Below are 230686 nucleotides of genomic sequence, written 5' to 3'. Positions count from 1 at the left end.
GACTTCATGCTGACGAAGAAGGTCAGCGGCGAGCTTTCCGAGCGTACCGGCTTCGGCAACACCGTGGTCGAGTCGAGCAGTGCCGGCAGCAACGACAAGCTGGTCTGGCTGAACAATGTCGAGGACCCGCTGAAGCGGTCGGACATGTGGAACGAGATCAAGGCGACGCCCTGATCCTTTCCGCAGCCCGACCTAGAAGGACCCGGCGGTCCGGACGTTCCGGACCGCCGCAGCGTATGCGAGAATAGTCTATGAGCCAGAACGCCGACCTGCTGACGCTGCGGTCCGTCTCGAAATCCTACGGCACGGTTCCCGTGCTGCACGACATCGACCTGTCTATCCGGGACGGCGAGTTCCTGACCGTTCTTGGACCGTCGGGCTCGGGCAAAACCACGGTCTTGCGGCTGATCGGCGGGCTGGAGCCACTGACCGCGGGCGAGATCCGCCTCGACGGCCAGGACATCAGCCGCATGCCGATCAACAAGCGGCCGTTCAACACCGTGTTCCAGGACTATGCGCTGTTTCCGCATATGACCGTTTCCGGCAATGTGGGCTATGGTCTCTCGGTGCGCCATGTCCAGCGCAAGGAGATTGCGCGCCGTGTCGCGGAAGCCCTGGAGCTGGTGCAACTCGGGCGCTTCGCCGACCGCTTTCCGGCACAGCTTTCCGGCGGCCAGCGCCAGCGCGTCGCGCTCGCCCGAGCGCTGATCTGCCAGCCGCGCCTGATCCTGCTTGACGAGCCGCTCGCCGCGCTCGACCTCGAACTACGCCGGCAGATGCAGGAGTTCCTGAAATCCATCCAGCGCGAGATCAAGACCACCTTCCTTTTCGTCACCCATGACCAGGAAGAAGCGATCGGCATGGCCGACCGGATCTGCGTCATGCAGGCCGGTCATATCCGCCAGCTCGGCACGCCGCACGAGCTTTACTACAAGCCGAATTGCGAGTTCGTGGCGCGCTTCTTCGGCGAGAACAATCTGGTGGCCGGAAAGCTCGGCCCCGTCCAGGGCGAGCAGCGGCCGATCGAGACCGCACTTGGGCGACTGATCTGTTCGATCAGCGACCAGCCGCATTTGAAGGCCGCGCCAGACGGCGCGAGCGCCTTCGCGGCGTTCCGGCCCGAGGCCTTGCATCTCGCGGACTCCACAGACGGCGACAACCGCTTTTCCGGCACCATCGCCGATCTGGCCTTTGCCGGCTCGTCGACCGTCGCCACGATCACGGCGGGTGCGGACATTGCCGCGCAGCGGCTGCGGCTGCGAACCCCAAGCCGGATCGACGGCAGCGCGCTGAGATCCGGCGAGACGGTTTCGCTTTCGTTTGCGCCGCATGAAGGCCATCTGGTGCTGGCATGAGCGCGGGCGTCACGACACAGCCCGCGGAAAGGCGTTTGTCGCTGCTGGTGACCGTGCTGGCTTTCGCCCTGCCGGTGATCTTCGTCCTGGTGCCGCTGGCGATCTTCCTGGTCTACAGTTTCTTCAGCGTCGACCAGGGTACGATCGTCTACGCGCCGACGCTCGGCAACTATGTCCGGTTCTTCACCGATCCCATCTTCCTGCCGGTGTTTTGGAACACCATCGTGCTGTGCGTGTCGGTCGCCGTCATCTGCATCCTGCTTGCCTATCCCGCTGCCTATTTCCTGACGACGCTGAGAGGGCGGTGGCGCTATGCCTTGCTGATGCTGCTTCTGGTGCCGCTGCTGATGAGCTACGTCATCAAGATCTACGCGATCCGCAGCATCCTCGGCCTCAACGGCTTCCTCAACAAGGCGCTGGTGGCGATTGGCATCCTGCAGCAGCCGTCGACGCTTTTCGTGTTCAACATGAACGCCATCCTGTTGACGCTGAGCCTGCTTTTGATCCCCTTCGCGATCCTGCCGATCTTCCTGTCGCTGGAGCGGATACCGCAGACCTTGCTGCGTGCCTCCGACGATCTTGGCGCGAGCGGCTTGCAGACGTTCCTGCGCATCACCTTGCCGCTCAGCCTGCCCGGCGTCGCCTCGGCGGCGAGCTTCGTCTTCGTGCTGGCGATCGGCGATTTCCTGACGCCGCAGATGGTCGGCGGGATCAGCGGCTTCACCTTCGGCCGCATCCTCTACAGCCAGTTCGGCACGGCCTATAATTGGCCATTCGGCGCGGCACTGTCGGTGGCGCTGGCGATCGTGGTGATCTGCGCCATCCTCATCGGCGAACGGTTCGGGCGCAGCCGGGGGACGTCGGTATGAACGCCCTGCCCCGACCCTCCACCATCTTCCTGGCCGTGATCACAACGCTGGTCGCGGTGCTGCTCTACAGCCCACTGTTCGTGCCGATCGTGTCGTCGTTCTTCACCATCTCGCATGGCGATGTCGACTGGTCGTCACCAACCCTCTCGACCTACCGAGCCCTGGCCGAAAACCACGACATCCTGGCAGCCTTGCGCACCACGCTGATCGTCGGCCTGTGCACCGTCGTGCTCTCGGTGGTCAGCGGCACGCTGCTGGCGCTCTATTATCACGGGCGCCGCTCGGGGCGCTCGATCCTGCAGTTCATCATCTTCCTGCCGTTCCTGATGCCGCCGATCATCAGCGGCCTCGCGCTGCTGATCTTCTTCCGCGAGATCGGCCTCGAACGTTCTCTGCTGACGGTCGTCATCGGCCATACGGTCTTCGTGCTGGCGATCGTCTATCGCACCGTGCTGATGCGGCTGCAGTCGATGAGCCGTACACTGGTCGAAGCGTCCTACGATCTCGGCGCCACCGGCTGGCAGACCTTCTGGCGCATCATCCTGCCGAATTTGTCGAGCGCCATGGTCGGCGGCGCAATCCTGGCCTTCGCGCTGTCGTTCGACGAGACGATGATCACCATCCTGGTCACCGGCACGCAAAGCACCCTGCCGGTCAGGCTGTGGGCGATGATGCGGCTTGGCTTCTCGCCCGACATCAATGCGCTGGTCGCCTTGATCCTGATGTTCACCGTGCTGCTCTGCGTGCTCGCCGCCCGTTTCCTGATCCCCAGGCAGATGGCGACGGAGCGGAGCTGAATTATCGAACACCCGTCATCGTGCGAAGGCAGCTGGATCGAGGTCGAAGACACGCCCCCGATTGAGGATGTTCTTCGGGTCGAGCGCCGTCTTCAGCCGCCGCATCGTGGCGATCTCGGCGTCGCTGCGCACCAGATGCAACCACTGCTTCTTGTCGAGACCGATGCCATGCTCGGCCGAAACGCCGCCGCCCGCCACCGCCACGCCGCTATAGACGATGCCGTAGGCCGCCGCCGGATCCACAGTGCGCACCTGGTAGTGCAGATTGCCATCGCCGAGATGGCCGAAGACATAGATGTCGGCGTCGGGGTCAAAGGCGCGGATCGCGGTCTCCGCTTCTTGCAGGAACGCCCCCATCCGTGCCAGCGGAATGCTGATGTCGACGCCGATCAGGCCTTTCATCGAAAACAGGACGCGATTGGCGTCCTCCCGCACGTCCCAGAGTGCCCGGAATTCACGCGGCGACTGCGAGACGACGACATCGTCGACCACGCCGTCCTCGACCGCTTGCATGAGAACTTCGGCGAAGCGCTCGCCGTCGCGCTCGGGCTCGCTGCCCTGGATTTCGGCCAGCACATAGACGGGCGAGCCCGCCGGCAATGGCGCCGGCATGGCCATGCTGGCAGCCATGACGTCATAGAGCGGCGCGAAGTTGACCTCATAGGCGGATAACAATGGCCCGAGCTTTTGCCGCAGCAGCCCGAGCAGGGCGATCGCCGCATCGAGCGAAGCGAGCGCGCAGAAGGCGTTCACCTCGGAGGCCGGCTTCGGATGCAGCCGGAGCGCGGCGCGGGTGACGACGCCGAGCGTCCCTTCCGCGCCGATGAAGAGCTGGCCGAGGTCGTAGCCGGAATTGTCCTTGGGCAGGCCCTTGAGCGAGGACAGCACGCTGCCATCGGCCAGCACAGCCTCCAGCCCCAGCACCTGCGCGCGGTACATGCCATAACGCAGCACGCGGATGCCGCCGGCATTGGTGGCGATGTTGCCGCCGACCGTGGCCGAGCCGCGCGCGCCGATATCGACGCCGAACATCAGCCCGGCACCGTCGGCCGCCTCCTGCACCGCTTGCAGCGTCGCGCCGGCTTCGGCGACGATACTGGAGGCTTGAGTGTCCGGCGCGGCGAGGCCGCTCATGCGCTCCAGCGACAGCACGATCTCCCCGGGCTGGACGCGTGTGCCACCGGCCAGCCCGGTGCGTCCGCCCTGGACGACGACCGGCTGGCCAAGAGCGTTGCAGCCAGCGAGCGCCGCCGCGACACCGATAGTATCGCGCGGACGCAGCACCACTTCGGGCAGCGCGCCAAGCTTGCCGTCGGGATCGTCGCGATAGCGCTGGTCGACATCGGAGCCTGCAAGCACGCCGCCCACGCCCAGCCGATCGCCAAGGGCGGAGAGAAGCCGTTGCGTTTCAGGCGACATAGGGCTCAGGCGCCGGCGTGGCGAAGCGCGTCGTCTGCGTCCCGCGACCGCATGGGCCGATGAGTATTTCCGTCCGCCACGCTCGCCATCCTTCAATTGCAGCCGGCCGATCCTATTCGGGATCGCCTGTCGTGCAAGCGATATCGGCTGCCCTGAGCGACACCGGCATCAATCACGGTAAGACGCGATTGATGCCGGCGGCAATTGTGTCTGCTTACTGAAGCTTGGCCTGTAGCGCGTTGACGTCATCGGTAGTCATTTCGCCATCGGTGGTCACCTTGCCATCGATGATCTTCCACAGCCGGAACGGGCCGGTGATGTCGCCGAATTTATCGAAGGCCACCGGACCGATGACGCCTTCGTAGCGGATCGGCTTGCCGTCCTTAATCAGGCCGAGCGCCTTGGCGAACTCCTCCTTACCGGCGAAGATCGGCGTGCCTGCCGGATCGACTGCCTTGTACATGGCATCCCTGATCTTGGCCGGATCCTCGGAGCCGGCAATGGCGATGGCCAGCCCGACGATGGCGCCGGCATCATAGGAACGATCGGCTGCCGGGTTGGAGGGTTCGATGCCGGAGAATGCCTTGTAGTTCTTGGTGAAGTACTCGGTCGATGCGGTCGGGCTGGTTCCCGACGACGTGCCGTAGGCGTCCTTCAGATAGTCGGCGCCGACGGACTCGATGAAGTCAGGACTGTTCATGCCGTCATTGAGCAGGAATTTCTGCACGCCGCCTTGCGAAATCCAGGTGCGGGCAACGGTCGCGCCGTCGACCGGCGTGCTGACCAGATAGAGGCCGTCCGGCTCGCCGGCCATCGCCGCCGTGACTTCCGAGGCATAGCTCGACTGCTTCTCGTTGTAAGGCGTGTCGGAGACGATGGTGCCGCCGAGCGCTTTGTAGGCGCGCGAGAATTCGGCCACCATGTTGACGCCGAAATCGTTGTTGACGTGGATGATCGACAGCTTCTTGAAGCCCTTGTCGATGGCGTATTTGGCGGCGGCCACACCTTGCAGCGCATCGGACGTGATGGTGCGGAAGAAGATGCCGTTGGTCTTGCCGTCGCGGCCGAGCGCGGTCAGCGTCGGCGAAGAGGATGCCGGCGATACCTGGACGATCTTGGCAGGTGCCGTGACAGAGGTCAGGATCGGGATCGACACCGACGAGATGATGCCGCCGATGATGACCGGCACCTTCTTGACCTGCACCAGCTGGGTCGCGGCGTCGACGGCGATGTTGCCCTGGCTCTGGCTGTCGCGCGTATCGGTCACCAGATCGCAGCCGCGCACGCCGCCGGCCTCGTTGATGTCGCGAAAAGCCATTTCGACCGACTTGGCGCCGGCCTGGCCATATTCGCCGGCCGGACCTGTCAGTTCCATGACGAGGCCGACGGTGATCTTGCAGTCGGCGGCCTGCGCGGCGCCCGCCAGCGTGACGAGAGCAAGCGCGGTGGTGAGGTGGAGTATCGTCTTTCTCATTGTTGTTCCCCTTTCGTTACTCGACACTAATTTGATCTCTGGAGCCTGTTCAGCGTTCCGGCACCTGCAGCCAGGTTTCATGCAGGTGTCGCCATTCGACGCCGTTGGGCGCCGATGAACTGATGGTGAAGACAGCGCTCGACTGACGGCGGCTGTGCTTGCCGCCGCGCAACTGCGCCTCGACGTAAAGGACGACGATGGAGTCCTCGGTTTGCCAACCGGGCCTGATATCCTCGATCGAAATGGCAAACCCGTCGTCGCATGTGGCGCGGCTTGAGCGGACATGATCAATCACAGCGTCACGGCCGAGGATCTGGCCGCTCGGTGCGATCATGGTCAAGCCTTCGCCCATGACGCCTTCGAAGCGCGTGAAGTCCACCGTGTCGGCTCGCGCGGCGACGAACCAGTCGACGAAGAAGCGATGCAGGCCGATAACCTCGGCGCTGGCCTGCGAAAACAGCGTCGGGTTGCTGGCGCTCATGTGCGGCCTGCGTTCAAATTGTAGTGCATGATCGAGCCGTGGCGGCCGTGACGGTCGCGCTCCAGCGTGTAGACGTCGCCGAGGGGACCTTGGCTTTGCGCGATCACAGCCGCTATTTTCGCCCGGTCATCGGCGTCGAGCGCGACATCCATAATGCCAGCATTGGCGAGCGCATGCGCCTGGTTACGGGCGCCGACGATGACGGCGGCGACTCGCGGCTGTTCCAGCACCCAGGCGCTGGCGATGGTGGCGATGTCGACGCCGTGGCGGTCGCCAACGGCCTTCAATGCCTGGAGCAATTGCTGGAACAGGTCCCAGCCGCCGAAATCATCGATGATCAGCTTGTATTTGACCAGCGAGCGGTTTTCGAGCGGCGTGGTGGGTTCGGCGACCCCAAGCCATTTGTCGCTGAGGAAGCCGCCGGCCACCGAACCATAGCAGAGGAAGCTGACGCCATTTTTCGCGGCAAGCTCGGCGAGGCTGTGTGCCGGCCGCTGATCGAGCACTGAATATTGCAGTTGCTGGCTGACCAGCGGAATGCCGGCGGCGAGGATTTCGGCCAGCCGCGGCGTGTCGAAATTGGTGGTGCCGAGATTGCGCACCTTGCCCTCGCGCCGAAGCTCGTCGAGCCAGCCCATCGCCTCGACATAGCGAGGCTGGTCATAGTCCCACCAGTGGAACTGCACGAGATCGAGCCGCTCGGTCTTCAGCCTGCGCAGCGACTGCTCGACGATGCCCCTGATATAGTCGCGGCTGATCGTGGCCAGCCGTTCAAGGTCGGGCACCAGCTTTGTGTGCACCTTCATTCTTGCGGCAACGTCGAGGCCGCGCTCGCTAGCCAGCCGCAGGCGCGCGGCGCCGATCAGTTCCTCGACGCCGGTGTAGATGTCGGCGCAATCATAGGTCCAGATGCCGGCATCGAAAGTGGCGATCAGATCGGTCACCGCTTGGCTGCGGTCGATGGCGCCATGGCCGCCGGCAAGCTGCCAGCCGCCGCGAATGACGCGCGAGATGGTGTAGCCGGGGCCGAGTTCGAAAGTCTTGGCAGTCATCCCTTGTCATTCTCCTTCGGCAGCGGCACGGCCGTGGTCTGCGCATGGCTGAACCGCCGTTTGCCGGTCCTGACGATCCTGAGCCGGCTGGCGCAATTGGGATCGGGACAGGCGATCTCGGCGTCCGAGGTCATCCAGTCATTGGCGTCGGTCGGACGCTGCTTTGCCGCCAGTAGCGGCAACACGGCGGCGAGCGAATAGATCGAAAAGCCCTGCCCCGCCGGCAGGCACAGCATCTCGCCCTTGAGTTCGAAATAATCGCCTGCCTTGGCGCCGCAATAGATCGGCTTGCCCTCGGGGATGACCGCCTCGACGCGAAGGTCGAAGAGCTCGAAACTGTCGTCGGCCATGTCAGGCCTCCACCAGGCTGAAGGTGACGTCGCAGGCGCCGTTGCGGCGAATGACGCCACATGAGGCGGCGAATTGGTCGCGCTCTTCAGCGCGTACCTGCGCCACCACGCTGCCGGCCAGCCAGCCGATCGGGAACAGAAGCCGCGCGCCCTGCCCGTAGTAGAGGCCGATGTCGAAAATGGCATTGGGGTTGCCGCCCCACATGCGCGGGGGCACGTAGGACAGCACGATGTCGCCAGGCTGCGGCGTCAGCGTCGCGTTCTCCGCCGGTAGAGGCCTGGCGTAGGCCTGGCCATCGAGATCAGCTGATGGAACCGGGCAGGAAATCTCAGGTCCCGTCCACATCGCATGGATGCCGGGGACGACGCGTGGCGTGGCGAGGTACGCCTGGAGAAAGGCAGCGTTTTCCGGCGCCTTTTCGGGCAGCAGCAGCGCCGTCACGGAAAGCTTCGAGCGCGGTTCGGTGATCTTGAAGGCCGGCTTGTTCATGTCTGGTCTTTCGCGGCGGCGGATTGAAGCTTGTCGCGCAGGAAGGCAAAAGGCCGGCTGATATCGGCCACCAGCGCCTCGCGCGCCGCTTGCGCATCCTGCTTGGCGAGCGCCGCGACGATGCGGCGGTGATAGTGCGCGGTGTCGACCTCGCCTGCGTCGGAAAAGGCATAGATGGCGACGCGGATGCAGGGGCCCGATTGCAGCCAAAGGCTTTCGATCATCGGGATCAGCACGGCCGAGCCGCAGCAGCGGTAGATCTCGAAATGGAAGCTCTGGTTGAGCGTCGCTTCGCGGTCGATATCCTTCTTGTGCTTCAGCGCCCGCATCTCATCCCACTCGCCGAGCATGGCTTCAATCGAAGCGATCTGGCGCGGGCTCATGCGCGTGGCGGCAAGCGCGATCGCTTCGCCTTCGATGAGTGAGCGGGCACGCAAAAGATCGTCGATACGTTCCAGCGTGATCGGCGGCACGCGCACCGAGCGGTTGGGCAGCGCCTCCAGCGCCTTTTCGGTGATCAGCCGGCCGAGCGCTTCACGCACCGGCATGGTCGAGGTGACCAGCGCATCGGCAAGGCCGCGGATGGTCAGCACCTGGTTCGGCTCGAACAGGCCGCCGATCAAGGCGCGGCGCAATTCGGAATAGACGCGATCCTGCACGGTCTCGCGGCCGACCGGCGTAAGCTGGGCTGCGATTGTTTCGTTGGTTCGCTCGATGGCAGCCTTCTGCATTCCCGGCTTGTGCCCCGTTTTCGGCTTGCGGATGAAATTAAAGCCGAATAGCGTGATCAAAGCAAGTGTGATCACAAATCAATAATCAGGAGATGGCGATGACCGTCTTCGGCCAGAGGGTTTGATGAGCGAGGCAACCGAACGGCAGGGGAAGGAGACCCGTGCGCCGGTTCTGACGGTGAGACATGTCGTCAGGCGGTTCGGCGGCCTTGTCGCCGTCAACGATGTCTCGTTTGACGTCAAAGCAGGCGAAATCCTCGGCCTGATCGGGCCGAACGGCGCCGGGAAGACGACCATGTTCGACCTGCTGGCCGGCAGTATTTTGCCTTCCAGCGGCGATATCCTGCTCAACGGTGCGCGCGTCTCCGGCGAAGCCGCGCATCTGCGCATCGGCCGTGGCCTTGGCCGCACCTTCCAGATCCCCCGCCCGCTGCCCAATCTGACGCTGATCGAAAACATCATGCTGGCGGCACAGGGCCAGGCCGGCGAAAAGCTGCTGGCCAACTTCGTCACGCCATGGCGGGTGGCGGCACAGGAAAAAGCGGCCAGGGCAAAGGCGCTCGACCTTTTGGAACTGGTGACCCTCGCGCATCTGGCGCATGAGCCGGCGCGCGTGCTGTCCGGCGGCCAGCGCAAGCTGCTCGAACTCGCCCGTGTCATGATGGCCGACCCGGCAATCATCCTGCTCGACGAGCCGGCGGCCGGCGTCAACGCGACGCTGCTGGAAGTCATCATCGACCGCATCCGCGACATCAATGCGCGCGGCATCACCTTCCTGCTGATCGAGCACAATATCGACATGGTGACGCGGCTCTGTCACCGCGTGCTGGTCATGGCGAGCGGGCAACTGCTCAGCGAAGGCACGGCGGAAGAGGTCGCCCGCGACCCGCGCGTCATCGAGGCCTATCTCGGGGGCACCGCATGAGCGAAGCCGTCCTCGATGTCCGCGATCTCGAAGCCGGCTACGAGCCCGGCGTGCCGATCGTGCGCGGCGCCTCGATCACTGTCAGAAAAGGCGAGATCGTCGTCGTCCTTGGTCCCAACGGCGCCGGCAAATCGAGCTTCATCAAGGCGATCGCCGGCCTCGTCCCGATCACCGGCGGCACGGTGTTCTTGGACGGCAAGGACATCACCGCAGCACCGGCCCATACCATGGTGCGGCTTGGCCTGGCCTTCGTGCCGCAGACAGAGAATATCTTTCCCCTGATGTCGGTCGAGGACAATCTCAGAGTCGCCTGCGGCATCCTCGAGCGGCGTGAAATCCCAGCGCGTATGGACGAGATGTACGCGGCCTTCCCGGATCTCGTGCGCCAGCGCCGCACCGCCGCCGGCAATCTGTCGGGCGGACAACGACAAATGCTTGCGGTCGCCCGCGCCCTGATCGTGCATCCCAAGGTGCTGGTCCTCGACGAACCGTCGGCCGGCCTGTCGCCGAAATTCGTGTCGATGGTGTTCGAGATGCTGGCCGGCATCCGCAAGTCCGGCGTCACCATCCTCCTGGTCGAACAAAATGCCAAGGCAGCACTGGCCATCGGCGACCGCGCCTATGTGCTGGTCGAGGGCAAGGATCGGCACGAGGGCGTCGCTTCCGAACTGTGGAACGATCCTGTCGTCGCCGAACTCTATCTCGGCCAGCGCCCCTCTCGCGCCAGCAAGGGAGGCGCGGCATGAGCCTGCAATTTGTCGTCGATGGATTGCTGACGGGTTCGATGATCGGCCTTGGCGCCATCGGCGTGACGCTGACCTATTCGATCCTGCGCTTCTCCAATTTTGCTCATGGCGACTTCATGGCCTGGGGCACCTATGCGACCTTGGCCGTCGTCAGTGCCATTGGCGCCACCTTCGGCAAGGTAGCACCCATCGCGCCGCTGTCCTTCGGCTGGCCGCTCCTAGTTGCGCTGGTCGTCGGCATGGCCTTCACCGCCTTGCTGGCGCTGCTACTCGACAGAGTGCTGTTCTCGCGGCTGCGCTCGCAGGGCCAGGCGATCATCGTGGTGATGGCGAGCTTCGGCGCCTCGATGGCGCTGAGGAGCCTGCTCGAATTCACCTTCAGCTCACGTCCGACCTATTTCAGCAGGGCGATCCAGATCGCCATGCCGGTCGGCTTCGGCATCCGCATCACGCCCGATCAGATCGCACTTCTGCTGCTGACCGCGGTGCTGGTGCTCGGCGTGCATCTTTTGATGACGCGCACGCAGACCGGCCGCGCCATGCAGGCGCTCAGCCAGAATGCGGCGCTTGCCCGCATCGTCGGCATCGACGTCGCCGGCGTCGTGCGCGTCACCTGGATCATCGGCGGCGCGCTTGCCTGCGTCGCCGGCGTGATGATCGGCATCCTGGTGCAGATCCGCCCGTTCATGGGTTTCGACATGCTGTTGCCGATGTTCGCCGCCGCCATCCTCGGCGGCATCGGCAGCATTCCGGGTGCGGTGCTCGGCGGGTTGATCATCGGGCTCGCCGAAGCCGGCGCGGTGCAGCTGATCGGCGCCGAATGGCGCGCCGCCGTCTCCTTCATCATCCTGATGGCGGTGCTGTTCGTGCGGCCGATCGGCCTTTTCGGAGTTCGGGAAAGATGATCGATCTTATCGGCTACGGCGCCTTCTTCCTGACCACCGCGCTGATCTTTTCGCTGGTCACGCTCGGGCTCAATCTGCAGTGGGGGCTGACCGGCCTGTTCAATGTCGGCCTCGCCGGTTTCGTCGCCATTGGTGCCTACACCTCGGCCTTGCTGACCACGCCGGACGATGCTGCGCGACTTGGTGGCTTCGGCCTGCCGATCCTTGTCGGCTGGGCGGGTGCCATGGTCGTCGGCGGCATTGCCGCTGCACTGACCGGCATGGCGACACTGCGGCTGAGATCCGACTATCTGGCGATCACCACATTCGGCGTCGCCGTCGTCGTGCAACTGGTCGCGCTCAATGCGCAGAAGCTGACCGGCGGGCCGTTCGGCATCGGCTTCATTCCGCGTCCCTTCGGCAGCCTTGCGGAGACGCCGCTGCTGTTCAACCTGTCCAACCTCGCCGTCGTCGGCGCGGTCACGCTGATCGCCTATCTCGCTCTGGAGCATCTGTCGCGCAGCCCCTGGGGACGCGTGCTGAAGGCCTTGCGCGAGGATGAGCGGGCGGCGATCTCGCTGGGCAAGAGCGCGCGCTTCTACCGCGTCCAGGCCTTTGCCGTCGGCGGCGCGATCATGGCGCTGGCCGGCGCGTTGCAGGCGCATTTCACCGGCTTCATCGCACCGGACAATTATTTGCCGATTCTGACCTTCCAGATCTGGGTGATGCTGATCGTCGGCGGCTCGGGCAGCAATCTCGGCGCCGTCATCGGCAGCATCCTTGTCTGGGGGATATGGGCGGGGTCGGGCACATTGACCAGCGTTCTGTTCGCGCCCGAGCAGCAGGCGCGTGCGGCCTCGCTGCAGATCGTCGCCATCGGCGTCATGCTCTGCGTCATCCTGCTGATCCGGCCGAACGGTCTGTTCGGCGACAGGCCGCGTCGCCCACGCTTCGGCAAGCGAGAAAAAGCGGCGGCGATCAAGAGCAGTTCCGGATCATGACCGCTGCGATCGGGCAGGAAGCGCGTGGCGCTTCGCTCTGGCATGCCGTCAGCGGCAATCGCCGGGAACGGCCGGCGCTGCAAGGCGGGCTGGATGTCGATCTGGCCATCGTCGGCGGTGGATTTGCCGGCCTGTCGACCGCGCTGCACGCCGCTGAAAAAGGCATCTCGGTCGCTGTTCTCGAAGCCGAAATCATCGCCTGGGGCGCGACCGGGAGGAATGCCGGTTTCGTCGTGCCGAACTTCGCCAAGATGGACCCTGACAGCATCGTCGCGCATCTCGGCCCGGAGCGCGGCGAACGCCTGATCGACTTTGCCGCCGGCAGTGCCGACCTGGTCTTCGGCCTGATCAAACGGCACGGCATCGACTGCGACGCCGTGCAGAACGGATGGATCCAACCTGCACATTCGCCTGCCGCCCTCGAGAAGGTCAAATCGCGCGCCGGGCAATGGGCGTGGCGTGACCGACCGGCTGTCACGTTGGATCGGCAAGACGTCGAGGCGCTGACGGGCGCACGCGGCTATGTCGGCGGCTGGATGGACCGTTCGGGCGGCGTGCTCAATCCGGTCGCCTACGCGAATGGACTGGCCGGTGCGGCGCAGAAGGCTGGCGCCAAGATCTTCGAGCGCACGCCGGTTACCTCGGTCGATCGCGTGGTCGATGGCTGGTCGCTGAAAACGCCATCGGGTTCGGCGCGTGCCGGCAAGGTGCTGATCGCCACCAACGCCTATGGCGGATCGCTCAATCCGCTGCTGCAACGAAGCTATTTTCCGCTGAAGATTTTCCAGATCGCGACAGAGCCTTTGTCGCGCGACGTGCGGACGCGTTTGCTTCCCGGCGGGCAAGGCGTGGGCGACACCAGGCGCAATCTCTTCACCTTCCGCTTCGATGCCGACAATCGGCTGATCAGCGGCGGCATGCATATTCTGAGCGCCGGCGCCGACACACGCGTGCCGCACACGATCTGGCGGCGGCTGGCCAGCCATCTCGACCTGCCGGACCTGCCACCGCTTGCCTATGGCTGGTCAGGAATGGCCGCGGTCGAGCCGGATTTCCTGCCGCACCTCCTGGATCTGGGGCCAGGGCTGATCGCCGGCCGCGCCTGCAACGGGCGCGGCATCGCCATGACGACGGCGATGGGCAAAGTGCTGGCCGACTGGGCCGCCGGAACCGAGGTGCGTGATTTGCCGCTGCCGTTCGCACCGCCGGCGCCGATCCCCTTCCACGCGCTGCTGCGGCACGCGCCCAACATGCTGCTTGGCTGGAGCATGCTGCGCGACCGGCTAGACGAGACAGCGTAGGCTGATCCAGCCGCCGTCCGATCAGGTCGTCGTGCGAAGATTTTCGGAGAGAACCGCGGCCGCCACGGCGATGTCCTGTTCAAGGGAGACTCGGACAGCAGGGCCATTGCGCTGCTCCAACGCCGCGACAATCCCGCGATGCGCGTCGTTCGACTGCGGAATATAGCGGTCGGCCTGCATCAGCAGCTTGAGATAAGGCCCGACGCGGCCCCAGAGATCGCGGATCATGTTCAACAGGATCGGCGCGCCGGCATGCTGGTAGATGGCGAAGTGAAACGCCTCGTTCAGCGCGAGATAGCCTCTGGCGTCGCCGGCCTCGATCGCGCGCTGCATGCCGGCGAGCGTCGCCTGTATCTCGACCAGCCCGCTTTCGCTCATCCGCGTGGCGGCCATCTCACCCGCCAGCCCTTCGACGGCAATGCGGATATGGGTCAATTCCTCGAAGGCCGGGGCCGACAGCAAGGGCACGATAACAGAGCGGTTGTTCTGCATCTCGAGCAGCCGCTCGGCGACCAGCCTTTGCAGCGCCTCACGGATCGGCGTCGTCGAGATGCCGAAGGTCTCGGCAAGCTTGCGGATGACCAGCGTCTGGCCTGGGCTGAAACCGCCTGAAATCAATTCCTGCTTGAGCGCGCCATAGGCGCGGTCGTTGAGGGTTTGATGTTCGAGCTTCAGCATGCGTTCCGATCACCAGTTCGACAAAGCGCGATCGAGCGTCTCGGCCAGTTGCTCGGCATTGTCCCTGGCAAAGGGCAGCGGCGGCCTGATCTTCAGCACATTGCCGCGCGGACCGCAGGACGAGATCAGCACGCCATTCTCGCGCATGGCTTCGACGACAGAAGACGTCTTGCTGGCGGCCAGCGCTTCGTCGCCATCCGCTGTCAACTCGACGCCGAAATAGAGGCCGTTGTGCCTGACGTCACCGACCATGCCGTGCCGGCCCTGCAGCGCCCGCAGCAGATCAGCCGTATAGGCGCCGACATTGCGCGCGTTCTCGATCAGCCCCTCGCCTTCGATCACGTCCAGAACCGTGATGCCGACGGCGGCCGCGACCGGATTGCCGCCGAAGGTGTTGAAATAACCGGTGTTGGAGCCGAAGGACGAGACAAGCCGCGGGCGCACCAGCACCGCACCCATCGGATGCCCGTCGCCGATCGGCTTGCCCATGGTGACGATGTCGGGCTCGATGCCATAATTGGCAAAACCCCACATGCCCTGGCCAAGGCGGCCGAAGCCGGACTGGACCTCATCTGATATGACGATGCCGCCGGCCTTCCTGACGTGATCCGCCGCCTCGCGCAGGACAGCCGCGTCGGGAAAGAAAATGCCGTCGCTGGAAAAGGCGGCGTCAAGCAGCAGCGCCGCCGGACGAATATTCTGCGCACGCATGTCCTCGATGGCGGCGGCGACATTTCTGGCGAAGTCCTTCGCGGCGCGGCCGTGGTCGCGGAGCGTGTCCGGCGCGGCCACGGTCCGATGGTGCGCGGGCACGCCCTTCGCGCCGACCGCCGCAGGCGACAGCTGCGCGGTAGCGATCGTGGCGCCGTGATAAGCGAAATCGGTGATGATGACGCCGGTGCCGCCGCTCGAATGCTGGGCGATGCGGATGGCGAGGTCGTTGGCCTCGCTGCCGGTGCAGGTGAACATGGCATGGCCGAGATGGGAGGGAACTGTGCCGAGCAGTTTTTCCGCATAATCGAGGATGATCTCGCTCAAGTAGCGGGTATGGGTGTTGAGCGTTGCGGCCTGTCCCGACAGCGCCTCGACGACGCGCGGATGGCAGTGCCCGACCGAGGCGACGTTGTTGTAGGCGTCGAGGAATTTGCGACCTGTCGCATCGTAGAGCCAGACGCCGCTGCCGCGCACCAGATGGATCGGGTTGCGGTAGAAGGCGCGATAGGTCGGCCCAAGCAGCCTGGCGCGGCGTTCGAGCAGGGCCTGCTCGGATGCTGTCGAGTTGGTATTTGCGGGATATGGCGAAGACTGGGACACGGGCATCTACTCCGGATTGGAATGGTCGAGAAAATAACGGCGGGCCTCATCGGACGACAGCCCGTCCAGTCGCTCGAGCGACGCCCAGACCTCGGTGATGAGGCGCAGCACATAGTCGCGCTTGGCCGGGAACCGTTCCGCCTGCCAGCTGGCGATGTTGGCGATGAGCGCGAGGCGAGCACGGATCAGATCGAAAAGGATGCCGATCTCTTCGGCCTCCAATGCCTGCACCGACTGGTAGCCGGCGACGAAGCGCGCGGCCGGCGCCAGCGGATGGCCTTCTGCCGGCCAGCGGTAGACGGCGCCGATGGCGAGATCGCAGATCAGCGGCGAATGAATCATGTCGCCGAAATCGAGGATGCCGCTGACCATTTCCGGCCGCGAGGCATCCATCACCACATTGTAGGAGTTCATGTCGTTGTGGACGATCTGGGCGCGCAGGCTGGGAATGACCGGCGCCGCACGCGCCTCGAAGGCATCGATGACGCGCTCGACCATGGCACGGTGGCCGGCATCGGCTATAAACGCCAGCATCGGCCGCGTCTTGGCGACCTTGCGGATGTCCCAGAGCAGGTCGCTGCCGGCGGCCGGATGGAAGAAGCCGCGCAGAGCCCGGCCAAGCCGGGCGAGGAAAATGCCGAGATTGCGATCCTGCGCCGCCGACGTGGGGCAGCGCGACAGCAACTGGCCGGGCAGATAGGTGACCAGCCGGATGATGCGCGGCGCCGATCCGCCGGCGCTGACCGTGAACTGCGCGTCGCCCTCAAGGCTCTTGCGCACCGAAGGAACCGGCAAGGTCGGGTCGACAGCAAGGATGTGGTCGAGCGCCTTGTTCTGGAAATCGGTGAAGCCGGCTTCCTCCGCCGGATGGGAAATCTTGAGGACGAACTCGCCCTCGCCGTCGGTATGGATGTGGAAATTGTGGTCACGTTCGCCCGGCAACGGCCGCGCTCTGCCGGTGAGGCCGTAGTGCCGGCGCAAGATGGCAAGCGCATCGGCGATCGAAACGTCAGGCGCATCCTGCGCCAGCGTTTCGCCAAAAGCGTCAGGCACAGCCGCATTCATGAGCTCATCTCCGGATCGATCGGCTCGAGACCACACCAGTCGGCGATGAACAGCGCTATGGTCTGGGTGACCTTGCGCACCGAGTCCAGATCGACGGCCTCGTCATAGCCATGCGGCATGCGGCAGATCGGGCCATAGACGATCGCCGGCGTGTCGGCGTAGAGGCCGAAGAAGCGCGCATCCGTGGTCGCCGAGGTGACATGCTCCGTCAGCGGCTCGCCCCACACGGCGGTATGGCTGCGGCGCAGCACGGCTTCCATCTCGTCGGCGCCCTCCAAAACATAGCCCTCGGCCATGAAGCCGTTGTAGGTCATCTTGGGCGGACGATTGGCCAGGAAGGGATCGGCACGGGCCGCATCTGCGATGCAGGCTTCGAGCTCGGCCCTGGCATCCTCGAGCTTCTGCCCGGGATAGGTCGCGACCCGCATCTCGAAGACGCAGCGTGCCGGAACGCTCGATGTCCATTCGCCGCCCTCGATCTTGCCGAGGTTGAAGCGGATCGGGTGCGGGTGATCGCAGAAATGCTTGTCATCGACCTTGCGCGCGTTCCACACGATTTCGAGCTGCTTCAGCGCCTGGATGATGAGAAAGGCCTTTTCGATGGCATTGGCGCCGGCCGAGAAAGCGCCCGACGCATGCTGCGGATCGCCGTCGACCTCGACCCTGAACCAGATCGGCCCCACCTGCGCCCGCATTAAGCGCGGTTCCAGGGGCTCGGGAATGAAGGCGGCGTCGGCGCGATAGCCGCGTTGCAGGCAGGCGAGCGCGCCATTGCCGGTGCACTCTTCCTCGACCACCGACTGGAGGTAAACATTCGCGGCCGGCTGATAGCCGAGGCTGCGCAAGGCGGCGAGCGCGTAGAGACAGGCCGACAGGCCGGCTTTCATGTCGCCGGCGCCGCGACCATGCATCCAGCCGTCTTCGATGGCCGGATCGTAGGGGTCGCGCACCCAGCGGTCGAGCGGCCCCGTCGGCACCACATCGATATGGCCGTTGAGGATCAGCGAGCGGCCGGTGGCGTTTCTCGGCGTGTGGGTAGCGACGACATTGAAAGCATCGTCGTAGGAGACCGCAACCGGTGAAAACCCAGGCAGGTTACGGATCGCGTCGACATCGACGCGCCACATATCGACAGCGTAGCCATCGGCCTCATAAGCGGCCGCCATGAAGGATTGCGCGGCGTGTTCCTCGCCGCGCTGGGATGGAAAGCGCACGAGGTCCGCCAGGAACGCGACTTGCCGCGCGAAGCCGTTATCGATCGCGCGCAAAATGGCTTCGTCGGCAATCCGCTCAGGCATAATATTTCGCTTTCTCGTGAATGGTGTATCATATCTCATATGCCATATCGTGGAAAGGCAAGGAGACAGGTCGGGCCAAAACTATGGCCCAACCCGGGAAGCTCTTGGCAGGCGGGCGCAGAGTTGGCATCAGCTTACTGCATGCTGGCGAAACCGCTTGGCAGAGTTCGAGGACAGATGCTGGTCACCGAAGGCGCATTGCCGGATGAAATCACCGATCTCACGTCAGGCTACCGGCGCGTGCCGGCCGGCAAGATCGTCAATGCGGTGACGTGGATGGAGGCGCGCGCCCCGGTGCCGGGTTTCGCCCAGCCCCTGGCGATGACCCGGATCGCCAAACCCGACAGCGCCGCCTACCGCGCGATCTTCCTCAAGATCGGTGCTCCCTGGCTGTGGGACCGCGCCGCCGAAATGTCGGATGCCGAAATATCAGCGCATTTCGCCGATCCGTGCCAGCATCTCTATTATGGCCGTGATGAGAGTGGCGGCCATGTCGGCATGGTCGAGTTCCGCATGGCCGACGACAACGAGATCGAGATCACCTATTTCGGCCTGTTCCCCGGCTTGACCGGTCGTGGCCTCGGCAAACGGCTGATGGCTGGCGCGCTCGATCAGGCATGGCGCCTCGCGCCGGGACGCATCTGGCTGCACACCAGCAGCATCGACCATCACAGCGTCATCGGTTTCTACCAGGCTTGCGGGTTTAAGCCCTATGCGACCGGTTTCGAAATCACCGACGATCCCCGGATCAAGGGAACCCTGCCGCGCGATGCCGCCCCGCAAATCCCGTTGATCGAAACGGAATGGGTGCCCGTCGCCAGATGAGACCATCTTCGCAACCCGCCGGCCTGTCATCGTCTCACCATCGCCGGTGGGTGCGGCGCGAGAGCATCCTGTCGAGGCTGGAGCGGCATGTCGACACGCGCATCGTGCTGTTCGCGGCGCCCGCCGGCTTCGGCAAGTCGACGACGATGGCGCAATGGGCGGCCGAGGTCGCGCGCCACGGCCGTTTGACGGCATGGCTGTCCTGCGAGGCGACGGATAATGACGAAGGCGCCTTCCTGTCGCATCTGGTGGGCGCGCTGCGCCACCTGGTCCAGAACCCGGCCGAACTCGACCTCGCCTTCCAGTCGAGCCCTATCCCCCAGCTCGACGTGGTGCTCGCGGCACTGGTGATGGGTTTTGCGGCGCGCGACGCCGAAATCACCCTGTTCTTCGACGACTACCACGTCATCGAGGCGGCGGCGGTGAAGCGCTTCATGGAACGCCTGACGCGGCAGGCGCCCGCCAACATCGCCTTCGTCATCGGCTCGCGCAACCTGCCCGACCTGCAGCTCGGCAAGCTCAGAGTGCTTGGCGACGTTTTCGAAATCGGCCCGGACGATCTGCGCTTCGCCTCGTCCGAAGCCGAAGCCTTCTTCAATGACAAATTGGGCCTCAGCGTCAGCAGCGGTACCGTCGAGGCCTTGTGCTCGCGGACCGAGGGCTGGGCCGCCGGCCTGCAACTCGCCTCGCTGTCGCTCAGCGCCGCGCATGCACCGGAAACCGTTATCGGCAATTTCACCGGCGCCAACCGCAACGTCGCCGATTTCCTGATGGGCGAAGTCTTCCTGGGGCTGCCGCCGGCCCTGGCGAAGTTCCTGCTCCACAGTTCGGTCTTCGAGCGCTTCAGCGCCGAAGCGTGCCGGGCGGTCCTGCGGGCGGCGGATGCCGAGGCCGATATCACCGAGATCGAGACCCGCAATCTTTTCCTCGTGCCGCTCGATGAGGAGCGGCGCTGGTTCCGCTATCATCATCTGTTCCATGACTTCCTCAGCCGCGAAATGGAGCGGCGCGAGCCGGAGATAATCGCACCGCTGCACCTGGCCGCCGCCGAATGGTTCGGCGAACGCAAGATGCTGACCGAGGCGATCGGGCATGCGCTCGCCGCCGGCGACCAGGCCCGCGCAGCGGTGTTCGTCGAGAACAACGCGCTCGAGCTCATCGCCCAGTGCCAGCTGCTTTATGTGCGCCAATTGCTGGCGCTGTTGCCGAGGAAACTGGTCGACCAGCGCATCCGGCTGCAGCTCATCGTGCTATGGCTGGCGGTGCACTCAAGCCAGCCCGAGATTGCCCAGCAGACACTTGCCAATGCGCGCAAGCTGATCGAGACCGGGCCGGCCGACGGCAAGGATCCGGGCACGCTGACCGGCACCACGATCGAAGCCGAAATCGCCGTCCTCGACGCCGCCGTGCACAGCACGCTGGAGCGGTTCGAGGCCGCGCGCGACACCGCGCTGGCCGCGCTCCGCATCATCGCGCCCGATGCCTGGTTCATGGAAGGGGCGACCGCCAATGTCATCGGCTACAATCTCTATGCGCTGGGCGACCTCGAGGGGGCGCGGGCGGCGGCGGACGCGGCACGCAAGGCGCATGAGCGAAGCGGCAGCCTGCTCGGCGTCACCATCGCCAATTGCTACATGGCGGTCATCGAACGCTCGGCCGGCCACCTGCCCGCCGCCGAAAGGCTGCTGCGCAACACGATCATCGAGGCCAGGACGCGGATCGGCGCAAACTCCTATGCCGAGGCGCTGGCCGGAACGCTGCTGGCCGAACTCGCCTATGAGACCAACGCATCCGGCGAGGCGCTGACGCTGGTCGAGAATCTCGGGCCGCTGATCGAAGGCGCCGCGGTCATCGTCTATCCGCTGGCCAGCGTGCCGACCTATGCCCGCGTCCTGCAGTTGACCGGTCGCGGCGACGCGGCGCTCGACATGCTGGAGCGTGTCTACCAGCGCGTGCGCGGCTCCGTCTACCGCCGCCTCGCTTCGGTGCTGGTGCATGATCGCATCCGGCTGCTCATCGACCAGAACCGTGTCGCCGAGGCACGCGCCCTACTCGACGAGCATCGCCGCGAAAGCGCTGAAACCGCGCCGACTGTCGCCAACGAATTCGAGTTCTTCGCCGAGGGCCGGCTGCTGACGGCGGAAAAATCCCACGCGGCCGCCGCGGCACTTCTCGACGTGCTGCTGGAGCGGACGAAAAGCAGCGGCCGCATGCGCCGCCACATACTGGCGCTGATCCTGCGCGCCAAGGCCGCCGGCCATGACCAGCGCGAGGCCGACCGTCATCTCCTCGAAGCGCTACGCCTTGCCCAGCCTTCCGGCTTCATCCGTTCCTTCGTCGACGAGGGCAGGCCCGTGGTCGAAGCGTTGATGCGATTGCGCGCGGCGCAGGCAAAGACCGACCCGTTCCTGTCGGCCTATGCGACGCGTATCATCGATGCCGCGCAGACGATGCCCATGGCGACGCGCAAATTGGCCGCCCCTGCAGCCGAGAAGGAACATCTCACCCAGCGCGAGTCCGAGCTGCTGCGTTGCTTGTCGGAAGGCATGTCCAACCGCGATATCGCGGTCGCGCTTTCGGTCAGCGAAACGACGGTGAAATGGCATTTGAAGAACATCTTCGGCAAGCTCTCGGTCTCGAACCGCGTCCAGGCCGTGCGTGCCGCGCAGGCGGCCGCAGACCTCCGCCCCCCTCCGAAAGGAGGGGCATAGACATCCCGCGTGCCCCCCTCTTTCGGGTCGGGCCATGGCATCGTTAGCCTGCTAGCGTCGTCCAGATTTTAGAGGACGCTGCTTATGGCGACAGGTTACGTTTTTCACGAACAGCTGATGTGGCATGACACCGGCCCCAGCGCCGACATGATGCCTCCCGGCCGTTTCGTGGAACCGGGACGGCACCTGGAATCGCCGGGGTCGAAGCGCCGGCTGAACAACCTTATCCAGGTCAGTGGCCTGGCGCGCCATCTGGTGCCGATCCTTGCCGAGCCGGTGACGGTCGAGGACCTGCTGCGCGTCCACACGCAGCGCCATGTCGACGACATCCGCATGCTCAGCGAACGCGGCTGCGGCTTCGCCGGCCCCCAGGCACCGATCGGCCTCAACAGTTTCGACATCGCCCTGCTCTCGGCCGGCACCACCTATGCCGCGATGCGCGCGGTGCTGACCGGCCGTGTCGACAACGCCTATGCGCTGGCGCGGCCACCGGGGCATCATGCCGAGCCCGACCAAGCAATGGGCAACTGCCTGTTCTCCAACATCGGCATTGCCGTGCGCCGGCTGCAGCATGAAGGCCTGCTTGGCCGCGCGGCGATAGTCGACTGGGACGTGCATCATGGCAACGGCACCGAGACGGTGTTTTATTCCGATCCGTCGGTGCTGACCATTTCCCTGCACCAGGACAATCTCTATCCGACCGGGCGCGGCGCGATGGCCGACAATGGCAAGGGCGAAGGCGAAGGCTACAACATCAACATACCGCTGCCGGCCGGCAGCGGCACCGGCGCCTATGAAGCCACCTTCGACCGCATCGTCGCCCCCGCGCTTCGCGCCTACAAACCGGATCTCGTCATTGTTGCCTCCGGCTTCGACGCGTCGGGCTTCGATCCGCTCGGCCGCATGATGCTTAACAGCGAATGCTTCCGGCGCCTTGCCGCGCGCATGGTGGCGCTGGCAGCCGAGACATCGAAGGGCCGGCTGATGATGACCCATGAAGGCGGCTATTCCGAAGGCTATGTGCCGTTCTGCGGCCATGCCGTCATCGAGACACTCGCCAATCACCGCACCGAAGTGATCGATCCGCTGTCGGACCATATCGACGAATGGGCCGGGCAGGACTTGCAGCCGCATCAGGCTGCGGTGATCGATGCGGCCGAAGGCCTGCTCGCAGGCCTGCGCCAACGCCTCGCAAGTGCTGCCTGACACGATGGATTTTGTCGTCACCACGCTCCTCAACGCGCTGACGCTGATCAGCATCCTGATGCTGGTCGGGCTCGGGCTGGCGATCAGCTTCGGCCTGATGAACGTGACCAATCTGGCGCATGGCGAATTCGTCACTGTCGGCGCCTTCGCGGTCTATTTCGTCCAGAGCGTGGGCGGCTCGTTCTGGCTGGGGCTGGCCGCCGCACCCATCGCCGGCGCGGTGGTCGGCTGCATCCTGGAGTTCGCCATCATCCGCCATCTCTATTCGCGGCCGGTCTCGACCGTGCTTGCCACCTGGGGCGTCAGCCTGATCCTGCAGCAGGGGCTGGAACTGACCTTTGGCCTCGGCGCCAAGCCGGTGACGCCGCCGATCGAGGGCACGTTCGACCTGTTCTTCACCGTCTATCCCGCCTATCGGCTGATCCTGATCGCCATCGCCATGCTGACCTTGCTCGGTGTCGTGCTGCTGATCAGCCGGACGTCGTTCGGCCTCGACATCCGCACTGTCATCCAGAACCGCGAAATGGCCGAAGGCGTCGGCATCAACACGCGGCGCACCTACGCCATCGCCTTCACCTTTGGCGCGGCGATCGCCGGGCTCGCCGGCGGCCTGGTCGCACCGCTGGCGATCGTGCTGCCGCAGATGGGGGTGAACTACCTCGCCAATGCCTTCTTCGTCGTGATTGTCGGCGGCGTCGGCTCGATCGGCGGTCTCGTCGCCGGCAGTGTCTTCGTCGGCGGGCTGACCAGTGTGCTCAACTACCAGATCTCGCCATCGCTGGCGCAGGCGATCGTGCTGCTGGCGGCCATCGTCGCCGTGCGGCTGCGGCCCAACGGCCTGTTCAACGGAGCGTCGCGATGATCGCCCGCGACCGCAACTGGCTGCTGATCTTCGCCGTCTGCGCGGCGCTCGCCGTCGTCTATCCGTTCATCGCCGACGGCTACCAGCTGACGGTGATCCGCGACGCGCTGATCTTCGGCCTGTTCGCGGCGAGCCTCGACTTCTTCTGGGGCCGCACCGGCATCCTGTGTTTCGGCCACGCCGCCTTCTTCGGCATTGGTGGCTACATCATGGCGCTGGTCACGCTCAACGACGCCATCCCCTTGGGCAGCCTGCTCGGCATCCTGGGCGCGATTGCGGGTGCTGCCTTCGTCGCCGCCATCATCGGCTACTTCCTGTTCTTCGGCGGCATCCGCGGCAGCTACTTCACCATCGTGACGCTTGCCATGGGCGTCATCTGCCAGCAGGCCGCCGTCTCCTGGAGCTCGGTCACCGGTGGCGACAGCGGCCTGATCGGCATTCCGCCGATCGCCTTCGATCTTGGCGAAATACATGTCGATCTCAGCCAGGATCTGCCGAGTTACATCTTCGTCGCGTCCATCGTTGCGGTGGTCGTGCTGGTGCTGTGGTCGCTCAGCAGAGGTCGCTGGGGCACCGTGCTGACCGCCATCCAGGACAATGAAGTCCGGGCGGCCGCCCTTGGCCACAATGCGCCGCTGAGGCTACTCGTCACCTTCGTCCTGTCCGCGGCGATCGCCGGGCTCGCGGGCGCGCTCTACGTCTGCATGGCCGGGTTGGTGGCACCCGACCTGTCCGGGCTGCTGCTGTCGACGGAAGTCATCGTCTGGGTAGCGGTTGGCGGGCGCGGCACGCTGCTTGGTCCGGTGCTGGGCGCCATCGCCATACAGCGCGCGCAGCAGACGATCAGCAGCTTCAACCCGAGCCTGTGGCCGCTTTTGCTCGGCTGCGTCTTCGTCGTCATCGTCTTCGTGCTGCCGGACGGCATCCTGTCGATCTATGCGCGGCTGAAGTGCCTGTTCAAGGGCCGGAGGCAAGCGCAATGAGCGACGTGCTGCTTCAGGCCGAGAATGTCGGCATACGCTTTGGCGGGCTGCAAGCGCTGGAAGGGTTGAACCTGACGGTGCGCGACAGGGAGCTCTGCTGCATCATCGGGCCGAACGGCGCCGGCAAGAGCACCTTCCTCAACCTTTTGACCGGCACACTTCGCCCGACCAGCGGCAGCGTGCGCTTCCTCGGCCACGACATTGCCGGCCTGCCGCTGCACCGCATCGCCCGGCTCGGCATCGCCCGAAAATTCCAGATCCCGTCGGTCTTTCCGAGCCTCTCGGTCGAGGACAATCTCAAGGTCGCACGGTGGGGCACCTCGTCGCCGGTGCGTCCGGTCGGTGAGCTGCTGGACCTGGTCGCGCTTGGCAGCCGCGCGGCCACGCTGGCCGGCGAACTGGCGCACGGCCAGAAGCAATGGCTGGAGATCGGCATGGCATTGGCGATTGAGCCAAGGCTGCTGCTGCTCGACGAGCCGACCGCCGGCATGACGCCGCAGGAAACGCTGGCGACCGCGCAGATGCTGTTGCGGCTCAAGGGCGAGTTCTCGATCGTCGCTGTCGAGCACGACATCCGCTTCGTGCGGGCGCTGAACTGCGAGACGCTGGTGCTGCACCAGGGACGCCGGCTGCGCAGCGGTCCTTTCCACGACATCGAGGCCGACGAAATGGTCCGCGATGTCTATCTGGGGAGGCGCTGACCATGCTGCGGACACTCGCGGTCTCGGCCGGCTACGGCCTGCTCCCTGTGCTGAACGGCATCGATCTCAGCGTGGCACCGGGTGAAGTCGTCGGCCTGCTTGGCCGCAATGGCGCCGGCAAGACGACGCTGCTGCGCGTCATCGCCGGTGGCCTGAAGGCGAGCGGCGGCGCGGTTGTTCTCGGCGATCAGGACCTTACCGACGCGGCGGCCTTCCGCCGGGCGCGGGCGGGCATAGCGCATGTTCCGCAGGGCCGCGGCATCTTCAACCAGCTGACCGTGCGGCAGAATTTGGAGGTCGGCACGCGCGCAGCCATGGACCGTGGCGACGGCGGCATTCCTGACGACATCTTCGGCTATTTTCCGATCCTGCGCGAACGCGAGGCGCAAATCGCCGGCACGCTGTCGGGCGGCCAGCAGCAGATGCTGGCGATCGGCCGCGCGCTATGCGGCCTGCCGTCGGTGCTGCTGCTCGACGAACCCTCGGAAGGCATCCAGCCGAACATCGTGCAGTCGATCGCCGAGCTGGTGCCGCGCATCGCGCGCGAGCGCGGCATCGCGATCGTTCTGGTCGAGCAGAATCTCGATCTCGTTCTGAAGGCGGCCGACCGCTGCCTGGTGATGGAAAAGGGCAGGATCGTGCACGAGGGCACGCCGGAGGCGTTCGCCGACGAGAGCCTGCTGAAGGACCTGTTGGCCCTATGAGGCGCGCCTGAAGCGCATCTGGACCTGCTGACTTTGTAAGGCGTGCATGGGGCGCGCCTGGACTGGAAGGGAACATAACAATGATAAGCAGAAGAACGATACTGAAATCCGGCGGCGCAGCCGCCGCCTTCGCCATGGTCGGCGCGCCGTCGATCCTGCGCGCCGCCGATACCGTCAAGGTCGGCCTGTCGATCCCGATCACCGGACTGCAGGCGATCCTCGGTGAGACGCTGCTCAATTGCTACAAGCTCGCCGCCGCCGAGCTCAATGCCGCCAACGGCATTGGCGGTCGCCAGGTCGAACTGTTCATCGAGGACAACCAGACGACGACCAAGGGCTCGATCGACAAGGCGCGCAAGCTCATCAACGAAGACAAGGTCGACGTGGTCATGGGCACGATCATTTCGCCCGAGCGCAGCGCGACGCTGTCGGTGACCTCGAAAGCCAAGAAGCTGTTCTTCTACCCGACCAATTTCGAGGGCGGCGAATGCAACCGCTACTTCGTCGCCACCGGGCCGATCCCGATGCAGCAGGTCGACCCGATGATGCCGTGGGTGGCCGAGAATCTCGGTAAGACGATCTATGTCATGGCCTCGGACTACGCCTGGCCGCAGAAGATGACCGAGGCGATCACGGCGGCCTATGAGAAGGCCGGCGGCAAGATCATCGGCGCCGACTACTATCCGTTCGGCACCACGGATTTCGGCCCGGCTTTCCAGAAGATCAAATCGCTGAAGCCCGATGTCGTCTGGTCGATGGTGGTCGGCAACGATGCCGTCACGCAGCTCAAGCAATATCGCTCTTTCGACATCAAGCAGCCGCTGATCGCGCCGCTCGACGAGGTTTTCAACAAGGACGCGCTGCCGCCCGGCGTCGCCGCCGGCACCTATGCGCCGCAGCCTTACTGGATGGCGCTCGACAATCCGGTCAACAAGAAGTTCATCGCAAGCTTCCGCGAAAAGTTCGGCCAGGAGAAGATGGTCAACGGCATCAGTGAGGCCGGCTACAACGGCCTGCATCTCTATGCGCTGGCCGCCGAGAAGGCCGGGTCACTCAGGGATGACGATGTGCTCAAGGCATTGCCCACCATCGAGTTCGACGCGCCGCAAGGCAAGATCCGCGTCGATGCCTCCAACAACCACACGCTCTGCCATTCCTATGTCGGCAAGGCGGCGGCGGACGGCATCAGCTACGAGATCGCTAAGGATTTCGGCGCCATCACGCCGGTCACGCCTTACTGCAAGGTGTAGGATCTTACACCCGAGAGGTCCTGACGGCGGCTTTTCGGCCGCCGTCACGGCGTCCGCGGCGCCGGCAGCCGCTCGCGTAATTCGTCGACAAGCACCCTGGTGTTTTCGGAATAGTCGATGGGCACGACGACGAGATGCACGCCGCCGCCGGTGAAGGCCCGCTCCAGCGCCGGCCGCAAATCGGCGATCTCCATAACCCTGGTTCCCTTGGCGCCATAGGCCTCGGCGTATTTGACGAAATCGGGATTGCCGAAGGTCATGCCGAAATCCGGGAATTCGTCGACCGCCTGCTTCCAGCGGATCATGCCATAGGCATGGTCTTCGAGCAGCAGGATGACGAGGTTGAGCTTCAGCCTGACGGCGGTCTCCAGTTCCTGGCTGTTCATCATGAAGCCACCATCGCCGCAAATGGCCATGACACGGCGCGTGGGATAGAGCAGTGACGCCATCATCGCCGACGGCAGGCCGGCGCCCATCGTGGCCAGCGCATTGTCGAGCAGCAGGGTGTTTGCCATGCGCGTGCGGTAGTTGCGCGCGAACCAGATCTTGTAAATGCCGTTGTCGAGGGCGAGGATCCCGTCCGCCGGCATTACGGCACGCACATCATGCACGATGCGCTGCGGCGTGAAGCGGTCTTCGGTGGCGCGCGCCGCGATCCGGCTCAAAATGCCTTCCCTGAGCGGCAGCAAGGCCTGCGCGTTGGGGATCTTGCCCTCGATACGGTCCGCCAGCAGCGCCAGCGACGGGCCAAGGTCGCCGACGATCTCGGCCTGCGGGAAATAGACCTGCTCGACATCGGCCGAGTGGTAGCCGACATGGATGACCTTCGGCCCGTTGGCGCCCATGATGAAGGGCGGCTTCTCAACCGTGTCGTGGCCGATGGTGATGATCAGATCGGCCTGTTCGATGGCCTCGTGCACGTAGTCGCGCTCCGACAGTGCCGCCGTTCCCATATAGAGTTCGGTGCCGCCGGGCACCGTGCCCTTGCCCATCTGCGTGGTGAAATAGGGTATTTGCGTGCGCAGCACGAACTGGGCGACATCGGGTGTCACACGCGGCCTCGACGCCGCCGCGCCGAACATCAGCAGCGGACGCTTGGCCTCCATGATCATGCGGGCGGCGCGATCGAGCGCGTCCGCGCTGGCCAGCGGCAGCTCGACCGGATGCGTCGGCACCAGCGCCACCGGCTCGCACTCGGCCGCCGCGATGTCTTCCGGCAGTTCCAGATGCACCGGGCCGGGCCGCTCTTCCTGGGCAACGCGGAAGGCCTCGCGCACCAGCGAGGGGATCATCTTGGGCGAGACGATCTGGCGCGACAGCTTGGTCAGCGGCTTCATCGCCGCGACGATGTCGACGATCTGGAAGCGCGCCTGCCGTGATGACAATATGCCTTTCTGGCCGGTGATCATGATCATCGGCATCGCGCCGAGCAGCGCATAGGCCGCCCCGGTCGTCAGATTGAGCGCGCCGGGGCCAAGCGTGGTGATGCACACGCCCGCCTTGCCGGTGAGCCTGCCATAAGTGGCAGCCATGAAAGCAGCGGCCTGCTCATGTCGGGTCAAGATCAGCTGGATCGACGAGCGGCGGATCGATTCGACGATGTCGAGATTCTCCTCGCCGGGAATGCCGAAAATCCGGTCGACCCCTTCATTCTCGAGGGCCGCCACGAACAGATCCGAACCTTTGGTCATGAACCGCCTCTCCCGCAATGCGCACGTTCCGCCTTCATATGGCATTGGTAAGCGGCGCCTCAAAGAGCGCAAGCCTGCTCTCGGCGATCAGCCCATCAGTTTCGGCAAGGCGGCCGCCAGTGCATCGATGGCGAGCCTAACCTTGAGCGGCAGATGCGGCGTCTGCAGCCAGAGCGCATGGCAGTCGTAGAGATAGTGCGGCTGGTCCGGCAACAGCGCGACCAACGCACCGGCCTCTATGCGCTCGCGGACCAGCCACCACGGTAGCCACGCCAGCCCCATGCCTTCGGCCGCTGCATCGGCGATGGCGTCGAGATCGTCGAGCCGCAGCCGACCGCTGGGGATGATCTCCTGTACGGATTGCCCTTCACGCGCAAACAGCCAGGGCTGAACGACCTGGCCGAGCCGGCGATAGACGATTGCCTGATGGTCGGCGAGGTCTTCGATCCGCCGCGGCTCACCGTGAAGTCTGAGATAAGAAGGCGCGGCACAGACAACCATGCCTTGGCGTGCAACGCGGCGCGCGATCACGCCGGCCTTGTCCTCAAGATCGCCGGTGCGGATGGCAAGGTCAAAGCCGTCCTCCGCGAGATCGGCGAAGCGGTCGCTGAGCGACAGATCGAGTTCCAGCATCGGATAGTGCCGCGCCAGTTTCAGCAACACGGGGGTGACGCAGTGGCGGCCGAAATGCGCCGGCATGGTCACGCGCAGTCTGCCTCTCGGTTCCGAAAACTGGTCGGCGGCCAGCGCATCGGCGGCTTCCGCCTCGGCCAGCACGATGCGGCAGCGTTCGTAATAGGCGCGGCCGAAATCAGTCAGGCTCTGGCGGCGCGTGGTGCGGTTGATGAGGCGTATGCCGAGCCGCTCTTCGAGAGAGCGGACATGCTTGCCCACCATCGGCCCGGACAGGTCGAGCGCCACCGCCGCAGCCGCGAACGAGCCAAGGTCGACCGCCTTGACGAACACGGCCATGCTCTCGAGCCTATCCATATTCGAAACCTCTGGTTTCTACTGCTTTATCCCTACGCCCATTTATCCATGAAGCCTCTGCCTGCATAGCTCATTCGGTTCAGATAATTAGGAGTAACCCGAATGGCTCGTATTGTCCGCTTCCACCAGCATGGCGGTCCCGAAGTTCTGCGCATCGAGGATATCGACCTCCCTCCGCCGGGTCCGGGTGAGGTTCAGATCCGCGTCAAGGCGCTCGGACTCAACCGTGCCGAGGCGCTGCTGCGCGCGGGCAGCTATCTCGAGACTCCGCCCCTGCCCTCCGGGCTCGGGCTGGAAGCGGCAGGCATTGTCGAAACGGTAGGCGAAGGCGTGAAGGATTTCGCCCCGGGCGACGCTGTCAGCGTCATCCCGCCGCAATCGATGGTGCGCTGGCCCGCTTACGGCGAGCTGGTCACCTATCCCGCCAGGCTCATCGTCAAGCACCCATCGTCGCTCGACTGGCAGACGGCGGCGGCGATCTGGATGCAATATCTCACCGCCTATGGCGCCCTGATCGATATCGCCAAACTGAGCAGCGGAGACGCTGTCGTCATCACCGCGGCCTCAAGCAGCGTCGGGCTTGCCGCGCTCCAGATCGCCAACAAAATTGGCGCGACAGCGATCGCGGTGACGCGAACATCGGTAAAGAAACAGGCCCTGCTTAATGCCGGAGCGGCGCAGGTTGTCGTCCTGGCCGAGGAGGATCTCGCCGCACGGCTGAGCGAGATCGCGGGGCCGCAAGGCGTGCGCGTCGTGCTCGATGCAATCGGTGGTCCGATCTTCGAGCCGCTGACGGCGGCAATGTCAAAGGGCGGCATTCTCATCGAATATGGCGGGTTGAGCCCCGAGCCGACGCCGTTCCCTCTGGCTGCCGTGTTGGGCAAGACGCTGACGTTGCGTGGCTATCTCGTGCACGAAATCACCGGCACCCCGGAGAAGCTGGAGGTCGCCAAGGCGTTCATCCTCGAAGGCCTGGAGACGGGTACGCTGAGGCCGATCATCGACCGGAGCTTCGCGTTCAACCAGATCGTCGAGGCGCACCGCTACCTCGAATCGAACGAGCAATTCGGCAAGATCATCGTAACGGTTTGAGCGACGGCAGCGGCGAACAAATCATTCTTGCCGGCAATATCGCCCTTGAAGGCCTGGCTCGGCATTCCTAACTGTGTGGTGCGGGCCGGGCCCCTCTGACGATCGCTTCTGGTGATTGTGATGTCGGACCGCTTTAACGGGCCCGTTTCCACCTTTTTCGGTCAAGCGGGCTCAATCCTTTCGGTTTGGAGCCCCGTATGACATCTTCCCTCCTTGGTTTGGTTTGCCCCTCCTGCCGCGTCGCGCTCGTGATGAGCGAACGCCAGGGTATCGAGATCGACTATTGTCCGCAGTGCCGTGGCGTCTGGCTTGATCGAGGCGAACTCGACAAGATCATCGAGCGTTCCGGCAGGGAAGCGTCGCCTGCGGCGCAGCCACAGCCGGCAGCCTTCTCCCAGCCGCAACACGGCCGCGATGACGATTATTCGCGCTCGCAGGGCCACCGCTACCCCAAGCGGAAGAAATCCTTCTTCGAAGAATTGTTCGATTGACCGCATGGCGCCCGGCACCTGCTTAAAATTTCCAAAACCATACCGATAAAGGTTCATCTCCGATGATGTCTCGCACCAGCCGATTTGCAGCCCTGTTCGCCGGACTGTTCCTCGCATTCTCCATGGTCGCGATCGATCATGCCGAGGCTCGGCGTGGCGGCAGTTTCGGCAGTCGCGGCACGCGCACGTTCCAGTCGGCACCGCCAACGAGGACGGCGCCGGCGCCGACCGCTCCGGTCGAGCGTTCGATGACACCCAACACCGGTGTGAACTCTGCCGCCCGGCAGCCGCAGGCCGGCCTGCAGAGGCCCGGCTTCATGAGCGGCTTCGGTGGAACGATGATGCGCGGCCTGCTGATCGGCGGCCTGATCGGCCTGCTCCTGGGCCAAGGCTTCGGCGGTCTGGCCGGCATGTTCGGCTTCCTGCTCCAGGCCCTGCTCATCGGTGGCGCGATCATGCTGGCCATCCGCTTCTTCCGCTCGCAGTCGGCGCAGGGCCCTGCCCCGGCGCTGGCCGGTGCCGGCAATGCCCAGGCGTCGCGATTTGAGAACCGTGCTGCGGCGCAGCAGCAGGCAAGCTCGTTCACAATTCCCGGCTTTGGCGGTGGTTCGGGCGGAGGCTCGCCGGCTGACGTCTCGGAGGAGATCACACTGGCTCAGAGCGACCTCGACGCATTCCAGAAGCTGTTGACCGACGTCCAGGAAGCATTCGGGCGCGAAGACCATGCCGCCCTGCGCCGGGCGACGACGCCCGAAATGGTGTCCTATCTCTCGGAAGAGCTGGCCGACAATGCCCAGAAAGGTCTCAGGAACGAGGTCTCCGATATCACCTTGCTGCAGGCCGACATCGCGGAAAGCTGGCGCGAGGATGACCGCGACTACGCCACGGCCGCGTTGCGCTACGAGTCTCGCGACGTGATGCGCGAGCGGGCCAGCGGCAAGGTTGTCGAGGGCGACGAGAACCATCCGACGGAGACGACCGAACTGTGGACATTTACGCGTCAGAATGGCTCGAACTGGAAGCTCTCGGCAATCCAACAGGCCTGAGCCCGACCATCGTACGGGTGCGTCGGTAGCGCCTCAGCGCACGATCCTGACGCACATCGGCGTGCCGATCTCGATGGTGCGTCCGATGTCCGTCAGCACGCCTGCGCGCTGAAATAAGGCGCCTCCCGGTTCAGGCGGCCGACACTAGGCAATCCTTTTTCATGATTTCCCCCCGCCTGCCCGCGCGTGAGCGCGCGGATTGGGAAAAATTCGCCCCGCCCTCGCTTGCAACGTAATCCCATATGTGAAAATACTATTTACAAAAGAAGATTGGCGGGAGGAGACGTCATGCAGTCCGGCGCTTTGAGGCGTGTTCAAATGGCTGACCTAAGCCTCCTGCGAGGCTGCCGGAGCCAGCCATGAACGACTTTGCGCCCACCGTCGGCATCGCATCGACCTACCCCAAAAACATGCCTGAGGCGCACGCGGCACTGCCAGTGTGGAACGCCGAGAACTGGTTCTACGAGGACTGGCCGGTCGGCCAGAAAATTCGGTCGTTGCGGCGCACGATGGCGGAAGGCGACAGCCATCTCTTCAACACGCTGGTCCTCGACATCCACCCCTATGTGCAGGACCAGATGTTCGCCGAAAGCGAAGGCATTTTCGGCAAGCGGCTGATCGCCGGTGCTTTCGTCTTTTCGGCGGGGCTGGGGCTGGTCGCCACCAACTGCGTCAACGCCTTTTCCTATGGCTATGACAAGCTCCGTTTCATAAAGCCCGTCTTCATTGGCGACACGATCTATTCGATCCGCTCCAACCTCGACAAGACGCCGCGCTACAAGGAGATGGGGCTGATCCGTGCCAGCTACGAAGTGTTCAAGGGCGAAGGCGAGCTGGTCCTCTATTGCGAGCATCTGCAGACGGTGAAGTATCGCAACCCGGCCGATTTCGTCGGCAAGACGGAGAAATGAAAATGCCGGCAGCCGCCGAATTGCCGCTTGCCGGTCTCACCGTCGTCGACATGAGCCAGTTCCTGTCCGGCCCCTATTGCTCGCTGCGCCTGCTCGATCTCGGTGCCCGTGTCATCAAGATCGAGCGTCCGGATGGCGGCGACCTGTCGCGCCGGCTCTATCTCAGCGACACCGAGATCGGCGGCGATTCCACGATCTTCCACGCCATCAACCGCGCCAAGGAAAGTCTTGACATCGACCTGAAAAACGAGGCGGATCTCGAGGCGCTGCGCGGGCTTCTGGCCAAGGCCGATGTGCTTATCCAGAATTTCCGGCCCGGCGTCATCGAGCGGCTCGGCCTCGACTACGAAGCCGTCCGCAAGATCAACCCGCGGCTCGTCTACGCGTCGATCAGCGGCTATGGCGAGGACGGCCCATGGGTCAAGCGGCCCGGCCAGGATCTCCTGGCCCAATCGCGCTCCGGCGTGATGTGGCTGAACGGCGACGAGGACCAGGGGCCGGTGCCCTTCGGCCTTGCGATCGGTGACATGCTGGCGGGTGCGGCCTGCGCGCAAGGCATTCTGGCGGCGCTGGTGCGGCGCGGCATCACCGGCCAGGGCAGCCATATCGAAACCAGCCTCCTGGAAGCGTTGGTCGACTTGCAGTTCGAGGTGCTGACCACGCATCTCAATGACGGCCGCCGGCTGCCGCGCCGCTCCAGTTTCCGCAGCGCGCATGCCTATCTCTCGGCGCCTTATGGTGTCTACCAGGCCGAGGACGGCTACCTCGCCATCGCCATGACGCCGATCCCGAAACTCGCCGACCTGCTGTCGCTCGATGAGCTGGCGCCCTATCGCGACGAACCGGCCTCGTGGTTCACCGCGCGCGACGACATCAAGGCGATCATCGCGCAGCGGATCGCCAGCAAAACCATCGACGAATGGCTTGATATTCTCGAGCCGGCCGACATCTGGTGCGCCAAGGTGCTGACCTGGCCGGAGATGCTGGCCAGCGAAGGTTTCCAGTCGCTCGACATGCTGCAGACGGTGACGCGCGAGGACGATGTCTCGATCCTCACCACCAGTTCGCCGCTCAGGGTCGACGGTGTCAGGGCCAAGGTCGATCGCGCCGCACCGCGCATCGGCGAGCACAGTGCCGCGATCCGCGAGGAGTTCGGCCTGTGACCACGCTCAAGGGCATGACCTGGAGCCATCCGCGCGGCTACGATCCGATGGTCGCCTGCTCGTCGCTCTGGCAGCAGAAGACCGGCGTCGCCATCGACTGGGACAAGCGCTCGCTGCAGGGTTTCGAATCCTTCCCGGTCGAAGAACTGGCGCGCGCCTATGATTTGATCGTCATCGACCATCCGCATGTCGGCCAGATCACCGCGGAACGCTGCCTCGCGCCGCTGGATGTCGCCGGCCGCGAGGTCGAGCGCGCAGCCCTTGCATCGGGAAGCGTCGGCCAGTCCTATCCGAGCTACGCCTGGCAAGGGCGGCAATGGGCCTTTCCGATCGATGCGGCCAGCCAGGTCCAGGCATGGCGGCCGGACGCGCTCGATGCGCCGCCGGCGCGCTGGAGCCAGGTGCTCGACCTCGCCCGGCAAGGCCGTGTGCTTTTGCCGCTGCGCCCGCCGCATGTGCTGATGGTGTTCTATACGCTTGCCGGCAATCTCGGGCACGCTTGCGCGACCGATCCGTCCCGCGATCTCATCGATAGCGAGGCCGGCAGCCAAGTCTTCGAAATGATGCGAGAGATCGCCGGCCTGGTCGAACCGGCCTGTTTGGAGATGGATCCGATCGCGGTTTCCGAACGCATGGCGGAGGCCGATTCCAAAATCATCTGCGCGCCGCTGATCTATGGCTACGCTTCCTATGCGCTATCAGGGTTTCGCGCGCGCCGGCTGGCCTTCACCGACATCCCGGTCGTTGGCGCCAACGGCCCTGTCGGCTCGGCGCTCGGCGGCACCGGCATAGCGGTGTCAGCCTTTTCCAAGGCGAAGGAGGCTGCGACCGACTTTGCCTATTGGGTCGCCAGCGGCGACGTGCAGCGCGGCGCCTATGCCGCTGCCGGTGGCCAACCAGGCCATGCTGCCGCCTGGGAAGACCACACCGTCAATGCCGCGACCGGCAATTTCTATCGCGACACGCGCGCGACGCTGGGAGGCGCATGGGTGCGGCCGCGTCATGACGGCTACATGGCGTTCCAGCAGGCAGCGTCCGACCGCATCCTGTCCGGCATGACTTCCGGACACAGGGCCGCCGAGGTGGTTGCCGATCTCGTCAGCCTGTTCCGGGAGAGTGCCCCCGCGCAGGTGTCCGGCGCTGCCGGTAGAGGAGCCTGAACGAAACCGAACGGCGTAGAACGTCCGGGCTACGCCCCGGCGAGATGCCGAGGCAAATGCAACCTATTCCAGCCGCCAGAGCTTGCGGGCATTGCCCGACAGCAGGCTGTCGCGCTCCGCGATGCTGCAGCCGGAAAGCAGCGCGTGGGTCGCCGCGACCCAGGTCGACAGGCCGCCACCGAGCGTGCAGACCGGCCAGTCGCTGCCCCAGACGACACGGTCCCAGCCGAACGCAGCGATGGTGTGCTCGACATAGGGCCGCAGCGTCCCGACCGTCCAGCTGCCGGGATCGGCATAGGCGACGACGCCGGAGATCTTGGCCATGACGTTCGGACGCAGCGCGATCTCGCTCATATGCTCGCGCCAGGGATGCTCGGCGCCGCCCTTGATGTCGGGAACGCCGCAATGGTCGAGAACGAACTGGACGTCGGGTGCGAGGTCGGCCAGCGCTATTGCTTTCGGAATCTGGTGCGGCAGCACGACGAGATCGAAGGTCAGGCCGGCACCGCTAAGCCGCTTGATGTTGTCGCGAAACACCGCGCCCTCCGACAGATCGTCGGGCACGACATGGAGCACACGGCGGAAACCCCTGACGAAAGGATTTGCCCGCTGCCTTTCGAGATAGACCGGGAAGTCAGCATCTTCCGGCCGGCAGGACGCGATCGCCCCGACCAGCATGCTGCCGGCCTGTCGCGACAGACCTTCCACCCGTGCGGTCTCGGCTTCAATGTCAGCGGGATCGACATCGACCTCCATGTGCAGCACGCGCTCGACGCCGACACGCAGCGCCTCGGTCGCATATTCCTCGTAGGAGAAATCGCGGTTGAGCGGCGGCACCCCGGCAAGCCAGGGATAGCGCAAGGCCGAGCGATCGATGAGATGCAGATGGGTATCGATGATCACTGGAGCTCCTCCAAATTGGCTTTGTCAAATTATCTCACGGAGGAATTCTTCATTCAAATAAGAATTTATGCGGCCGACCCTACAGCCGAGCCAGCCAGATGCGACAGCTTCTCGCACGTCGCCAGCAGCAGTTCGATTGTCCTGGTGATATCTGGCGCGGACGGCGCATTGACCACGGTGATGTAAGGGATCGACAGGGCGGCGATGGCCTTGCCGTCGGAACTGCGTACTGGAGCCGAGAGGTTGAAGACGCCGGCGGTCTGCATCGAGGCCATCATCTCGTAGCCACGGTCACGGATCTGGTCGAGCCGGGTGAAGAACTCGGCCGATTGCGCCGTCTTGTCGGTGCTGCGGACGTGTTCGGAGATCATCATCTGCCGCTCTTCCTGCGAGCGGAAGGCAAGCAGCACATGGCCCGAACCGGTGTCGAACAGGCTGATGTGGGAGCCGACGCGGATCGAGATGCCCCAGTAGTTCGGCGCCTCTTGCTGGGCGATGACGACGGCGGAACCGCGATCAAAAACAACGAGTTGGTTGGCCTGCTGCGAGGTCTCGGCCAGTTCGCGCATCAGTGGCGTGGCGTAGGACACCAGCCGCCGCACCGGAGCGTGCAGCTGCGCCAGGCCGAACAGTTTCAGCGTCAGTGAATAGCGGTCGCCATCCAGCCTTGTGACGTAGCCGCGCCGCACCAGCCGGTCGAGCATGCGGTAGAATTCGTTGGGGCTGCGGTCAAGTTTCTTGGCGATTTCGGCCTGGGTCAGGCCGCCGTCCACGCCGGCCAGCAGCTCAAGAATGTCGAGCCCCTTGTCGAGCGCCGGCGCGCGGTAGCGCTCGTCTTCGCTGTCATCCATGAGGCATTTCTCCAGTGAAATCAATTCTTCATATACGCAGGAATGCGCCCGGCGGAAACAAATTTCGCCTTGACGTACGTATGAATGTTTTGTTTGTATATGAATGTAGCATTTCTTGTCACGCGGACAAGTTGCGGTCGCCGCTAAGGCGCACCCAGGGAGGAAACCAATGAACAGACTGCTTTCCGGCGTCTCCGCCGGCGCATTGGTGCTTGCATTTGGTGCAGGCACGGCCCTTGCCGGCGACCTGCCCGGCAAGTTCGAAGGCGTCACCGTCGATGTGAAACTGATCGGCGGCCAGCAATATGAAAAGCTCTATGAGCGCATTCCCGAATGGGAAAAGGCCACCGGCGCCAAGGTCAACATCCTGACCAAGAAGAATGGCTTCGACATCGACAAGGAGTTGAAGTCCGACATCGCCTCTGGCAGCACCAACTGGTGCGTCGGCTGGAACCATTCGTCCTTCGCGCCGCAATATACCGGCCTCTACACAGACCTCAGTAAATTGCTGCCCAAGGAAGAGATCGACGCCTTCGTGCCGTCGACGATCAAGGCGGCAACCATCGACGGCAAGCTGGAGATGCTGCCGCGCGCGCAGTTCGACGTCTCGGCGCTCTACTACCAGAAGAGCCTCTACGAGAACGCAGACAACAAGACCAAGTTCAAGGCCAAATACGGCTATGACCTGGTGCCGCCGGACAGCTGGAAGGAAGTCACCGACCAGGCCGAGTTCTTCGCCAACCCGCCCAATTTCTACGGCACGCAGTTCGCCGGCAAGGAAGAGGCGATCAATGGCCGCTTCTACGAGATGGTGGTCGCCGAGGGCGGCGAGTATCTCGACAAGGACGGCAAGCCGGTCTTCAACTCGGAGGCCGGCATCCGGGCGCTCGACTGGTTCGTCAATCTCTACAAGGCCAAGGCCGTGCCGGCCGGAACGACCAACTATCTCTGGGACGATCTCGGCCAGGGCTTTGCCTCGGGCACCGTCGCCATTAATCTGGACTGGCCGGGCTGGGCCGGCTTCTTCAACGACCCGAAATCGTCCAAGGTGGCGGGCAATGTCGGCGTGAAGGTCGCGCCGAAGGGTTCTTCCGGCAAGCGCACCGGCTGGTCCGGTTTCCACGGTTTCTCGGTGACCGAGAACTGCCCGAACAAGGCCGCCGCCGCTTCGCTCGTTTGGTGGCTGACCAATGAGGACAGCCAGAAACTGGAAGCCGCCGCAGGCCCGCTGCCGACACGCACGGCCGTGTGGGATTGGGACCTGAAGCAGGCCGCAAACGATCCTTACAAGAAGGAGGTTCTCTCCGCCTTCCAGGAAGAAGCCAAGCACGCCTTCGCCGTGCCGCAGACGCCTGAGTGGATCGAGATTTCGAACGCCGTCTATCCCGAACTTCAGGCGGCGATCCTGGGCGACAAGACCCCCAAGCAGGCATTGGACGAAGCCGCCGCCAAGGCGACGCAAATCCTGCAGGATGCCGGCAAGCTCTAGAACCGTCTCCCAAGGCCGCCTCCCCCATAATGAATGGGGGAGGCGATCGCGTCTCGCCGGAGGCCCCGCGATGCACACCGCCTTTCGGCGCCTCGCCCACGCAATGCAAAACCCAACAGGATTCTGATGAAGGGCTTCAAGCCATCGGCGCCATTCCTGCTGCTGCTTCCAGCCTTCATCGTGCTGGCCGCGGTCGTCGTCGTGCCGCTGCTCCTGTCGCTCTATTCCAGCTTCACACCGTTCCGCCTGACCAAGCCCGAAACATTCTTCGTCTTCGTCGGCTTCCGGAACTATCTCTCGATCCTGGCCAACACCGATTTCTGGTGGGCGTTCGGGCGCACGGTGCTGCTGCTGACGATCGCGCTCAATCTCGAAATGCTGCTCGGCCTCGGCCTCGCCATGCTGGTCGAGAAGGCGACGCGCAGCCAGCGCATCCTGCGCACGCTGATGATGTTTCCGATGATGTTCTCGCCGATCCTCGTCGGCTTCCAGTTCAAGTTCATGTTCAACGACAATATCGGCCTGGTGAACAACGCCCTGCAGTCGCTCGGCATCACGCAGGACGCCATTCCGTGGCTGATCGAGGGCCATCTCGCCTTCATCGCCATCTCGATCGCCGAGATCTGGTCGTCGACCGCGATCTTCGCCATCCTGATCCTCGCCGGCCTGCTCGCCATGCCCAAGGAGCCGATCGAGGCCGCGCGGGTCGATGGCTGCACGCCCTGGCAGACCTTCCGCTATGTGACGTGGCCGTTCGTCATGCCTTTCGCCTATATCGCCATGACCATCCGTTCGCTCGACGTCGCGCGCGCCTATGACATCGTCAAGATCATGACCGATGGCGGACCGGCGGGCCGCACCGAACTGATGTGGACGCTGGTGGCACGCACCGCCTACAGCGACGGCCGCATGGGGATGGCCAACGCCATGGCCTATTTCTCGATCCTGCTGTCGATAGCCTTCACCGTCTATTTCTTCAACAAGCTCGCCGCGGCGCGCACGCAGATCGGCGCGGAGTGGTGATGGACGAGAATTCTTCCGCCCGCCTGAAGCGACGGCTGCTAGGTGTCGTCCATCGCATCGGCCTGTTCCTGGCGATGCTGACCATCTGCCTGCCCGGCCTCTGGATCGTGCTATCGTCGCTGCGGCCAACCGTCGAGATCATGGCCAAGCCGCCGGTGTGGATCCCGCAGGAGATCTCGTTCGACGCTTACATCGCAATGTTCTCGGGCATCGGCAAAGGCGGCATCCCGGTCATCGAATATTTCCGCAACTCGCTGATCATCTCGGTGACCTCGACGATCATTGCGGTGGCCATCGGCATGGCCGGCGGCTATGCCTTCGCGCGCTACCGCTTCCGCGGCAAATCCAGCGTCTTCCTTGGCCTGATGCTGACGCGCACGGTGCCCGGCATCGCACTGTCGCTGCCGCTGTTCTTCCTCTATGTGCGGCTCGGCATCATCGACACGCATTTCGGGCTGATCCTCGCCTATGTCGCGCTCAACGTGCCGTTCACCATCTGGCTGATTGACGGCTTCTTCCGCCAGGTGCCGAAAGACCTCGCGGAGGCAGCACAAATCGATGGCTGCACGCGCTGGCAGGCATTCTGGCAGGTGGAGTTCCCGCTCGCCGGGCCGGGCATTGCGTCTGCCGCCATCTTTGCCTTCCTGACCTGCTGGAACGAGTTCGCGCTGGCCTCGCAACTGACCCGCTCGGTGAGCGCCAAGACGCTGCCGGTCGGCCTGCTCGACTACACAGCCGAATTCACCATCGACTGGCGCGGCATGTGCGCGCTGGCCGTGGTGATGATCATTCCCGCACTCACCCTCACCTATATCGTCCAGAAACACCTTGTCGGCGGCCTGACCTCCGGCGCGGTGAAAGGCTGATCCCATGGCAACAGTTTCCCTGAAAAAACTGACCAAGCGCTACGGCAATATCGGGATCGTGCATGGCATCGATCTCGATATTGCCGACCGCGAATTCATCGCGCTGGTCGGCCCGTCAGGCTGCGGCAAGTCGACGACTTTGCGCATGATCGCCGGACTGGAAGAGATCAGCGCCGGCTCGATCGAGATCGGCGGGCGGATCGTCAACGATCTGCCGCCGCGCTCGCGCAACATCTCGATGGTGTTCCAGTCCTATGCGCTCTATCCGCATATGACCGTGCGCGAAAACCTTGGCTTCTCCTTGAAGATCGCCGGTGCGGCCAAGGAGGACATGGAGCGCCGCGTCGCCGAGGCCTCGGCCATCCTGGGCCTCGACACGCTGCTCGACCGCCGCCCGTCGCAACTGTCGGGCGGCCAGCGCCAGCGTGTCGCCATGGGCCGCGCTATCGTGCGCGACCCTGACGTCTTCCTGTTCGACGAGCCGCTTTCCAACCTCGACGCCAAGCTCAGGACGCAGATGCGCACCGAGATCAAGAAGCTGCATGCCAAGGTGCAGTCGACAGTGATCTACGTCACCCACGACCAGGTCGAGGCAATGACGCTGGCCGACCGCATCGTCATCATGCGCGACGGCCATATCGAACAGGTCGGCACGCCAGACGAGGTCTTCCGCCGCCCGGCGACACGCTTCGTCGCCGGCTTCATCGGTTCGCCGCCGATGAATTTGCACGAGGCGACGGTCGATGACGGCCAACTGGTTTTCGCCAGCGGCGAAAAGCTGCCGCTACCCGCCCAATTCAAGGCCAATGTCGCGACCGGCGACAAGGTCGTGTTCGGCCTGCGGCCAGACGACATCTATCCGACCGGCCATGGCATCAGCTCCGGCGGTGCGGCCGACGTCCATCAGATCAACCTGCCGATCACCGTCACCGAACCGCTCGGCAACGAGACGCTGGTGTTCGTCGAGTTCAACGGCACCGACTGGGTTTCGCGCATGCTGAACCCGCGCCCATTGCGCTCCGGCGAGCGGGTGGCGATGAGCCTCGACCTGTCGCAGGCGCATCTGTTCACCGCCGAGGCCGGAAAGACATTGCGGAGCTGACCGATGGCTAGAATCGAGAAAATCGAACTGCGGATGGTGGACCTTGTGCCCAAGGTCAAGCGCACGGACGCCATCCAGAGTTTCGTCAGCCAGGAAACGCCCATCGTCACCATCACCGATTCCGACGGCGCGGTCGGCACCGGCTACAGCTACACGATCGGCACCGGCGGTTCGTCGGTGATGCGGCTCTTGTCCGACCATCTGGCGCCACGCCTGATCGGCCGCGACCCCGACATGATCGAGGCGATCTGGCACGATCTCGAATTCGCCACCCATGCGACGACCATCGGTGCGATCACCTCCATCGCCATTGCGGCGATCGATACGGCGCTCTGGGATCTGAGGGCGAAGAAGCAGAACCTGCCGCTGTGGAAACTCGCCGGCGGCGCCAAGGACCGCTGCCCGCTCTACACCACCGAGGGCGGCTGGCTGCACATCGAGACCGCAGCACTTGTCGACGACGCGCTGGCTGCCAAGGCGAAGGGATTTCGTGGCTCGAAAGTGAAGATCGGCAGGCCGCACGGGTCGGAGGATCTCGCCCGCCTGTCGGCGGTGCGCAAGGCCGTGGGCGACGGCTACGAGATCATGACCGACGCCAATCAGGGGTTTTCGGTCGACGAGGCGATCCGGCGCGCGGCGCGGCTGCGCGAACTCGACCTCGCCTGGATCGAGGAGCCGCTGCCGGCCGACGACATTGACGGCCATATCAGGTTGTCCAACTCGACGCCGACGCCAATTGCCATTGGCGAATCGCTCTATTCGATCCGCCATTTTCGCGAATACATGCAGAAAGGCGCCTGCTCGATCGTGCAGGTCGATGTCGGCCGCATCGGCGGCATCACGCCATGGCTCAAGATCGCCCATGCGGCGGAGGCCTTCGACATTCCGGTCTGCCCGCATTTCCTGATGGAGCTGCATGTCAGCTTGACCTGCGCGGTTCAGAACGGCAGGTATGTCGAGTACATTCCGCAACTCGACCAGTTGACCGGCAAGCATATGCGCATCGAGGATGGGCATGCGCTGGCGCCCGACGAACCCGGCATCGGCATCGACTGGGATTGGGACGCGGTCAAGGCCATGAGCATCGCCGAATTCACTACGGCGATCACGAAGTAGGAGTCGGATATGCAGCGAATGGGCATGGTGCTGGGGTTGAAGCCCGAAAAGGTCGAGGAGTATGTCCGCCTGCATGCCGCCGTCTGGCCCGACGTGCTGACCATGATCTCGGCCTGCAACATCAAGAATTATTCGATCTATCTGAAGCGGCCGGAGAATCTGCTGTTCTCCTATTTCGAATATCACGGCACCGATTATGCGGCCGACATGGCCAAGATGGCCGCCGACCCGAAGACGCAGGAATGGTGGTCGGTCTGCATACCATGCCAGGAGCCGCTCACGACCCGCAAGGAGGGCGAATGGTGGGCCAGCACGGACGAGGTCTTCCACCATGACTGAGGGCGGTTTCGACCCTGCCTTACTCGTCCAGTCCTGGCCAACACCCTCGAAGCCTCGCCCGATCGTCACTTTCGGTGCCGGATCGATCGTCGGGGACGCGCATTTTCCCGCCTATCGCAAAGCCGGCTTTCCGATTGCCGGCCTCTATGATCCCGACCAGGCCAAGGCGAAAACCCTGGCCGACAAATGGGGCATGACGGCGTTCCGTTCGGTCGACGAAGCCGCATCCGTCCCGGATGCGATCTTCGATCTGGCGACCCCGCCGGGACGGCACGCCGAGATCCTGAAAGCCCTGCCCGACGCTGCGGTCGCATTGATCCAGAAGCCGATGGGCAACTATCTCGGCGAGGCAACCGAAATCCTCGAAATCTGCCGTGCCAAGAACCTCAAGGCGGCCGTGAACTTTCAGCTGCGCTTCGCGCCGATGATGCTGGCGCTCAAGGACGCTATCGCCAGGGGCTGGCTCGGCGAAGTCGTCGACTTCGATGCCTGGCTGGCGCTGGCGACACCGTGGGAGTTGTGGGAGTTCCTGCTCAAGGCGCCGCGCGTCGAGATCGCCATGCACTCGATCCACTATCTCGATCTCATCCGGCAATTGCTCGGCGATCCCAAAGGCGTCCACGCCAAGACGCTCGGCCATCCCAACCACAAGGTGGCGCAGACGCGCACCAGCGCCATTCTCGACTATGGCGACACCATGCGCTGCGCGCTGTCGATCAACCACGACCACAAGTTCGGCCGCCGCCACCAGGCCTGCGAATTCCGCATCTGCGGCACCGAGGGGGCGGCCTATCTCAAGCTCGGCCTGAACCTCGACTATCCCCGGGGCGAACCGGACATTCTGGAAATCCATCCGAAGGGCGCAACGGACTGGATCGCGGTACCGCTTGCCGGCGAGTGGTTCCCCGACGCCTTCGTCGGGCGCATGGCCAACGTCCAGCGCTTCGCATCAGGAGAAGACGACGAACTGGTCAGCTCGGTCGAGGACGCCTGGAGCACCATGGCGCTGGTGGAAGCCGCCTATAGATCGAGCGCGGCGCCGGCGACGCCGATCGCGGAAAGACCCTGATGGAACAGATCCAATATTTCGAAGATTATGAAATCAGCTCGTCGCGGCTGACCAGCGGCCGCACCATCACCGAGACCGACTTCATCGTCCATGCCGGCCACACCGGCGATTTCTTCCCGCACCACATGGACGCCGAGTACATGAAGACGACGCCGTTCGGCCAGCGCATCGCGCATGGTACGCTGGTGTTCTCGGTCGGCATCGGGCTGACGGCAAGCATCGTCAACCCCGTCGCCTTCTCCTATGGCTATGACCGGCTGCGCTTCATCAAGCCGGTGTTCATCGGCGACACGATCCGCACGCGCACCACCATTACGGCCAAGGAAGACGATCCCAAGCGGCCGGGCTCGGGACGCGTGATCGAACGCTGCGAGGTGATCAACCAGCGCGGCGAGGTCGTGCTGGCGGCCGATCATATCTACATCGTCGAACGCAAGCCGGCGCAGAGCTGAAGAACAGCGTGGTTCTTACGAACCGGTCGCGCGGTGATGCGCTTGAACCCCGAGCAGCAGGACCATCCCGACTAGGATTTTCGCGACAGGCCGCCGCGTAACGCGGTGCCGGCCTTCAGCGTTCCGCTGGCAATGGCTTCGCGCAGGACGTTGGCGACCTGCTCCGCCACTGTCTGCGGCCTCTCGATCAGGCTTTCCACAAATCCACGCAATCGATGCTCCCTGACACGCGGACTCCAGAGTAGTGGAAAACCAGCGAACTGGATATGAGTATCCTCGTGTACGGTACGGCACACGCCGCTGAAGACTAGACAGCGCTGATAGCGAGATGCGCCGAGCCGATGGTCTCTGTCGAATATTCGTGCAGGGCGCTGCCCGGCGCAGGCAGCTCGCCTATGCTGCCGTGGCCGGCCGATCCTTGAACAGGACCGGATCGGCAACAGCCGGCTCCGCATACCGTATGCGCAGGCGCAGAAATGGCGCTTCGATGCAGGTGTAGCTGAGATAGCCGATCGGGATCGTCGCCAGAAAGCACAGCAAGGACCAGAGGCAGGCAATGTAGAAATTGCTTATGCCCATGATGTTCGCGTTGATGAACGCCGCCAACTGCATGACGAAGAACAGGTGCAGGAGATAGATCGAATAGCTGTAGGCCCCAGCCTTCTCCAGGATCTTGAACGGCAAGCCTGTTCGCTGCCTTGGAAAGCTGGTGTCGTAATAGGCGATCCCAAACGAATAGGCCGCCGCCTCCACCGTCGGCAGGATGATCCATATCCAATGCGGCGAGGGATACCGCTCAACCTGGTAAAACCCTCCCGCGGTATCGAACCACCAGAAGAACCCCGAAAAGGCCAGCAGAACGGCTAGCGCGAGCCAGTGCCGGTCCTTCGCATGGGCGCGGAGATGGAACGCAAGGATGCCGGCGAGGAAATGATCGGCATGGCCAATGATGGTCCAGGCCGCCGCCGACTGTACCTCGCCGAGGTGCACGTAAAGTGCCCACCTCAGCAAAATGGCCGCCGCGATGAACAGCAATGGGGCGAACAGGAAGCGTCGGGACGCCATCAGCAGGAACGGCAGCAGGATGTAGAAGTGGGCTTCCACTGTTATCGACCAGCCGCCGTTCGGGAGGGTTGGAAAGATCACCCCCTTCCCGACGTCGGTGAAATAGCCGCCCAGGGACTGGCCCGCCATAGATACGCGGCAAGCCTCGATGGCTATCACGGCCAGCAGGAGCGGAAGCAGCCTCAGCGCCCGGTTGGCGAAGAAGGGCAGATAGCTGACCTGTTTCCCATCAAGAAGCTTGGCGAACAGGTAGCCGGAGAGCGTCATGAACAATGAAACGCCGGTGACCCCCTCATCCAGCAGGCTGAAAATGGGCACGGCAGGTACAAAACCATAGGGCACCGGCCCCTCTGGAGACTGGTGGAGGAAATGCCAGGTGAAGACCAGGAAAGCCGCTAGGCCACGAACATGGTCCAGCGCCGGATAGTGTTCTCCAGTCGAAGATCTCATGTTTCAGACCAGGCGCCCGGGCGTTCAACGATCATCGCCATGTCGCGCGGTCCAATGCCCGCAACGATGGCAGCAGAGCGAGGGCCCGCTTGCCAATGCCTAGTTTGCCCGCCTCTCGTTAATTTACACTTCCATCCGATGGAGAAAATCCGGCGCGGCCAGCCGCAATCGCCGGAAGCCGCGCGGCATGTGCCGGGACGCAGCCGCCTTCGATCAATCGACCTCCACGGCGACCACCGCCGCGCAGTCACCGGCCTTGACCAGGCCGGGAAAATGCCGCGCCGCCAGCATACCCGACATTTTTGCCCGGATCTCCTGCGGGGCAATGCCCGTGCGGCCAACCGAATGGATCCGTGCCAGCACCGCGCCCTCTTCGACGGGCTCGCCGAGATCGACCATGGTTTCGATCATGCCGTCCTCCTCGGCGAAGGAGAAGCAATCGCCAGACGGCATATCCAGCCATTGAGTTCTGCCCTTCTCGACCGCCCCAGCAACAATGCCCGCATGACGCAGCACATTGAGAATGCCACGCCGTGCAATCCGCACCGTTTGAGCGCGCGAGGTGCCACCGCCGCCAAGCTCGGTGCTGACGAAGACCTTGCCCATCTCCTCGGCCGCCGTGTCGTACATGCCGACCGAGTCGATCTCGATCATGCGCATCGAGAAGGGCGCCGAAAATGCCGCCACCGCATCGAAGGCTTTCTGCTCCAGTGCCTTGTCGGGCAGAGTGTGGGCCGCGCAGAACGGCACGAAATCCAGCGTCTTTCCCCCGGAGTGGAAGTCGAAGACGATGTCGGCGCGGGGCAGCAACTCGCGCTGGAAATAGTCGGCGATCTTCTCGGTCACCGTGCCGTCCGGCCGGCCGGGGAAGCTGCGGTTCATGTTGCCCTTGTCGATTGGCGAGGTCCGCGTGCCGGCGCGGAAGGCCGGATAGTTCATCGCCGGCACGATGATCACCGTGCCGCTGACTTGCTTCGGGTCGAGCGTGCGGGCGAGATCGTAGAGCGCCAACGGCCCTTCATACTCGTCGCCATGATTGCCGCCGGACAGCAGCGCCGTCGGTCCCTTGCCGTTGCGGACGACGCACATCGGAATCATCACCGAGCCCCAAGCCGAGTCGTCGCGGCTGTATGGCAGGCGCAGGAAACCGTGCTGGACGCCGTCACGACCGAAATCGACGGTCGGTGTGATCGGTGACGGGCGGAGGCTGGACATCTGGCTCAATTCTTCACCACCAGTTTGCGCGGAACATTGGCCAGGCACTCTACACCGGTTTCGGTAATCAAGATGGACTCGGTGATCTCCAGCCCCATCGTTTCCAGCCACAGGCCGGTCATGAAATGGAAGGTCATGCCGGGCTTGAGTTCGGTGCGGTCGCCGGGGCGCAGGCTCATGGTGCGTTCGCCCCAGTCCGGCGGATAGGACAGACCTATCGAGTAGCCGGTGCGGTTGTCCTTGACGATGCCATACCTTTTCAGCACGGCGAAGAAGGCATTGGCGATGTCCTCGCAGGCGTTGCCGGGCTTTGCGGCGGCAAGGCCCGCCTCCATGCCTTCCAGCGTCGCCTTCTCGGCATCGAGGAATTCCTGCGTCGGCTTGCCGAGGAAGACGGTGCGCGACAGCGGACAATGGTAGCGGTTGTAGCAGCCGGCGATCTCGAAGAAGGTGCCCTCGCCCCGCTTCATCGGCTGGTCGTCCCAAGTCAGATGCGGCGCCGAGGCGTCCACGCCGGACGGCAGCAGCGGCACGATCGCCGGATAGTCGCCGCCAATACCGTCAACGCCGCGCGTGCCGGCATCATAGATCTCTGCGACGAGATCGCATTTGCGCATGCCGATCTCTATTCTGTCGAAAATGCGCTGGTGCATGGCTTCGACGATGCGGGCGGCCTTGCGCATGTAGTCGATCTCGGTCGGGCTCTTCACCGCGCGCTGCCAGTTGACCAGCGCGGTGGCGTCGACGAAGCGGGCATTGGGCAGATGTTTCTGCAACGAGGCGAAGGCGGCGGCCGAGAACCAGTAATTGTCCATCTCGACGCCGATGGTGAGCTTGCCCCAGCCGCGATCGACGAGCACGCTGGACAAGAAGTCCATCGGATGGCGCTCGGTCGACTGCACATAGTGGTCGGCGTAGCCGACGATGTTGTCCTGCGCGAGATAGGCGGTGCGCCTGGCACCGTTGGCGTCCTGGCCGCGGCCGTACCAGACGGGCTCGCCCGACGGCGGCACGATGACCGCCTGGTGCACGTAGAAGGACCAGCCGTCATAACCGGTCAGCCAAGCCATGTTGGAAGGGTCGCTGACGATGAGGAGATCGACGCCCTTGGCCTCCATGGCTCGCCGCGTCTTGGCGAGGCGATCCGCAAATTCGCCGCGCGAGAATTTCAGATTCGGTTGCATTGTTCTTGGTCCTCGTTTGTTAGGCCCTGGAGCCCGTTTCAACTTCGGTGAACCCGGCTCCAGGAATTTTGCTTGAGCATGATCTGATCGGAAAACCGGTTCCCACTTTTCCGGATCATGCTTTGCGGCCAGCATCAGCTTTCAAAAATGGTTCCGGCATTAGCCGCCCGCGCGCGGTCGCGGGCGAGCGTGGCGATCGCGGTGTCCTGCACGCCGGTGCCGGTCAGATCGGCGATGGTGATATCGCTGGCCGAACGTCTTCCGTGTCGTTCGCCGGCGATGATCTGGCCGAGTTCGGTCACTTCTTCATCGGCGGCCATCACCCCTGCCGCGATGGCATGATGCAGTTCGCCCAGACGCCGCGTCTGGCGCGCGCTGTCGGCGACGTAGAGATCGGCCATGCGCAGGATGGCCGGCGCGACCTCGTTCTTGTGTTCGGCGTCCGAGCCCATGGCGGTGATGTGCTGGCCGGCCGAAATGAAGCCTGCCTTGATCAGCGGCTCCGTCGACGGCGTGGTGGTGACGATGATGTCGGCGCCGGCAACGGCATTTGCTGCATCGGGCTCGGCGCGCACGACAATGCCCAGTCTTTCGCGCAAGCGGGCAGCGGTGACTTCGGCCTTGGCGGCGTCGCGCGCCCAGATGCGGGCTTCGGCGATCGGCCTGACAAGGCGCAGTGCTTCCAGTTGCAGACCTGCCTGCAAACCGGCGCCGAAGATTGCTGCCACGGTGGCGTCTTCGCGCGACAGATGCTTCGCCGCGGCCGCGCCTGCTGCAGCGGTGCGGACATCGGTCAGGTAGCCATTGTCGAGCAGCAGCGCCTCGACCACACCGGTCTTTGCCGAAAGCAGCACCATCATGCCGCCACCGCTCGGCAGGCCGAGCTTTGGATTGTCGAAGAAGCCGGAGCTGATCTTCACGGCGAAGCCGTCGATACCGGGCACATAAGCGGACTTCACGTCGACCTCGCCGCGATGCTCGGGAATGTCGAGCCGCAGGATCGGCGGCATCGCCACGGGCAGAGTGGCGAGCGCGCGAAAAGCGTTCTCGACGCAGGCGACGGCGTCGAGATCGAGCGTTACGATCTTGCGCAGTTCTGCTTCGGTCAGAATCGTCATACGGCTCATGCGGCGCGCTCCCCGATCGCCTCGCCGCAGACGATCCGGCGATGCGCGTTCATGTCGATGTTGCGGCCCGAGAGAAGTACGACCACCGGCCCTTCCGCCTTGACCTTGCCTGCTAGAAGCGCGGCGATGCCGACCGCGCCGGCGCCCTCGACGATCTCGCGCTCTTGCGCATAGGCATGGCGGATGCCGGCGGCGATCTCGTCCTCGCCGAGCAGGATGATTTCGTCGAGCAGGTGGCGGCACATGGGGAAGGTCAGCCTATTGTCGAGGCCGATACCACCACCAAGCGAATCCGCCAGCGTCGGCAGTTCCTCCACCAGGACAGGCCGGCCGGCATCGAGGCTCGCCTTCATCGCAGCACCCCGCGCCATCGAAACGCCGATGACTTTTGTGCCGGGGCTGACACCCTTGACCGCTGCGGCAACGCCGGAGGCCAAGCCGCCGCCGGAAAGCTGCACCAGCACGAGACCGGCCTCCGGGACCTGCTCGATCATCTCCAGCCCGAGCGTGCCTTGCCCGGCGATGATGGCGGGATGGTCGAAGGGCGGCAGCATCACCAGCCCCTCCTCCGCCACCAGCCGCTCGACCTCCTGCTGGGCGTCGTCCTGGCTGTTGCCGACAATGCGCACCTCGGCGCCGAGCCGACGGATTTCGTCCAGCTTGTTCTGCGGCACCAGCCGCGACATGCAGATCACCGCGCGCATGCCTTCGAGCTTCGCCGCATGCGCCAGCGCGCGACCGTGATTGCCGGTCGAGGCCGCGACAACACCGCGCGCCTTTTCGTCAGCACGGAGCGAAGCGATGGCATTCGAAGCGCCGCGCAGCTTGAAGCTGCCGGTGATCTGGCGGTGCTCGAGCTTGAGATGAACGGGGACACCGAGACGCTTGGAAAGACTCGTGGATATCGTGATCGGCGTGTACTCGACCTTGCTGGCAATACGCTCACGCGCGGCGCGGATATCGTTAAGGGAGACGGTCGTCATGGTCATCAATCGCGCGGCAGAGGAAGCGTCATCAGTTGCCCGAACTCAGGGCGCGGCGTCTCATCGCCACACAGCCGCAAGCAATTCCAGGCTGTCGCCTGGTTGCTGGTCACCACAGGACGGCCGATTGCCTGTTCCATGCCGGTGACCGCAAGCGCGCCGCGCAGCGCTGTGCAGGACACAAACAGGGCATCGGCCTGCGGGTGGGTCGCCTGGCGCGCGAGATCGACAAGGGCTGTCGGCGGGATGCGCGCCATCTCGCGATCGTCCTCGAAGCCGAGACAGGTGAAGCTGGCGATCTCGAAACCACGCGCGGCGAAATAGGCGGCCATCGGGCTGGAGGTTTCGACCGTGTAGGGGGTCAGAATGCTGATCCGGCGCACGCCGAAGGCATTCAGCCCGCGCATGCCGGCCATTGGCGGGGTGACCACGGGAACTCCAGGCTTGGCCGCCTGGATCGCCGTCTCGATCTCGGCATCGCCGATCACCACCGAGGCCGACGTACAGGAGTAGCAGACGGCCTCGAGCTTCTCGTCGGGCAGGATCAGGGCAGCACCCGCCGTCAGCGCCGGCTGCATCTTGCGCAGATTTTCCGGCGTCGTCGGATTGGCATAGGGAATGCGCGCGACATAGACGCCGATGCGCTCGCTCGCCACCATGCGGCGAAAATCCGGTTCGCTGGTGTGATCCGTGGCCAGGATGATCAGGCCGACGCGCTTGTCGAGCGGACGCTCGTCGAGTGATGGCCGACTGGGGTAGACCTTGATCTCGGGCAAGGGTTTCATCGGCTACCTCTCGATCTTGCCGTAACGGCGTTCCAGCCAGCGCAGCAGCACGACCGAACAAAGGCTGATGGCGAGGAAGAAGGCGCCGACCAGCGTGATCGGCTCGATGTAACGATAATAGGTGTTGGCGACGCTTTTGGCCTGGTTCATCAGCTCCAGCACGGTGATCGCCGAGAGCAACGGCGTCTCCTTGAACATGGCAATGAAATAATTGGCCAGTGCCGGGATCATCGGCGGGATGGCCTGAGGGATGATGATGTGCGTCCAGGTTTGCCGGGCGCTGAGATTGCAGGCCTTGGCGGCCTCCCACTGGCCACGCGGTACATTGTCGATGCCGGCGCGGTAGACCTCCGCCGTGTAGGTGCCGTAATGCAGCCCGAGCCCGATGACACCAGCGACCAGCGGCGGCAGCAGGATGCCGATGTCGGGCAGCACGTAGAAGATGAAATAGAGCTGCACCAGAAGCGGTGTGCCGCGGATGAACTCGGCCGCCCAGCCGACAGTACGCGACAACGCCTTGTTGGGCGAGCGGCGCGCCAGCGCGATCCCCAGCCCGACGATCGCCGCCAGCACCGAGCCGAGCAGCGTCGCCAAGATGGTGATCTTCACCCCCTGGATCAGCGTCGGCATGATCTGCCATACGAAATCCCAGTCCCACTCCATCAGACGCGCACCCCATCGAGGCCGCGCGCCATGCGGCGCTCCAGCGAGCGCACGCCCCAAGAAATGAGCAGTGCAAGGACGAAATAGATGACCAGGATGGTGGCGAAAGGCACCATCGTGTTGCCGGTCTGGGCGCGCACCACCTGCGCCTGGAAGGTCAAGTCGGCGAGCGAGATCAGCGAGACGACCGATGTCGCCTTGAGCAGTTCGATGGCGTTGTTGCCGAAGGTCGGCAGCATCACCAGAAAGGCCTGCGGCAGGATGACATGGCGCAGGCCTTGCCAGCGGCCGAGATTGAGCGCGATGCAGGCCTCATGCTGTTCGCGGCCGATCGACTGAACGGCGCCGCGCACCACTTCGGCGGCATAGGCGCCGACATTCAGGCCCAGCGCCAGCACGCCGGCCTGCAGCGGGGTCAGTTCGAGACCAATCAGCGGCAGCACGAAATAGGCGAAGAACAGCTGCACGAAGATCGAGGTGCCGCGGAAGAATTCGATATAAGCGGTGGCGAGCGCCCTCAGTGCGAAGAAGCGCGACAGCCGTCCCATGCCGGCCAGAAAGGCCATGATCAGGGCAAGCACCGACCCCATCAGCGTCAGCTCGATGGTGACAAGCGCTCCCTGCAATATCAGGCCGAGATAGCCGGACCACTGGGTCATCTAGGTTCCAACGTTCCATTTTAGCCCCTTCTCCCCGTTCACGGCGAGTTGAGGAGCGGTCAGCGTAGCGGGCGAAAAGCCAATTGCTTGGCTTTTCGAGCGACGAAAGCCGGCAGGCAGATGAGGGGCGGCTCCAGCTTCTCCAAACTTGGCGCCGCCCCTCATCCGTCACTTCGTGACACCTTCTCCCCGTGAAACGGGAAGAAGGAAGAAGAGGCGCCTACTTCGCCGAGCAGAGCTTGTCGCGCGTCGTCGACATCGCGGCGGCGGCCGAGAAACCGTAGGGCTCGATGATCTTGGCGAATTCGCCCGACTTCTTCATCTTGGCGAGCTCGACGTCATAGGCATCGCGCAGTGCCTCGTCGCCCTTCTTGAAGGCGGCGCCGTCGCAATAGACCGGGGCACCCTGGACCGGGGCGACGACTTCGAGGTTCGGGTCGTTGGCCTTCTTCATCAGATCGTTGATCGACAGAACCGGCAGCGAATAGGCGTCGATGCGGCCGTCCTGCACCATCTTCAGGCCGCTCTGGCCGTCCGGCACGACGATGACGCGTTCGCGCGGCACGCCGGCGTTAAGCGCCAGCTTCTCCTCGGTGCCACCGCCGGGCGCGCCGATCGTGGCCGATGTGTCCTTGGCGACGTCCTCGTAGCTCTTGAAGGCTTTCGGATTGCCCTTCTTCACCAGCATCGCCTCGGCGTCGCACAGCACCGGTTCGGAATAGGCGACCGCGGCGCAACGCTCCGGCTTCATGAACAGGCCGGCGGTGACGACGTCGAAGCGGCCGGCCTTCAGGCCGGGGATCATGGCGCCATATTCCGAGATCGAGGCGACGATGTCGCCAACGCCGAGGCGTTTGAAGATCTCGCGCGCCACGTCAGGCGCCGCGCCAGAAACCTTGCCGTCGGCCGCGACCGCCGTGTAGGGCGGCTCATTGGCGATGGCGACACGGGCAAAGCCCTGTGACTTCAACTGCTCGAGCTTGCTGTCGTCGGCCGAACCCGGGATCGAGGCGGCCAGCACCGCCGTCAGTGCAAGGCCGGCGACGCCGGCCAGAATGCCAAGTTTCTTCATTGTTCCCAACTCCTGTTTCTTGTCTTGGTTTGTTTGGGGCGGCTTTCCGTCCCTTGAGGACGGCGTTGTCGCCTCGGGCATGACGGTCAGACGCGATGTCCGGCCGCGATGATCTTCTTCAGGAAGCCTTGCGTGCGCTCCTGTTTGGGATGGCGGAAAATCTCGTCGGGCTTGCCCTGCTCGACGATCTTGCCGCGATCGAAGAACAGCACCCGGTCGGCGAAGTCATGGGCAAACCCCATCTCGTGGGTGACCAGCAGCATGGTCATGTCGGTCTCGGCGCAGAGCCGCCACAGAACGTTGAGCACCTCCTCGACCAGTTCCGGGTCGAGCGCCGACGTCACCTCGTCGAACAGCATGATCTTCGGCTGCAGAGCGAGCGCCCGGGCGATCGCCACGCGCTGCTTCTGGCCGCCCGACAGTTGCGCCGGCATCGCCTTGGCCTTGTCGGCCATGCCGACCATGTCGAGCAGTTCCATCGCCCGCTTTTCGGCGGCGGCGCGGGGCGTTCCCTTGGTCAGCATCGGCGCCAGCGTCACATTGTCGATGACGCTCTTGTGCGGAAACAGGTTGAACAGCTGGAACACCATGCCGATCTTCTGGCGCATCCGCGCCAGATGCCGCTCGTCGGCCGGCAGCAGCTGGCCGTTGCGCTCCATGTGGTAGAGCTGCTCGCCCTCGATCTGGATGTGGCCGCCATCGATGCGCTCCAGCGTCATCAGGATGCGCAGGATCGTCGTCTTGCCCGAGCCGGACGGACCGATCAGCGCCAGCTTCTCGCGCGGCATGACCTGCATCGACAAGCCGTCCAGCACCTTGAAGGCACCGAAGCTCTTCGAAATGGCATCGACCTTGATGATGGGTGCGGACAAATGAATTTCCCCGTGCTGGAGAAGCCTGTGCCCTTAACGATGCGGAACGCGCCAAATCATGTCAATTGGGAAAATAATATCATGACAATATTTCCCATTCCGCACAATTGTTGAGCAATCGCTGCCGAAGAGCGGCGCACTCGCTAGATTGCCAACAGCAGATGCTCCGGATCGCCAAGCAAGAGCTTGGTGACAACGCCGAGGCCGGCGCGCAGTTCCCCTTCGGTGGTCGAGCCCAGCGAGATGCGCACCGCCGGATGCCAGGGCGCGTCGGAAATGCGGAAGGATGTTCCCGGCGCGATCGCCACGCCCTGCAGCCGGGCCTGGGCGACAAAGCCCTCTTCGGCACGGTCGTCGGGCAGTCGCAGCCAGATATGCAGCCCGTCGCGCCGGGCGCGATAGTCGATTCCGGCCAACACTTCGGCGGCGATATCCTGCCGCCGCCGTAACGCGGCGCGCTGCCAGCGTACCAGTTCCATCGCCGTGCCGTCGGTCACCCATTTGGTGGCGATCTCGGCCACCAGCGGCGTCGCCATCCAGTTCGACACCAGATGCCGGTTGGCGACGGCGGCGACATAACGGTCAGGCGCGGCGAGATAGCCGATGCGCAGGCCGGGCACGGTGATCTTGGTGAAAGAGGTGACGTAGAGCGTGCGCTCCGGCGCGTAAGCGGCGACCGGCGGCGGCCGGTCCTCGACCAACGGCCCCAGCACGTCATTCTCGATGATGGCGATGTCATGCTTGCGCGCGACCGCGGCGATTTCTTCACGCCGCCGCGCATCCATCAGCGTCGCCGTCGGGTTGATCACCGAAGGCTGCACGAACACCGCGCGGATGTCGGAAAGACGGCAGGCCTCGTCCAGCGCCTCCGGGATCAGGCCGCTATCATCGATCGGCAGGCCTTCGAGGTTGAAACCGAGATAGCGCGCCAGCGGCACCAGCGTGTGGTGGCCGATCGCCTCGGTGGCGACGGTCGATCCCGGCGGCGCCACGCTCATCAGCGCCACCGTCATGCCGGCGGTGGCGCCATTGGTCAGGCTGATGTTCTGGGCGGAAATGTCGAGCCCGCACAGTTTCAGCCATTCGACCGCCACCGCACGATGGCGCGGAAACACCATGTTGGGCCGAAAGGACAGCGCCGAACTCGACGGCAGGTTTTCGGCGAGCCAACCCAGCGCCTGCTTCAATCGCTCCAGATGCATCGGCTCGCAGACCGGCTTCAGGATGGAGAGGTCGATGACCTCGCCGAGACGCTCAGGCAGATAGGGCGGCTCCGGCTCGCGACGCTGCGTCTGGACGAAGCTGCCGCGGCCGATCTCGCCGGAAATCAGGCCGCGCCGGATCAATTCCTCATAGGCGCGGCTGACCGTCTGCACCGACAGCTTGAGATCGTCGGCCAGCCGTCGATGTGTCGGCAGCCGCGCGCCATTGGCAAGACGTCCGTCATGGATGGCGCGCGCGAACTGGTCGGCAAGCGATTGATAGGCTGGCCGCCTTATGAGCGCGGGATCGGGTTGCCACAATGTCATGACTTATTAGAGATCGAAATCAGTGCAATTGACAATCGAAATAATGCGCCATCATGGTACAGTGGACGAAAAAGTGGGCGCTGATGACTGCTGCGAAACTCGACGCGATCGACCTCAAAATCCTCGACGCCATCCAGCGCGACGGGCGCATCACCAAGCTGGCGCTGGCCGAGCAGGTGGGGCTGTCGCCGACGCCGTGCTGGATGCGGCTGCGCAAGCTGGAAAAGGCCGGCATCGTCTCGGGCTATCACGCAAGGATCGCCATGCGCGTCGTGGCGCCGGTGGCCACCGTGCTGATGGAAGTGACGTTGGCCAGCCACCGCCAGGCCGATTTCGACCGCTTCGAGCGCGTCATCCGCGATATCCCCGAAATCGTCGCCTGCTGGTCGGTGGGCGGCGGCGTCGACTATGTGCTGAAGGTGATGGCTCGCGACATCGACGCCTATCAGCGGCTTGTCGACGGCTTGCTCGACCGCGAGATCGGCATCGACCGCTACTTCACCTACATCGTCACCAAGACGGTGAAGGAAGAGATCGCACTTCCCATCACCGAGTTGCTGCCGGTGTCGCCGTAGTACCGGAGAAATCGTCTGCAGAGGCTTCACAATAGAGAGAATCTCTCTACTTCAAGACACCCAAATAGCCTCTCTGTCTGCCCACGACCGATAGTCTCCCAGGATCAGACCGAACCGGGAGGCTTCGACCATGTCCGCGCATTTCGCCCGCTCGCATCGCCACGAGGCGCTCGACCGCCTCGCCGACCGCCGTCTGCTGCGCGAACTCGCCTATGTCGACGGCCACTGGACGGCGAGCGAGGCCGCCGAAAGCTTTGAGGTCACGGATCCGGCGACGGGAAGCACGGTCGCTTTCGTCGCGGCGCTGGATGCACGGCAAACGACAAAAGCAATCGATGCCGCCGCGCGCGCTTTTCCGGCCTGGCGGTCGCTGCTGCCGCAGGAGCGGTCAAGAATCCTGCGAAAATGGTTCGAGCTGATCATTGCCGCGAAAGACGACCTGGCATTGCTGATGACCCTGGAACAGGGCAAGCCCTTGCAGGAATCGCTCGGCGAAATCGACTATGCCGCCACTTTCGTCGAGTGGTATGCGGAGGAAGCCAAGCGCCTCAACGCCGAGAGCGTCACCAGCCATCTGGCGAACGCGGAAATGATGGTGCGGCGCGAGCCGCTCGGCGTCGTCGGCATCGTCACGCCGTGGAATTTCCCCTCGGCCATGCTGACCCGCAAGGCGGCCGCCGCCCTTGCCGCCGGCTGCACCATTGTCGCGCATCCGTCCTCGGAAACGCCGCTGTCGGCGCTGGCGCTGGCCGAGCTTGGCGAGCGCGCGGGACTGCCGGCTGGCGTCTTCAACATCGTCACCGGCAAGGCCGCGACGATCGTCGGGCGGATGTGCGAAGACGCACGCGTCCGCGCCATGAGTTTTACGGGCTCGACCGAGATCGGCAGGCTGATTGCCGCGCAGAGCGCGCCGACGATGAAGCGGCTGGTGATGGAGCTTGGCGGCCACGCTCCGCTCATCGTGTTTGCCGATGCGGATCTCGACAAGGCGGTGAGCATCGCCATCGACGCTAAATTCGCCACATCGGGCCAGGATTGCCTCGCCGCCAACCGCATCTACGTCCAGCGGCCGATCCACGATCGCTTCTACGCTGCCTTCGCCAAGCGGATCGAGGCGCTGCGGACCGGCAATGGCCTTGACGACAAGACCGACATCGGGCCGCTGATGCATGAGCGCGCCGTCCAGAAAGTCGAGGAGCAGGTCGCCGATGCGCTCGCCCATGGCGCGCGTTGCCTTGCCGGCGGCAAGCGACACCAGGCCGGGCCGCTGTTCTACCAGCCGACGCTGCTGGCCGACGTTTCCGACGCGGCGCTGATCATGCGCGAAGAGACTTTTGGGCCGGTCGCCGCGGTGACGCCGTTCGACAGCGAGGACGAGGTTGTCGAACGTGCCAATGCCACCGAATATGGCCTGGTCGCCTATGTCGTGACCGAGAATGGCGCGCGCCAGCAGCGCATGGGCCGCGCGCTCGACTACGGCATGGTCGCCATCAACCGGGTGAAGATCACCGGCGCGCCAATTCCCTTCGGCGGCGTCAAGCAGTCCGGCATCGGCCGCGAGGGTTCGCGCCACGGGCTCGAAGCGTTCACCGATCTCAAATATCTCTGCCTGGACGTCGCATAAATCCGTCCGGCCATCCCTCAAGGAGACCAAAATGCTCGACCAGTCCAACGAACTCAACGCCTGGGATCGCGACCACTTCTTCCATCCCTCGACGCATATGGGCACGCACGCGCGCGGTGAATTGCCGACCCGCATCATGGCGGGTGGTGAAGGCGTCACCGTCTGGGACAACAATGGCAGGAAGAGTATCGATGCCTTTGCCGGCCTCTATTGCGTCAATGTCGGCTATGGCCGCCAGAAGATCGCCGATGCAATCGCCACCCAGGCGAAGAACCTCGCCTACTATCATGCCTATGTCGGCCACGGCACCGAGGCCTCGATCACGTTGGCCAAGATGATCATCGACCGCGCGCCGAAGGGCATGTCGAGGGTCTATTTCGGCCTCTCCGGCTCGGACGCCAACGAAACCAACATCAAGCTGATCTGGTACTACAACAATGTGCTGGGCCGGCCGGAAAAGAAGAAGATCATTTCGCGCTGGCGCGGCTATCACGGTTCGGGCGTGATGACCGGATCGCTGACCGGGCTCGACCTGTTCCACAACGCCTTCGACCTGCCGCGCGCGCCGGTGCTGCACACCGAAGCGCCGTATTATTTCCGCCGCGCCGACCGCTCGATGAGCGAGGAGCAGTTCTCGCAGCATTGCGCCGACAAGCTCGAGGAGATGATCCTGGCCGAAGGCCCCGAAACCGTCGCCGCCTTCATCGGCGAGCCGATCCTCGGCACCGGTGGCATCGTGCCGCCGCCTGCCGGTTACTGGGAAAAGATCCAGGCGGTGCTGAGGAAGTATGATGTGCTGCTGGTCGCCGACGAGGTGGTGACGGGCTTCGGCCGACTGGGCACCATGTTCGGCTCCGACCATTACGGCATCAAGCCGGACTTGATCACCATCGCCAAGGGCCTGACCTCGGCCTATGCGCCGCTGTCGGGCGTCATCGTCGCCGACAAGATGTGGCAGGTGCTGGCCGACGGTTCCGACAAGCTCGGTTCGCTCGGCCATGGCTGGACCTATTCAGCGCACCCGATCTGCGTTGCCGCCGGTGTCGCCAATCTCGAACTGATCGACGAGATGGATCTGGTGGCGAACGCCCGCGAGACCGGCGCCTATTTCCGTGCCGAGCTCGCCAAGGCCGTCGGCGGCCATAAAAATGTCGGCGAGGTGCGCGGCGACGGCATGCTGGCGGCGGTCGAGTTCGTCGCCGACAAGGACGACCGGGTGTTCTTCGACGCTTCGCAGAAGATCGGGCCGCAAGTGGCGACAGCGCTTGCCGCAAGCGGCGTCATTGGCCGCGCCATGCCGCAGGGCGACATTCTCGGCTTCGCGCCACCGCTCTGCCTGACCCGCGAGGAGGCCGACATCGTCGTCTCGATGACGGCGGGCGCGGTGAAAAGCGTGTTTGCCAATCTTTGAGATCGACGATGAATGCCATGACCGGAACCGTCCCCGCCACCATGGCCGCCGTGCTGCTCACCGGGCATGGCGGACCGGAAAAACTCGTCTACCGCACCGATGTGAAGGTGCCCGCGCCTATCCCGGGTGAGGTGCTGGTGAAAGTCGGCGCTTGCGGGATGAACAACACCGACGTCTGGGTGCGCCAGGGTGCCTATGGTACCGAAGAGGATGCCGCCGCCGTGTCGACCTGGCGGCGCCAGGGCAACACGCTTGTTTTCCCGCGCATCCAGGGCACCGACACGGTTGGCACCATCGTTGCCGTTGGCGACGGCGTTTCGCCGGACCGCATCGGTGAGCGGGTGATGGTCGATTTCTCCATCTACAACCGCGACGACGATTCACTGGCCGACATAGACTATATGGGCCATGGCCGCGACGGCGGTTACGCCGAGTATCAGACCGTGCCTGCTGAGAATGCGCATGTCGTCCACACGGATATGAGCGACGTCGAACTCGCCACTTTCTGCTGCGCCTACCTGACCGGCGAACAGATGCTGGAACGCGCTGGCTTAAAAGCCGGCGAGCGCGTGCTGGTCACCGGTGCCTCGGGCGGCGTTGGCTCCGGCATCGTGCAATTGGCGCGGGCGCGCGGCGCCATTCCCTACGCCGTCGTCGGCAAGGGCAAGGAACAGGTGGTGCTCGACATTGGCGCCGAGGCCGTCATCACCCGTGGCGTCGCTGACTTGCCACGGGCCGTGGCTGAAGTGACCGGCGGCCGGCCGATCGACGTGGTCGCCGATCTTGTCGGCGGCGCGATCTTCAACGACCTGCTGCGTATTCTGCGGCCCGAAGGCCGCTACACCACGGCCGGCGCGATCGCCGGGCCGGTCGTGCAGCTCGATCTCAGGACCATGTATCTCAAGCAATTGCAGTTGCATGGCTCGAGCCAGGGCACGCGCGCGGATTTCCGCCGGATCGTCAGCTACATCGAAGCGAAAAAGATCCGGCCACTGGTCGGCGGCGTCTACAGGCTCTCCGATTTTCACCGCGCACAGGCCGACTTCGTCGCCAAGGATTTCGTCGGCAAGCTGGTGGTGGTACCTGATGCCGTGGCGGAACGGCCGGCGTAGTTTCCTGGCCCCTCGCTCTAGCCACCTTCTGCCGCTGTCCCAATGGGAATGGCTTGCAGTCGTGTCTGCGAGCCGTCACAAACGGCGACGCCCGTAGTCATACTGGTCCGGGCATCTGGTCGCGGGATACAGGCGAAACATGACAGGCCGAATGATATTGCTCGATGCCAGGCCGCTCGGCGTGGCCGACGTCGCCGAGATCGCACGCCGCAACGCCCGGCTGATGCTGGGCGAAGAGGCGATGCGCCGCATCCGGGCGAGCCGCGCGCTGATCGAGCATCTGACCGGGCTTGGCAAGCCGATGTACGGCGTCACCACGGGCCTGGGCGCCTGTGTCGATACGCCGCTCGCACAGGCGGACCTGATCGCCTTCCAGCACAGCGTGCCGCTCAGCCACAGCATGGGCATCGGGCCGGCCTTGCCGACAGAAGCGGTGCGAGCGATGATGACCGCGCGCATCTCGGGCATGGCCGCCGGCGGCACCGGAACCTCCGAACGCGTGGTCACGGGCCTTGTCGCGGCGCTCAACGCCGCCGTCCATCCGGTGATCCCGACCTGGGGCTCGATCGGCGCGGCCGACCTTGCCCATCTCGGCCATATGGCAAGGTCGCTGCGCGGCGATGGCGAGGCGGAATTCCAGGGCAGGATCATGCCCTCCGCCGAGGCGCTTGCCTTGGCCGGGCTCGATCCGCTGGACCTGCGCGAGAAGGACGGCCACGCCATCATCGTCGCCAACAGCCTGTCGACCGGAACGGCGTGCCTGTGCCTCGAAGACGTCGCCCATCTCATCGACTGGGCGCTGGCCGCCGTGGCGCTCAACTACGAGGCGTTTCGCTCCTCCCTCACCGCGATCGACGAGCAAGCGCTGGCCGCACGGCCGGCCTTCGGCCAGCGCGAGATCGGCGCGCGGTTGCGCGCGGAGCTGGCGGGAAGCGGCTTGTGGAAGGACAAGGCGGCACGGCGCTTGCAGGATCCGCTCAGCTATCGCTGCGTGCCACAGGTCTGGGGCGGCCTGCTCAATGCGTTCGAACAGGCACGGCTGGCTACCGAGATCGAACTGACCCATTCGGGCGACAACCCGGTGATCCTGGCCGACGGCGAACGGGTGATTTCCAACGGCAATTTCGACCTGACGGCGATGACGCTCGCCTGGGAACAGCTCGGCCAGGCACTCGCGCATTGCGCGGTTGGCACCGCCAACCGCTGCATGAAGCTGATGTCGCCGACAACAGCCGAACTGCCGCGTTTCCTATCGGCGAGAGGCGGCAGTCGTCAGGGCTATGCGGAACTGCAGAAGCCCTTGTCCGCGCTGGAAGCCGAAATCCGGCACCTGGCCAACCCCATGTCACTCAGCCCGCTCGCCGTTTCCGACGGCATCGAGGATCAGTCGTCGATGGCGCCCAGGGTGGTGGCCAAGACCGCCGAGATCATCGAGCGCATGCGCTATCTCGTGGCGATGGAGCTGATCTTCGCTGCGACGGGTGTGGAGTTGCGCGGTGTCGTCGACAGCATGGGCGAAGGGCCGCGGCGCACCTTCGCCGCCGTGCGCGCGCTCGTCAGCCCGCTCGATGACGACCGCGAGATGAGCACCGACATGACGCGGATGGCGCGGATGGTGGCCGGTCCCCGGTACTGAGCCGACGGCCGGTCCGCCACGATCGGTATCCCGATCTTCCGGCGCGAATCCTAGGCGTCAAGCAACCAACGCGCGCGGTCCGCCCACCAGGGCTATCGGTGTGGTCGGTCGTTGCAAAACTCATCTTCGGCGTCACAAGTGGCGCATGCAATGCATCAAGACATTAAAGAAGAGATGTCGCGAAATTGCTTGCCGATATGGCATGATCATATTAGAAATAACAAATACGTTCTTCCATGAGGTAAAATAACGGAACCTGCGCTTGGCTAGCGCAAGCACTGCGAAAGTATCCGAGGAGAGCCAAGGCCCGAGTATGCGGTTCGCAGACAAGAATGTGCCGCCCTGGAGTGAATTGCCGAATGTTTGCCTGACCTGACACCCCTGATCCTGTCTGGGAGGAGCCCATGGCCAACACCTACAAGGTCCATTTCGTCAGCAATCGGAACCCCATCGTGAACAGCCAAGGGCGGATCACCGGCTTCGGCCCCAATCTCAGCCAAGCTCAAGGCGTCGATATTCGCTACGGAGAGGTCCAGGTGACAGTCACCGGAGCTCCCAAACAGGGCAAGATCGTGCCTGGCACCCTGCGTGTGTATGACGAGAAGATACTCGTCGAGAAGGGCAAGGCTCAAATTCGTGGAAGCGACCAGATGTTTTCCGCGCTTCATCCGGCGTTCGTTTCGGCAAAGACGATCATCTTGTTCGCGCACGGCTTCTTCAACACCTTTTCCGACAGCGTCGAACGCGCGGCGACGATCCTCAGCTTCTACGGAATACATGCCGAGATCATCGTCTTTAGTTGGCCCTCTGCCGGCACATTGATCGGCTACCAGCATGACCGGGCAACATCACGACAGAGCGGTCCGGCCTTTGCCCGGGTTATCCGCAGGCTAGCGACGGAGCTTGCCGGGCTTTCCTCGACCGCGCCGCGTCCGACTGTTCACCTGCTCTGTCACAGTATGGGAAACTATGTGCTGCGTTTTGGCGTTCAGGCATTGCTGGCGCAACCGCAAGATACAAAACCCGGCGAGACCCAACCGGCCGTACCGGCGACGCATCTTCCGACCATCTTCAATCAGATCATTCTCGCCGCAGCCGACGAGGATTCCGACGCGTTCGACCGGCAGGACAAACTGAAGGCGCTGCCCGACCTCGGGCGTGGGGTTACCGTCTACTACACCCACGAGGACTGGGTGCTGACCTTCTTGAGTGCTGGAATTGAATTCAACGGCCCCCGGCTTGGCGCCGGAGGCCCTGACAACATGGCAACCATCAGCGACAAGGTGAGTGCGGTGGACGTGAGCGACGTTGTTCCAGCCGAGCTCAACATGGATAGCCATCAATATTATCGGCTCTACACGCCAGTGCGCGACGATGAAGTCGCAGTACTGGCAGGTCAAGCGCCCGACAAGATCCGCAACCGTGCAGCGACAGGCGTTCCACACCGATATCGGATCGAGCCTACGGTGGGTTAGATATTGAAGATTGCGGCGGAGTGTCTCGTTCGGACCTGCTGCCGTGATAACCCGCTGCGGCAGGTCGAGCCTATTGGTAAGGGCCTCGGAGGTTGAGTTTCTCGGCCAGGAGGCAGAAGCGGTCGATCAGCCGGACAAGTTCTTCGCCCTGCTCAGTGACCATCTTGCCGCGCTCTGTGGGCGGCGCATCCGACAGAGCCTTCCACAGCCGGCTTTGCCGATCACAGACATCCGCCAGTTCGGAGCAGTCGCTGGCAGTCAATTTCAAAAAATGATCCGCCGTCACCGGTCCGATGCCTGGGGGCGTTGTCGCCCCAAGCGAGAGATAACCCGGCGGCACGGTGCCTTTGGCATTGGTCACCGATTTGCGGCAGATGACATCGAACAGCTGGTCGACAGCCTGTTTGGCGCCGGCAACGCGCGACGGATGGTCCGTATCGGCTGCCGCATGGGGCAGAAGTTCAAGTTTTTCGCCGTGCCTTTCGACGAGGTCGAGATAAGGCAGCATCGGGCCGGAAAGACGTCCAGTCGAGTCATCCCTGAACAGATCGGCATCGATGGCGGCGTGGCGCACCCGCCCTGCGTCCAGCGCCTCGCCAAGCGCTGCGACGTCGACAAGCTCGCCGCGATCGTAGTTGACCAGCACCGCACCCTTGTTCATGCGGGACAGTACCTCGGCGCCAATGAGCCCGGCATTGGCGTAGCGGCCCGTCTGCGCGTCCTGCTTGCCCAGGCCGACATGGACGCTGAGCACATCTGCACCTTCAGCCGCGTCGGAAAGATCCGCCGCGAAGGCAAAGCCCTCGGCTTCTACCCAGTCGCGGTGCCGTGGCCTTGCATGGATCACCACGCGCATGCCGAAGGCACGGGCGAGCTTGGCCACCTCGCGGCCGATATTGCCGTAGCCGATGATAGCGATCGTCTTGCCTTCGAGTTTTTCGGTCGGGAAATCACGCAACTCCCTGCCAGTGTCGAAATCGCCGCGTGCCACCCGGTCGTGAAGCAAGCCGACAGGTAGATCCGGCAGCACTTTCAGGATCGCCTTCATCACCATCTGTGCGGTGGCGCGGCTGTTGATGCCGGGCGTGTTCATCAGCACCGCGCTGCCGCCCTCGCCGCTGCCGCCACCCCAGGAGCGCGAACCCATATTGCCGGTGCCGGCGCCGATCCGCACACCGGCCAGCGCAAAGACGGTCTCTGCGGGCAGGAAGGTCGCTGCGGCGATGACGGCGTCGTAGCGTCCGTCGCCGGCGGCCTCGACCAGCTCCTCGCGGGTGCTGAGATCCGGCTGGTAGAAGAAATGCACCCGGCCCCGCTCGAGGCCCGCTTTGTCGCCAAGCGCGGACAAATGGAAGCGGCCGCCCTTGGCTTCGATATGGGCGCGCACTTCGCTGGGATCAGGCTTGCCGTCAGGTCCGAACCGCAGGCCGACCAGATCACAGATCAGCACGGTGTAGATCCCCTGCGGATCGATCGGCTCTACGGCCTGGGTATTGGTGTTTGCGGTCACGTCGTTTCCCCATGCAAGAACGGAAAGGTCTGCCGGTGCGGCAGCACGCTCTGAAATCAGAACCTATCCGCCCGGAAGGGCGTCAGATCGATCGCCGGCGGCAAACCGGCGGCGAGTTGCGACACGATCTTGCCGGTGACGGCGCCGCCGATGAGGCCTTGATGGCCATGGCCGAAGGCATGGATGACGTTCTTGGCCCGCGACGCCAGACAGCCCTATCTAGAGACTGGGTCCTAGCTTGATCGGGCTGCCGTCGCTGAACCGCGATTGACGGAACCTGTGAAGATCATGCCCGATCTCGTTTCCCTGGACGAGGTCGGACACGACGCGGCCCATGCCAGGTCCGATGCCGAAGCCATGACCGCTCATCCCGGTGGCGATGACGAGACCCGGAATTTCGGCGGCACGATCAACGACCGGCACCACATCCGGCATCGCATCGATCATGCCCGCCCAGCTCGCCTTGATCGGCACCGTCTTGAACTGCGTGAAAAGTGCCGCGAATTCGCGCTCGATATCGCGCAATGCCGAGGCTTTGGGGGCGGGATTGAGGATGCGTATCCGTTCGAACGGGCTTTCCTCGTCCGCGTTCCATCGGCGTGGCGTTGACCAGCTGTCCGGATAGCCTCGCGGCGCCGCCGGCAGGTAGGAAGTGCCAAAAGGATTCGCCATCAGGGCGGGAACAAATTTGGTCGCGTGACGAAAGGCGTCAGGCCCGACATACAGCTGACTGGTGCCTCCCGATGCCAGCGTGTAGCCGCCATCCTGCCTGCGCCGGAATGCGATATGTTCGTCGGCCACGGCGCCCGAATGGATCTCGGGCATGGGTCCGGTCGCGGCGACGGTCGCCCTGACGCTCAGCTGCGGGATGGAGACGCCGTGGGCGCGCAGGAAGAGCGACGTCCACGCACCGCTCGCGACGACCGCGCTCGAGGTGGCGATACGGCCCTGCTCGGCCCAGACCCCGCTAACGCGTCCAGCCGATATGTCGAGCATGCGCGCCGCACAATTCTCGATGATGGTGACGCCCTCCCGGGCGGCGAGGCGGGCAAGCGCGGGAACCGCCACCCAAGGCTCGGCGCGCATGTCCGACGGGGTGGTCATCGCACCCTTGAAAGAGCGCGACATGGCTGGGATCAGCCTGGCCGTCTCACCCTGGTCGAGGAGACGCGTGTCGACGCCGTGTATCTCTGCGATCTTCAGGAACTTGGCGAAGCCGGCCATCTCCTTGTCGGTTCGCGCGAGATAGGTGACGCCCGCCTGCCTCAGCCCGATGTCCTCGCCGCATTCCTCGGCCAGTTGACGCCAGAGGCGCTGCGCTTCGATGACAACAGGCAGTTCATCGGCATCGCGACCTTGCTGCCGGATCCAGCCCCAGTTCCGCGACGATTGCTCGCCGGCGATGCGGCCCTTTTCCAGCAATGTCACCGAAATGTTGCGTCGCGCCAGGAACAGGGCCGTGGTCACGCCGATGACGCCACCACCGATGACCACAACCTCCGAAGCCTTCGGCAACGGCGATTGAAACTGGATCGGCATGGCATCGGTGAAAGGAAAACTTGTCAAGGAAGACTGCCCTCTTGCTATTCACGGCGGCGTCGGCCCTCGCTGCTGGACCTGGCTGCTTCCGTGTCGGCGACGCGTGACAGAATTGATAGTCCGTCAAGGCTGGGTCGAGCTGGAGAATCTGCGCGTCAATGCAATGAATTGTTTATGCCAGCGAATGTCGCCTCGACACCCCTCACATGACGTTTTGGCGACAAGCCGCAAGCGCCCGCGACGACCGATGGCGGCATTGCCTGTCAGGCACAGTGCGATGCCGCTATTGGCCCCTTGAAGGGTCAAGTCGGACACGCGTAACATCACGCCATCAGAACTGAGTCTGCTTCATTCGTCCGGGCTAATGTCCGGATTGGATTGGATATTTTCCTTGCCTACGGATGCAACCAGCGGCGCGGCGAAGCGCGGCAAATCGTTTGCCCATGTGGCGGAAGCCTCCTGGGGCAAGGGCCTCAGCACCTTGCTGCGCATCGTGCGCATGACGCTGCGCCATCCCTGGCAGGTCGCCATCACGCTGGTCTCGACCTTCATCGCCGCGACGCTGCAGCTTTTCATCCCACGCCTGCTGGGACGCGCCATCGACCAGGCGCAAGGCGTGATCGCCGCGGGCGCCGGCACCGCGGCAGAACAGGCACTGTGGCACACGGCGCTGACCCTGCTGGTCGTCAGCATCCTGCGCGGCCTCTTCACCATGGCGCAGAACTATTTTGGCGAGGCCGTCGGCCATCAGACCGGCTATGAATTGCGGCTCGCCTTCTACGAGAAGATCCAGCGGCTGAGCTTCTCCTTCCACGACAAGGTCCATACCGGCGACCTGATCACGCTCGGGCTGCTCGATCTCGACGGCGTGCGCATGTTCTTTTCCACAGGCATCCTGCGCGTGGTGCTGCTCGGCGTGCTGATCGGCGTCGGCGCCTATCTCTTGATAAGCACCGATCTCGTGCTCGGCCTGCTCAGCCTCAGCTTCGTGCCGTTCGTCGCCTGGCGTTCCTCGGTGACACAGCTCAGATTGCGCAGCACCTGGCTGACGCTGCAGGAGCGGCTGTCGGTGCTGAGCCGGGTGATGGACGAGAATCTTGGCGGCATCCGTGTCGTGCGTGCCTTCGCGGCGCAGCGCCATGAGCTCAAGAAATTCGACCGCGCCAAGCAGGACGCGCTGGAGCTGGCCAATCAGCGCGTCGACATCCGCGTCGCCAACACCAGCGCCATGAACTTTTCCTTCCTGGCCGCCATGGGGCTGGTGCTGTGGTTTGGCGGCCAGAAGGTGATCGCGGGCCAGATCAGCGTCGGTACGCTGGCGCAGTTCCTCACCTTCATGACCATCCTGCAAATGCCGGTGCGCCAGCTTGGCCTGATGGTCAATTCCTTCGCGCGCGCCTCGACCTGCGGCACGCGGCTGTTCGAACTGCTCGACACCGAACTCGACATCGAGGATGCGCCCGACGCCAGGGAGCTCGTCATCACCGATGGCGTGCTGCGCTTCGATGATGTCGGCTTCCGCTATGAGGGCGCGGGCGGCCGTCCGACCCTGTCCGGCATATCCTTCGAGGCGAAGCCCGGCGAGACGGTCGGCATTGTCGGCCCGCCGGGCAGCGGCAAGTCGACCATCGCGCATTTGATCCCGCGCTTCTACGACGTCACCTCCGGCGCGATCACCATCGACGGCCAGGATATAAGCAAGGTCACGCTGCAATCGCTGCGCAAGGTAGTCGGCGTGGTGCAGCAGGATGCGTTCCTGTTCACCACCTCGATCGAGAACAACATCGCCTATGGCAACCCCTGGGCGCGCGAGACCCGCATCGGACAGGCCGCCGAATATGCGCAGTTGCACAACTATATTATCGGGCTTCCGGCCGGCTACACCACGGTCGTCGGCGAGCGCGGCGCCTCGCTTTCCGGCGGCCAACGGCAGCGCCTGACCATTGCGCGCAGCCTGATGCTGCGGCCATCGGTTCTGGTCTTCGACGATTCCACCGCGGCAATCGATGCCGGCACCGAGCAGCGTATCCGCGCGGCGATGAAGCGCTTCGCCAAGGATCGCGTGACGCTGATCATCTCGCACCGGTTGAGTTCGCTGATGCATGCCGACCAGATCCTGTTCGTCGAGGGCGGCCGCATCGTCGAGCGCGGCACGCATGAGGAACTGCTGGCGCTGGGCGGACGCTACCGCGCGCTTTACGACCTGCAGCTGCGGCCGGACGACGACCGGCTCGAGGGAGCCGCATGATGTCGACGCAGGACGACGACGAGAAGGACGACAAAAGCGGGCGGCCGACCAAGGCCGTCGTCGGCTCGCATCGCGACGAGGAAGAGGTTTTCGGCAAGGCCTATGATCCGCGCATCGTCAGACGCATCTGGAGCTTCGTCAGACCCTATCAGGGCCGGATCTTCATCTCGGTGGCGGCGGTGCTGGTGTTCACGCTGACGCAGCTGGCGATCCCGCTGGTCATCCGTTACGCCATCGACCACGGCATGGCTCCGGGCCGGCTCGACCGCTCGGTGATGATCTCCGCGATCGTCACCTTCACCGTGATCATCCTGATCAACTATGCCGCCAGTTATGTGCAGGAAAGCGTCGTCGGCAAGGTGGCGGAGAACGTGCTTTCCGACCTGCGCCGCGCCATGTTCAGCCATCTGCAGCTTGTGTCGCTCAGCTTCATGGACAAGACCGAGGTCGGCCGGCTGATGTCGCGCCTCCAGGGCGACGTCAATTCGATGCAGGAATTCCTCGAGACATCAGTGATGTCGGTGGGCGACATCGTGCTGCTGTTCGGTATCGTCACCGTTCTGCTGTGGCTCGATTTCCGGCTCGGACTGCTGACGCTGTCGACCATGCCGATGCTGTTCATCGTGCGGCTGTTCTGGCTGCCGCGCGCCAAGGTCGCCTTCATGGCGGCGCACGAAACCAATTCCATTGCCAACGGGGCACTCGCCGAAGGCATCCATGGCGTGCGCACCGTGCAGAGCCTGGAACGCCAGCACGTCAATTTCGACCTCTATGACGAAAAGGTGCTGGCCAACCTCAACGCCCATCTGCGGTCGGCTCGATACGCGCAGGTGATGGTGCCGATCGTCGACACGCTGACTGGCATCGCCATGGCGACGGTCATTGTCGTCGGCGGTTCGATGGTGCTGTCGCACAGCCTCGATGTCGGCGTCATGGTGGCGTTCCTGTTCTACATCCAGCGCTTCTTCGACCCGATCCGCTCGCTCACCATGCAGTACAGCGTCATGCAGCGCGCCATGGCTTCGGGCCAGCGCATCTCCGAAGTGCTCGACGTGCCGGTGGATGTCAGCGACAAGGACAATGCGGTGGCCTTGTCGCGCGATACGGACGGCTCGGTCGAGTTCAGGAACGTCACCTTCGGCTATCGGCCGAACCAGCCGGTGCTGAAGAACATCTCCTTCCGCGTCAATCCTGGCGAGACCGTCGCGCTTGTCGGCCCGACGGGATCGGGCAAGTCGAGTTCGATGGCGCTGGTGCACCGCTTCTACGATGTCTGGTCGGGGCAAGTCGTTGTCGGCGGTCACGATGTGCGTGACCTGACGCAGGATTCACTCGGCGACCAAGTGGCCATGGTGCTGCAGGAGCCGTTCCTGTTCTCCGGCACGGTGCTGGAGAACATCCGCTACCACAAGACATCAGCCAGCCGCGAAGAAGTGGTTCGCGCGGCACAGGCCGTCGGCGCGCACGACTTCATCGAGCAACTACCCGGCGGCTACGATACCGAGCTCGAACAGCGCGGCGGCAACCTCTCGCTCGGCCAGCGCCAGCTCATCAGTTTCGCGCGCGCGCTGGTCGCTGACGCCAAGATCCTGGTGCTCGACGAGGCCACGGCCAGCATCGATTCCTACACCGAGATGCTGATCCAGAGGGCGCTGATCACCCTGCTGGAGGGCCGCACCGGGCTGGTCATCGCCCATCGACTCGCCACCATCCGCGGCGCCGACCGCATCATCGTGCTGCAGAATGGCGAGATCGTCGAAAGCGGCAACCACGAACAGCTGATGCTGAGGAAGGGCCTCTACGCCCGGCTCTACAACATGAACTACGCTTCGTTCGACGACATTTCCGAAGAAGAAATGGGAATGGACGCGGCGCTCGGCAAAGCGACGTGAGCGGTGCGGGCGGGTTCGAACCTCCGCTGCCCTCCTGAAAGAACCTATCTGCGAGATCCCCTGATGTGACCGCTGACCTGCACGCCATCCTCGGCGCGCAGATACAGAAAGCCGGGAATGGAGATCAACGGGATGATCGCGGTCAGCAGGAACACCTGGTGAAAGCGCTCCGGCGTAAGCACATGGGTCTCCCCCGCGATCAGGCCCAGCAGCATGGCGGCGATCGAGACACCAAGCGAAACGCTGAGCTGCTGCAGCACGCCACCAAGGCTGGTGGCGCGGCTGAGCTTGTCCGCCGGCAGATCGGCGTAGGACAAGGTGTTGGAGGTCATGAACTGCGCCGAGCGGACGATGCCGAACAGGAAGACGTAGACGCCGATCGTCCAATGCGGCGTATCAGGGCCCATCAGGGCGAACCCCGCCACGGTGGCGGAGCCGACGACCGCGCTGCCGATCAGCACGGCGCTGAAGCCGAACCGCCGCAGCAGCGGCGACAGCAGCGGCCGCATGAGCAAGGCGCCGAAGCTGCCCACGAATGTCAGCGAGCCCGAAGTGACCGGGCTCATGCCGAAGCCGAGCTGCAGCATCAGCGGCAGGAGGAACGGCACGCCGTTGAGGCCGACGCGGCACAGGCCGCCGGCCAGCGTGCCGACCCAGAAGGAGCGAAACCGAAACAGCGTCAGGTCAACGGCCGGCGCCGCGACGCGGCGCGCATAGCGCCCGAAGGCGAGCAGCAGCAGGACGGAAGCGGCCAGCACCAGCACTGTGGCTGAAACGGGAATGATCGGCCGGCCGATGTTTTCCAGCCCGAATTGCAGCAGTGCCACACCGCATCCCACCATCAGGAACCCTGCGAAGTCGAAGCGCTGCACCGCCTCCTCGTGAAAATCGTCGACAAAGCGCAGCGCGGCCAGAATGCCGAGGCAGCCGAACGGCACGTTGACATAGAATATCCAGCGCCACGAGGCGTAGGTGGTCAGCAGGCCGCCGAGCAGCGGCCCGATGACCGGCCCCATGATGGCGGGCAAGGTCATGTAGGTCATGGCGGTGATCAGCCCGCTGCGCGGAAAGCTGCGCAGCAGGATCAACCGGCCGACCGGCGTCATCATGGCCCCGCCCAACCCCTGCAGCGCACGCATGGCCAGCAGCATGCCGAAACTGTTGGCCACACCGCACAGTGCCGAGCCAAGGGTGAAGGTGAACAGCGCCAGCGCGAACACTTTTCGCGCGCCGAACCTGTCGGCGAACCAGCCGCTGACGGGAATGAACACAGCGAGCGTCAGAATGTAGGTGGTGATCGCAAGGTTCAGCCGGACCGGCGTCGTGTCGAGGCTGTGCGCGATGGCCGGAATCGCGGTGGTGATGATGGTGGAATCGAGCTGCTCCATCAGGAAGGCGATGGCGACAATGATCGGAATGATCAGCCTCAGCCTCGGATCACGCTCGGTGGCGAATTGAGGCTGTTCCAATGCTGCGGCAAATTCCGTCATGCGAGCGGCTTATATTCTGTAGCCAAAGCAGCGCATCCCAGTTCAAAGGCAAGATTGCCCTACGTGCCAGCCAGCCGGAGTCTGGTCGCACGGCCGTCTTATGGTCCGACAAATAGGTCAGGGGTAGCGATTTCCACCTTGCCGGAAGTCAACAAATCTTGACCGGCGCCGTGAGTGGGCCGGACGTCGGCAAGGAGGCGATGGTGTCGCGAGATCGCCTGAAGACACTGCACGGTCCCGCAAGCATCCGTCCCGATTTCGTGAAGGAACGTGTCCGGCGAGAGACGGCTTTCTTCCCCATATCCTTGGAACGGAAAGGAGACATTTCCATGAAAAGGCGACTCGTATTCATCAGTTCCATGCTGCTGACCTTGGCCACGAGCACGATAGCGTTTGCCACCGTCGCCGACGCCGCCGTCGTCAGGCACCACTTTGTCCACCTCACCGTTGCGCACGGCGGCCATGCGCACGCCGCACATGGCCGACACGCTGGCCACGGCGGCTGGGTTGGCCGCGATTGGACTGGCGACAATTGGGGCAGCAACTATGGCCGGATGGACAGCGACTACAATGGCTACGGCAGTTACCATGGCTACGCCGGTGACTTCTGCGGGACCATCGCGTGGACACTCGACCTATGCGGTCCCCACGGCCCCTGATTGCTGACCATGCAGAGCGACTCTCCGTCCCAATTTCGTGAAGGAACGTGTGCAGTGAGGCGGCCGTTTTTCTCCCATGCGCAATATCGCAACAAAACAGGAGTAACGCTCATGAAAAGGCAATTGGTGTTTGCAAGCTCCGTTGCGCTGGCATTGGCGGCAGGTACGACTTCATTTGCAACCATGGCCGACGCCGCGGTCGTCAGGCACCATGGCGGCGGTCATGCCATGGGGCATTTCCGCGGCCGCCATTTCGGTGGCGGGCATAGATACGCCTTTCACCGCGGACACGGCCGCCATTGGGCTGGCGGCGGCTGGCGAGGCGGCTATCATGGCGGCTACTACGACTATTGCGGACCGGTCCAGCTGGCGCTCGGCCTATGTGTCCCATACCGCCCCTACTATTATGGCCCCTTCGGAATGCTCTGACCTTTGTCGGGCCATGGTAGCCGCGAGGGCTCGAGGGCTACGCCATTTCGGGGCGTCTTGACGCCTCGCGGATCGCCTTGTGCACGCCGCGCTGCAGATCCATGAAGGCCGGGGTCTCCATCACCTCTTCCCGGCGCGGCCGCTCGATGTCGACGTTGAAGGTCTGCATGATGCGTCCCGGCCCGATCCCCATGACGACGATGCGGTCCGACAGATAGACCGCCTCCTCCACATCATGCGTGACGAAGAGAACGGTCAGCTTGTGTTCCTCCCAAATCTGGGTCAGCAGTTCCTGCATCTGGTGCCGGGTCAAGGCATCTAGCGCGCCGAACGGTTCATCCATCAGCAGCATCTTCGGCCGATAGGACAGCGCGCGCGCAATGGCGACGCGCTGCTTCATGCCGCCCGACAGTTCGGACGGATAGCGGTCGGCGCTTTGCGACAGCTTGACGAGGTCGAGATGCTCAAGCGCAATCTCGCGGCAGGCCGTGCGATCGTAGCCGGCGGCCTTGAGGGCGAACTCGATGTTCTGCCGCGCCGTCAGCCAGGGCAGCAGCGTGTAGGACTGGAAGACGACGCCGCGGTCGAGACCCGGCTGCAGGATCGGCGCGCCATCGATGCTGAGATCGCCGGCGTCGAAGTCCTGCAGTCCGGCAACGATCGACAGCAGCGTGCTCTTGCCGCACCCCGACGTGCCGACGAGCGAGACGAACTCATTGTCGGCGAGATCGAGATTGATGTCGCGCAGCACTTCAGTGCGCCGCTCGCCCGTGCCGAAGCTCTTGTCGAGGCCGGCGATGCGCAATTTGGGAACAGTCATCGGCGGTTCCTCATTGCGAATGGCCATCCTGGCGAAACAGAACCTTTTCCAGCGCCTTCATGACCTGGTCGGTGATGAGACCAAGCACGCCGAGGAGCAGGATGTAACCAATGATGGTGTTGGTCTGGAAATAGCGCTGCGACACGGTAATGCGATAGCCGAGGCCAGATGTCGCCGCGACAAGTTCGGCCAGCACCAGCCAGGTCCATGCCCAGCCGAGGCTGATGCGCAGCGTATCCCAGATACCCGGCAGGGCGCTGGGCACGACGATGCGCGTCAGGATCTTGCGGTCCGGCAGGCCGAGCGTGCGGCCAAGGCCGATGAAATCGGCGGGAACCCGTTTCACATTGTCCATGACCATCAGCACCTGCTGGAAGAAGGTGCCGATGAAGATGATCAGGAATTTCTGCGTATCGCCGGTACCTGCCCACAATATGGAGAGCGGCACGAAAGCGACTACCGGCATGTAGCGGATGAAATCCACCAGCGGCTCGATACCAGCCTCCCAGGAGCGGAAGCTGCCGATCAGCACGCCGATCGGGATCGACAGTGCCGAGGCGATGAGGAAACCGATGGAAATGCGATACGCCGAGGCGGTGAGGTCCAGCCACAGCGTGCCGTCAGCGGCGAGCTTGGCGATCTGGGTCGCAACACTGCCGGGCGACGGCAGGAAGATGGGCTTTACCCATTCCAGCCCGGTCGCCGCCCACCAGGCGAGGCCAAGCCCGACAAAGACGGCCACCGCGATCATCAGGAAACGCGACCTGGCGATGGGCGCGCCGATCCCGGAGGACCGGCGGCGCCTCGCCTGTTTCGTGGCCGCCTTTGGCGCGGAGCGCGCCGGGCCGGTTTTCGCGGGGGGATCCGCTGACATCTGCGCTACCACCGCGATTCGGCCTCTATCATTGCGCCGCCTTGACGAAGGACGGGTCGATCATCTGCTCGGGCGTCACGTCGGCCTGGAGCAGCTTGGCGTTCTTGGCGGCAGCTTCGACGTCGGCGAATGTCTTGGTGGTGAAATCGCCGGTCAGCGCCGTCTTGTTTTCGGCAAGCGAATAGTAGCGCACGCCGTCGAAAGCGGTGTTGAGGTCCTTGACGTCGGAACCGACCGCCTTGGCGATGATGGCGCGGCCGCCGGGTGTGTCTGCATTGTAATCCTTGAGTGCGGCGTCCCAGCTCTTGATCATGGCCAGCACCTGGCCGGGCCGCGACTTGATGACCTCGTCGCGCACCACCAGCACGTCGCTGATCAGGCCGGGGTCCTCGCCGGCGGAAAACAGCAGCTTGACGTCCTTGTTCTGCGCCATGGCGACGGTGAGGTAGGGCTCGTAGGTGACAGCGACCGGCACGCGGCCGGCGATCAAGGCGCCGCCGGCGTCGGAGGCAGGCATCGGAACCGGCTGAACGTCGGCGATCGACATGCCATTCTTGGCGAGCGCGTATTTGAGCAGGATGTCGCTGGTCGTGCCTTCTTCGAAAGCAACCTGCTTGCCCTTGAGGTCGGCGATGGAGGTGACGTCCTTGCCGGCGATGATGGCGTCGGCCGTCATCGAGACATCGAGCAGCAGCACGATCTTCACCGGCAGGCCGGCGGCCACCATGCCCATCGCCGTGTGGGTCGCGATATTGGCGGCGTCGAGCTGGCCGCTGGCCAAAGCGGCGTTGATATCCTTGTCCTCGGCGAAGTTGACGATCTGGACGTCCGACAAGCCATTCGTCTTGAACAGGCCCTTGGCGTCGGCGACGTGCCACTGGCCATAGCCGAGCCAGGGCTCGATGCCTATCTTGAACGGTCCTGCCTCTGGCGTCGTGGGAATGGCCGCATCGGCGGCGTGGGCCACTGGCGCGGCGGCGAGCCCGATGGCGGCGGCCATCATGAGCGCGCGAAATTGTCCTGCTAGGTTACGCATCATCTCAAGTTCCCCTTGATGATCAGACCGCTTTTTTCCCAGGCATCCGGTCTGGTGAGACTGCGGGTTTCTGCTCTTGCGGCACTGTGCCTCGGCGTCTTGCCCACCACTTCGTGGTGAAGTGCAGGGATATTTCAGCGTCAGCGGGAGCGGATGTCAAGGCTAAAATACATACATGCATATACAAGTTGGCACGGCTCAATTTCCCTCGTGGATCAGGCGCATCCGCTCGCGCTTTCAGGATCGATCAAGTCGAGGAAATCGGTCACCCGATCGGCCCCGGCATCGGGCTCGCTGCCGACCATGGCCGCGACTGAAAAGGCGATGAGAGAAGACACCGGCGTGTGGCTGCGCGCGCCGGCGCGCAGGTTCATGACCAGGGTCGGCGACAGGAAAAGCCCTGAGCGCAGGACCGCCCGCCAATCCGCCGGCAGCATGCCGCGCCGCTTGAGCTCGAGCAGCAAGGGTCGCCACAAAGCGGTGGCCTTGACCTCCAGCAGGTCGCGGCGAACCGGGCTCAAATCCCAGTCCGTGTCGACAAGGAGCAGATTTCCTTCCAGCCGCGCCCGTGCGCGCAAAGTCTCCGTCGCGATGGCCGGATCGTAGAGCCAGAACGGATGGGCGAAGATGTTGTGGAAGGTGGCCTTCACCTCGGCCAGCAGCGTCGGGATATGCGAGCCGGCAAAAGCAGGATCGAAGAAGGACAGCTCCGCCCTCCCCGCTTCTTCCGTGTACCAGACATTGGCATTGTGGGCGTCGCCATGCGCGACCACGCCGCCGGCATCGGCTAGCCGGTCCGGCCGCAAGCGCGCCGCAGCAGCGTCGAAAAGTTCGCCGATGCTGCTGGTGTAAAGCTGGCCGTTGATGACGAATTTCAGCCGGGAGAACCGATCCCAGCCAAGTTCCATGCCGGGAAAGACAAACGGCTTGCCGACATAGAAATCCGCCAGCCGGCCGCCCGGCGACGACCGCGTATCGGCGTCGACCAGCCGCTCATAAAACAGCCGGTGGATCGGCTCCGCCGAGACCTCCGCGACAGTCACCGGATGCAACGTCTCGAGATAGACCTCGAGCAGCCTGGCGGACAGGTCGCGCTCGGCAAGAACCGCCTCGCGCCGCTTGCCGGCATCGTCCTCAACATCCAGCGCGAACAGGACATCCGAGAATCTCGGATCCGTGCGGCGCCGATAGACAAGGATCTGCTCGCCGGGCTGAGCGGACATATGGACAGGCTGGTCGACCGGCAGGCCGGCACGCGACAGGATCTCGGCCCGGTAGTATTCGCCGGTCATGCCCTCTTCGCGTTCCTCTTGGTGAAATTTGAAGAAATAGGCCTGGCCCTCGCTGTCGAAGAAGCCGTTCAACGAATTGAGGCTGTATTTGTCGACATTGATGCGGACATTGCTTGGAGTCATCCCGAACAGGTCGCCCAGCAGCGCCGCCAGCGCGCGTTGCGCCTCGCCGACATCATGCTGCGCGAGCGTGCGGATCCGTGCCGTACGGCTCGGTGTCTGTGTCATCGATCGTCGCCTCGGGTCAGGCCGTCAGCCGAGAGTGAAATCGCTCTCATTAATACATGTACATACATCTATGGAAAAACCTCTGCGAACTGCGGTAGCCCTGCCGCCGTCAGTTGGTCTTGGAGGGGGAATAGCGGCTGCCGAGCGAATAGCGGCTGCCGGCATAAGTCAGCTTGCTGATGGTGGCGACGATCGCGCCTGTCCATGTGCGGCGGTGCAGAAACAGGCAGCAGCTGCCGACATCGATATTGAGATGCCGCGCCGTCCCGGCGTCGGCCGGGATCGCCGAGATGATATGCTCGACCTCGGTCACCGGGGTTTTCTGCATGAGGTAGTCGTAGGTCGCCGTCTTCGAAAAATCCTGCTTGTCGTAGTCGGGGATCAGGCTCGGATTGACGAAGCGCTCTTCCAACTGCACCGGCAAATCATTCTCGAAATTGACGACGACGGAGTGATAGATCGCGACGCGCTTTGGGAACTCGAAGGACAAAGCGAGCTCCTTGGTCGGCATGATGGTTTCCAGCACGAGGACTTCGGAGCGATGCCTGTTGCCGCGCTCGACGATCTCGGCCGCGATGTTGTTGATCTCGATCAGCGTCGATTGCGGCCGGGGCGGCGCGATGAAGGTGCCAACGCCTTGCAGCCGGATCAGGAACCCCGCCGCGGTCAGTTCCCGCAAGGCCCGGTGGACCGTCATGCGCGAGACACCAAGCGAAACCACCAGCTCATTCTCGGACGGCAGCTTGCGATCCTTGCCCCACCGGCCCGTTCCGATGTTGGTCAGGATGTAGTCCTTCACCTTCTCGTAAAGGGGGCTCGCCGTATCGGGCAAATCGATCATTTCAAAATCCTTTCCGGCAATTTATCGGAAATCACGCCGGCTCAACAGGTTGCCGCATGCGGATGATTGTTTTCAAGCCGTCGCTTTGCCCCGCCAACAGCCGCTCATAAGTGGCCGGAATATCGTCGAGACCGATCTCCCGATCGATCAGGGCGAGCAAAGGTTCGCTCAATTCACCCAGCATCCGCACGGCGTCGGGCAGTTCGTCGGCGAAGGCATGGCACCCCAGCAGCGCGACCTCGCGTTCGACCAGAAGGTTGGGATCGATGTCGAGACGGCCATGGAAGATGCCGACCATCGCCACCGTGCTGCCGGAATCGAGAACGCCGAGCAACTGGGTGAACGCGGCGATGCTGCCGGTCGCCTCGACGGCCGCCAGCAAGGGGGCGTTGCCAGTCGCTGCGGCAATGGCATCGCGGTCGAGGTCAACGATTTTTGCGCCGGTCACCCGCGCCACGCGGTCGCAGCGCGCCTGGTTGCGGTCGGCGACAAGCACGGCGCCTGCAAAGCTCTGCGAAAGCAGCAGCGCGGCGAGACCGCCGATCGGCCCGCAGCCGACGACGAGCACCGGGCCTGCCGTCTTGGGCAGACGCCGCACCGCGTGCAGCGCCACCGCGAGCGGCTCGGCCATCGCGGCGACCCGCTCGTCAAGTTCCGCATCAACGACATGCAGCAAGCGTGCGGGCAAAACAGCCTGTTCGGCGAAACCGCCGTCGCAGACCTCGCCGACAAAGCCCAGCGAAGCGCAGAGATGGCGCCTGCCGGCATGGCATTGCGCGCACTCCCCGCACCAGAAGCGGGAATCGGCAACCACCCTGTCGCCGACGGCGACGGTGCCGACGCCCTCGCCGATCGCGGTCACCGTGCCGGTCAGCTCATGGCCGGCCGTCGAAGGCGAGCGGCTTATCCATTGGCCGGTGCGGAAATTGTGCAGGTCCGAACCGCAGATGCCGGCGGCATCGACCCTGAGCTTCACCCAGCCGGCATCCGGAATGCCTGGCGGGGCAATGTGCTCCACGCGCAGATCGCCGGGTCCATAAAGCCGTGCTGCCTTCATCGCGATCGTCTCCGTTCAGCCGGCGAGGTAGCGGTCGCGGATTTCCGAGACGGCGTTTTCGTGCGAGCTGAAGCCCTCGTAGCGGGCGAGCCTGCGGGCGTGCTTCGCCAATTCCGGATAGGCGGCCGAGGTGACATAGCCGACCGACGAGCGCTTGACGAAATCCGTCACCGAAAGCGGCCCATAGGTCCGCGCCCAGCGGCTGGTCGGCAGCACGGCATTCGGCCCAAGGACGAAGTTGGCAAGCGTCACCGGCGTGTGCGGACCCATGAGGATCTCCGCCGCCTCGGTGATGTGCCCGAGATGCGCGAACGGCTCCTTCGACAGGATTTCCAGATGTTCGGGCGCATAGTCGTTGATGAAGCGGTAGCTGTCTTCCAGCGACGCTGTCAGTACGATGCCACCGCGCTTGCCGGTCAGCACCGCGCGCGAGAATTCCACACGCTGTTCGGTCATGCGCGACCAGTGTTGCGGGAGCGCAGCGAGCGCTGCCTCGGCGACCTTGCGGCTGTGCGTCACCAGATAGGCCGAGGAATCCGGTCCGTGCTCGGCCTCGATCAGCAGATCGAGCGCGGCAAGGCCGCCGTCGACACTGTCATCGGCAAAGATGATGGCTTCCGACGGTCCGGCCGGAAGCCCTGTGTTAATGACCGAGGACAGTACGCTCTTCGCCGCCACCACCCATGGGCTGCCGGGGCCGACGATCTTGAGCGCCGGCTTCACCGTCTCGGTGCCGTAGGCGACGGCGGCGACGGCATGGGCGCCGCCGCATTTGTAGACGGTGTGCACGCCGGCGAGACGAGCCGCGACCAGGGTCGCCGCATCCACCGAACCATCCGATGTCGCTGGCGTCACGATGGCGATCTGCGGCACACCGGCAATGACCGCCGGAACTGATGTCATCATCGTCACCGACGGGAAGGCGCCCTTGCCGCGCGGCACATAGAGCGCGACTGAGGCGATCGGCGTATAGCGGTCGCCGGCATAGGCGCCCGGCCGAACTTCCTTGAGCCACATCGTTTCCGGCTTTTGCTCCTCATGGAAACGCCTGATGTTGTCTATGCCGAAGCCGATGCTTTCCACGACATCCCTCTCGACCTTGTCGAAGGCCGCATCGAACTCGGCTTCCGACACCTGCAGTCCGCCTTCGGCGACATTGGCCTTGTCGAGCTCCCTGGCGAAGCGGATCAGCGCGGCGTCACCCTCGTCCTTGACGCCCTGGATGATCGGGCGGACCTTTTCGACGAAGACCGACAGATCGGCCTCGGCGCGCTTCAGCAGGCTGGACCGCTGGGTGGCGTCGAGCGATGACAGATCGTGGAAGCTGACGTCGGACATGGATATTCCTCTTTGTTGGAACGCAACGCGCCGGCCGGTTACGTTGCGCAAGACGTTGATTTCGAACCTTTAGCGCTGCCTCAAATCGATGCCAGGAAGCCGCCATCCACCGGAATGGACTGGCCGGTTATGTAGGCCGCCGCATCCGAGGCAAGGAAGACGGCAACGCCGTGCAGGTCGCCGAGATCGCCGAAACGGTGCTGAGGGATCTTGGCGAGCATGGACTGCTGCCATGCCTCGTTGCTGTAGAACACATCGGTCATCGCCGTCCGGAAGTAACCCGGGGCGATGGCGTTGACCCTGATGCCGAGACCCGCCCACTCCGCCGCCAGCGCCCTGGTCATGCCGAGCAGGCCCGACTTCGACGAACCATAGGGCACCGCGGTGGGAATGCCGACTTCTGATGTCAGTGAGCAGAGATTGATGATGGCGCCGCCATGCCCGGCATCCCGCATCTGCAGCGCGGCCGCCTGGGCGCAGAAGAACGCCCCCTTGAGATTGGTGTCGATGATCCGGTCCCACAGCGCTTCGTCGACGTCGAGAGAGGGCCTGACCTCTTCCATTCCGGCATTGTTGACGAGGATGTCGAGACCGCCAAGCAGGCCCGCAGCCTCGGCGGTGGCCGTCCGGCAGCGGTTGACATCGGTGACGTCGAGAGCGACGGCATGCGCAACCCCGCCGGCCGCGCGGAGCGCCGCCGTGACCTCATCGAGGGACGCCAGGCTGCGCGCGGTGACCGCGACGTCGGCGCCGGCAGCGCTCAACGCTTCGGCAATGCTGCGGCCGATTCCGCGGCTGGCGCCGGTGACAAGCGCTTTCCTGCCGGCGAGATCGAACAGAGAAGCATTGCGCATGTGATCCTCCTTGCCGGTGTCGCGCTTCCGTTCCGATAGCGAGACTACCAGATCAAGTTACATATACAAGCATATACAAACAATTTCGGCTGCGCTACTTCTAGCAAAAATTCGCTGCACCAGTGCGCCTGTCAATGATCTGACTCACCCCGGGGAACGATGCGGCGAAACCCAGTGTTTGAGAACCCGGTCGATGATGGGGTCCGTCGGCCGACCGCAGAGGAGCCCGCTCGTGTCGAGAGCATCAGACATGGTCCGAACCGAAGTCACGCGCTTGTCGCCTTACAATTCCGGACTGACCATCGCCGAGGTCATGCAACGATATGCTCCGGCCAGGATCGCCAAGCTGGGGTCGAATGAAAACCCCCTCGGCCCGAGCCCGACGCTGGCCACGATGGTGCAGGCCGGCGCCGAGATGTTCCGGCTCTATCCGGATCCGGCCGGGCGCGAACTGCGCCAGGCGATCGCCGCCAGATATGGATTCGGCGAGGACCAGATCATCCTCGGCAATGGCTCGGAGGACCTTCTGTCCGTCATCAGCCGTGCCGTGCTGAGGCCCGGCGATACCGTCGTCACGCTTTATCCATCGTTCCCGCTGCACGAGGACTACGCGACGCTGATGGGCGCGAGCGTCAAACGAGTGACCGTCAACAACGACCTCACCATCAATGTCGATGCCCTGATCGAGGCGGAGCGCGAGCGGCCCCGCATGCTGCTGTTCTCCAACCCGATGAACCCGGTCGGCAGCTGGCTGTCCGCCGGCGACCTGTCGAAGGTTCTGGATGCGGCCGGCGACGAGACGCTGATCGTCGTCGACGAAGCCTATGCCGAATATGCGGAAGGCGACGACTATGCTTCGTCGCTGCATTACCTCCGCAATCGCGACCGACCCTGGATCGTGCTGCGGACATTTTCCAAGGCGTTCGGGCTCGCCGGATTGCGGATCGGCTTCGGCATCGTCGGCGACCCGGAATTGCGCGCCCTGCTCGACAGGGTACGCACACCATTCAACGCCAATGGCATGGCACAAGCCGCCGCGCTGGCGGCGTTGGCGGACGAGGAACACCTTGCAAGGGTCGTCGCGCTTGCCAAGGCGGAAAGAACGCGGGTCGAGAGTTTCCTCCGGAACATGGGCCTCGACGTCGCCCCTTCCCGCGGCAATTTCCTGTTCTTCAACTGCCGGCAAAATGCCTCCGCCTTCGCCGAGGGCCTGCTGCGCGAAGGCGTCATCGTCAAACCCTGGAAGCAACAAGATTTCGACAGCTATGTGCGTGTCAGCATCGGCTCGCCAGCGGAGAACGACCACTTCATGGCGGCGCTGTCGCGGCTGTTGTTGTGATTTCCCGAAAGCCATGCTGAATTGCCTGGCGCGCACCGGGCACGATATTGGACGGTCTGCCGTTCCCAATATGGAGTTCTTCGCAAGTGGCGCATCGCTTTCGGCCAACGGCTTCCATCCAGCCTCTCGGGCCTGTGTTCCTCCCGGGTCACCTTGACGATACCCAGCATGCTTGAGAGCACCACACCGAAAAGCCTCTACCGCGAAACGGCCGGCGGCACCGGCAATTACCCTGCCCTTGCCGGGGCGCAGCGGGCAAGGGTCGCCATTGTCGGCGGCGGCTTCACCGGCCTTTCCACCGCCTTGCATTTGGCGGAAGCGGGCGACGACGTTGCCGTGCTGGAAGCGGCCCAGCCGGGCTGGGGCGCTTCGGGCAGGAATGGCGGCCAGGTCAATCCCGGCCTCAAATACGATCCCGACACGATCGAGGCGATGTTCGGCCCCGACCTTGGGCCGCGGATGATCGATTTCTCCTACGGCGCGCCGGATTTCACCTTCGGCCTCATCCGGCGCCTGTCGATCGCCTGCGAGGCCCGGCAGAATGGCACGATCCGCGCGGCCATCCGGCCGAAGCCGGAAGCCGCGGTGCGAACCACGGCCGCGCAATGCGAGCGGCGGGGCATGCCGGTCAGCATGCTGGATGCGCAGGCGATGGCGACACGAACCGGTACCGGCAGATACATAGCCGGCATGTTCGACGCCCGCGGCGGCGACCTCCATCCCCTGAAATACACGATTGGCCTGGCAGCCGCCGCGCGGAACGCCGGCGCGCGGATTTTCGGTGGCAGCGAAGTGCTTTCGCTGAAGCGAGAGGCTGGACGATGGGTCCTCAAAACCGCCAACGGCTCGGTCAGCGCCGAGAAGGTGCTTGTGGCAACCAACGGCTATACCGGGGCCCTGTGGCCGGGCCTGGAGCAGTCGGTTGTTCCGGTGTTCAGCGCGATCGCGGCGACCGAACCGCTTGCGCCGGCAGCCGCGGCCGCAATTCTCCCTGAAAGGCCGGTCGTCTACGAAGCCGGCAATATCACCGTGTACTACCGCATCGACGCGCAGAACCGTCTTCTCATGGGCGGCCGGGGACCGATGAAGCCGATCGGCGATGCTGCCGCCATCCGCTACCTCACCGACTATGCGCTGCGGCTGTGGCCGGCACTCGCCGGAGCACGCTGGACGCATGGCTGGAACGGCCGGGTCGCGATCACCAAGGACCATCTGCTGCACATTCACGAGCCGGAGGACGGCGTGCTGATATGCCTTGGCTACAACGGTCGCGGCGTCGCCATGGCCTCGGCGATGGGCGCTGCCCTGGCGCAACGGCTGCAAGGCCGCGAGACGTCGCCGTTTCCCATGCCGATATCGGCGCTCAAGCCAATCCGGTTCCACCGCCTCTGGCCGCTCGGGGTGAAGGCCGCGATCCTATCGGGGCGGCTGAAGGACCGGTTCGGCCTCTGACGCGAAGCGTTCGACCGACCTGAAGGCTCGTGAGGTTGGAAAAGCTGCTCCTAACTAGCGATACTTCGGAAACGCGCGCCCCGCGGGCGCGTTGGCCCAGCTCTGCAATGTCTGGCCGCGGTCGATCAGCCAGTCGACGCCGGTGACGTGCCTTGCCTCGTCCGAGGCGAGGAACGCCACGGCGGCCGCGACATCGTCCGGCTGGCCGATGCGGCGCAGCGGGATGCGGTCGGCGAAATGCTGGACGCTGCTCTTGAAATCGCCATCGGCGTCGATCTGTCCGGCACCTATGCTTTCGGCGCGACGGTTGCCGATTTCTGGGGCGAGCGCGGCGAGAAGGACAATGCGCGCATCGCTCACGAAGTCGATGCCGACCGCTTCTTCAAGCTGATGTTCGACCTGTTGCGGGATTAGCCCGCTCGGGGATATGCCGTTGCTTCAGCGTGACCCGGTGCCACGAACCGGGTCAGCCAGTCTTTCGGCGTGCCATCTCAGATGGTCGTCCATGAATGTCGAAATGAAGAAATACGAATGGTCGTAGCCGTCCTGCATACGCAAGGTCAGCGCAATGCCGGCCTTGGCGCAGGCCGCTTCCAGCAGCCACGGCCTCAGCCCGTCCTTGAGAAAGCCGTCCGACGTCCCCTGATCGACGAAAAGCTCGCGGAAACGGTGGCCATCCTCGATGAGCAAGGTGGCATCGTAGCCCCGCCATGAAGCCTCGTCGGCGCCGAGGTATTTTTCGAGGGCGGGCCGCGACCAGCCGGCGGTGCTTGGCTGCACGATCGGCGCGAAGGCCGAGCAGCTTTTGAAGCGCTCGGGATTTTTGAGCGCGATCGTCAGCGCGCCATGCCCGCCCATCGAATGGCCGAAGATCGCCTGGCGCCTCATATCGGCCGGAAACTCCTGCGCGATCAACGCCGGCAATTCCTCGGTGACATAGGAATACATGCGGTAGTTCGTGGCGTAGGGCGCCTGCTTGGCGTCGAGGTAGAAGCCGGCGCCGCTGCCGAACTGCCAATTGTCCTTCTCGTCGGGAATATCGGCGCCGCGCGGGCTGGTATCGGGACAGACGACGATCAGGCCAAGCTCCGCGGCCATGCGCCGGTATTCCCCCTTGTCCATCACATTGGCATGGGTGCAGGTGAGGCCGGAGAGGTACCAGACGACCGGGCAAGGTTTTTCACGCGCCTGCGGCGGCACGAAGACGGCGAAAATCATGTCGCAAGAGCAGGCGTCCGAAGCATGGGAATAGACGCCCTGCACGCCGCCATGCGACTTGGCCGAGGAGAGGGTCTTCATCCGGTCCGACATCTTGTTTCTTCTCCGCCAACGTCCTTCACGGCCGCCTGTCTACGGCATGGGCCGGGACCGCGGCAACCCTGATGGATTGGACCATGGTCGCGAGAGCAGCTCCGGCCTATTCCGCCGCCAGAGCCGTCATTTCCCGCCGGAACGGCAGCGCATCGCCGATATCATGTTCGTCCAGCTCCCGCGCCAAGCGGTGGCCGCCATGGGTCGCGGCGGCTTCGGCATCCGAGGACAACGCACATCGCCACGACATTATTAGCGCGGATCCAGCAGGATCATCTCCGCTGCCTTCTCGGCGATCATGACGACCGGAGAGTTGGTGTTGCCCGAGACGATTGTCGGCATGATCGAGGCATCGACCACGCGCAGTCCGGCAAGCCCGTGAACGCGTAGCCGGTCGTCGACCACCGCCATCGAGTCCGAACCCATCTTGCAGGTACCGACCGGGTGGAAAATCGTCGTGCCGATATCGCCGGCCTTGCGGATAAGGTCTTCGTCGCTGTCATATTGCGTACCGGGCAGCATCTCTTCGGGCGCAAAGCGTGCCACGGCCCGTGCCTTCATCAGGCTGCGCACATGGCGCAGCGATGCGACCGCGACGCCGCGGTCTCGCGTGGTGGAGAGATAGTTCGGCCGGATCTTCGTCGCCTCGCGCGGATCGGACGATGCCATATGCACGGCACCCCGGCTTTCCGGGCGCAGATTGCAGACCGACACGGTGACCGCGGGAAAGCGATGCAGCGGCTCGCCCAGACGGTCTGTGCTGAGCGGTTGCACATGATATTCCAGATCAGGTGTTGCGAGGCGCGGATCGCTCCTGGCAAAAATGCCGAGCTGGCTCGGCGCCATCGACAACGGCCCGCTGCGTTTGAGCGCATATTCCACACCCATCGCCGCGCGGCTGATCAGATTGTGATAGCGCTGGTTGAGCGTCGCGGCATTGGCGACCTTGAAAACCGTGCGTATCTGCAGATGGTCCTGCAGATTTTCGCCAACACCCGGCAAGGCGTGTCGAACATCCACGCCAATGCTCGAAAGCAGGTCAGGGCGCCCCACCCCCGACAGTTCGAGGATCTTCGGCGAGTTGATGGCACCGGCAGCAAGGATCGTCTGTCCGGCGCTGACCTTGTGCAGGCGGTCGCCTTGGCGGAAGAGCAGTCCGGTGACGCGTCGGCCGTCGAATTCGAGCCGTTCCGTCTCAGCCCCCGTCACCACGCGCAGATTCTGACGCGCCGCAATGCCGCGCAAAAATGCCTTCGATGTGTTCCAGCGCACCCCTTGCCGCTGGTTGACCTCGAAATAGCCCGAGCCTTCATTGGTGCCGGTGTTGAAATCTTCGGTGCGGGGAATGCCGAGTTCCTCGGCGGCTTCCCGGAACGCGTCGAGGATCGGCCAGGACAGACGCTGCCGTTCGACCCGCCACTCGCCGCCGCTGCCGTGCATGGCGCTCTTGCCGCCGTGATAGTCTTCCGACTTACGGAAATACGGCAGCACATCGTCCCAACCCCAGCCGACATTGCCGGCCTGTCGCCAGCCGTCATAGTCGGCTGCCTGGCCCCGCATGTAGATCATGCCGTTGATCGACGAACAGCCACCAAGCACCTTGCCGCGCGGATAGTTGAGGCTGCGTCCGTTGAGACCGGCTTCCGGTTCGGTCTTCATCATCCAGTCGGTGCGCGGATTGCCCATGCAGAAGAGGTAGCCGATCGGGATATCGACCCAGTGATAGCGGTCGCTGCCGCCGGCTTCGAGCAGCAGCACCCGGTTGCGCGGATCGGCCGAGAGCCGGTTGGCGAGCACGCAGCCGGCGGAGCCGGCGCCGACGATGACGTAGTCGTAATCGCCGAAAGGGGATGGTGAAGTTTCGCTCACGTGCGTGCCTGCCGTGCGGCGATGCGCTCCCACATCGGAATCATCGCCTGGTTGATCTCGCCATAAAGGCGATACCCTCCCGCGTAGGCCTCGGCAACCGCCACCCATGGCCGCTGCAACCGATGGCGACGATCTCGCCGGCACCGATGCCGGCTTCGGCTATGCATTGGCCGATGACCGAAACCGCGTTGCGCCAGAAGCGCCGTGGTGTCGGTCCCCTAGTCTAGATATCGATGCGCTGCTCGCTGCCGGGGTCGAACAGGTTGGCGCTGGCCGGATCGACGGCAAGGAATATCGGCTCGTTTCGCCGGCCTGCAAACCTCGGCGGCAGGCGGGCGATGATCGACTGGTCGCCAACCTGCACCGTCACCATGGTTTCAGGCCCTGTAGGCTCCACGACATCGATCACCCCGGTGACCGAAGCTTCATCGCGCCCGGCCACCTTCAATTCTTCAGGCCTTATGCCCAGGATCACAGGGCGCTCTGAATCAACCGGCCGCTTGCCGGCCTGCAATGCGACCGACACGCCGCTCGCCGCGAAACGCACGCCATTCGCGTCCGAGACCAGACGCCCGGGCAGGAAGTTCATCGCCGGCGATCCGATGAAACTTGCGACGAACACGTTGGCGGGCCGTTCATAGATGGTGCGAGGATCGGCAAACTGCTGGATATGGCCGCCCTTCATCACCGCCACCTTGGTGGCCAGCGTCATCGCCTCGATCTGATCATGTGTCACATAGACGATGCTCGTGCCGAGACGCTCGTGCAGGCGCTTGATCTCCGTGCGCATTTCCACACGAAGCTTTGCATCGAGATTGGAAAGCGGCTCGTCAAAAAGGAACAGCTCCGGGTCGCGCACGATCGCCCGCCCCATTGCAACGCGCTGCCGCTGTCCTCCCGAAAGATTGGCAGGGCGTCGGTCGAGCAGATGCGAAATCTGCAGCAGCCGCGCGGCGTCGTCGACGGCGCGCTTGCGCTGATCGGCGTCCACGCCACGCATTTCCAATCCGAAGCCGATATTTCGCTCCACCGACATGGTCGGGTAAAGTGCATAGGACTGGAACACCATCGCGATATTGCGGTCCTTGGGCGCGAGATCCACGACCGAGCGTCCGCCGATCAGGATGTCGCCGCCGGACGTGTCGTCGAGGCCCGCAATCATGTTGAGCAGGGTCGACTTGCCGCATCCGGACGGCCCAAGCAGAACCAGAAAGCCTCCGTCCTCGAGCTCGATATCGACCCCGTGAAGGACCTGCACGGAGCCATAGGACTTGCGCACGTCCTTGATGGAAAGTGTCGCCATGCGAATGCTCCTAACCTTTGATGGCGCCCGCGGTCAGCCCCTGAACCATGGTTCGCTGGACGATGGCGAAGAGGACGATGACAGGCAGGATGCTGAGAATGCCGCCTGCCGCCAGCACACCCCATGGAAGCTGGAATTCGCCGACCATCAACTGCAGGCCCACGGGCCAGGTGCGTGATCCCTGCCCTGTCGTCAGCATCAGGGCGAACAAGAACTCGTTCCAGGCAGCGATGGCAATGAACACCGAACTTGCCACCAGACCGTTGCGCGCAAGCGGCATGACGATGCGGACCATGGCGCCAAGCCTTGTCGAGCCGTCGATGCGCGCCGCGCTCTCGAGTTCCTTGGGTGCGGAATCAAAGAAACCTTTGAGCATCCACACGAACAGCGGCAAAAGGAAACTCGTATAGGCAAGCGCAAGTCCGAAACGGCTGTCGACGAGGCCGACGCCACGCATGACGACATAAAGGGGAATGATCATCATCACGGCGGGGAACATGCGCACGACGAGATAGCCGAGCATGAGCTGCGTTCGGCCGCGAAATGCGAAGCGTGAAAATGCATAGGCGGCAAGCGTGCCCGTGGCGACGCAGATCGTCACCGTCAGGAAGGTGACGACCAGGCTGTTGGCTATCAGCCGCGGGAAGCCGGACTGCGTCCAGATCGCCACATAATTGTCGAAGGTGACGCGCCTCGGTATGTACTGCATGGTCTGGGTGACGATGTCGGCCTCGTATTTTAGCGATGTCAGAAACATCCAGATCATCGGACCGATGCAGAACATCGACAGGGTCGCGAGGACCAAGTAGGTGGCGATGTTGGCGATCACCCGCCGGCGGCGCTTGCTTTCAATCATCGCCGTCTCCCTTGGTGATCCTGGACAGGCGGATATATGCCGTCGCGAAGATCATCAGGATTACGAACATCACCACCGACAGGGCGGATGCGTAGCCGAAATTGAATTCCTTGTACGCGGTCTGGAAGGCGTATAGCGACAGGACCTGCGTGGCATCTCCCGGTCCGCCACCGGTGAGAATGAGGAGCAGATCGGGCGAATTGACCAGCCCGATGACGCGCAGGATCACCGCCGCCGCAATCACGGTCTTGAGCATCGGCAAGGTGATCAGCCTGAGCTGCGCCGGGACGCCCGCGCCGTCCACCGCGGCTGCCTTGTAGAGATCTTCGGGAATGCTCTTCAGGCCCGCGAGCAACAGCAGCGCGAAGAATGGAAATCCGTGCCACGCCTCGACAAGGACGGTCGCCGCAAGCGCGGTATTGGGATCCGCGAACCATGCCTTGTAGGTGTGCAGGACGCCCGCGCGGACGAGAAGATCGTTGATGACCCCAAGCCTCGGATCGAGCAGCAGGGCCCACATATGACCCGCCACGACGTTGGGCAGGAAATAGGGAAGCAGGATCAGCACGGCGAAGATCTTCGTGCCCGGCAAATCCCTGTTGAGGGCGGTCGCGGCGAGAAGGCCGAGCGCCAATTCCAGCACGACGGCCGCGGTGACCCAGACGACCGTGTTCTTCAGGGCGATCCAGAAGACAGGATCGGACCACATTGCCGCATAATGTTTGAAGCCGACCCAGCCACCCAGACCGGGACGCGTCAGACGCATCTCGCGAAAACTGATGGCCATGCCGTAAAGCGTCGGATAGGCGATCACCAGCAGGATCATGACGAGGCTGGGAAGGAGCAGCAAATACATCCAGTAGCGGGTCTCGGACAATTCGCCGAGAGCCCGCAATGGCCGATATCCGCTTGAGCTTGATGTCATGGATTCGCGATGCGAATGCATCGTCCCGTTGCGTTCAACGCATGGCCGCACGCCGGAGCCGGCCGTGCAGGGATGTATCAGCGAAGGGCGGCCTCGAGGCCCTGGATCATACGGTCCACGGCCTGCTCCGGTGTCGACTGGCCCGTGAGCACCGATTGGAAAGCGGGATTGACGACATTTTCGGACCAGCCCGCCGCGCCCACGAAATTGTTCGGCAGACGTCCGAACTCGAGCGTTTCGACCGCCGCGTGATAGATTGGATTGCCGGTGATCCGCGGATCTTGCAGGGCAGCGGCAGAGGCCGGGAAATAGCCCGTGCCTTCGAGCAAGGCCAGGGCAGCATCGGTCTCGCCCCAGAAACTCACCCAGCGCCAGGCGGCCTCTATATTGTCTTCCTTCATGATGCCGTTGCCGGCGTAGGCAACGCGAGCGACATGCGCCTTCGGACCCGCCGGCATGGGTGCGGTCGAGAATTGTTTGCCCTGCTTCATCGCGGCCGAGATTTCATTCAGCGAACCGGTGTGGTGCCACACCATTGCCGTCTGCCCGGTGCGGAAGCCCTCCATGATCTGGCGGTAGCTGTCGTTGGGCGCGCTCGGCGGCACGACCTTTTCCTTCAGGAAGAGATCGGAATAGAACGTTATCGCCTCGATCGCCGCTGCCTTGTCGATGGCTGGCTGCCCATCCCTGACGATCGGCGAGCCGAACGCCTCCATGACATCGATAACATATTTGAAACCGCCGGCGCCGGCGCGCATGCCAAAGGCATATCTACCCTTCGACGGGTCGGTCAGCTTGCGGCAAGCGCTCAGGAATTCGTCGAAATTCCGGGGCGGCCCGGCCAACCCGGCTTCCTCGAAATAGTCGGCACGGTAGTACATCCAATCGACGAAGGCGAAGGCGGGAACCGCATAGATGGCGCCGTTGCTGGAAAGCCCGGTCCAGCGATTTTCGGGGAAATTGGCCTTGCCCTTCCAGCCGTTCACGCGCTCGGTAAGATCAATCAACCCCTCCATCGCGGTGAGATCGGCGAAACGCTCGGCGATCACCATGGCGGTATCCGGACGGCCACCGGCCAGCACGGCCGAAGAGACCTTTGCCATATATTCAGAGTTCGGGATGTTCTCCTGCGTCACCGCCACATCGGCATTGGCCGCCTGAAACAATGCGATGATCTTCAGCAGGCTGGCCATTTCCGACTGGCTGGTGAAATGGTGCCAGTAACTGATGGCACTCGCGGCACGGGCGCCGCCGATATGCCCTGCCATCGCCAGGGCCGCCGTACCCATGAGAAACTGCCTCTTGTTCAACTGCATCCTATCTCCTCCAAGATATCAGATCATCAATCTGATCGATCAGTTGAAGTTTGGGTAGCATCCTTTCCCACGCCATGCAACCGCCCGGCGCGCAGCTGGACTAAGCGACGGATCACGATTGACCTGTCAGACGAGACCCAGGCTTCGCTGCATCGCCGCCTGGAAATGCGCCTGCAGTTTTGCCTCGGCGGCGTCGGCATTCCTTGTGCCGCAAGCCTCTAGGATATCGAGGTGCTCCTTGAGCGTCCGGACCATGATGGGTGTCGTGATCTTCCTGTCGAGCCGCAGCAGACGCAGATAATTGTGCATGCGCCGGTAGGTGCTGTCGATCAGGGGATTGCGCAGCGCGGCGATGACCGCGCCGTGCAACTCTCCCTCCAGCGCGTCCATCTCCTCCAGTTGTTCTTTTCCGAGACCATCGCGCTCGACGCGTCGAAGCAGCCTGGAATGCCGGATTTCCAAGGCATTCATGACGGCCTCATCGCCTTGTTCCGCAAAGACACGGATCGCGGCGCGCTCGACGATGGAGCGGAACTGGTAGGTGGCACGCGTAAGCTCCAGGCCGGGCCTGACGAACTGGATGCCGGAGCGCGGGTGGATGGTCAGGATCCCTTCCGCCTCAAGAACACGCAGGGCGTCGCGAAGCGGGGCAACAGGCACGTCGACGATCGCGGACAATTCGTTTTGCGAGATGAATGCCCCGGCCGGCACGCGCCGGTCGAACAAGCCCTCAAGGATTCGTTCATAGGCGACATCGCTCATGCGGGCGGCCGCCACGAGGGGAGAAGAGTCCGTTTTTGCCTTGCCCGCCACTTGCGGCCCCTCCATTGGTCCGGTACTAAGATACCATCTGATAGATCAGTTGGATATCGTAACCGATCAGAAAGCCCTTGTGATGAGCCTTTCGCATTTTCGTATAACCCGATTTCAGTTCGCCCGCGACCGGGTAATCGGGGACAGCCAGGTTCGGGCCGACGATGTCAACGTCGCCGCACTGGAGCTCGTTTCCGAGAGTGGCGAGGTGGGGCTGGGATTCATCCAGACGCTCTTCAATCCACTTCCTGATCAGCAAGAGATCGAGAGCGTTTTCGAACATGAGGTTTGGCCGAGCCTGAAGGGAAACAGGGCGATCGCCCTGGTCCACCGTGTGCACCGCCCGCGCGGCGGCAATCAGCGGGCTTACTCCCTGCCCTTTCACGAAGCGATTCAGGTGGCGCTTTGGGATCTTGCGGCCAAAGAAGCTGGCCTGCCCCTTCATGTCTTGCTTGGAAGTCGCCGCAACCGGGTGAAAGCCTATGCCAGCGGTCTCGATTTTCACCTCGACGATGAGGCCTTCGTCTCGCTGTTCTCCCACGCGGCTTCGATTGGCTACTCGGCTTTCAAGATCAAGGTCGGCCACCAGGATTTCGACCGCGACCTGAGGCGCTTGGAACTGTTGAAGGCCTGTGTCCCGGCCGGGTCCAAAATCATGATCGATCCGAACGAGGCCTGGACCTCTAAGGAGGCGCTCACGAAGTTGGTGGCGATCCGCGAGGCCGGCCACGAACTTCTGTGGGTCGAGGATCCAATCCTGCGTCACGACCATGAAGGGTTGAGAACACTCAGGCATGCCGTCACATGGACCCAGATCAACAGCGGCGAGTATCTGGATCTCCAGGGCAAACGGCTGCTCCTGGAAGCCCATGCGGCCGATATCCTGAATGTCCACGGCCAGGTGACGGATGTCATGCGCATCGGCTGGCTGGCAGCCGAACTCGGGATACCGATCAGCATCGGCAACACGTTCCTGGAGGTCGGCGTGCATATGGCGGCCGCGCTTCCCGAGGTCGAATGGCTGGAATATTCATTTCAGAACTTCGATCATCTGGTGGAACAGCCTATCGAAATCCGGGACGGCTACGCCTACGCGCCCGATCGGCCAGGCCATGGATTGGTCCTATCGGAAAAGGCGCGCGGCGAATGGATCAGGCCAAGGCGCCTGGCACGGTCGGAGCTCGGCGCCGCGCCGGAAAATCCACGCCTTTCCGTGAAGCAGTAGAGAAGATGAAGCCCAGACCAGGGCTGCGGCGGTCGGCCCACTATCGTCGTTGGTTCAAAGTGAGGGGCTTGGACCGGGGCGCAATGGCTGTTGATGTCAATGTCTGCTTTTTGAAGGACAAAAATCGTCGCCAAAGGGGGCGAAAGTTCACGGAGATGCAGCAGGTCCGCTACAGCACGTTAAGTTTCACGAGAGCGGCCGAGGAATGCAACGTCACGCAGCCTGCATTGACGCGTGCGATCAAGACGCTCGAAGAGGGGTTGGGGGCGAACGCCTCCGACGCCAGCGCCAGCATTCGCACCTGACCGAACTCGGCCGGCGCATGCTGCCCCTGTTACAGCAATGTTATGATGCCGCGACTTCCGCCAAGTCGCTCGCCAAGGCTGTGCAAAGCAGCGACGTGGCGCCTCTGAACGTCGGTGAATGGAACGACATGGACAGCCTCGCGGCGGCACGGCCGCAAATGATCGGCCTCCTGGATACGATGCGTGACATGCTGGAAGACCTCGGCGGCGACCTCGGCGTGACCGATCCCGTTTCGGGGACGGTCGTTGCCGAGATCGGGACCTGAACGGCCGAGCTGCGGGTTTTGCGTGCACACTGCTCGACCGGGGCGGCGAGTCAATAAAGGTTGGCGGTCAAGTCGGCCGGAATGACAAGCGGTGCGAAGCAGACCCGCCTTTGTGCACGCCGTTCTACGCTGTAGCCCTCTCCCTTTTTGATAGATCTTTACATAGGGGGCGTGGCGCAGATCAGACTTGCCAGATCGGAGATGGAGAATGCCAGTTCAGCGGAAGTGAGATACGGACACGAGAACACTTTTGATAGCGACAGTCGTCACCGAAACTAAGCTAACGCCGCCGTTTCCATCCGTTACTCCCCACTCGATTGTTCCAACTCAGCTAGGTTATTGATCTAGCTGGGTTTTCTCTTTCTTGCCGCACCGAAAGTCGACGCATGGTCCGCCAAAAAGTTACGCTTTTTGATTTTAAAGGGCAAATCGCCATGAACGATATTCTGAGATTTCAGCATCAGTCGCAGTCAATCGCGCTTTTCGGTCGACTTCAGGTGCCGATATGTCCTCGCCGCCAGAAACTGACAAGTACCGTTACGTGTCTTTCCTGGAGTATCCATCCACTGCCCCTTGCCGCCGCCGATCTCCGACTGACCTACCTTTGGCCGCTCGGCCGCTTTGCGCCAGTCCTGTCGCCACGACTGCAATGTCCACACAGTGAATTGCAGCACCAGTCAGAACCCTGAAGGCGATGCACCATCAATGCGATCAGTTAGATGATTGCTTTATCATTGCCTGATGAACATCCCCGTGTAGGTCTGGCCGGCAAGCGTATAGGTTCCGGCCAGGGTGTCATCCGACAGCATCACAAGACTGACGTCCGCGCCGTTCGGTAGGCGCCCAAGTTTCAATGTCCTGCCTATGATTTTTCCGACGCCGGCGGCCTCTCCTGGATTGTTGTCGCCCAGATTCCCCCATGCAAAGGTGACCGTCACTTCGCCATTTGGAGAAATCGTCTGCACCGCGACTTTGGCTTCATACGTCCCCTCCAATCGTCCAGCCCACATACCCGAAAATGCGGCGTACTTTGTCGGAATGCCCTTTGCAGGGGGAGTGATTGTCACGGATTGATCCATGATTGCCGAGCGAGGAGGAACCACGCCGGGATCCAAGACGGGTTGAGGAGGGACGGTAGCAGGCTCTGACGCAGGCTCGAGAGCGGTGTGGTGGGGCACTGGAGGAGGCGATTGGCACGCAGCCAGGGCAACTGCCACGAAACCCAGCATGGTGTTTCGCATAGAATTCTCCCCGTCATCAAGCGTCGTTGGGCAGTGGACGCGCCTAATTCCACGTCATTCTAGACCGCGGCCCGATGTCATGTTTATCGCGCTTTACATCCGCGCACGACTGCGTTTCAGATCAATCAGCCTGTGTAGTATGCCCGAAGCCGAGAGTCACCTAGTGGCAGCGCCGTGCGCTGCCTGGAAAGACTTTTCGTGCTTGGAGATGCAGCTCGACCCACGACGACCAAACGGGTGGTGGCGCCGGCCAACCGCCGGCTTGGCCAAGAGAGGAGCGGCCAGCCGCTGCTCGACGCTCATGTTGAGGCCGCCGCCGGTGGTGACGTTGATGACCGCGTCGGTCGCCTGCTTGATGCGCGGCAGGAACTGCATGAACACCGCCGGGTCCGGCGTTGGACGGCCGTCCTTCGGATCGCGTGCGTGCAGATGCAGGATCGAGGCACCGGCCTCGGCCGCTTCGATCGACTTGCGGGCAATGTCGTCCGGCGTGAAAGGCAGCGCATCCGACATGGTCGGCGTGTGGATGCCGCCGGTGACGGCACAGGTGATGATGACTTTCTTCGACAGGTCGGCCCCGGGCTGGTCCTTTCCTTGCACGGGAAGCGACGATTGTTCTACTGGTCCTGAAAGGCCACGCGCCGGCGTGTGGGCACCAGCGAGAGGCCGGTATTCGACGCGGTGTTTCATCACCTTTGTTCCCGCTTTGGAGAGACACTTCGAGCGAGGAGGTCGCCAGCAGGCTTGGTGACAGCTTGTCTAACAAGGGCCAGAATTTCGAAGCCATTGCACGGATAGTTTTTGCTTGTGCATGCGCAGGCGGATTGTAGCTTGCCCTTGTGTCGTTCGGCAGGGGTAGCTCGCGAGGTGACCGCCAGCATGTTTCCCAAGGACCAATCATGCATCTGAAAGCAGCGGCCCACATCGAGGCCATGTCTGCGTTCGCACTGGCGAATTTCGGCGGCTACGATCGGACGACCCTTGCACAGAACGAAAGCGCCTTTCCGCCCAGCCCCAGAGCGATTGCTGCCGGCAGAGACGCGATGACCCGCAGCCATCTCTATCCTGATCCGGACTGGACGGAATTACGCAAGGCGATTGCGCAGGCCTATGGTGCCGAGCCGGATTTGACCTTGTGCGGTGCCGGTTCGATGGATCTGATAAGCTGCACCATCGCAGCCTTTTCGGGACCGGGCAGCCAGGTTCTGGGCACCTCTTACGCTTATAATTTCGTGGCCTCCGCCGTTGCGCGCGTCGATGCGATCTATCTTAAGGCCCCTGAACGGGATTTCGCCGTTTCGGTTGACAACATTCTCACGACCCTCACGCCGGCAACGCGGATCGTCTTCGTCTGCAATCCCGGAAATCCGACCGGCACTGTAATCCCGAACGCCGAACTGCTGCGCTTGCGCGCCGGCTTGCCAAGAGATGTACTGCTGGTTGTCGACCAAGCCTATGGCGAGTTCGACGATCAGGATCCAAAACCTGTCTTTGCACTTGTCGCGCGTGGCGATACCGTCGTGTTGCGCACGCTTTCCAAGGCCTATGGCCTGGCTGGCGCGCGCGTCGGATGGGGATTGTTTCCGCCTGCGGTCGCGGCGCAAGTGCGCAAAATGCAGAATTCGAACCAGGTCACGACGTCAAGCCTCGCCATGGCCGTGGCGGCCATGGCGGATCAGGCCTATATGCGCGAAACGGTGGCCCGGACGGCTGGAATTCGCGATCAGTTTGCCCACGATCTGCGGTCCGCCGGCTACCATGTTCCCGAAAGCCGAACGAACTTCGTGCTGATTGGCTTCTCCAGCGCAGCCGCCGCGGAGGCAGCAGAGAAGACATTGCGCGGCGCCGGGATCATCGTCCGCAGCTTGGGCGGTTACGGCCTCAGGGACTGTCTGCGCGCGACGGTCGGTCCGCAAGAGATGATGGACCGGGCCCTGCACATACTCATCGGCATGCGCGGTGAATAGATCCAGCGACTGCATGTCTTGCGACTGCATCCTGAGGAGATTTGAGAATGCCGTATTTGCCCGTCCGTGATTTCATCGGCTATGGCGACAAGCCTCCGGCCGCTGAGTGGCCGGGCGGCGCCAAGCTGGCACTCAACATCGTCGTCAACTATGAGGAAGGCGCCGAATACAGCATCGGCGAAGGCGACGGTGTCTCCGAGGCGATCCTGTCGGACCTTGCCGTGTCTCCGGCGGTGCCGGGCCTGCGCAACCGCAACATGGAATCGCTATACGAATACGGCTCACGCGTCGGCGTCTGGCGATTGGCCTCGCTGTTTCGGGAAAAGAACATCATTCCGACCTTCTACGTTGTCGGACGAGCGCTGCAACTCAATCCGGCGGCCGGCAAGGCAATCGCGACCCTTGGCAGCGACATCGTCTGCCATGGCTGGCGCTGGATCGATTACGCGCCGCTGAGCGAAGCCGAGGAGCGCAATCACATCGCGCTGACGGTGGACACCGTCCAGCGCCTGACCGGCATTCGCCCGCTCGGCTGGTACACCGGCCGGCCCAGTCTCAACACGCGGCGGCTGGTGGTGGAGCACGGCGGTTTCCTGTTCGACTGCGACGACTACAATGACGACCTGCCCTATTTTGTCGACGTCGATGCCAAGCGGCATCTGGTCGTGCCGCACAGCTTCGACAACAATGACAGCCGGTTCTCGCGCGGCTCCGGCCTGGAGACAGGCAGCCAGTTCTTCGAATATGTCAGCGATGGGGTGGACTGGCTGCTGGCCGAAGCCGGGCGCACGCCACGCATGATGACCGTCTCGCTGCACTGCAGGCTGGCGGCCCGGCCCGGCCGGATGATCGGGCTCGCCCGCTTCCTCGACAAAGTCAGGGCCAATCCCGACATCTGGATCTGCCGCCGCTCCGACCTTGCCCAACATTGGCTGGATCGATTCGGTGGCTGACACGATGTCCGGCTGCATTGTTTTGACGCACTTCCGGACGGAAAACCGCTTCACAATTTTCCTGGAATTGCTCTGGCCGCCGGCAACACGCTACTTGTTCGGAACCTCGTAGACCTTGCCGTGCCAGGGCGCTGCATCGATCTGGTCGAGCGCCATCACGTAGAGCACCTTCTCATCCGGTCCGAAGGCGAAGTTCGGCATGGATGGTGACGGCACCGAAAGCATGCGAAGCAGCTTCGCGTCCTTGTCGACAACGATGATCTTGCCTGGCGCGTCGAGCGAGCGCGGGCTCTGACCGATATACATCTCGCCGGCCTTGTCCATCTTGATACCGTCAGGCCAGATATGTGGCTGGTTTGGGAACAGATCGTCGAGGCGCAGGAAGACACGGCGGTGCAACAGGCTGTGGTCGGGCTGGACGTCGAACTCGATGATCCTGTTGTCCTCGGTCTCGACCAGGTACAGGGTTTTCCCGTCGCTCGACATGACCAGACCATTGGCATTGTGCAGGTCGCCGGCGACCTTCCTCACGCTGCCGTCCTTGCCGATATAGTAGGCCGAGGCGTCGATCAGCGGTCCGCCCTTGCCCGACCCAGTGAAGTAGATGCCGCCATCCTTGTCGGGCGCAAAGTCATTCGGTCCGCTGAACGGATTGCCGTCCGTGTCCTTGTCGTAGGCCGGCAGCGTCTTGCCGTCGGCGGAGATGCGGCCGATCGAGTTGCTGTCGTAGCAGGTGACAAGAAACTCGCCGGTGCTCGTCGGCAGTACCGCCGAAGGGCCACAACCGTCCATCTTCCAGAATATTTCGTTCTTCTTGCCGTCCCACACGGTCACAGTGCCGCGGCCATATTCGACGTAGAAGAGCTTGTCCTGATACCAGATCGGACCTTCGGCGAACCATGCGTCTTCATTGATGACCTTGACGTCTCCCGCATGCGCGGAGGATGTGAGGGCCAGGGCAAACATGGTGCCCAGCAGATGCCGTTTGATCATGCGATTCCCCTTTGTTGGCAGGCGGTCGAAATCTTCCTCGTTCAGCTTCGCCGGCGTCTCCGGCCGGCTAACGGTTTCCGCTGTTGGTTCACCGGGCGAACGGATAGCCGAGGCTCTACGAGCGCAGCCGCTTGCCTTCGGGGTCGAATGGCGGATGCGGCAGCAGGATCGCTTCATGCGGCCTTCCCAGTATAGCGACCGAGACCTTGTCGCCGGCCCTGGCGGAGCCTGCCTTGACATAGCCGAGCGCCAGCGACTGCTCGACGAAATAACCGTAGGCGCCTGAGGAGACCTGGCCAATCGGCGTGCCGTCGGCGAGGAAGATCGGCTCGCCTCCGGTCGCGTCGGCATCTCGGGCGTCGATCGACAGCATGATCAGTTCGTCGCGTGCCGGCTTTTCGGCAATGGCGGCATAGGCATCGCGATTGAGGAACGCGCCCTTGTCCATTTTGACAAGGCGATCGAACTTGACCTCCTGCGGCCAATATTCGGGCGAGTATTCGCGGCTCCAGCTGCCATAACCTTTTTCGACGCGCAGCGACATCAGCGCGCGCGATCCGACCGGTCCGGCCCCAACTTCGTTGCCGGCCTTGAGCAGCGCGTCGTAAAGCTCGACCTGGTCGGCGGCCTTGCAATGCAGTTCCCAGCCAAGGTCGCCGGTGAAGGACACCCTGAGCGCCACCACATCGATGCCGGCGACGGTGATCCGGCGCGACTCCATGAAGGGGAATGCCTCGTTCGACAGATCCTCATTGGTCAAGCGCTGCAGCAGGTCGCGCGAACTCGGTCCCGCCACGTTGAAGCCGCAAAGGTCCTCGGTGCGCGAGCGGAAGGTCGTGCCCTGCGGCAACGGAACGGCCTTGAAGAACCTTTGATGGAAGCGCTCGGCCATGCCGGAACCGATGACCATGAATTCGTCTTCCGCGAGCCTGGTCACGGTGAAGTCGCCGGCAATGCCGCCGCGCTTGCCGATCAGCGGTGTGAGGCAGGAACGGCCTAACCTTGTCGGCATGCGGTTGGCGAACAGCGCATTGAGCCAGGACTCGGAGCCGGGACCCTTGACCTCGTATTTGGCGAAATTGGAGATGTCGATGATGCCAGCGCGTTCGCGCAGCATGCGCGCCTCGCGACCCACCGGTCCCCACCAGTTCTGCCGGGTGAAGCCAATCGTCTCCTCGCGCGGCTCGCCCTCGGCGGCGAACCACAGCGGGTGCTCCCAGCCGAAATTGAGGCCGAAAACAGCGTTCATCGTTTTTTGCCTGTCGTAGGCAGGCCGGGTTCGCACGGGCCGTCCGGCGGTGCGTTCCTCGTTGGGGAAATGGATCTTGAAGCGATGGCTATACTGATCCTCGACGCGGGCCTTGGTGAAGGACTTCCCGGCCCACTGACCGAAGCGCGCCATGTCCCAGGCGAACATGTCGAGCGAAGGCTCACCCTCGATCATCCACTCGGCTGCCAGCTTGCCCATGCCGCCCGACTGCGAGAAGCCGGGAATGATGCCGTTGCAGCAGAAATAATTGTTGAGTTCGGGCACCGGTCCGAACAGGACAGCGCTGTCCGGCGACCAAATCATGGGTCCGTTGATCACCTTTTTGACGCCGGCAGTGCCGACCGCCGGGACGCGCGCGATCGCGCGCAGCATGTTCTCTTCGATACGGTCGAGATCGTCGGGAAACAGTTCGTGGCCGAAATCCAGTGGCGTTCCGTCCTCGGCCCAGAACTTCATCTTGCGCTCGTAGGCGCCGATGAGCAGTCCCAGCCCTTCCTGGCGCAGATAGTACTCGCCGTCGCGATCGGCGACCGAAGGCAAGCGGCGGCCCATGGCGGCGATTTCCGGGATGGTCTCGGTGACGAAATACTGGTGCTCTGTCGGGATCAGCGGCAGCTGCAGGCCAGCCATCGCGGCGACCTCCCTGCCCCACAGGCCGGCGGCATTGACCACCCATTGCGTGTGGATGTCGCCCTTCGGCGTGCGCACGATCCAGCTGCCGTCGGATTGCGCCTCGGTGGCGGTGACCGGCGTGAAGCGATGGATCTCGGCGCCGCGCTGGCGCGCGCCGGCGGCGTATGCAGCGGTGACGCCGGACGGATCGACATTGCCGCCTTCCGGCTCGTACATGATGCAGCGTATGCCGTCGAAATCCACCAGCGGGTGCAGGCGCTCCGCCTCGTCACGCGCGACTTCGTAGAAATTCATCTTGTAGCGCCGCGCCTTGGCTTCCTGCAGCCTTAGCTGGTGCTCGCGCGCTTCGGTCTGGGCGAGATAGAGCGAGCCCGGCTGGAAGATGCCGCAGCCCTGGCCGGTCTCGGCTTCCAGTTCCTTGTAGAGCGCCATGGTGTAGTGCTGGAGGCGGCTGATGTTGGTGGAATCATGCAGGCCGTGAATGTTGGCCGCCGCGTGCCAGGTCGAGCCGGAGGTCAGTTCGCTGCGCTCCAGAAGGACGACATCCGTCCAGCCGAACTTGGCAAGGTGATAGAGGATCGAGCAGCCGATCAGACCACCGCCGATGACGACGGCTTGTGCATGAGTACGCATGTTTCTTCCCTTTGTTCGGCGACTTTATCTTGGCGTTTGATTTAGCTGAGGGGTCAATCGCAGTCGCCCGGCGAGGTCAGGGGCGCAACACGCGCCCCTGAGATATTTGCTGTGACGGCCCGGCCTAGGCCTTGTCGAGCCAGACCTTATCCAGCTGCAGTTCGAATGTCTGATGCATGCCGAGATTTTTCACATAGGTCGCATGGTGCCGGTAGAGCGAACGCCAGAACGCCTGGATGAGGATGCCGGAATCCTGCAGAATTAACTCGACGTCCTTCATCAGTTCCTTGCGCTTGTCGACGTCCGCCACGGCGAGCGCCGCATTGAGCTTCTTGTCGAATTCCGGATTGGCGTAGCCCGACTCGTTCCAGGCCTCACCGCTGCGATAGGCGATCGCCAGCACCTGGACGCCGAGCGGCCGCATGCCCCAGTCGGTGGTCGACCACGGGTATTTCGTCCAGTCGTTCCAGAAGGAGGCTCCCGGAATGACGGTGCGCTTGACCTTGAAACCGGCCTCGCGCATCTGCGCGGCGACGACGTCGGCAGGGTCTTTGACATAGTCCGAATCGTAGGAGATGAGCTCGAATTCATGATCCATCTGACCGGCCTCGGTCATCAGCGCCTTGGCCTTGGCAATGTCGCGCGGCACTTTGGGCAATTCATAATATTCCGGATGGATCGGGCAGACATGGTGGTTTTCCGCGACCTGTCCGAGGCCGCTGTAGCCGAGCTTCAGCACGGTTTCGTTGTCGACCGCGAGCTGGATGGCGTTGCGCACGCGTTTGTCGTCATAGGGCTTGTTGGTCACGTTGGTGCGCAGCACGATGGTGCCGGCGGTGACGACCGCCTCCTTGACCAGGCCCATGCTGTCGTAGAGATCGACGGTGCCGCCGACGGTCTGGTAGTTGCAGTCGATCTCGCCGGCCTCGAAGGCGCTAGCGATGGCGGGGTTGGAGGCGTCCGATCCGTAGTCGGTCCAATCGACGCCGTCGAGATAAGGTTCGCCGCCGAACCAGGTGAAGTCCTTGCGCCGCCGCACCGAGGCCGACTCGCCGACCTTGTACGAGATCAGCTCATAGGGACCGGTGCCGGGCGTCTTGAGCATGTCCGCGCCGTTCTTGTCGAAGTCGCGATGGACGATGACAGCCGGATAGTCGGAAAAGCCTGGAATGATGGTGACGTCGGACTGATGGCATTTCAGTTTCACCGTGTGGTCGTCGACCTTGGTGATGGCGCCCGCGGCGGCTTTCTTGGTGGCGGGATCGATCAGGGAGCCCATGCGGCCGGCCATCGAATTGCCTTCGGCCGCCTTGTCGCACCAGCGCTCGATGTTGTGGACGATGTCGTCGGCGTTGAAGTCGTCGCCGTTCGACCACTTCACGCCCTTGCGCAGATGCAGCGTGTATTCCGTGGCGTCGTCGCTCACCTCCCAGCTCTCGACCAGATGGCCCTCGAAGGTGAAGTCGGTGGTGTAGCGGATCATGTAGTCGTTGCACTGGCGCATGACGTTGGCGATCTCTGACCAGTCCCAGGAGCGCGGATCCTTCATGTCCTTGATGATCATCTGCATCTTGAGGATGCCGCCCTTCTTGCCGGGCACGATCGCCGCGGCCTTGGCCGGGGCGATGCCGGCCATCGAATAGGCGAATGCCGTGGAAGCGCCCATCGCGCTTGCCATGGCCAGGAATTCGCGGCGATCCATCCTGCCGCTTTTGACTTCGGCTGCGTAGCTTTCGATGACCGCCGGGACGCGATCACCGTTGCTCTTGAACATTGTCATCGTTGTTCTCCGGTTCAGGGCTTTCCGCCCGTTACATTCCCCTTGCGACAGCCATGTTAGGGGCGATGCAAAAATCCCGGAAGGGCTCAAGCCCCGAAGAACCGCCAAAACCCGGTTCTAAAGGCCTAAAAAAACGATGCCATTGGCGTGTCAATTTTTTGAGCGCGAGCTTGCCGGCCGCTCGCGGATGGCTTTCAGGCGCCGTCTTCGCGGGCTCGCGAGAGGATCCATTCGCGCACGATGCGCGCGATGTTGCCTTTCGAGAGCTGGCTCTCGGTGAGGTAGTAATTCCAGGGGCTCGGCGGCCGAACCGGAAAGGGTTCGACGAGCAGCCCGCGACGCAGATAGGCGTGGGCAAGCGACCGCTGGGTGGCCACCAGTCCGGCTCCCATGGCGGCGAGTTCGAGCGCGATGTTGGAGGCGTTCGTCGACAGGCCCTTGTCGTGGTCGTCCATGTCGAGGCCAAGCGCCGTGGTGACCACCTGCCAGTATTCCTGGCGGCCGTGCACGAAAATCCAGTCCACCTTGAGAATGTCGCGCGGCGTCTTCAGCGCGTCTTCGCCATCCAGCAGCGCCGGGGCGCACAGCAGCAACAACTCGTCGTTCCAAAGCGGTATGCCCGCGGGCGGGCGGTCGTCGAAACGCCGCGTTGAAATGGTGATGTCGGCGATCTGTTCGCTCATATCCTCCCAGATCGTACCGTGCAGCACGATCTCGATCTCGGGATGCTTCTTGCGAAACGCGGCCATGCAACCCGCCAGCCAGTTCTCCGCCAGGCTCATCGGGCAGGAGACGACCACGGTGCGGTTGCGCGAAGAGGTCACGATCGCCTCCGTCGCCTGATCGATCTGATCGAGGGCCTGGCGCAAGGTCGGCAGGAACGCCTCGCCCATTTCGGTGAGCTTGAGGCTGCGCGGATAGCGGATGAACAATTGCCGTCCGATGTAATGTTCGAGCGCGCGGACATGCGTGCTGACAGCGGCTTGCGTGTATCCGAGTTCGTTGGCGGCGGCGGTGAAGGAGAGATGCCGGGCCGAACTCTCAAAGGACCTGATATAGTTCAACGGGGGTGGCGGCTTCATCGCTAACTCCTGCAAGACGCAAGGGGATAGCTATCCCACAGACGGGCCGGCGTTCAATCGCGCCTGGTCGCAAGACGTGAATTTTTTTGGCCAATGCCGCCGAACTAATTGCGTGAAAGCACGATGAACCCAAATTAATGATGTCGTGACGCAGAGGGGAGTAATGCCAGTGGCTGTGCCGTCGCATCGGCGTGAAGGGCCTGACGCGTGTACCAGCGTTGCCGTTCGCCTGGCCGACTTCGTGTTGCGGCGGCCGGCAGATGTGTTCCCTGTCCTGGAACGGGCGCGATATCTTCTGCTCGACACGCTCGGAATCGCCATTGCGGCTGGTCCTATGGAAGCCGGGCGGATCGCCCGCGACACCGCCACCCTTCTCTACGGCTCGGCCGATCCGCTGCATTCGGCGCGCATGCTTTTCGACGGCCGCCGCGCCAGCATCGCCGGAGCCGCTTATGCGGCCGCAACGCAGATCGACAATCTCGACGGCCACGACGGCTACAGCCCGACCAAGGGGCATATCGGCGTCGCCGTCGTGCCGGCGCTGGCAGCGCTTGCCGAGGCGCTCCCCGACCTCAGCGGCCCGGAAGCGCTGGCCTCCCTGGTCGTCGGCTACGAAGTCGCCGGCCGGGCAGGTATCTCGCTGCATGCAACCGTGTCCGACTACCACACGTCGGGCGCCTGGAACGCGCTGGGCGTGGTTGCGATGGCGGCCAGGTTGCGGCGGCTCGGCGACGATCAGCTGCGCCAGGCGCTTGGCATCGCCGAATATCACGGCCCACGTAGCCAGATGATGCGCGAGATCGCGAACCCGACGATGCTGCATGACGGCTCGGGTGTCGGCACTTTGATCGGCCTGTCCGCGGCCGTGCTCGCCGAACGCGGCTTTACCGGCGCCCCGGCGATCACGATCGAGGAGCCCGACGTCGCGACGCATTGGCAGGATCTCGGCGCCTTTTGGCAAGTGCTGCACCAGTATGTGAAGCCGTATCCGATCTGCCGTTGGGCGCATGCCGCAATCGACGCGACGCGCGGGCTCTGCCATGCGCATCATCTCGGGCCCTCCGACATCAGCCACGTCGAGGTGAACAGCTTCCACTACGCCGCAACACTGTTCGACGGCATGCCGGACACGACCTCCAAGGCCCAGTACAGCCTGCGCTTCGCCGTCGCGACCTTTATTGTCCATGGCCGCATCGGACTGGAACATATTTCAGGCAGCGGGCTTGAGGATGCCGCCGTCGCCGACATGCTGGATCGTATCAGCGTATCGGAATCTGCGCGCCACAGCGCCCGCTTTCCGGCAGGCCGCTGGGCCGATGTGACGATCACGACCCGCGATGCGCGCGTGCTCGCTTCCGGCGACGTTCACGCGCGCGGTGGACCAGAGGCGCCTCTGACAGAGGCTGAAATCGAGGCCAAGTACATGGACTACGCGACGCCGGTGCTGGGACAGGGCCGCGCCAGCGCGATCCGGGACGCAGTCCTGTCTCTTGCGGATCATGAAAGCCGTTTTTCCGATCTTTCGGTATTGATCTACGATCCGCCATTGATCAGTACGCTTCTCCAGCGGCCAGCGTGGTAGGCTAGATGCCGCTCAGACTTTTGAAATACGGTCTCAGCAGGACCTATCCGGTCAGTGGCGACATCCCCGCGACGCCGGACCTCAAGCCATCCTACGATGTCGTCATCGTCGGCGGCGGCGGCCACGGATTGTCGTGCGCGCATCACCTGTCGAAATATCACGGCATAAGCAGCGTCGCCGTAATCGAGAAGGGTTACCTCGCGGGCGGCAACACCGCGCGCAACACGACCACCATCCGCTCGAACTACATCACGCCCGAGGGCATCGCCTTCTACAAGGAAGCCGTCGAACTTTTCGAGAATCTCTCGCAGGAACTCGACTTCAACGTCATGTTCTCGCAGCGCGGCCAGCTAACCCTTGCGCACACGGAAGCAACTCTTCGCAGCTTCCACGCACGCGCCGAGATGGGCAAGCATCTGGGCACACGGACCGAAGTGATCGACCAGAAGGCGGTTGAGGAACTCGTGCCGTCTCTCAACATGGACTATGGCGGCGCGCTCGAGATCCTTGGCGGACTCTGGCATGCCGACGGCGGCACCGCGCGGCACGACGCGGTGGCATGGGGCTATGCCGCCCAAGCGTCGCGACGCGGTGTCGAGATCCACCAGCGTACCGAACTGGAAGGCTTCGAGGTTGTCGGCGATCAAGTCCGGGCCGTCAGGACCAACCGCGGCCGCATCGCCTGCGGTCAGATGCTGATCGCGACCGGGGGGATGAATTACGACGTGGCGATGATGGCCGGCGTGGAGCTTCCGATCCGCTGCTATCCACTGCAGGCGATGGTGACGCAGCCGCTGAAGCCTTGGCTGCACACGCTGGTCTCCTCCGTATCCCTGCACACCTATCTGGTGCAGTCCTCGCGCGGCGAGGTCGTCATCGGGGGCGGCTCCGATCCCTACCAGCTCTATTCCACGCGATCGACGCTCGACATGAAGGAGCACCTCTCCGAAGGCGCCGTCCACCTCTTTCCGTTCCTGCAAGGTGTGCGGCTGCTCCGGCAATGGGCTGGGGTCACCGACATGACGCCTGACTACAGCCCGATCATGGGTGCCAGCCCACTCGAAAATCTATGGCTCGATTGCGGCTGGGGCACATGGGGCTTCAAGGCAACGCCGGTCGCCGGCAAGCGGATGGCGCAGGCCATCGCCACGGGCCGTGTGCCAGACATCCTGAAGCCATTCGCGCTTGAGCGCTTCGAGACATTCCGGCTGCTCAACGAAATGGGCGCTACGGCGGCCAGTCACTGACCATGAAACGCCACTGACCATGAAGATCCTGACCTGCCCGATGAACGGCCCGCGCAACATAGACGAGTTCCAATCTTTCGGACCCGTCCGCGCGGAGCCGGATCCGGATATGACCGCCGATGCCGACTGGTCGCGACACCTGTTCCGCGCCGAGAACCGCAGGGGCATGGTGGTTGAGTGGTGGCGGCATGTGCCGAGCAATTATTTTTTCCTGGCCGAGCGCGACCTCGTCACCAACGAGATCATCCGCACTTTCGACGCTTCCGAACGTCGGGCCCAATCATGAATCGGCTAGCTGAGCCCTGGGGGAGCAGAATCGACCGCAGCCGTCCGATCCCCTTTACTTTCGAGGGCAAGCATTTTGAAGGCTATGCCGGCGATAGCATCGCCAGCGCGCTCGCGGCCTCCGGACAATGGGTGCTGTCGCGTTCCTTCAAATACCACCGGCCGCGCGGCATCCTCTCAATGACCGGCGCGGACGCCAATACGCTGGTGCAACTGCCGTCCGAGCCGAACGTCGCCGCCGACCGCACGCCGATCAGCACGGGGATGCGGGTCAGCGCCCAAAACGTCAACGGCTCGCTCGAACGCGACCGCGACGCGATCATTGACAGGTTGGGGCGCTTTCTGCCTGTTGGTTTCTACTACCGCACCTTCATGGGACCACGCCGTGACAGCTGGCTCAAATTCTGGGAGCCGATGATCCGCCGCAAGGCCGGGCTGGGCGTGGTCGACACCACGGCCCCGCACCGGCATTTCGACAAGACGCATCTGCATTGCGACATCCTCGTGGTCGGCGCGGGTCCGGCCGGACTGAACGCCGCGATCATCGCCGCCGAGGGTGGCGCGGATGTCGTGCTCTGCGACGAGAACCCGGAGATCGGCGGATCGCTGACCTATGGTCGGTATGATCCGGCCATGCTTGTTGACCTGTCCTCCAGACTTCGGGCGCTGCCAAATCTGCGTCTACTGATCGGGACGGTCTGCAACGGATGGTATGAGGACAACTGGCTGCCGCTGATTCAAGGTGACCGGCTCCATCGCACACGGGCGCGCGCGGTTATCCTGGCCACAGGCTCCATCGAGCAGCCCGCCATCTTTCGTAACAACGACCTGCCGGGAATTATGCTGGGCAGTGCAGCGCAGCGGCTGATCCGGCACTATGGCGTGCGCCCGGGACAAAAGGCTGTGGTGCTGGCCACCAGCGACGAAGGCTACTGCGTCGCGCTCGATCTGGTCGAGGCCGGCGTCTCGGTCATGCTAGTCGCTGATCCGAGATCCAGCAGCGAGACAGGTCCCTTCGAAGCCGAGTTGCACGGCAAGGGCGTGACGATCCAGAAGGCCGCGACGATCGACGCCGCCGAGGGGACGGCGGGAAATCGCCATCTTTCCCGGGTTCGTGTCGGTGGAAGCTGGATCGAATGCGATCTGCTCGCCGTCTCGGCCGGCCAGGTGCCTGCCTGGCAACTGCCTTGCCAGGCCGGAGCAAGGGTCGGCTATGACGCCGATAGCGGATCGATGACACTCACTCTCCCGAAAGCGCCGATCCACCTTGCCGGTGCCGTTTCCAGAGGCAGCGATCTGCAGGGCGCGATTGCCAGCGGTCGTCAGGCGGCGGCCGCCGCGCTTTCGCGGCTCGGCCAAGCGGTCGTAGAAGACAGAATCCCCAACAAGCCGACCATCACCAGCCGGCTCCATGTGGAGCCGATCGTCGCCAATCCAAAGGGGCGCGATTTCGTCGATTTCGACGAGGACTTGCAGGTCAAGGATCTGCTGAACGCGGTCAAGGAGGGCTATCGCGAGATCGAGCTCGTCAAGCGCTTCACCACCGTCGGCATGGGTCCGAGCCAGGGGCGCCATTCCGCGCTGGCAACTGCGAGGATCGTTGCCGAAGCGACCAACCGCACGGTCGCCGAAGTCGGCATCACCACTGCCCGCCCGCCGGTCGGACCGGAGACGCTGGGTGTGCTCGCCGGCCACCACGAGCCGCTCGAACGGCGCACTGCGCTGCATGCAAGACACCTCGCGCTCAACGCCGTGATGAAGCCGGTCGGCGCCTGGTGGCGGCCGTATTTCTATGGTGAGGCAAGCGAGGCGGAAAAGGCGATCCGCGGTGAGATCACGGCGGTGCGCGAAGGCGTGGGCCTGCTCGACGTCTCGACGCTCGGGAAGCTCGAACTGCGTGGGCCGGATGCCGGCGCCTTCCTCGACCGCCTCTACACCATGGCGCATGCCAACCAGCCAGTCGGGCGCGTCCGCTATTGCCTGATGCTCAACGAGATGGGCTCGGTGGTCGATGACGGCGTCGCCTACCGCATGGCGGAAGACCGGTTCTATGTGACGGCCACCACGGGTGCGGTCGCGCGTGTTTACGCCGACATGCTGTTCTGGAATGCGCAATGGCGTTTGCGGGTCGATGTCCTTAACCTCACCGGCGCGTTCTCCGGCTTGAATGTCACCGGACCCAAGGCCAGGTCCGTGCTTGAGGCGCTGGACAGCGACATCGATTTTGGACGCGAAGCATTCCCCTATCTGAGCGGCCGCGAAGGCGTTGTCGCCGGTGTGCCGGTGCGTGTCATGCGGATCGGCTTCACCGGCGAGCTGAGCTACGAACTGCACTGTCCGTCAAGCCTCGCACCCGCCCTTTGGGACGCGGTGATGACTGCCGGCAAACCGTACGGTTTGAAGCCTTACGGTCTCGAAGCCTCGCGCATCCTTCGCCTGGAGAAGGGGCACATCCTGATCGGCCAGGACACCGATGCCATCACCACGCCGGACGAGCTCGGCTTTGGCTGGGCAGTCTCGAAGAAGAAACCGTTCTTCGTCGGCAAGCGGTCGATCGAAATGCGCGCAAGGCTGGGCCAGGCGCGCAAGCTCGTCAGCCTGCGATTTCCGGCCGATGCCAAGGATACTCCCGGCGAAAGCTGCCTCGTGCTTCGCGGCAATGCTCCCGTCGGACAGATCACCTCGGTCGGCTTCTCCCCGACGCTCGGCTGTACCATAGCGCTCGCCTACGTCCATGTTACCGACGCCACGGAAGGGAGCCGAGTGACCGCAAAGTGCCGGAACGGACAATTGGTCGAAGCACCGGTGGTCGGTCATGCTTTCTTCGATCCCGCGAATGCACGGCAGGAGATGTAAATGCCAGCATCCCCTGTGTTTCCGTTCATGCCGGGTGGCGCCGCGGACGGCGCGAGTCTGCCTTCGGGAGCGGTGATGCTGACCGATCTTACGGGCAGTCTCCGCTTCGGCCTTAAGGGCGGCGGCAGCGCCGGCTGGCTCGCGTCGCGAGGCGTGCCCTTGCCTGCTGTCAATCGCATCGAGAGCTGGCGCGGTGCACGTGTGCTGCGCCTTGGCAACGACGATATCCTGTTGCTGGCCGAAGACGCCGACAACGCGCTCGCCGAGCTTGCAGGCAACTGGCATGGCGCAATCGAGCCAAAGGGCCATTCGTCATGGCGCGAGGAAGGCTGGGCATGGCTACGCCTCTCGGGCCCGCGGGCGCCGAGCGCCATGGAGCGGCTATGCGCGCTTGATCTCAGAGCGGACAGATTCGGCACCGAGGACATTGCGCAGACGCGCGTTGGCCACATCGAGGCCGTCACGTTCCGTTCCCAGGCGGGCTTCGACGTATTGTTCGACATCACCGCGTCGGCGTACTTCGCCAGGATGGTAACGGCGGCAGCCAGGCACTGCACAGATTTGCCGATCGATACGGAAGGACGCACATGACCCGCCCGCAAGGAACCATCGCACCGATCCTGACGCCGTTCGAAGACGGTGGCCGCATCGCGCGCGACCTCTGGATAGGCCACGCCAAATGGGTGCTGGGCCAGGGGGCACATTTCCTGTCTCCCTTCGGCACCACCGGTGAGGCGCTGTCGCTCTCGCTCGATGAACGCACCCAGGCGCTGGAGTGGCTGATCGAAGCCGGCATTCCGCCAAGCCGGCTGATGCCCGGCACCGGCGTTACAGCGCTGCCCGAAACCGTCGAACTGTCGGCGCACGCGGTCGGGCTCGGCTGCGCCGGGGTGATGGTGCTGCCTTCGTTCTTTTACACCGCCGTCGGCGACGATGGCCAGAAACGCTACTACAGCGAACTGATCGAGCGGATCGCGAATCCTGCGATGAAGATGATCCTCTACCATATCCCGCAGAACTCTGGCGTGGCGGTGAGCCCTGGCTTGACGGCGCTTTTGAGCGAAACCTTTCCTGACACCGTTGTCGCCTACAAGGACAGCGCCGGCGACTGGAACAACACGGCTGCGGTGATTGCCGCGGCGCCCAAGGTTGCGGTGTTCCCCAGCTCTGAAGCGCAATTGACCAAGGGCCTGGCCCACGGCGCGGCAGGCTGCATCTCGGCCACCGTCAACCTCAATGCCGCGGCCATCCGCTCCCTCTATGATCGTACGCTGGCAGGCGAGGACGTCGCCGAGGCGGATGCCGCGATCAAGGCGTTCCGCAAGATCATCCAGGATGCCGGGCTGATCCCGGCGATGAAGGCCGTCCTGGCGGTGCGCTCGGGCGATAGGCGATGGCTGAACCTGCGCGCTCCACATGAGAACGCGACGCTCGAGAGCGGCGAGAAACTGCTCGCAGCGCTCGGTCCTTCGGCCGATCACATTGGCCGGAGCTGAGACCGGCATCATGTCCCCTCGCCCAACCGTCATTTTGCACACCGACAAGCCGGCCGGCGCGTTGGCCGTGCTCGTGGAGACGCACCCGGACCTGCCGGTGCATCCCTGCGAGAGCTACGCGGCGCTTCCCGAGTTGATCGAGCGCGTGGCGGCGGAAGTGGTCTATTCCATCCGCTTCGATGGGACGCCGCGCTATCCACGCCAGGCCCTCGTCGAAAGCCCGACCGTAAAATGGGTGTCCATCGGCGGCTCCGGCACGGATCATCTGGGTCGCTGGGATCCGACGCGCGTTACGGTGACCAATTCCGCGGGCGTCGCCGCCGGCATGCTTGCGGAATATGTGTTGGGCGCCATGCTCTCCTTTTCGCTCGACTTGCGCGGCTTCGAACGCCGCCAGCAGGCTCGCCAGTGGGGAGGCGGCCGTGTCGAGCCGATCGAGGGCAAGACAGTACTCATCATTGGCCTCGGCAAGACCGGTGAGGCCGTCGCCAAGCGGGCACAGGCAATGGGCATGCACACGCTCGGCATTCGGGCACGCCCCAAGCCGATGCCTTGCGTCGAAGAGGTGCATGGTCCGGACGCGCTCCTGCCGCTGATTGGCCGCGCCGATTTCATCGTCTGCTGCGTGCCGTTGCTGTCCAGCACGCGCGGCCTGGTCGGTGAGGCGGCGTTCGCCGCGATGAAGCCGTCAGCCGTGCTCATCGACATTTCGCGCGGCGGCGTCGTCGAGGAGGCAGCACTTCTGGCCGCGCTCGACGCCAAACGGATCAAGGGCGCGGCGCTGGATGTCTTTGCGACCGAGCCACTGCCCCCAGAGCATCCGCTTTGGGGTTACGACAACGTCGCCATCACGCCGCATCGCGCGGCGGTCTATGACGGCTGGGACATCAAGTCGGTTCGCATGTTCGCCGACAATCTGAAGCGCTATCGCAACGGCGAGCCGCTGGAGAACGTGGTCAGTCCGGAACGCGGCTATTGACGGCCGGGAAGGAATAAATCCGATGTCACAGGACAGGCGCGGCGGTGGCCGCAGATCGAAGCTGGGACGCAGCGGCGGCGGTATCGCGCAACTGCCCTGGCAGCATGTGGAGAACCCCTACCCGCCGATGCAGTTGCTCGACGAAGAGCGGATGGAGCGGCTTCACGACACCTCGATGCGTATACTGTCTGAACTCGGCATCCGCGTCATGAGCGAGCGGGTGATGGACCTGTTCGCTTCCGCCGGCGCCATCGTCGACCGCGAGGAAAAGACCATCCGCATCGACGAGAGCCTGGTGAACGAGGCGCTGCGGGCGGTGCCGTCCTCCTTCACGCTGACCAGCCGCAATCCTGAGAAGCAGGTGCATCTCGGCGGCAATTCGCTGGTCTTCGGCCTGGTAGCGGGTCCGCCGAATGTGCACGACCGCATCCACGGCCGCCGTCAGGGCAATCTTGCCGACTACCAGAACTTCATCAAGCTGGCGCACCACTTCAATGCCATCCACATCATCGGCAACCAGGTGGTGGCGCCGATGGAGCTGCCGGCCAATTCCCGCCATCTCGACACCTACCATGCCAATCTGACGCTGAGCGATCTCTCCTTCCACTGCACGGCGATCGGTCGCGCGAGGGCGATGGACGGGATCAACATGATGGCGATCGCGCGCGGCATCTCCGTCGAGGAGATGCGCGTCTCGCCCGGCGTGACCACGATCATCTCGATCAACTCACCGCGCCTGTTCGACGATGCGATGGCGGAAGGGTTGATCGCAATGGCCGAACATGGCCAGCCGGTGACCGTCACGCCTTTCACCCTGATGGGGGCAATGACGCCGGTGACGCTTGCCGCAGCGCTTTGCCAGCAGAATGCCGAGGCGCTGTTCGGCGTGGTGCTGACCCAGCTCGTCAATCCCGGCACGCCGGTGATGTACGGCGCCTTCACCTCCAATGTCGACATGAAGTCGGGAGCGCCGGCCTTCGGCACACCGGAGAACGCCAAGGCCAACATCATCGCCGGCCAATTGGCGCGGCGTTATCATCTGCCCTACCGCACCTCCAATGCCAACGCCTCCAACGTGGTCGACCTGCAGGCCGCCTATGAGACGGAAATGGCGACCTGGGGCGCGGTGCTCGGCGGCGCCAATCTGATTTATCACGCCGCCGGCTGGCTGGAGGGCGGGCTCACCGCCTCCTATGAAAAGCTCGTGCTCGACGTCGAGATCCTGCAGAACATGATGGAGTTCCTGCGGCCGCTGCCGTTCCAGGAGGACGATCTCGGTTTCGAGGCCATCAAATCGGTGCCGGCCGGCGGCCATTTCTTCGGCGCCGAGCACACAATGTCGCGCTACACCACCGCCTTCTACCAGCCCATGCTCTCCAACTGGCAGAACCATGGCGCCTGGGAGGAAGCCGGCGGCAAGGATGCGCTGGAGCGGGCTACGGAGCTCTGGCAGCAGGCGCTGCACGACTACGAAGAACCGGCGATTGACCCCGCGATCCGCGAGGAGCTCGACGCCTATGTCGCGCGCCGCCACGAGGAGATCGCCGCCAATCCTGAAGGTTAGGACCTCTGCCCGATGCCCTATGATCTCGTCATCCGCAACGCGACGCTGATCGCGGGCGACGGCTCGAATCCTTTCGAGGCCGACATCGCCGTCACCGGCGACAGGATCGCCGCCATCGGTCGGCTGGACGACGCGACTGGCATCGAGGAAATCGATGCCAGGGGCAAGGTGGTGGCGCCCGGCTTCATCGACGTGCACACCCATGACGATGGCGCGCTGCTGGCTCCGCGCGGCATGGACCCGAAGATCAGCCAGGGCGTGACGACGGTGATCGCCGGCAATTGCGGCGTCAGCCTGGCGCCGCTGCTTTTCGACACGACGCCGCCACCGCCCTTCACGCTGGTCGGCGGCCGCGAGAATTTCCGTTTCGACCGTTTTGCCGACTATGTCGCTGAGTTGAAAAAGTGTGGCATCGCCACCAACGCAGCCTTGTTGGTCGGCCACACCACGTTGCGCCAGCGCTGCATGCCGGTGACCGACCGTCCGGCCAACGAAGCCGAGACGGCGGCGATGCAGGAGGCGGTCGCCGAGGCGATGGCCGAAGGTGCGTTCGGGCTCAGCACCGGCCTCGACTATCCGCCGGCGGTCAACTCCTCGACCGAAGAGGTCAAGGCGCTCGCTGCCACGGCGGCAAGCCTCGGCGGCCCTTATGTCACCCACACGCGCAACTATTTCGAGACGATGGACGAGGCCATCGAGGAAGCCATCGACATCGCCGACCATGCCGGTGGCAAGCTCTTCATCTCGCACCATCAATGCACCGGCCGCGCCAATTTCGGCAAAAGCACCCCTTCCCTGAAACGGATCGACCAGGCGCGCCAGACGATGGCCATCGGCATGGATGTCTACCCCTACGCCGCGAGTTCGACCGTGCTTCGGCTCGAGCGCTGCGACACCGGCCTGAAGATCCTCATCACCTGGTCCGATCCGCATCCCGAGATGGCCCGGCGTGAGATCGCCGACATCGCGCTCGAATGGAATTGCAGCGAACGCGAGGCGGGCCAGCGCCTGCTGCCGGCAGGTGCCGTCTATTTCCAACTCGACGAGACGGATGTGCGCAACATCATCGCGCATCCGCGCACCATGATCGGGTCGGATGGCCTGCCGCACGACATCCATCCGCATCCGCGCCTATGGGGCACGTTTCCGCGTGTGCTCGGTCACTATGCCAGGGATGTCGGCCTGTTCAGCCTGGAGGAGGCTGTGTTCCGCATGACCGGCCCGCCCGCACGGGAATTCGGCATCGCGCAGCGCGGGCTTCTGGCGGAAGGCAATTTCGCCGACCTCGTCATCTTCGATCCGGAAACGATCATCGACACCGCTACCTTCGAGGAGCCGCGCCGGCCCGCTACTGGCATCGAGAATGTCTTCGTCAATGGCATATCCGTCTGGCGCGGCGGCAGGGCGACCGGAGCATTGCCGGGCGCGGTTCTCAAGCCCTCGGCTTCAAAAGTTGTCGGAGGCGCATGCGGTTGCGGCGTCGATCACAGCGCCTCGTAAATCCGGTCGACCGTCTCTAACGTGTAGACGAATTCCACCGGCCGCGTGCAGCGCCAGCCGTCGAAGGGCTGGCCGGCGAGCGCCTTCTGTGCCTCGGGCAGGCGCAATATGCCGCCGCCATAGAGCCGGTTGGCCATGTCGAGCATGCCGGTGCGGTGCATGGCCTCGCTCATGCTGCCGCAGGCATCCTTGACCAGCCAGACCCTGAACCCCTGATAGACCGCGTCGAACACGCTCTCGGTCACGCAGCTGTCGGTCAGGACGCCGGTCACGATCAGGTTCTCGACCTTGAGGTCGGCAAGCCGTCTTGAAAGATCGGTGCGGCGAAAGGCGCTTGGCCAGTGCTTATGGATGACGATGTCGCCGGGCTGCGCGGCCACCTCGGCGCAGATCGCAGCACCTTCGCTGCCGGCCACGGCGGAGCGGAATTCCTCGGTCAGGATTTCTTCCTGCCGCGCATAGCCGTCGCGTTCCTCCGGCTTCACCCAGGCCTGGGCATGGATGACCGGCACGCCCGCCGCACGAGCGGCTTCGATCAGCGTGGCGGTGTTGGCGAGCACCGCGTCATAGCCGATCACCGGCCAGGCGGCACCGGGGCGGTATTCGTTCTGCAGGTCGATGACGAGCAGGGCGGTCGCGGCAAGGTTCATGGCTGTCCCAGGGGATTGTCGAAGTCGGTGACGAAACGAAGAATCAGGCGGATCGCCTGATCGAGATCGGCGATCTCCATCGCTTCATGCGGGTTGTGGCTGCCGTTCTCATTGCGCACGAAGATCATGGCGGTCGCAATGTCGGCGCCGGCAAAGGTGGCCGCGTCATGCCCCGCCCCGCTCGGCACATGCGGCGACCGGATCTGCAGCTCTGTGGCAGCGCGGTCCAACCTCGTAATCAGCGCCCGCGACATGGTCGCTGGCTCCCAGGTGAAGCGTGGCCCGGCCTCGAAGCTGACACCACGCTTCGTGCTGACTTCGGCGAAGATCACGTGCAGCCTCGCCGCGATCCGTTCCAGGACAGCGGCCTCGGCGCTGCGCACATCGAGCGTGAAGCGAAGCTCGCCCAGGACGCGGCTGCCGCCATGCTGGCTCGGATCGGATTCCACCCGGCCGAAGGTGATGGTGGCTTCGTGGCCTTCGCGCTCGAGCGCGTCCCATTCCGCTTCAAGGCCGGCGACCAGATCGGCAAAGCCAAGCACACTGTCATGCCGGGCAAAGCGCGGCTCGGCGCCGGAATGGCCATAGGCGCCGAAGCATTTTGCCTCGACATAGCGGAAGCCGCCGGCAATGCCGGTGACGATACCGACCGGCGCGCCGGACGCGACAAGGCGCGGTCCCTGCTCGATATGCACTTCGATGAAAGCCGCGATCCGGCCGGCATCGATGCCAGGCACGCCGCGCCGCACGGCATCGGGGTCGAAACCCTCTTCCAACATGTGCTCGGCCAGCGTGCGTCCGCTGTCCGACCGCTTTGCGTCTAGCGCGGCCGGCTGCAGCAGACCAAGTGCGGCCTGGCTGCCGGGATAGGACAGGGGAAACCAGACAGCCTCTTCGGCGCGGGTCGCCAGCACGATCAGGTCGCGCGGCAACTGGATGCCTCGCCCAACCAGTTCGGCCATCACCGCCAGCCCCGCCACGACACCAGCGGCGCCGTCGAAATTGCCGCCATGCGGCACACTGTCGAGATGCGAGCCGATGACAATCGCCGGCAAATCCGGATTGCGGCCCTTCAGCGTCAGATAGAGATTACCGGCGGGATCGACACGCGCCGTGGCACCGAGCTTTTCCGCTTCGTCGCGCACGAGACCATGCGCAAAACGCTCGCCGGCTCCGTAGGCGACGCGCGTGATCCCTGGCGCGTCAGTGGTGGCCTGCGCCAGCCTCTCCAGCAGATGCCCGGCCAACGTGCCGCCGGCTGTGAGGGCGGCGTTGCTCATGAAGCAACCTGCCTGGTTTGAGACTCGCCGCCGCGCAGCCGGTGTAGCGTGAGGTCGTCCAACGACACACCCTGCCTTGCGACGTCGTCTGGAAAGCCCTTGCCCGCGATCAGGCTGGCGCAGACGCGCGACAGCGCCGGCGAGGTCTTGATGCCGTAACCGCCCTGCCCGACCAGCCAGACGAAATCCGGGACCTCATCATCCGGTCCGACCACCGGCGACCCATCGGCGACGAAGGTCCGCAAGCCCGCCCATGAGCGCGATACGCGCTGCACTTCGATCGTGGTGGCCCGTTCAAGACGCTCGGCGCCGATCGCGACGTCGATGTCCTCCGCATAGGCATCCATCGGTGGAGAAAGCGTCGCATCGGCAGGCGAGACGAACAACTGCCCGGCATCAGGCTTGAAATAGAATTCGGCGCCGACATCGTTGACCAGCGGCCACTCTGATATGTCGACACCGGCGGGTGCTGGAATGTTGAAGGCGGTGCGGCGCTTCGGTTGCAATCCGACCGGACGCACGCCCGCCATCAAAGCGATCTCGTCGCCCCAGGCACCGGCGGCATTGACGAGCGTTGGCGCAAGGAATGTTCCCGCCGGGGTTTCGACCCGCCACTGGCCGCCTCGGCGGTCGATGGCGTTAACGCCGGCATTGGTGACGATGCGCGCGCCACGCGCGCGGGCGCCGCGCAGATAGCCTTGATGCAGGCCGTTGACATCGATGTCCATCGAATGCGGTTCGATATAGGCGCCGGCGAGATAATCCGCGCGCAGCACCGGCACGCGCGCAATCGCCTCGGCCGGTGTCATGACGACGATCGAGGGCACCAGCGCCTGCGCGGCCTCTAGATCCTGCGCCAAGAGGTCGAGCTGATCGGCGCGCGCCACGGTGATCATGCCGCGCTTGCCGAGCAGCGGATAATCGCTGAAGCCGGCCGGCGGCTCGCTCAGGAAAGCCCGGCTTGCCAGCACGATGCGGCGGATGATGCCGTTGCCGTAGTTCTCGGTAAAGCTCGCCGCCGAGCGGCCGGTGGTGTGGTAGCCGCAATGGCTTTCCCGCTCGAGCACGACCACCTTGGAAGTGCGGGAAATCTCGAAGGCGGCGCCTGCGCCGGCAATGCCGCCGCCAATGATGATGACTTCGGTTTCCTCGGCGGCACTCATATCAGCCCATCCTTCAACACGATTGCACGGTCCTGCTTTTGCGCGGCGCGGCAGGAGGCTCACCCAGGCGACCGCGGTGAGCGCGGTCGCGGGCACCGCGACCCTCGGCCAGGTTCTCCGCCAGCGAATTCTGTAGGGCGCAATCTCCAAGTGCGAGGTCGGTGACAAACGGCACCGGCTTGCCGGCGATCGCCATGCCTTTCAGCCGCGCCCAGACAGCGCGCCGCTTGCGCACCTGGTGCGACTGCAATTCGCTGATCTCGGCAATGCCGGTCTCGCGCTTGATCTCCAGCGCGCCGGTTTCGACGGCCGCGTCGAACAGTTCAAGGCCGCGCCTGGTGCGCACGATGATGCCGTTGAGCGCCTCGTCCTCGACCGCCGGCCCACCATTCAGCCAGGCATCCGAAACGGCAATGTCCGCCACCTGGCCGATCGCGTCGGGACAGATCTTGCAGCGTGGCTGGATCATCCATTTGTCCTCGTCTTCCCACAGCTGCCGATAGCTAAGCTCGAAGGCGCGGCCGTCCCTGGTTTCGATCCGGTTGAGGCCGGGATTGCCGTGGCCGCGATAGCGGAACAGCGCGAGCTCGTCCTCGGCGAGGCCGAAACGCTGCAGCACCTGTTCCGATTTCGAAAGGTCCGATGCGCCGCCGCAGACGAAGGCCAAGGCATAGCGCATGTACTCGTCGACGCGCGGATCGAGCCGCGCCAGGTTGCGCACGGCGGTGATGTCGCAAGGCTTGGCAATCAGCGCGAAGGGTTCGCCGCGATCAAGGATATCGCCGAAATCCACCAGGGTCGCAGCCGGGCCATAGCGCGAGCCCGCGCCCTCGAGCATCGAAGCGGCATCGAAACTCAGCCGCGTTTCGCTGCGCATCGGCTGGGAATGTGACGCCGCGACATGCAGCACGAATTTGACACGCCCGGAGCTCAGCAGGAACTGGCCGAGCGCCGTCAGCACCCCGCCGCCGGAACCGATAAACCGCACGCTCGGATCTCCGGCGCGGCCGAGCACAAGCCTCTCGACCGGTCCCCAGACCGTGTCCATCAACGTGGTTTCGCCTGATCGGGCTGGCGGCGGACCTGCGATGCGCGTTCCCGGACAGACGGCATTGATCCGCATCAGCGTCGGCCTGTCCAGCGCCTGTCTCGCCACCGGCCGCTCGCGGCCCTCCGGCGTCATCACCATTTCGATGGCATCGGGCGTGGCTATCGAACGGCAGAGGCCGCAGCCGATACAGAGTCCATTCTCGACGATCTCGCCGAGTGACAGCGGATGGGCCGCGCGCGGCATCGTGTCCTGATTGGCTTCGAGGAGGCCCATCTCGCTCGATCTCAGACCGGTTCCGAAATGCGCCGGTACTGGTCGGGGCGGCGATAGAGCGCGAAGTTGAAATTCACCTTCCGGCAGGTCTCGATCAGATCGAGATCGGCGCGATGGACGATTATCTCGTCGTCGAGCGACATCGCCTGCGCGGCGATCTCTCCGGTCGGCGCGATGATGCAGGATCCGCCGATCAGTGCCTGGCCGTCTTCGAGGCCAGCCTTGGCGGCCGCCGCCACCCACAGCGTGTTCTGGTAGGCGCCGGCCTGCATCGGCAGATGGTTGTGGAACATTCTCAGATGCGCCAGTCCCGGCGCTTCGTCGAGAAGCAGCGGCGTGTTGTAGCCGAGCAGCACGACCTCGGCGCCATTCAGGCACAGCATGCGGTAAGTCTCCGGCCAACGGCGGTCGTTGCAGATCGCCATGCCGACACGGACGCCGCGATAGTCGAAGACGGGAAAGCCGAGATTGCCGGGTTCGAAGTAGCGGCGTTCGAGATGCGTGGTGGTGCCTTGCTCCGGCTCGCTCGACCCCGGCACATGCATCTTGCGGTAGCGCCCGATGAAGCGCCCGTCCGGGCCGACAAGGTCCATCGTGTTGAAATGGCGCGTGTGGCCGTCTTCCCTGGCGATCTCGCAATAGCCGACCGCGAAGCCGACCTTGAGGCGCGCGGCGGCATCGTAGAGGCGCTGCGTTTCGGGGCCTGGCATCGACTGTTCGAAGAAGGCGTCGATCTCCGCCTGGTCGTCAATGCGCCAGCGCGGAAAAAAGGTGGTCAGCGCCATCTCGGGAAATACAGCAATCTCCGCACCTGCGACGGCGGCCTGTTCCAGCAGAAGGACAAGGCGATCGACTGTTTCGGCACGCGAGGCGCTGCGCTGTATGGGTCCGGTCTGGGCAACCGCAATAGTCAGGCATCGAGCCATGGCGTCGTCTCCTCGACTGGTTTTCGCGAAAGAGCCGGATCGGCGGCGGTGCGCGCTACGAATTGTCCGAACCCCGGCCGCACCTGGAGCTTGCCGTCCACGACCACCGGCACGCCGCGCACCAGCACGGTGGTCGGCTTGCCGGTTACGCTCCTGCCCTCGTAGGGCGTGAAGTCGACGCGCGAATGCAGCGCCTGATGCCCGAGCGTCCAGGTCGCGGTCGGATCCCACAGCGCCAGATCGGCATCGAGGCCGACCGCTATCCGCCCCTTGGCATGGGCCAGACCATAGATCGCGGCGGCATTGCGGGAGGTGAGATCGAGATAGCGGTCCAGCGTCAGCCGGCCGGTGAGCAGCCCTTCCGAGAAGAGCAACGGCAGACGAGTCTCGATGCCGGGAATGCCGCTCAGCGTGGTGGTGAAGGCGGGCGTCTGCGATCTCGCGATCTTGTCGGCGAAGAAATAGGGCGAATGGTCGGAGGACCAGAGATCGATGCCGCCATCGATCAGCGCCTGCCACAGATGCCGATGGCTGCGCGGCGAACGCGGCGGCGGCGAAAAGACAAAACGCGCCGCATCGATGGCCGGGCGGTCGAGGTCGGCTGCGCCGATGAACAGATATTGCGGGCAGGTCTCGGCGATAGCGCCGACGCCGCGCGTCCTCGCTCGCGCCACCTCCTCGGCCGACTGCCAGGACGAGACGTGGACGATGGTCATGCGCGCGCCTGTCATCTCGGCGAAGGCCAGCGCACGATGCGTGGCCTCGCGCTCCATCGTCTCGCTGTGGGCAACGGCATGGTAGCGGATATCGGTGCGGCCGAGATCGATCAGCCGCTGGCGTGTGCGCCTTATCGCGGCATCGTTCTCGGCATGGACCATGACGATCCAGCCAAGCCTGTGGGCAGTATCGAGCACCCTGAAGAACAGGTCGTCGTCGACGGCAAAACCCTGATAGGTCATGAACAGCTTGACCGAGGCGATGCCGCGACCGGCAAGTTGCGAAAGCTGTTGCTCTACATCCGGGCCGGTGCCCATGGTCACCACGGCGTGCAGCCCGTAGTCGATCACCGCGCGGCCTGTGGCGCGATCGAGCGCTCGATCAATGGCGCCGATAGTGCTCATCTCCGGACCCGGCATTCCGAACGGGACGATGCATGTCGTGCCGCCGAAAGCCGCCGAGATGGTGCCGGACTCGAAATCGTCCGCATTGCCGGCCCCGCCCCAGACCGGCTGGTCGAGATGGCAATGGGCATCGATGCCGCCGGGCATGACCCAACGACCGCCAGCGCCGATCACGGATTTACCGGCCAGGCTGGTGCCAATAGCGGCGATGCGGCCGTCGTCGACGGCGATCTCGCATTCGGCCCACCCGTCGTCGAGCGCAACGCGTCCGCCTTTGATCACCAGCTCATGCATTCGGTTTTCCCACCCCAAACGGCGTCAGCCGACCGCCGCCGTGACCATGATCTCGACGCGATACTGGTCGCCGGCAAGCCGCGCCTCCACCGTCGCGCGCACCGGCATGGCGCTGCGATCGATCCAGGCATCCCATGCAGCATTCATCATCTCGAAGTCGGCGATGTCGCGCAGCCAGATCTGGGCGCTGAGAAGTTTCGACTTGTCGCTGCCGGCCTTGGCCAGAAGGGTATCGATCTTGCCGAGGATCTGCCTGGTCTGTGCGGTGGTGTCGCCGGAAAGGTCGTCCGCCGTCAGGCCGGCGACATAGACGGTACCGTTATAGCGCAGCACCCGGCAGAAGCGTTGGCCATTCTCAAGGCGTTCAATCGTCATCTCCTGGTCTCCTCTCGATCTTCGGCAGGCGACCTATCGTAGGGAGCGTGCAAAAGGACTGTAAAGGCTGTCGCACGGCACAACCCTGTTTTCCGCAACTGGGATGGCCAAAAAAAATGACGCCATAGCCGTGTCAATCTTCGCTTGTGGCATGCATGGCGAGGTGTAGCTTCCCTCAGGGAGAGCAGCCGCCGGCCAGCGTGACTGCCAAGGGGAGCCGTCGCAATGCGTAAAAGTCCGGCGTCGGTCAGTGATCCTGCTTGCGATCTCCGGCGCCCGTCCTAGCCGGCCGACGGCTGCATTCATGGGATCGATCGCTCAATCCGCGATGCGCTTGTGGCGGAATGCCGAGCGCTCCCGCGCCACGCTGCCGATCATGGCAAGCGTCTGCCTCGCCTGTATCGGCAGCGCCATGCTGACGACCGCTGTCTCGTTCCACCTCGGCAAACCCGGCGTCGACCCCGACATCGTGCAGATCGTGCTGACCGCCTATCCGGTCGGCTTCCTGATCGGATGCCTGATGACGCGTCCATTGGTCGCCCGCTACGGCCATGAGCGGACCTTCCTGCTGATCCTGACGACAGCGCTGCTGTCGGCTCTGGGCTTCGTCTTCACCGACTTCATGCCGGGCTGGTTCTGCTTCCGGCTGCTCGGCGGCATGTCGATGGCGTCGATGTTTGTCGTCTGCGAGAGCTGGATCAATCTCTATGCCGAACAGCACAATCGCGGCGCGATGTTCTCGATCTACATGCTGACGACGGCGATTGCCGTGCTGCTCGGCCAGATCCTGGTCGCGCTGGTCGGTCCACAATCTCCGCATCTGTTTCTGGTCGCGACCGCGACGGTCCTTCTGGCCTTCACGCCCAACTTCGCGGGGCTGCGCTGGCCGACGCTGCCTCCTGTGCCGGCCGAGCCGGCGCCCGCGCCCGGGGCGAAGACGGACAGGCGGCTCGGACCGCTGGCGCTTTTCAGGCTGGCGCCGGTGACGGTCGTCGCCATTTTCCAGGCTGGCATCACCAACATGAACATCTTCGTGCTGACGCCTCTCTACGGCACGCAGATCGGACTGTCGGCGGCGGCCACGGTTTGGCTGGTGACCACGATAAGCATCGCCGGCATGCTGGCGCAGACCCCGGTCGGCTGGCTGTCGGACCGGTTCGACCGCCGCCTGATGCTGCTGGCGCAAGGGCTGGTGTCGGTGACGGCCTGCGCCGCGATCGCATGGGTCGGCACCCTGTCGGTGCCGCTGCTTTTCGTGCTGTTCTTCCTCTATGGCGCCACGGCGCTGACGATCTATCCGGTGGCGATGGCCTTCGGCGCGTCTCAGCTTCATAGCCGGCACATGGTCGCCGCCTCCGGCACGCTGCTTCTGCTCTACTCGATCGGCAATGTGGCAACGCCGGGTGTCGCCGCGGGGTTGATGGCGCATCTTGGGCCTCCCGCCATGTTCCTGCTGCTCGGCGGCGGCGCTGCCCTGGTCACGCTCGCGGCCTGCTACAATCTTCTGCGCCGGCCGGTCACGGCACCGGTCATGCAAAGCGCCGAGGAACGGGTTTGAGGTCGCCGCGATGAACCGACTGCAAGGCAGCGTTGTCCTGATTGCGGGCGCCGCAAGCGGCATTGGCGCCGCCATTGCCCGACGCTGTGTTTCGGAAGGCGCCAGCGTCGTCTGTGCCGACCATGATCTTCTGCTGGCGACACAGCTTGCCGGTATACTTGGTCCTTCGGCTGCCGCCTGCCAATGTGACGTGACCGACATCGGTTCCGCCCGGGACGCCGTCGAATTCGCGAGACAAAAATTCGGCCGGCTCGACGGGTTGGTGCACAACGCTGCCGCGCCGTCGACGAACGCCACCGTCGTCGATCTCGACGAACAGTCCTGGCGCCGCGAGCTCGACGTCAGCCTGACCGGCGCGTTCCTGATAAGCAAGTACGCGGTGCCGTTGATCGCCGCGGGTGGTGGCGGGTCGGTGGTGTTCATCGGATCGCAGTTCGGACGGGTCGCGACGACCAGGGCCGTCGCCTATTGCGCCGCCAAGGCGGGGCTGATCCATCTTGCCAAGGCGATGGCGGTCGACCATGCGCCGGATAAGGTGCGCGTCAACAGCCTGTCGCCGGGCGCGGTGGCGACGACGCGCCTGTTGCGCAGATTTCCGGACTTCGAGGCGGCCAATGCAGGTCTCGGACCCGCGCATCTGCTCGGCCGCATCGCGGAGCCGGATGAGATCGCCGCGGCGGCTGCCTTCCTTTTGTCATCGGATGCATCCTTCGTCACCGGATCCGACATGCTCGTGGACGGCGGCTATGCGACGCGCTGACCCTCATCGTTCAACCACCAAGGAGTTCGCATGACGCTACTCGTCACTGGAGGCACCGGCTTTGTCATGAGCGTGGTCGCGCGCGCCTGGCTCGACCGCGATCCGCAAGCCCGGGCCGTGATCCTCGACCGGTCCGGCCTCGACACGGCGGCCGAAAAGCATTTCGCCCCGGTACGCGACCGGCTCACGGTGATCGCTGCCGATGTGCTCGACCCGAAGGCCTGGTCCGCGACACTCGACAAGCATGGCATCACGGCAATCGTGCATGGCGCGACGATCACGCCGATCTCGCGCGGCAGCGCCTCCGAGGCAAAACGCCAGCCAGAGGCGGAAGACCCTGCCCGCATCGTCGACGTCAATCTGATGGGCACCGTGCGGGTGCTGGACTGGGCGCGCACGAGGCCGGAGGTAAAGCGCTTCGTCTATGTCAGTTCCGGCTCCGTCTACCGTCACAATGGACCCGACTGGGGCGGCGAGCCGCTGCCGGAAGACGGCTATGTCGCGCCGCTGACGCTCTACGGCATCTCGAAATTCGCCTCCGAGATGGTGACCAACCGCTATGCCGACCTGTTCGGCCTGTCGGCTGTCTCGGTGCGGCTTGCTTCGGTCTACGGCCCGATGGACCGCGCGACCGAGAGCCGCAACTTTCGCCATGTTCCCAACCGCGTCGCGCATATGGCTCTGGCCGGCGAGACGATCAGGCCGAACAGCCTGGAGCCTGTCGGCGACTATGTCGCCTCGACCGACGTTGCCGACGCGATCCTCGCGCTGATCGATGCGCCGCGCCTCAACTACCGCCACTACAACATCGGCTCCGGCTCGAGCCAGACCATCGGCGAGATCATCGGCTGGGCAAGGGAACGCGTGCCCGGACTGAAGGCCGAAGTGACATCGGGAGAAAACGCCAACATCGTCCAGGATGTGAGACTGAAAGGCGGCATGTGGGGCGCGTATGACATCGCCCGCATCCTACGCGACACCACATGGCGGCCGCGCCCCGGCAAGGAAGCCTTCCACGCCTACATGGACTGGATAGAAGCCAACGAAACGAGCTGAGAGGAACTTGCCATGACGCCGAGCGCTGCCTCGCAACCGACCCAGCCGAGGGATTTCGTCGGCTATGGTCCGCGCCCGCCCTTCATGACCTGGCCCGGCGGCGTCAAGCTCGCCATCAACCTCGTGCTCAATTACGAGGAAGGCTCGGAGTACTCCTGGCTGGAGGACGGCCGAAACGACAATTGGGGCGAATACAATCTCACCTCCAGCCCGCCGGTGCGCGACCTCGGCACCGAGACGCATTTCGAATATGGCAGCCGCGCCGGTGTCTGGCGGCTGGCACGGCTCTTCGATCGCTACGACATCCCGATCACCATCTCCGCTTGCGCGGTAGCGCTGGACCGGAACCCGCCCTTCGTCGAATGGATGAAGACGCGGCGGCACGATCTGCTCGGCCACGGCCTGCGCTGGATCGACTACACGACCATGGAGCGCAGCGAGGAAAAGCGCCACCTGCATGAAGCGATCGCGCTTTACCAGAAGCTGCTGGGCAGGCGCCCCCTCGGCTGGAACTGCCGCTCGCTGCCCAGCATCAACACGCGCGATTTGCTCGTCGAGGAAGGCGGCTTCCTCTACCACTCCGATCCCTGCAACGACGACCTGCCCTATTTCCTCGATCATCGGGGGACCGAGATCCTGGTCGTGCCCTATTCCAAGACGCTCAACGACAGCCGCTATCTGGTGGCGCCCGGCTACAGCAATCCGCGCGACTTCGCCGAGGATTGCCGCTCGGCGATCGATTACATGCTCGACGAGGCGGACGAAACCGGCGGCCGCATGCTGACGATCGGCATCCACGCGCGCTGGATGGGCCAGCCCAACCGGGCGTCCGGGCTGCGCGAGGTGATCGAGCATGTGAAGCAGAACCCGGCCGCTGCCTTTATGCGGCGCGAAGACATTGCCCGGTTCTGGCTGGACAATCATGCCGGCTTCGAGCGGCGCGTCTGACAAGAGCAACGAGAATGGCGACATGTTCGAAACGCTGATCCGGGGAGCCACCATCGTCAACGCCGAAGGGTTCGAGCGGCGCGACGTGGGCATCACCGACGGCCGCATCGTGGCAATGATCGCGCCCGGCGAGACGGCTTCGGCCAGGACCGTTGTCGATGCGGCCGGTGCCTATCTGCTACCCGGCCTGGTCGACGCGCATGCGCATCTGCGCGAGCCCGGACTGACGCACAAGGAGGACTTTTCCTCCGGCACGCATGCCGCGGCCCTTGGCGGTGTGACGACGGTGCTCGACATGCCGACCGACGAGCCGTGGACGGCCACGGCCGAACAGCTTGCCGACAAGATGGCGATGACCGATGGCCGCATCCATGTCGATGTCGGCTTCCAGGCCGTGGTCAGCAGCGACCTGTCGCACGTCTCAGGCCTGCTCGATCTCGCGCCGGTCTCATTCGAACTGTTCACAGCCGATGTGCCCGATGACTTCCTGTTCGCGACGCTCGACGCCGTGGCCGAAGCGTTGAGAGCTTTCGTCGGCAGCGACACTTTGATCGGCATCTCGCCGGGCGATCAATCGATCCTGACCGGCAGCACACTGCGTGACCGCTCCGGCACCATCGCCGCCTTTCAGGCCAGCCGGCCGCCGCTGGCGGAGGCAAGCGGCATCGCCCGCGCGCTTGCCGCCGCCGCCTCGGCCGAGACCAGAATTCACGTCCGCCAGGTCAATTCCGAACTCGGCGTCGAGGCGTGGAGCCGGCTGCGCGGCATGGCCGACGCCAGCGTCGAAACCACGCCGCAGAACCTGTTCTTCACGGCGCAGGACTACGAAACACAAGGGGCCAATCTGAAGGCCTCTCCGCCCCTGCGTTCGCCGCATGATGTCGACGCGCTGCGCGCGGCGCTGAGCGCCGGCCTGATCGACATCATCGCCACCGACCACGCGCCGCATGCACCGGCCGAAAAGGCCGCGCGCTATGCTGCTTTCGCCGACATTCCGGGCGGCATGCCTGGGCTGCAGACGCTGCTTCCAACCGTGCTGAGGTTGGTCGAGGAAGGGCTGATAGCGCTGCCGGATGTGGTACGCATGTGTGCCAACAATCCAGCCGAGCGCTTCGGCCTCGGCCGGCGCAAGGGACGGATCGCCACCGGCTACGATGCCGATATCCTCATCCTCGATCCCCGCCAGTCGAGCACGATCGCCAATGCCGATCAGGTGTCGCGAGCGGGCTATACGCCATTCGACGGCTGGACCGTCCAGGCACGGCTGGCAAGCGTCTTCCTGCGCGGTCGTGAGATCGTGCGCGAGGGAAAACTGATTGGCCCGAGCGTTGGAAATATTGTCACCCGGGAAAGCTGAGGACCATGCCCCTGCTCACAGACAAGACCGCCATCGTCACCGGAGGCAGTTCCGGCATCGGCCGCGCGATCGCGCTGAAATTCGCGGCCGAGGGCGCGAACGTCGTCATCGCCGACACGGTCGAGCAGCCGATCGAGGGCGGTGAGAGCACCGTGGAGTTGATCCGCTCGGCCGGCGGAGCTGCCGTTTACATCCGGACCGACATCTCCGACTGGAGCGCCGTCGATGGGCTGGTCGGTGCGACGGTCACGCAGTTCGGACGGCTCGACGTGATGGTCAACAACGCCGCGATCTACACCAGCACCAATCTGATCGACACCACGCCGGAACAATGGCAGCGCGTCATCGGCGTCAACCTGACCGGATTCTTCTACTGCTCGAAACGGGCGGTGATACAGATGCTCGCCCAGGCGCCGGTCAACGACGTGCGCGGCCGTATCATCAACATCTCCTCGCAGCATGGCATGGTGGCCTGCCCGGGCGACTTCCCCTATTCGGTGAGCAAGGGCGGCATCGTGCAGATGACACGGCAGATCGCTGTTGACCACGCCGACGACCTGATCGTCTGCAATGCCATCGCACCCGGCAAGATCATCACCGGCAAGCCAGGCGTTGCCAACGACCCTGGCGCGCTCGACTATTCACACCGCCGCACGCCTTGGCCGCGGCTCGGGCATCCGAATGACGTGGCAGGTGCCGCACTGTTCCTTGCCAGCGACATGGCAAGCTACGTCACCGGCATCAACCTGATGGTCGACGGCGGCTGGATGGCGGGCTGACCGAGGAGAACCACATCCGCCCGTGCCATAAGACGCGTTCGCTGTGCTTTCCCCAGGACTGGTTCCACAGTGCCGTCCGCTCGCCGAGGCTTGTGCATCGCTCGCTATTCCCCGCGACAGAAACGTTGGATGCGGTTTATCGAGATGCCTCCTCGCGGCCTCGCTTCAGTGCCACTTCTCCGCTACCAGAGCAAAACAAAAGACTTAGAGCAGTTCGCCTTTTCCGTGAGACGGTGAGCTGATCCAGCGTCCATTCTTCAGGTCATCGGCGGGCGCTCAAGAGGTCGGTGCAGCGGCCGCAACCAATCCGGCTTGCTTGAGATCAGCCCATAGCTCCGACGGAATATCCTCGCGCAGATAGGCCAGATTCTGCCTCAATTCCTCGGCAGAGCGGGCGCCCGGGATGACACTCGACACCAGGGGATGGCCGAGCGGGAACTGCAGCGCCGCCGCCGGCAGCGAAACCTTGTGGCTGGCGCACACCGCCTCGATGCGGCGGACGCGTTCGAGCACCGGCTCGGGAGCCGGCCTGGTGTTGAAGGTCGCGCCCTTGACCGCGCCCGTCGCCAGGATGCCGGAATTGTAGGGGCCGCCGATAATGATCCTCGTGCCGCGCTGTTCACAGAGCGGCAGCAGGTTCGCCAGTGGCTCCTGTTCGAGCAACGTGTAGCGGCCGGCGAGCAGGAAATAATCGAAGGCGCCGGCAACGACGAAATCGGACAGCATCTGCCATTGGTTGATGCCGACGCCGACCGCCTTGATGACGCCTTGCGAGCGCAGTTCGTCGAGCGCTGGATAGGCGCCGTCCATGGCTTCCCGGAAGCGGCTCCGGGCATAGGGATCCTCGCCGGGGCCGAAATGAATGGCCTCGTCGGGATCGTGGATCGAAACCATGTCGACATAGTCGGTGTCCAGCCGCTTCAGCGTGCCCTCGAGCGAACGCATCACCGCATCGCGCGAATAGTCGAACTCGGCGCGGAAGGAGCCGGGCTGGTCCCACAGCGCCGGCTTCAATTCTTCGGGCGGGATCGGCACGAGGTCGTAGCCGATCTTCGACGAGATGACGATGTCCGCGCGGGGCAGCGACTTGATGGCAAGGCCCAGACGCGTCTCGCTGACGCCAAAGCCATAGACAGGTGCGGTGTCGAAATAGCGGATGCCATTGTCATAGGCCGCCTGCACAGTCTTCACCGCCGCATCGGTGTCGACGGCGCGGTACATGTTGCCGAGCCCCGTGCCACCGAGCCCGATCGTCGTCACCTTCAGGCCGCCCTTGCTAACAGCCCTGAATTCGATTTCAGCCATTTTCTCTTCCTGTAATCCCTGATCGTCCATTTGTGCCGCCCAGAAGGCCGCCTTCGCGCCATAGGCCGCAGAGGGCCGTCCTGAACTCGGCGGCGAAAAAGCATTGACACAAAAGTTGTCATATAACAATGTAACCAGATGACAAATGTGGCGATGCCTACAAAGCGACAAGGGAGGAACGCATGGACGACGAGACGAAAAATCTGATGGAGATGGTGAATGCCGGCATCAGCCGGCGCAGTGCCTTCGCACTGGCCGGGAAGCTCGGCCTCGGTGCCGCAGGCCTCGCCAGCGGACTGGCAGGTGCAGGTCTGGCCGGCGGCATCAGTGCCGCACGAGCAGCCGATTCATCGCCCGGCCTGCCGAAGAAGCCCTACAAATTCCACTTCGTCTGCCACGTGACGCTCGACCAGTTCTTCACGCCAACGGTCTACGGCATCCAGGATGCCTGCGCGGCTTTCGGCTGCAGCTATCAGTGGACAGGTTCGCAGAAGAACGTCGTCTCCGAAATGGTCAGCGCCATGCAGACGGCGATCGCGCAGAAATCGGACGGCATCGCGGTGTGCCTGGTCGATCCGACGGCCTTCGACGCCGCCACCGACATGGCCGCGCAGGCGGGTATCCCGGTTGTCGCCTTCAACGCCGACGTGCCGGTCGGCAGCCCCAACAAGCGGCTCTCCTATGTCGGCCAGCCGCTCTATCAGTCCGGCTACAACTCGGCGCTGAAGTGGCTGAAGCTGATTCCCAAGGGCGGCCATGTCATGCTGTCGATCGGCGTGCCCGGCTCGCTGAACACGCAGCCGCGTCTCGACGGCTACATCCAGGCGATCAAGGACAGTAACAGCGGCGTCACCTACGATGTCGTCAACACCGGTCCGGATCCGGCAACCGAAATCTCGCGCGTCGAGAGCTATTATCTCAGCCACAAAAACGTCAACGGCCTGTTCGGCACCGGCGGTTCCGACACCTATGCCTGCGGTTTCGTGTCCAACAAATACGGCCTGGTGAAGGGAGGCGGCGCGGTGGCCGGCTTCGACCTGTTCCCGCAGACGCTGGACTTCATCAAGGCCGGCGACGTCAACTTCACCACCGACCAGCAGGCCTATCTGCAGGGCTTCCTGCCGGTGCAGCAGATGTACCTCTACAAGCTCTCCGGCGGTCTCGTCGGCCCGGCCAACAGCGACACCAGCCAGGCCTATGTGACGAAGGACAATGTCGACGCCTATGTCGGCAAATCGCGCTTCGAGGGCCGCAGCGACGTCGAGCCGACCTGACACGGTCAACCCTGTGAAACGCCTGCCCTCGCCGCATCATTTCGCATGATGTGGCGGGGCGGCGCCGGCTGCCGACCTGGCTGCTTTCGCCTCATCGCAAATCCTCTTCTTCGCCCAAAGTTCGAAATCAGGAAGACAAGAGTGCCGCCCACAGAAACCAAGCCCGCGAAGAAGACCGGTGTCAAGGTCCCGCACACGATGACGGAAAGGCTGCTGATCCTGCTTTCGCGCTATCGCGAGGCCAGCATCGCCGTCGTCGCCATCGTGCTGGTCATCTATTTCCAGTTCGGCAGCGATGGCGGCTTCCTGTCGCCGCAATTCATGAGCGTGGTGCTGCGCGACACCGGCCGGCTCGGCCTGATCGCCGCGGCGGAAGTCATGCTGATGATCACCGGCGAGATCGACCTGTCGCTCAGCGCCATCTTCTCGATCGCCCCCTATGTCATGGCTCTGCTGTCGGTCACCTATGGCGTGCCGCTGGCCGTCGGCGCGCTGATCGGCGTGCTGATCGGCATATTGGTCGGCGCCATCAACGGGATCATCACCGTGCGCTTCAAGGTGCCGTCGCTGATCACCACCGTCGGCATGCTGTTCTTCCTGCAAGGCATCGTCGTCTCAATCTACAACAGCCAGCCGATCGTGGCGCCGGTCGAGCAACCCTTCAACGCCATCTTCGGACAGAGCCTCTACCAGCCATCGGATGCGCTCTTGTCCTGGCATGGCATCACCGCCTTCACGCCCTTCCTGTGGGCGGCGGTGCTGGTGCTGGTGCTGGCGCTGGTTCTGAACCGCACCACCTTCGGTCTGCACACCATCGCGACGGGCTCCAACATCATCGGCGCGCGTGAGATCGGCGTGCGCACCGACCGCATGAAGATCTACAATTTCATGATCGCCGGCGGCTTCGCCGCCTTCGCCGGCATCATCAACACCGCGCAGTTCACCTCGGCTGATCCGCAGGCCGGCAGCCCGTTCCTCACCTTGCAGGCGATCGCCGCGGCGGTCATCGGCGGCACCTCGCTGCTGGGCGGCTCCGGCACGGTCATCGGTGCGCTGATCGGCGCCTTTGTCGTCGCCTCGCTCAACAACGGCCTGGTGATGATCGGCGCGCAGGCCACCGTATCCGACATCTATCTCGGCGCCGCCATCATCGCCGCCATGATCCTCTCAATCCAGGTCGACCGCCTGCGCACACGGAGGCGCGTATGAACACGCAAGATATTCCGCCCCTCAGCAAGGATTCGCCCGTCGTGCTGGAGATGTCCAACATCTCCAAGAGTTTCGGCGCGGTCACCGCCCTCGTCGACGTCTCGATAAAATTGCGCCAGGGTGAAGTCCTGGCGCTGGTCGGCGATAATGGCGCCGGTAAATCGACGCTGATCAAGATCCTGTCCGGCTTCCACCAGCCCGATACCGGCACGATCGTCTCGCAAGGTAAGGAGGTGCGTTTCGCCTCGCCGCGCGATGCGCGCGCCCAAGGCATCGAAACCGTCTATCAGGACCTGGCTCTGATCGGCGACCTCAGCGTCTTTCACAATATGTTTCTGGGCCGCGAGTACCACAAGCGCTTCCTTGGCCTGAACCTGCTGGACAACAGGAAGATGCGCGAACAGGCGCAGCTCTATCTCGATACGCTCGGCATCTCGATCCCCAGCGTCAACAGCACAGTCGATCTCCTGTCGGGCGGGCAGCGCCAGTGCATCGCGGTCGCCCGCTCGATCTATTCGTCACCGAAGATCCTGGTGCTTGACGAACCGCTGGCGGCACTGGGCGTGCGCGAGAGCGCGCATGTGCTGGGCCTGATCCAGAATTTGCGCCAGCAGCGCCAGGTCTCGGTGATCCTGATCGTCCATAACTACAACCAGATCTTCGAAGTCTGCGACCGCATCAACTTCCTGCATTCGGGCGAGGTCGCGCTGGACGCGTCCACCGCCGACACCAGCGAGGAGGAGCTGATCCGCATCGTCAAATCGGGCCTCGGCCGCAAGGCGATCGACGCCGCCGCGGCTGAAGTGCGGCCGGGCCTCGTATGAACCTGCCTCGCGGCTGAACCAATCCCCGCCGGCACGACCACCATCGGCCCGGCCCCTCGCACGGAGTATTCGTTTTGACGTTCTCACCCACCGAACTGACCAGATCCCTTGGCCGCGGGCTGCTGTCCTTTCCGCTGACCTTCTTCGATGATGACGGCGGCTTCAACGAAGGCGGCTACCGCGCCCATGTCGCCAGCCAAGGCGCTGCCGGCGCCAGCGGGCTGTTCGCCGCCGGCGGCACGGGCGAATTCTTTTCGCTGACGCTCGAGGAATACAAGCGCGTCGTGCGGGCGGCGTCTGACGAGGTGCCTGATCATTTGCCGCTGCTGGCCGGCGTCGGCTACGGCACGCATATGGCGGTCGAGTTCGCCAAGGCCGCCGAGGCCAATGGCGCCGACGGGTTGCTGGTGCTGCCCCCCTATCTGGTCAAGTCGGAGCAGGAGGGCCTGCGCCGGCACCTGACCGCCATCTGCCGCTCGGTCGGCATCGGCGTGATCGCCTATAACAGGGACAATGCCATTCTGACACCCGAGACGCTCGAGCGTGTGGCTCAGGATTGCCCTAATTTGATCGGCTTCAAGGACGGCGTCGGCGACATCGAGTTACTCACCGCCACGCGCTACCGAATGGGCGACCGGCTGGTCTTTATCGGCGGCATGCCGACGGCCGAGGTCCATGCGAGTGCGGCGGCCGCCATCGGCACGACGACCTATTCGTCGGCCATCTACAATTTCGCGCCCGCGATTGCGCTGCGCTTCTTCAATGCGCTGCGCGCCGGCCACAAGACGGAAGTCGACGACCTCATCCGCTCGTTCTTCCTGCCCTACCTCGCCATCCGCAACCGACGCGCCGGCTATGCCGTGTCGATCGTCAAGGCCGGTGCGCGCATCGCCGGCATCGATTGCGGCCCGGTCAGGTCGCCGCTTCTCGACCTGACTGATGATGAGGAGCGGCAGCTCGCTGATCTCATGCAGTCCTGCGAGATGCCGGTCGCGGAGCTGGCGTAGGACGGGATGATTTGCTGGAGTGGATCGAAGACCCGAGTTGACGGCGCGCTACGATCGGGCCGAACCGTCGACCATGCGGCGATAGCGTTCCCGGCCAGCCTCCAGATGCTCGCGCAAGGTGAAGCGGGCGGCTTCGACATTCTGCCGCTCGATGGCCTGATAGATGCGGCGGTGCTCCATCTGGACCTGTTCCAGATAGTGCCGCCGCTGCTCCGGCGTTTCGTCGCGCGGACGCATCAGCTGGCGTGGAATGACGACGGGGCCGAGAAAATGCATGAAGCGTTCGAAATAGGGATTGCCGGTGGCCGAGGCGATCGCCCGATGGAAGGCAAAATCCGGCTCGATGGCGCTCTCTCCCGCCGCGATCGAGGCATCGATGGCGTCGAGGCAGTCGCGCATGCGGGCAAGGTCGTCGTCGCTGCGTTTCTCGGCGGCGATTCCGGCGGCTTCCTGTTCCACCGCCAGCCGGAGCTGCAGCACGTTCTCGACTTCGGTCAGCGAGTGCAGCTCGTCGGAGACGATGCGAAACGTGGTGTTGGCCTGATGGTCGGCGACGAACACGCCAGAACCCTGGCGGCTGACGACGAGCCCTTCCGATCGAAGAGAAGCCATGGCTTCTCGGATCACCGTGCGGCTGACACCGAATTGCGCGATCAGTTCCTGCTCGGTCGGCAGTTTCTCGCCGCTCGTCATATGGCCGGCACGTATTTCGCGCGCAAACCAGTCGGCAACCTGCGCCGTGCGGCTGATCTGCGGGGGAAGGCCAAAGGAACGTTTCATCGCCACCAAGCAATAAACGAACCGCCGTCCTTGGCAACCGATTATTTATACGGTGATATGATGACATTTGCGGAATGCTCGCCACGACCAGTCTTCATTCGCCTTGCCATATCAGCGCGAACATGTCCGCGGTCTCAGCGAAAGGACTGGATGTGATGCTGACCGACAAACCGGTCCTGTTGACCGGAGCCTCCGGCACGATCGGGCGCCTGCTCTCAGTCCGGCTGGCGGCGCTGGGCTGGACCTTGCGGCTCACCGATGTCGTGCCGTTACCGATCCCGCTGCCGCCAAACGCAAGCTTCACCATCGCCGATCTCGAGGATCAGCAGGCGGTGAACGATCTGGCGGAGGGTTGCGGCCTGATCCTGCATTTCGGCGGCATCTCCACCGAGCAATCCTTCGAGACCGTGCTTGGCCCCAATTTTCGCGGCAGCTTCCACATCTACGAGGCGGCACGCAGCCAGAAGGCGCGCGTGGTCTTCCCGTCTTCGGTCCATGCGGTCGGCCTCTACGAGCGGACGCAGATCCTCGATCAGGACTGCCTGCTCAGGCCCGACGGCTATTACGGCCTGTCGAAGGCCTATGGCGAGATGCTGGCGCGGCTCTACTTCGACAAGCATGCGGTGGAAAGCGTGCTGATCCGCATCGGCTCGGTGCTGCCCGAGGTGCCGGACGAACGCATCCTGTCGACCTGGATTTCGCATGACGATTTCGTACGGCTGATCGAGCGTTGCGCAGCGGCGGAGCGGGTCGATTGCTCCGTCATCTGGGGCCAGTCCAATAACAGCCGCGGTTTCTGGCGGCATGATGCCAGGGACAAGATCGGCTGGACCCCGCTCGACAGTTCAGACGACCAGGCCGAACGCGTGCGCGGCAAGGTGACGGACAATCCCGTGGTCGAGCGCTACCAGGGTGGCAAGTTCATCGTGGCGGACTACAGCCGCACCGACTTTCCGCCGCGTGAGATGTTTGACGACTAGGCCGTCGCCGCAGGCAGAGGGCCGCGCCCGGCGATTAGATCCGCCGCCTTCTCGGCAATCATGATGACCGCGGCGTTGGTGTTGGACGACACAATGCTTGGCATCACCGAGCTGTCGCAGACACGCAGGCCTTGCAACCCGCGCACACGAAGCTCGGGATCGACGACGCTCCCGGCATCGCCGCCCATCCGGCACGAGCCGACCGGATGATAGGCGCTGCGCCCATGTTCGCGGGCGAAGGCTTCGAGTGCGGCGCGTCCCTGCATGGCCGCGCCTGGAAGATGCTCGCGGCTGATGTATTTTGAAAAAGCCGGCTGCGACAGGATCTCGCGGCTGATCTCGATGCCGTCGATGGCGCGCTCGAGATCGTAGCGCTCGGCGAAGGGGTTGGGGTCGATGACCGGCGCATTGCGCAGGTCCGCCGAGCGCAGCGTGACGCTACCGCGCGAGCGGGGGCGCACATGGTAGGAATTCAGTGTGCAGCCATTGCCGCCGGGAACCGAGCCGATGCCTTCCTCGACGCCGGCGCCGGGCAGGAAATGGAACTGGATGTCGGGCGTTTTCTGCGCGCGGTCGCCCCACCAGAAACCGCCGGCTTCGACGATGTTGGAGGCCACCGGCCCCTTGCCGAACAGCGCATATTCGAGGCCCGCGACGGCCTGCCAACGCTTCTTCTTGTAGCGATCGATGCCATGCGGTCCGTTGAGCTCGGCGACGACGTCGACATCCATGTGATCGTGCAGGTTCTGGCCAACGCCGGCGAGATCGCGGACCACCTTGATACCGTGCGCGCCGAGATGCGCGGCCGGGCCGATGCCGGACAGCATCAGCAGTTTCGGCGAGCCGATGGCGCCGGCGGTGACGATCACCTCACGCTCGGCGCGCAAGAGTTCGGTGCGGTCCTTGACGATGACCTCGACGCCGATGGCGCGGCCGTTCTCGACGACGATGCGGCTGACCGTGGCGTCGGTGCGCAGCGTCAAATTCCGACGGCCAAGTGCGGGCTTGAGATAGGCGACGGCGGTGCTTGAGCGTTTCCCCTGACGCGTCGTCGTCTGATAGAAGCCGGTGCCTGCCTGCTCGCCAGCATTGAAATCGGCCCTGAACGGAAGACCCGCCTGCTGCGCCGCCTTGACGAACACCCGGGTCAGCGGATGCGGGGCGCCGCTGGAAACGCCGAGCGGGCCATCGATGCCGTGCTCACGACCCGCGAAGGTGTCGTTGCCCTCGGAGCGGATGAAGTAGGGCAGCACCTCGGCGTAGCTCCATCCCGTACAGTCATCATCAGCCGCCCAGCCGTCGTAATCCTGCGGGCAACCGCGCGTGAACACCTGGGCATTGATCGAGGAGCCGCCCCCCAGCACGCGCGCCTGCGGATAGACCATGGTGCGGCCGTCGATCGCCTTGCCGGGGGCGGTATCATAGCCCCAGATCAGCGGCCCCGACGTCATCTTGAAGAAGCCGACCGGCAGATGGATGTAGCGATCGGTGTCAGGCGGGCCGGCTTCGAGCAAGGTGACGGAAACGTCCGGATCCTCGCTCAGCCTGGCGGCCAGAATGCAGCCGGCCGAGCCGCCGCCGACGATGATGTAGTCAGACATTCTCACTCCCTTGGCAGCGCGAAATCATCGCCCTGCTCTGCTCTGCGCAACGATCTCAAGTCGCTTGTGCCGCGTCAAGAGAAAGGGTATGGTTATCGTGTTGAAGGGTTGTCGTACAAGTAGAGGAGCTTGGCAATCCATCGATCGGAGGCCCGGCCGCGCTCCCCGCGCATGCCGCCGGGCGGGAAACAGATTTCAATCGGGAGGTTTGAATATGAAGGACAGGACAGATTTTACGCTTTCGGTCAGCCGCCGGACGCTGATGATTGGCGCCACCGCCGGCGTGGCGGCGCTCGCCATGCCGAGGGTCTTACGCGCCCAGGAAAAGCCGACGCTGGTGACGTCGATCCGCTCGCTCTCAAACCCCTATCACGCAGTGTGGAAGACCGGGGCCGAGGCCTACGCCAAATGGGCCGGGCTCGAACATGTCACGCTGGTCTCGGAAGGCAACAGCGAGAAAGGCATCGCCGACATCAAGGCGATGCTGGCAAAGACTGGCGGCAACATGGTGCTCAATTCCGATCCCAACGACACGCCGGATGCGCGCCCTATCGTCGAAGCCTGCGCCAAGGCCGGCGCCTATGTCGTGACGCAGTGGAACAAGCCGGCGGATCTGCATCCGAAGGACTTCAACCCGAACTATGTCTCGCACATCGAGTTCGACGGCATCGCAAGCGGCAAGACCATTGCCGAGATCCTGTTCAAGACCATTGGCGGCAAGGGCGGCATCGTCGCGCTCGGCGGCCTGATCTCGACCACGGCGGCGATCGAACGCAAGAAGGGCCTCGACGCGGCGCTGGCCGCCAATCCTGACATCAAGCTGCTCGACTTCCAGGTCGCCAACTGGAAATCGACCGAGGCCTTCGACCTGATGGGCAACCTGCTCACCCGCTTCGGCGACGACATCAAGGGCATCTGGGCCGCCAATGACGACATGGGCTCCGGCGCGCTCGAAGCGCTGCGCGCCGAAAACCTCGCTGGCAAGGTGCCGATCGTCGGCGTCGACGGCATCAAGACGGCGGTTGATGCGGTGCGCACCGGCGAATTCGCCTGCACCGTCACCTCCGATCCGTTCTGGCAAGGCGGCATGGGTCTCGCCATCGGCTACAACGCAAAGATCGGCAAGTTCGATCCGACCAAGGAACCGCCGGAACACCGTGAATTCTACGGCAAGGCGGTGCTGATCTCGCACGACAATGTCGAGGAATATTACAAGACCAATGTCGACGCCAAACCGGAGATCGACTGGAACGATCTGTGGGGCCGGGTGACCGGAGCCATCCGCACCTGACCGCCGGGCGGGCCGCTGCTCCCTGGCGGCCCGCTCCCCTTTTCAGCAGACGGGAAGCGGTTTCTTGACAATCCATACAGAACCCCTGAAGTCCGTTTCGGACATCGAGCGGACAACGCTTATGACATTGATCCCCGGCCGTATCGCCGCTGTGTTCGGTGGCAGGCGCTGGCGCAGCCTGGCGCCGCTGGCGGTACTGATCGTGCTCTGCGTACTGATCGCCATCGCCAATCCCAACTTCATCGAGCTGCGCAATCTGGTGCGGCTTGCCAACTCGGCCGCCGTGCCGCTGACGCTGGCGATGGGGCTGACCTTCATCATCCTGATGGGCAGCATCGACCTCTCGGTCGAGGGCACCCTGTCGGTGTCGGCCATGGTTGTGGTGCTGCTCGCCGCCAATGACGCGAACGGCAACGATTATGGCTGGTGGGCGGTGCTCGCCGCCGTGGTCGCCGGCACCGCAATGGGTTTCGTCAGCGGGCTCATCCAGACCATGCTGCGCATCCCCTCCTTCATGGCGACGCTCGGTATGTGGTTCATCGGCCTTGGCCTGTCGGTCTATATGCTGGGCGGCTCGGCGATCCGGCTCAACGACGCCTCGATCCGCGACCTGGCGTTGCACCGTTTCCTTGGCTTGCCAGTGGCGGTCTGGGTCGCGTTCGGGGCTTTCCTGCTCGCCGCAATCATCCAGTATCACACCAAGCTCGGCCGCCACATATTGGCGATCGGCGGTGACGAGGATGTGGCCAAGCTCTCCGGAGTGAACGTGACCCGCGTGCGCATCACCGCCTTTGCGCTCGCCGGTTTCTTCTTCGGGGTATCAGGCGTACTTGCCGCCGCGCAGCTTGGCCAATCGCATGCGGTCATCGGCGACGGCAGGCTGTTTGCTGCGGTCACAGCCGTCGTCGTCGGCGGTACGGCGCTGACCGGCGGCGAAGGCGGCGTCGTCAACACGCTGATCGGCGTCTTGATCGTCACCGTGCTTGCCAACGGCATGATCCTGCTCGGCATCTCGCCCTATATCCAGCAGACGGTGCAGGGGCTGATGATCATCGCCGCGGTAGCGCTGTCGCTCGACCGTGTGCGCCTCAGGATCGTCAAGTGAGCGCCATGCTGAACGCGTCCGGCATCATCAAGAACTTTCCCGGCGTCCAGGCGCTGCGCGATGTCTCGATCGAAGTGCGGCCCAACGAAGTGGTCGGCCTGATCGGCGAGAACGGCGCCGGCAAATCGACGCTGATGCGCGTGCTGGCCGGCAGCTACCGGCCTGACGGCGGCAGCCTGACGCTGGACGGCGAACAGCTTCGCATGCGCAGCCCACGCGACGCGGCCAGGCATGGCATCGGCATGGTGTTCCAGGAACAGTCGCTGGTGCTCAATCTGACGGTCGCCGAAAACATCTATCTCGGCGAGGAAGACCGCTTCACTCGCTTCGGCCTCGTCAACTGGCGCGCCATGAACGCGGCGGCGCGCCGCCAGTTGGCCAAGATCGGCATCGACATCGATGTCACGGCGCGCACCTCCGAACTCACCTTCGCGGCGCGCCAGATGGTCGAGCTGGCCAAGGCGCTAACCTTGGAGGAAGTGGTCGAACGGCAGTTGCTCATCCTGCTCGACGAACCGACCTCGGTGCTCAACGCCGCCGATATCGAGGTGCTGTTCGCGCGCGTGCGTTCGCTCAAATCGCGCGCCAGCTTCGTCTTCGTCTCGCACCGTCTTGACGAGGTGCTGGCGATTTCCGACCGCGTCTACACGATGAAGGACGGCGCGGTCGTTGCCAAACACCGCGCGGCCGAGGTCACGGCGCCGGAGCTGCACGAGATCATGGTCGGGCGCGGCCTGCAGGCGGAATATTACCGCGAGGCCCGCCAGCTTGCGCCGCGCGACACGGTCATGGTCGAGGCCAAGGGATTGGGCGCCAACGGCGCCTATCACGGCGTCGACCTCAATATCAGGGCCGGCGAAATCGTCGGCATTGCCGGCGTCGTCGGCTCCGGCCGCGAGGAGGTCACGCGCACCATAGGCGGCTTCCTGCAGCATGATGCCGGCGAGATGAAGATCGCCGGCGACATGGTGCGCTTCGCCTCACCGGAACCGGCGGTGCGCAAGGGTATCGGCTATGTGCCGCGCGAGCGCAGGCTCGAAGGGCTGGTGATGTTCTTGTCGATCGCGGAAAACATCTCGCTCGCCGATCTCTCCAGCGTCATGCGCCATGGCGCCATCGACTATGGCAAGGAGCGCCGGCTGGCCGCCGACTGGATCAAACGGCTGCGCATCAAGGCGCCCGGCCCCGATGCAGCCTGCCGCAAGCTCAGCGGCGGCAACCAGCAGAAGGTGGTGCTGGCGCGCTGGATGACGGCCGGCTCGCGCATCCTGGTGCTCGACCACCCGACGCGCGGCCTCGATGTCGGCGCCAAGGAGGAAGTCTACGAACTGGTGCGCGATCTCTCCGCGCAAGGCGTGGCGATCCTTTTGATCTCCGACACGCTGGAAGAGACGATCGGCCTGTCGCACCAGGTGCTGGTGATGCGCGACGGCGAGATCACCGCGCGCTTCGACGCCAGCCCGGGCAAGAAGCCGAACCAGGTCGATTTGCTGCGAGCAATGGTGTGAGCCGATGAACGAAACGTCCATCCGACAGATGTTCGAAGGCAAATGGACGCAAGGCGCCATTCCGCTGGTCCTGCTTGTCGCGCTTCTGCTGATCATCGAGATCGCCGCGCCCGGCTTCCTGACCGGCGAGACCGTGTCGCTGCTGTTTGCCAACACCGCCGTACTGTTCATCCTGGCGACCGGCGTCACCTTCGCCATCCTGCTCGGCGGCATCGACCTGTCGATCCAGGCCGTGGCCTCGCTGGCCAGCGTCATCCTGGCGCAATTGCTGCCCTCGCTCGGCCTTGCCGCCTTCCCGGTGGCGATCCTGTCGGGCCTTGCCTTCGGCACGCTGAGCGGCATCGTCCATGTCAAGCTGCGCGTCCCGTCCTTCGTGGCGACGCTCGCCACCGGCGGCGTGGTGACCGGCCTTGCGCTCTGGGTCTCCAACGGCCGCGCCATCACCATTGAGGAAAGTGGCCGAGAAAACACCGCCTGGATCAACGCCGCGGTTGCCGGCGTGCCCGTGGTGGTGCTGATTTCGGCGGTCATCGGCATCGCCGCCTTTCTGGCGCTCCGCTACACGCGTTTTGGCCGCCAGGCGATCGCGGTCGGCGCCGGCGAGCCGGCCGCATGGGCGGCAGGCATCAATGTCGACCGCACCAAGATCATCGCTTTCGCCGCTTCCGGCATGCTGGCCGCTGTCGCCGGCGTGGTGCTGGCAGCACGGCTGTCGAGCGGCTCGCCGGTGCTTGCCAACCAGCTTTTGCTGCCGGCCATCGCCGCCGTCATCGTCGGCGGCACCGCGATCACCGGCGGGCTGGGCGGTGTTGCCCGCACGGCAGTCGGCGCGCTGATCATCTCGATCGTGCGCATCGGCATGACCTTTGTCGGCGTCAACATCTTCCTGGAAAACATGGTGTTCGGCGCGGTGCTCATCGCCGCCGTCGCCATCACCATCGACCGCAGCAAGATCGCGGTCATCAAGTGACAGATCGATCCGCACCGCCTCCCAAGCCAGCGCGGACAGGACGGGGTCGCATCACAAGCCCGATGCGACCCCGCTTGCTCGGGTCACATCGTGTCGAGGCCGATCAACTCGATCTTGTAGCCGTCAGGGTCTTCGACGAAGGCGATGTGCGTGGTGCCGTGCTGCATCGGCCCGGGCTTGCGCGGGATCTTGGCGCCGCGCTTTTCGAGCTCGGCGCAGACGGCGTAGATGTCGTTGACGCCGAGCGCCAGGTGGCCGAAGCCGGTGCCGATCTCATAGGGCTCTTCCCTGCCCCAGTTCAAAGTCAGCTCGACGACGGCCTCCTTGTCTTCCGGCCCATAGCCGACAAAGGCGTTGGTGAACTTGCCGCCGGGATAGTCGTCACGGCGCAGCAAGGTCATGCCGAGAACCTCAGTGTAGAAGGCGATCGACTTGTCGAGGTCGAGCACCCTGATCATGGTGTGCATATAGCGAAAGCCCGGGGCGTCGCTCATTGGGAAAGTCCTCCGAATTCAGGGATTTGCTGGTCTGACCATCCACATCAAACAGCTGGTTGGAACATGACCTCGCTTGATGTTCTAAATCAGGGTTGTATGATAACACGACAAGAACGGTGGTTGTCCAGTCGTTTTCCCCAGGGGTGCAGAGTCAATTCATGAATGCCGTGCCGCCCTCCTCCGCATCGCTGATCGCAGCCCTTGCCGGCGTGCTGCCTGATGGCGGGCTGCTGACGGCGGACGAGGACCTGGCGCGCTACAGCCGCGACTGGTCCGGCGACCATTTCGGCCGGCCGCTGGCGGTGGCGCGGCCGTCCACGGTCGAGGAGATGTCGGCGCTGATGCGGTTCTGCCATGCCGAGCGCATTGCGGTCGTGCCGCAAGGCGGCCTGACCGGCCTCGTCGGTGCCGCAGTAGCTGCCGATGGCGGTGAGATCGTCATCTCATTGGAGCGCATGAACCGGATCCGCTCGATCAGCCCGATCGACTTCGCCATGGTGGTCGAGGCCGGCTGCATCCTCGAGGACGCCAAGCGCGCGGCGGAAGAGAACGACTGCCTGCTGCCGATCACCTTCGGCGCGCAGGGCAGCTGCCGCATCGGCGGCAACGTCGCCACCAATGCCGGCGGCTTCAACGTGCTGCGCTACGGCATGACGCGGGACCTTGTGCTCGGGCTCGAAGTGGTGCTGGCCGACGGCCGCATCTGGAACGGGCTGAAGGTGCTGCGCAAGGACAATCGCGGCTACGACCTCAAGCAGATCTTCATCGGCTCGGAAGGCACGCTCGGCATCGTCACCGCGGCCGCGCTGAAGCTGTTTCCCAAGCCGACGCAGATCGAGACCGCACTGGTCGGCCTGCGCTCCGTCGAGGACGCGATGGCGCTCTATGCCCGCGCCCGGCGCGATTGCAGCGACCTTCTTACCGCCTTCGAGCTGATCCTGCGCGGCGGCATCGAGATCACCATGCGCGAGGGCAAGGATTTTGCCGACCCGCTCGACAAGCCCTACCCGGCCTATGTGCTGATCGAGGTTTCCTCCGGCGGGCTGATCGACCTGTCCGCCATGCTGCTGGGGTTCCTCGGCGGCGCCGCCGATATCGTCGAGGACGGCCTCGTCGCATCGACGCGGGCGCAAGGCGAGCGCCTGTGGCTCTACCGCGAGATCATGGTCGAGCGGCAGGGCCGCGGCGGCCGCTATCTGCGCACCGACGTTTCGGTCCCGATCTCGAAGCTCGCCGATTTCGTCACCGACGCGCTCTTCGAATTGCAGCGGGCGCGCCCGGACGCGCTGGCCGTCACCTACGGCCATGTCGGCGACGGCAACATCCATCTCAATGTGGTGCCACCGGAAGGCATGGGCGCGGACGCGATCGAGCATCTGTTCGAGGAGGCGGAAGCCGAGATCTTCGCCGTCGTCGACCGCTATGGCGGCTCGATCAGCGCCGAGCACGGCATCGGCCGGGTCAAGCAGAAGGCGTTCCTCGAACGCATCGACCCGGTGACGCTGGACCTCGCCGCGGGCATCAAGGACGCGTTCGATCCCAGCCATATCCTGAGCAATGGCCGCATTCTGGCGTCCACATCCGCCGTCGACTATAGGTGAGCGATGACGCTGAAACTCGACAAGGTCAATCGTGGTCCACACCTCTCCACTCTGGTGGCGAGTTCCATCTCGCGCGAGATCGCGCAGGGGCGCTTGAAGCCGGGCGACCAGTTGCCGACTGAGCAAGCCTTGGCGACCACCTTCGGGGTGAGCCGCAACGTAGTGCGCGAGGCGATCGCGCGGCTGCGCTCGGAGGGCCGCATCTGGTCGCAGCAGGGACGCGGCGCCTTCGTGGTGGAGAGCACCAACCCGACGGTGCTGACCATCGACTATGAGGCGCTGCAGCGCGCCAATTCCTTCCGCAACCTGTTCGAGCTGCGCGGCATCCTCGAAGTGCAGGCGGCGGCCCTTGCCGCCGAGCGGCGCTCGGAGGCCGATCTCGCCGCGATGGGCGCCGCACTCGCCGGCATGCGCGCCGCCCCCTATGGCAGCGTCGCCTGGCTGCGCAGCGACCTCGAATTCCACCGCACCGTCGCCGAAGCGACGCGCAACAGCTATATGGGCCAGTTCCTGGTCTTCGTTTCCGAGCGCGTGCGCGAGAGCATCCTCGCCGCCGGCAACCAGCAGAAATCCGACGATATGGCCCGCATCACGCTCGGCGAACACGAGCGCATCCTGTCCGCCATCCGTGCCGGCGACGCCGAAGGCGCGCAAGCGGCCATGCGCGACCATCTGGCAGGCGCGGCGCTGCGGGTGGGATTGCATGATGGGGAGGCGGCGGAGCCGGTAGCGCCGGCGCAGGAGGTGCCGTCTCCGGTGCGGCATTCACGATTGAGGAAGGCTGTGCGCGGGCGGGCTGGGGGATAGCGGTTCGTCCTAGGCGCTATTTCGTCCGAATTTTTCGGCTAGTCGCCGGTTCGCTCTCACGGCAGAGTGTGGCCATGTGCAACCTCTATAACATCACCACATCTCAAGAGGCCATCCGCCAATGGACCCGGACTCTGCGGGACATCCTGGGCAACCTTGAGCCGTCCATCGACATCTATCCCAACCAGCCCGGCCCGGTGGTGCGCCATGAGCAAAATAGGAATGAGAGTTCCTCGCCAAGTCAATTCGCCCTTAACATCTATGTTCCCTTTTTGTTCACTGTGGCCATGCAGCGTTTGGAGTACTAGCCATGGACCGCATCGTGACACTGAACAGTCGCCAGGAGGCCGCTCTCCAGGCTCACGCCGAGGATTTCATCGCCGTCCACAAGGGCGATGTGATGAAGGCGCTCAAGGAAATGATCGTGCTCAACGGGCATCTTCAGGAACGGCTTGATGCACTCACCACCCCTCGCCGCGCGACACGCTAGGAGGGACCGCTATGGGCACGATGCACTTTGACGACGAAGCGAAAGCCGAGCTCCATTCGGAAGCCGTGAAGCTCATCGCGCGCTACGACTGTCCGCTTGAGACCGTGAAGGCGCTCATGGCCTATAATTGCGAGCTAGAGACCCAGATACTCGCCATCGCCCACCGGCATCCGGGGATAGTGTCAATCGGCTACGATCCTACTCCGCCCGTGCTGGGGTGATCGCTGGTAATTGGCTGCAATAATCGGCCCTGCCGTCATTCCGCCGGTAGCTCCACCAGCGACACCCCATTCAGCCCCGCGACAATATCCGACAGCGCCGGCACGAACTTTTCGCCGTGGCCGGTGGCGACCGCCGTCGCAAAACCGTTGCGCACCACGGCGCCCACCGGGTTCGCAACGCCCGCCGCCTGGGCGAACGACGCGAGATAGGTCATGTCCTTCAGCGCGTTGGCGATGGCGAAGCGTTGGGCGTTTTCGTTGCGGTTAAGGACGAAATCGAAGAAGGCCTGGTAGAAGCCGCAATCCATGCGGCTGCCTGATATGACGCTGTTGAAGATCTGTGGCGTCAGGCCAGCCTTGGCGCCCAGCGTCAGCGCTTCCGAATAGATCGCGGAATAGCCCATCGAGACGAAATTGTTGAGCAGCTTCATGGTGTGGCCGCTGCCGGTCGGGCCGGTGTGGATGATGCGCGCGGCGAAGGCTTCGAGCACCGGGCGGGCACGGGCGACGGCTTCGGCCGCGCCGCCGACCATGACGTCGAGCTTGCCTTCCGCCGCTTCCTTGGGCGTGCGCGCCAGCGGCGCGTCGATCAGCGTCACGCCAAGTGCTGCGAGTTCGGCGGCAAGTGCTGTCGTGGATGAGGGATTGGAGGTCGAGCAGTCGATGATGAGCAACGGTGTGCCGGCCGCGGCAAGGCCATTGGGGCCTTTGACCAGCATTTCCACCTCGCGCGAGCCGGTGACGCACAGAATGACGATGTCGCAGGCGGCGGCAAGGTCGCGCGGGCTTACCGCCTCGGTGGCGCCGGCAGCGATCAAGCGTTCGGCGGCGGTGCGGCTGCGGTGCACGCAAACGGTCAGCGGCCAGCCCTTGCGCAGCAGATTGTCGGCCATGCCGGCGCCCATCGCGCCCAGGCCGATGAAGCCAATGCGTTCTTTCATGCGAAACCTCCTGTACCCGTGCCGGCGGGCTCAACTTTCGTCACCTTGCGGCGGGCACCAGTCGATGCAATCTTCCGAAGCAGAATCGGCCTTTGCCGAAGAACCGGACCGGAGCCCGCGCGATGGCGGAGACCACGCTTTTCGATGCCATACCGCAGGCGCCCAACCTGCGGACCGGGCTCGTCAACACGCTGATCGCACAGATCGAGTCCGGCGACCTGGCGCCCGGCCAGAGGCTGCCGACCGAGCAGGAGATCGTCGCCGCCACCGGCGTCAGCCGCACCGTGGTGCGCGAAGCTCTCGCAGCGTTGCGCGCCCGGGGGCTGATCACCACGCGTCAGGGCCTCGGCGCCTTCGTCGCCAAGGATCCGCTGCCACGGACCTTTTCCATCCTGCCCGACGATCTCGAATCGATCGACGAGGTGCTGCGCGTGCTGGAATTGCGCATGGGCATCGAGGTCGAGGCGACCGGCCTTGCCGCCGAGCGGCGCAGCGAGGCGGCGCTGGCGCAGATGGGCTCGCGGCTGGACGCGCTGGAGGCGGCGGTGCGTGCCGGCGGATCGGGCTCGGAAGAGGATTTCGGCTTCCACCGCGCCATTCTGGCGGCGACCCAGAACCCCAATTTCACCCGGCTGTTCGACACGTTCGGCAGCGCCATGATCCCGCGCCAGTGGACGCGGCTCGACCGGATGACGGAGGCCGACCGGGAAAAATATCTCGAGCGCATGCAGCGCGAGCATCGCGCCATCCTCGCGGCGATCGAAGCCCGGGACGTCAACGCGGCGCGGCGCGCCATGCGCAGCCATCTGGCCAAGAGCTACGCCCGGTTCGAGGATCTGCGCGACAAGGCCCGCCACGACTGAGTGCTCGCTCATGCGGGTGCCCCAGCCACACCGCCGAGATAGAGTTCGCGCATCAGCGACATGTCGCTGAGTTCCTCGATCGGTCCTGAAACGACGATACGGCCGTTCTGCATGAGATAGCCGCGCGAGGCGACGGCGAGCGCCAGGCCGGCATTCTGCTCGACCAGCAGCACCGAGGCGCCGAAGCGCGCGCCGATATCCAGAATGATCGCCTTGATCTCCTTGACCAGCAGCGGCGACAGGCCGAGCGACGGTTCATCGAGCAGCAGCACGCGCGGCCGCGTCATCAGCCCCCGTGCGATCGCCAGCATCTGCTGCTGGCCGCCGCTCAGCGAGCCGCCCCGGTCGCGGCGCTTGGTGGCGAGGATCGGAAAGAAGGCGAGCATGGTCTGGAAGTCGGCCTCGACGGCCGCCTCGTCGCGGCGCGCATAGGCGCCGAGGCGCAAATTCTCCTCGACCGTCATATCGACGAAGATTTTTCTGCCCTCCGGCACCAGCACGACGCCGCGTCTCGCCATCACATCGGCGGCGGACCCGGTGACGTCGGCGCCGTCGAAAGCGATGTTGCCCGCGCGGGGTTTGATCAGCCCGGCGATGGCCTTGAGCAAGGTCGATTTGCCGGCGCCGTTGGGCCCGAGAATGGTGACGATTTCGCCTTCGGCCAATGTCAGCGAGACGCCGCGGTTGACGATGGTCGGCCCATAGCCGGTGACGACATCGGAGACGGCGAGCAGGTTCACAGATCGCCTCCGAGGTAGACGTCCAGCACCTTGGGATCGGCAAGTACCTTTTCGGTCGGCCCGTCGGCGATCTTGGAGCCGAAGTCGAGCACGGCAAGGCGCCGGCACAGCATCTGCATCAGCTTCATGTCGTGGTCGATGACGCAGACCGTGATGCCATGGCCCGGCAACTGGCGAACAAGGCCGACAAGGGCAGAGGTTTCGCGGTCGTTGAGGCCGGCGGCCGGCTCATCGAGCAGAAGCAACGACGGCCGCGTGGCCAGCGCCAGCGCGAGGCCAAGCAGGCGCAGGCTGCCGAAGGGCAGAACGCCGGCCTTTTCGCCGCCGAGCGCGCTCAAGCCGACGAAATCGAGCAGCGCCTGCGGCGTCGGCCAGGGATTGGCGGCGCCCCCTGCCCGCCTGTGCTCGCCGGCGATCTGCACATTCTCCAGCACGCCAAGCCCGGCAAAGGCCATGGCCTGCTGGAAGGTGTAGCCGATGCCCGCCCGCGATATGGCGTGCGGCGCCAGACCGGTGATGTCGCGCCCGCGAAACAGCACCGTGCCGCCGCTTGGCTTGTGGACGCCGGTGACGACGTTGAACAGTGTGGTCTTGCCGGATCCGTTCGGGCCGACGACACCGAGGATTTCGCCCTCCTCGACGGCGAGGTCGACGCCGGCAAGAGCCGTGACGCCGCCGAACTGCTTGCCGAGGCCGCTGATCGCCAGGATCGGGCTCATTGCCGCGCCTCCGAGGGGGCGGCATCGCGCTCCGCCTCCTGTTTCGGCTTGCCCGAAAATGCCACGCGGAGTGCTCGGACGATGCCACCGATCAACCCGTCGGGCAAAAGCATGATGACCGCGATCAGGCAGACGCCGTAGACGATGCGCGACTGCACCGGATCGAGGTTGAGCACTTCCGGCAGGAAGGCGACGAGGATGCCGCCGGCCAGCGGGCCCTCGATCAGCCTTGCCCCGCCGATCATCACCATCAGCGCCAGATAGATGCTGGGGAAAGACGAGAATTGCGAGGGCGAGATGTGGCCGAGGAAATAGGCCAACAGCACGCCGGAGATGCCGGCAAAGACGCCGCTGACGACGAAGGCGCCGATCTTGTGGCGGCCGACATTGATGCCGAGCGAGGCGGCCAGCTTTTCGTTTTCGCGGATGGCGCGCAGCGTGCGGCCATAGGAGGAATGGATGATCGCCCAGCTCGCCACCGCCGCTGCCGTGACGAAAGCCACCACCATCAAATAGTAGCGCGTCAGATCGCTCATGTCGGCGCCGAACAGGGTGACCGGACCGGCGATGTCGAGCCCCGTGGCCGCACCGGTATAGTCGCCGCCATTGGTGAGCACGATGGCGAGCAGCTGGCCGAAGGCGAAGGTCATGATGACGAAGTGATGGCCGCCGACACGCAGCGAGGGAATGCCGACGATCATGGCGAAGACGGCACTTGCCAGGGCGGCCACCGGCAGTGCCGTCCAGAAGCCGACGCCGAAGTCCCGCGCGAGGATCGCCGCCGCGTAGGCACCGACACCGACCAGCGCCGCATGCCCCATCGACAGGATGCCGGTCTGGCCGAACAGGACCGACAGGCCGTAAAGCGCGATGACGTTGGTGCCGGCCGAAATCGCCAGCGACAGGAAGCGGTTCGAGGGCGAAAACAGCGGCACCGCCGCGATCAGCGCCAGGATGACCAGCACCGGCAGCAGCGACCGCAACGCGTTGCCCGTCTTCATGACGCCATCCGGGGTCCGCTGGTGCCGCCGAACAGGCCGTGCGGCCGCACGATCAGCACCAGGATCATCAGCACGAAGGAATAGGCGTCGGTCCATTGCGAGAAGCCGTAGCCGGCGCTGAAGCCTTCGACGATGCCAAGGATGAGGCCAGCGGCGACGGCGCCATAGATGTTGCCAAGCCCGCCGATCAGGGCCACGGCGAAGCCTTTCATCACCATTGTGCCGCCGGTGAACGGCGTGATGGGGAAGAGAGCGATCAGCAGCGCGCCGCCGAGCCCGGCCAGCGCACTGCCGAGCACGAAGACGCCAGTGATGTAGCGGCGCACCGGAATGCCCATCAGGGCGGCAGTGTCGCGGTCCTCGACGCTGGCGCGCAGCGCGCGGCCATAGCGGCTGGCGGTGATCATGCGGAAGCTCAGCGCCACCACGGCAATGGTGATCAGAATGACCATGACGCGGACCGATGCGATGCGCACGCCGCCGACCTCCCACACCGTGGTCAGCGGCCGCGGAATGCTCTTCTGGTTGGGATTCCAGAACAGCACGACCACATGCTGCAGCACGACGATGAGGCCGAGCGAAACGATGAAGCCGTTGGTCGGCCGCTCCAGCGTGAAGCGGAACAGGCCGCGCTCGAGGATATAGCCCATCAGCCCGACCGCCAGGATCGCCAGCACCACAGCAATGGGGAAACCGAGGCCGGCGCTGACGGCGAGCCAGGTGACGATGCCGCCGATCATCAGGAATTCGCCATGGGCGAAATTAATGATGCCGGTCAGGCCGAAGATCAGTGTCACGCCGATAGCGATGAGCGTGATGACGCTGGCGATGGAAAGGCCGTTGAGGATTTGCTGGATGAAAATATCCACGGCGATCGAGACCTGTCTTGAAAAAAGGGAGTTGGCGGCTGATGCCGCCGCCAACCCTGGGATTAGGGGCTTAGCTCTTCGGCGCTTCGGCCGGCGGCTGCTGCATGGCGCAGGAGATGGCCCCGCCAGGTGCCGCGGCGCAGACTTCCGTTGCATGGGTGACCTGATGCGTCGGATTGAACGTCAGATCATCCGAGACGACGCCCTGGTGGTGGAGGCTGAGCAGCGCCTCAACCGTCTTGTCCGGATCGAAGCTGTCGGCCTTCTGCCAGGCTTCGACGAGGAAGTGCACATAGTCATGGTAGAGCAGCGACACCGACGAGGTCACGCCGTGCGGGGCGCCGGCGGCGAAGTAGGCATCGAAATAGGCCTTGGCCTTCGGGTTGGAGGACTCGCCCCAGCACACCGGCACGCAGCTCATCGCCACCGGTACGTCAGCCGAAAGCTGCTTTTCCTTCCAGATGCCGGGGTCGACGCCGAACAGGAAGTAGCTCTTAGCGGCGCCCAGTTCGAGCGCCTGCGGCAGTGCCGTCAGTGTTGAATCGCCATTGTACCAAAAGTGGATGATATCAGGATTGAGGCTCTTGGCCCGGGTCAGGAAGGGCGAGAAGTCGGTCGTGTCCGGCGGGTAGAAGATGATGTCCGGGACATCCTGCCCTTCGGCCTTCAGCGCCTTGTAGTAGTAGGACGACAGGAACTGGCCGGTGGCATCGTTGCCGACGATCATCACCGACTTCTTCGGCTTGAAGCCAAGCAGCGGTTCGAGCAGGGACAGCACGCCGCGCGCGGTCGATCCGGAGCGCTGGAACTCCTGCGGTTCGGACTGGAAGAGATAGTGATCCTCGCCGCCCGGCTTGACGCTGTCGGGGTTGAGGATTTTCGCCAGCGTCGAATTTCCGGCGAAATGGATGATCTTGGCCGGCTGCGTGATCTTGGCCATGGCCAGCGTAAAGTCATGCGTTTCCGAGCCGAAGATCGCCTGCACCTTGACGTCGCGCACCAGTTCCTGGGTGGCGGCGATCGCGGTGGCGATATCGGTGCGGTCGTCGCGCTTGACCATTTCGAGCTTGTAGGTCTTGCCGCCGACCTTGAAGCCGCCGGCATCGTTGATCTGCTTGACGGCAAGGCCGACGCCCGCCGGCAAAGTATGGCCGGCGGACACGAACGAGCCCGATTCCGCCGCGACGACGCCGATCTTGACGATGTTGTCCTCGGCAAACGCCGGATGAGCGAACGCGCCAAGGCACAAGGCCGCCGAGGCGGCCAGTTTAAGCAGGGTTTTCAATTTGAGATCCTCCCGACTCCAAATCATTGCAGTCTTACCGGGTTGTCATACAACCCTGTAATCTGGTAAATCTTACGGACGGGGATGTCAATCGCATTGCCATGCGATAAGGCTGCCCGAAAATCAGAATCGCAGAGCCGGAATTGCCGGCGAAGCCGCAGTCAGGAACAGCAAGATGCAATCACGGAAATTCGGCCGCACCGGCAGATCAGTCAGCGAGATCGGCTTTGGCGCCTGGGCGATCGGCGCCGCCTGGGGCGAGGTCAATGACGACGATGCGGTCGCCGCCTTGCACGCGGCACTCGACGCCGGCGTCACCTTCCTCGACACCGCCGATGTCTATGGCGATGGCCGCTCGGAGAAGCTGATCGCCAGGGTGATGAAGGAGCGCGGCGGCGAGCGGCCGTTCATCGCCACCAAGGCCGGACGGCGGCTGCCGAAGCAGACCGTCGAAGGCTACAGCCTGGAAAACCTGACCGGCTGGATCGACCGCAGCCTGAAATATTTGGAGACCGACACGCTCGACCTGGTGCAGTTGCACTGCCCGCCGACCGACCTCTATTACCACCCGGAAGTGTTCGAGCGCCTCGACCGGCTCGTCGAGCAAGGCAAGATTCGCAATTACGGCGTCAGCGTCGAGCGTGTCGAGGAGGCCCTGAAGGCGATCCAGTATCCCAGCGTCGTCAGCGTGCAGATCATCTTCAACGCCTTCCGCCAGCGCCCGGCGGAACTTTTCTTCGCCGAGGCGAAGAAGAACGATGTGGCTGTTATCGCCCGCGTGCCGCTGGCCAGCGGTCTGCTGTCGGGCAAGTTCAAGGCCGACAGCAAATTCGAGCCCACCGACCATCGCCTGTTCAACCGCAACGGCGAAGCCTTCGATGTCGGCGAGACGTTTTCGGGCGTGCCCTATGAGGTTGGGCTCGCGGCGGTCGAGAAGATCCGGCCGCTGGTTTCGGGCGACGCGACGATGGCGAAATTCGCGCTGCGCTGGATCCTGATGTTCGACGCGGTGAGCGTGGTCATTCCCGGCGCCCGCAATCCGGCGCAGGCGCGTTCCAATGCCGAAGCGGCGGTGCTTGCGCCATTGTCCGATGATCTTATGGGCAAGGTGAAGGCCATATACGACCAGGACATCAGACCCTACGTGCACCAGCGCTGGTGATGGTCGACGCCATCGAGCCGGCCGCCCTTCCATCTGCCTCCGACGCCTCCCGTCACAATTCGCGAGAAGCCATCGCTACTTGATTTGACCGTCACGGCAGTCGGTCGGCGCGCCGGCGGGCGGCTCGGCGAAACCGATAGATGCCCGGAGTTATGACCGGAGCGGAATGGTCGGGCCGAGCGTAGCGCCTTGACCGAACGCATCTATTGCGTTCGGTGCCGGTATGGCCTCGCGTGATTGCGAGATAGCGATGGCATTGAGCGCAGTTTGCTACTTTATTATGCCGATCTTCCTGCGATCGATGGTGACGAAGACGGCACAAACCAGAACGGTCCCCTTGACGATATTCTGGAGGTACGGATCGACGCCGGCCATATTCATTCCATTCGACAGAAGCGTGATTATCAGAACGCCCAGCATGGTACCGACAACACTGCCGACACCTCCGGTCAACGGTGTTCCGCCGACCACCACCGCGGCTATGACGTCCAGCTCCAGCCCCTCCCCGAGTTGAGCGGTGGCGGCCATGGCGCGCGCGCCTTGCAGCAGGCCGGCAATGCCGCACAGGGCCCCGAGAAGCACATACATATAGATTTTCACGCGTGCGACCTGAATGCCCGTTAAAATGGCGACGCGTTCCCCACCGCCTATGGCGCGAACCTCGCGCCCGAACACAGTCCTGTTGATAATGCCATACGCGACGACCATCAGCACCAGGCCAATGATCACGGAATGCGGAATGCCCAAAGTCCGGTTGGTATAGACATTCAGGAATTGCTCGTCCTCGATCGAGACAGGAGCACCGCGTGTGAAAAGCAGCACGATGCCGCGATAGACCACCATCGCGCCCATGGTTGCGATGAAGGACGGCACCTTGCCTTTGGCCAGGAGAACGCCATTGACCAGTCCGGCAGCAGCACCGACAGCAATGGCGGGAATGATCGCCGCGGCGCCGAGGCTGTCAGCTGTCCACGCGGTTGCCAATGCCGCGAGCGCAACAATTGAACCGACCGAAAGATCGATTGAACCGGCCATGATGACGAAGGTCATGCCGAGCGCAGCAACCAGCAGCACCGTGCCCTGCTGAAGCACAATGAGAAAGTTGCTGAAGGTCAGGAAGCGTGGCGAGGCTATCGAGAAGGTCACAATGAGCAAGACAAGCATGGCAAGGGGAAAGCCGCGTTTGACGACTTCGAACCGGCTGGCATTGACGCCAGGTCCCCCGGTTGCGTTCGGTGTTTTGGTGGCGATCGAGGTCACGTTCGTTTCCATGGTCAGGCCATATGTCCAATGATGTCATGCTCGGTGGCATCGGCTGCCGTCTCGATGCGATGCGTAATTTGTCCTTGCCGGAGCACCAGCAAGCGGTCCGACATACCGATCAGTTCGGGCATGTCTTCCGATGACAGGATCACGGCGAGGCCCTGCGCCGCCTTCTGCCTTACGATGCGATAGATTTCCGTGCGGGCGCCGATATCGACCCCTCGCGTAGGATTGTTGAGCAGGAGCAGACGCGGCTGAACAGCCAGGCATTTGCCGATCACCACCTTTTGCAAATTGCCTCCCGAGAGTGACCGACAGGACGAATCGACGCTTTGTGTCTTGATGCCGATCTGGGCAATGAGATCACCCGCGATGGCAGTGGCAGCGGCGCGATCGAAGAACGGCCCATGATGCGGCGGGCGAGCCATCACCAGATTGTCGAGGATACTGAAGTCGGCGATCAGGCCTTCATTGTGCCGGTCACCCGGCAGATAGGCGACGCCCTGTCCCCAGGCAGAAGTCGGGCTTGACGGCGCATATGAACTACCCGCAAGCGTCATCGAGCCACCACGCAAGGGCAAGTCGCCGCAAATGGCTGCGAACAGCGCTTCGGCGCCAGCGCCCTTCAATCCGGCAAGGCCGAGGATTTCGCCGGCACGCACATTCAGGCTGACGCCGCCGAGTTCGCGCCCGACGGCGACCTCGCAGGCTTCGAAGACAACATGCTTGCTTGGATCTCCCGGCGGCCGCGGCGGATAGATGCTTCTCGCGAGCTCGCGCCCCACCATGCGGCGATGAATTTCATTGGGCTCGATCTCGCTCGTCCGATATGTTCCGACATATTGCCCGTCCTTCAGGATCGTCAATTCATCCGCGACGGCAAGCACTTCGTCGAGATGATGAGAAACGAAGGCTACGGTCATCCCCTGCCCCTTGAGTTCGCTGATGACGCGAAGGACAGCCTGAACCTCTCGATGATCGAGATAGGCGGTGGATTCGTCGAGAAGGAGGATTTTCGGATTTGTAGACAGCGCTCGGGCGATCTCGATGCATTTCAGCTCGCCGAGATTGAGGCGGCCTGTGTCGGCAGAGATCGATATTTGCGCGCCGATCCGTTCCAGGATCGCTCGCGCCGCGGCTTCCATACGCCTGCGATCGATAAAACCGAGAGGGCCGGCGAACTGCCGCAGGCGATCGATGAAGATGTTTTCGGCGACAGTCAGCGAACGGTTGATCGTGATTTCCTGGTATACAAGCGATACGCCAAGGGCGGCCGCACCGACAACGCTTGGTGGAGCGTAGCTTGCTTCATCCAACGTCATGACGCCGCTGTCAGGCGGTTCTGCGCCAGCAAGCATACGCAAGGTCGTCGATTTGCCGGCTCCGTTTTCGCCGACGATGGCGTGAACCATGCCGGGCCGAAGCACCACGGATACGCCATCAACGGCACGTGTCTGGCCGTAGCTTTTGCGCAGGTCGCTCGCAGCAAGTGTCATGAATTGACTACGCCCAAATGCCAGGCAGAGCCTGCCTGCAACCGTGGGATTGCTGGCAGGCCCAATCGGACGTTCAGTTGCTATACTGCATCTCGAAAACGGCCGGCTTGGCGTCCTTGTTGTAGAAGCGGGAGTGCTGCCGGAAATCATATTTCGGCACGCCGCCGGGGAAGTCCTTCTCGAACTGCGCAACGCGATCCTTGGTCAGCGGCAGCAGCTTCAGCTTGACATTGTCGGCGCCCGCGGGAACCGGAATACCCTTGATCTGATCGAAAAGGGCGACAAGGGCGAAGCCACCCTGAAGCCAATGACCGCCAATATCGAAAAGCAGGTCGCCGGACTTTACCGCATCGACATTCTCGGGGTTGAGATCCATTCCGACGACCATAACGTCCTTGCCGGGCGCTTTCCCATGGTTCTTGAGCGCAGCCATCACGCCGGTCGCGGTGCCGCCATTCGCGGCCCAGACGCCGGTGATGTCCGGGTTGCCCTGGAAGAGGGATTCAAATGCGGTCTGTGACGTATCACGGACGAAATTGCCATCGACTTCGCCGGCGACGCGCACATCGGGCGCTTCCTTGAGAGCGTCTTCCAGCCCCTTGCGGCGATCAATGGCGACCGAGGTGCCGGCGGTGCCGTTCACCACGCCGATCACTTTCTTGCCATCAGGCCCCGGCTTGATCGCGGCGAACAGCGCCTTGGCCATTTGGTATCCGGCGTCCTCATCGCTCGGCCCGATAAAGGCGATGTAATTGGGGAAACGCTCGGTTTGAGGCGAAAAATCCGGATAGCTGTCGGTGAGGATGACCGGTATGTCGGCTTCCTTGGCCAGGGTAAGCCCGCGAGCGGCAGTGGCCCAATAGGGCGTGAAAACAATGCCGTCGACCTTCTGGGCCACCAAGTCCTCAAGCGACTTGACCATCTGGTCAGGCTTGTTGTCGGCATTGAGGACGACGAGCTTCACACCAAGCTCATCCGCTCCCTTCTTCATGAAAGCGACATAGCTGTTCCAGAATTGCGCATCCAGGGTCGGCACGACAACGCCGACCGTGGGTTCATCGGCAGCGACAGCCGCCGTTGACAAGAAGGCCGCGGCAGCGGCGCCGACAAGGGCCGATCTAAGCTTCGACAAGAAAGACATGGTTCCTCCAACCCGGTTCGCAACAGAGCCCAAACGCTCTGAATCGCTGACATAATTCCCATTTTTTTGACAAGAACTGCGCACTTGTCAGCGCCAATTGACGATGATTGACGATCATCGCTTATCACATATGGTCAAAATCAGTCAAAATAATTCTAATAAGGCCAAAAGCGATAGGAATTCGCTCATCGCCATGACAAACCAGTGGGCTCGCCGAATGAATTCGTGATATTCGCGATGCTGGGCTCGCCATGATTCCGGCGAGCGCGTTGCTTCACTGTGCGGAGATACGGACGTGGCAAGGAATGTTCGAAAATCAACGGTGGAAGATACCGGGCCCTCGGCGTCCGCCGGGTCATGGGAAGACGATGGCGGGCGTGGACGGGTCGATCTGATACCGGCCAAGCGCCATGCCTTCATTCTCGAATGCCTTAAACGGGAAGGAACCGTCGGCGTTCAGGAACTCATCGATCTCATCGGCGCGTCACCCTCGACCATACGGCGCGACCTCGAGACGCTTGAACGGCAGGGGGCATTGGAGCGAACGCATGGCGGAGCGATGCTTCAACGCACGGAACTCGCCACCTTCGAGCCAGATCTCGCCACTGCCGCACACTTCGCCAGGGCTGAGAAGGAGGCCATAGGCGCGGCCATGATGTCGGAACTTCGCCCCGGGCAGAGTGTCATTTTCGACGCAAGCACGACTGTCCTGGAAGTCGCCCGCGCCATCGCCGCCGCGCCCATCGCGCTTACGGCCGTCACCAACAGTCTCGCGATCGCGCAGATACTCGCAACCGTGCCGGGCGTACGCCTCGTCATGCTTGGAGGCACCTGCAAGCCGGGTTCTCTGACTCTGGTTGGCCAGCCTGGCGAGAATTTCCTGCGCACCATCCACGCCGATGTGGCAATTCTGGGCACTCATGCCATCACCGGGGACATGCTCACGGAGACCTCGCTTGAGGTCGCGGCGATGAAGCAGGCGATGATCGCCGCGGCGCGCCGGGTGGTCGTGCTTGCCGACAATTCCAAATTCACCACTCCCAATTTCTGCACCATCTGCCGCTTGGCCGACATCCACCAGATCATTACCGATGACGGCATCGATCAGGCCAACCTCACCAATCTTCGGACGCTCGATGTGAACGTCCGCGTCGTGCGCGTCAGCCGTTCGGGTTCTTCAGTTGAGCGTTCTTGAGACTGTGGATATCCGGATCATCGCGGACGACCTGACCGGCGCCCTGGACAGCGCGGTTTGCTTCGCCTCGCCAGGCCACGGTGTCGGCGTGAGCTGGCGACTGGATCGTGCGCTCTCGGGCCGTTTGGCTGTCGATATCGCCACACGTGAGGGTGCCGAGACAACGGCCGTCGCGAGACATTCGAGGTTCGCGCCGTGGCTTGCCGCCGGACAGCTGAGCTTCAAGAAGATCGACAGCCTTTTGCGCGGTCACGTCATCGCCGAAATAGAAGCCTGCATCGTCGAGGGCGGGTACCAGCGCGTTGTTCTGGCACCCGCGTTCCCCTTTCAGGGTCGCGTTACACGTCTTGGGCGTCAATGGCGGCTCGACAGGCCCGAAATGGTAGGTCCCGACATCGTCGCCGGCCTGGGTCAGCGCTTTTCGTCTGGCCGGTCGGTACCGGGCGCGCGGCCAGCTCATTTCATCACACTCTACGACGCCGAAACGGACAAGGACCTGGACGAAATCGTTGCAACGGCGAGCGCGCCGCGGACACTCTGGGTTGGTACGGGCGGCCTGGCTGCCGCGCTGGCACGGCACGTGGGCACGCCACACATGCCTGTTCCGGCATTACCCGTCCCGTTCCTGGGCCTTGTCGGCACAAATCACGAAGTCACGATGGCGCAGGTGGCCTGCTTTTCCGCCAGCCATGCGGACGCGCATATCGTCGTGGAACGCGACATCGACAAAGCGAAAAGGGATTTGGCCAAACGCATAAAGAGAGGCGCGCCATCGGTCGTCACCGTCGCCGCATCGGGTGATCGCCAAATGGTGGCGGATCATATCAGCAAGGTGTTTGCCTCGCTTCTCGACGGCTTGCCAATGCCTGGAACGCTGCTCGTCACCGGCGGTGAAACATTGCGATCGGTGTGCTCCAGCCTGGGCGTCGTCGAACTCACGGTCGAGAGCGAGATCGAGCCGGGGCTTCCGATCTCCAGAATAGAAGCCGGCGTTTTCAAGGGGCTGGCCACAATCTCAAAATCTGGCGCATTCGGCGACAGCGCCCTCTTCTGCAGGCTCGCGACTCCAGCCCATCGCTGATCAAGACCGTCGCCGATCAAAGGCATAGGGGGCAGATCATTCGCGCCGGTCAAATGACGTCAAACGACGGTTCAGCAGCCCGGGGATATGGGATCGCCCCCTCGGAGCGGTTGAAAAACATGCGGATTTCCACCGCACGGTTGATTACGAATGACCGCAAAAGAAAACTATTGCGCATTGATGGTTATAAGGATTAGAAGATGATCACAATTGACCGATTAGAGGCGTTCATGTCTGGTCCACGACTCGGCATCACAATGGGTGATCCTGCGGGCATCGGCCCCGAGATCATCGCAAAGGCATGCGCACGGCTGAAACCGCGCCTTGCCGACGGATCGTTGTCCCTTCTCATAATCGGCAGCGTCACCGCGATGCGTGCGATGGAGTCGATTTCCGGGCGCATCGAGGAGGAACAGCCGTCGGCTTCGGCCACCGGGGTTTTTCCGCCGGTAGCCATTCTCGAAGCCGGCCCCGAACGGACACCTATCGAGACAGGCGTCTTGTCGGCGGAAGGCGGGCGCCTCGCCTATCTGGCGATCGAAAAGGCCGTTCGCCTGGCGCAGGCCGGTTCAATTGCTGGTATCGTTACGGCTCCCCTCAACAAGGAAGCGCTCAATCTGGCCGGCTATCATTATGCCGGCCACACCGACATGCTGGCAGAACTGACAGGCGCCCGCGATTCCGTGATGATGCTTGCCCATGGCGATTTTCGCGTCAGCCATGTCTCGACCCATGTAGCGCTTGCCCAGGTTCCGTCGAAACTGACCGAACCTCGGTTGCGGCGGGTAATCCAGTTGACGGTCGAGGCATTGCGCGGCCTCGGCATTGCCCATCCCCGCATTGCGATCGCCGCGCTGAACCCGCACGCCGGCGAAGGCGGCATTTTCGGTCGTGAGGATATCGACATCACGACCCCGGTCGTCGCCTCCTACAAATCCACCGATTTTACGGTATTCGGACCCGTTCCCGGCGATACGGTTTTCGTCAAGCTGCGTGCCCGCCAGTATGACGCCGTGGTCGCGATGTATCACGATCAGGGCCATGTGCCGGTGAAGCTGCTCGGCTTCAACGTCGATCCCGCGACCGGTGAGTGGAAAGCGCTCTCCGGCGTCAATGTCACGCTCGGCCTTCCGATCATCCGCACCTCCGTCGACCACGGCACGGCCTTCGATATCGCCGGCAGGGGCATCGCCAATGAGGACAGTCTGGTCGAAGCGATCGAGTTCGCGGTCCAGATGGCTGCGGCGAAATCCACCCCTTAGGCGCCGGCACGCCTGCAACGCACGCAGAAGCGGATTGAACCATGGCAGTAGAAGACAAGAAATCCTATCTCATGTTGATCGACGGGAAGTTTGTCACCGGCGAAGCCGGTATGCGCCCGGTGATCAATCCGGCCAATGGCAAGGCCTTTGTCGACGTGCCCGAGGCAAGCCCGGATCAGGCTCGCCAGGCCATAGTAGCCGCCCGCAAGGCGCAGAAGGCCTGGGGGCTCAAATCACCTCTTGCCCGTGCGGCGATCATGAAGCGGATCGCGGTCCTGATCCGGCAGAACGCCCGGCATCTGGCCGAGGTGGTGGTCAGGGAACAAGGCAAACCGATCAATGAAGCAATCGGTGAAGTCGGCGGCGCGGCCGAGTTCTTCGACTACTACGCCGAGTTTGCCCGTCGCATTCAAGGTGAGATCCTGCCGTCGGACTACGCGGGAGAACAGGTCTGGATACAGCGTGTGCCGGTAGGCGTCGTCGCCGCCATTATTCCATGGAATTACCCGAGCGCTCTGGTCAGCCGCAAGGTGGCGCCGGCCATGATCGCCGGCGACACCATCGTCATCAAGCCGCATGAAGACACGCCCCTTTCGGCGCTCGAAATGGCCCGCATCTTTGTCGAAGCGGGCGTGCCGGCCGGCGTGGTGAACGTCATAACGGGACGAGGTGAAACAATCGGCGAAGTGCTCTGCACCGAACCCGGCGTCGACCTCATCACCATGACCGGAAGCGTACCGACCGGCAAGCGCATCATGGCGAATGCGTCGCGCAATCTGACGCCTGTTTCGCTGGAGCTTGGCGGCAAGGCGCCATTCATCGTCCTGGCTGATGCCGATCTCGAGCTGGCGGTTCGTTCCGCGGCCACGTCGCGCTACATGAATTGTGGACAGGTCTGCATATGCAACGAACGCACGCTCGTTCACCGTTCGATTTACGATCAGTTCGTCACACGCTTCGTGGAATTCTCCAAGTCGCTCGTCGTCGGCGATCCGATGCAGGCAAATACGGATATCGGCCCGAAAGTCAGCCGTGACGAGCTGGAAAAGGTCGAGGCGGTCCTTGCGGAAGCCGTCGCGGGCGGCGCGAGGCTTGCTCTCGCAGGCGGGCGCCCGACCAAGGCGCCTATCGATGGTGGCTACTGGCTCAATCCGACCGTGCTGACCGACGTCACGCCTGACATGCCGATAATGACGCGCGAAATCTTCGGGCCGGTCGTGCCGATCATGCCCTTCGACACTTTCGAGGAGGCGGTCAGCATCACCAATGCCAGCAACTATGGCCTGTCGGCCTATCTTTTCACCAATGATCTGGGCCGCGTCATGAACGCAGTGAACGAGGTTTCGTTCGGTGAGATCTACGTGAACCGGATTGGACCGGAAATGCTGCAGGGTTTCCATGTCGGCTTCCGCGAAAGCGGCCTGGGCGGTGACGACGGCGTGCATGGGCTCGAGAGCTACATGCGCAAGAAGACGGTCTACGTGAATTACTCGGGTGCCGCCACGGCGGCGTTGATGCCTTACGGGCGCTGAACAGCGCCCGACCAGTACGACCAACCAGGTCGCCACCGGCCGTTGCGGCCGTTTCATCTGATCGGGAGGAATGAAATGCACTATCGTGGATTTATGGCGGCCGCCTTGGCCTTGGCGCTATCGGGATTGGCCGCATCGTCGGCGCTCGCCGATGACACCATTCCACCGGAAGCAAAAGCCCTGCTCGAGCCGCTGCCCTTGTCGCCGAGGGGCCAACCCGTCCCGGGCTTCCCGGACGGTCCGCCGGCGGTATCACCTGATGTGCTGAAATTCTCCGATCAGGACCTTGCCAAGCTCAAGGCGGGAAAATTTACCGCTGGCCTGGTGATGCACACCATGGATGCCGGCTGGCCTCAGTTGCAAGTCGCCGGAATCAGCAACACGCTCAAGGACCTGGGCATCGAAGTTGTCGGAACCACCGACGCCAAGTTCCAGCCCGGGCAGCAGATCAGCGATCTGGAGCAGATGATCGCCCGCAAGCCGGACGTGATCTTCTCGATCCCGATCGATCCGAAGTCTGAGTCCGAAGCCTACAAGAAGGCGGCGGCGGCCGGCATCAAGCTGGTTTTCATGGACAACGTCCCGGTCGATATGGCGCCGGGCAAGGACTATGTGACCGTCGTCGCCTCCGACAACGAGAAGAACGCCTATTTCGCCGCGCAGGAACTTGTCGGGGCGATTGGCGGCAAGGGTGAGGTCGGCATCATCACGCTGGTTTATGACTATTACTACTCGGTCGCGGCCCGCAAGGTCGGTGCCTTGAAGGCGTTCGGTGAACATCCCGACATCAAGGTCGCCGATGTCGGCACCTTCACGGCGCCGGAGAAGGCTTACGAGGTCGCCACCGCAATGTTGACGGCGCATCCCGACATGAAGGGAATTTTCGTTGCCTGGGACACGCCCGCCCAGCAGGTCGTGGCCGCGGCAAAGACACTCGGCCGCGATATCGTCGTCACCACCAATGACATTGCCGCGGACAGCGCGCTGAACGTTGCACGCGGCGAATTTCTGGCCGTAGGCGCGCAGCGTCCCTACGACCAGGGCGTCGCCGAGGCCAAGGCAGCCGCGCTTGCATTGCTTGGACATGACGTCCCGCCATACATCTCTGTGCCGACATTGCGTGTCAAGAAGCTCGACCTTCTCAGTGCCCTCAAGGAGGTCACCAAGGAAGATGCTCCCGCCTCGGTGGTAAAAATCTGCAACGGCGAATGCTTCTAGCCACTTTTCGTCGGCGGGTCCCAGCTGCCCGCCGACGCTCACCAAGCGATCGAGAAAATCGTCATGGCCGAAGCCAAAACCTCAACGTCCCGGAACGCGATCGTAGCGATGCAGCGCATCAGCAAGTCGTTTGGCGCGAACCGTGTTTTGTCCAATGTTTCGTTCGAGGTCATGGCCGGTGAAACGCACGCGCTGCTCGGCGAGAATGGTGCGGGCAAATCGACGCTCATGAAGATCCTCATGGGAGCCTATCGAACGGACGAAGGCCGCATTCTGTTCGCCGGAGAGGACGTCACCGCCTTGTCGCTTCGCGAGAGGATCGACCGCGGCATCGCAATGATCTTCCAGGAACTGAGTGTCTTGCCGAACCGCTCGGTTGCCGAAAACCTGTTCATCCTTCGCGAGCCGCTCGCCTTCGGCCTGCGCGTCGACGCCAGAAAAATGGTTCGCGATGCCCAGGCTCTGATCGAGCGGTACGCCTTCTCGCTCGATGCGTCCGCGCGTGTGGGCGATCTGGCCTTCGCCCAACGGCAGATGGTCGAGATCCTCAAGGCGATCTCGCGCGGCGCCAAGCTGCTCGTAATGGATGAGCCGACTTCGTCTCTGACCATCCACGAGGAAGAAACACTTTTCCGCACCATCGGCCAGCTAAAGCAGAACGGGATCGGTATCGTTTACATCAGCCATCGCATGGCCGATGTGCTGCGGCTTTCGGATCGCATCTCGATCATCAAGGATGGGCGACTGGTTGGCCCGCTTGACCCGGACAGCACATCCATCGAGCAGATCGCTGCGATGATGTCGCGGCCAAAGGGCGAAGCGTCGTTGCCCACCGTGGCGGCGCCTGCGAAACGCCCGCCGGCAATGCCGGTCGGGACGCCGGCTCTCGAGGTCCGCGATCTGGCCACGTCGCGCAAGCTGTCAGCCGTATCGTTCTCGATCGATCCAGGCGAGATCGTCGGCCTTGCCGGGCTCGTCGGCAGCGGCCGCTCGACCTTGGGCAAGGCCTTATTCGGCATCCTCCCGGATGTATCCGGCCACATCACTGTCGCGGGAGAATCCGTTCGGCCGGGCAGCGTCAACGGGGCCATCGCTGCTGGTATCGCGCTTGTTCCCGAAGACCGTCGGCTCGAAGGGCTTGTCGGCGGGCGCTCGATCGAGGAGAACCTCTCCCTTCCCCGCCTTTCCGATTTCTCGCTGGCGGGTCCCTTTGGGCCGATGGCGAAGGCCCGGATAACCGCACTATTCCGACAATACCGCGACGACCTCAACATCCTGTGCCGCGGCCCCTTGCAGAAAGCCCAGGAGCTTTCGGGCGGCAATCAGCAGAAGATTGTCATCGCAAAATGGCTGGCAATGAAGCCGAAGCTGTTGATCCTCGACGAGCCAACCTCCGGGGTCGACGTCAATGCCAAGCGCGATATGCGCGAGCTTGTGCGCCGCACGGCCGGCGAAGGCGTCGCTGTGCTGCTCATTTCTTCGGAACTCGAGGAACTCCTGGATCTGTCCGATCGCATTCTGGTGATGGCGCAGGGGCTGATAACCCGCAGCATCGGCAGCGCGCACGACGAGGCTGGGCTGCGCGCGTTGCTGCAGGCCGAGGCCGCCAGACAAAGCAGCGCACGCGCCCAGGGAGTTGCAGCATGAAACCGTCCTCGATGCCGATGCGCCTAGCTGCGATGGATTTTTTCCGCGATCACATCACCTATGTGATCTTTCTGGCGATCACCCTCTATTTCGTCTTGTTCGCCCCCCACTTCGCGTCGGTCTCGACCGCAAGCGCGGTTCTGCGCATCACTGCCATCGTCTCCGTGATGGCGATCGGCATGACGTTCGTCATCATCTGCGGTGAAATCGACCTGTCGGTCGGGTCGGTTGCCAGCTTCTCAGGCATGATCGGAGCCTTGCTGCTCGATCAAAGTGTCCCGACCTATGTCGCCGCGCTTCTGGTGTTGGGCGCCGGGGCCGCGATCGGTGCAGTGTCGGGCTTGCTGGTTACAAAACTGCGCATTCCATCGTTTCTCGTGACCCTTGGCATGTTGTCCATTTTTTCCGGGCTGGCGCTGACCATCACCGGCACCCGGCCAGTGTCGATCGTCGATGATGATTTTTCGAATCTGTTCTGGAACGGCAGTTTTCTGGCCGTTCAGGCACCGATCTGGTGGACGATGGTCCTTACGGCCGCCGGCTACTACCTGCTGCATCAGATGCCCTACGGCCGGCGTGTTTATGCAACCGGTGGAAATGCCGTCGCCGCGCGTTTTTCCGGCGTGCGCACGGACGGCGTCAAGATCTTCGCTTTTGTGTTGTGCGGCATCACCGCATCCCTTGCGGGCCTGATGCTCGCGGCCCGCTCCACGGCTGGCAATCCCAGCCTGGGAGCGGGTCTCGAACTGGACGTGATCGCGGCCGTGATCATAGGCGGGACAAGTCTCTTTGGCGGCTATGGATCAATCGTCGGCTCCGTCGTCGGCGCAATCTTCATAGGCATTCTCGGGTTCGGTCTTCTCGTGCTCGGTCTTTCGACCAGCATCCAGGAGGTCATCAAGGGAGCCATCATCATCATTGCCGTCTCGTTGAACCGGCGTTGAGGAGCAGACCCAATGATCGGACCACATGCACGCATTCCAGAATTCGGCCTCCGCGGCGGTAGCCGCGGCGCAGGAAAGTTCAGTTTCAGTTTGAAAACCAGCGTCGCTGGAGAAACAGGGAGGAAAGTGAAATGACCAGACGTATGACGCTTCTGATGTTGGGTGCTCTGGCTGCATCCACCGCAATGTTCACCAGTGCTTCGGCGCAAGACACCTACAAGCCCGGCTGCTATGCTCCTGCGCCAAACAGTGCCTCGGTGATCTCCTATCCGAAGAAGGCCGGACCCTACAAAATTGCCTTGGTCAACGGATATGTCGGCAACGATTGGCGTGCCAATTCCATTCAGACCGCCAAGGCCTGGGGCGCCCGTCCCGAAATCAAATCCAAGCTGTCCGAGCTGAAGATCGTTTCGGTTGGCAACGATTCCACCGCGCAGATCTCGGCGATCGACAACTTCATCGCCGCCGGCTACGACGCCGTGATCATCAATGCCGTCAATCCCACCGCCTTCGACGCAGTGGTCAAGCGCGCCAAGCAAGCCGGTGTGGTGCTGGTGACCTATGACAATGTGCTCGACTCCGACCAGGTCGTGCAGATCAACGAAGATCAGGTCGACCTTGGCCGGATCAAGGCGCAGGCCGTGGTTGATGGCATCAAGGCCAAGAAGGGCAATGTTTCGGGTCAGGTTCTCGAAATCGACGGCGTACCGGGCAACAGTGTCGACCGTGACAACCAAGCGGGATTCAGCGAGGTCTTCTCCAAATATCCCGAGCTAAAGGTGGTCAAGGTCGAGGGCGACTGGGATGTGGGCACGGCCTCGAAAGTGACATCCGACGCCATTGCGACCAACGGCAATTTTGATGGCATTGTTGTTCAAGAGGGCTCGGTTGGCGCACTCGAGGCGATGGCCGCCGCGAAGCACCCGGTTGTCCCGGTCGGGTTCGATGCCGGCAACGGCACGCGCATGCTGGTCAACAAGGGCAAGTATCCTGGCATCACGGCTGCCCAGGCGCCGGCGCTGGCCGCTATGGCACTGGAGGCCTCGGTCGTGTTGCTGGAGGGCAATGCGCTGCCGCAGAAGGTGTTCCTGCCAATCCCCCAGAAGAACAATGCGGATCTGGCGGAAGGCAAGGATTTTTTCCCCGATCTGCCAAAGACCTTCTACACGGCCACCGGCTTTCCGCAGTGTTTCCCTGTGTTCACGCCCGATGAGCTGAAAGGCCAGACGGCCGACAACGCCAATTGAGCCATGGCCCGAACCTGGCTGGCGTTTAGGCCGGCCAGGTCGGCAGCAACGGAGCAAGCATGGCCGATCGCTATGTTGAACTGAAATCGGTGTCAAAATCCTATGGCGGCGTTCCAGCGCTGACCGCAGTGGATTTCCGCTGCGAGCCGGGACGCGTGCACGCCATTCTCGGCGAGAATGGCGCAGGCAAATCGACTTTGATGAAGTTGTTGGCAGGTGTCATCCAGCCGGACGCGGGAACGATCTCCATCGGCGGGCAGACGGTGCGCTTCTCCTCCCCGCGGGAGGCGGCCGAACAGGGCACTGTCTGCATGTTCCAAGAGCTGTCGCTGATGCCGCATCTTTCGGTTGGCGACAATATCGTGCTTGCGGCCCCGCGCACCCGGATGGGGATGATAGAGCGCAGCGTTTATCGTGAAGCGCGCGAGGCCCTGGATCTTGTCGGGGCCAAGTCGATCCCGCTTGGCGCTCGCGTTTCGGGCCTGTCCCTGTCGGAACGACAGCTTGTGGAAATCGCCAAGGCCGTGTTCCGCAAACCTAAGCTTCTTATCCTTGACGAGGCGACGTCAGCGTTGACCAGCGAGCTCGTCGAAACGGTGTTCGGTGTCCTCAGAATGCTGAAGGAGCAAGGTGTCGCGATCCTCTTTATTTCGCATCGCATGCACGAGGTCGACGCCATCGCCGACCGCATATCCGTCTTCCGCAATGGCAGACATATCGAGACCTTCGACGTTGGCGCACGCACGACCGACGAGATCGTCGGCCTCATGATCGGGCGCTCGCTGGAAGAGCTCTTTCCACCGCGCCGCGCGCCTGTGCCTGACACGGCGCCGGTCGTTCTGAATGTGTCGAACGTGAGCTGGGCAAGCCAGCTTGTCGATGTATCCCTGGCTGCGCGCGCGGGCGAAATTGTCGGGCTCGGCGGTTTGGACGCACAGGGCCAGCAGCAGATAATGCATGCCGTCTTCGGTGTACTGCGCGGCGTGACGGGCCGCATCACGCTCAATGGCAAGCGATTGAATGGTCTCAAGCCGCCGAGGGTGAAACAATCCGATATCGGTCTGGCGCTCGTGCCTGAGGATCGCAAGACCGAGGGGCTGATCCCCAGCATGTCTGTTGCGCAAAACATGCGCTTGGCGGTTCTTGGGCGGGCCCCCTTCGGCCTGCTTGACCTGGACGGCAGCAGCGAGGCCCGGCTGCAGGAACTGATCGAACGCCTGGCCCTGACCTACGGTTCGCTGGACGATCCCATCGCGACGCTGTCGGGCGGCAACCAGCAGAAGGTGGTGCTGGCCAAATGGCTTGTGCTGTCGCCCAAATGTCTGCTGCTGATGGACCCTACCCGCGGCATTGACCTGCCGACCAAGGCGCAGATCTACAGGCTGCTCACGGACTTGGCGGCCGAAGGAATGGCCGTGATCTTGCAATCAACCGACTATGAAGAACTCATCCACTTGTGCGATCGGGTGTACGTCTTCTACCGGGGCAGTGTGGCCAAGGAACTGACGGGGGATCACCTGACCGCCGATGCGCTCATAGCCGCCTCGATGAACGTGCACCTTCACGCTGGAGCCCAAGCATGATGACCTGGCTTCGCCAAAATGCCAGGGAAACGATCGCCGCGCTCGCGCTGGCGATACTGTTCGCTGGCTATATCGCCATTCATCCGCGCGGCTTTTCGACCTATGTGGTTACCATCTGGTCGAACCAGGGAACGCTGCTTGGGCTCGCCGCGATCGCCCAGTTCTTTGTCGTTTTGGTCAAGGGCATAGACCTGTCGGTAGGATCAATCATCGCGCTGACCAACGTGATGGGATCCTTCCTCCTCAACGGATCTCCCACGTCGATTGCCCTTGGTATGGCGGTGGTACTGACCGTCGGGGTGGCCTGCGGACTGGTCAACGGCATCGCGGTCGTCTACGGAGGGGTGCAGCCGATCGTCACGACCCTGGCGACGGGTGGCATATTCGGCGGCATCGCCCTGCTTCTGAGGCCAACGCCTGGAGGCAGCATTGATGAGACAATGTCGGACGCGCTCACCTATGCAGTGGCGGGCATCCCGGTCTCGGCGGTCATTCTTGTCATCGTTCTCGTCATATTGCTGATGCTTCTGCGCCGCACGGCCGTCGGCCTCGGCCTTTATGCTATCGGGTCGTCCGAACAGTCGGCCTATATGACCGGCCTTCGCGTGAACCGGCTTAAGCTCGTCGCCTATGGCAGCAGCGGCTTTGTCGCGGCTCTCGCCGGCACCTATGTCAGTATGGTTACGCTGACTGGCGATCCCAATATTGCGCCGTCCTACACGCTGAACTCGATCGCCGCCGTCGTGTTGGGCGGTGTTGCGCTAAGCGGTGGTGTTGGCAGCCCCCTCGGCGCGGTGATCGGCGCTTTGATCCTGAAGACCATCTCGTCGCTGATGTTCTTCTCCGGCCTGCCACCATTGGCGCAACCGTTCTTCGAGGGATTGATCCTCGCAACTGCAATTGCACTCGGCGCGCTCGGCGTTTTCCAGGTGCGCAGCCGGCTTGAGTTGTATCGCTGATGACTGATGCAACCGAGCGAACCGTCACCTCCCGCTGGCTCAACCGTGACCGCGTATCGGTGCTGCTGATCGGGCTGGGCTGCGTCGCTCTGCTGTTGGGCGGCTCCCTCTTGTATCCCGGCTTCCTGAAACCTGGCTACATCCTACAACAGCTTCAGATCGCCGCCTTTCTTGGCATCATCGCCACCGGTGCCATGCTGGTGATCCTGCTCGGCGAGATCGACCTTTCGGTACCGTGGACCATTACCGGCACGGCGATCGTCGTCATCTCGGCCTCCGGCAGCTCCAATCCCCTGGTCGCCAGCCTGGCAATTCCCCTGGGCCTATGCCTTGGCATTGCAGTCGGGCTCTTGAACGCCATCGGTGTTGCTGTCTTTCGCGTGCCTGCGATGGTCTGGACGCTGGCCGTCAACGCCATGCTGCTTGGCGCTGCGGTTTTCTACACGGGCAACAGCCGTCCCAACGGTGAGGTCCCCTGGCTGGCGACGCAGGCGGCGACCGGCCGGACCTTCGGCATCCCCAATGCTTTTCTCGTTTGGCTGGTGGTCGCCGCGATCACCGTCTGGGTTCTCAAACGGACCGTTTATGGAAACTATCTCTACGCACTGGGCAATTCGCGACGTGCCGTGTTTCTTGCCGGGGCTCGGGTTCGTCTGGTGATGGTGGCGACTTTCGTCCTTGCCGGGGTGTTTTCCAGTTTCGGCGCCATCCTCCTGCTGGGCTACACCAATCAGGCCTATCAGGGCATGGGGGACCCCTATCTCATGCCGGTAATCTCGGCCGTGGTGATTGGGGGGACCTCGATTCAGGGCGGCCGAGGGAACTATATCGGCACATTCGCCGGCGCGATCTTCATCACGCTTCTGTCGTCGATCCTGTCGGTTATGCAAATGCCCCCTGCAGCGCGCGAGATGATCTTCGGCGCGATCATCCTGGTCATGCTGCTGGTCCACGGTCTCACCAACAAGAAGGAAGGCGTCTGAAAGCCAATGGCGGTCAGCGATGCGCAGCATTCTCGCGACATTGAAATGTTCCATCAGGCCGAGTGCAAGCCCAAACGGCCGGTCGGCTGGCAAGGCAAACCCTAGCAAGCAAGGCCTGTCAAAATGACATACTACGAGGTTCTTGATGATCGCTTCCAGGATTTCATTATCTCTCTGTGCAGGCTCGAAAAACTCCATACTGGAATGCGCTGGGCCGAAGGGCCAGTGTACTTCGCCGACGGCCGCTTTCTGCTCTTCAGCGACATTCCCAACAACAGGATGCTGAAGTGGGATGAAGTGACGGAGACTGTTTCCGTTTTCCGCCATCCTTCGAATTTCTCCAACGGCAATACGCGCGACCGGCAAGGACGCCTGGTCAGCTGCGAACATGGGCAGCGGCGCGTCACGCGCACCGAGTACGACGGCAGCATCACGATCCTGGCCGATCGGCTCGAGGGCAAACGTCTCAATTCTCCCAACGATGTCGTGGTCAAATCCGACGATACTGTCTGGTTCACCGATCCGCCCTACGGCATCCTGAGCAACTATGAGGGCTACAAAGCACCCAGTGAGATCGGGGCCTGCAACGTCTACTGCCTTGATCCCAAGTCAGGTGCGCTGACGGTGGCAGCTGGCGACTTCGACAAGCCGAACGGCCTCGCCTTCTCCCCGGACGAGGGACGTCTCTACATCGCCGACAGCGGCCGTTCCCACGGCCGGGATAAACCGCACCATATCCGTTGCTTTGACGTGGGCGAAGACGGTCGGCTTTCGAATGTTTACATCTTTGCCGAGATCGATCCCGGCATCCCTGATGGTTTTCGGATCGATGTCGACGGCAACCTATGGGTGTCAGCTGGCGACGGCGTGCACTGCTTTGCGTCGGACGGCACGCTTCTTGGCAAGATTCTTGTCCCTGAGACTGTCGCCAATGTCTGCTTTGGCGGACCTCATCGAAATCGCCTGTTCATCGCCGCCAGCAGCTCGCTCTATGCCGTCTATCTCAACACAACAGGATTACAGTTCTGCTGAGCAAGGAAGATTCCATCCGCGCGGCGCCTGATCTCGTCAAGCAGCATGACCATCGGGCCCAGCGCCACCTAAGGGATGGTGGACGTGTCATTACGGTCGGCAGCAATGTCGCGATCCGTGCCGGTTCCGCCGGCGTCAGCGCCTACCAGATGAGCAAGGGTGCGGTCGCGGCTCTGGTTAAGGGCGTCGCGCATGATCTCGCGCCGCGCCGCGTTACGGTCAACAACATCCAGCCCGGCGCGATCGGGACGGACATGATCCCCGACCACGGGGCGGCTGCAGGTGGCACCATCCTCAAGCGCACCGGCACGCCCGAAGAGGTCGCCGGGCTCATCTCATACCTCGCCCGCGATGAAGCGGCCTTTGTAACCGGCACCGGCATCACGATGGACGGCGGTTACGTCCTTTGAACACTCGGGGCCGTGCTGGCGCGGTAGTTCCGAAACGCGTCAGCAGGGCTTCGATCAGATTACAGGAGCGCTGCATGGTCACTGTCACGCTAATCTTGCCGAGTGTGCCCAGCACGACGTAAATTTCGCGTTCTTCAGGTTCGTCACCTTCTTCTCACGTGTTGAGACGGAATTCTGATCCCTCTGGCCACGCAGGCTGAGCGACGTTTTTCGCGTTGGCTTGGCTGGTTTGCCGGTTGAAGAAAATGCCCGGCGAGCAGCATCTGGCCCACGTGTCCTAGCAGCGCGGGTGCGGCCAGGATTGTCCCGCGTATGTGGTTAGGCCTGGTGAATCGCTCCGGGCTGTTGCCGCTGGGTTACAGCCTACAACGGGAGGCGGTAGTAGGAGTATCCAGCGCTAGGTTCCTGGCTCTCTCTGGCGGGGGCATCTGGGAAACGGCGTAGTACGAGGAAATTGCCCGTCGACTTCGGTCGGCGGGCTTTTCATGTTCGATCAGTAGTGAAAATGAGCCGGAGCGTCTTCGTAGCGTCAGGGTGATATGGCCAGAAAACTGACGCTTGTGTCTCGTATCACACCGGGTAGTCATGGCGACACGTAGGCCAGACCGGCGAGGATCAGTGGTAGTAGATGCCGCCGTCGACGTTGAGCGACTGGCCGGTGACGAAGGCCGACAGATCCGAGGCGAAGAACAGCACCGGCCCGACGACATCTTCCGGTGCGCCGAGGCGCTTCAGCGCCGCGACATCTTCCCAATGGCGGATCGCCGCCTCGCTGCCGAGGTTGTTCTTGCCCATCTCGGTCAGGATGATGCCGGGGCAGATGGCATTGACGGTGACTCCGTCCATGCCGACTTCCTGCGCCAGCACGCGGGTGAGCGTGATCACCACCGATTTGGTCGCCGCGTAATGACCTTGCGTCGGCACACCCTGGCGGCCGGCGATCGATGCGATGTTGATCACCCTGCCCGATCTCCTGGCGCGCATATGCGGCAGCACGGCCTGGCACATCATCAGCACGCCCTTGGCATTGATGTCGAAATGCGCGTCCCAGCTGGTCTCGTCGAGGTCCTGGAGCAGGCTGGGCTTCAGGATGCCGGCATTGTTGACCAGCACGTCGATGCGGCCTGCCGCCGCAAGCAGCGCCTGCGCCATCGCCTCGATCTCGCGCTTCTTGCTGACATCCATCGTATAGACATAGGCCCTGCGGCCGGCGGCCTCGATCTCGGCCTTGGTCACGGCAAGCTCAGCCGCCTGCGACGGCAGGTCGGTGACGGCGACGTCGAAGCCCGCTTCAGCCAGCCCTTTCGCGAGAGCCCTGCCGATGCCCCGGCTGGCGCCGGTGACGAGAGCCGTCTTGCCCTTGGCTTCAGGAAGAATGGTCATGCTGCTTGCGCCTTTGATGTCTTGACCGGCAGCGAGTTCATCGCCGAGACCGTGTCGTCGAATGAAACGAGTTTGCCGTCGGAGCCGAGGCCCATGGCCACCTTGGCGGCGACGGCGGTTGCGAAGCGCGCCGACTGTCTGAGGTCCCAGCCCTTGATGATGCCGACGATGATCCCAGCGGTGAAGGAGTCACCGCAGCCCGTGGTGTCGAAGACCTCGACGTCGAAGGCCGGCAGGTGGAAATCCTCACCATGCTGCGGCGAGACATGGACGCCGTCAGCGCCGAGCGTGATGATGCAGTTCTTCACGCCCCTTGCCTTGAAGAAGGCGGCAACGCGGGCCGGGTCGCGGTCATGCGCCATCTCGCCGGCCTCGTCGATGCTGGGCACGAAATAGTCGATGTAAGGCAGGCACGGCTCGACCAGCTTCCACGTCTCCGGCGTCGCCTGGATGAGATCGAAAGTGGTGATGCGGCCGAGTTCCTTGGCCCGCTTCAGAAGCTTGACCGTCGGCTCGCCATCAAAGCGCTTCAGCAGGCCTGTACCGCCGACATGGACGATGGTGGCGTCAAGCGCGGCATCGAGATCGGCATCGGCGACCTCGAACAAGGTCGCGGTGCCCGGCACATGCAAGGCCGGTCGCTCGCCGTTCGGCCGCACCGGCAGTATGGTGGAAGAGGTCTGAACGCGGCCGTCGCGCCGGACAAGGCTCGTCTCCAACCCGTACTTGCCGAGCTTGGCGAGGAACCAGTCGCCCATGTCGTCGGTGCCAAGCGTCGTGACGGCGCGTGTCTTCATTCCGAGGATGGCGCAGTCCATGCCGGTGGCCCCGGCGGTGCCGGCGACCGTCATGCGGATCTCTTCGATGAAGTCGGCACGCCCGCCTTCGGGGATGCGCGACACCGGCCGGCCGAGAATGTCGAGGACGTAGAAGCCGATCGAGCTGACGTCGAATTGTGGCATGGGAGACGACCCTTTCGAACTCAATGCGAGGCGCGGCGCAGGCCGAAGCTTGCGGCCAGCACCAGGAAGACGAGCACGCCGATGCCGACCTGCTGCCAGTAAAAATTCCAGCCGACCAGCAGCAGCCCGTTCTTGACGATGGCAAGCAGCAGCACGCCGAGCAGCGTGCCGATCACCGAGGGCTTGCGCTCGCGGCTGAGCGTCGTGCCGATGAAGGTGGCGCCGATGGCGTCGAGCAGGAAGGCGTTGCCGGACAGCGGCACGTAGGACTTCACCGTCGCCGACAGCAGGATGCCGGTCACGCCGGCAAGCAGCGCGCACAGCACATGAACCATGGAAAGCTCGCGCGGCACGCGAATGCCGGAATACCAGGCCACACCGGGCTGCGCGCCCATCGCCTGCACATAGCGGCCGAAGACCGAACGGTGTAGGAGAACATGGACCGCAACGGCCACGACGACAAGCACGATCACCGGCGTCGGCACGCCGAACAAATCGGTGCGGGCAATGGCGTTGAACTGGTCAGCGGCATAGCCGCTTGTGAGATAGATCGGCTGGCCGCCGCTTGTGGCAAGCTGCTGCGTGCTCTGACCGATGAACAGCACGCCGAGCGTTGCAAGGAACGGGCTGATGTTCAGCCTGGTGATGAGGATGGCGTTGAGGATGCCGACGATCAGCGCCGCGCCCAATCCGCCGCCGACGCCGACCACGCCGCTATAGCCGGTGGCAAGCAGCATCACGAAGACCATGCTGGCCATGTCTACGGAGACGCCGACGGAGAGATCGATGCCACCCGACGAGATGACGATGGTCAGCCCCAGCGCCACGATCGCCAGCATGACGACATTGTTGACCAGCACGTTGAAGAGGTTCGCCGGCGTCAAGAAGGTCGGGCTCGCCACGGCGAAGAAGATGACGATCGCCGCGAAGGCAATAAGCACGCTGTATTTGGCGAGGAAGGCGCGCAGGTTCATCTTGGAGCTGTCATTGGCCGAGACGCTCATCGTGAACCCTCCGAACCGCGGGCAAAGGATGTGATGGCGACCACCAGCAGGATCAGCGCACCCTGCACGCCATTGACCCAGTAGCTGGAGACGTTGAGCAGCTGGAAGCCATTGGCGAGCAAGCCGATGAACAGCACGCTGAGCAGCGTGCCGCCCATGGTCGGCACGAAGCGGCGGGAAAAGACGGTGCCCAACAGTGCGGCCGCCAGCACCGACAGAAGCAGTTCGCCGGAACCGGGCGTGCTGGCTGACAGGCGCGAGACGGTGAGCACACTTGCCACCGCCGCGCAGAAGCCGCTCAGCACGTAGGTGAAGGAGACATAGAAGGGCACGCTGAGACCGGCCGCGTGCGCTGCTTCGGGATGGCCGCCGTCCGCGTAGAGCCGCAGCCCAAACGCCGTGCCATGGATGATGGCGATGATGATCGCAGAGAACACGATCAACGCCCAGGCGAGTGCTGAAATGCCGAGGAAGCTGCCTGAGACCAGAAAGCCGAGCAGCGGGGAGGATGCGCCGACAACCGTGTTCTGGGTGAGCGTAAGTTCCATGCCGGCCGCGACGTTCAGCACGGCAAGCGTCGCCAGCAGCGGCAGGATGCCAAGACCGACAACGGCAAGGGCGTTCAGCGCGCCAACCGCCATGCCGACGGCGATGGCCGCGAGCACGGACAGGAAGTCGCCATAGCCCATCGACAACAGCGTCGCGTAGACAGCCGCGCATAGCCCCATATTGGCGGCGATCGACAGGTCTATGCCGCCTTCGGTGACATCGGAGCCGCCGCCAATGATGACGGACGTCATGCCATAGGCGAGCACGCCCAGGATCGCCGACTGCTCGACGACATTGATGAGGTTGAAGGTCGAGGTGAAGCCCGGCGCGAAGACGACGAAATAGGCCATGATCGCGGCGAAGGCGGCAATCGCGCCGAGCCGCACGACGAGGGTGGCGAAGCGCCGGCCGGCACTTTTGCCGGTGGTGCGGGTTTCATCGGACGCGCCGGCCTCAGTGTGGAGAGTTGTCGCGCTCATGCCGCCATTCCATCAGCGTTCGAGCGGGCGCCTGAAGAGGCCGCGAGCAACGCGTCGCTGTTCATCGACGGGCCGGAGAAGGTGCCGGCAAGCCGACCGCGATAAACAACCAGCACCCTGTCGCAGACGCCGACCAGTTCGAGCAGGTCGGACGACAGAAGCAGGATCGCCGCGCCCTCGCCCGACAGCCGGTTCAACAGATTGTAGATCTCGACCTTGGCGCCGACATCGACGGCCACCGTCGGCTCGTCCAGAACATAGACACGCGACTGGCAGCTCAGCCACTTGGCGATCGCCACCTTTTGCTGGTTGCCGCCGGAGAGTTCGCGCACCAGCGCGTCGCGATGCGGCGTCTTGATCGACAATTCCTTGATCAGTCCGTCGACCGCCTGGTTCTCGCTGTTGCGGCTGACCATGCCGTTCTTCGAATAGCGGCGCAGGCTGGCCAGCGAAATATTCTCGCGTACCGACAGGCCAAGCGCCACGCCATGCGCGCGGCGATCCTCCGGCAGCATGGCGATGCCGTCGCGTACCGCCTTGACCGGCGTCGACAGCGCGAGTTGCTTGCCCTCGACCGTGATCGAGCCGCCGTCGGCGGTCTTGAGGCCGAACAGGCATTGTACGATCTCCTTGGCACCGGATCCGAGCAGGCCGGTGAGGCCGACGATCTCGCCGGCGCGAACATTGAAGCCGATGTTTTCGAAACCGCCGCCGAGGCGCAGATTGGCGACTTCGAGCACCGGCGCGCCCAACGTGACAGAACGCTTGGGAAACATCTCGCCGACATCGCGGGCGATCATCATCGAGATGATCGCATCGATCGATGTCTCGCGCGGGTCGACTGTGCCTACATCGGTGCCGTTGCGCATCACCGTGACACGGTCGCAGAGCTTTTCGATCTCCTGCATGTAGTGGGAAATGAAGACCACGGCGATACCGTCGTCGCGCAGCCGGCGCAGCACGTCGAACAGGCTGTCGACCTCGCGCTTCACCAAGGCCGCCGTCGGCTCGTCGAGCACCAGCACCGAGGCTTTTTGCGCCAGCGCCCGGGTGATCTGCACGACTTTCTGCTGTGCCGTGGTCAGGTCCTTGACCAGGGTTCCCGCCGGCAATTCCATGCCGAAGAACCGCTTCAACAGATCGGCCGCCTTGCGCTCCATGGCGCGGCGGCTGACGAACGGCCCGAAGCCGATTTCGTGGCCGAGGAACACCGCCTCGCCGACCGTCGCGGTCGGCACCAACAGCCTGTCCTGATGGATGAAATGCACACCGAGCTTTTCGACCGATGCCGGCGACAGCGAGGTCACGGTCTCGCCATTGATGACGATGGTGCCGCTGTCCGGCTTGATGATGCCGGCCAGCACCTTGATGATCGTCGACTTGCCGGCGCCGTTCTGGCCGACAAGCCCGAGGATCGAGCCGCGCGCAATCTGAAGGTTCGCGTTCTCCAGCGCACGCACCGGGCCGAACCGCTTCGATATGTCCGTCATCGATACAGCAATTTCACGCTTTGCTGTCTGCATGGCCGTCAATCCTGGTTGATGATGGCGGGCAGCCCCAAAGGCTTGGCTGCCCGCCGTTACGCTCAGCCTATTTAACGCCAGCCTTCTCGGCCGCGTCGAGGAAGGGTTTTCCCTTTTCGGCGGCATTTTCCTTGTTGATCAGCACCGCGGGCACGAAGGTGAAGGGCGCCACCTTCTGGCCGGCAAGATATCTGGCGGCATTGTCAACCGAAGTCTTGCCGATTTCATAGGGCTGCTGCGCTGCCACGGCACCGGCGGACGACTTCGAATCCATCACCATCTTGATGACTTCCGGGCTGCCGTCGATGCCGTAGGTCTTGACCTCGTTGCGGCCGGCCGCCTCGACCGCCTGCGTGGCGCCGATCTGCGGCACGTCCCAGCAGGCCCACACTGCGCCGATCGAACCCTTCTCGGGCGACTTGGTCAGCATGTCGGTGACGTTGGAATAGGCGCTCTGCACGGTGTTCGGGATGACGTCGCGTAGTTCCGGTTCGACGATCTTCACGTCGGGGAACGAGGTCAGCACATATTTCAGCTGGTCGTAGCGGATCTTGCAGACCGGCACGCTGTAGAAGCCGTTGAAGACCAGCACATTGCCCTTGCCGCCCATGTCGGCGACCATCTGTAGCGCGATCTCGGCGCCGATATTGTAGTTGTTGGAGGTGGTGTTGTTGATGGCGTGCGGTGTCGCGGTGTCGACGGTGAACAGCGGGATGCCGGCATCGCGGATCTTCTGCAGCCACGGGTTCAGCACTTCGAGATTGCCGAGCTGCTCGATGATGACGTCTGGCTTCTGCGCGATCAACGTCTGCAGCTGCGCGATCTGCTGCTGGTCCTTGCGGCCGGCGTCGAGCGCGATCACTTCGCCGCCCAGTTCCTTGACGCGGTCCTGGATGCCCTTGAACGCCATCAGGTCCCAATAGTGATCGGTGCCGATGGCGGAAACGCCGATGCGCTTGCCCTTCAGCGACAGTTCCTCGGCACTCGCGCTCGATATGGCAGCCAGGCTGCAAGCCGCCGCCAACCCCAAAGCGAGCGCCTTGACGAGGCCTTTCATGGATCCGGTCATTTCATTCCTCCCTTGTTGATCGCTCCGGGCCTTCCCGGAGGATTCTGCCAGATGACTGCGGCTCAGGCAGCAGCCTCCTTGTCGCGCAGGCCATAGCTGGCCATGCGCTTGATGACGTTTTCGATCTCTTCCTCGGACAGGATCGGCGGCTCGCCGATCTGCAGGGCGCCGTGATACTGGCGCGCCAGCGTTTCCACCTCGACCGCCAGCCACATCGCCTGGCTGAGGCTGGAACCGACCGCGATCATGCCGTGCTGTGCGAGCAGGCAGGCCTTGCGGTCGCGCAGCGCCTCCACCGCATGCGCCGAGAGCTCCGCCGTGCCGAAGGTGGCGTAAGGAGCGCAGCGAATGTCACTGCCGCCGGCAACCGCCACCATGTAATGGATCGCCGGTATCTTCCTGCCCATGATGGCGATGGTCGTGCAGTAGGTCGGATGCGCGTGGACGACCGCGTTGACCTCGGGCCGCGCCTTCATGATGTCGAGATGGAAACGCCACTCGCTTGACGGCGGCAGGCGCCCGTCGACCTCACCGTCCCAGGCCATGAAGACGATGTCCTCGGGCACCAACGTCTCGTAAGGCGTGCTGGTCGGCGAGATCAGCATGCCTTCGCCATGGCGCCTGCTGACATTGCCTGACGTCCCCTGGTTGATGCCCAGCGCGTTCATCTCCAGGCAGGCGTCGATGATTGCCTGGCGTGCCTCTAGGTCCGAAACGGTCATGCGATATTCCAATCCTTGCTCGGCCCTCACCAGGCCGTGTAGCCGCCATCGATCGACAGGATCGCGCCGGTGACGTAGCTCGACGCCGGCGAGGCGAGAAACAGGATCGCCGAAGCGATCTCGTGCGGCTCGCCGAGCCGTCCCATCGGCGTCATGTCGATCCAGGTGTTGAAGAGTTCGGGCCGCTCGCGCATTTTCAACGTCATCTCGGTGCCGACATAGCCGGGCGCGAGCGCGTTGACGCGAACGCCTGACTTCGCCCATTCGACGGCGAGCGCCTTGGTCATCATGTGCACGGCGCCCTTGCTCACCATGTAGGACGGCGCGGTCTGCGGACGGTTGATGACCAGGCCCGACATCGAGCCGAGATTGACGATCGAGCCCTTCTTGCGGGCGACCATGGACCGGCCGAAAGCGCGCGAGGCCCAGTAGACGCCGTTGACGTTGACATCCATCACCAGGCGCCATTCCTCGTCTGATGTGTCGAGCGCGGTGTTTAGGCGAGCGATGCCGGCGCTGTTGACCAGTATGTCGACCTGGCCGAAATCGCTGACGATCTTGGCGGCCTTCGCCTCGACGGCACGCGGATCGGTGACGTCGAGCACGCGGCCATCGACGCTTCCAACACCGGCCTTCTTAAGCGCCTCGGCGGCTACATCCAGGCCCTGCGTATTCACGTCGAGCAGGACGATGCGCGCACCGCAGGTGCCGAGCGCCTTGGCGGCCTCTAGACCGATGCCGCTGGCACCGCCGGTGACGACGGCAACCTCGTCCGTCAGGTCGAATTGCGACCGGTAGTCCATGCAAATCCTCCATCAGGATCAGGCTTGGCGCGGGCAAAATCTTCCCCTCGCCGCCGAAGCGGCGTCGCAAGCCAGCCGGTCCTGATAATGCCTGGGTCAGGCTCCTCCCGGCCCCATAACGAGGACGTTACAGAAGCTTCCCTGGTCCGTCAATCTGGTTATAACCAGAAAACGGAATCTTTTTTGTGCTGTGAATACTCAGGTGCGATCGACACCGTTCACCGTCGCGGACGGTTGCTCGACCGCCATGTGGATGCGGGCGACGGAGGAGTTGTAGAAGGCCTCGTAATATTCGAGCGCCGCACCGTCCGCGTCATAGGCGATCGACTCGATTTCGATCAGCGGCGTGTTGGCGGCAACGCCCATCTGCTCGGCCTCTTCCTTAGTAGGCAACGCCGCGCGCAGCCAGCGATCGGCGCGCTTCACCGTCAGGCCGAACACCGCGCGGATGGTGCCGAAAATCGACTGGTTTTCCGACAGGATGTTTTCGAGACCGGGCACCCGGTGCCCTGGCAGGCTGATGCGCGTCATGGTAATCGGCGCGCCGTCGGTCATGTAGACGCGGCTGATGCGGACCACGCTGCCATTGGCAGGAATGCCGAAGACTTTGGACTCCTTCTCGTTCGGCGGGCAGCGGTAGATTTCGAGCGTGCGCGTCGAGACCTTGTGGCCTTTCGCCGTCAGGTCGTCGAACACGCCGAGATTGGCGGTCATGAAGTCGACATGCTCGCGCGGTGCCGCGACGAACATGCCCTTGCGGGGCATCTTGATGATGCGGCCTTCGCTGGACAGCGAGCCGATCGCGGCGCGCACGACCGGGCGCGAGACGCCAAAGAAGTCGCACAGCGCCTGCTCGGAAGGGATGCGCGAATTGGCCGCCAGCAGGCCGGTGTTTATGGCTTCCTCGACCTGGTTACGCAATTGCACCCAGAGCGGTGCGGCCTCGTCGCGATTGAGCTCGACCTTGGAGCCGATCGAGCGGAACGCCTCGGCGGCTGCGGCATCTTCCTGGTCGTAGCGAGGACGCCCACGCATTCTGGTCGTTTGTTCCATTCAGCCCGCCGCAAATCATTTTGCCGCGACTCAGAGAGCGGCAGCGTCCTCCCTAGCGGAGGCCGCCGGCCATATTCACGCTCTCCGGCAAGTTTCGCAACCACAGCATGGCCACGGCCCCGAGAAGCGGGCCGGGAACGAGCAGCAGGAAGGCCCAGCGCCAGCCGCCGATGAAGTCGGCAAAGCGCGGCGTCAGCCAGATGGCGAGGACCGTCAGCGCGAAACCGGCGCCGAGTTGCACCGACAGTGCCGTGCCGACGAAACGGCGGTCGGCGAGTTCGGTGACGGCAGCGGAAAACTGCGCGGAATCGCCGACCACCGAAATGCCCCAGACGATGGCGACCAGCATGAACAGCCAAAGCGGCCCCATGAACAGGAAGCCCATGAGCAGTGCGCAGCTTCCCGAGACGATCATCATGCCGGCGGTGGTCGCCGTGCGGCCGATGCGGTCCGAAAGATAGCCGCCGAGCAGGCAGCCGAGGATGCCGGAGGCGACGACGAAGAAGGTCGACAGCGAGGCGGTAGCGGTCGTTCCGATCGCCTGCGCTTCGAAAGCGGCGCGCGTGTATGCAAGCAGCCACGCCCACATGGCGTAGAGCTCCCACATGTGGCCGAGATAGCCGAGATTGGCCAGCAGCAGCGGCTTTTCGCGAAACACCTGGCCGATGCGCGACGGCTCGAACACCGCTTTGCCGAAGGGATAGGGCCCTTCCCTGGCAAACAGCAGGAACAGCAGCGCGCCGATGGCCGTCGCCAGGCTGGCGGCGGCAACCACCGGCCGCCAGTCGAGCGCGCTCAAGGCGGCACGGAAGAGATGCGGCAGCGCCGAGCCAACCGTCAGCGCGCCAATGACCGCGCCAAGCGCCAGCCCCCTGTCGCGCGTGAACCAGGTTGCGACCAGCTTCAGGGCCGGCGGATAGACGCCGGCAAGTGCCGCGCCGGTGACGATGCGCGCGGCAATGGCGCCGCCCGCATCGGGATGAAACAGCAAGCTGGCATTGGCGAGCGCGGCGACCAATGCTGCGGCCGCCATCAGACGGCTGAGCCGCACCAGGTCGGGAAGGTTGACCAGGCTCGCCACCAGCGCGCCGATCACGAAGCCGACCTGGACACCGTTGGTCAGCCACGCCTCGGCGCCAGAGCTAAGAGCCAGTTCCTGCTTCAACTCCGGCAGGATGGCGGTTGCCGAAAACCAGGTGGTCAGCGACAGGACGACAGCCAGGCAAAGCAGCGACAGCACACGCCAGCGTTCGCTGTCGGCGGCCACGCCAGGACGGCTGTCGTCCATCGCGCTCATGCGCCTTGCAGCGGCACGGTGAACACCGTCGCGGTGCCGGTGAGACAAAGCTCGCCCTGGCCGTTGCGCACGGATGTCTCGATCTTGCAGATCGGCTTGTCGGGGCGCACCTCCTTGACCTCGACGCGTCCGGTGATCTCCTCGTCGACGCCGACCGCCTTGACGAACTTCCAGGCGACTTCGAGGAACACGGTGCCGGGTCCCGGCAGGTCTTCGGCGACCAGCGCGTTGAGGATGCCTGAGGTGACGCCGCCCTGGACGATCAGCTTGCCGAACACCGATCTCTCGGCGAGCGCGCGGTCATAGTGCAGCGGATTGCGGTCGCCGGTGATGTCGGTGAACGCTTCGATGTCGCTGGCGCGCGTGCGCCGCGTGCGTTCGGCGAAGGCGCCGACTTGCGGGCGGCCTTTCACCACGCCTGCCCAGCCGTCTTTCGTCTCGGTGCTCATTGCGGCTTCCTCCTCTGTTGCGGTTTCGACTGGTTTGAAGGCTGGCAGGACGCGGCCGCCGATCGCCGTCGGCGCTAGCTGCAACGCGTCCCCTGCCCTGGGCGGCTGTGCGCCAGGCAGGATGAAGCTCAGCATGGTCGGACCCTCGGCCAGTTCGACCAGCCCGACCACGTAAGGTGCCGCCGGCAACCAGCCGGCATGGCCCGGCTTGTGCACTTGCGAAAAGGATTTCAGCCTGCCCTTGCCCGACACCTCTTTCCAGACAAGGCGCTTGCCCCAGCAATGCGGGCAGATCGGGCGTGGATAGAACACGGCCTTGCCGCAGTCCTCGCAGTGCTGGATTTTCAGCCGCCCTTGCGCCGCCGCATCCCAGAATGGCTGGGTCAGCGCGGTGCTCGTCGGGGCCGGGGTCTTCAAGGCGTTGAAATCGATGGGCATCAGCCGGCTCCCAGCACGAGCGCGGTCGCCTCGCTCATCGTCGCGCCATTGCCGGTGACAAGCGCGAGGCCGGCCTTGCCAATCTGGCGTTCGCCAGCATCGCCGCGCAGCTGCCGCACCGCTTCGACGACATGGGTCATGCCGCCGGCAAGATCCGGCTGGCCGAAGCCGAGCTGGCCGCCATGGGTGTTGAGCGGCTTGTCGCCCCGGTGAGAGAGATCGTGGTCACGCAGCCATGCGCCGAACGCGCCCGCCGCGCAGAGCCCGGCATCCTCGATCGTCGTGGCGACCATGATCGTGTAGCAGTCGTAGAGCGACAGAAGATCCATCTCCTTGACGCCGGTTCCGGACTGCGCGAAGGCCCGCGCCATGGCGCTCTTCAGCGGACCGGAGGTCAGGCTGGGCGCCTGGCTGACCGCGCGATGCGTGACCTTCTCGCCGGCGCCGAGCAGATGCACAGGTCTTCTGGGCAGCGAGCGCGCACGTTCGGCCGAGGTGACGATCACCGCCTCGCCGCCGGCAACCGGCATGACGATTTCGTAGAGATGCAATGGCGAGGCGATCATCGGCGAAGCCAGCACGGCGTCCGCATCCGCCGGTTTGCCGAAGAAGATTGCGTCCGGGTTGAGCTGTGCGTTGGCCCGCGCCGCCGCGGCGATCAGCGCGAAATCCCTGGCTGTCGAGCCATGCTGCGCCATATGGGCCTGCATCAGCAGCGCGTAGGAGATGTTGGCGCCCGAGGCGCCGAACGGCACGTCGAACTCGCGGATCGGATTGCGGTTGGGCGAGCGCGGTGCTGCCTCCTCGCGATTGTTGGCGAGCACGCACAGCACCGTCTCGCACATGCCGGCCTCGATGGCCGCCGCCGCGCGCCAGACCATCCCCGCACCCGAAGCGCCGCCGAGGTCGACGACATTGGCCATGGTCGGCGCCAGACCGAGATACTCGGCAATCGTTGCCGGGACATGTTGCGGCGTCTCGCCGACCTGCGGCCCGACCAGAAGCCCGTCGATCGCGCTCGGCTCCAGCCCGGCATCGAACACCGCCAGGCGCGAGACCTCCGCGATCATCTCCAGCGTCGTCACGCCGCTGGTCAGGCGCTGCGGCTTCAATTCGCCGATGCCGACGATCGCTCCCCTGGCCCGGCTCATGCCGCCTTGCTCCTATCGAGCGCGCGGTATTCCTCGAGGCATGCAGGATTGGCAAGCGAAGCCATGTTCTTCACCGGCTTGCCCTCGAGCGTCGTTCGCGCCGCACCTTCCACCCTCTTGCCGTTGAGCGTGTAGGGCACGGCCCGCACCGCGTGAATGCGATGCGGCACGTGGCGCGGCGATGCGCCTTCACGAATGGCGCGGCGGATCTGCGCGGCGAACTCAGGCGTCAGCTCAAAACCGTCGTTGAGCTTGACGCAAAGCACGATCTCCTCGTCGCCTTCGACCGGCGCGCCGAACACCAGGCAATCCTCGATCTCGGCAAAGTTTTCGCAGGCGGCGTAGATTTCGGCCGTGCCGATGCGCACGCCGCCGGGCTTCAACGTCGTGTCCGATCGACCATGGATGATCCCCGAGCCATGCGGGGTCATCTCCGCGACATCGCCATGCGTCCAGATTTCCCGGCGTGCCGCGAAATAGGTGGCGTGGTAGCGCGCGTCGCCGTCCTTTCCCCAGAATGTCAGCGGCATGGACGGGAACGGTTCGGTGCAGACCAGGTCCCCCTGCCTGCCTATGACCGGCGCATTGCGCTCGTCCATGACAACCACCGCGAGGCCCAGCCCCTTCACTGTCAGTTCGCCACGGCGAACCGGATGGATCGGCGAACCGAGCAGGAAACAGCCGATGATCTCGGTGCCGCCCGAGATCGAGGCAAAGATCATATCCTGCTTCACATGCGCGTAGACCCAGTCGAACTGGCTGGGCGAGACCGGCGCACCGGCCGAGAGCAGGGAGCGCAGCGAGGACAGGTCGTGCAGACGTCCCGGCGCGTAGCCTTCGGCGGCCAGCGTCGCCAGATATTTCGGGCTGGTGCCGAAATGCGTGACGCTTGCACGCTGCGCCATTGTCCACAGCGGACTGGGGTCGAGGCCATCAGCGGTCTTCAGGATCGGCGCGCCGTCATAGAGCAAAACAGCCGCGTCGCAGGCGAGGCCCGAGATCAGCCAATGATACATCATCCAGGCCGTGTTGGTGTACCAGCTCATGACGTCGCCGGGGCGGACATCGCCATGCAGCAGATGCTCCTTCAGATGCTGGAGCAGCACGCCGCCGGCGCGGTGGACGATCGCCTTGGGCGCACCCGTGGTACCCGAGGTGTAAAGCACATAGGCCGGATGATCGAAGGGCACGCGTTCGAAGGCCAACGGAGCGTGTGCGCCGAAATCCTCGAAAGCAACAGCCGCCGGCATGGCGGGCTTATCGTCGCCGGTCAGCACCAGCGTGGTCACCGTCGGCATCGCCGCGACGATCTCAGTTAGCCTGCCGGAGATGTCGTGCTCCTTGCCCGCATAGCGGTAGCGCGGTGCTGCGAACAACACCTTGACGCCGATCTGGCCGAGCCGGTCGACGATCGCCGCGGCGCCGAAATCGGGCGAGCAGGACGACCAGACAGCGCCGATCGAAAGCGTCGCCAGAAGCGCCACCAGGCCTTCGACCCGGTTGGGCAGGATGCCACCGACGCTGTCGCCGCTGACCACGCCGGCCGCGCGCAGGCCTTGCGCGGTGCTGGCGACGAGCCGACGCAACTCGCCAAGGGTGAAGGTGCGGAAATGACCGCTCTCGTCGGCCTCGATGACCGCGACCCGATCATCGTCGCCCCGCAGCAGGTTTTCCGCGAGATTGAGCGATGCGTCCGGGAAAAACCGACTCTGCGTCATCGGCGCCTGATCATCGCGCAGGAAAGATCGCGCGCCGGGATTGCCGATCACGCCGGCAAAGTCCCACACCTCCCGCCAGAACGCACCGGGATCACTGATCGACCAGCGATGCAGCGTCTCGTAGTCGCGCGGGTTGAAGCCGTTGGCCAGGCAAAAGCGCGCAAGGTTGGACGATTGGAACGCGGCTGGCGCCGGCGCCCAAAGCACGGATGACATGGATTTCCTCCCGGAATGCAGGCCGGCACGAAGCCGTCATCTTGTCTGCATGTTGCTTTCAGATTATTGGTTATAACCAGAATGTCAAGCGGCGAGCACAGCCTGTGTGCCGCGGAGGTGGAGGACGGGAAATTGCAGGATGCGGTGTATATCGTCGCGGCCAAACGCACGCCGATCGGCAAGCTCAACGGCGCGCTCGCCAGCCTCTCGGCGGCGGAACTGGGCGGGCAGCTCATTCAAGCGATGCTCGCCGAAACCGGGCTTGCGCCCGATGCCGTCAGCGAGGTGATCATGGGCCAGGTGCTGACCGGTGGCGCCGGGCAGAACCCGGCAAGGCAGGCATCGCTCAGGGGCGGCCTGCCGGTCAGCGTGCCGGCGATGACGGTCAACAAGGTGTGCGGCGCCGGACAGAAGTCGATCCATCTTGCCGCGCAGGCCATACGCTGCGGCGACGCCGATTGCGTGATCGCCGGCGGACAGGACTCGATGACGTCGGCGCCGCATTTCATGTCAGGCATTCGCGGCGGCGTGCGCATGGGCGACCGGGTCGTCAAGGATTCGATCATCACTGACGGGCTGTGGGACGCCTTCCATCAGGTTCATATGGGCGTCACGGTCGAGTCCCTGGCGCAGCGCTACCAGATCACGCGTGACGAGCAGGACGGTTTCGCGTTGCGCTCGCAGGAGAAAGCCGAGGCCGCCATCCGTTCCGGAAGGTTCGGTGACGAGATCGTCCCTGTCTCGATAAAGACCAGGCAGGGCGATGTCATCGTCGGCCGCGACGAACATCCAAACCCCGCGACCACCCTCGAAGGACTTGGTCGACTAAAGCCGGTCTTCGATCCGGCGGGGACAATCACGGCCGGCAACGCCTCAGGCCTCAACGACGGTGCGGCAGCCGTACTTGTGATGTCGGAAACACGGATGAACGAACTCGGGCTAAAGCCCCTCGCCCGCATCGCGTCCTATGCTTCGGCGGGGGTCGAGCCGATGGACATGGGGTTGGGGCCGGTCGCGGCCTCACACCTTGCGCTGGAGAAGGCCGGCTGGCAGGCATACGAGCTCGACGTCATGGAGATCAATGAGGCCTTTGCCGCGCAGGCCATCGCGGTCAACCGCGAGATGGGCTGGAACGAGGAGATCATCAACATCAGCGGTGGCGCCATCGCGCTCGGCCATCCGCTGGCCGGATCCGGCTGCCGCATCGTGGTGACGCTGCTCCACGAGATGACGAGGCGCAACGCCCGCAAAGGCCTGGCCTCACTCTGCATCGGCGGCGGCCAGGGCGTGGCGATCTGCCTCGAACGATGAAGCTGAACCTCTGCGCAGTTTTAGTCTGAGACGAAACGGGCATGGTCTTGGCCACGCCGCCTATTAATTTCATGATCCGACGAACGGCAGCTTTGGTCAACGGCAAGGCTCAACTCTACGACCGACTTGCGCCGCAAAGTAGACCTGTCTTTGTGCACGCCGTTCTACGCTGTAGCCCTCTCCCCTTTCGAAGCGTCTTTATTTCATAGGGGATGTAGGCGCAGATCGAGTATGCTGTGCTCTCCAATGACACCGAGCTCGCCGACGGTCGTGTCGAAGGTACTAGCTACTCTGACCCGCCGCACCCACCGGTCGCTGAGATCGACGGAGATCTTGTTGACGTTGTCGTTCAATCCGGCGTCACGGGGGTTCCGGTACGCCCAGCTATTGTCCCGACACGAGCGCCTCCGTCTCATCGGCGACGTTCGTGCCGGCCGAGCCAGATTTCCTTTCGAACAAAAGCTTAGACGTTCAAGCAACTGGATCGAAAGCCGCGGGAAAGGCAATTCTTTACGATACGTTAACCGCGTCGACACTTTGGCACGGATTTCCGTAACGGAAGCCAAAAACCAGGTGCATTGGTCGCCAATCCGTTTTAGTTTACATTCTATAAATGCGTTATTCGGCGAAGTTGAATTTGAATTAGCCACACTTTTTGTGGCCGATCCTCGCTGTAGCGACCCAATACAAAATTGAACTTGCAAAGATATTGCCTGTAAAGAGCGATGAGGCCGCCGCTCCGGTGGCCGGGGGGCTTTCGTGCATTTTCTTTTGCTCGTCTTGCTGAAGAAACACGTCTTCAATCCAGCGATCGCCCTGGCAGCGCTTCTTGTCTGCGGCGGAGGAACTAACCTTGCCGCAGCTCAGCAAATGTGCGGCCAGGCGCTGTCACAGTGCGACCTGCAGACCGACTCCGCATGCCTCGAACGCACTTATGCGTGCGGCGAATATGATACCGTTATCCAGTCGCTCTTCGTCGAGCGGTTCGAACCGACGCCCGACCAGAAATACTTCGTCGGTGCATCGTTTTACGGCCGCCACATCCGCGAGCGCGCCGCCGGCGTGCAGTGCGAGATGGTGAAGTTCGCGCGCGAATACCTGACCGACTACCTGTCCGGCGTTGAGGCCGAGTTCACCACCAGCGGCTCGTTCGGCACGATGCGCCAGATGGATCAAATCTATCATGCCGCGCAGATGCTGACCGACCTCGGCGACGTCACCGGCTGCCCGGAATCGGCGCTGACACGCGCCACGGTCGAGGACATCGCCCGTAGCGAGGCCGTACGCTATGCACGCTCGGTGTTCCTGCAGCCGCCGCCGGAAGCTCGTTCGTCGTTCGACACGCTGCAATTGGCGCTGAGAAGCTTCGTCAGTCGGGCGTCCGACCTCGAAACGGGGATCGCCCTGCGCCGCGTCGAAATCAAGTCGGCCGAAACGCATCTGAAGGCGATCCGCGCCATTTTCGCTGAGATCTTCGGACCGGTGACCGGGGCGGGCGCGACGCTGGTCGCCAACACCTCGATTCTCGACGGCCTGGCCGCGAATACGACGCAGATGCTGCGCTCGGTCGAAGTCTCGGAGGGAGAATTCAAGCGGGCGCTCGGCAACGTCACGCCAGAGCAATACGCCAATCTCAATCGCAACACGGTCGCCAGCGCGGAAGATTTTCTCAAGGTCTCCGCCTTCCACATCAACATGATCGGAGTGCTGCTGCCCACCGATCCGGCAAAGCCCTTCTGGCGGCTGGACGCCGAGGTTCATGCCGACAACGCGGCCCAAGGGGCATTCAACGATCTCGCCAAGATAAAGGCAGACTGGAAGGCGCACGGTGCCGCGACCGGGATCTGCGCCCAGGCTGGCGCGGCAGACAGGGTGTGGTACTGCCGATGACAAGCCTCCGAGACATCGCGTTGTCTCTGATCGTCAGTTGCGTCCTGGCCGACGCGGCCAGCGCCGCATCGATCCTGGAGCGCGCCTACACTTCCGAGAAACTCGACGGCTTCTGGAACGCGACGCTCTCGAACGCAACGCCCGAGACGAGCCGGTTCAACCTGCTCGCCCCCGGTCCCGCCGCCGTCGAACCGAGCCACGAGGCAACGCAGCCCGATTTCGGCCTGCCCTTCGCCGGCGAGGTGATCGGCGAGGCGTCGGGCTCCTCCGGCGGCAGCCGCAGCGTCGGCTTTCCGATCATCCCGCTTTCGGCCGACGACGCCTCGGTGCTGATGCGACGGCTCGCGTGGTCGGAGATCTACCTAAGCCGCTACCGCTTCTTCGCCCCAATCTCGACCGATAGCGCCGAAGAGCTCGCCGCGCTCGTCGGCCGACAATACGCCGCCGCCGTAGAGGCCTATCTGATTACCGGGCGGCTTTACTTCTCCGGGGCCGACCTGCCGGAGAAATGCCGACACCTGACGCGGATGAACGAGATCAATGCTGGACCTTTGTCGGGCGCCAGCATGGATGCGCTGCCCGCGGCATGGCGTCCGCTGTTCCCGATCGTCGAGGCAGTGCGTGCTCGGCTCGGCTCGGACGCGCTGGCGAAACTGGTCTGTTCGGTCAGGCCGGTACGCGGCCGGGCCGAAACGACCGGCCTGATCGAGACGCGGGTGCGCGCGCAAATCGTCAAGGCGGTCAGGACGAAGGTCGACGACACGCTCAACCTGATGAACGCCGCTTCGACCGAATACCAGTCGCTGGTCAACGAGATGGACGTGTCGATCAAGTCGGCCGAGGTGATGGAGCTGGAGCGTGTGCTTGGCAACGCGCAGGCTAACATGGTCCTCGTCAAGGAGGATCAGCTGAAGGCAGCCGAGACGATCGCCGCGCTGCAGGCCGTCGACCTCTCCAGCCTCAACCAGCCGGAATCGCTGAAGGAGTTCGAAGACGGCAAGGCACGGATGACGCAGATCGTCGGGCAGATAGAAAGCGTCATGACGGCTCTGTCCGGGCTCGCGCATGTCGTCGACGATCCGGCGATCACCGCCGAGCTTTCTTCCTGCGCAGGACTGGCGGGAGCGTATTCGAGGCTGGATCTCACGCTCGACACCGGTGCTCTGACCGCGAGGATCAACGGCCCCTACGAGGACTGCATCAACCATGCCCGGGCGGTGGTCGGGCGGTTCCAGAATCCATCGCTTTCCAAGGCGCAGATGGCCGAGCTTGCACGGCACGTGCGCCAGATTTCCGAGGTCTTTCTGTCGACGGGGCAACCATGAGACGGTTCTTCCTGCTTTGCGGACTGGTCGTCAGCATCGTTTTCGGCGCGGCAGGAATGGCGCGCGCGCAGGACTGCATGGCGCTCGATGTCGACGCGGCGGCCGGCCATGCCGGCGAGCTGACGACGCTGCTCAAGATCGCCAATTTCCGCGCCGACGTGAAATACATGGGTGAAGTCGCCACCGAGCTCGAACAGTTCCTGACGACCTGCGGCGACGAGGCGACCGGACGGCTGGCGATCGTGTGCGATTTCGACTGCCACCTGCAACTTGGACGCTATCGCCTGTTCCTCGCCGCCGACATGCCCTTCCTGTCGTCGGCAAGCGGCGTCAGCCGCAACGATACGCCCGTTTCGCCGCAATCGGCGCAGGAATTCGGCCGGCAAGGCATTGAGATCGTCGACCGAGGTCTTCGCATTCTCGCCCGACAACAAGGCGGTGACCAGGGCACCGCGGCGGGAGAAGATGCAAGTTACCGCACCTTCGTGCGGCAGCTGACGGCGCTGTCCTCGCTGAAGATCCAGCTGCTGATGAACACCGGGGACGTCTGGTACCAGACCGTCTCGGAAGCACGCGTCAAGGCGCTCGACTTCCTGGTCAACGATACGCTTGGCGCCGTCGGAGGCGCTGGCCTCGACAGCCAACCCAACCTCTCCAAGGCCTACACCAACTACGAGGCCGCGATGTGGGTGCTGGTCGAGACGCAGATGGATATTCCGGGCGAGTCCACCTACGACGACCTGCGCGCCGACCTGCTGCTGCAGCAGAGCGACCTCGATGCGCGCATGGACAGCGTGCGCAAGGGCTTCCTGTTCCTCAACATCGACCCGATGCAGTTCACGACGATTCCGTTCGAGGAACTGCAGCAGGCCCTGGCCGAGAGCGAGCAGCGGTTGACCGAGGTCGAGCGCAATGTCGAGGCGCTGGTTGAGCGGTGGTACGCCAACAAGGAAGGCGAAGCGACCCGCGCGCTCGACGAGGAGCGGACGATCCGCAGCCAGGAAGTCAACCTTATCGCCCACAAGATCGGCAAGCTGGAGCACGAGGCACAGACCTTCGCCACCACCGTCCAGCAAGAGATCAACGCGGTCGACGCCGAGAAGGACACGTTCGGCTATCGCCAGCAGATCAGATCGCTGGAAATCGAGCTCGGCACCAAGATCGCCGAGTTCGAAAACCAGCGCCGCCAGATCAATGACAGGCAGGAACTCGACCTGATCGTCCTCTCAAAGGAGGCCGAAGTCGAACGGCGCAACGAACTGCGCTGGCTGCTGAACTGGGAAATGACGCAGATGAACCTCGATCTGCAGATTTCGTCGCTCGAAAGCCAGATCACCGAATATGCCCGCCAGACCGAGCGCAACGCCAACCAGCTCGAACAGGCGGTTCGCCAGCGGCAGATCCTTCAAACGCAGATCACCAACAACCAGGGCGCGATCGCCCGCGCCAACGACACAATCACCGAACTGCAACTGCGCCAGACCGACCTCTATCAGCGCCGCCGGGCCGTCGACCGAGAGCAGCTTTGCGGCATCGAGAATCAGCTCGCCCTGATCGGAGATACAGCCGACCATCCGTTCACGCCGCTGCTCGCGGGCGAACAGCCATGCCAGACCGTGACGCCGGCCTTCACGCGCAACCAATACGTTGCCCAGATGTGCGGCCCGGACGGTCAGTCGGGCCTCCGGGCCCAGCTCTTGAACTCGCAGACACAAGCGAAAGCGTTCCTGATGAAGTGCGTCATCGGCAGTGCCGACTTCGCCGATGTCGAGCCGCTGATCGCCGACCAGCAGATGATCACGTCGAACATCTCCCTGCCGCAGGAACTTGCAAACGTCGATTGCGGTTCTTTTTCCCAGACGGAAACGGACTTCGCCAAGAAACTCTACGAAGCCGAGCGAGACCTCTACGCGAAGAGGAAGGCGGACCTTGAGGAGGCGCGCGACCAGGTCGACGGCCAGTTGTCGGAAGTGATCGCCTGGTTCCTGGCGTTCAACGGCACCACACAGGCCGCGCAGGTCATCCTGACTTCGGTGCAAGGTGCATATTCGATCGGCGCCGCGGTACCCGAAATCATCACCTGCGCCTGCGGTTTGGGCAGCGGGGTCGCGACTGTGGTGGACGTCGCCAAACCGATCAGGGCGGCGTTGGAGGCGGCCCAATCCATCCTGTCGACGATCATTAACACCGGCCAGATCACTCAGGCGAACATAAATGAAATCAATGCGCTGAAGCAGCGTCTCACGCAGCTCCGCCAGGCGATCGGGCAACTCGATCTCGACAAGGCGCTCAAGGCAAGGGCGCTGGTCGACACGCACTTCCAACTGGCCGGCCGGTTGGCGCAAGGGGCACAGGACATCAAGGAATTGGCGCTACAGGGCTCGATGGCGGCGGTCGACTGCCAGAGCCAGGATCTCAGCATCGACGAGCAGGTGGCGCGGCTCAAGTCCGACCACGAACGCATCCTCGCCGGGCTCGATCTTCAGGCGCGCGAGAACGACTTGCTGAGTTTCCAGATTACCGACCAACAGCGCACGATCGACCGGCTGACCAACGAGATCGCGATCCTCAATCTCGAACTCGACAAGCTGTCCCTGTCGGAAGCCCAGCTCAACCAGGACAACGCACGTGTCGCCGAACTGGTCGCGGCAACCAACAGCCGCATCGACCGCGTCCGCGCCGCGCAGACGACCGTGACAGGCCTCGCCGAGGAATCAAACGCCTCGACCAACCTGATCAATGAACTGCGCGACCGGCAGAAGGACAAAATGCTGGCGCTGAACGATGCCGAACTCGCCTTCGTCGAGCAGCGCATCACGCAGTCGCGCGGCAACACCGAGGAACTCGTCGCGGGTCTGAACCAGGCAAAGGATCTCGGTCTCAAGAGCCGCGCGCTGCAGGACAGCATCCTGAAATTCCAGAGCAACGTTCAGGCCGAGGTTACAAAGCAGCAGGAGGACATGACGAAGCTCGTCACACAGATCGACGATCCGGCGACGCGCAAGAATCTGTTCATCGCGACCCAGGACACCGTCGCCGATCTGATGAAGGGCATTCCCGAATATCTGGTGACTAAGCGGCGCGTGCTCGAGACCGCCAACCGGCTGATGCACCTGATGAGGCGCCGCTTTGAAGTGGTGCAGGCCTTCACCGGCGAGGCGGCGACAGTGCCCATGGTCTATGTGCGCAACGCAACCCAGCTGCAGGCGATGATCGACGACATCGTTGCCAAGCGCTTCTTCGACGAGCGGCAGATCAATATCGATGTCGCCCAGATCGTCGTGCCCGCCAATTCAGGTTTCGCCCGCAAGCTGGCGCTCGACGAGAATGTCGAGTTCGAGGTTTCGCCGTTCGCGTCGACCGAAGCGCTGATGAAGGCAAACGGCTATTTCGCGCTGTGGGCGCCCAACAAATTCCGCGAGCGCAAGAACCTGACCCTGATCGATGTCTTCGCCGGCACAGACTACCAGTGCACGGGAGCACAGTGGAACCGCTTCGCCTTGCAACACCGCGGCAGCGGCTTGGTCTTCAAGCCGCTGACCAAGGGATCGAGCGAGGTCAGCGCAGACATTTCGGTTGGGCCGGAGCGGGTGGCGTTGCAGACCTTCTTCAACCAGGCCGACAGTGGCGACGAGATCAACCGGATCATCCGCTACTGGGTGCAGGATCGCTACCAAGCGCGCAAATTCCCGCGCGCGCCCGGACCGTCGAACGACACCAGCCTGATCCTGCCCTATCTCGGCGCGCCGCTGATCGGCTCGTACCGACTGTCGCTGCAGCCGAGCGATTGTCCGTTCGACGGCGCCGTGTTCACCCTCTATTTCATCTTCGCGAGCGCGCCATGAGAGCCGTTGGGGTCATAGCAGCGCTCGGCCTGGCGCTCAGCGCGACGGGAGCAGCCGCGCGCGACCTCTTCGTCGACAATCTCGCCGGCTATACGATCGAATCGCGCGTTCTCGACGCTCCCAACTGCGAGGGGCCGGCCATTCCGGACGGCATGCTGAAGACCTTCGAGCAAGGCCTCTGCGTCTTCCATCGCCCGGCCCGCAGTCCGGCCGACAGCCAACGTGCGGCCAACCTGATGCGGGAGGCGCAGACCCGCGGACTGCCGCCCGTCCACCAGCAACTTGCCGGGCTGATTTCAGGCTTGGCGAACTGTGCGGAGGCGACGCGCCATCTCGATGCCTACCGCGCCTCGGGCAACCAGAGCCGGATGGAGCAGACACTGTTCTGCCGCGACCGGCGCCACAGCCAGGCCGACCTGAACGCGATCGAATGGAACCATGCGCTGTTCGAATATGCCGACGGGCTCGCTTCGAACCGAACGCTCGATCAGAGGCTGGCCGAGATGAGCGTGTGCCAGGCCGGACCCTTGAGCGCCGATTTCGACGCCCAGTGCGGCCTGATCTCCAACCTGTCCGACACCGAGATCGATGCCTTCGCCGATGGGGCGGCCGGCAAGGTGATTGAGAGCTACTTCGCCAGCGTCGAGAGCCCGATCACGGCGATGTTCTCGCGCAAGCTGAAACGAGCCGAGGGCCTAGTGCAGAGTTCGCGCGCCGGCATCGATGACATCAAGGCGGGCGCCGACACGGTGAACAAGGAATACGCCGCTTTGAACCAGGTCTATGAGGCGGCGCGCGACACCAAGATGGGGCCGATCTACAACGCCTACCGAGAGGCGATCCTGAGGGCGACCTCGATCCTCGACGAGTTCGACCGGTGGAAGGGCGGGCTGTTCATAACCTCGGAAAACATCAACCTGATGCCGAAGATCACCGAACGATCGGGCGAGATCGCGGGCGAGAAGACGCGCGTCGACGGCCTCGCCTTCGAGGCCAAGGCGAGCGCACTGGTCGGAGACATCAAGCGCATCATCAATGCCGATGCCGAGAACCGCGCCGCGGTGGCCGCCTTCTGCCGCATCTATTTCTGCGAACTGACCAACCGCCGCGCGATGGCCGACGTCATCCGAACCTGCCGTCGGCCGGCGCTCGCCAACAATCCGCTGTGCGTCGGCCAGAACGGGCAGATCACCAATGGAACTCTTACTGTCGACTTCCAAGGGCCGCATTCGATCACCGTCAAGGCGCTGTGCCAGTCAGCCGGCCTCGATCCGCTGATGACCGAAGTCAACATGGACCCCGCGCGCGCCGCAAGCTGCTTGAGCGAGTTGAGATGAGACGGGCGGTCGTATTGCTCACCCTAATCCTCGCAGGCGCGTCAGTGGCCCGCGCCGAGCCGCAGCTTGCCGCTTTCGTCACCGACCAGAACAACGACGTCTATGTCGCGCTTTTCGACGGCAAGGCGGTGGAACTCGCCGGCTGCTCCAGCGCGGGTCAGGCGAAAAGGTTGCTGCACCTGCCCGACACCGCTCTCGTCGCGGAGGCGACGCTCGCCAAGCTTCAGGCTGAAAACAGCTTTGGGGCGCAGCCTCGGCTGCCATGTCCTGGGACGGCGTTCAATATCGACTGGCAGGCGACGACCGCTATCTGGGCCGATGTCGAGGCATCCGGCAACTACTATCTCCCTTCCCCCTCGGGCACCGGCTATTTCGCCGTGCCCACCGCCTGCGCAGAGATCAAAGCGGCACTTGCCATCCGCGAGCGGCTGCAACTGCCGGGCGTACTCCAGGGTTTTGCCGCGCCGCCCAATGTCGGGACACCGTTCGTACTCGATTGCGGACGCAGCGATCTCGGGGGCCTATCGGATATTGCGGCGGCGAGCGTGGCCCGCTGGAGCCTGCACCGGTTCGAAACCTTCCTAAGCGCTGAAAGCATCGGCGACACGATCTATGTCGTGCGCTACACGCCACCGGGCGAAGGCGCTCGGCCCTCCTACCTGCCGATTGCGCGCCTCGACGGCAAGGCTACGCGCGACATCATCGCCGATGCGGCCGCAGCCGAAGCGGCGGAGACGAAGCTGCGAGCGTTCTTCGGTATCGCCGAGGCCGAGGCGGTAACCCTGCTCGGCGCCGACGCGGTAGCGGCGCTTCGTTCGGCGCCCTTCGTGGACCTGTGTCTGTCGAACTGCGATGGCTATCAGCGCGAGCACGCGGCCTTCGCGCAGCCGGGCATCGACCTCGGCCTGTCGCCGCTGTCCGCAGGCCTCTCCATCACCTCGCTCGACCCCCTCGGCAATGCGCGGCTGGACTGGACTTTCGCGGAAGGGCGGGCGCTATCCTTCACGGGTTGCCCGCTTCTAACATCGGCGCTCGGCCTCTCCGCCCCCGGCATTGGCGATTGGATGGGCGAGACGGATCGCGCGCTGACCGCCGCTCCGCCGCCGGGTACCAGCTTCGACTGTCGAGGGTCGGCCAGTGATACGTGCGTTCGCCGCATCAATGATGGCGGCACGCTGACGCTGGCGCAATTCTCCTCCGAGGGCGATTGCGCAGGGCGGGCGAATCTCAGGCTCGAACTGCCCGCATCGGTTAAGACGCCGCAGACACTGATCTTGAAGGGACTGCCGTTCAAGACGGTGCATATGGCGCCGGCCCCCGGCGTCGCCCGCACGCGGCTCGTCGGCACCGCCAACCGGGTGCCGGCCGGCACGTCGTCATGCATCCTGTCCGCCACCGGGGTGATCATCGTCGCGGACGGGTTGTCGCGGCTCGAACTCGAGCGGATCGACTTATCGCGGGCTGCCGATCAAACGACGGATGAGGTCGTTGCCGTGATCGCTCAAAACGGCGCGGTCGCGCTCGACGATGTGACCATCGGCACCGTGGCGGATGGACTGTCGCCGATGGCGCGCGGCGCGTCGCTGTGCCTGGCCGACCTTTATGCGCGCGGGCTCAGGGTTGAAGCAGACATGCTGGCGATCCAGGGCGTTCGGGCGCGGCTGCTGATTTCGGCACAAGCGCCAGTCCGCTCCACCCTCGTCCGCGCGCGTTTCGGCGCGGTGCTCACCTCCGACAGCCTGATGCGGATGGACTTCACCGACATCGCCGCAGCCAATCCGCTGGTACTGCGCGGGGCGGTCGTGGCGGGCCGCTCGGACGGGCTCGCGCCGACGGCGGCGGGCCTTGCGGTCGGCTCCGCTATCCAGCTCGAGCGCGGTTCGTCGGCGAATTTCACCACCTCTACGGTGTCCGGCTTCCGCTGCGCGGTCAGTTTCGCCGACAGCGCCTCCAGCGCCAGTTTCCTGCTGCCGGGCAACGACATCGCACACGACAACACCAGCCAAGCCTGCGGGCCAGGCCGCTTCAGCCTGGTCGAATAGAGCGGAAGGGGAAAACCAGATGACCCGAATCGCCCAATCGCTGCTCCTGTTGGTGGCGCTGCTTGCGGCGATCACCGCAGGTCCTGCCCGTGCCGAGGAACCGAAGGTCGTCCTGTTCGAGGATCCGACGCTGAATGCCACTCGCTTGCACTATCCCCTGCTCATCTCCGAAGGACGCGGCTACCGCATCCGTTGCAGCGACCAGGCGGACGAAGAGGCGGTAATCCACGGACTAGGCTTCGCCACCGTGCCATCGCAAGTGCTGAGCGCCGTCGACAATGCGGTCGTCGCCGCCGACCCCGCCGCCAATCCGCTGTTGTGTCCATCCGCCGAGAACTACCCGATCAAGGTCTTCGCGCACGACGGAGGCAGCGGTATCGTCTACTACCTGCAGTTCCCGACCGATTTCGGGTCAACATCCTTTTCCGACCAACTTTACATTCCTGGCTGCGCGCCTTTGGTCGAGGGACTGGCGCTCAACCTCAACCAGGCGATCGACGCCGACCCCACCCCATTCTTCGCAGGAAAGGTCCATACCATCGCGTGCGTCGCGGGACCGCCGCTTGTCGGACGGCCGACGACCTTTGTCAGTTGGTGCATCAAGGATGACCTTGATCCGGCCCAGAAGACGACGGTCGAGGAACTGCTCGAGCTGACACCTGGCGGTGCCTCCGCTCTTGGCAATCCGGCGGCGTGCGCAAGCGCGCAGGACTTTCTCGCGTCGAGCACGACACTCGACCTGGCCGGGCGACGGCTGACAAACCTCGAACCGCTGGCGACGCTTACCCATCTGACGCGCCTGACCTTGTCGGGCAATGAAATTGCCGACACGCGGGATCTGGGAAAGCTGACCAAACTCACCTTTCTCGATCTGTCGCGAAACAGGATCAGCAACATCAACGTGGCGGCGGTGATGAAGGATCTGGCCGACGCCGACCTCAGTTCCAACCAGATCGCCGACCTGCGGCCGCTCGCCTCGGCACGGGCGCTGACACGGCTGGTTCTGGCCGGCAACAAGATCGTCGACGTGTCGCCACTGCGGTTTCTGCAAGAGCTCACCGCGCTCGACCTGTCGAAGAACCGGATCACGGATGCGCGTCCCTTGATGAGCCTGACCAAACTCGCCGCTCCGAACCTGCGCGCAAACCGCCTGGCCACGGCGCAGTCCGTCAGCGCCATCCTACCGTTCAATCCTTCGCTGGACGGCAATCCGGTCTGCATCAGTCGACCCGAGCAATCGACCACGGCCACCAGCAAGATTTTTGAAGCCTGCATCACGACGATCAAGGAGGGAGACGTGGTGATGGCCAATATGCAGACCGGCAAATGCCTGGCTGTTTCCGAGGGGCGCCTCGACAACAACGCGCCAGCCGTCCAGTTCACCTGCGACGGCGACCAGTGGCGTCGCTGGAAACTGGTCGAGACAGATGACGGTTTTCAGCTGCAGAACGTGCGGACCGGAAAATGCCTGACGATTTCCGGTGGGGTCAGCACCGGCAACAACATCCCGGCCCTTCAATTTGACTGCGACCGGGATCCGTCGCGGCGCTGGAAGCTGACCGCGACCGGCGATGGCTTCCAGGCTGAAAACGTGCAGACGGCGAAATGCCTGACCATCGCCGGCGGGGTGAGCACCGATGACAACGTCCCTGCCCTCCAGTTCAACTGCGACCGGGATCCGTCGCGCTTCTGGAGCATCCGGGCGGCTGACCCCGAAGTCATGTTGGTGAACCGACAAACCGAAAGGTGCCTTTCGGTTGCGGAAGGACGAACCGACAACAACGCACCGACGGTGCAATTCGACTGCAACGGCAGCAGTCAATGGCAGCGCTGGAGGCTGGTCGAGACAGGCGACGGCTCCCAGGTGGCGAACGTCCAGACGGGCAAGTGCCTGACGATTGCCGGCGGGATCAGCACCGAAGACAACATCCCGGCCCTGCAGTTCAACTGTGACAGCGATCCTTCGCGCCGCTGGAACCTGGTCGAGACCCGCGACGGCGTTCAGGCGGAGAACGTCCAGACCGGCAAGTGCCTGACGATTGCCGGCGGGGTCAGCAACTTGAACAACATCCCGGCCCTTCAGTTCACCTGCGACCGCGATCCGTCGAGCTATTGGACCATCAAGGCGGCGGACGAGAGGTAGCGCCGCCAGCGGTTCGGGCTGATTGAGCCTTGTCGATCAGCCTGAGCCTCGAAAGGAGACACAAGATGAACCGCATCGCCCAATTGCTCCTAGTTCTGGTCGTGCTCGTGGCCGCCGGGACTGGCATGGCTCGCGCGGACGAGCCGAAGGTCGTGCTGTTCGAGGATCCGACACTGGAGGCGAACCGGCTGCATTATCCGTTGCTTATCTCCGAAGGGCGTGGCTATCGCATCCGCTGCAGGGACCAGGCGGACGAGGAAGCGGTGATCCGTGGACTTGGCTTCGCGACAGTTCCTTCGGAGGTGCTGACCGCCGTCGACAGCGCGATCGTCGCCGCTGATCCGGCCGCCAATCCGCTGCTGTGCCCTGCGGGCGGGACATATCCGATCAAGGTGTTCGCCAACGACAATGGCAGCGGCCTTGTCTACTACCTGCAATTCCCCTCCGACTTCGGCGCGACGACATTTTCCGACCGGCTCTACATTCCCGGCTGCGCGCCGCTGGTCACCGAGCTGAAGCTCAATCTCGATCAGGCTCTGAATGCCGACCCCACGCCATTCTTCGCTGGCAAGATCCACACCATCGCGTGCCTCTCCGGCGCGCCGCTGGTCGACAATCCGACGACCTTCGCCAAATGGTGTGTCAAGGGCGACCGCACGCCGGCTGAAACGGCGACCGTTATGGCGGTGCTCGATTCAACGCCCGGCGGGGTCTCGGCGCTCGGCAACCCCGCCGCCTGCGCCGCCGCACAGACCTTTCTGGAATCGATCACGACGCTGAACCTGAACGGCAAGGGCGTGCAGTCGCTCGAGCCGATTGCAGTGCTGAAGAACCTCACCAGCCTGTCGATCGCCAACAACTCGATCGCCGACCCCGGGCCGCTGGCCAAGCTCAAAACGCTGACCTTCCTCGACATTTCCGGCAATCACATCAGCAACATCAGCGCGCTGACGCCGCTGACCGCGCTGACACGGGCCGACGTCTCCGACAACGACATCACCGACATCCGCGCGCTGTCGGCGCTGGCGTTGCTGACGAACCTCACGCTCGACGACAACAAGATCGCCAGCCTTGAGCCGTTGCAATTCCTGCAGGCGCTCTCGATCCTGTCCATCGCCAACAATGCCCTCACGGGCGATATGCTCGATCCGCTCAGCGCGCTCGGCGGCCTGACCAGCCTCAACCTCGCCAACAACAAGATCGAGACCTTCGCCAATCTCGGCAGCTTCCCTTCGACGCTGGCCATCAACCTCAGCGGCAATCCCATCGTCGCGAATGGCGGGCAGAGCTTCGTCGACCTGTGCGTGCTGCACCGCGACGCGGCGACTCCGCTTGGGCAAACCATCCGGGCCATGGTCGAGCTGGAGGGTAGCGGGACCTGCCTGGCGGTCGGCAACAAGCTGCTGGCGACCACCGCGCTCGACCTGTCGTCGAAGATCGTCAGCGACCTACGTCCGCTCGCCACCTTGCCGCAGCTCACCTCGCTCAACCTCTCAAGCAATGCCATCACCGACGTTTCGCCCCTTGCCGGCCTGACCAATCTCGGCACGCTCAACCTGTCGAAGAATTCGATCGCCAATGTCAGGCCGCTGGCAGCGCTGTCGGGGCTGATCAGCCTCGATCTTTCAGACAATCCCGTGCAGGTGAACGACTTCCTGTCGGCGTGCCTGATGCGCAACCAGACCGACTTTCTGACGCCCGCGCAAACTGCGGAAGTGAACGCTCTGCTGTCGATCTCTGGCAAGACCGTCTGCGGCAAGGCCTATGACGATCTCAATTCACGCCAGTTCGCCGATGCCAGGAACCGCGGGTTGACCAGCGTCTCGCTCTTCCCGGTGATGGGAAATCTGACCTCCATCGACCTGTCCGACAACCAGCTGTCCGACGTCTCGGCGTTGTCGGCGGTGCCGGGGCTGACGAAGCTTTGGATCCGCAACAACCAGATCCCGTCGATCCAGGGCGTGTTGCAATTGCGCCGCCTAGAACAATTGAACATCGAGGGCAATCCACTGTCGAACCTGATCGGCATCGGGGTGCTCAACAAGCTGACAAAGCTCTATTTCTCGAACACGCACGTGCAATCCGTGACGCCGCTGGCGGACCTGCCGCTGCTCGACGACGCCGGCATGCGCAATCTGCCGCTGCAATACGCCAGCTTCGCTGAGTACTGTATCGTCTACCGGTTCGATTCGATTGCGCTCGGCGACGTGCGCGGCTTCATGGCGGCACTCGACAGCCGCATGCAGGCCGACCACGTCGATAGCGCCGATTGCAGCGCTGCGCAAAACTGGGCGCAGTCACTGAGCAGCCTGACGCTGAACAAGAAGTCGATCATCGCCGTAAACCCCGTGGTCTATTTCCGGGCGCTGGGCGAACTCAACCTGTTCGACAATGTGATCACCGACGTGTCCCCGATCGCTTCGCTGACGGGACTTCAGAAACTGAACCTCGCCACCAACCGGCTGTCGGCAATCCCGCGATTCGGCTCGAGCGGGCTCAAATACATCTATCTGAACGACAACCAGATCACCGATGTCGGCAATCTGTCGAACATGCCAGCGTTGTCGAATGTCGATCTGCGCAACAACCGGGTCTTCAATGCGCTGCCGCTCGGCTCGCTTCCAGCGCTGTCGATCGTCGATCTGAGGGGCAACCGGATCGAGAACTTCGCCCACATCAATACGGTGATCGGAAAGTCCTATCTCGGCAACAATCCGATCTGCTCCTTCCCGCAACCGCTGGCGCCGCAAGTCGCCGAAGCCTGCAAACGCGAGCCGTTGCGCATCCTGGATGTCAACATTCATTTGCTCGACGAGATTGCCGTCCAGCCTTTGGTCGTCTGTCCGCGCCCCAACTGCCTGCAGCTTCAGCCGCACGTCATCGTGAGCCCGATCATTCATCAGTAATGCCTGCATACGGAGAGGTAGTCCCATGTTCGCAAAGACCCTTACCGCCCTCGCAGCCCTGACCGCCGCCACCGCAGTCCTTGGCTCCCCGGCCCGTGCAGAAGACAAATCCGCGACCTCGATCGTCCAGCTGCCCTCTGCGGGCGGCACAGTCACGCAGGAGGAAGGCAGCTTCGCGCTGAACAACAACACGGGATCGGCGAACTTCACCCTGCCGCTACCCACGCTGCCGACGCGCGGCCAGTTCGGGCCGCAAATGAGCCTCACCTACAGCCAGTTCGCGGGCGATACCGGCAACGGGCTTGGCATCGGCTGGCAGTTCAATACCCAGGCGATCGTCGTCAACGACGACCTCGGCACGGCCGTGCCCGGCACCAAACCGGGCGGCGATTTCTTCTCCCGCCTATCGTACATGGGCACGCGGCTCGTCTTCCTCGGCAACCAGAACGGCGTCTGGGAATACAAGCCCGAATACGCCGAGGATTTCGTCAAGATCCTCTACCACACCGGCGCGTTCGACGTCATTTCGCTCGACCTGTCAGGCGGCCTGCACACCGACACCATCCCCTCCGGATTCGAGGTGACCAACGCCGACGGAACGCGGCTGATCTTCAGCGGCGACCCTTCGGTGGCTGAAGGTAATTTCGACATAGCCAAGCCCTACGTGACGAAATGGCCGCTGGTGCTGCAGCTCAACGCCAACCGCGAAGCCGTCCGCTACGACTACCAGCGTTTCGGCGGACGCAGCTATCTGACGAAGACCAGCTTCGCTGGCGGCCAGAGCAGCTACCAGTTCGACCTGATCGAGACGCAGTCGACGCTCGTCAGCCACACCAATGGCAGCAAACAAGAGAACGCGCGACTCTACGGCAAGGTGACGGCCAAGTTCAAGGACACTGTCTACGCCCAATGGTGCATGGGGTATGTCGGCCGTGACACCAGTGACACCTCGAAGTTCGTCGTCCGGGCGCATCCGGACTGCCTGGCGAAGGCGCAGGCCGACCTGACGCCGCTCATCGACACGCAGTCGGTCAATGTGCTCGACCAATTGCGCGTGCTCTACCGCTATGGCGACACCAGCGGCGAGGCGCTGGCTCAATCGACGCTGAAGTTCCCGGACATCCATTTCGGCTATTCGTCGTGGACAAGCGCCGAACTGGCGTCGCGCCCCGTGGTGTTCGAAGCGCCGAAGATGGCGTTCGCCGGCGACATCCCTCCGCAGAATTTCGAATTGGCCGACCTCAACATGGATGCCCTGGTCGACATCGTGCAGACCAAGGATGACGGCGCGACCGTGCATCTCGGCAGCGGCGACCTGAACAGCGCCTTCGGCGACACAACCCAGCTCGTGCTGTCGCGTCCGACCGAGGCTGGACTGATGCGCCAGATCGCGCCCCGGCTCACCGACAATCGCTTCGCTTTTGCCGACATCCTTGGCGACAGTTTCGTCGACATCGTCGAAATCGAAGACGGGCTGATGCACGTCTATGACGGCAAGGCCGACGGGACCTTCCCCTATCTCGGCCGCTCGATCCCGCTGCCCGGCGTCTCGCCGACGACATTCGCGGGCGGCAACGGCCGCTTCGCCGACGTCAATATGGACAGCCTGTCCGACATCGTCACGACGCGACTCAACGCTGATGGCCGCACCGAATGGCGAATATTCCTCAATCTCACCCGGCGCCAGGCCGATGGCGGCTACAACGTCAATTTCGGCGCGCTGACCAAGGCGTTCCCATTCAACAGCCAGGACGGCCAGATCCTCGGCCGCAACAATGTGCGGATGGTCGACATCAACGGCGACCGGCTGCCCGACCTCGTCGTCATCCGTCCAGCCGACCAGGGCTTCTGCCTCTACGAGAACCAGGGCAACATCTTCTCGACGGACCCGAATGCGCTCCTGTTTGGCGACGCCGCGATCAACGATCCGGTCTGCGGTCACGGCACCTTCTCGAAGATTGGCGGCATGCAGCCCGGCGATAACCTCGCCACGATGTGGTACATCGACGCCAATGGCGACGGCATCATCGATTTCGCGTCGATGGGCGAGCGCACCGACCAGATGCGCATCTGGCTCGGCTTCGGCGACGGGACTTACCTGAAGGATCCGCTCAGCATCGCGCTCAATCTGCGGGTTCAACTCGGCACGTCGACGCAGACCTTCGCCTCGCGCGTCGCTGACATCGATGGCGACGGCGAGAGCGAAATAATCGTATTCCAGAAACCGTCCGGCGACGAGGTGAAGCCCGTCGTCATCATCGACTTCAACCGAACCGCGACCATGCAACTCGTCAAGGCGAACCTGCTCACGGTCGTCGACTTCGATTCCGGCCGCCGGCACGACATCCGCTATGCGACCTCGATCGACGAGATGCTGCGCGACCGCGCCAATGGCCAGCCGACGCGCAACCTGCATTTCCCCGTTGTCGTCGCCAAGCAACTCGTCACGTCGCAGGGCATACCCGGCCAGGTTCGCGCCCAGGTGCAGACGGACGAATATTTCTACCACAATCCATTCTACGACGTGATCAATCGCCGCTTTATCGGCTTCTCGGAGGTCGAGAAGGTCTCTTACGGCGACGAGAACGCGGCCGGCCAGCGCGTCACGCAGCGTTCAAGCCTCGATAGAGAACAGTATTACACCTTCGCCGAAGCGGCAGCCGACCTGAACCTCGCCGGCAAACTGAAGATCCGCAAGACCTATGAGGTGAAGCCCGAGGCGACGCTCGTTGCGAGCGCGGAGACAACCGAAACGCTCGATCCGGCGTCGGCGGCGCAGCATTCGCTGTCGACCGCCACGCGCAGCCAGAAGCTACCGACGACCGGCATGATGCTGAAATGCGAATCGTCGGTGTGGGAGGCATTTCCGCGTGGCGACGGCTCGTCCTATCTGAGGAAGGTGAAGGAGACGCTGACCGAGTCCGCCGGCGAGGCCGAACAGCAGGACGTGGCCGATCCCGAATGCAAGGATCCGGTCAAGACCCAGACCTATGCGGGTTTTGACGAATTCAACATGCCTGCGTCGGAGACGGTCAGGGTGCGCGACATTCCGGGACCGGAGAACCTGACGGTTCCTGGCTTCAGCCGGACGACCCAGACCGACTACACCCAGTCGCGCGCCGATCTGGCGGCGCTCGGCATCGTCAACGCGGCGTCCGAGCAGCGCATCCTGGCCGGGACCCGGCTGCTCAGCCGCGAGAGTTTCACCTACCTGCCAAATTCCGGCGGTCGGATGGGGTCGCGAACCCTGGAAGTGCTGTCGGGACTTGGCGCTCTGCCGCCCGCGCTCGAACAGTTCCGCAACGCCAGCCGCAAGCTGGCGAAGACCATGGGTTACGATGTCTTCGGCAACAGTATTTCGATCGCCGACGAACTCGGCATCACCGAGTCGGCGATCTACGACCCAACCGGTACCTTGACGCTCAGCTACACCAAGCCGTCAGGCGGTGCGGCCGAACTCGATCAGACGACGAAAATGACCTATGACGGGCCGCGCCAGGGCGCGGTGGCAACGACGACCACGCCCTTGGGCATGGTCGTGACGAACAGCTACGATGCCCTCGGCCGCAAAACCCGGGAAACCGCCACGGACGGCGCCGAACGCTTCTACACCTACAAGATCGGCGAGCATGGGCTGCCGTCGCTCATCCTGACGGCGCGCCGCCGCTATGCGAGCGCCGCCGAGACGCCGGAAGGCGAGAGCGAGTTCATCGCGGACCTCGCCGCCTATGACGCGCGCAGCGAAAAGGTCGCCGACCTGGAGAACGTCGCCGAAGGCGGGGTCCGGGTCAATAATTTCTCGCTCTACAACCGCAATGAGAAGCAGATCTTCCGCTGGACGCCCTTTGTGGTGACCAGCTTCGGCGGCGTTGATGATCTCAACCTGCAGAAGGTGTTCGATCTTGGCGACGTTCCGCGCCCCGATCACGAAGTCGGCAATGCCTACACCTATGACCCAGCCGGCCGGATGGTCCGCGAAACCCATCCGTCGGGCAAGACGTCCGACATGACCTTCCGACCCTGGGGTACGCTCACGGTCACGACCTACAACGACCAGTTCGACGGCGCCGTTCAAAGCAGCGAGTATTCGCTGAGGAACGAGAACGGCGTGACCGCGACTATCGCCAGCAATGGCGGCGGCACGGTTCATATTTCCCGCTTCGTGCGCGATTCTTTCGGCTACCTGAGCGAAATCTGGCTGCCGGGCGAGACGACGCCGCGGCGGCTGATCTACAACTCCGTCGGCGACATCGAATTCCAGTCGATCCCGGGAATGGGCGACCGCTACGCTTTCTACGATGCGCGCGGTCGCCAATCGGTGATCGGGCGGGTCGGCAGCAATGGCGAAACGTCGGTCCAGACCTTCACCTACGACTTCCTCAACCGCAAGCTGACCGAGGTGAACGATGGCGTGGTGCACCTAGAATACCGCTATGACCGCGCCGTTCAGGTCGCCTCAGCGGCCGGCTTCGAAACGCCGATAGCGCTGCCTCTCGACAAGACGACCGAGGTGATCATTCACGATCCCAATGGCGCGTTCGACGCCGTCCAGCGCTACGCCTACAATGCCAACGGCCGGATGGTCACCAACGAGGTCGAGATCGGTGGCGCGAAATACGCCGATCATTTCCATCACACGCTGGATGGCCGCATCGATTCGTCCGAAGGTCCGCGCGGCCTGGCGTCGAAATTCGCGCTGGGGCCCGACAAGAACCTGCGGTCGGTGACGGTCACGCATCCCGATTTTTCGGGACCGGAGAAGATCATCGAGAATATCACCTACAATCCCGAATCGCGGATCGAGCGGGTCGATTATCGTCTGGGCGCATTCACCCGGATGACCTACGACCCAGCGACCCTGTTCCTCACCCACATCGTTACGCAGGCCGGCGGCAAACCGCTGCAGGATTTGAGCATGACCTTTAACGGCAACGGCTCGATCACCCAGATCGTCGACGCGTTGGCGCAAGGCGCGGGCAGCGACGGACATGTCGACCGGTCGGGAACGTTCCACTACAATTTCAAGAACGAACTCGTGCGGATCGACCGTTACGGCCAGCAGGCGGAATTCGCCTATTCGGCGGCGGGAACGTTTGCCCGCAACGACGAGCTCGAGCCCGGCGCGCCGATAGCGCCGTCGACCGGCGCCGCGACCAACCTCATCCCGGCCGGCAGCGCATCGAAGCCCTACTCCTTTGACGGATTCGCCCAACTTGCGAAATCGCCGACCTTGACCGGAACGGTGTTCGACATCAACGGACGGTTGATCCGAGCCCAGACGGCGACCCATGAAGTGCTCTACGGCTACGATCAGACGGGGCGCCGCCTCTATAAGAAGGTCATCCCGACCGACGGATCAGGGCCCGAGCAGCTTTACCTCTACCCGGTTGAAACGTTCGAGATCGGTCCAAAAGGCGAGGAGAGCTACGTCAACATCGCATCCAGCAAGCTCGTTCGTCTCGAACACGGCACCGGCAAATGGTTCTACTATCTGAAGGATCATATCGAGAGCAGCGACTATGTCATCGCCTCCGACGGCGTTCCCGTCGAGCAGATGCTCTACAGGGCGTACGGCACTGAACACAAGCCGGAGACGCTGGCCTCTGCCTGGGCCAGCCACCTGGCAGATGTGGCAGCGGAGTTGCCGCGCGAAAAGACCCACCATCGTTTCACCGGCAAGTATCTCGATGACGATACCGGGCTCTACTACTACGGCGCCCGCTACTACGATCCGGCGCTGGGGCGGTTCATTTCACCCGATCCGCTTTATGTCGGCGATCCGGAGAAGTGTACCGGCAATTCCACGTCCTGCAATCTCTTTGCCTACGCCAACAACAACCCGATGGCGTTCATCGACCCGACCGGCCTGAAGGAGATCGTCGCCGGCGACGCGGCCTACCGGAGGCAGGTCGAAGAGGACATCCAGCGAATCGATCCGACTGCACGCGTCGACAGCAAGACTGGCGAGGTATCTCAAAGCTGGCTGCACGGCGCGTGGCTGGACGTGAAGAACTTCTTTGTCGGATCCAACTCCTTCGACAGCGGCCGCGACCTGATGCACCGGGTCATCGCCGACCCGCAAACCACGACGATCCAGAACGAGCCGGGCGTCACCGCGGCCCGCAACAAGGATCCGTTGGTGAACCCGGAAACGACGAAGGGCGACGTGATCATCGGCTATGACCCGGCTACGTCACGCACGCGCACGTCTGTCGAGTTCGACAAGGCCTCTGGAACGACTGCCTCCAATCCGGCGGATCCTGGCATCGTGCTCGGCCATGAGCAAATCCACGCAACGCACCGCATGGCCGGCCAGCATTCTGGGTTCAGCGATGCGCCCTACATAGGCCTCGATGGCAAGCCATATGCTTATCGCAACGAGGAAGCACGTACCATCGGTGTCGGCGGCACACGTCGACCCGACGACATAACGGAGAACCAGCTGCGCGACATGCTCGGCATTAAGCCGCGCGTCCATTGGTAACCGAACCAAGGATGGAGACTTTGACATGCGACGACTCCCGAAGCTCCCGGCGATCCTTGCCGGTTTCGTGCTCCTGTTTGCGGCAGCGGCGGCGGCCCAATCCATGAGTAAGCAACTCAAGGAACCGCAGGCCGTGCCGCTCGATTTCCTGACATGGATCAACCGCGATCCGGCTTGGCTGCAGCAACAGATGGCCACACTCGGCGCCACCGGCGGGGTGAAAATCGGCAATGACATGCTCGAAACAACAGACGTGGAAGCGTTGAAGGCGGTTAACCGCATCCGCGGCTTCGCCTACCTCGCGGCGAAGGGATTGAATCCGCCCTATTTCGACCTGTCTGTCGCCGGCCCGGACGCGACCGTCCGATGCGTGACCTCTAATCCCAGGGGCATCGCGCCCGGCATCGGGCCGATGGACTTCGCCAGGGCGTCGTTTCCGGCGGAGGCCGCCGACCAAACCGAACTGAAATCCTGCACGGTCGCAGGCAAGGGCGGAGACTATGCCGAGCTTGATCGGGCGGCCTTTCGCGATCGTTACTTCAACGCGTCAGGCACATTGAAGCCGGAATTCCGGGACCTGGGCAACGATTCTGCCTTCAAGGCCAAGGCGATCGACGAGGGCTTCTTCCTGACGACGGAGGACTATAGCGGCCTGCTGCAGCTGGATCTGCGGTAGGCGGCTGAGACGTAGTAGGCACAATGGCCGTGCCGGTGAAGGCAAGCTGGACGGTCGCTCTGTTTCGCGGCCTGGCCGCTGAGCAGCCAGGCATCACATCGCGAACGACTTGCCCGGGTGCGAGTGTCGAGCGCGAGTTGCCCGCTGGGTGCGCCACCGCGGCGGTTGTCTGATGCCTGAAGGAGACTTGGTTGCCCAAAGGCGACTTGGCGTAAGAGTGTCTACTCCACGCCTGTGGCCGGCATTCCGAAGACGCACCATACCCCGGCCTTGTTGGTCGCTTCAAGCGGATGCACCACAGTCGTGCGTGCGCTGAACGTGACGACCGCGAAGGAGCCTGCCGCCCCAGGCCATTCAGTGCGGGTCCAGTAATCGGTTTCGCTGCGGGCGAGCGGTGGCAGCTTGTATTGCGCGAACGCATCATGCTGTCTTGGCCAGTCCGCCGAATCGAGACTGGTCAGTTCCGCCATCGTCGGAAGCTGCCAGCCCATGTCGCCGTTCGGACCGCCTTGTCCGAGGGTGGCGCAGTGCCCCATCGCATCGCTCAGCGTGAGCGGCTGATCAACCCTGTCCAGCCTGGCGACAAGGCATGTGCGCTGGTCGACGAAGGCCTTGCCGTCATGTTCAGCAAGCAGCCAGAAATTCTGGTCATTCAGCGGCTGGCGGGTCAGTTTGTGGACTGTGCCACATGGTTCGGCTTGGGATGGCGGCACTGACAACATTGCAAAAAGCGCAAGTGCCGTGTTGAAAGTCGCAAGAGACGCGATCCGAAACATGCCTTCCTCCTCGCTGGTTTGGCATCATGACGGGCGTTCGACGTGGCAACCAAACAAGTATACTTGAAGCGGCGAACAATTGAAAGTCCTGTCACTTCCCGATACTTAACGTCATTGCACCGGAATGAGTTGGAGCTCCGCAGGTCTCCTCTGCAAATTGGCGCCGGGCGGCAACTTGGAAGCCACCGCTCGACTTGGCCGCGACGCGTTGCAGGCCGCGGTGCCCCCCCCCGGTTGAGACCGCAGGCAACCAGCCGGTAGGCAGCTGGGTTCCGGCAACTCATACCTATTGGCTTTGCTTAACCTAGGGGCATCTCAAAATGGCCTGCCCTCCACTTGCTGTAGCGAATTTTTCTACCTCGACGAGAGCAGACTGAGCCGAGGGACCCTGGCCGAGGAACATGCTAAAGCACCGTTAGCGAGAAAACGTCACGCGAAAGGCATTTTCCATATATATTTCAAAGCGTTGACCTATAGAAAAGTACCGTCAGGAGCGGAAACCGGCGACGGTACTTTTTCTCGGACATCAAGCAGCACATGAAAAGTACCGTCAGAAGTACCGTCAAATTGATCTAGTAGCCTTCACTTTCAGCGCAATCCTGGTTCGCACTAGCCATAAAAATCAGCGGCTTAGGTAGTCGATGACTTCAATTGGCAACATAGGTCCGATGGTGAATGAAATGGGCCGCAAAACATTGTTTTTTCTGCGAAAAACTACGTCGTAGTACTCCAAACTGCGCTAAACCCCTACTCCCGCCTTGCTGTAGAGTTGCGCGCTCCCTTCGAAAGGCACTTTTTTAAATGGAATGCCTTCGAAGGCCGTCGGATAGGCTCGACCCAGTATCTGGTTTGCCAGCTTGTTGCCCACCCATCCACCGACCGTCATGCCGACGCCGCAGAAGCCCATGCCATAGTGAATGCCTTCGTGCGAACCGACGTGTGGCACAAAATTCAGCGGGAACGCTTCTCTACAGTACCAGCAATGTTCAATCTTGACCGACTCAAGTTCTGGAACATATCGGCGTGCAATGTTTGGGCATGCTTGATCGGATCTTCGCCCATCATGCCACCGCGGCCGCCTATAAGAAGGCGTTTGCCGTCCGGACTTGGCCGGAACCAGGTGATGTTGGACTGGAATCGACAAGCAGATGTCGTGCCGCAAACTGCGCGGCTTTGTTGCCATCCGGGAGGGGCTCTGTTGCACTGTTATAGATGCGAACCGACATTAGCCCATCTTTGGCGTAGTTGAACGGTGCGCCTGTGTAGCCGTTTGTCGCGACAATCACATCTTTCGCCAAAACCTGTCCTTTTGGCGTGGAAAGCAGCGTTCCATTCGTCGTTGAGCGCACGGATGTCACCGGGTTGTATGCAACGGTAACCGCGCCGGCGTCTTCGGCGGCCTTTATTACGCCTTGGTGATAGATTCCAGGATGAAAGGTCAGCGAGTTTGAAACGAAGATGCTACCGGCATAACCGCTGAGGCCTGTCCTCTCCTGCAGATCTTCTGCGGAGATAGGAACCCAACCGGTATTGACGCTGCTTTCCGCTTGCAGGGCGCATGAGTGGTACATTTTCTCACGATGCTTGTCGGTCAATGCAAGGAAGTAGCGGTCGAACCCCCGCACCTGCGCGTGGATGCCCAGTTCGTCACAGGTCTCCAACAAGAAATCGACCGCATCGACCGCTATGCGTGCGATCTCGGTGCCTTGGACCTTACCGAACCTTGCCTCCAGCTCGTACTGTTTCTGAAAAAGGTATGGGACAATCGCGCCGTTGTTGCGCCGGCTAGAGCCAGATCCGATACCGTCGGCCTCGAGTACCACAACCGACCTCCCGGCGCGCGCCACGGCCAGTGCCGCATGCGCGCCTGTGATACCGTACCCGACGACCGCGACGTCAACACCAGGCGGCGGGGTAACAGCATTGGCTGGACCTATCGGCGCGGCCTCCCACCAATAAGATGTCGGTTTGAAATTCGAAGTTATGACCATTGTGAAACGGTACCCTTTCTGTCGACACCTATCTTCCATCCGAGTAACGAGAGGATGAGGCGCACCGCACAATTCATCACGCCGAAAGGGGGGATCACAGCTCGAATGCGCGCTATCTACAGCGTTGATGTCGAACCGTAACGTTCAAGACGCTAGTGAGCGATCGATCCTTTCAGCTGCGGCAGGGGAAACCCAAGTGCGCCAAACCGAAGGGTATTTCTCAAGAAAATACCTCGCTGTCTCGTCCGGACTGACATTCCTGCCAACATAGTCGGCGGCTAATTCACTTATTATTGGAGTATCGATCTCGATTCTCTTCACAAGCTCGATTATCTCAGGGTTCGCCTGCGCGAATTCTGCATTGGCAAACTTGTAGTTCGGCACAACCTCGGGCTTTCCATCTTACGCGATGGCGACGGGTTGCTGCTCGTCTTGAGCCGACGCCAGCGACAGGGCGCCCAAGATTTTCCGAAGCACTTCCATATCGGCTTCTACCTCGAGAGTGAGGGAGCCTTTCAGGAGTTGTACCGGCGACTTGCGGAGGCCCATGTCGCGCTTGATCCTCCCTCGGAGCAACGTGGTGTATTCAGTTTTTACTTCAATGCGCCTGGAGATATTCTAGTCGAGATCGCCCACAGCGCTGCGGATTAACGGCAAGACACGAGCCGCTTTCACATGGTGGAACTGCGCGACCTTAGGTGGGCGATAGCCGCGTGGAAAGCTTCAACGCGCGGCTGCGTGACGAGCTGCTTGACGGCGAGATCTTCTACGCATTGCCAGAGGCCAAAATCATCATCGAGAGTTGGCACCGTCACTACAACACCGTACGGCCCCACGGTTCCATCGGATTCAAGCCGCCGGCGCCCGAGGTCTTCATCCCCGCCACGCCAAGGCCTATACTGCTAACATTCACGCTGGGCCACTCAGTGGGGGCCGATCAACAGGCCGCGCTGCGCTTCTCTATTTCGGTCAAAGACGCTTCGTGACGCGCCAGGGCGGTGTTGGTCCTACTCCAACCGGTGAACAAGGGATGTCCGATTTCCCTAATCTTTGGGCTGAATCGTCATCGCGTTCGGGGCGGCTCCGAAGGCGACCAATTGATTGCTGAGGGCAGCGGCTCCTATTCGGCTTGGATTACGCTGCGGTCTACCTTGCGGCGACGCTCGGAATAGGTCTGCATCGCCTCCTTCCGGTATCGGCCTGGTGACACTCCGGTTGAGCGACTGAATGCATTACTGAAAGCACTTTCGGACCCATATCCGAGCGAACAGGCAATATCGGCGACGGAATGGTCCGTCTCGCTCAACTCCCTTTCGGCCAGGCGCATCCGCCAATTGAGTACATAGGTCAAAGGCGGGACACCGACGACATCACGAAAGCGCACCGCGAACGATGTTCGCGACATTCCCGACATCTTCGCCAGTCCCTCCAGATTCCACGCATGTGATGGTTTAGCGTGGATTCCTCGTAGCGCGATCGAGATGCGTCTGTCGTCAAGCGCGGTAAGCCAACCAGATCGATCCGACTTGGTCAATTCGATGTGAAGCCGAAGAGCTTCGACGAACAGCAACTTTGCCAAATGGGTGATCGCTGTTGTGGAACCGGCGCGCTTGCGCTGCGTCTCCTCGGCCAACTCTGTAAGGAGCCACCGCAGCTTCGCAGCTTCTCCTCTCTGACCATTGACGTGAACCAGGGGAGGGAGACTTTCTCGCAAAAAGCCGCAGCGCTGCTCGTCGACCTCCAGCAACCCTCCGATCATCGTGAATTCGGAGCCTTCCCCGACGCGCAGGTTACCTTCTGTATCTCGCTCAAGCGGTGTGGAGGATGCGTTCGGCAGCCACTCCACAGCACTGGCCAGGATGACTGCTGGCGCTCTATTCGTGATTACGACGTCACCCGCCTCGAACAATGCCGAGGCTGCTGAGTCGGCTTCGGTCGACAGCCAGCACGTTCCTCTCACGACGGCGAGAAACTTTACCGCGTCCGAGCGCTTGAACTTTCGCGCCCAGTCACCCCCAGCAACAAGCGTGCCGGTGAGAACGCAGCGAGCATCGGCGAGATCGAGGACATCAGAGAGCGGGTCTGTGCGCATAAATGTACCATCTCGCATAAACACCGCACGATCAAGCATTCATCATTCAGAAAGGGCGACTTACCAAGACACGGCGCTCGCGAACAAAAGGAGTCCCACATGCCTCTTGACCATTTCATCACGCTTGGCCGCTCAGGCTTGCGTGTAAGCCCGCTGTGTCTTGGCACCATGACATTCGGCGAAGACTTCGGTTGGGGTGCGAGCGAGGAGGACTCGCATGCGATGCTGTCCGCGTATCTCGATCACGGCGGCAACTTCGTCGACACAGCGAACATCTACACTGGCGGACATTCCGAGAGGATCATCGGCGACTATCTGCGGCAACGGGATGTTCGCCGTGACGGGATCGTGCTCAGCACGAAGTTCTACTGCAGCCTGTTTCCCGGAGACCCCAACGGCGGCGGCGCGGGGCGCAAGGCGCTCTTGCAGCAGTGCGAAGCGTCGCTGAAGCGACTCCAGACCGATTACATCGACATCTACTGGCTCCACAACTGGGATCAGACGACACCCGTCGAAGAGACGCTGCGAGGTCTCGACGATCTCGTCACGGCCGGCAAGATCCGTTACGTCGGCTTCTCGGATATACCTGCCTGGAAGACGGCCGAAGCGCAGACGATCGCTCACTTTCGGGGCTGGGCGCCGATCATCGCGCTCCAACTCGAATACTCGTTGCTCGAGCGGACCAGCGAAGGCGAGCTTTTTCCCATGGCCCAGGCTTTGGGAATGGGCATCATGCCTTGGTCGCCGCTGAAGAGCGGATTCCTGAGCGGCAAGTTCAAGCGCGGCACTAAAGGCGACGTCGACACGAAGCGCACCGGGTTGGTGGGCATCCCAAGCGAAGCCGACTACGACGTCATCGAAGCGCTCGCAGCCGTTGCATCGGAGTTGGGAGCAAGCTCCGCGTCCGTAGCGCTCGCCTGGGTCAGGTCACGCGCGGGCGTCAGTTCCACCCTTATCGGCGCCAGGCGCGTCGACCAGCTCAAAGCCAATCTCGATTCTCTCAATGTGACACTGTCTGCCGAGCAGATCAAAAAACTCGATGACATCTCCAAGCCAAAACTAAATTTCCCGGCCGAGAACAACGAAATGCTGGCCCCGATGATCGGCTTCCCTGGCACGACCATCGACGGACGAACGGTGCCCTCAGCATCGCGCCTTGCGGCCTAATCGCTAGATGATGGTCCACGGCTTCTGCCGTGGACCCAGGCAATCCGCGCAATCGGAGGTGTTTCGAGCGAGTTCAAAGATGATGTCATGAAAGCTAGGAAGAACGCTCTACAATACCAGCGGCGGTGCCGGACTCCGGCAGGCTTGCGCGATCGCTTTCGCCGTTGAGAGCGCGATCGTCACGACCACCGGACGGACTGAATCCACATTGAAGGAAACGACGGACGGATCGAGACCGTCGGCGGCAAGGCTCCTTGCGCAATTTGCGACGTTACAAGCGAACAAGCCGTCAAAGAAGACATCGCGGCGGCCATCGGCGACTCTGTCCGGCTCGCCGTCGTCGCTAACAGCGCCGGCATGGCAGCAATCAGAACTATCCGGCCGATGCGAACGATCGCTCATCAAATATGGACGACCAAGCATTCATCGTTCGCATTTGGCCGCGTATTTTGTCTCCACAAAAGGAGATGTAGCAATGAGCAGAGCCCAAGCGCAAGGTTGGCAAACGCCAGCCCTCCATTTGAGTCGTCGGAATTTCGTTGCGGCGATGGGTGCCGCGGGGTTGCTGTTTCTGCCGAAGCACGCCGCCGCAGACGAAATGATAGATCTCGGCCTGCCGGGTGGCGGCGGGGAGCGACCGGTGACCACGGCCTTCCCGCAAAAAGGCAAGATGATCCTCCAGCGGACCCGGCCGCCGCTTCTTGAAACGCCCTTCGAGGTATTCGATCAAGGCGTATTGACGCCGAACGATCGCTTCTTCGTGCGTTGGCATTGGGCAAATATTCCAGCGCAGGTCGACGCCGGCAGCTTTCGACTGAATATCCGAGGCCATGTGAACGCGACACTCAGCTTATCGCTCGCTGATCTGGTAGCGATGCCGACTTTCGAGATTGTCGCGGTCAACCAGTGCTCAGGCAATTCGCGAGGCCTATATGTTCCGCGCGTGCCGGGCGCGCAATGGGGCAACGGGGCGATGAGCAATGCGCGCTGGACCGGGGTCCGCCTCAAGGACGTTCTGGATCGGGCCGGTCTCAAGGCCGGAGCGATCAGCGTGCGTTTCAGTGGTCTCGACGAGCAGGTGATCGAGGAAGCACCGCACTTCATGAAATCCCTTTCCGTCGACCACGCACGGGATGGAGAGGTAATGATCGCCTATGCGATGAATGGTGAGCAGTTGCCGCTCGTCAACGGATTTCCGCTGCGCCTCATCGTTCCTGGCTGGTATTCGACCTATTGGGTCAAAATGCTCAACGACATCGAAGTACTGGATCGGCCTGACGACAATTTCTGGATGGCGAAGGCCTACGTCATCCCGGATACACCTTTCGCGGCAGTCAAGCCTGGCGAGACCGGATACAAAACCGTTCCGATCAACCGGATGCTGCCCCGCTCTTTCGTGACCAATCTGAAGTCCGGCGCTCGGGTAAAGGCAAATGCGCCGCTCACGCTGCGCGGAATTGCTTTCGGCGGTGATACTGGCATCAACAAAGTCGATTTATCGAGTGACGGTGGCGCCACTTGGTCTCCTACCCAACTTGAATCGGATGAAGGTAAGTATAGCTTTCGAAGGTGGGAGACATCGATCTCTCCAACACCTGGTGATCATCAGATCTTAGTTCGCTGCACCAATTCAAATGGCGAAGTTCAGCCGATGCAGACCTATTGGAACCCATCAGGTTTCATGCGGAATGTCATTGAATCCATCAGCTTTAGCGCAGCGTGAGGAAGGGGCCATGTCAAGATTTCTCGCGCCTTTGGTCCTCGCCACCATCATTGTCGGGGTTGGGTTCAGTGTTTCGACGGCAGCAGCGCCTGCCTCGATGCACTTCAATTCGCTGTCGCTCGACCTGCCATTCGGGGACCGGATGTTTAATGGTCCCGATGCGGACGCGATCAACAACAACTGCCTTGCATGCCATTCGGCAGGCATGGTCCTGAATCAACCCAAGCTGCCGCAAAGTCTGGGAAGCGGAAGTCGAAAAAATGCGCGCGGCCTACAAGGCTCCAGTCGCGGAGGAGGATGTAAAGGCGATCGTCGACTACCTCACGCGGATCAAGGGATCAGATTAGGGGTCTGCAACTGCCCCTCACGCACATGCGCTTGTCCGCTCGTGATCGGGCCTGCCATTCCTCAGCGAATTCAACGCTCTCTACGCACCACTCTCAATAATTAATCAAACCTCTCGGGAGCAACTCGCCGAGGGAAGGAGAACTGATGAAATATTTGCTCGCGCTCGCCACCATCGCCGGTTCTTTGTTGATCGGCGGCGTCGCCTCGGCCGCAACCTTCGAAGTGAAGATGCTGAACAAGGGAAGCGATGGCCAGATGATGGTGTTTGAGCCAGCACTGCTGAAGATCCAGCCGGGTGACACGGTCAAGTTCATTCCGACCGACAAGACACATGACGCCGAGACGATACCGGGAATGCTTCCCTCCGGTGCACAGCCGTTCAAGGGCGCTTTGTCGCAGGAGCTTTCCGTGACGTTTCAGGAGCCCGGAATTTACGGGTTCCGCTGTGCACCCCATTTCGGCTTCGGCATGGTCGGATTGATTGAAGTTGGTGAGAATACGTCAAATCTCGATGCGGCGAGACAGATCAAGCTGCCGCCGCTTGCTACGAAGCGGATGTCTGGACTGTTCGATCAAGTTTCCGCTCACTAGTGCCGCTTTGACCCTTGGCGATATGTTCGGCAAGGGCCGGGCTTCTCGGTCGGTTTCCAAAAAATCCTGCCCGAGAAGCCGCGAAATTTGTGTGTACCTGCCGAGGCTTATCGTGTGACTCATAGGGATGCGGCCACGTTACGGAAGGATCGTATCGAAGTCGTTCTCGATTGGAAGAGCGACTTGGCCCCGCATTACCGCGGAGCGCGCGGCACATTCGGCGCAGGTCTTAGCGTACCTGCGCACCACGGCGGCCTCCTGCCGCGCCCTCGTTTAACCTCGCCGATGCCTGCTTTCGAGGAGTGGCAGAGTTGAGGTCAACGACCGGGCTGGGGCGCTGAGCTGAATGCCCGCAATCTGGCGATGAGCCAATGTCTTTGGAAAGGCAACTCCAACCCAATGGCCGATGAGGATCGGGGTGGCGGCAATCAGACGTATCCGGTCGATCGCGAACGATCGCTCATATTTTCTGGACTATTGAGCATTCATCGTTCGACTCCTGTCGCTTATTCATGTCTCCATGAAAACGGAGACATTCCCCACAGCCACGCCACGCGCAACGGTTTCGCCCTGCGCATTCCCCTCCTCTGACCCAGCCCAATCTCCACTCCAGTTCTCGAAAGGATATCCGTGATGAACACGATCAAGACGGCTGCAGCTGCTGCCGCCATGGCGCTGACCGCCTCCGGCACCGCGCTTGCCCAGGCCGCACCGCCCGTCGCCGACGACCCGAATCTCGACCCGCAGGTCCGGTCATTTCTTGAGCAGATCAACAAAGACCCATCCCCGTTTTGGGAACTGCCGCAACCTCGCCCCCAAGAAATTTTGACAGGCCTTCAGAACCAGACGCCGGTTGACATGTCGGGCGTTTCAACGTCGGAGCGTACCATCCTGGTCGAGGGCCGGCGGGTGAAGCTCTACATCATGAAGCCCGATAAGGCTGCGAAGAAGCCCGGCGTATTGCTGTTCATTCACGGCGGCGTGTGGATCGTCGGCAACTTCGACAACCATCAGCGCCTGCTGCGTGATCTCGTCGTTAAGTCGGGCCAGGTCGGTGTGTTCGTCGAATACACCTCTCTTCCCGAGGCGAAGTTCCCGACCCAGCTCGACGAGAGCTATGCTGCGTTGGAATGGGTCAAAGCGCATGCCGCGGACTTCGGCGCCGACGGCAGCCGCATCGCGGTCGCCGGGAATTCGGTGGGCGGCGACATGACGGCCGCACTCACACTGATGGCCAAGGACCGCAATGGCCCGAAGATCAGCTATCAGGTGCTGTTCATTCCCGCGACCGACGCCAGCGTCGATAGCGCCTCCTATCTGACCTTTGGACAGGACCGATTTCTTGGCCGAGCATTCATGAAATACGGCTGGGATCTCTACGCTCCAGATGCTGGCCAGCGTGACAATCGTTACGTGTCCCCGCTCCGCGCCACCCTCGATGAACTGCATGGTCTGCCGCCCGCACTGGTGATCACCGCAGAGAATGATCCGCTTCGCGACGAGGGCGAAGCCTATGCTCGCAAGTTGAAGGCGGCCGGAAATACGGTCTCGGCAGTGCGGTTCAACGGTACGATCCATGACTTCGTGCTACTCAACGCGCTCAAGGACCTGCCTTCTACTCAGGCAGCCATCCAACTCGCAGCGGACGGAATTCGTCAGCACCTCGATCACTGAGGTCAACCCATTCACACGGCGCAGCGTCCGCGCTGCGCCGTGTGTCATGTGTACGCTTCACGGAACGTCGGATCGGGCGCTCGTTGCCATGGCGCAATTGGATGCAGCTGAGCGGCAGACCTCTGCCAAGAATAAGATGCAGCGACCGTTCCTGGCTTAAACGAGCCTCCGGACTCTCCCAATGGATGCTATATGTGACAAGCTGCAATTGGCTGCGCTCCGGATCGCAATCATCGACCGGTGATCCACGCTTATTGCAAAACGGTCGCGCCGGATCACAAAGGCAAACTGGCAAGCCAGCGGGGGCAAGGAAGGCGCTCATGCGCTCTCTGTGCGCGTCCCCCATCGACCGCTAACATTCAAAGCCCCCATTGCCGATTGGTGATAGGGAGATGCCAAGCGCCGAGCTTCGATACGATCAACCGGCCTCTCAGGCAAGAACGCTCGCACGCTGCCATAGCCCGTCGATGGCGAACGATCGCTCATATTTTATGAACCAGTAAGCATTCATCGTTCCGCCCTGGTCGATTATTCCATCTCCATGAAAACGGAGACACAGCAATGAACACAACACAGGCACCGATCCGTTCAGGATTTAGCCGCGCCTCCACGACCGTCGACGTCATCAAGGGAGTCGATCTCGTCGGCAAGGTAGCGATCGTCACAGGCGGCTACTCAGGCCTGGGACTTGAAACAGCGTGCACGCTCGCCTCAGCGGGCGCGCGAATTATCGTGCCGGCGCGTGACGTCGAGCGCGCGCGCAGGGCCATCGCCGAAGCTGGCGGCGGCATGGAGGTTCAATCGATGGACCTCACCGATCCGCGCTCGATCGATGACTTCGCGCGCGACTTCGTCGAGACAGGCCTGCCGCTTCATATGCTCATCAACAACGCCGGCATCATGGCGCTGCCCGAACTGAAGCGCGATGCGCAAGGCAACGAACTGCAGTTTGCCACCAACCATCTCGGCCATTTCCGGCTGACCCTGCGGCTCTGGCCGGCGCTGAAGCGCGCTCATGGCGCGCGCGTCGTGTCGGTCTCGTCCGCGGGACATCGCTTCTCGCCGGTGGTTTTCGACGACATCAATTTCGAGCGTCGCGCCTATGACCCTTTCAAGGCCTATGGTCAGTCCAAGACGGCCAACATCCTCTTCGCGGTCGCCCTCGACCGGCGAGGCAAGGAAGAAGGCATCCGCGCGTTCGCGCTTCATCCCGGCGGAATAGCGGCAACGAATCTTGGTACGCATGTCGGGGTAGAAATGCTGAAAAAGACCGGGTTCGTCGACGAGAATGATCGGCCGGTCGTCGATCTGAGCCGTGACCTAAAATCGGTGCCGCAGGGAGCGGCCACCCACGTCTGGTGCGCGGTCAGCCCGCAGCTCGACGGCAAAGGCGGGGTGTACTGCGCCGATTGCGACATCACGCCCGTATTGCCGGAGGGCGGTTCTTTCGCTCTGACTGAAGATCGTGCCAATCGCGGCACCGGGGTCCAGGCCTATGCGGTCGACCAGAAAGCCGCCGAAGAGCTTTGGCGCAGAAGCGAGGAGATCACCAATATCTCCATCCAAAGCCAGTCGTGACGCGACGACGTTGCGCTGCCTCCCCGTCCAGTGGTTCGATCGCATTGGCGCGCGCGCTTCAGTCCAAAAGGGCCTCGCCACCTTTCGGAGAGACTGAGGCGGGTGCAGCCGATATTGGCCGCGATCGACATGATCGCTGGCTCTTGGGACGGCTGATCATGCTCGTGATCCAGAACCCGCCGCACGGCGCGCTGGCGTACTTGTCTTACTCATATCGACTAGCCTTCTCAGGAATTGAAGCCTCCGGCAAACCCGGCGGGTTCAATGCAGTTGACGATTAGGCCTCGCCTTGTACCTGCTTGCGAATATCGTCAGCGAGTGGGTGCAGCGCTTCAGAGGGCAATGAGCCCACAAGACTGTAACCCATACCGTTCGACGCCCAAGCCCAGCCGTCAACCTTGCCTTGGGAGTGGGGCGTCATCGTCCGCGTCTGGTCCACGGCCATCGGTCTTGTCAACATGACAAGGCGCGTGCCCTGGTCATTGTCATACATCAGCATCAGGCCGGCGCCGTGAGGTGTGGAAACGACGCGACCGCCCATCAGCCGATAGCCGGACTTCGACAGGTCTGGCAGGACCGGCTTGCGCCCCATCCGTTCAGTCGACCAGTCAACCAGTTCTACTATATTGTCGGCCCGGAGTTCCACCGGCCTCGTCCTGTCTCCGGCATAGGTGGCGAAACTGTCGGAGGCTTCGCGAGCGAGGGCGACCACACCTTCGGTTGGAGGCACCATCATATCGCGCATGTACCAGCCGCCGGATCCGCCGGCGAACAGAAGCACCGCGGCGGCGGCTGCAAGCCGCCAGCTGGAGACCCTGCTTTGCCGTCTGGTGGCAATGATGTGGTTGAGATTGAGCCTTGATGGCACTGGCTCGCCAGCGATGGGGTCAAAGGCGCCCTGCAAAAGGGTGCGCTGGACGGAATAGGAGGCAAAACGATTGGCGACATCCGGGTGCTTGTCGAGATACGCGGAGACTTCCTCGTTTCGGGCAGCGTCAAGCCGGCCGTCGACATAGGCGTGGAGATCGTCCTCGGTGATTGGCCTATCCGTCATTTCACTCTCCGCAGATGTGAGCCCGGTCTAACGCCCCTGGCGGGGCTTTCCAAGATCTGCCGCAGGCGCTCACGCGCGCGCGACAGTCGCGACATCACGGTTCCGATTGGGATCGCCAGTACTTCGGCGACCTGGGCGTAGCTAAGGTCTTCGACAGCTACCAGCAGCAGCACGCTACGCGGTTCCTCCGGCAGTTGTTGGATCGCCGAGACGACGTCCTCTCTTGCAAGCTCGTCCTCCTGCGTCGGCGGATGCGCCATGAGATCGTCTGCGATCTCTTCTATGGCAACATGTTGGCCGCGCCGGGCCGCCTGCCGCAGCCGGCTGACTGCAAGATTGTGCAGGATCGCGAACACCCAGGTGCGGGCATCATCATTTCGGCGCCGGTGCCAGTGAGAGATCACACGCTCAAGGCAGTCCTGCACGAGATCGTCAGCAGCGACCGCGTCGTGAACGAAACCACGGGCATAGCGTCGTAATGCCGGGATCATCGGTTCGACCTGGAAAAGAAGATCATCCATCGCACTGCGTCCCGTGGTTGGCCCGCCTCGACCGAGGCGGGCCATTTTCACTTACTCTGCCTGAACCTGAACAATCTTACCGGGTTTGCCATCGGCAGAGGTGGTGGCAACGACGAGATAGCGCTTCTCGTCCTTGTGCTTGGCTTCGACGATCTGTCGGATCGGACCGACCGCGTTAACAATAGCCGAACCGGCGGGATTGGTCATGAATGCTGCCAGGCCCTGGAGCTGACCGGTGCCATCGGGCTTGTCGGAAAGCGCAAGCACGTAAGGCATCTTCGGAACGAGGCCAGCGACGGCAGCCTGCAGAACCTGCGTCAGCCCCTGATTGAAGAGCGTGACGCTCGTCGACTGCTGCTTGTCCTTGTCACCCTTGGCCGCAAGCTTCAGGTGAGCGGCGTCTCCCGCCCCGCCAAGCGGCACGAGGTTCTGCATCCCATCTCCTTCGGGAACCGCGTTCGGGACGTAGGCGACCGCCTGCGGCGCTTGGCCGATCGGGATGTTGGCGATAACCTTGTTGGTCAACGTATCAATGGCGGCGAACTGGTCGGCATTCTCGAGGCCGACATACACTCGCGTGCCATCGCCCGAAGGCCAGATACCGTGCGGCAGGTTACCGACCGGGATGGTCGCGACCTGCTCGAAACTATCCGTGCGATACACCTTCACTTCGTTCAGGCCACCGACGGTCACGTAGGCAAAACTGCCGTTTTTGTTGACGACGAGATTGACGTGGTTGGTGATCGGTCCGGTATCGATGGTCTTGATGAGGTCAAAGGGCGCTTGGGCATTGAAGACCTGCGTCTTACCGACATCCTTCAACGTGAACCAAACCTGCTTGCCGTCGGCGGAGGCGGCAATGTTCGGGCAGAAGGGGCTAACCTGCTTCACATGGCCGACGATCTGATGGTCTGCGACAGTGACGACGGCGACATCCGGATTAAAGGAAGAGCAGATATAACCGTATTTGCCGTTCGGCGAGAATATCTGCATGCCGGGGCCAGGAGCGACCTTGATGCGGGTCTTTTCTTCGAAAGTGCTCGCGTCGATCACGGAGATATAGTCTTCGCCGCGGACCGTCACCCAGACTTCCTTGCCGTCGGGCGTAAAAAAGGCCTCATGCGGGGACCGGCCGACATAGGTCGTGTGCTTCACGGCATTGGTTGCCGTGTCGATGAAAGTCACAGAATTGGAGCCGATCGACACGATCGCAAGCGTCTTGTGATCCGGAGAGAAACCCATGCCGTGGACGAGGACCTGGCCCTTGTAGAGGGGGCTCAGGTTGCCGGGCTGTGGATCGCCGAGCTTGATGACGCCGAGGAGTCTGTTGTCGACCGGGTCGGAGACAGAAACCGTGTTGGAGAACTGCTCGGCCGCATAGACGCGGTCCTTGTGGCTGATCGGAATGTCGGGGGCGGAGGCAAGGCCGGGCGCCTGGCCGGCAAAAGCTGCCACGGGGGCAATCATGGTGCTTGCCAGAAGAGCAAGGATCTTCAGGTTGGTTCTCATGTCTTGGTCCTTTTCAGTTGGCGGGCAGCATCATCATCTGCATGGCCGGAGCCTTTGATGACGTCTCTTCGTGAGGGCTCTGTGTTGTCTTCGCATCGTTGGGATCGACCTGCGTCGGCGCCGCGTTGGAGGCAGGAAGCGGATCGCCCAGCGCCATGCGCATGGCCGCGATCTCCTGTTGCTGGTCGACAATGATTTCTTGCGCGATCCGCTTGAGTTGCTCGTTATTGCCGTAGCGCAGGTAGACGACGGCCATGTCGATCGCTCCCTGGTGATGCGGGAGCATCATCTCGACGAAATCGCGATTGACATCGCCTGTCGGCTTGACCGCCATGTCGTTCATCATTTTCGCCATGACTGCATCGTTTTCCTGCAGAAACGGTGCTTCGTCCGTTGTGCCGGAAACCGTTTCATGGTGGGCAGGCACATCCTGGGCAAAGGCCCACACCGAGACGACGGTGAGCAGCGATGTGGTCACCAGAATGCTGGTACTGCGAAAAAAGGCGGTCATTGTTATCTCCTGATCTCTCTCGAAGAGTTCAGAAGCGTAGACACCGGCGAGGGCGGATTATTCCGGGCGAACTGAAATTTTCTTGGCGATGCCGTGCCGGGTCGCGGCGGCATACGATATTGAGATGAGAAACGACATCGGCGGCCTTGGATGCCGTCATCTGGAATCCAGGCAGGCCGCCGGGCAGCTTTCCGTCTTGGTCGGCGGTTATTGCGCCTTTCGCGCAATCAGATAGCTTTAGCGACGCATGCCCTGTGATACTCCGAAGGACATTGTCCTTCAGGATGAGCAATCTATTCGACAACACAATCGGAGATTCCCGTTTCGGAAGCCTGAGGAACGGGATCAAGTCGGGTCCATGGTTCCGAATGCGGCAACGAGCGCGATAACTACGGCGCCAAGCAGGAGTTCGAAGGCAGCGCCGGCCAACAACGCGGTTTCTGCCTCGCTGCGCTTTCTGCGCAAGAGGGGAACGAAGATATAGCGATTGACGATGGCCGCGAGCGCCATGATCGCGACAAGTCCGATCTTGATGAGGAGCCTTGCCTGATAGGGCGACCGCCAATCTGTCGGCAAATGACTGAGGATGAGCAAGCTATTGGCCACGCCGCTCAAGATCGCCAGTGCGACGGCAACGTGGCCGAGCCTGGAGAATCGGGACAAAGCGACCAATGCTTGAGGACGATGAGCAACGTCGCGTGCCGCCCGCATGACAAATACAAAGCCAACAAGACCGCCAAACCATGCTCCGGCGGAAAGAACATGGACGATTTCGATGCCGGTATGAAGAGTGCGCTCAAAGCCCGTCCTCATTGCTGCGTGCCCTGTCAGGGAAAGGCTCGCCAAGGAACCGCCGGCCAAAACCGCCCCGAGAGCATGGCGACGTGGCATGAGCCAACGGGCCAGTCCAAGCAGTAACGAACCTGCGGCG

The 230686-nt window shown here is 63.3% G+C and carries 200 protein-coding genes and 4 pseudogenes (2 of these 204 only partly in view); 108 read left to right on the top strand and 96 right to left on the bottom strand.

Annotation, left to right across the window (positions count from 1 at the left end; genetic code table 11):
- The 4 genes from ACLGL5_RS16575 to ACLGL5_RS16560 form a co-directional block, all read left to right on the top strand.
- Positions 1-174: the final stretch of an ABC transporter substrate-binding protein gene (locus tag ACLGL5_RS16575; RefSeq protein WP_069091582.1), read on the top strand. It extends 852 nt beyond the left edge of the window; the window shows 174 of its 1026 coding nt (coding positions 853-1026); its start codon lies beyond the left edge, outside the window; the stop codon is at positions 172-174.
- Between the two features lie 77 nt (positions 175-251).
- Positions 252-1355, top strand: a complete 1104-nt coding sequence (locus tag ACLGL5_RS16570; RefSeq protein ID WP_069091581.1) for an ABC transporter ATP-binding protein — start codon at positions 252-254, stop codon at positions 1353-1355.
- Positions 1352-2224 (top strand): ABC transporter permease, encoded by an 873-nt coding sequence (locus ACLGL5_RS16565; protein ID WP_019856744.1) that lies wholly within the window; start codon positions 1352-1354, stop codon positions 2222-2224. The genes ACLGL5_RS16570 and ACLGL5_RS16565 overlap by 4 nt, the downstream gene beginning before the upstream one ends.
- A complete protein-coding gene (locus ACLGL5_RS16560) occupies positions 2221-3021 on the top strand; it encodes an ABC transporter permease (RefSeq protein WP_019856743.1) in 801 nt (266 codons plus the stop codon). The genes ACLGL5_RS16565 and ACLGL5_RS16560 overlap by 4 nt, the downstream gene beginning before the upstream one ends.
- Positions 3022-3036: 15 nt before the next feature.
- Here the strand turns inward: ACLGL5_RS16560 and ACLGL5_RS16555 are convergent, their stop codons facing one another.
- The 7 genes from ACLGL5_RS16555 to ACLGL5_RS16525 all read right to left on the bottom strand — a co-directional run bounded on the left by ACLGL5_RS16555 (position 3037) and on the right by ACLGL5_RS16525 (position 9018).
- Complete coding sequence (locus ACLGL5_RS16555; RefSeq protein WP_069091580.1) at positions 3037-4440, bottom strand: FAD-binding oxidoreductase; 1404 nt, start codon at positions 4438-4440, stop codon at positions 3037-3039.
- Between the two features lie 214 nt (positions 4441-4654).
- On the bottom strand, positions 4655-5914 hold the full coding sequence (locus ACLGL5_RS16550) for an ABC transporter substrate-binding protein (RefSeq protein WP_069091579.1): 1260 nt from the start codon (positions 5912-5914) through the stop codon (positions 4655-4657).
- Between the two features lie 49 nt (positions 5915-5963).
- Positions 5964-6395 (bottom strand): hypothetical protein, encoded by a 432-nt coding sequence (locus tag ACLGL5_RS16545; RefSeq protein WP_064983328.1) that lies wholly within the window; start codon positions 6393-6395, stop codon positions 5964-5966.
- A complete protein-coding gene (locus tag ACLGL5_RS16540) occupies positions 6392-7447 on the bottom strand; it encodes an aldo/keto reductase (RefSeq protein ID WP_069091578.1) in 1056 nt (351 codons plus the stop codon). The genes ACLGL5_RS16545 and ACLGL5_RS16540 overlap by 4 nt, the downstream gene beginning before the upstream one ends.
- Positions 7444-7797, bottom strand: a complete 354-nt coding sequence (locus ACLGL5_RS16535; RefSeq protein ID WP_019856738.1) for a TIGR04076 family protein — start codon at positions 7795-7797, stop codon at positions 7444-7446. Before ACLGL5_RS16535 ends, ACLGL5_RS16540 begins: the two co-directional genes overlap by 4 nt.
- A gap of 1 nt (position 7798) precedes the next feature.
- A complete protein-coding gene (locus ACLGL5_RS16530; RefSeq protein ID WP_069091577.1) occupies positions 7799-8287 on the bottom strand; it encodes a DUF3830 family protein in 489 nt (162 codons plus the stop codon).
- Positions 8284-9018 (bottom strand): GntR family transcriptional regulator, encoded by a 735-nt coding sequence (locus tag ACLGL5_RS16525; RefSeq protein ID WP_083246939.1) that lies wholly within the window; start codon positions 9016-9018, stop codon positions 8284-8286. The genes ACLGL5_RS16530 and ACLGL5_RS16525 overlap by 4 nt, the downstream gene beginning before the upstream one ends.
- Before the next feature lie 124 nt (positions 9019-9142).
- Between ACLGL5_RS16525 and ACLGL5_RS16520 the strand changes: the two genes are divergently transcribed.
- The 5 genes from ACLGL5_RS16520 to ACLGL5_RS16500 are packed head-to-tail and all read left to right on the top strand — an operon-like array spanning position 9143 to position 13875.
- Positions 9143-9943: an ABC transporter ATP-binding protein gene (locus tag ACLGL5_RS16520; protein ID WP_069091576.1), complete on the top strand. Its 801-nt coding sequence runs from the start codon at positions 9143-9145 to the stop codon at positions 9941-9943.
- Positions 9940-10689 carry an ABC transporter ATP-binding protein gene (locus tag ACLGL5_RS16515; protein WP_069091575.1) on the top strand — a complete coding sequence of 250 codons (750 nt, stop codon included), beginning with the start codon at positions 9940-9942 and terminating at the stop codon, positions 10687-10689. Before ACLGL5_RS16520 ends, ACLGL5_RS16515 begins: the two co-directional genes overlap by 4 nt.
- Positions 10686-11594: a branched-chain amino acid ABC transporter permease gene (locus tag ACLGL5_RS16510; protein WP_019856733.1), complete on the top strand. Its 909-nt coding sequence runs from the start codon at positions 10686-10688 to the stop codon at positions 11592-11594. Before ACLGL5_RS16515 ends, ACLGL5_RS16510 begins: the two co-directional genes overlap by 4 nt.
- Positions 11591-12574 (top strand): branched-chain amino acid ABC transporter permease, encoded by a 984-nt coding sequence (locus ACLGL5_RS16505; RefSeq protein ID WP_069091574.1) that lies wholly within the window; start codon positions 11591-11593, stop codon positions 12572-12574. The genes ACLGL5_RS16510 and ACLGL5_RS16505 overlap by 4 nt, the downstream gene beginning before the upstream one ends.
- Positions 12571-13875 carry an NAD(P)/FAD-dependent oxidoreductase gene (locus tag ACLGL5_RS16500; protein ID WP_069091573.1) on the top strand — a complete coding sequence of 435 codons (1305 nt, stop codon included), beginning with the start codon at positions 12571-12573 and terminating at the stop codon, positions 13873-13875. Before ACLGL5_RS16505 ends, ACLGL5_RS16500 begins: the two co-directional genes overlap by 4 nt.
- A gap of 21 nt (positions 13876-13896) precedes the next feature.
- Here the strand turns inward: ACLGL5_RS16500 and ACLGL5_RS16495 are convergent, their stop codons facing one another.
- The 4 genes from ACLGL5_RS16495 to ACLGL5_RS16480 are packed head-to-tail and all read right to left on the bottom strand — an operon-like array spanning position 13897 to position 18230.
- Positions 13897-14553: a GntR family transcriptional regulator gene (locus tag ACLGL5_RS16495; RefSeq protein ID WP_069091572.1), complete on the bottom strand. Its 657-nt coding sequence runs from the start codon at positions 14551-14553 to the stop codon at positions 13897-13899.
- A 9-nt stretch (positions 14554-14562) separates the two neighbouring features.
- Positions 14563-15873, bottom strand: a complete 1311-nt coding sequence (locus ACLGL5_RS16490) for an aspartate aminotransferase family protein (protein WP_494372939.1) — start codon at positions 15871-15873, stop codon at positions 14563-14565.
- Positions 15874-16932, bottom strand: coding sequence for a phosphotransferase (locus tag ACLGL5_RS16485; protein WP_069091570.1), 1059 nt, complete (start codon positions 16930-16932; stop codon positions 15874-15876).
- Positions 16929-18230 carry an ArgE/DapE family deacylase gene (locus ACLGL5_RS16480; protein WP_038645119.1) on the bottom strand — a complete coding sequence of 434 codons (1302 nt, stop codon included), beginning with the start codon at positions 18228-18230 and terminating at the stop codon, positions 16929-16931. The genes ACLGL5_RS16485 and ACLGL5_RS16480 overlap by 4 nt, the downstream gene beginning before the upstream one ends.
- A 177-nt stretch (positions 18231-18407) precedes the next feature.
- On the opposite strand from ACLGL5_RS16480, the gene ACLGL5_RS16475 reads away from it, so the two are divergent.
- The 8 genes from ACLGL5_RS16475 (at position 18408) to ACLGL5_RS16440 (ending at position 27472) form a co-directional block, all read left to right on the top strand.
- Positions 18408-19055: a GNAT family N-acetyltransferase gene (locus ACLGL5_RS16475; RefSeq protein ID WP_167626451.1), complete on the top strand. Its 648-nt coding sequence runs from the start codon at positions 18408-18410 to the stop codon at positions 19053-19055.
- The gene (locus ACLGL5_RS16470; RefSeq protein WP_069093345.1) at positions 19052-21766 is read left to right on the top strand and encodes a winged helix-turn-helix domain-containing protein; all 2715 of its coding nucleotides are present in this window, start codon (positions 19052-19054) and stop codon (positions 21764-21766) included. Before ACLGL5_RS16475 ends, ACLGL5_RS16470 begins: the two co-directional genes overlap by 4 nt.
- An 84-nt stretch (positions 21767-21850) precedes the next feature.
- On the top strand, positions 21851-22972 hold the full coding sequence (locus ACLGL5_RS16465) for a class II histone deacetylase (RefSeq protein WP_038645114.1): 1122 nt from the start codon (positions 21851-21853) through the stop codon (positions 22970-22972).
- Positions 22917-23834: an urea ABC transporter permease subunit UrtB gene (gene urtB, locus ACLGL5_RS16460; RefSeq protein WP_019856724.1), complete on the top strand. Its 918-nt coding sequence runs from the start codon at positions 22917-22919 to the stop codon at positions 23832-23834. Before ACLGL5_RS16465 ends, urtB begins: the two co-directional genes overlap by 56 nt.
- Positions 23831-24817, top strand: a complete 987-nt coding sequence (locus ACLGL5_RS16455; protein WP_069091569.1) for a branched-chain amino acid ABC transporter permease — start codon at positions 23831-23833, stop codon at positions 24815-24817. The genes urtB and ACLGL5_RS16455 overlap by 4 nt, the downstream gene beginning before the upstream one ends.
- Entirely contained in the window at positions 24814-25518 is a 705-nt protein-coding gene (locus ACLGL5_RS16450) for an ATP-binding cassette domain-containing protein (protein WP_019856722.1), read from the top strand. Before ACLGL5_RS16455 ends, ACLGL5_RS16450 begins: the two co-directional genes overlap by 4 nt.
- A gap of 2 nt (positions 25519-25520) precedes the next feature.
- Entirely contained in the window at positions 25521-26222 is a 702-nt protein-coding gene (locus ACLGL5_RS16445) for an ABC transporter ATP-binding protein (protein ID WP_019856721.1), read from the top strand.
- An 80-nt stretch (positions 26223-26302) separates the two neighbouring features.
- Positions 26303-27472: a substrate-binding protein gene (locus ACLGL5_RS16440; RefSeq protein WP_069091568.1), complete on the top strand. Its 1170-nt coding sequence runs from the start codon at positions 26303-26305 to the stop codon at positions 27470-27472.
- A 44-nt stretch (positions 27473-27516) separates the two neighbouring features.
- On the opposite strand, the gene ACLGL5_RS16435 is transcribed toward ACLGL5_RS16440, so the two are convergent.
- Both ACLGL5_RS16435 and ACLGL5_RS16430 read right to left on the bottom strand, forming a co-directional pair.
- Positions 27517-29163, bottom strand: coding sequence for an acetolactate synthase large subunit (locus tag ACLGL5_RS16435; RefSeq protein WP_069091567.1), 1647 nt, complete (start codon positions 29161-29163; stop codon positions 27517-27519).
- A gap of 87 nt (positions 29164-29250) precedes the next feature.
- Entirely contained in the window at positions 29251-30153 is a 903-nt protein-coding gene (locus ACLGL5_RS16430; protein ID WP_069091566.1) for a LysR family transcriptional regulator, read from the bottom strand.
- A 102-nt stretch (positions 30154-30255) separates the two neighbouring features.
- Between ACLGL5_RS16430 and ACLGL5_RS16425 the strand changes: the two genes are divergently transcribed.
- The 6 genes from ACLGL5_RS16425 to ACLGL5_RS16400 all read left to right on the top strand — a co-directional run bounded on the left by ACLGL5_RS16425 (position 30256) and on the right by ACLGL5_RS16400 (position 36016).
- A complete protein-coding gene (locus ACLGL5_RS16425; protein ID WP_069091565.1) occupies positions 30256-31245 on the top strand; it encodes a zinc-dependent alcohol dehydrogenase family protein in 990 nt (329 codons plus the stop codon).
- A 197-nt stretch (positions 31246-31442) separates the two neighbouring features.
- The gene (locus ACLGL5_RS16420) at positions 31443-31736 is read left to right on the top strand and encodes a TFIIB-type zinc ribbon-containing protein (RefSeq protein WP_019856716.1); all 294 of its coding nucleotides are present in this window, start codon (positions 31443-31445) and stop codon (positions 31734-31736) included.
- A 62-nt stretch (positions 31737-31798) separates the two neighbouring features.
- A complete protein-coding gene (locus tag ACLGL5_RS16415) occupies positions 31799-32782 on the top strand; it encodes a Tim44 domain-containing protein (RefSeq protein ID WP_019856715.1) in 984 nt (327 codons plus the stop codon).
- 359 nt (positions 32783-33141) lie between these two features.
- Positions 33142-33693 carry a MaoC family dehydratase gene (locus ACLGL5_RS16410; protein ID WP_038645105.1) on the top strand — a complete coding sequence of 184 codons (552 nt, stop codon included), beginning with the start codon at positions 33142-33144 and terminating at the stop codon, positions 33691-33693.
- A 2-nt stretch (positions 33694-33695) separates the two neighbouring features.
- Entirely contained in the window at positions 33696-34856 is a 1161-nt protein-coding gene (locus ACLGL5_RS16405) for a CaiB/BaiF CoA transferase family protein (RefSeq protein ID WP_069091564.1), read from the top strand.
- Positions 34857-34870: 14 nt separating this feature from the next.
- Entirely contained in the window at positions 34871-36016 is a 1146-nt protein-coding gene (locus ACLGL5_RS16400) for an extracellular solute-binding protein (protein ID WP_069093344.1), read from the top strand.
- Between the two features lie 63 nt (positions 36017-36079).
- Here ACLGL5_RS16400 and ACLGL5_RS16395 read toward each other — a convergent pair whose 3' ends face one another.
- Positions 36080-36919: an amidohydrolase family protein gene (locus ACLGL5_RS16395; protein WP_069091563.1), complete on the bottom strand. Its 840-nt coding sequence runs from the start codon at positions 36917-36919 to the stop codon at positions 36080-36082.
- Positions 36920-36984: 65 nt separating this feature from the next.
- Positions 36985-37770, bottom strand: a complete 786-nt coding sequence (locus tag ACLGL5_RS16390) for an IclR family transcriptional regulator (protein WP_019856711.1) — start codon at positions 37768-37770, stop codon at positions 36985-36987.
- 169 nt (positions 37771-37939) lie between these two features.
- On the opposite strand from ACLGL5_RS16390, the gene ACLGL5_RS16385 reads away from it, so the two are divergent.
- The 8 genes from ACLGL5_RS16385 to ACLGL5_RS16350 all read left to right on the top strand — a co-directional run bounded on the left by ACLGL5_RS16385 (position 37940) and on the right by ACLGL5_RS16350 (position 45226).
- Positions 37940-39259, top strand: a complete 1320-nt coding sequence (locus ACLGL5_RS16385; protein WP_019856710.1) for an ABC transporter substrate-binding protein — start codon at positions 37940-37942, stop codon at positions 39257-39259.
- A gap of 126 nt (positions 39260-39385) precedes the next feature.
- Positions 39386-40282, top strand: coding sequence for a carbohydrate ABC transporter permease (locus ACLGL5_RS16380; RefSeq protein ID WP_069091562.1), 897 nt, complete (start codon positions 39386-39388; stop codon positions 40280-40282).
- Complete coding sequence (locus tag ACLGL5_RS16375) at positions 40282-41148, top strand: carbohydrate ABC transporter permease (RefSeq protein ID WP_019856708.1); 867 nt, start codon at positions 40282-40284, stop codon at positions 41146-41148. Before ACLGL5_RS16380 ends, ACLGL5_RS16375 begins: the two co-directional genes overlap by 1 nt.
- A gap of 4 nt (positions 41149-41152) precedes the next feature.
- Positions 41153-42250, top strand: coding sequence for an ABC transporter ATP-binding protein (locus ACLGL5_RS16370; RefSeq protein WP_069091561.1), 1098 nt, complete (start codon positions 41153-41155; stop codon positions 42248-42250).
- A 3-nt stretch (positions 42251-42253) separates the two neighbouring features.
- Positions 42254-43366 carry a mandelate racemase/muconate lactonizing enzyme family protein gene (locus tag ACLGL5_RS16365; RefSeq protein ID WP_019856706.1) on the top strand — a complete coding sequence of 371 codons (1113 nt, stop codon included), beginning with the start codon at positions 42254-42256 and terminating at the stop codon, positions 43364-43366.
- A 9-nt stretch (positions 43367-43375) separates the two neighbouring features.
- A complete protein-coding gene (locus ACLGL5_RS16360; RefSeq protein WP_069091560.1) occupies positions 43376-43705 on the top strand; it encodes an L-rhamnose mutarotase in 330 nt (109 codons plus the stop codon).
- Complete coding sequence (locus tag ACLGL5_RS16355; protein WP_064983361.1) at positions 43698-44774, top strand: Gfo/Idh/MocA family protein; 1077 nt, start codon at positions 43698-43700, stop codon at positions 44772-44774. The genes ACLGL5_RS16360 and ACLGL5_RS16355 overlap by 8 nt, the downstream gene beginning before the upstream one ends.
- A complete protein-coding gene (locus tag ACLGL5_RS16350) occupies positions 44771-45226 on the top strand; it encodes a MaoC/PaaZ C-terminal domain-containing protein (RefSeq protein ID WP_069091559.1) in 456 nt (151 codons plus the stop codon). Before ACLGL5_RS16355 ends, ACLGL5_RS16350 begins: the two co-directional genes overlap by 4 nt.
- A gap of 71 nt (positions 45227-45297) precedes the next feature.
- Here ACLGL5_RS16350 and ACLGL5_RS16345 read toward each other — a convergent pair whose 3' ends face one another.
- The 12 genes from ACLGL5_RS16345 to ehuR form a co-directional block, all read right to left on the bottom strand.
- Positions 45298-45438 carry a hypothetical protein gene (locus tag ACLGL5_RS16345; protein ID WP_223217773.1) on the bottom strand — a complete coding sequence of 47 codons (141 nt, stop codon included), beginning with the start codon at positions 45436-45438 and terminating at the stop codon, positions 45298-45300.
- Between the two features lie 181 nt (positions 45439-45619).
- A complete protein-coding gene (locus ACLGL5_RS16340; protein WP_069091558.1) occupies positions 45620-46741 on the bottom strand; it encodes an acyltransferase family protein in 1122 nt (373 codons plus the stop codon).
- Positions 46742-46954: 213 nt separating this feature from the next.
- Positions 46955-47956, bottom strand: coding sequence for a N(2)-acetyl-L-2,4-diaminobutanoate deacetylase DoeB (gene doeB, locus ACLGL5_RS16335; protein ID WP_027046568.1), 1002 nt, complete (start codon positions 47954-47956; stop codon positions 46955-46957).
- Between the two features lie 5 nt (positions 47957-47961).
- Entirely contained in the window at positions 47962-49140 is a 1179-nt protein-coding gene (doeA, locus tag ACLGL5_RS16330) for an ectoine hydrolase DoeA (protein WP_027046567.1), read from the bottom strand.
- Positions 49141-49274: 134 nt separating this feature from the next.
- Complete coding sequence (locus ACLGL5_RS16325) at positions 49275-50267, bottom strand: cyclodeaminase (protein ID WP_064983366.1); 993 nt, start codon at positions 50265-50267, stop codon at positions 49275-49277.
- Complete coding sequence (eutB, locus tag ACLGL5_RS16320; RefSeq protein WP_069093343.1) at positions 50264-51250, bottom strand: hydroxyectoine utilization dehydratase EutB; 987 nt, start codon at positions 51248-51250, stop codon at positions 50264-50266. Before eutB ends, ACLGL5_RS16325 begins: the two co-directional genes overlap by 4 nt.
- Positions 51251-51255: 5 nt before the next feature.
- Positions 51256-52035 (bottom strand): ectoine utilization protein EutA, encoded by a 780-nt coding sequence (eutA, locus tag ACLGL5_RS16315; RefSeq protein ID WP_069091557.1) that lies wholly within the window; start codon positions 52033-52035, stop codon positions 51256-51258.
- Between the two features lie 3 nt (positions 52036-52038).
- Positions 52039-52698: an ectoine/hydroxyectoine ABC transporter permease subunit EhuD gene (ehuD, locus tag ACLGL5_RS16310; protein WP_038645094.1), complete on the bottom strand. Its 660-nt coding sequence runs from the start codon at positions 52696-52698 to the stop codon at positions 52039-52041.
- Positions 52698-53357, bottom strand: a complete 660-nt coding sequence (gene ehuC / locus ACLGL5_RS16305) for an ectoine/hydroxyectoine ABC transporter permease subunit EhuC (protein WP_032929174.1) — start codon at positions 53355-53357, stop codon at positions 52698-52700. The genes ehuD and ehuC overlap by 1 nt, the downstream gene beginning before the upstream one ends.
- A gap of 220 nt (positions 53358-53577) precedes the next feature.
- Positions 53578-54429, bottom strand: a complete 852-nt coding sequence (gene ehuB / locus ACLGL5_RS16300) for an ectoine/hydroxyectoine ABC transporter substrate-binding protein EhuB (RefSeq protein WP_069091556.1) — start codon at positions 54427-54429, stop codon at positions 53578-53580.
- Positions 54430-54515: 86 nt separating this feature from the next.
- The gene (gene ehuA, locus ACLGL5_RS16295; protein WP_069091555.1) at positions 54516-55301 is read right to left on the bottom strand and encodes an ectoine/hydroxyectoine ABC transporter ATP-binding protein EhuA; all 786 of its coding nucleotides are present in this window, start codon (positions 55299-55301) and stop codon (positions 54516-54518) included.
- A 143-nt stretch (positions 55302-55444) separates the two neighbouring features.
- Entirely contained in the window at positions 55445-56830 is a 1386-nt protein-coding gene (ehuR, locus tag ACLGL5_RS16290; protein WP_069091554.1) for a MocR-like ectoine utilization transcription factor EhuR, read from the bottom strand.
- A gap of 83 nt (positions 56831-56913) precedes the next feature.
- On the opposite strand from ehuR, the gene ACLGL5_RS16285 reads away from it, so the two are divergent.
- The 6 genes from ACLGL5_RS16285 to ACLGL5_RS16260 all read left to right on the top strand — a co-directional run bounded on the left by ACLGL5_RS16285 (position 56914) and on the right by ACLGL5_RS16260 (position 64663).
- Positions 56914-57405 carry an Lrp/AsnC family transcriptional regulator gene (locus tag ACLGL5_RS16285; RefSeq protein ID WP_027046564.1) on the top strand — a complete coding sequence of 164 codons (492 nt, stop codon included), beginning with the start codon at positions 56914-56916 and terminating at the stop codon, positions 57403-57405.
- 130 nt (positions 57406-57535) lie between these two features.
- Complete coding sequence (locus ACLGL5_RS16280) at positions 57536-59029, top strand: NAD-dependent succinate-semialdehyde dehydrogenase (RefSeq protein WP_069091553.1); 1494 nt, start codon at positions 57536-57538, stop codon at positions 59027-59029.
- A 31-nt stretch (positions 59030-59060) separates the two neighbouring features.
- Positions 59061-60440 (top strand): aspartate aminotransferase family protein, encoded by a 1380-nt coding sequence (locus ACLGL5_RS16275; RefSeq protein ID WP_494372938.1) that lies wholly within the window; start codon positions 59061-59063, stop codon positions 60438-60440.
- An 8-nt stretch (positions 60441-60448) separates the two neighbouring features.
- Positions 60449-61552, top strand: a complete 1104-nt coding sequence (locus tag ACLGL5_RS16270) for an alcohol dehydrogenase family protein (protein WP_069091551.1) — start codon at positions 60449-60451, stop codon at positions 61550-61552.
- Positions 61553-61691: 139 nt separating this feature from the next.
- Entirely contained in the window at positions 61692-63188 is a 1497-nt protein-coding gene (locus ACLGL5_RS16265; RefSeq protein WP_069091550.1) for an HAL/PAL/TAL family ammonia-lyase, read from the top strand.
- 404 nt (positions 63189-63592) lie between these two features.
- Entirely contained in the window at positions 63593-64663 is a 1071-nt protein-coding gene (locus tag ACLGL5_RS16260; protein WP_069091549.1) for an alpha/beta hydrolase, read from the top strand.
- Positions 64664-64733: 70 nt separating this feature from the next.
- Here ACLGL5_RS16260 and ACLGL5_RS16255 read toward each other — a convergent pair whose 3' ends face one another.
- Together ACLGL5_RS16255 and ACLGL5_RS16250 are read right to left on the bottom strand one after the other, a co-directional pair.
- Positions 64734-66173: an NAD(P)-dependent oxidoreductase gene (locus ACLGL5_RS16255; protein ID WP_069091548.1), complete on the bottom strand. Its 1440-nt coding sequence runs from the start codon at positions 66171-66173 to the stop codon at positions 64734-64736.
- Between the two features lie 219 nt (positions 66174-66392).
- A complete protein-coding gene (locus ACLGL5_RS16250; protein WP_069091547.1) occupies positions 66393-67739 on the bottom strand; it encodes an NAD(P)/FAD-dependent oxidoreductase in 1347 nt (448 codons plus the stop codon).
- Positions 67740-68076: 337 nt separating this feature from the next.
- Between ACLGL5_RS16250 and ACLGL5_RS16245 the strand changes: the two genes are divergently transcribed.
- Both ACLGL5_RS16245 and ACLGL5_RS16240 read left to right on the top strand, forming a co-directional pair.
- Positions 68077-69960 (top strand): ABC transporter ATP-binding protein, encoded by a 1884-nt coding sequence (locus ACLGL5_RS16245; protein ID WP_494372937.1) that lies wholly within the window; start codon positions 68077-68079, stop codon positions 69958-69960.
- Positions 69960-71852 carry an ABC transporter ATP-binding protein gene (locus ACLGL5_RS16240; RefSeq protein ID WP_083246665.1) on the top strand — a complete coding sequence of 631 codons (1893 nt, stop codon included), beginning with the start codon at positions 69960-69962 and terminating at the stop codon, positions 71850-71852. The genes ACLGL5_RS16245 and ACLGL5_RS16240 overlap by 1 nt, the downstream gene beginning before the upstream one ends.
- A gap of 44 nt (positions 71853-71896) precedes the next feature.
- Here ACLGL5_RS16240 and ACLGL5_RS16235 read toward each other — a convergent pair whose 3' ends face one another.
- Positions 71897-73342: a DHA2 family efflux MFS transporter permease subunit gene (locus tag ACLGL5_RS16235; protein ID WP_069091545.1), complete on the bottom strand. Its 1446-nt coding sequence runs from the start codon at positions 73340-73342 to the stop codon at positions 71897-71899.
- A gap of 158 nt (positions 73343-73500) precedes the next feature.
- Between ACLGL5_RS16235 and ACLGL5_RS16230 the strand changes: the two genes are divergently transcribed.
- Together ACLGL5_RS16230 and ACLGL5_RS16225 are read left to right on the top strand one after the other, a co-directional pair.
- On the top strand, positions 73501-74001 hold the full coding sequence (locus ACLGL5_RS16230; protein WP_069091544.1) for a hypothetical protein: 501 nt from the start codon (positions 73501-73503) through the stop codon (positions 73999-74001).
- 111 nt (positions 74002-74112) lie between these two features.
- Positions 74113-74430: a sulfur globule protein precursor gene (locus tag ACLGL5_RS16225; protein WP_141700915.1), complete on the top strand. Its 318-nt coding sequence runs from the start codon at positions 74113-74115 to the stop codon at positions 74428-74430.
- 37 nt (positions 74431-74467) lie between these two features.
- Here the strand turns inward: ACLGL5_RS16225 and ACLGL5_RS16220 are convergent, their stop codons facing one another.
- The 8 genes from ACLGL5_RS16220 to ACLGL5_RS16185 form a co-directional block, all read right to left on the bottom strand.
- The gene (locus ACLGL5_RS16220) at positions 74468-75250 is read right to left on the bottom strand and encodes an ABC transporter ATP-binding protein (protein ID WP_027046562.1); all 783 of its coding nucleotides are present in this window, start codon (positions 75248-75250) and stop codon (positions 74468-74470) included.
- A 10-nt stretch (positions 75251-75260) separates the two neighbouring features.
- Positions 75261-76124 carry an ABC transporter permease gene (locus ACLGL5_RS16215; protein WP_019856678.1) on the bottom strand — a complete coding sequence of 288 codons (864 nt, stop codon included), beginning with the start codon at positions 76122-76124 and terminating at the stop codon, positions 75261-75263.
- Between the two features lie 28 nt (positions 76125-76152).
- The gene (locus tag ACLGL5_RS16210) at positions 76153-77160 is read right to left on the bottom strand and encodes an ABC transporter substrate-binding protein (protein ID WP_027046561.1); all 1008 of its coding nucleotides are present in this window, start codon (positions 77158-77160) and stop codon (positions 76153-76155) included.
- A 215-nt stretch (positions 77161-77375) separates the two neighbouring features.
- The gene (locus ACLGL5_RS16205) at positions 77376-78680 is read right to left on the bottom strand and encodes a hypothetical protein (RefSeq protein WP_069091543.1); all 1305 of its coding nucleotides are present in this window, start codon (positions 78678-78680) and stop codon (positions 77376-77378) included.
- Positions 78681-78789: 109 nt separating this feature from the next.
- A complete protein-coding gene (gene hutC / locus ACLGL5_RS16200; RefSeq protein ID WP_069091542.1) occupies positions 78790-79521 on the bottom strand; it encodes a histidine utilization transcriptional repressor HutC in 732 nt (243 codons plus the stop codon).
- Positions 79522-79552: 31 nt separating this feature from the next.
- On the bottom strand, positions 79553-80578 hold the full coding sequence (locus tag ACLGL5_RS16195; protein WP_069091541.1) for a zinc-dependent alcohol dehydrogenase: 1026 nt from the start codon (positions 80576-80578) through the stop codon (positions 79553-79555).
- 15 nt (positions 80579-80593) lie between these two features.
- Entirely contained in the window at positions 80594-81916 is a 1323-nt protein-coding gene (gene hisD / locus ACLGL5_RS16190) for a histidinol dehydrogenase (protein WP_069091540.1), read from the bottom strand.
- Between the two features lie 80 nt (positions 81917-81996).
- Positions 81997-82770 (bottom strand): SDR family NAD(P)-dependent oxidoreductase, encoded by a 774-nt coding sequence (locus ACLGL5_RS16185; RefSeq protein WP_064983398.1) that lies wholly within the window; start codon positions 82768-82770, stop codon positions 81997-81999.
- A gap of 232 nt (positions 82771-83002) precedes the next feature.
- On the opposite strand from ACLGL5_RS16185, the gene ACLGL5_RS16180 reads away from it, so the two are divergent.
- Positions 83003-84109 carry a histidinol-phosphate transaminase gene (locus tag ACLGL5_RS16180; protein ID WP_069093342.1) on the top strand — a complete coding sequence of 369 codons (1107 nt, stop codon included), beginning with the start codon at positions 83003-83005 and terminating at the stop codon, positions 84107-84109.
- 168 nt (positions 84110-84277) lie between these two features.
- Positions 84278-85561: an NAD(P)/FAD-dependent oxidoreductase gene (locus tag ACLGL5_RS16175; protein WP_069091539.1), complete on the top strand. Its 1284-nt coding sequence runs from the start codon at positions 84278-84280 to the stop codon at positions 85559-85561.
- Positions 85562-85615: 54 nt separating this feature from the next.
- Here the strand turns inward: ACLGL5_RS16175 and ACLGL5_RS16170 are convergent.
- The 9 genes and pseudogenes from ACLGL5_RS16170 to ACLGL5_RS16130 all read right to left on the bottom strand — a co-directional run.
- Positions 85616-85828 (bottom strand): annotated as a pseudogene (locus ACLGL5_RS16170) (SDR family oxidoreductase); the annotation flags it as partial.
- Positions 85829-85999: 171 nt separating this feature from the next.
- Positions 86000-86872, bottom strand: coding sequence for an S-formylglutathione hydrolase (gene fghA / locus ACLGL5_RS16165; RefSeq protein ID WP_069091537.1), 873 nt, complete (start codon positions 86870-86872; stop codon positions 86000-86002).
- A 106-nt stretch (positions 86873-86978) separates the two neighbouring features.
- The gene (locus tag ACLGL5_RS16160; protein WP_019856667.1) at positions 86979-87104 is read right to left on the bottom strand and encodes a hypothetical protein; all 126 of its coding nucleotides are present in this window, start codon (positions 87102-87104) and stop codon (positions 86979-86981) included.
- A 20-nt stretch (positions 87105-87124) separates the two neighbouring features.
- Positions 87125-88741: a GMC family oxidoreductase gene (locus ACLGL5_RS16155; RefSeq protein ID WP_069091536.1), complete on the bottom strand. Its 1617-nt coding sequence runs from the start codon at positions 88739-88741 to the stop codon at positions 87125-87127.
- Positions 88742-88964: 223 nt separating this feature from the next.
- Entirely contained in the window at positions 88965-90044 is a 1080-nt protein-coding gene (locus tag ACLGL5_RS16150) for an ABC transporter ATP-binding protein (RefSeq protein WP_064983403.1), read from the bottom strand.
- Between the two features lie 10 nt (positions 90045-90054).
- The gene (locus ACLGL5_RS16145) at positions 90055-90900 is read right to left on the bottom strand and encodes a carbohydrate ABC transporter permease (protein ID WP_019856663.1); all 846 of its coding nucleotides are present in this window, start codon (positions 90898-90900) and stop codon (positions 90055-90057) included.
- A complete protein-coding gene (locus ACLGL5_RS16140) occupies positions 90893-91795 on the bottom strand; it encodes a carbohydrate ABC transporter permease (protein WP_223217774.1) in 903 nt (300 codons plus the stop codon). Before ACLGL5_RS16140 ends, ACLGL5_RS16145 begins: the two co-directional genes overlap by 8 nt.
- A gap of 107 nt (positions 91796-91902) precedes the next feature.
- Entirely contained in the window at positions 91903-93141 is a 1239-nt protein-coding gene (locus ACLGL5_RS16135; RefSeq protein WP_069091535.1) for an ABC transporter substrate-binding protein, read from the bottom strand.
- Positions 93142-93267: 126 nt separating this feature from the next.
- Positions 93268-93903 carry a GntR family transcriptional regulator gene (locus ACLGL5_RS16130; protein ID WP_244966414.1) on the bottom strand — a complete coding sequence of 212 codons (636 nt, stop codon included), beginning with the start codon at positions 93901-93903 and terminating at the stop codon, positions 93268-93270.
- Between the two features lie 133 nt (positions 93904-94036).
- On the opposite strand from ACLGL5_RS16130, the gene ACLGL5_RS16125 reads away from it, so the two are divergent.
- From ACLGL5_RS16125 to ACLGL5_RS16115, 3 genes are all read left to right on the top strand, one after another.
- Positions 94037-95179 (top strand): mandelate racemase/muconate lactonizing enzyme family protein, encoded by a 1143-nt coding sequence (locus ACLGL5_RS16125; protein WP_069091533.1) that lies wholly within the window; start codon positions 94037-94039, stop codon positions 95177-95179.
- Positions 95180-95262: 83 nt separating this feature from the next.
- A complete protein-coding gene (locus tag ACLGL5_RS16120) occupies positions 95263-95484 on the top strand; it encodes a LysR family transcriptional regulator (RefSeq protein ID WP_494372936.1) in 222 nt (73 codons plus the stop codon).
- Positions 95485-95579: 95 nt separating this feature from the next.
- A complete protein-coding gene (locus ACLGL5_RS16115; protein ID WP_494372935.1) occupies positions 95580-95750 on the top strand; it encodes a hypothetical protein in 171 nt (56 codons plus the stop codon).
- 731 nt (positions 95751-96481) lie between these two features.
- Here ACLGL5_RS16115 and ACLGL5_RS16110 read toward each other — a convergent pair.
- Positions 96482-96817: a hypothetical protein gene (locus tag ACLGL5_RS16110; protein WP_223217776.1), complete on the bottom strand. Its 336-nt coding sequence runs from the start codon at positions 96815-96817 to the stop codon at positions 96482-96484.
- 432 nt (positions 96818-97249) lie between these two features.
- Positions 97250-97591 (bottom strand): annotated as a pseudogene (locus ACLGL5_RS16105) (3-keto-5-aminohexanoate cleavage protein); the annotation flags it as partial.
- A gap of 299 nt (positions 97592-97890) precedes the next feature.
- Here ACLGL5_RS16105 and ACLGL5_RS16100 point away from each other — a divergent pair.
- Entirely contained in the window at positions 97891-98958 is a 1068-nt protein-coding gene (locus ACLGL5_RS16100; protein WP_069091531.1) for a pyridoxal phosphate-dependent aminotransferase, read from the top strand.
- A gap of 47 nt (positions 98959-99005) precedes the next feature.
- Positions 99006-99911 carry an allantoinase PuuE gene (locus tag ACLGL5_RS16095; protein ID WP_019856653.1) on the top strand — a complete coding sequence of 302 codons (906 nt, stop codon included), beginning with the start codon at positions 99006-99008 and terminating at the stop codon, positions 99909-99911.
- A 90-nt stretch (positions 99912-100001) separates the two neighbouring features.
- Here ACLGL5_RS16095 and ACLGL5_RS16090 read toward each other — a convergent pair whose 3' ends face one another.
- The 4 genes from ACLGL5_RS16090 to ACLGL5_RS16075 form a co-directional block, all read right to left on the bottom strand.
- On the bottom strand, positions 100002-100904 hold the full coding sequence (locus tag ACLGL5_RS16090) for an SMP-30/gluconolactonase/LRE family protein (RefSeq protein ID WP_064983414.1): 903 nt from the start codon (positions 100902-100904) through the stop codon (positions 100002-100004).
- 115 nt (positions 100905-101019) lie between these two features.
- Complete coding sequence (locus tag ACLGL5_RS16085; RefSeq protein WP_019856651.1) at positions 101020-103440, bottom strand: GcvT family protein; 2421 nt, start codon at positions 103438-103440, stop codon at positions 101020-101022.
- A 124-nt stretch (positions 103441-103564) separates the two neighbouring features.
- On the bottom strand, positions 103565-105220 hold the full coding sequence (locus ACLGL5_RS16080; RefSeq protein ID WP_019856650.1) for an ABC transporter substrate-binding protein: 1656 nt from the start codon (positions 105218-105220) through the stop codon (positions 103565-103567).
- A gap of 194 nt (positions 105221-105414) precedes the next feature.
- Positions 105415-106302: a LysR substrate-binding domain-containing protein gene (locus tag ACLGL5_RS16075; protein WP_019856649.1), complete on the bottom strand. Its 888-nt coding sequence runs from the start codon at positions 106300-106302 to the stop codon at positions 105415-105417.
- A 169-nt stretch (positions 106303-106471) separates the two neighbouring features.
- On the opposite strand from ACLGL5_RS16075, the gene ACLGL5_RS16070 reads away from it, so the two are divergent.
- The 9 genes from ACLGL5_RS16070 (at position 106472) to ACLGL5_RS16030 (ending at position 117811) form a co-directional block, all read left to right on the top strand.
- On the top strand, positions 106472-107884 hold the full coding sequence (locus ACLGL5_RS16070; protein WP_240564867.1) for an MmgE/PrpD family protein: 1413 nt from the start codon (positions 106472-106474) through the stop codon (positions 107882-107884).
- A 5-nt stretch (positions 107885-107889) separates the two neighbouring features.
- Positions 107890-109131, top strand: a complete 1242-nt coding sequence (locus ACLGL5_RS16065) for an FAD-dependent oxidoreductase (RefSeq protein ID WP_069091530.1) — start codon at positions 107890-107892, stop codon at positions 109129-109131.
- A gap of 19 nt (positions 109132-109150) precedes the next feature.
- Entirely contained in the window at positions 109151-109417 is a 267-nt protein-coding gene (locus ACLGL5_RS16060) for a sarcosine oxidase subunit delta (protein WP_019856646.1), read from the top strand.
- Complete coding sequence (locus tag ACLGL5_RS16055) at positions 109414-112272, top strand: 2Fe-2S iron-sulfur cluster-binding protein (RefSeq protein WP_069091529.1); 2859 nt, start codon at positions 109414-109416, stop codon at positions 112270-112272. Before ACLGL5_RS16060 ends, ACLGL5_RS16055 begins: the two co-directional genes overlap by 4 nt.
- 75 nt (positions 112273-112347) lie before the next feature.
- Positions 112348-112863: an aminomethyltransferase family protein gene (locus tag ACLGL5_RS16050; protein ID WP_171903270.1), complete on the top strand. Its 516-nt coding sequence runs from the start codon at positions 112348-112350 to the stop codon at positions 112861-112863.
- Positions 112860-113768 carry a dihydrodipicolinate synthase family protein gene (locus tag ACLGL5_RS16045; protein ID WP_069091527.1) on the top strand — a complete coding sequence of 303 codons (909 nt, stop codon included), beginning with the start codon at positions 112860-112862 and terminating at the stop codon, positions 113766-113768. Before ACLGL5_RS16050 ends, ACLGL5_RS16045 begins: the two co-directional genes overlap by 4 nt.
- A 10-nt stretch (positions 113769-113778) precedes the next feature.
- The gene (locus ACLGL5_RS16040; RefSeq protein WP_020628788.1) at positions 113779-114747 is read left to right on the top strand and encodes a D-2-hydroxyacid dehydrogenase; all 969 of its coding nucleotides are present in this window, start codon (positions 113779-113781) and stop codon (positions 114745-114747) included.
- 22 nt (positions 114748-114769) lie between these two features.
- Positions 114770-116311, top strand: coding sequence for a trimethylamine methyltransferase family protein (locus tag ACLGL5_RS16035; RefSeq protein ID WP_069091526.1), 1542 nt, complete (start codon positions 114770-114772; stop codon positions 116309-116311).
- 12 nt (positions 116312-116323) lie between these two features.
- On the top strand, positions 116324-117811 hold the full coding sequence (locus ACLGL5_RS16030) for an N-acyl-D-amino-acid deacylase family protein (protein ID WP_069091525.1): 1488 nt from the start codon (positions 116324-116326) through the stop codon (positions 117809-117811).
- Here the strand turns inward: ACLGL5_RS16030 and ACLGL5_RS16025 are convergent.
- Genes ACLGL5_RS16025 through ACLGL5_RS15995 form a run of 7 tightly spaced genes read right to left on the bottom strand, consistent with a single transcriptional unit; the run spans position 117796 to position 124944 of the window.
- The gene (locus tag ACLGL5_RS16025) at positions 117796-118461 is read right to left on the bottom strand and encodes a cysteine hydrolase family protein (protein WP_038645023.1); all 666 of its coding nucleotides are present in this window, start codon (positions 118459-118461) and stop codon (positions 117796-117798) included. The genes ACLGL5_RS16030 and ACLGL5_RS16025 overlap by 16 nt on opposite strands.
- Positions 118458-119741 carry a hydantoinase/carbamoylase family amidase gene (locus tag ACLGL5_RS16020; protein ID WP_069091524.1) on the bottom strand — a complete coding sequence of 428 codons (1284 nt, stop codon included), beginning with the start codon at positions 119739-119741 and terminating at the stop codon, positions 118458-118460. The genes ACLGL5_RS16025 and ACLGL5_RS16020 overlap by 4 nt, the downstream gene beginning before the upstream one ends.
- Complete coding sequence (locus ACLGL5_RS16015) at positions 119738-120904, bottom strand: NAD(P)/FAD-dependent oxidoreductase (protein WP_069091523.1); 1167 nt, start codon at positions 120902-120904, stop codon at positions 119738-119740. Before ACLGL5_RS16015 ends, ACLGL5_RS16020 begins: the two co-directional genes overlap by 4 nt.
- Positions 120905-120917: 13 nt before the next feature.
- Positions 120918-122228, bottom strand: coding sequence for a Coenzyme F420 hydrogenase/dehydrogenase, beta subunit C-terminal domain (locus tag ACLGL5_RS16010; protein ID WP_019856636.1), 1311 nt, complete (start codon positions 122226-122228; stop codon positions 120918-120920).
- Between the two features lie 11 nt (positions 122229-122239).
- Entirely contained in the window at positions 122240-123154 is a 915-nt protein-coding gene (locus tag ACLGL5_RS16005; protein ID WP_064983434.1) for a nitrilase-related carbon-nitrogen hydrolase, read from the bottom strand.
- The gene (hydA, locus tag ACLGL5_RS16000) at positions 123139-124569 is read right to left on the bottom strand and encodes a dihydropyrimidinase (protein WP_069091522.1); all 1431 of its coding nucleotides are present in this window, start codon (positions 124567-124569) and stop codon (positions 123139-123141) included. The genes ACLGL5_RS16005 and hydA overlap by 16 nt, the downstream gene beginning before the upstream one ends.
- 24 nt (positions 124570-124593) lie before the next feature.
- On the bottom strand, positions 124594-124944 hold the full coding sequence (locus ACLGL5_RS15995; RefSeq protein ID WP_019856633.1) for a RidA family protein: 351 nt from the start codon (positions 124942-124944) through the stop codon (positions 124594-124596).
- A 304-nt stretch (positions 124945-125248) separates the two neighbouring features.
- On the opposite strand from ACLGL5_RS15995, the gene ACLGL5_RS15990 reads away from it, so the two are divergent.
- From ACLGL5_RS15990 to ACLGL5_RS15965, 6 genes are read left to right on the top strand one after another with little or no spacing between them, the layout of a single operon-like run.
- Complete coding sequence (locus ACLGL5_RS15990) at positions 125249-126502, top strand: MFS transporter (RefSeq protein ID WP_038645014.1); 1254 nt, start codon at positions 125249-125251, stop codon at positions 126500-126502.
- A gap of 10 nt (positions 126503-126512) precedes the next feature.
- Positions 126513-127262 carry an SDR family NAD(P)-dependent oxidoreductase gene (locus ACLGL5_RS15985; protein WP_069091521.1) on the top strand — a complete coding sequence of 250 codons (750 nt, stop codon included), beginning with the start codon at positions 126513-126515 and terminating at the stop codon, positions 127260-127262.
- Positions 127263-127292: 30 nt separating this feature from the next.
- Positions 127293-128318 (top strand): NAD-dependent epimerase/dehydratase family protein, encoded by a 1026-nt coding sequence (locus ACLGL5_RS15980; RefSeq protein WP_020628787.1) that lies wholly within the window; start codon positions 127293-127295, stop codon positions 128316-128318.
- Positions 128319-128330: 12 nt separating this feature from the next.
- Entirely contained in the window at positions 128331-129266 is a 936-nt protein-coding gene (locus tag ACLGL5_RS15975; protein ID WP_069091520.1) for a polysaccharide deacetylase family protein, read from the top strand.
- On the top strand, positions 129241-130623 hold the full coding sequence (locus tag ACLGL5_RS15970) for a dihydroorotase (protein ID WP_245307097.1): 1383 nt from the start codon (positions 129241-129243) through the stop codon (positions 130621-130623). Before ACLGL5_RS15975 ends, ACLGL5_RS15970 begins: the two co-directional genes overlap by 26 nt.
- A gap of 5 nt (positions 130624-130628) precedes the next feature.
- A complete protein-coding gene (locus ACLGL5_RS15965; protein WP_069091519.1) occupies positions 130629-131402 on the top strand; it encodes an SDR family NAD(P)-dependent oxidoreductase in 774 nt (257 codons plus the stop codon).
- Between the two features lie 276 nt (positions 131403-131678).
- Here the strand turns inward: ACLGL5_RS15965 and ACLGL5_RS15960 are convergent, their stop codons facing one another.
- Complete coding sequence (locus ACLGL5_RS15960; RefSeq protein WP_069091518.1) at positions 131679-132707, bottom strand: aldo/keto reductase; 1029 nt, start codon at positions 132705-132707, stop codon at positions 131679-131681.
- Between the two features lie 182 nt (positions 132708-132889).
- On the opposite strand from ACLGL5_RS15960, the gene ACLGL5_RS15955 reads away from it, so the two are divergent.
- The 4 genes from ACLGL5_RS15955 to kdgD all read left to right on the top strand — a co-directional run bounded on the left by ACLGL5_RS15955 (position 132890) and on the right by kdgD (position 137021).
- Entirely contained in the window at positions 132890-133981 is a 1092-nt protein-coding gene (locus ACLGL5_RS15955; protein WP_069091517.1) for a sugar ABC transporter substrate-binding protein, read from the top strand.
- Between the two features lie 141 nt (positions 133982-134122).
- Positions 134123-135190 (top strand): ABC transporter permease, encoded by a 1068-nt coding sequence (locus ACLGL5_RS15950; protein WP_051112817.1) that lies wholly within the window; start codon positions 134123-134125, stop codon positions 135188-135190.
- The gene (locus ACLGL5_RS15945; RefSeq protein ID WP_019856623.1) at positions 135187-136014 is read left to right on the top strand and encodes an ATP-binding cassette domain-containing protein; all 828 of its coding nucleotides are present in this window, start codon (positions 135187-135189) and stop codon (positions 136012-136014) included. Before ACLGL5_RS15950 ends, ACLGL5_RS15945 begins: the two co-directional genes overlap by 4 nt.
- Before the next feature lie 74 nt (positions 136015-136088).
- Positions 136089-137021: a 5-dehydro-4-deoxyglucarate dehydratase gene (kdgD, locus tag ACLGL5_RS15940; protein WP_069091516.1), complete on the top strand. Its 933-nt coding sequence runs from the start codon at positions 136089-136091 to the stop codon at positions 137019-137021.
- A gap of 48 nt (positions 137022-137069) precedes the next feature.
- On the opposite strand, the gene ACLGL5_RS15935 is transcribed toward kdgD, so the two are convergent.
- Positions 137070-137801 (bottom strand): FadR/GntR family transcriptional regulator, encoded by a 732-nt coding sequence (locus ACLGL5_RS15935; protein ID WP_069091515.1) that lies wholly within the window; start codon positions 137799-137801, stop codon positions 137070-137072.
- Positions 137802-137956: 155 nt separating this feature from the next.
- Here ACLGL5_RS15935 and ACLGL5_RS15930 point away from each other — a divergent pair, with 155 nt between their 5' ends.
- On the top strand, positions 137957-138781 hold the full coding sequence (locus ACLGL5_RS15930; protein WP_245307096.1) for an NAD-dependent epimerase/dehydratase family protein: 825 nt from the start codon (positions 137957-137959) through the stop codon (positions 138779-138781).
- Here the strand turns inward: ACLGL5_RS15930 and ACLGL5_RS15925 are convergent.
- Positions 138778-140382 carry a GMC family oxidoreductase gene (locus tag ACLGL5_RS15925; protein WP_064983448.1) on the bottom strand — a complete coding sequence of 535 codons (1605 nt, stop codon included), beginning with the start codon at positions 140380-140382 and terminating at the stop codon, positions 138778-138780. The genes ACLGL5_RS15930 and ACLGL5_RS15925 overlap by 4 nt on opposite strands.
- A 214-nt stretch (positions 140383-140596) precedes the next feature.
- Here ACLGL5_RS15925 and ACLGL5_RS15920 point away from each other — a divergent pair, with 214 nt between their 5' ends.
- The 4 genes from ACLGL5_RS15920 to ACLGL5_RS15905 all read left to right on the top strand — a co-directional run bounded on the left by ACLGL5_RS15920 (position 140597) and on the right by ACLGL5_RS15905 (position 145256).
- Positions 140597-141673 carry a sugar ABC transporter substrate-binding protein gene (locus ACLGL5_RS15920; RefSeq protein WP_069091514.1) on the top strand — a complete coding sequence of 359 codons (1077 nt, stop codon included), beginning with the start codon at positions 140597-140599 and terminating at the stop codon, positions 141671-141673.
- 121 nt (positions 141674-141794) lie between these two features.
- Complete coding sequence (locus ACLGL5_RS15915) at positions 141795-142778, top strand: ABC transporter permease (protein WP_019856617.1); 984 nt, start codon at positions 141795-141797, stop codon at positions 142776-142778.
- Between the two features lie 5 nt (positions 142779-142783).
- Positions 142784-144286, top strand: coding sequence for a sugar ABC transporter ATP-binding protein (locus tag ACLGL5_RS15910; RefSeq protein WP_069093337.1), 1503 nt, complete (start codon positions 142784-142786; stop codon positions 144284-144286).
- A 4-nt stretch (positions 144287-144290) separates the two neighbouring features.
- Positions 144291-145256, top strand: a complete 966-nt coding sequence (locus ACLGL5_RS15905) for an ABC transporter permease (protein ID WP_019856615.1) — start codon at positions 144291-144293, stop codon at positions 145254-145256.
- Positions 145257-145339: 83 nt separating this feature from the next.
- Here the strand turns inward: ACLGL5_RS15905 and gloA are convergent, their stop codons facing one another.
- Positions 145340-145750, bottom strand: coding sequence for a lactoylglutathione lyase (gloA, locus tag ACLGL5_RS15900; RefSeq protein ID WP_019856614.1), 411 nt, complete (start codon positions 145748-145750; stop codon positions 145340-145342).
- 161 nt (positions 145751-145911) lie between these two features.
- Here gloA and ACLGL5_RS15895 point away from each other — a divergent pair, with 161 nt between their 5' ends.
- From ACLGL5_RS15895 to ACLGL5_RS15875, 5 genes and pseudogenes are all read left to right on the top strand, one after another.
- On the top strand, positions 145912-147354 hold the full coding sequence (locus ACLGL5_RS15895; RefSeq protein WP_069091513.1) for an FAD-binding oxidoreductase: 1443 nt from the start codon (positions 145912-145914) through the stop codon (positions 147352-147354).
- A 3-nt stretch (positions 147355-147357) separates the two neighbouring features.
- A complete protein-coding gene (locus ACLGL5_RS15890; protein ID WP_494372934.1) occupies positions 147358-148161 on the top strand; it encodes a FadR/GntR family transcriptional regulator in 804 nt (267 codons plus the stop codon).
- Between the two features lie 74 nt (positions 148162-148235).
- Positions 148236-148370, top strand: a pseudogene (locus ACLGL5_RS15885) (SOS response-associated peptidase); the annotation flags it as partial.
- Between the two features lie 101 nt (positions 148371-148471).
- Positions 148472-148651: a hypothetical protein gene (locus ACLGL5_RS15880; protein WP_019856610.1), complete on the top strand. Its 180-nt coding sequence runs from the start codon at positions 148472-148474 to the stop codon at positions 148649-148651.
- A gap of 11 nt (positions 148652-148662) precedes the next feature.
- Positions 148663-148872, top strand: a complete 210-nt coding sequence (locus ACLGL5_RS15875; RefSeq protein ID WP_069091510.1) for a hypothetical protein — start codon at positions 148663-148665, stop codon at positions 148870-148872.
- Between the two features lie 35 nt (positions 148873-148907).
- Here ACLGL5_RS15875 and ACLGL5_RS15870 read toward each other — a convergent pair whose 3' ends face one another.
- Positions 148908-149813 carry an NAD(P)-dependent oxidoreductase gene (locus ACLGL5_RS15870; RefSeq protein ID WP_069091509.1) on the bottom strand — a complete coding sequence of 302 codons (906 nt, stop codon included), beginning with the start codon at positions 149811-149813 and terminating at the stop codon, positions 148908-148910.
- Between the two features lie 122 nt (positions 149814-149935).
- Here ACLGL5_RS15870 and ACLGL5_RS15865 point away from each other — a divergent pair, with 122 nt between their 5' ends.
- Positions 149936-150676, top strand: a complete 741-nt coding sequence (locus ACLGL5_RS15865) for a FadR/GntR family transcriptional regulator (RefSeq protein ID WP_019856607.1) — start codon at positions 149936-149938, stop codon at positions 150674-150676.
- 8 nt (positions 150677-150684) lie between these two features.
- On the opposite strand, the gene ACLGL5_RS15860 is transcribed toward ACLGL5_RS15865, so the two are convergent.
- From ACLGL5_RS15860 to ACLGL5_RS15840, 5 genes are all read right to left on the bottom strand, one after another.
- The gene (locus ACLGL5_RS15860) at positions 150685-151416 is read right to left on the bottom strand and encodes an ABC transporter ATP-binding protein (RefSeq protein ID WP_083246656.1); all 732 of its coding nucleotides are present in this window, start codon (positions 151414-151416) and stop codon (positions 150685-150687) included.
- Positions 151413-152135, bottom strand: coding sequence for an ABC transporter ATP-binding protein (locus ACLGL5_RS15855; protein ID WP_019856605.1), 723 nt, complete (start codon positions 152133-152135; stop codon positions 151413-151415). Before ACLGL5_RS15855 ends, ACLGL5_RS15860 begins: the two co-directional genes overlap by 4 nt.
- Positions 152132-153136 carry a branched-chain amino acid ABC transporter permease gene (locus tag ACLGL5_RS15850; RefSeq protein ID WP_064983458.1) on the bottom strand — a complete coding sequence of 335 codons (1005 nt, stop codon included), beginning with the start codon at positions 153134-153136 and terminating at the stop codon, positions 152132-152134. The genes ACLGL5_RS15855 and ACLGL5_RS15850 overlap by 4 nt, the downstream gene beginning before the upstream one ends.
- Positions 153133-154005, bottom strand: coding sequence for a branched-chain amino acid ABC transporter permease (locus ACLGL5_RS15845; RefSeq protein ID WP_019856603.1), 873 nt, complete (start codon positions 154003-154005; stop codon positions 153133-153135). The genes ACLGL5_RS15850 and ACLGL5_RS15845 overlap by 4 nt, the downstream gene beginning before the upstream one ends.
- A gap of 70 nt (positions 154006-154075) precedes the next feature.
- Complete coding sequence (locus ACLGL5_RS15840; protein WP_069091508.1) at positions 154076-155290, bottom strand: ABC transporter substrate-binding protein; 1215 nt, start codon at positions 155288-155290, stop codon at positions 154076-154078.
- 175 nt (positions 155291-155465) lie between these two features.
- Here ACLGL5_RS15840 and ACLGL5_RS15835 point away from each other — a divergent pair, with 175 nt between their 5' ends.
- Positions 155466-156452, top strand: coding sequence for an aldo/keto reductase (locus tag ACLGL5_RS15835; protein ID WP_019856601.1), 987 nt, complete (start codon positions 155466-155468; stop codon positions 156450-156452).
- Between the two features lie 270 nt (positions 156453-156722).
- Here ACLGL5_RS15835 and ACLGL5_RS15830 read toward each other — a convergent pair whose 3' ends face one another.
- From ACLGL5_RS15830 to ACLGL5_RS15820, 3 genes are read right to left on the bottom strand one after another with little or no spacing between them, the layout of a single operon-like run.
- On the bottom strand, positions 156723-157712 hold the full coding sequence (locus ACLGL5_RS15830; RefSeq protein ID WP_171903269.1) for an ABC transporter permease: 990 nt from the start codon (positions 157710-157712) through the stop codon (positions 156723-156725).
- 14 nt (positions 157713-157726) lie between these two features.
- Complete coding sequence (locus ACLGL5_RS15825; RefSeq protein WP_494372933.1) at positions 157727-159361, bottom strand: sugar ABC transporter ATP-binding protein; 1635 nt, start codon at positions 159359-159361, stop codon at positions 157727-157729.
- A complete protein-coding gene (locus ACLGL5_RS15820; protein ID WP_069091506.1) occupies positions 159285-160352 on the bottom strand; it encodes an ABC transporter substrate-binding protein in 1068 nt (355 codons plus the stop codon). The genes ACLGL5_RS15825 and ACLGL5_RS15820 overlap by 77 nt, the downstream gene beginning before the upstream one ends.
- Before the next feature lie 322 nt (positions 160353-160674).
- Between ACLGL5_RS15820 and ACLGL5_RS15815 the strand changes: the two genes are divergently transcribed.
- The 13 genes from ACLGL5_RS15815 (at position 160675) to ACLGL5_RS15755 (ending at position 175445) form a co-directional block, all read left to right on the top strand.
- Positions 160675-161547: a DeoR/GlpR family DNA-binding transcription regulator gene (locus ACLGL5_RS15815; protein ID WP_019856597.1), complete on the top strand. Its 873-nt coding sequence runs from the start codon at positions 160675-160677 to the stop codon at positions 161545-161547.
- Positions 161534-162628 carry a four-carbon acid sugar kinase family protein gene (locus ACLGL5_RS15810; RefSeq protein ID WP_038644985.1) on the top strand — a complete coding sequence of 365 codons (1095 nt, stop codon included), beginning with the start codon at positions 161534-161536 and terminating at the stop codon, positions 162626-162628. The genes ACLGL5_RS15815 and ACLGL5_RS15810 overlap by 14 nt, the downstream gene beginning before the upstream one ends.
- A 230-nt stretch (positions 162629-162858) precedes the next feature.
- Entirely contained in the window at positions 162859-163890 is a 1032-nt protein-coding gene (gene pdxA / locus ACLGL5_RS15805; protein ID WP_196774185.1) for a 4-hydroxythreonine-4-phosphate dehydrogenase PdxA, read from the top strand.
- Positions 163891-163931: 41 nt separating this feature from the next.
- Entirely contained in the window at positions 163932-165422 is a 1491-nt protein-coding gene (aldA, locus tag ACLGL5_RS15800) for an aldehyde dehydrogenase (protein WP_069091505.1), read from the top strand.
- 75 nt (positions 165423-165497) lie between these two features.
- Entirely contained in the window at positions 165498-166640 is a 1143-nt protein-coding gene (locus ACLGL5_RS15795; protein WP_063827323.1) for a substrate-binding domain-containing protein, read from the top strand.
- 63 nt (positions 166641-166703) lie between these two features.
- Entirely contained in the window at positions 166704-168287 is a 1584-nt protein-coding gene (locus tag ACLGL5_RS15790) for a sugar ABC transporter ATP-binding protein (RefSeq protein ID WP_069091504.1), read from the top strand.
- Positions 168284-169231 (top strand): ABC transporter permease, encoded by a 948-nt coding sequence (locus tag ACLGL5_RS15785; protein WP_069091503.1) that lies wholly within the window; start codon positions 168284-168286, stop codon positions 169229-169231. The genes ACLGL5_RS15790 and ACLGL5_RS15785 overlap by 4 nt, the downstream gene beginning before the upstream one ends.
- Before the next feature lie 131 nt (positions 169232-169362).
- The gene (locus ACLGL5_RS15780) at positions 169363-170478 is read left to right on the top strand and encodes a sugar ABC transporter substrate-binding protein (protein WP_069091502.1); all 1116 of its coding nucleotides are present in this window, start codon (positions 169363-169365) and stop codon (positions 170476-170478) included.
- A 59-nt stretch (positions 170479-170537) separates the two neighbouring features.
- Complete coding sequence (locus ACLGL5_RS15775; RefSeq protein WP_064983476.1) at positions 170538-172061, top strand: sugar ABC transporter ATP-binding protein; 1524 nt, start codon at positions 170538-170540, stop codon at positions 172059-172061.
- Entirely contained in the window at positions 172058-173020 is a 963-nt protein-coding gene (locus tag ACLGL5_RS15770) for an ABC transporter permease (RefSeq protein WP_051726736.1), read from the top strand. Before ACLGL5_RS15775 ends, ACLGL5_RS15770 begins: the two co-directional genes overlap by 4 nt.
- Positions 173020-174003 (top strand): ABC transporter permease, encoded by a 984-nt coding sequence (locus ACLGL5_RS15765; RefSeq protein WP_038644977.1) that lies wholly within the window; start codon positions 173020-173022, stop codon positions 174001-174003. The genes ACLGL5_RS15770 and ACLGL5_RS15765 overlap by 1 nt, the downstream gene beginning before the upstream one ends.
- 123 nt (positions 174004-174126) lie before the next feature.
- Positions 174127-175035 (top strand): SMP-30/gluconolactonase/LRE family protein, encoded by a 909-nt coding sequence (locus tag ACLGL5_RS15760; RefSeq protein WP_069091501.1) that lies wholly within the window; start codon positions 174127-174129, stop codon positions 175033-175035.
- Positions 174939-175445 (top strand): SDR family oxidoreductase, encoded by a 507-nt coding sequence (locus ACLGL5_RS15755; RefSeq protein ID WP_083246650.1) that lies wholly within the window; start codon positions 174939-174941, stop codon positions 175443-175445. Before ACLGL5_RS15760 ends, ACLGL5_RS15755 begins: the two co-directional genes overlap by 97 nt.
- Positions 175446-176060: 615 nt before the next feature.
- Here the strand turns inward: ACLGL5_RS15755 and ACLGL5_RS15750 are convergent.
- From ACLGL5_RS15750 to ACLGL5_RS15690, 13 genes are all read right to left on the bottom strand, one after another.
- Positions 176061-176828, bottom strand: coding sequence for an SDR family NAD(P)-dependent oxidoreductase (locus ACLGL5_RS15750; protein ID WP_069091499.1), 768 nt, complete (start codon positions 176826-176828; stop codon positions 176061-176063).
- The gene (locus tag ACLGL5_RS15745) at positions 176825-177790 is read right to left on the bottom strand and encodes a carbohydrate kinase family protein (protein WP_069091498.1); all 966 of its coding nucleotides are present in this window, start codon (positions 177788-177790) and stop codon (positions 176825-176827) included. Before ACLGL5_RS15745 ends, ACLGL5_RS15750 begins: the two co-directional genes overlap by 4 nt.
- A gap of 20 nt (positions 177791-177810) precedes the next feature.
- Positions 177811-178794 (bottom strand): ABC transporter permease, encoded by a 984-nt coding sequence (locus tag ACLGL5_RS15740; protein ID WP_019856582.1) that lies wholly within the window; start codon positions 178792-178794, stop codon positions 177811-177813.
- Positions 178791-179822: an ABC transporter permease gene (locus tag ACLGL5_RS15735; protein WP_069091497.1), complete on the bottom strand. Its 1032-nt coding sequence runs from the start codon at positions 179820-179822 to the stop codon at positions 178791-178793. The genes ACLGL5_RS15740 and ACLGL5_RS15735 overlap by 4 nt, the downstream gene beginning before the upstream one ends.
- Positions 179819-181345, bottom strand: coding sequence for a sugar ABC transporter ATP-binding protein (locus ACLGL5_RS15730; RefSeq protein ID WP_171903268.1), 1527 nt, complete (start codon positions 181343-181345; stop codon positions 179819-179821). Before ACLGL5_RS15730 ends, ACLGL5_RS15735 begins: the two co-directional genes overlap by 4 nt.
- Positions 181346-181412: 67 nt before the next feature.
- Positions 181413-182414, bottom strand: a complete 1002-nt coding sequence (locus ACLGL5_RS15725; protein ID WP_083246647.1) for a sugar ABC transporter substrate-binding protein — start codon at positions 182412-182414, stop codon at positions 181413-181415.
- 62 nt (positions 182415-182476) lie between these two features.
- Positions 182477-183136, bottom strand: a complete 660-nt coding sequence (locus ACLGL5_RS15720) for an L-fuculose-phosphate aldolase (RefSeq protein ID WP_064983486.1) — start codon at positions 183134-183136, stop codon at positions 182477-182479.
- Positions 183137-183162: 26 nt separating this feature from the next.
- Positions 183163-183939, bottom strand: a complete 777-nt coding sequence (locus ACLGL5_RS15715) for an SDR family NAD(P)-dependent oxidoreductase (RefSeq protein WP_069091495.1) — start codon at positions 183937-183939, stop codon at positions 183163-183165.
- 198 nt (positions 183940-184137) lie between these two features.
- Positions 184138-184974 (bottom strand): GntR family transcriptional regulator, encoded by an 837-nt coding sequence (locus ACLGL5_RS15710; RefSeq protein WP_069091494.1) that lies wholly within the window; start codon positions 184972-184974, stop codon positions 184138-184140.
- A gap of 70 nt (positions 184975-185044) precedes the next feature.
- Positions 185045-186289: an MFS transporter gene (locus tag ACLGL5_RS15705; RefSeq protein WP_069091493.1), complete on the bottom strand. Its 1245-nt coding sequence runs from the start codon at positions 186287-186289 to the stop codon at positions 185045-185047.
- Positions 186286-187176, bottom strand: a complete 891-nt coding sequence (locus tag ACLGL5_RS15700) for a MaoC/PaaZ C-terminal domain-containing protein (RefSeq protein ID WP_223217780.1) — start codon at positions 187174-187176, stop codon at positions 186286-186288. The genes ACLGL5_RS15705 and ACLGL5_RS15700 overlap by 4 nt, the downstream gene beginning before the upstream one ends.
- Complete coding sequence (locus tag ACLGL5_RS15695) at positions 187176-188327, bottom strand: thiolase family protein (RefSeq protein WP_069091492.1); 1152 nt, start codon at positions 188325-188327, stop codon at positions 187176-187178. Before ACLGL5_RS15695 ends, ACLGL5_RS15700 begins: the two co-directional genes overlap by 1 nt.
- Entirely contained in the window at positions 188324-190261 is a 1938-nt protein-coding gene (locus ACLGL5_RS15690) for an acetoacetate--CoA ligase (RefSeq protein WP_069091491.1), read from the bottom strand. The genes ACLGL5_RS15695 and ACLGL5_RS15690 overlap by 4 nt, the downstream gene beginning before the upstream one ends.
- Positions 190262-190393: 132 nt before the next feature.
- Between ACLGL5_RS15690 and ACLGL5_RS15685 the strand changes: the two genes are divergently transcribed.
- The 10 genes from ACLGL5_RS15685 (at position 190394) to ACLGL5_RS15640 (ending at position 214220) form a co-directional block, all read left to right on the top strand.
- Complete coding sequence (locus tag ACLGL5_RS15685; RefSeq protein WP_027046544.1) at positions 190394-191572, top strand: acetyl-CoA C-acetyltransferase; 1179 nt, start codon at positions 190394-190396, stop codon at positions 191570-191572.
- A 759-nt stretch (positions 191573-192331) separates the two neighbouring features.
- Positions 192332-193462 (top strand): hypothetical protein, encoded by a 1131-nt coding sequence (locus ACLGL5_RS15680; RefSeq protein ID WP_245307095.1) that lies wholly within the window; start codon positions 192332-192334, stop codon positions 193460-193462.
- A complete protein-coding gene (locus ACLGL5_RS15675) occupies positions 193459-194787 on the top strand; it encodes a hypothetical protein (RefSeq protein ID WP_069091489.1) in 1329 nt (442 codons plus the stop codon). The genes ACLGL5_RS15680 and ACLGL5_RS15675 overlap by 4 nt, the downstream gene beginning before the upstream one ends.
- Complete coding sequence (locus ACLGL5_RS15670) at positions 194784-198632, top strand: coiled-coil domain-containing protein (RefSeq protein ID WP_069091488.1); 3849 nt, start codon at positions 194784-194786, stop codon at positions 198630-198632. Before ACLGL5_RS15675 ends, ACLGL5_RS15670 begins: the two co-directional genes overlap by 4 nt.
- Complete coding sequence (locus ACLGL5_RS15665) at positions 198629-199969, top strand: hypothetical protein (RefSeq protein ID WP_038644950.1); 1341 nt, start codon at positions 198629-198631, stop codon at positions 199967-199969. Before ACLGL5_RS15670 ends, ACLGL5_RS15665 begins: the two co-directional genes overlap by 4 nt.
- 14 nt (positions 199970-199983) lie before the next feature.
- Positions 199984-202011, top strand: coding sequence for a hypothetical protein (locus ACLGL5_RS15660; RefSeq protein ID WP_141700913.1), 2028 nt, complete (start codon positions 199984-199986; stop codon positions 202009-202011).
- Between the two features lie 19 nt (positions 202012-202030).
- Positions 202031-204154 carry an RICIN domain-containing protein gene (locus ACLGL5_RS15655; protein ID WP_069091486.1) on the top strand — a complete coding sequence of 708 codons (2124 nt, stop codon included), beginning with the start codon at positions 202031-202033 and terminating at the stop codon, positions 204152-204154.
- A gap of 65 nt (positions 204155-204219) precedes the next feature.
- Positions 204220-207060 (top strand): leucine-rich repeat domain-containing protein, encoded by a 2841-nt coding sequence (locus ACLGL5_RS15650; protein ID WP_069091485.1) that lies wholly within the window; start codon positions 204220-204222, stop codon positions 207058-207060.
- Positions 207061-207085: 25 nt separating this feature from the next.
- On the top strand, positions 207086-213544 hold the full coding sequence (locus ACLGL5_RS15645) for an RHS repeat-associated core domain-containing protein (RefSeq protein WP_038644944.1): 6459 nt from the start codon (positions 207086-207088) through the stop codon (positions 213542-213544).
- A gap of 67 nt (positions 213545-213611) precedes the next feature.
- Entirely contained in the window at positions 213612-214220 is a 609-nt protein-coding gene (locus ACLGL5_RS15640; protein WP_202360547.1) for a hypothetical protein, read from the top strand.
- A gap of 221 nt (positions 214221-214441) precedes the next feature.
- Here the strand turns inward: ACLGL5_RS15640 and ACLGL5_RS15635 are convergent, their stop codons facing one another.
- The 3 genes from ACLGL5_RS15635 to ACLGL5_RS15625 form a co-directional block, all read right to left on the bottom strand.
- On the bottom strand, positions 214442-214996 hold the full coding sequence (locus ACLGL5_RS15635) for an Lcl domain-containing protein (protein WP_069091483.1): 555 nt from the start codon (positions 214994-214996) through the stop codon (positions 214442-214444).
- A 1079-nt stretch (positions 214997-216075) separates the two neighbouring features.
- Positions 216076-216987 (bottom strand): NAD(P)/FAD-dependent oxidoreductase, encoded by a 912-nt coding sequence (locus ACLGL5_RS15630; protein WP_069091482.1) that lies wholly within the window; start codon positions 216985-216987, stop codon positions 216076-216078.
- 144 nt (positions 216988-217131) lie between these two features.
- Positions 217132-217371 carry a glycine betaine ABC transporter substrate-binding protein gene (locus tag ACLGL5_RS15625; RefSeq protein WP_141700912.1) on the bottom strand — a complete coding sequence of 80 codons (240 nt, stop codon included), beginning with the start codon at positions 217369-217371 and terminating at the stop codon, positions 217132-217134.
- 332 nt (positions 217372-217703) lie between these two features.
- Between ACLGL5_RS15625 and ACLGL5_RS15620 the strand changes: the two are divergent.
- A pseudogene (locus ACLGL5_RS15620) lies at positions 217704-217973 on the top strand (integrase core domain-containing protein); the annotation flags it as partial.
- Positions 217974-218107: 134 nt separating this feature from the next.
- Here the strand turns inward: ACLGL5_RS15620 and ACLGL5_RS15615 are convergent.
- Complete coding sequence (locus ACLGL5_RS15615; RefSeq protein ID WP_494372932.1) at positions 218108-219118, bottom strand: AraC family transcriptional regulator; 1011 nt, start codon at positions 219116-219118, stop codon at positions 218108-218110.
- A gap of 60 nt (positions 219119-219178) precedes the next feature.
- On the opposite strand from ACLGL5_RS15615, the gene ACLGL5_RS15610 reads away from it, so the two are divergent.
- Positions 219179-220246 (top strand): aldo/keto reductase, encoded by a 1068-nt coding sequence (locus tag ACLGL5_RS15610; RefSeq protein WP_069091479.1) that lies wholly within the window; start codon positions 219179-219181, stop codon positions 220244-220246.
- Positions 220247-220354: 108 nt separating this feature from the next.
- Here ACLGL5_RS15610 and ACLGL5_RS15605 read toward each other — a convergent pair whose 3' ends face one another.
- On the bottom strand, positions 220355-220669 hold the full coding sequence (locus ACLGL5_RS15605; RefSeq protein WP_141700911.1) for a hypothetical protein: 315 nt from the start codon (positions 220667-220669) through the stop codon (positions 220355-220357).
- Positions 220670-220721: 52 nt separating this feature from the next.
- Between ACLGL5_RS15605 and ACLGL5_RS15600 the strand changes: the two genes are divergently transcribed.
- The 4 genes from ACLGL5_RS15600 (at position 220722) to ACLGL5_RS15585 (ending at position 226160) form a co-directional block, all read left to right on the top strand.
- On the top strand, positions 220722-221969 hold the full coding sequence (locus ACLGL5_RS15600) for a molybdopterin-dependent oxidoreductase (RefSeq protein WP_069091477.1): 1248 nt from the start codon (positions 220722-220724) through the stop codon (positions 221967-221969).
- Between the two features lie 492 nt (positions 221970-222461).
- Positions 222462-222908 (top strand): pseudoazurin, encoded by a 447-nt coding sequence (locus ACLGL5_RS15595; RefSeq protein ID WP_069091476.1) that lies wholly within the window; start codon positions 222462-222464, stop codon positions 222906-222908.
- A 633-nt stretch (positions 222909-223541) separates the two neighbouring features.
- Positions 223542-224582 carry an alpha/beta hydrolase gene (locus ACLGL5_RS15590; protein WP_245307094.1) on the top strand — a complete coding sequence of 347 codons (1041 nt, stop codon included), beginning with the start codon at positions 223542-223544 and terminating at the stop codon, positions 224580-224582.
- Between the two features lie 561 nt (positions 224583-225143).
- The gene (locus tag ACLGL5_RS15585) at positions 225144-226160 is read left to right on the top strand and encodes an SDR family NAD(P)-dependent oxidoreductase (protein ID WP_069091475.1); all 1017 of its coding nucleotides are present in this window, start codon (positions 225144-225146) and stop codon (positions 226158-226160) included.
- A gap of 277 nt (positions 226161-226437) precedes the next feature.
- Here the strand turns inward: ACLGL5_RS15585 and ACLGL5_RS15580 are convergent, their stop codons facing one another.
- The 5 genes from ACLGL5_RS15580 to copD form a co-directional block, all read right to left on the bottom strand.
- Positions 226438-227214: an anti-sigma factor family protein gene (locus tag ACLGL5_RS15580; protein ID WP_069091474.1), complete on the bottom strand. Its 777-nt coding sequence runs from the start codon at positions 227212-227214 to the stop codon at positions 226438-226440.
- The gene (locus ACLGL5_RS15575) at positions 227211-227735 is read right to left on the bottom strand and encodes a sigma-70 family RNA polymerase sigma factor (protein WP_069093331.1); all 525 of its coding nucleotides are present in this window, start codon (positions 227733-227735) and stop codon (positions 227211-227213) included. The genes ACLGL5_RS15580 and ACLGL5_RS15575 overlap by 4 nt, the downstream gene beginning before the upstream one ends.
- Positions 227736-227786: 51 nt before the next feature.
- Positions 227787-229244, bottom strand: a complete 1458-nt coding sequence (locus ACLGL5_RS15570) for a YncE family protein (RefSeq protein WP_069091473.1) — start codon at positions 229242-229244, stop codon at positions 227787-227789.
- A gap of 13 nt (positions 229245-229257) precedes the next feature.
- Complete coding sequence (locus tag ACLGL5_RS15565) at positions 229258-229755, bottom strand: DUF305 domain-containing protein (RefSeq protein ID WP_083246644.1); 498 nt, start codon at positions 229753-229755, stop codon at positions 229258-229260.
- 345 nt (positions 229756-230100) lie between these two features.
- Positions 230101-230686, bottom strand: the 3' portion of a protein-coding gene (copD, locus tag ACLGL5_RS15560; protein ID WP_171903267.1) for a copper homeostasis membrane protein CopD. Its footprint extends 299 nt past the window's final position; only the last 586 of its 885 coding nucleotides appear in the window; its start codon lies off the right edge, out of view; it ends in the stop codon at positions 230101-230103.

The organism is Mesorhizobium sp. U510 (genome assembly GCF_059180695.1).
The sequence above is the reverse complement of the archived record's forward strand: the minus strand, read 5'-3'. Positions and strand labels throughout refer to the sequence as shown.

Coding starts and splice junctions, on each gene's coding strand:
- ACLGL5_RS16570 (WP_069091581.1), top strand. CDS start 252: ATGAGCCAGAACGCCGACCTGCTGACGCTGCGGTCCGTCTCGAAATCC.
- ACLGL5_RS16565 (WP_019856744.1), top strand. CDS start 1,352: ATGAGCGCGGGCGTCACGACACAGCCCGCGGAAAGGCGTTTGTCGCTG.
- ACLGL5_RS16560 (WP_019856743.1), top strand. CDS start 2,221: ATGAACGCCCTGCCCCGACCCTCCACCATCTTCCTGGCCGTGATCACA.
- ACLGL5_RS16555 (WP_069091580.1), bottom strand. CDS start 4,440: ATGTCGCCTGAAACGCAACGGCTTCTCTCCGCCCTTGGCGATCGGCTG.
- ACLGL5_RS16550 (WP_069091579.1), bottom strand. CDS start 5,914: ATGAGAAAGACGATACTCCACCTCACCACCGCGCTTGCTCTCGTCACG.
- ACLGL5_RS16545 (WP_064983328.1), bottom strand. CDS start 6,395: ATGAGCGCCAGCAACCCGACGCTGTTTTCGCAGGCCAGCGCCGAGGTT.
- ACLGL5_RS16540 (WP_069091578.1), bottom strand. CDS start 7,447: ATGACTGCCAAGACTTTCGAACTCGGCCCCGGCTACACCATCTCGCGC.
- ACLGL5_RS16535 (WP_019856738.1), bottom strand. CDS start 7,797: ATGGCCGACGACAGTTTCGAGCTCTTCGACCTTCGCGTCGAGGCGGTC.
- ACLGL5_RS16530 (WP_069091577.1), bottom strand. CDS start 8,287: ATGAACAAGCCGGCCTTCAAGATCACCGAACCGCGCTCGAAGCTTTCC.
- ACLGL5_RS16525 (WP_083246939.1), bottom strand. CDS start 9,018: ATGCAGAAGGCTGCCATCGAGCGAACCAACGAAACAATCGCAGCCCAG.
- ACLGL5_RS16520 (WP_069091576.1), top strand. CDS start 9,143: ATGAGCGAGGCAACCGAACGGCAGGGGAAGGAGACCCGTGCGCCGGTT.
- ACLGL5_RS16515 (WP_069091575.1), top strand. CDS start 9,940: ATGAGCGAAGCCGTCCTCGATGTCCGCGATCTCGAAGCCGGCTACGAG.
- ACLGL5_RS16510 (WP_019856733.1), top strand. CDS start 10,686: ATGAGCCTGCAATTTGTCGTCGATGGATTGCTGACGGGTTCGATGATC.
- ACLGL5_RS16505 (WP_069091574.1), top strand. CDS start 11,591: ATGATCGATCTTATCGGCTACGGCGCCTTCTTCCTGACCACCGCGCTG.
- ACLGL5_RS16500 (WP_069091573.1), top strand. CDS start 12,571: ATGACCGCTGCGATCGGGCAGGAAGCGCGTGGCGCTTCGCTCTGGCAT.
- ACLGL5_RS16495 (WP_069091572.1), bottom strand. CDS start 14,553: ATGCTGAAGCTCGAACATCAAACCCTCAACGACCGCGCCTATGGCGCG.
- ACLGL5_RS16490 (WP_494372939.1), bottom strand. CDS start 15,873: ATGCCCGTGTCCCAGTCTTCGCCATATCCCGCAAATACCAACTCGACA.
- ACLGL5_RS16485 (WP_069091570.1), bottom strand. CDS start 16,932: ATGAATGCGGCTGTGCCTGACGCTTTTGGCGAAACGCTGGCGCAGGAT.
- ACLGL5_RS16480 (WP_038645119.1), bottom strand. CDS start 18,230: ATGCCTGAGCGGATTGCCGACGAAGCCATTTTGCGCGCGATCGATAAC.
- ACLGL5_RS16475 (WP_167626451.1), top strand. CDS start 18,408: ATGCTGGTCACCGAAGGCGCATTGCCGGATGAAATCACCGATCTCACG.
- ACLGL5_RS16470 (WP_069093345.1), top strand. CDS start 19,052: ATGAGACCATCTTCGCAACCCGCCGGCCTGTCATCGTCTCACCATCGC.
- ACLGL5_RS16465 (WP_038645114.1), top strand. CDS start 21,851: ATGGCGACAGGTTACGTTTTTCACGAACAGCTGATGTGGCATGACACC.
- urtB (WP_019856724.1), top strand. CDS start 22,917: ATGCGGCCGAAGGCCTGCTCGCAGGCCTGCGCCAACGCCTCGCAAGTG.
- ACLGL5_RS16455 (WP_069091569.1), top strand. CDS start 23,831: ATGATCGCCCGCGACCGCAACTGGCTGCTGATCTTCGCCGTCTGCGCG.
- ACLGL5_RS16450 (WP_019856722.1), top strand. CDS start 24,814: ATGAGCGACGTGCTGCTTCAGGCCGAGAATGTCGGCATACGCTTTGGC.
- ACLGL5_RS16445 (WP_019856721.1), top strand. CDS start 25,521: ATGCTGCGGACACTCGCGGTCTCGGCCGGCTACGGCCTGCTCCCTGTG.
- ACLGL5_RS16440 (WP_069091568.1), top strand. CDS start 26,303: ATGATAAGCAGAAGAACGATACTGAAATCCGGCGGCGCAGCCGCCGCC.
- ACLGL5_RS16435 (WP_069091567.1), bottom strand. CDS start 29,163: ATGACCAAAGGTTCGGATCTGTTCGTGGCGGCCCTCGAGAATGAAGGG.
- ACLGL5_RS16430 (WP_069091566.1), bottom strand. CDS start 30,153: ATGGATAGGCTCGAGAGCATGGCCGTGTTCGTCAAGGCGGTCGACCTT.
- ACLGL5_RS16425 (WP_069091565.1), top strand. CDS start 30,256: ATGGCTCGTATTGTCCGCTTCCACCAGCATGGCGGTCCCGAAGTTCTG.
- ACLGL5_RS16420 (WP_019856716.1), top strand. CDS start 31,443: ATGACATCTTCCCTCCTTGGTTTGGTTTGCCCCTCCTGCCGCGTCGCG.
- ACLGL5_RS16415 (WP_019856715.1), top strand. CDS start 31,799: ATGATGTCTCGCACCAGCCGATTTGCAGCCCTGTTCGCCGGACTGTTC.
- ACLGL5_RS16410 (WP_038645105.1), top strand. CDS start 33,142: ATGAACGACTTTGCGCCCACCGTCGGCATCGCATCGACCTACCCCAAA.
- ACLGL5_RS16405 (WP_069091564.1), top strand. CDS start 33,696: ATGCCGGCAGCCGCCGAATTGCCGCTTGCCGGTCTCACCGTCGTCGAC.
- ACLGL5_RS16400 (WP_069093344.1), top strand. CDS start 34,871: ATGACCTGGAGCCATCCGCGCGGCTACGATCCGATGGTCGCCTGCTCG.
- ACLGL5_RS16390 (WP_019856711.1), bottom strand. CDS start 37,770: ATGGATGACAGCGAAGACGAGCGCTACCGCGCGCCGGCGCTCGACAAG.
- ACLGL5_RS16385 (WP_019856710.1), top strand. CDS start 37,940: ATGAACAGACTGCTTTCCGGCGTCTCCGCCGGCGCATTGGTGCTTGCA.
- ACLGL5_RS16380 (WP_069091562.1), top strand. CDS start 39,386: ATGAAGGGCTTCAAGCCATCGGCGCCATTCCTGCTGCTGCTTCCAGCC.
- ACLGL5_RS16375 (WP_019856708.1), top strand. CDS start 40,282: ATGGACGAGAATTCTTCCGCCCGCCTGAAGCGACGGCTGCTAGGTGTC.
- ACLGL5_RS16370 (WP_069091561.1), top strand. CDS start 41,153: ATGGCAACAGTTTCCCTGAAAAAACTGACCAAGCGCTACGGCAATATC.
- ACLGL5_RS16365 (WP_019856706.1), top strand. CDS start 42,254: ATGGCTAGAATCGAGAAAATCGAACTGCGGATGGTGGACCTTGTGCCC.
- ACLGL5_RS16360 (WP_069091560.1), top strand. CDS start 43,376: ATGCAGCGAATGGGCATGGTGCTGGGGTTGAAGCCCGAAAAGGTCGAG.
- ACLGL5_RS16355 (WP_064983361.1), top strand. CDS start 43,698: ATGACTGAGGGCGGTTTCGACCCTGCCTTACTCGTCCAGTCCTGGCCA.
- ACLGL5_RS16340 (WP_069091558.1), bottom strand. CDS start 46,741: ATGAGATCTTCGACTGGAGAACACTATCCGGCGCTGGACCATGTTCGT.
- doeB (WP_027046568.1), bottom strand. CDS start 47,956: ATGTCCAGCCTCCGCCCGTCACCGATCACACCGACCGTCGATTTCGGT.
- doeA (WP_027046567.1), bottom strand. CDS start 49,140: ATGCAACCGAATCTGAAATTCTCGCGCGGCGAATTTGCGGATCGCCTC.
- ACLGL5_RS16325 (WP_064983366.1), bottom strand. CDS start 50,267: ATGAGCCGTATGACGATTCTGACCGAAGCAGAACTGCGCAAGATCGTA.
- eutB (WP_069093343.1), bottom strand. CDS start 51,250: ATGACGACCGTCTCCCTTAACGATATCCGCGCCGCGCGTGAGCGTATT.
- eutA (WP_069091557.1), bottom strand. CDS start 52,035: ATGAAACCCTTGCCCGAGATCAAGGTCTACCCCAGTCGGCCATCACTC.
- ehuD (WP_038645094.1), bottom strand. CDS start 52,698: ATGGAGTGGGACTGGGATTTCGTATGGCAGATCATGCCGACGCTGATC.
- ehuC (WP_032929174.1), bottom strand. CDS start 53,357: ATGACCCAGTGGTCCGGCTATCTCGGCCTGATATTGCAGGGAGCGCTT.
- ehuB (WP_069091556.1), bottom strand. CDS start 54,429: ATGAAGAAACTTGGCATTCTGGCCGGCGTCGCCGGCCTTGCACTGACG.
- ehuR (WP_069091554.1), bottom strand. CDS start 56,830: ATGACATTGTGGCAACCCGATCCCGCGCTCATAAGGCGGCCAGCCTAT.
- ACLGL5_RS16285 (WP_027046564.1), top strand. CDS start 56,914: ATGACTGCTGCGAAACTCGACGCGATCGACCTCAAAATCCTCGACGCC.
- ACLGL5_RS16280 (WP_069091553.1), top strand. CDS start 57,536: ATGTCCGCGCATTTCGCCCGCTCGCATCGCCACGAGGCGCTCGACCGC.
- ACLGL5_RS16275 (WP_494372938.1), top strand. CDS start 59,061: ATGCTCGACCAGTCCAACGAACTCAACGCCTGGGATCGCGACCACTTC.
- ACLGL5_RS16270 (WP_069091551.1), top strand. CDS start 60,449: ATGAATGCCATGACCGGAACCGTCCCCGCCACCATGGCCGCCGTGCTG.
- ACLGL5_RS16265 (WP_069091550.1), top strand. CDS start 61,692: ATGACAGGCCGAATGATATTGCTCGATGCCAGGCCGCTCGGCGTGGCC.
- ACLGL5_RS16260 (WP_069091549.1), top strand. CDS start 63,593: ATGGCCAACACCTACAAGGTCCATTTCGTCAGCAATCGGAACCCCATC.
- ACLGL5_RS16245 (WP_494372937.1), top strand. CDS start 68,077: ATGTCCGGATTGGATTGGATATTTTCCTTGCCTACGGATGCAACCAGC.
- ACLGL5_RS16240 (WP_083246665.1), top strand. CDS start 69,960: ATGTCGACGCAGGACGACGACGAGAAGGACGACAAAAGCGGGCGGCCG.
- ACLGL5_RS16235 (WP_069091545.1), bottom strand. CDS start 73,342: ATGACGGAATTTGCCGCAGCATTGGAACAGCCTCAATTCGCCACCGAG.
- ACLGL5_RS16225 (WP_141700915.1), top strand. CDS start 74,113: ATGAAAAGGCAATTGGTGTTTGCAAGCTCCGTTGCGCTGGCATTGGCG.
- ACLGL5_RS16220 (WP_027046562.1), bottom strand. CDS start 75,250: ATGACTGTTCCCAAATTGCGCATCGCCGGCCTCGACAAGAGCTTCGGC.
- ACLGL5_RS16215 (WP_019856678.1), bottom strand. CDS start 76,124: ATGTCAGCGGATCCCCCCGCGAAAACCGGCCCGGCGCGCTCCGCGCCA.
- ACLGL5_RS16210 (WP_027046561.1), bottom strand. CDS start 77,160: ATGCGTAACCTAGCAGGACAATTTCGCGCGCTCATGATGGCCGCCGCC.
- ACLGL5_RS16205 (WP_069091543.1), bottom strand. CDS start 78,680: ATGACACAGACACCGAGCCGTACGGCACGGATCCGCACGCTCGCGCAG.
- hutC (WP_069091542.1), bottom strand. CDS start 79,521: ATGATCGATTTGCCCGATACGGCGAGCCCCCTTTACGAGAAGGTGAAG.
- ACLGL5_RS16195 (WP_069091541.1), bottom strand. CDS start 80,578: ATGAAGGCAGCACGGCTTTATGGACCCGGCGATCTGCGCGTGGAGCAC.
- hisD (WP_069091540.1), bottom strand. CDS start 81,916: ATGTCCGACGTCAGCTTCCACGATCTGTCATCGCTCGACGCCACCCAG.
- ACLGL5_RS16185 (WP_064983398.1), bottom strand. CDS start 82,770: ATGCGCAATGCTTCTCTGTTCGATCTCGCCGGCAGGAAAGCGCTTGTC.
- ACLGL5_RS16175 (WP_069091539.1), top strand. CDS start 84,278: ATGCTTGAGAGCACCACACCGAAAAGCCTCTACCGCGAAACGGCCGGC.
- fghA (WP_069091537.1), bottom strand. CDS start 86,872: ATGTCGGACCGGATGAAGACCCTCTCCTCGGCCAAGTCGCATGGCGGC.
- ACLGL5_RS16150 (WP_064983403.1), bottom strand. CDS start 90,044: ATGGCGACACTTTCCATCAAGGACGTGCGCAAGTCCTATGGCTCCGTG.
- ACLGL5_RS16145 (WP_019856663.1), bottom strand. CDS start 90,900: ATGATTGAAAGCAAGCGCCGCCGGCGGGTGATCGCCAACATCGCCACC.
- ACLGL5_RS16135 (WP_069091535.1), bottom strand. CDS start 93,141: ATGCAGTTGAACAAGAGGCAGTTTCTCATGGGTACGGCGGCCCTGGCG.
- ACLGL5_RS16130 (WP_244966414.1), bottom strand. CDS start 93,903: ATGAGCGATGTCGCCTATGAACGAATCCTTGAGGGCTTGTTCGACCGG.
- ACLGL5_RS16125 (WP_069091533.1), top strand. CDS start 94,037: ATGAGCCTTTCGCATTTTCGTATAACCCGATTTCAGTTCGCCCGCGAC.
- ACLGL5_RS16120 (WP_494372936.1), top strand. CDS start 95,263: ATGGCTGTTGATGTCAATGTCTGCTTTTTGAAGGACAAAAATCGTCGC.
- ACLGL5_RS16100 (WP_069091531.1), top strand. CDS start 97,891: ATGCATCTGAAAGCAGCGGCCCACATCGAGGCCATGTCTGCGTTCGCA.
- ACLGL5_RS16095 (WP_019856653.1), top strand. CDS start 99,006: ATGCCGTATTTGCCCGTCCGTGATTTCATCGGCTATGGCGACAAGCCT.
- ACLGL5_RS16090 (WP_064983414.1), bottom strand. CDS start 100,904: ATGATCAAACGGCATCTGCTGGGCACCATGTTTGCCCTGGCCCTCACA.
- ACLGL5_RS16085 (WP_019856651.1), bottom strand. CDS start 103,440: ATGCGTACTCATGCACAAGCCGTCGTCATCGGCGGTGGTCTGATCGGC.
- ACLGL5_RS16080 (WP_019856650.1), bottom strand. CDS start 105,220: ATGACAATGTTCAAGAGCAACGGTGATCGCGTCCCGGCGGTCATCGAA.
- ACLGL5_RS16075 (WP_019856649.1), bottom strand. CDS start 106,302: ATGAAGCCGCCACCCCCGTTGAACTATATCAGGTCCTTTGAGAGTTCG.
- ACLGL5_RS16065 (WP_069091530.1), top strand. CDS start 107,890: ATGCCGCTCAGACTTTTGAAATACGGTCTCAGCAGGACCTATCCGGTC.
- ACLGL5_RS16060 (WP_019856646.1), top strand. CDS start 109,151: ATGAAGATCCTGACCTGCCCGATGAACGGCCCGCGCAACATAGACGAG.
- ACLGL5_RS16055 (WP_069091529.1), top strand. CDS start 109,414: ATGAATCGGCTAGCTGAGCCCTGGGGGAGCAGAATCGACCGCAGCCGT.
- ACLGL5_RS16050 (WP_171903270.1), top strand. CDS start 112,348: ATGCTGACCGATCTTACGGGCAGTCTCCGCTTCGGCCTTAAGGGCGGC.
- ACLGL5_RS16045 (WP_069091527.1), top strand. CDS start 112,860: ATGACCCGCCCGCAAGGAACCATCGCACCGATCCTGACGCCGTTCGAA.
- ACLGL5_RS16040 (WP_020628788.1), top strand. CDS start 113,779: ATGTCCCCTCGCCCAACCGTCATTTTGCACACCGACAAGCCGGCCGGC.
- ACLGL5_RS16035 (WP_069091526.1), top strand. CDS start 114,770: ATGTCACAGGACAGGCGCGGCGGTGGCCGCAGATCGAAGCTGGGACGC.
- ACLGL5_RS16030 (WP_069091525.1), top strand. CDS start 116,324: ATGCCCTATGATCTCGTCATCCGCAACGCGACGCTGATCGCGGGCGAC.
- ACLGL5_RS16025 (WP_038645023.1), bottom strand. CDS start 118,461: ATGAACCTTGCCGCGACCGCCCTGCTCGTCATCGACCTGCAGAACGAA.
- ACLGL5_RS16020 (WP_069091524.1), bottom strand. CDS start 119,741: ATGAGCAACGCCGCCCTCACAGCCGGCGGCACGTTGGCCGGGCATCTG.
- ACLGL5_RS16015 (WP_069091523.1), bottom strand. CDS start 120,904: ATGAGTGCCGCCGAGGAAACCGAAGTCATCATCATTGGCGGCGGCATT.
- ACLGL5_RS16010 (WP_019856636.1), bottom strand. CDS start 122,228: ATGGGCCTCCTCGAAGCCAATCAGGACACGATGCCGCGCGCGGCCCAT.
- ACLGL5_RS16005 (WP_064983434.1), bottom strand. CDS start 123,154: ATGGCTCGATGCCTGACTATTGCGGTTGCCCAGACCGGACCCATACAG.
- hydA (WP_069091522.1), bottom strand. CDS start 124,569: ATGCATGAGCTGGTGATCAAAGGCGGACGCGTTGCGCTCGACGACGGG.
- ACLGL5_RS15995 (WP_019856633.1), bottom strand. CDS start 124,944: ATGACGATTGAACGCCTTGAGAATGGCCAACGCTTCTGCCGGGTGCTG.
- ACLGL5_RS15990 (WP_038645014.1), top strand. CDS start 125,249: ATGGGATCGATCGCTCAATCCGCGATGCGCTTGTGGCGGAATGCCGAG.
- ACLGL5_RS15985 (WP_069091521.1), top strand. CDS start 126,513: ATGAACCGACTGCAAGGCAGCGTTGTCCTGATTGCGGGCGCCGCAAGC.
- ACLGL5_RS15980 (WP_020628787.1), top strand. CDS start 127,293: ATGACGCTACTCGTCACTGGAGGCACCGGCTTTGTCATGAGCGTGGTC.
- ACLGL5_RS15975 (WP_069091520.1), top strand. CDS start 128,331: ATGACGCCGAGCGCTGCCTCGCAACCGACCCAGCCGAGGGATTTCGTC.
- ACLGL5_RS15970 (WP_245307097.1), top strand. CDS start 129,241: ATGCCGGCTTCGAGCGGCGCGTCTGACAAGAGCAACGAGAATGGCGAC.
- ACLGL5_RS15965 (WP_069091519.1), top strand. CDS start 130,629: ATGCCCCTGCTCACAGACAAGACCGCCATCGTCACCGGAGGCAGTTCC.
- ACLGL5_RS15960 (WP_069091518.1), bottom strand. CDS start 132,707: ATGGCTGAAATCGAATTCAGGGCTGTTAGCAAGGGCGGCCTGAAGGTG.
- ACLGL5_RS15955 (WP_069091517.1), top strand. CDS start 132,890: ATGGACGACGAGACGAAAAATCTGATGGAGATGGTGAATGCCGGCATC.
- ACLGL5_RS15945 (WP_019856623.1), top strand. CDS start 135,187: ATGAACACGCAAGATATTCCGCCCCTCAGCAAGGATTCGCCCGTCGTG.
- ACLGL5_RS15935 (WP_069091515.1), bottom strand. CDS start 137,801: ATGAAACGTTCCTTTGGCCTTCCCCCGCAGATCAGCCGCACGGCGCAG.
- ACLGL5_RS15930 (WP_245307096.1), top strand. CDS start 137,957: ATGCTGACCGACAAACCGGTCCTGTTGACCGGAGCCTCCGGCACGATC.
- ACLGL5_RS15925 (WP_064983448.1), bottom strand. CDS start 140,382: ATGTCTGACTACATCATCGTCGGCGGCGGCTCGGCCGGCTGCATTCTG.
- ACLGL5_RS15920 (WP_069091514.1), top strand. CDS start 140,597: ATGAAGGACAGGACAGATTTTACGCTTTCGGTCAGCCGCCGGACGCTG.
- ACLGL5_RS15915 (WP_019856617.1), top strand. CDS start 141,795: ATGACATTGATCCCCGGCCGTATCGCCGCTGTGTTCGGTGGCAGGCGC.
- ACLGL5_RS15910 (WP_069093337.1), top strand. CDS start 142,784: ATGCTGAACGCGTCCGGCATCATCAAGAACTTTCCCGGCGTCCAGGCG.
- ACLGL5_RS15905 (WP_019856615.1), top strand. CDS start 144,291: ATGAACGAAACGTCCATCCGACAGATGTTCGAAGGCAAATGGACGCAA.
- gloA (WP_019856614.1), bottom strand. CDS start 145,750: ATGAGCGACGCCCCGGGCTTTCGCTATATGCACACCATGATCAGGGTG.
- ACLGL5_RS15895 (WP_069091513.1), top strand. CDS start 145,912: ATGAATGCCGTGCCGCCCTCCTCCGCATCGCTGATCGCAGCCCTTGCC.
- ACLGL5_RS15890 (WP_494372934.1), top strand. CDS start 147,358: ATGACGCTGAAACTCGACAAGGTCAATCGTGGTCCACACCTCTCCACT.
- ACLGL5_RS15880 (WP_019856610.1), top strand. CDS start 148,472: ATGGACCGCATCGTGACACTGAACAGTCGCCAGGAGGCCGCTCTCCAG.
- ACLGL5_RS15875 (WP_069091510.1), top strand. CDS start 148,663: ATGGGCACGATGCACTTTGACGACGAAGCGAAAGCCGAGCTCCATTCG.
- ACLGL5_RS15870 (WP_069091509.1), bottom strand. CDS start 149,813: ATGAAAGAACGCATTGGCTTCATCGGCCTGGGCGCGATGGGCGCCGGC.
- ACLGL5_RS15865 (WP_019856607.1), top strand. CDS start 149,936: ATGGCGGAGACCACGCTTTTCGATGCCATACCGCAGGCGCCCAACCTG.
- ACLGL5_RS15855 (WP_019856605.1), bottom strand. CDS start 152,135: ATGAGCCCGATCCTGGCGATCAGCGGCCTCGGCAAGCAGTTCGGCGGC.
- ACLGL5_RS15850 (WP_064983458.1), bottom strand. CDS start 153,136: ATGAAGACGGGCAACGCGTTGCGGTCGCTGCTGCCGGTGCTGGTCATC.
- ACLGL5_RS15835 (WP_019856601.1), top strand. CDS start 155,466: ATGCAATCACGGAAATTCGGCCGCACCGGCAGATCAGTCAGCGAGATC.
- ACLGL5_RS15825 (WP_494372933.1), bottom strand. CDS start 159,361: ATGATTTCCGGCAGCACTCCCGCTTCTACAACAAGGACGCCAAGCCGG.
- ACLGL5_RS15820 (WP_069091506.1), bottom strand. CDS start 160,352: ATGTCTTTCTTGTCGAAGCTTAGATCGGCCCTTGTCGGCGCCGCTGCC.
- pdxA (WP_196774185.1), top strand. CDS start 162,859: ATGTCTGGTCCACGACTCGGCATCACAATGGGTGATCCTGCGGGCATC.
- aldA (WP_069091505.1), top strand. CDS start 163,932: ATGGCAGTAGAAGACAAGAAATCCTATCTCATGTTGATCGACGGGAAG.
- ACLGL5_RS15795 (WP_063827323.1), top strand. CDS start 165,498: ATGCACTATCGTGGATTTATGGCGGCCGCCTTGGCCTTGGCGCTATCG.
- ACLGL5_RS15790 (WP_069091504.1), top strand. CDS start 166,704: ATGGCCGAAGCCAAAACCTCAACGTCCCGGAACGCGATCGTAGCGATG.
- ACLGL5_RS15785 (WP_069091503.1), top strand. CDS start 168,284: ATGAAACCGTCCTCGATGCCGATGCGCCTAGCTGCGATGGATTTTTTC.
- ACLGL5_RS15780 (WP_069091502.1), top strand. CDS start 169,363: ATGACCAGACGTATGACGCTTCTGATGTTGGGTGCTCTGGCTGCATCC.
- ACLGL5_RS15775 (WP_064983476.1), top strand. CDS start 170,538: ATGGCCGATCGCTATGTTGAACTGAAATCGGTGTCAAAATCCTATGGC.
- ACLGL5_RS15770 (WP_051726736.1), top strand. CDS start 172,058: ATGATGACCTGGCTTCGCCAAAATGCCAGGGAAACGATCGCCGCGCTC.
- ACLGL5_RS15765 (WP_038644977.1), top strand. CDS start 173,020: ATGACTGATGCAACCGAGCGAACCGTCACCTCCCGCTGGCTCAACCGT.
- ACLGL5_RS15760 (WP_069091501.1), top strand. CDS start 174,127: ATGACATACTACGAGGTTCTTGATGATCGCTTCCAGGATTTCATTATC.
- ACLGL5_RS15750 (WP_069091499.1), bottom strand. CDS start 176,828: ATGACCATTCTTCCTGAAGCCAAGGGCAAGACGGCTCTCGTCACCGGC.
- ACLGL5_RS15745 (WP_069091498.1), bottom strand. CDS start 177,790: ATGCCACAATTCGACGTCAGCTCGATCGGCTTCTACGTCCTCGACATT.
- ACLGL5_RS15740 (WP_019856582.1), bottom strand. CDS start 178,794: ATGAGCGTCTCGGCCAATGACAGCTCCAAGATGAACCTGCGCGCCTTC.
- ACLGL5_RS15735 (WP_069091497.1), bottom strand. CDS start 179,822: ATGAGCGCGACAACTCTCCACACTGAGGCCGGCGCGTCCGATGAAACC.
- ACLGL5_RS15730 (WP_171903268.1), bottom strand. CDS start 181,345: ATGCAGACAGCAAAGCGTGAAATTGCTGTATCGATGACGGACATATCG.
- ACLGL5_RS15725 (WP_083246647.1), bottom strand. CDS start 182,414: ATGACCGGATCCATGAAAGGCCTCGTCAAGGCGCTCGCTTTGGGGTTG.
- ACLGL5_RS15720 (WP_064983486.1), bottom strand. CDS start 183,136: ATGACCGTTTCGGACCTAGAGGCACGCCAGGCAATCATCGACGCCTGC.
- ACLGL5_RS15715 (WP_069091495.1), bottom strand. CDS start 183,939: ATGGACTACCGGTCGCAATTCGACCTGACGGACGAGGTTGCCGTCGTC.
- ACLGL5_RS15710 (WP_069091494.1), bottom strand. CDS start 184,974: ATGCGTGGGCGTCCTCGCTACGACCAGGAAGATGCCGCAGCCGCCGAG.
- ACLGL5_RS15705 (WP_069091493.1), bottom strand. CDS start 186,289: ATGAGCGCGATGGACGACAGCCGTCCTGGCGTGGCCGCCGACAGCGAA.
- ACLGL5_RS15700 (WP_223217780.1), bottom strand. CDS start 187,176: ATGCCCATCGATTTCAACGCCTTGAAGACCCCGGCCCCGACGAGCACC.
- ACLGL5_RS15695 (WP_069091492.1), bottom strand. CDS start 188,327: ATGAGCCGGGCCAGGGGAGCGATCGTCGGCATCGGCGAATTGAAGCCG.
- ACLGL5_RS15690 (WP_069091491.1), bottom strand. CDS start 190,261: ATGTCATCCGTGCTTTGGGCGCCGGCGCCAGCCGCGTTCCAATCGTCC.
- ACLGL5_RS15675 (WP_069091489.1), top strand. CDS start 193,459: ATGACAAGCCTCCGAGACATCGCGTTGTCTCTGATCGTCAGTTGCGTC.
- ACLGL5_RS15670 (WP_069091488.1), top strand. CDS start 194,784: ATGAGACGGTTCTTCCTGCTTTGCGGACTGGTCGTCAGCATCGTTTTC.
- ACLGL5_RS15665 (WP_038644950.1), top strand. CDS start 198,629: ATGAGAGCCGTTGGGGTCATAGCAGCGCTCGGCCTGGCGCTCAGCGCG.
- ACLGL5_RS15655 (WP_069091486.1), top strand. CDS start 202,031: ATGACCCGAATCGCCCAATCGCTGCTCCTGTTGGTGGCGCTGCTTGCG.
- ACLGL5_RS15650 (WP_069091485.1), top strand. CDS start 204,220: ATGAACCGCATCGCCCAATTGCTCCTAGTTCTGGTCGTGCTCGTGGCC.
- ACLGL5_RS15645 (WP_038644944.1), top strand. CDS start 207,086: ATGTTCGCAAAGACCCTTACCGCCCTCGCAGCCCTGACCGCCGCCACC.
- ACLGL5_RS15635 (WP_069091483.1), bottom strand. CDS start 214,996: ATGTTTCGGATCGCGTCTCTTGCGACTTTCAACACGGCACTTGCGCTT.
- ACLGL5_RS15630 (WP_069091482.1), bottom strand. CDS start 216,987: ATGGTCATAACTTCGAATTTCAAACCGACATCTTATTGGTGGGAGGCC.
- ACLGL5_RS15615 (WP_494372932.1), bottom strand. CDS start 219,118: ATGCTTGATCGTGCGGTGTTTATGCGAGATGGTACATTTATGCGCACA.
- ACLGL5_RS15610 (WP_069091479.1), top strand. CDS start 219,179: ATGCCTCTTGACCATTTCATCACGCTTGGCCGCTCAGGCTTGCGTGTA.
- ACLGL5_RS15605 (WP_141700911.1), bottom strand. CDS start 220,669: ATGCTTGGTCGTCCATATTTGATGAGCGATCGTTCGCATCGGCCGGAT.
- ACLGL5_RS15600 (WP_069091477.1), top strand. CDS start 220,722: ATGAGCAGAGCCCAAGCGCAAGGTTGGCAAACGCCAGCCCTCCATTTG.
- ACLGL5_RS15595 (WP_069091476.1), top strand. CDS start 222,462: ATGAAATATTTGCTCGCGCTCGCCACCATCGCCGGTTCTTTGTTGATC.
- ACLGL5_RS15590 (WP_245307094.1), top strand. CDS start 223,542: ATGAACACGATCAAGACGGCTGCAGCTGCTGCCGCCATGGCGCTGACC.
- ACLGL5_RS15585 (WP_069091475.1), top strand. CDS start 225,144: ATGAACACAACACAGGCACCGATCCGTTCAGGATTTAGCCGCGCCTCC.
- ACLGL5_RS15580 (WP_069091474.1), bottom strand. CDS start 227,214: ATGACGGATAGGCCAATCACCGAGGACGATCTCCACGCCTATGTCGAC.
- ACLGL5_RS15575 (WP_069093331.1), bottom strand. CDS start 227,735: ATGGATGATCTTCTTTTCCAGGTCGAACCGATGATCCCGGCATTACGA.
- ACLGL5_RS15570 (WP_069091473.1), bottom strand. CDS start 229,244: ATGAGAACCAACCTGAAGATCCTTGCTCTTCTGGCAAGCACCATGATT.
- ACLGL5_RS15565 (WP_083246644.1), bottom strand. CDS start 229,755: ATGACCGCCTTTTTTCGCAGTACCAGCATTCTGGTGACCACATCGCTG.